Source organism: Aquisalimonas lutea (assembly GCF_030409225.1).
Taxonomy (GTDB): Bacteria; Pseudomonadota; Gammaproteobacteria; order Nitrococcales; family Aquisalimonadaceae; genus Aquisalimonas; species Aquisalimonas lutea.
The window spans coordinates 1,506,673-1,731,678 of the sequence record NZ_JAUFPK010000001.1 but is presented as its reverse complement, the minus strand read 5'-3'; the positions used below and the strand labels follow the sequence as shown (position 1 = coordinate 1,731,678).

231 protein-coding genes, 1 tRNA gene, 1 other RNA gene and 1 pseudogene (2 of these 234 cut by a window edge) are annotated in these 225,006 nt (G+C 66.8%); 88 read left to right on the top strand and 146 right to left on the bottom strand.

Annotated features, from left to right (window positions below; translation table 11 throughout):
- The 10 genes from QWY84_RS08115 to QWY84_RS08070 all read right to left on the bottom strand — a co-directional run.
- Positions 1–366, bottom strand: the 5' end (the start) of a protein-coding gene (locus QWY84_RS08115) for a LysR family transcriptional regulator (protein WP_290202076.1). It extends 531 nt beyond the left edge of the window; 366 of the gene's 897 nt are visible here — the first part of the coding sequence; the start codon lies at positions 364–366; the stop codon falls past the left edge of the window.
- 129 nt (positions 367–495) lie between these two features.
- Positions 496–741, bottom strand: a complete 246-nt coding sequence (locus tag QWY84_RS08110; protein WP_290202075.1) for a formate dehydrogenase subunit delta — start codon at positions 739–741, stop codon at positions 496–498.
- Between the two features lie 15 nt (positions 742–756).
- Positions 757–1,620, bottom strand: a complete 864-nt coding sequence (fdhD, locus tag QWY84_RS08105) for a formate dehydrogenase accessory sulfurtransferase FdhD (protein ID WP_290202074.1) — start codon at positions 1,618–1,620, stop codon at positions 757–759.
- A complete protein-coding gene (gene fdhF, locus QWY84_RS08100; protein WP_290202073.1) occupies positions 1,620–4,472 on the bottom strand; it encodes a formate dehydrogenase subunit alpha in 2,853 nt (950 codons plus the stop codon). The genes fdhD and fdhF overlap by 1 nt, the downstream gene beginning before the upstream one ends.
- 10 nt (positions 4,473–4,482) lie before the next feature.
- A complete protein-coding gene (locus tag QWY84_RS08095) occupies positions 4,483–6,030 on the bottom strand; it encodes an NADH-ubiquinone oxidoreductase-F iron-sulfur binding region domain-containing protein (protein WP_290202072.1) in 1,548 nt (515 codons plus the stop codon).
- Entirely contained in the window at positions 6,030–6,491 is a 462-nt protein-coding gene (locus tag QWY84_RS08090) for an NAD(P)H-dependent oxidoreductase subunit E (protein ID WP_290202071.1), read from the bottom strand. The genes QWY84_RS08095 and QWY84_RS08090 overlap by 1 nt, the downstream gene beginning before the upstream one ends.
- A gap of 192 nt (positions 6,492–6,683) precedes the next feature.
- Complete coding sequence (locus QWY84_RS08085) at positions 6,684–6,833, bottom strand: MFS transporter small subunit (protein ID WP_290202070.1); 150 nt, start codon at positions 6,831–6,833, stop codon at positions 6,684–6,686.
- Positions 6,834–6,905: 72 nt separating this feature from the next.
- Positions 6,906–8,264 (bottom strand): L-lactate MFS transporter, encoded by a 1,359-nt coding sequence (locus QWY84_RS08080; RefSeq protein ID WP_290202069.1) that lies wholly within the window; start codon positions 8,262–8,264, stop codon positions 6,906–6,908.
- A gap of 471 nt (positions 8,265–8,735) precedes the next feature.
- The gene (locus QWY84_RS08075; protein ID WP_290202068.1) at positions 8,736–9,323 is read right to left on the bottom strand and encodes a DJ-1/PfpI family protein; all 588 of its coding nucleotides are present in this window, start codon (positions 9,321–9,323) and stop codon (positions 8,736–8,738) included.
- A 37-nt stretch (positions 9,324–9,360) separates the two neighbouring features.
- Entirely contained in the window at positions 9,361–9,762 is a 402-nt protein-coding gene (locus QWY84_RS08070) for a VOC family protein (protein WP_290202067.1), read from the bottom strand.
- A 634-nt stretch (positions 9,763–10,396) separates the two neighbouring features.
- Between QWY84_RS08070 and QWY84_RS08065 the strand changes: the two genes are divergently transcribed.
- Positions 10,397–10,600 (top strand): hypothetical protein, encoded by a 204-nt coding sequence (locus tag QWY84_RS08065; RefSeq protein WP_290202066.1) that lies wholly within the window; start codon positions 10,397–10,399, stop codon positions 10,598–10,600.
- A 232-nt stretch (positions 10,601–10,832) separates the two neighbouring features.
- On the opposite strand, the gene QWY84_RS08060 is transcribed toward QWY84_RS08065, so the two are convergent.
- From QWY84_RS08060 to QWY84_RS08035, 6 genes are read right to left on the bottom strand one after another with little or no spacing between them, the layout of a single operon-like run.
- Positions 10,833–12,533, bottom strand: coding sequence for a thiamine pyrophosphate-binding protein (locus QWY84_RS08060; protein WP_290202065.1), 1,701 nt, complete (start codon positions 12,531–12,533; stop codon positions 10,833–10,835).
- On the bottom strand, positions 12,530–12,721 hold the full coding sequence (thmT, locus tag QWY84_RS08055; RefSeq protein ID WP_290202064.1) for a 2-hydroxymuconate tautomerase: 192 nt from the start codon (positions 12,719–12,721) through the stop codon (positions 12,530–12,532). Before thmT ends, QWY84_RS08060 begins: the two co-directional genes overlap by 4 nt.
- A 47-nt stretch (positions 12,722–12,768) precedes the next feature.
- Positions 12,769–13,593: an IclR family transcriptional regulator gene (locus tag QWY84_RS08050; RefSeq protein WP_290202063.1), complete on the bottom strand. Its 825-nt coding sequence runs from the start codon at positions 13,591–13,593 to the stop codon at positions 12,769–12,771.
- A 43-nt stretch (positions 13,594–13,636) separates the two neighbouring features.
- A complete protein-coding gene (locus QWY84_RS08045; RefSeq protein ID WP_290202062.1) occupies positions 13,637–14,842 on the bottom strand; it encodes a CaiB/BaiF CoA transferase family protein in 1,206 nt (401 codons plus the stop codon).
- Between the two features lie 2 nt (positions 14,843–14,844).
- Positions 14,845–16,011, bottom strand: coding sequence for an acyl-CoA dehydrogenase family protein (locus QWY84_RS08040; protein WP_290202061.1), 1,167 nt, complete (start codon positions 16,009–16,011; stop codon positions 14,845–14,847).
- 14 nt (positions 16,012–16,025) lie between these two features.
- Positions 16,026–17,117, bottom strand: a complete 1,092-nt coding sequence (locus tag QWY84_RS08035) for a mandelate racemase/muconate lactonizing enzyme family protein (RefSeq protein WP_290202060.1) — start codon at positions 17,115–17,117, stop codon at positions 16,026–16,028.
- Positions 17,118–17,473: 356 nt separating this feature from the next.
- On the opposite strand from QWY84_RS08035, the gene QWY84_RS08030 reads away from it, so the two are divergent.
- The 5 genes from QWY84_RS08030 (at position 17,474) to QWY84_RS08010 (ending at position 22,886) form a co-directional block, all read left to right on the top strand.
- The gene (locus QWY84_RS08030) at positions 17,474–17,995 is read left to right on the top strand and encodes a TRAP transporter small permease (protein WP_290202059.1); all 522 of its coding nucleotides are present in this window, start codon (positions 17,474–17,476) and stop codon (positions 17,993–17,995) included.
- Positions 17,992–19,278 carry a TRAP transporter large permease gene (locus QWY84_RS08025; RefSeq protein WP_290202058.1) on the top strand — a complete coding sequence of 429 codons (1,287 nt, stop codon included), beginning with the start codon at positions 17,992–17,994 and terminating at the stop codon, positions 19,276–19,278. The genes QWY84_RS08030 and QWY84_RS08025 overlap by 4 nt, the downstream gene beginning before the upstream one ends.
- A 39-nt stretch (positions 19,279–19,317) precedes the next feature.
- The gene (locus tag QWY84_RS08020) at positions 19,318–20,319 is read left to right on the top strand and encodes a TRAP transporter substrate-binding protein (protein ID WP_290202057.1); all 1,002 of its coding nucleotides are present in this window, start codon (positions 19,318–19,320) and stop codon (positions 20,317–20,319) included.
- Between the two features lie 83 nt (positions 20,320–20,402).
- Complete coding sequence (locus QWY84_RS08015) at positions 20,403–21,374, top strand: quinone oxidoreductase family protein (protein ID WP_290202056.1); 972 nt, start codon at positions 20,403–20,405, stop codon at positions 21,372–21,374.
- 63 nt (positions 21,375–21,437) lie between these two features.
- Positions 21,438–22,886, top strand: coding sequence for an aldehyde dehydrogenase family protein (locus tag QWY84_RS08010; protein WP_290202055.1), 1,449 nt, complete (start codon positions 21,438–21,440; stop codon positions 22,884–22,886).
- 641 nt (positions 22,887–23,527) lie between these two features.
- Here the strand turns inward: QWY84_RS08010 and QWY84_RS08005 are convergent.
- Complete coding sequence (locus QWY84_RS08005) at positions 23,528–24,064, bottom strand: hypothetical protein (protein WP_290202054.1); 537 nt, start codon at positions 24,062–24,064, stop codon at positions 23,528–23,530.
- 661 nt (positions 24,065–24,725) lie between these two features.
- Here QWY84_RS08005 and QWY84_RS08000 point away from each other — a divergent pair.
- Positions 24,726–25,061: an acyl carrier protein gene (locus QWY84_RS08000; protein WP_290202053.1), complete on the top strand. Its 336-nt coding sequence runs from the start codon at positions 24,726–24,728 to the stop codon at positions 25,059–25,061.
- A 227-nt stretch (positions 25,062–25,288) separates the two neighbouring features.
- Positions 25,289–25,561: a hypothetical protein gene (locus QWY84_RS07995; protein WP_290202052.1), complete on the top strand. Its 273-nt coding sequence runs from the start codon at positions 25,289–25,291 to the stop codon at positions 25,559–25,561.
- 528 nt (positions 25,562–26,089) lie between these two features.
- Here QWY84_RS07995 and QWY84_RS07990 read toward each other — a convergent pair.
- Positions 26,090–27,436 (bottom strand): nucleoside recognition domain-containing protein, encoded by a 1,347-nt coding sequence (locus QWY84_RS07990; protein WP_290202051.1) that lies wholly within the window; start codon positions 27,434–27,436, stop codon positions 26,090–26,092.
- Positions 27,437–27,806: 370 nt separating this feature from the next.
- Positions 27,807–28,190, bottom strand: coding sequence for a winged helix-turn-helix transcriptional regulator (locus QWY84_RS07985; protein ID WP_290202050.1), 384 nt, complete (start codon positions 28,188–28,190; stop codon positions 27,807–27,809).
- A 152-nt stretch (positions 28,191–28,342) separates the two neighbouring features.
- Between QWY84_RS07985 and QWY84_RS07980 the strand changes: the two genes are divergently transcribed.
- Positions 28,343–28,954, top strand: a complete 612-nt coding sequence (locus QWY84_RS07980) for an NAD(P)-dependent oxidoreductase (protein WP_290202049.1) — start codon at positions 28,343–28,345, stop codon at positions 28,952–28,954.
- A gap of 29 nt (positions 28,955–28,983) precedes the next feature.
- On the opposite strand, the gene QWY84_RS07975 is transcribed toward QWY84_RS07980, so the two are convergent.
- Positions 28,984–29,133, bottom strand: a complete 150-nt coding sequence (locus QWY84_RS07975) for a hypothetical protein (protein WP_290202048.1) — start codon at positions 29,131–29,133, stop codon at positions 28,984–28,986.
- Positions 29,134–29,203: 70 nt separating this feature from the next.
- On the opposite strand from QWY84_RS07975, the gene QWY84_RS07970 reads away from it, so the two are divergent.
- Positions 29,204–29,974 carry an SDR family oxidoreductase gene (locus QWY84_RS07970; protein WP_290202047.1) on the top strand — a complete coding sequence of 257 codons (771 nt, stop codon included), beginning with the start codon at positions 29,204–29,206 and terminating at the stop codon, positions 29,972–29,974.
- A 23-nt stretch (positions 29,975–29,997) separates the two neighbouring features.
- On the opposite strand, the gene QWY84_RS07965 is transcribed toward QWY84_RS07970, so the two are convergent.
- From QWY84_RS07965 to QWY84_RS07910, 12 genes are all read right to left on the bottom strand, one after another.
- A complete protein-coding gene (locus tag QWY84_RS07965; protein WP_290202046.1) occupies positions 29,998–30,228 on the bottom strand; it encodes a hypothetical protein in 231 nt (76 codons plus the stop codon).
- 4 nt (positions 30,229–30,232) lie between these two features.
- Positions 30,233–30,991, bottom strand: a complete 759-nt coding sequence (locus QWY84_RS07960) for a class I SAM-dependent methyltransferase (RefSeq protein WP_290202045.1) — start codon at positions 30,989–30,991, stop codon at positions 30,233–30,235.
- Between the two features lie 27 nt (positions 30,992–31,018).
- Positions 31,019–32,173 (bottom strand): glutathione S-transferase family protein, encoded by a 1,155-nt coding sequence (locus tag QWY84_RS07955; protein ID WP_290202044.1) that lies wholly within the window; start codon positions 32,171–32,173, stop codon positions 31,019–31,021.
- Between the two features lie 39 nt (positions 32,174–32,212).
- On the bottom strand, positions 32,213–32,830 hold the full coding sequence (locus QWY84_RS07950; protein WP_290202043.1) for a DNA-3-methyladenine glycosylase I: 618 nt from the start codon (positions 32,828–32,830) through the stop codon (positions 32,213–32,215).
- A gap of 155 nt (positions 32,831–32,985) precedes the next feature.
- Positions 32,986–33,462, bottom strand: coding sequence for an AAC(3)-I family aminoglycoside N-acetyltransferase (locus QWY84_RS07945; protein ID WP_290202042.1), 477 nt, complete (start codon positions 33,460–33,462; stop codon positions 32,986–32,988).
- 203 nt (positions 33,463–33,665) lie between these two features.
- On the bottom strand, positions 33,666–34,487 hold the full coding sequence (locus QWY84_RS07940) for a 2-keto-4-pentenoate hydratase (RefSeq protein WP_290202041.1): 822 nt from the start codon (positions 34,485–34,487) through the stop codon (positions 33,666–33,668).
- Between the two features lie 143 nt (positions 34,488–34,630).
- The gene (locus tag QWY84_RS07935; protein ID WP_290202040.1) at positions 34,631–35,590 is read right to left on the bottom strand and encodes an NAD(P)-dependent alcohol dehydrogenase; all 960 of its coding nucleotides are present in this window, start codon (positions 35,588–35,590) and stop codon (positions 34,631–34,633) included.
- 88 nt (positions 35,591–35,678) lie between these two features.
- Complete coding sequence (locus QWY84_RS07930; RefSeq protein ID WP_290202039.1) at positions 35,679–36,020, bottom strand: hypothetical protein; 342 nt, start codon at positions 36,018–36,020, stop codon at positions 35,679–35,681.
- 68 nt (positions 36,021–36,088) lie between these two features.
- Complete coding sequence (locus QWY84_RS07925; RefSeq protein WP_290202038.1) at positions 36,089–36,505, bottom strand: VOC family protein; 417 nt, start codon at positions 36,503–36,505, stop codon at positions 36,089–36,091.
- Between the two features lie 291 nt (positions 36,506–36,796).
- Positions 36,797–37,216, bottom strand: coding sequence for a VOC family protein (locus tag QWY84_RS07920; RefSeq protein ID WP_290202037.1), 420 nt, complete (start codon positions 37,214–37,216; stop codon positions 36,797–36,799).
- 124 nt (positions 37,217–37,340) lie between these two features.
- Positions 37,341–38,132, bottom strand: a complete 792-nt coding sequence (locus tag QWY84_RS07915; RefSeq protein WP_290202036.1) for a DUF2182 domain-containing protein — start codon at positions 38,130–38,132, stop codon at positions 37,341–37,343.
- 51 nt (positions 38,133–38,183) lie between these two features.
- Positions 38,184–38,951 (bottom strand): DUF899 domain-containing protein, encoded by a 768-nt coding sequence (locus QWY84_RS07910; protein WP_290202035.1) that lies wholly within the window; start codon positions 38,949–38,951, stop codon positions 38,184–38,186.
- Positions 38,952–39,039: 88 nt separating this feature from the next.
- Here QWY84_RS07910 and QWY84_RS07905 point away from each other — a divergent pair, with 88 nt between their 5' ends.
- From QWY84_RS07905 to QWY84_RS07870, 8 genes are all read left to right on the top strand, one after another.
- Positions 39,040–40,260, top strand: a complete 1,221-nt coding sequence (locus QWY84_RS07905; protein ID WP_290202034.1) for a hypothetical protein — start codon at positions 39,040–39,042, stop codon at positions 40,258–40,260.
- Between the two features lie 41 nt (positions 40,261–40,301).
- Positions 40,302–40,961 carry a Vgb family protein gene (locus QWY84_RS07900; protein ID WP_290202033.1) on the top strand — a complete coding sequence of 220 codons (660 nt, stop codon included), beginning with the start codon at positions 40,302–40,304 and terminating at the stop codon, positions 40,959–40,961.
- A gap of 306 nt (positions 40,962–41,267) precedes the next feature.
- Positions 41,268–42,227 (top strand): helix-turn-helix domain-containing protein, encoded by a 960-nt coding sequence (locus QWY84_RS07895; RefSeq protein ID WP_290202701.1) that lies wholly within the window; start codon positions 41,268–41,270, stop codon positions 42,225–42,227.
- Positions 42,228–42,459: 232 nt separating this feature from the next.
- Positions 42,460–43,866 carry an aldehyde dehydrogenase family protein gene (locus QWY84_RS07890; protein WP_290202032.1) on the top strand — a complete coding sequence of 469 codons (1,407 nt, stop codon included), beginning with the start codon at positions 42,460–42,462 and terminating at the stop codon, positions 43,864–43,866.
- A gap of 118 nt (positions 43,867–43,984) precedes the next feature.
- On the top strand, positions 43,985–45,643 hold the full coding sequence (locus QWY84_RS07885; protein ID WP_290202031.1) for a GMC family oxidoreductase: 1,659 nt from the start codon (positions 43,985–43,987) through the stop codon (positions 45,641–45,643).
- A gap of 382 nt (positions 45,644–46,025) precedes the next feature.
- Positions 46,026–46,514 (top strand): Hcp family type VI secretion system effector, encoded by a 489-nt coding sequence (locus QWY84_RS07880; protein WP_290202030.1) that lies wholly within the window; start codon positions 46,026–46,028, stop codon positions 46,512–46,514.
- Between the two features lie 46 nt (positions 46,515–46,560).
- The gene (locus QWY84_RS07875) at positions 46,561–47,019 is read left to right on the top strand and encodes a hypothetical protein (protein ID WP_290202029.1); all 459 of its coding nucleotides are present in this window, start codon (positions 46,561–46,563) and stop codon (positions 47,017–47,019) included.
- Positions 47,016–47,642, top strand: a complete 627-nt coding sequence (locus tag QWY84_RS07870; protein WP_290202028.1) for a tetratricopeptide repeat protein — start codon at positions 47,016–47,018, stop codon at positions 47,640–47,642. The genes QWY84_RS07875 and QWY84_RS07870 overlap by 4 nt, the downstream gene beginning before the upstream one ends.
- 90 nt (positions 47,643–47,732) lie before the next feature.
- Here the strand turns inward: QWY84_RS07870 and QWY84_RS20085 are convergent.
- The 12 genes and pseudogenes from QWY84_RS20085 to QWY84_RS07820 form a co-directional block, all read right to left on the bottom strand.
- Positions 47,733–47,954, bottom strand: a pseudogene (locus QWY84_RS20085) (VOC family protein); the annotation flags it as partial.
- Between the two features lie 173 nt (positions 47,955–48,127).
- The gene (locus tag QWY84_RS07865) at positions 48,128–48,403 is read right to left on the bottom strand and encodes a hypothetical protein (protein WP_290202027.1); all 276 of its coding nucleotides are present in this window, start codon (positions 48,401–48,403) and stop codon (positions 48,128–48,130) included.
- 91 nt (positions 48,404–48,494) lie between these two features.
- A complete protein-coding gene (locus QWY84_RS07860; RefSeq protein WP_290202026.1) occupies positions 48,495–48,809 on the bottom strand; it encodes a hypothetical protein in 315 nt (104 codons plus the stop codon).
- A gap of 66 nt (positions 48,810–48,875) precedes the next feature.
- Positions 48,876–49,487 (bottom strand): LysE family translocator, encoded by a 612-nt coding sequence (locus QWY84_RS07855; protein ID WP_290202025.1) that lies wholly within the window; start codon positions 49,485–49,487, stop codon positions 48,876–48,878.
- Positions 49,488–49,525: 38 nt separating this feature from the next.
- Positions 49,526–50,143 carry a hypothetical protein gene (locus QWY84_RS07850; protein WP_290202024.1) on the bottom strand — a complete coding sequence of 206 codons (618 nt, stop codon included), beginning with the start codon at positions 50,141–50,143 and terminating at the stop codon, positions 49,526–49,528.
- Between the two features lie 351 nt (positions 50,144–50,494).
- Positions 50,495–51,385, bottom strand: coding sequence for a hypothetical protein (locus QWY84_RS07845; protein WP_290202023.1), 891 nt, complete (start codon positions 51,383–51,385; stop codon positions 50,495–50,497).
- A 174-nt stretch (positions 51,386–51,559) separates the two neighbouring features.
- Positions 51,560–52,018 (bottom strand): VOC family protein, encoded by a 459-nt coding sequence (locus QWY84_RS07840; RefSeq protein ID WP_290202022.1) that lies wholly within the window; start codon positions 52,016–52,018, stop codon positions 51,560–51,562.
- The gene (locus tag QWY84_RS07835; protein WP_290202021.1) at positions 52,002–52,826 is read right to left on the bottom strand and encodes a helix-turn-helix domain-containing protein; all 825 of its coding nucleotides are present in this window, start codon (positions 52,824–52,826) and stop codon (positions 52,002–52,004) included. The genes QWY84_RS07840 and QWY84_RS07835 overlap by 17 nt, the downstream gene beginning before the upstream one ends.
- Before the next feature lie 450 nt (positions 52,827–53,276).
- Positions 53,277–53,537 (bottom strand): hypothetical protein, encoded by a 261-nt coding sequence (locus QWY84_RS07830; protein ID WP_290202020.1) that lies wholly within the window; start codon positions 53,535–53,537, stop codon positions 53,277–53,279.
- Positions 53,538–53,670: 133 nt separating this feature from the next.
- Positions 53,671–53,895, bottom strand: coding sequence for a sunset domain-containing protein (locus QWY84_RS20165; RefSeq protein ID WP_435372982.1), 225 nt, complete (start codon positions 53,893–53,895; stop codon positions 53,671–53,673).
- A gap of 677 nt (positions 53,896–54,572) precedes the next feature.
- Positions 54,573–55,187: a LysE family translocator gene (locus QWY84_RS07825; RefSeq protein WP_290202019.1), complete on the bottom strand. Its 615-nt coding sequence runs from the start codon at positions 55,185–55,187 to the stop codon at positions 54,573–54,575.
- A 140-nt stretch (positions 55,188–55,327) separates the two neighbouring features.
- Entirely contained in the window at positions 55,328–55,996 is a 669-nt protein-coding gene (locus QWY84_RS07820) for a TetR/AcrR family transcriptional regulator (RefSeq protein WP_290202018.1), read from the bottom strand.
- Between the two features lie 70 nt (positions 55,997–56,066).
- On the opposite strand from QWY84_RS07820, the gene QWY84_RS07815 reads away from it, so the two are divergent.
- A complete protein-coding gene (locus QWY84_RS07815) occupies positions 56,067–56,798 on the top strand; it encodes an SDR family oxidoreductase (protein ID WP_290202017.1) in 732 nt (243 codons plus the stop codon).
- A 221-nt stretch (positions 56,799–57,019) separates the two neighbouring features.
- Here QWY84_RS07815 and QWY84_RS20080 read toward each other — a convergent pair whose 3' ends face one another.
- The 16 genes from QWY84_RS20080 to QWY84_RS07740 form a co-directional block, all read right to left on the bottom strand.
- A complete protein-coding gene (locus QWY84_RS20080) occupies positions 57,020–57,304 on the bottom strand; it encodes a putative quinol monooxygenase (RefSeq protein WP_353959875.1) in 285 nt (94 codons plus the stop codon).
- 30 nt (positions 57,305–57,334) lie between these two features.
- Positions 57,335–57,634, bottom strand: a complete 300-nt coding sequence (locus QWY84_RS07810; protein ID WP_290202016.1) for a putative quinol monooxygenase — start codon at positions 57,632–57,634, stop codon at positions 57,335–57,337.
- A gap of 948 nt (positions 57,635–58,582) precedes the next feature.
- Positions 58,583–58,975 (bottom strand): hypothetical protein, encoded by a 393-nt coding sequence (locus tag QWY84_RS07805; protein ID WP_290202015.1) that lies wholly within the window; start codon positions 58,973–58,975, stop codon positions 58,583–58,585.
- Between the two features lie 131 nt (positions 58,976–59,106).
- Positions 59,107–59,484 (bottom strand): hypothetical protein, encoded by a 378-nt coding sequence (locus QWY84_RS07800; protein ID WP_290202014.1) that lies wholly within the window; start codon positions 59,482–59,484, stop codon positions 59,107–59,109.
- A 637-nt stretch (positions 59,485–60,121) separates the two neighbouring features.
- Positions 60,122–60,757 (bottom strand): glutathione S-transferase family protein, encoded by a 636-nt coding sequence (locus tag QWY84_RS07795; RefSeq protein WP_290202013.1) that lies wholly within the window; start codon positions 60,755–60,757, stop codon positions 60,122–60,124.
- 88 nt (positions 60,758–60,845) lie between these two features.
- Positions 60,846–61,223: a VOC family protein gene (locus tag QWY84_RS07790; protein ID WP_290202012.1), complete on the bottom strand. Its 378-nt coding sequence runs from the start codon at positions 61,221–61,223 to the stop codon at positions 60,846–60,848.
- Between the two features lie 46 nt (positions 61,224–61,269).
- Positions 61,270–61,719, bottom strand: a complete 450-nt coding sequence (locus QWY84_RS07785; protein WP_290202011.1) for an NUDIX hydrolase — start codon at positions 61,717–61,719, stop codon at positions 61,270–61,272.
- Positions 61,720–61,752: 33 nt separating this feature from the next.
- Positions 61,753–62,124 carry a hypothetical protein gene (locus tag QWY84_RS07780; RefSeq protein WP_290202010.1) on the bottom strand — a complete coding sequence of 124 codons (372 nt, stop codon included), beginning with the start codon at positions 62,122–62,124 and terminating at the stop codon, positions 61,753–61,755.
- Positions 62,125–62,205: 81 nt separating this feature from the next.
- Positions 62,206–62,904: a hypothetical protein gene (locus QWY84_RS07775; protein WP_290202009.1), complete on the bottom strand. Its 699-nt coding sequence runs from the start codon at positions 62,902–62,904 to the stop codon at positions 62,206–62,208.
- Between the two features lie 73 nt (positions 62,905–62,977).
- Positions 62,978–63,625, bottom strand: a complete 648-nt coding sequence (locus QWY84_RS07770) for an HNH endonuclease (RefSeq protein ID WP_290202008.1) — start codon at positions 63,623–63,625, stop codon at positions 62,978–62,980.
- Positions 63,626–63,704: 79 nt separating this feature from the next.
- The gene (locus QWY84_RS07765; RefSeq protein WP_290202007.1) at positions 63,705–64,070 is read right to left on the bottom strand and encodes a hypothetical protein; all 366 of its coding nucleotides are present in this window, start codon (positions 64,068–64,070) and stop codon (positions 63,705–63,707) included.
- Between the two features lie 79 nt (positions 64,071–64,149).
- A complete protein-coding gene (locus tag QWY84_RS07760; protein ID WP_290202006.1) occupies positions 64,150–64,677 on the bottom strand; it encodes a hypothetical protein in 528 nt (175 codons plus the stop codon).
- A gap of 83 nt (positions 64,678–64,760) precedes the next feature.
- Complete coding sequence (locus QWY84_RS07755) at positions 64,761–65,423, bottom strand: DUF4145 domain-containing protein (RefSeq protein WP_290202005.1); 663 nt, start codon at positions 65,421–65,423, stop codon at positions 64,761–64,763.
- A 788-nt stretch (positions 65,424–66,211) separates the two neighbouring features.
- The gene (locus tag QWY84_RS07750) at positions 66,212–66,955 is read right to left on the bottom strand and encodes a hypothetical protein (protein WP_290202004.1); all 744 of its coding nucleotides are present in this window, start codon (positions 66,953–66,955) and stop codon (positions 66,212–66,214) included.
- Between the two features lie 215 nt (positions 66,956–67,170).
- Positions 67,171–67,581 carry a hypothetical protein gene (locus QWY84_RS07745; RefSeq protein ID WP_290202003.1) on the bottom strand — a complete coding sequence of 137 codons (411 nt, stop codon included), beginning with the start codon at positions 67,579–67,581 and terminating at the stop codon, positions 67,171–67,173.
- 128 nt (positions 67,582–67,709) lie between these two features.
- Complete coding sequence (locus tag QWY84_RS07740; protein ID WP_290202002.1) at positions 67,710–68,027, bottom strand: hypothetical protein; 318 nt, start codon at positions 68,025–68,027, stop codon at positions 67,710–67,712.
- A 192-nt stretch (positions 68,028–68,219) separates the two neighbouring features.
- Here QWY84_RS07740 and QWY84_RS07735 point away from each other — a divergent pair, with 192 nt between their 5' ends.
- Together QWY84_RS07735 and QWY84_RS07730 are read left to right on the top strand one after the other, a co-directional pair.
- Positions 68,220–68,633 carry a hypothetical protein gene (locus QWY84_RS07735; RefSeq protein WP_290202001.1) on the top strand — a complete coding sequence of 138 codons (414 nt, stop codon included), beginning with the start codon at positions 68,220–68,222 and terminating at the stop codon, positions 68,631–68,633.
- 166 nt (positions 68,634–68,799) lie between these two features.
- A complete protein-coding gene (locus tag QWY84_RS07730) occupies positions 68,800–69,063 on the top strand; it encodes a phage integrase N-terminal SAM-like domain-containing protein (RefSeq protein ID WP_290202000.1) in 264 nt (87 codons plus the stop codon).
- A gap of 451 nt (positions 69,064–69,514) precedes the next feature.
- On the opposite strand, the gene QWY84_RS07725 is transcribed toward QWY84_RS07730, so the two are convergent.
- The 8 genes from QWY84_RS07725 to QWY84_RS07690 form a co-directional block, all read right to left on the bottom strand.
- Positions 69,515–70,237 carry a TSCPD domain-containing protein gene (locus QWY84_RS07725; protein WP_290201999.1) on the bottom strand — a complete coding sequence of 241 codons (723 nt, stop codon included), beginning with the start codon at positions 70,235–70,237 and terminating at the stop codon, positions 69,515–69,517.
- 20 nt (positions 70,238–70,257) lie between these two features.
- On the bottom strand, positions 70,258–72,417 hold the full coding sequence (locus QWY84_RS07720) for an adenosylcobalamin-dependent ribonucleoside-diphosphate reductase (RefSeq protein ID WP_290201998.1): 2,160 nt from the start codon (positions 72,415–72,417) through the stop codon (positions 70,258–70,260).
- Positions 72,418–72,636: 219 nt separating this feature from the next.
- Positions 72,637–73,863 (bottom strand): patatin-like phospholipase family protein, encoded by a 1,227-nt coding sequence (locus QWY84_RS07715; RefSeq protein WP_290201997.1) that lies wholly within the window; start codon positions 73,861–73,863, stop codon positions 72,637–72,639.
- 4 nt (positions 73,864–73,867) lie between these two features.
- Positions 73,868–74,077: a dodecin gene (locus QWY84_RS07710; protein ID WP_290201996.1), complete on the bottom strand. Its 210-nt coding sequence runs from the start codon at positions 74,075–74,077 to the stop codon at positions 73,868–73,870.
- Positions 74,074–74,772, bottom strand: coding sequence for a nicotinamidase (locus tag QWY84_RS07705; RefSeq protein WP_290201995.1), 699 nt, complete (start codon positions 74,770–74,772; stop codon positions 74,074–74,076). Before QWY84_RS07705 ends, QWY84_RS07710 begins: the two co-directional genes overlap by 4 nt.
- Positions 74,773–75,149: 377 nt before the next feature.
- The gene (locus tag QWY84_RS07700) at positions 75,150–75,908 is read right to left on the bottom strand and encodes an SDR family oxidoreductase (protein ID WP_290201994.1); all 759 of its coding nucleotides are present in this window, start codon (positions 75,906–75,908) and stop codon (positions 75,150–75,152) included.
- Positions 75,909–75,938: 30 nt separating this feature from the next.
- Positions 75,939–79,058 carry an efflux RND transporter permease subunit gene (locus tag QWY84_RS07695; RefSeq protein ID WP_290201993.1) on the bottom strand — a complete coding sequence of 1,040 codons (3,120 nt, stop codon included), beginning with the start codon at positions 79,056–79,058 and terminating at the stop codon, positions 75,939–75,941.
- Positions 79,055–80,122: an efflux RND transporter periplasmic adaptor subunit gene (locus QWY84_RS07690; RefSeq protein ID WP_290201992.1), complete on the bottom strand. Its 1,068-nt coding sequence runs from the start codon at positions 80,120–80,122 to the stop codon at positions 79,055–79,057. Before QWY84_RS07690 ends, QWY84_RS07695 begins: the two co-directional genes overlap by 4 nt.
- A 223-nt stretch (positions 80,123–80,345) precedes the next feature.
- On the opposite strand from QWY84_RS07690, the gene QWY84_RS07685 reads away from it, so the two are divergent.
- Positions 80,346–80,801, top strand: coding sequence for a DsrE family protein (locus QWY84_RS07685; RefSeq protein ID WP_290201991.1), 456 nt, complete (start codon positions 80,346–80,348; stop codon positions 80,799–80,801).
- 31 nt (positions 80,802–80,832) lie between these two features.
- Here QWY84_RS07685 and QWY84_RS07680 read toward each other — a convergent pair whose 3' ends face one another.
- A complete protein-coding gene (locus QWY84_RS07680; RefSeq protein WP_290201990.1) occupies positions 80,833–81,309 on the bottom strand; it encodes a tellurite resistance TerB family protein in 477 nt (158 codons plus the stop codon).
- A 214-nt stretch (positions 81,310–81,523) separates the two neighbouring features.
- Between QWY84_RS07680 and QWY84_RS07675 the strand changes: the two genes are divergently transcribed.
- The 3 genes from QWY84_RS07675 (at position 81,524) to QWY84_RS07665 (ending at position 84,483) form a co-directional block, all read left to right on the top strand.
- A complete protein-coding gene (locus QWY84_RS07675; RefSeq protein WP_290201989.1) occupies positions 81,524–81,694 on the top strand; it encodes a hypothetical protein in 171 nt (56 codons plus the stop codon).
- A 300-nt stretch (positions 81,695–81,994) separates the two neighbouring features.
- On the top strand, positions 81,995–83,539 hold the full coding sequence (locus tag QWY84_RS07670) for an inactive transglutaminase family protein (RefSeq protein ID WP_290201988.1): 1,545 nt from the start codon (positions 81,995–81,997) through the stop codon (positions 83,537–83,539).
- Positions 83,536–84,483: an alpha-L-glutamate ligase-like protein gene (locus tag QWY84_RS07665; RefSeq protein ID WP_290201987.1), complete on the top strand. Its 948-nt coding sequence runs from the start codon at positions 83,536–83,538 to the stop codon at positions 84,481–84,483. The genes QWY84_RS07670 and QWY84_RS07665 overlap by 4 nt, the downstream gene beginning before the upstream one ends.
- A gap of 226 nt (positions 84,484–84,709) precedes the next feature.
- Here QWY84_RS07665 and QWY84_RS07660 read toward each other — a convergent pair whose 3' ends face one another.
- Entirely contained in the window at positions 84,710–85,480 is a 771-nt protein-coding gene (locus tag QWY84_RS07660) for a MipA/OmpV family protein (RefSeq protein ID WP_290201986.1), read from the bottom strand.
- A gap of 94 nt (positions 85,481–85,574) precedes the next feature.
- On the opposite strand from QWY84_RS07660, the gene QWY84_RS07655 reads away from it, so the two are divergent.
- Positions 85,575–86,054 carry an LEA/WHy family protein gene (locus tag QWY84_RS07655; protein ID WP_290201985.1) on the top strand — a complete coding sequence of 160 codons (480 nt, stop codon included), beginning with the start codon at positions 85,575–85,577 and terminating at the stop codon, positions 86,052–86,054.
- 14 nt (positions 86,055–86,068) lie between these two features.
- Here the strand turns inward: QWY84_RS07655 and QWY84_RS07650 are convergent, their stop codons facing one another.
- The 7 genes from QWY84_RS07650 to QWY84_RS07620 all read right to left on the bottom strand — a co-directional run bounded on the left by QWY84_RS07650 (position 86,069) and on the right by QWY84_RS07620 (position 92,219).
- Complete coding sequence (locus QWY84_RS07650; protein ID WP_290201984.1) at positions 86,069–86,800, bottom strand: phosphoadenylyl-sulfate reductase; 732 nt, start codon at positions 86,798–86,800, stop codon at positions 86,069–86,071.
- A 126-nt stretch (positions 86,801–86,926) separates the two neighbouring features.
- A complete protein-coding gene (locus tag QWY84_RS07645) occupies positions 86,927–87,727 on the bottom strand; it encodes a DUF1295 domain-containing protein (RefSeq protein ID WP_290202700.1) in 801 nt (266 codons plus the stop codon).
- Positions 87,728–87,742: 15 nt separating this feature from the next.
- Positions 87,743–88,795 (bottom strand): SAM-dependent methyltransferase, encoded by a 1,053-nt coding sequence (locus QWY84_RS07640; RefSeq protein ID WP_290201983.1) that lies wholly within the window; start codon positions 88,793–88,795, stop codon positions 87,743–87,745.
- A gap of 214 nt (positions 88,796–89,009) precedes the next feature.
- Positions 89,010–90,089 carry a quinolinate synthase NadA gene (gene nadA / locus QWY84_RS07635; RefSeq protein WP_290201982.1) on the bottom strand — a complete coding sequence of 360 codons (1,080 nt, stop codon included), beginning with the start codon at positions 90,087–90,089 and terminating at the stop codon, positions 89,010–89,012.
- Positions 90,090–90,118: 29 nt separating this feature from the next.
- Positions 90,119–90,775 (bottom strand): NUDIX hydrolase, encoded by a 657-nt coding sequence (locus QWY84_RS07630; protein ID WP_290201981.1) that lies wholly within the window; start codon positions 90,773–90,775, stop codon positions 90,119–90,121.
- Positions 90,776–90,875: 100 nt separating this feature from the next.
- A complete protein-coding gene (locus QWY84_RS07625; protein ID WP_290201980.1) occupies positions 90,876–91,625 on the bottom strand; it encodes an META domain-containing protein in 750 nt (249 codons plus the stop codon).
- Between the two features lie 129 nt (positions 91,626–91,754).
- Positions 91,755–92,219 (bottom strand): nucleoside deaminase, encoded by a 465-nt coding sequence (locus QWY84_RS07620; RefSeq protein WP_290201979.1) that lies wholly within the window; start codon positions 92,217–92,219, stop codon positions 91,755–91,757.
- Between the two features lie 179 nt (positions 92,220–92,398).
- Between QWY84_RS07620 and QWY84_RS07615 the strand changes: the two genes are divergently transcribed.
- From QWY84_RS07615 to QWY84_RS07575, 9 genes are all read left to right on the top strand, one after another.
- A complete protein-coding gene (locus tag QWY84_RS07615) occupies positions 92,399–93,280 on the top strand; it encodes a LysR family transcriptional regulator (protein ID WP_290201978.1) in 882 nt (293 codons plus the stop codon).
- A gap of 130 nt (positions 93,281–93,410) precedes the next feature.
- A complete protein-coding gene (locus QWY84_RS07610; protein ID WP_290201977.1) occupies positions 93,411–94,214 on the top strand; it encodes a putative hydro-lyase in 804 nt (267 codons plus the stop codon).
- A gap of 76 nt (positions 94,215–94,290) precedes the next feature.
- Entirely contained in the window at positions 94,291–95,355 is a 1,065-nt protein-coding gene (locus QWY84_RS07605) for a TRAP transporter substrate-binding protein (RefSeq protein ID WP_290201976.1), read from the top strand.
- Positions 95,356–95,447: 92 nt separating this feature from the next.
- Positions 95,448–96,044 carry a TRAP transporter small permease subunit gene (locus QWY84_RS07600; RefSeq protein WP_290201975.1) on the top strand — a complete coding sequence of 199 codons (597 nt, stop codon included), beginning with the start codon at positions 95,448–95,450 and terminating at the stop codon, positions 96,042–96,044.
- Positions 96,041–97,324, top strand: coding sequence for a TRAP transporter large permease (locus QWY84_RS07595; RefSeq protein ID WP_290201974.1), 1,284 nt, complete (start codon positions 96,041–96,043; stop codon positions 97,322–97,324). Before QWY84_RS07600 ends, QWY84_RS07595 begins: the two co-directional genes overlap by 4 nt.
- 31 nt (positions 97,325–97,355) lie before the next feature.
- The gene (locus QWY84_RS07590) at positions 97,356–98,030 is read left to right on the top strand and encodes a DUF2848 domain-containing protein (RefSeq protein WP_290201973.1); all 675 of its coding nucleotides are present in this window, start codon (positions 97,356–97,358) and stop codon (positions 98,028–98,030) included.
- Positions 98,031–98,040: 10 nt separating this feature from the next.
- Positions 98,041–99,390, top strand: a complete 1,350-nt coding sequence (locus QWY84_RS07585) for an amidase (RefSeq protein WP_290201972.1) — start codon at positions 98,041–98,043, stop codon at positions 99,388–99,390.
- On the top strand, positions 99,390–100,190 hold the full coding sequence (locus QWY84_RS07580; RefSeq protein WP_290201971.1) for a hypothetical protein: 801 nt from the start codon (positions 99,390–99,392) through the stop codon (positions 100,188–100,190). The genes QWY84_RS07585 and QWY84_RS07580 overlap by 1 nt, the downstream gene beginning before the upstream one ends.
- Positions 100,187–101,359 carry an NADH:flavin oxidoreductase/NADH oxidase gene (locus QWY84_RS07575; protein ID WP_290201970.1) on the top strand — a complete coding sequence of 391 codons (1,173 nt, stop codon included), beginning with the start codon at positions 100,187–100,189 and terminating at the stop codon, positions 101,357–101,359. Before QWY84_RS07580 ends, QWY84_RS07575 begins: the two co-directional genes overlap by 4 nt.
- Before the next feature lie 31 nt (positions 101,360–101,390).
- Here the strand turns inward: QWY84_RS07575 and QWY84_RS07570 are convergent, their stop codons facing one another.
- On the bottom strand, positions 101,391–102,329 hold the full coding sequence (locus QWY84_RS07570) for a universal stress protein (RefSeq protein ID WP_290201969.1): 939 nt from the start codon (positions 102,327–102,329) through the stop codon (positions 101,391–101,393).
- A 164-nt stretch (positions 102,330–102,493) separates the two neighbouring features.
- Here QWY84_RS07570 and QWY84_RS07565 point away from each other — a divergent pair, with 164 nt between their 5' ends.
- From QWY84_RS07565 to QWY84_RS20075, 7 genes are all read left to right on the top strand, one after another.
- Positions 102,494–103,000 (top strand): GspH/FimT family pseudopilin, encoded by a 507-nt coding sequence (locus tag QWY84_RS07565; protein ID WP_290201968.1) that lies wholly within the window; start codon positions 102,494–102,496, stop codon positions 102,998–103,000.
- A gap of 22 nt (positions 103,001–103,022) precedes the next feature.
- Positions 103,023–103,472, top strand: a complete 450-nt coding sequence (gene pilV / locus QWY84_RS07560) for a type IV pilus modification protein PilV (RefSeq protein ID WP_290201967.1) — start codon at positions 103,023–103,025, stop codon at positions 103,470–103,472.
- The gene (locus QWY84_RS07555) at positions 103,469–104,536 is read left to right on the top strand and encodes a PilW family protein (protein WP_290201966.1); all 1,068 of its coding nucleotides are present in this window, start codon (positions 103,469–103,471) and stop codon (positions 104,534–104,536) included. Before pilV ends, QWY84_RS07555 begins: the two co-directional genes overlap by 4 nt.
- Before the next feature lie 45 nt (positions 104,537–104,581).
- Positions 104,582–105,124: a pilus assembly PilX family protein gene (locus tag QWY84_RS07550; RefSeq protein ID WP_290201965.1), complete on the top strand. Its 543-nt coding sequence runs from the start codon at positions 104,582–104,584 to the stop codon at positions 105,122–105,124.
- Between the two features lie 12 nt (positions 105,125–105,136).
- A complete protein-coding gene (locus QWY84_RS07545) occupies positions 105,137–108,619 on the top strand; it encodes a pilus assembly protein (protein WP_290201964.1) in 3,483 nt (1,160 codons plus the stop codon).
- Positions 108,620–108,744: 125 nt separating this feature from the next.
- Positions 108,745–109,170, top strand: coding sequence for a type IV pilin protein (locus QWY84_RS07540; protein ID WP_290201963.1), 426 nt, complete (start codon positions 108,745–108,747; stop codon positions 109,168–109,170).
- Positions 109,171–109,244: 74 nt separating this feature from the next.
- Positions 109,245–109,805, top strand: coding sequence for a GspH/FimT family pseudopilin (locus tag QWY84_RS20075; RefSeq protein ID WP_353959874.1), 561 nt, complete (start codon positions 109,245–109,247; stop codon positions 109,803–109,805).
- Between the two features lie 90 nt (positions 109,806–109,895).
- On the opposite strand, the gene ispH is transcribed toward QWY84_RS20075, so the two are convergent.
- The 5 genes from ispH to murJ form a co-directional block, all read right to left on the bottom strand.
- On the bottom strand, positions 109,896–110,867 hold the full coding sequence (ispH, locus tag QWY84_RS07535; RefSeq protein ID WP_290201962.1) for a 4-hydroxy-3-methylbut-2-enyl diphosphate reductase: 972 nt from the start codon (positions 110,865–110,867) through the stop codon (positions 109,896–109,898).
- A gap of 162 nt (positions 110,868–111,029) precedes the next feature.
- Entirely contained in the window at positions 111,030–111,512 is a 483-nt protein-coding gene (lspA, locus tag QWY84_RS07530; RefSeq protein WP_290201961.1) for a signal peptidase II, read from the bottom strand.
- A gap of 5 nt (positions 111,513–111,517) precedes the next feature.
- Positions 111,518–114,355, bottom strand: a complete 2,838-nt coding sequence (ileS, locus tag QWY84_RS07525) for an isoleucine--tRNA ligase (RefSeq protein ID WP_290201960.1) — start codon at positions 114,353–114,355, stop codon at positions 111,518–111,520.
- A gap of 110 nt (positions 114,356–114,465) precedes the next feature.
- Positions 114,466–115,389, bottom strand: coding sequence for a bifunctional riboflavin kinase/FAD synthetase (gene ribF, locus QWY84_RS07520; protein WP_290201959.1), 924 nt, complete (start codon positions 115,387–115,389; stop codon positions 114,466–114,468).
- A 19-nt stretch (positions 115,390–115,408) separates the two neighbouring features.
- Positions 115,409–117,010, bottom strand: a complete 1,602-nt coding sequence (gene murJ, locus QWY84_RS07515) for a murein biosynthesis integral membrane protein MurJ (protein ID WP_290201958.1) — start codon at positions 117,008–117,010, stop codon at positions 115,409–115,411.
- 150 nt (positions 117,011–117,160) lie between these two features.
- On the opposite strand from murJ, the gene rpsT reads away from it, so the two are divergent.
- Positions 117,161–117,424 (top strand): 30S ribosomal protein S20, encoded by a 264-nt coding sequence (rpsT, locus tag QWY84_RS07510; protein WP_290201957.1) that lies wholly within the window; start codon positions 117,161–117,163, stop codon positions 117,422–117,424.
- Between the two features lie 75 nt (positions 117,425–117,499).
- On the opposite strand, the gene proB is transcribed toward rpsT, so the two are convergent.
- The 4 genes from proB to rplU all read right to left on the bottom strand — a co-directional run bounded on the left by proB (position 117,500) and on the right by rplU (position 120,370).
- Positions 117,500–118,624 (bottom strand): glutamate 5-kinase, encoded by a 1,125-nt coding sequence (gene proB / locus QWY84_RS07505; RefSeq protein ID WP_290201956.1) that lies wholly within the window; start codon positions 118,622–118,624, stop codon positions 117,500–117,502.
- A complete protein-coding gene (gene cgtA, locus QWY84_RS07500) occupies positions 118,621–119,658 on the bottom strand; it encodes an Obg family GTPase CgtA (RefSeq protein ID WP_290201955.1) in 1,038 nt (345 codons plus the stop codon). Before cgtA ends, proB begins: the two co-directional genes overlap by 4 nt.
- 123 nt (positions 119,659–119,781) lie before the next feature.
- On the bottom strand, positions 119,782–120,039 hold the full coding sequence (rpmA, locus tag QWY84_RS07495; RefSeq protein WP_290201954.1) for a 50S ribosomal protein L27: 258 nt from the start codon (positions 120,037–120,039) through the stop codon (positions 119,782–119,784).
- A gap of 16 nt (positions 120,040–120,055) precedes the next feature.
- A complete protein-coding gene (gene rplU, locus QWY84_RS07490) occupies positions 120,056–120,370 on the bottom strand; it encodes a 50S ribosomal protein L21 (protein ID WP_290201953.1) in 315 nt (104 codons plus the stop codon).
- A 209-nt stretch (positions 120,371–120,579) separates the two neighbouring features.
- Here rplU and ispB point away from each other — a divergent pair, with 209 nt between their 5' ends.
- Complete coding sequence (gene ispB / locus QWY84_RS07485; protein ID WP_290201952.1) at positions 120,580–121,566, top strand: octaprenyl diphosphate synthase; 987 nt, start codon at positions 120,580–120,582, stop codon at positions 121,564–121,566.
- A gap of 20 nt (positions 121,567–121,586) precedes the next feature.
- A tRNA-Pro gene (locus QWY84_RS07480) sits at positions 121,587–121,663 on the top strand.
- Between the two features lie 98 nt (positions 121,664–121,761).
- On the opposite strand, the gene QWY84_RS07475 is transcribed toward QWY84_RS07480, so the two are convergent.
- Both QWY84_RS07475 and QWY84_RS07470 read right to left on the bottom strand, forming a co-directional pair.
- Positions 121,762–122,799 carry a GGDEF domain-containing protein gene (locus QWY84_RS07475; protein WP_290201951.1) on the bottom strand — a complete coding sequence of 346 codons (1,038 nt, stop codon included), beginning with the start codon at positions 122,797–122,799 and terminating at the stop codon, positions 121,762–121,764.
- Positions 122,800–122,965: 166 nt separating this feature from the next.
- The gene (locus QWY84_RS07470; RefSeq protein WP_290201950.1) at positions 122,966–125,059 is read right to left on the bottom strand and encodes a putative bifunctional diguanylate cyclase/phosphodiesterase; all 2,094 of its coding nucleotides are present in this window, start codon (positions 125,057–125,059) and stop codon (positions 122,966–122,968) included.
- Positions 125,060–125,535: 476 nt separating this feature from the next.
- Here QWY84_RS07470 and QWY84_RS07465 point away from each other — a divergent pair, with 476 nt between their 5' ends.
- Positions 125,536–127,008 carry a GGDEF domain-containing protein gene (locus tag QWY84_RS07465; protein WP_290201949.1) on the top strand — a complete coding sequence of 491 codons (1,473 nt, stop codon included), beginning with the start codon at positions 125,536–125,538 and terminating at the stop codon, positions 127,006–127,008.
- Positions 127,009–127,097: 89 nt separating this feature from the next.
- Here the strand turns inward: QWY84_RS07465 and QWY84_RS07460 are convergent, their stop codons facing one another.
- Positions 127,098–127,529, bottom strand: a complete 432-nt coding sequence (locus QWY84_RS07460) for a VOC family protein (RefSeq protein ID WP_290201948.1) — start codon at positions 127,527–127,529, stop codon at positions 127,098–127,100.
- 192 nt (positions 127,530–127,721) lie between these two features.
- Here QWY84_RS07460 and QWY84_RS07455 point away from each other — a divergent pair, with 192 nt between their 5' ends.
- The 13 genes from QWY84_RS07455 to QWY84_RS07395 all read left to right on the top strand — a co-directional run bounded on the left by QWY84_RS07455 (position 127,722) and on the right by QWY84_RS07395 (position 143,300).
- Positions 127,722–129,761 (top strand): GGDEF/EAL domain-containing response regulator, encoded by a 2,040-nt coding sequence (locus QWY84_RS07455; protein WP_290201947.1) that lies wholly within the window; start codon positions 127,722–127,724, stop codon positions 129,759–129,761.
- On the top strand, positions 129,758–131,197 hold the full coding sequence (locus QWY84_RS07450) for a sigma-54 interaction domain-containing protein (protein ID WP_290201946.1): 1,440 nt from the start codon (positions 129,758–129,760) through the stop codon (positions 131,195–131,197). Before QWY84_RS07455 ends, QWY84_RS07450 begins: the two co-directional genes overlap by 4 nt.
- Before the next feature lie 258 nt (positions 131,198–131,455).
- A complete protein-coding gene (gene dctP / locus QWY84_RS07445) occupies positions 131,456–132,565 on the top strand; it encodes a TRAP transporter substrate-binding protein DctP (RefSeq protein WP_290201945.1) in 1,110 nt (369 codons plus the stop codon).
- A gap of 140 nt (positions 132,566–132,705) precedes the next feature.
- Positions 132,706–133,203 carry a TRAP transporter small permease subunit gene (locus QWY84_RS07440; protein ID WP_290201944.1) on the top strand — a complete coding sequence of 166 codons (498 nt, stop codon included), beginning with the start codon at positions 132,706–132,708 and terminating at the stop codon, positions 133,201–133,203.
- A gap of 3 nt (positions 133,204–133,206) precedes the next feature.
- Positions 133,207–134,532: a TRAP transporter large permease gene (locus tag QWY84_RS07435; RefSeq protein WP_290201943.1), complete on the top strand. Its 1,326-nt coding sequence runs from the start codon at positions 133,207–133,209 to the stop codon at positions 134,530–134,532.
- Between the two features lie 52 nt (positions 134,533–134,584).
- Entirely contained in the window at positions 134,585–135,367 is a 783-nt protein-coding gene (locus QWY84_RS07430; RefSeq protein ID WP_290201941.1) for a 3-hydroxybutyrate dehydrogenase, read from the top strand.
- A gap of 79 nt (positions 135,368–135,446) precedes the next feature.
- Positions 135,447–137,429: an acetoacetate--CoA ligase gene (locus QWY84_RS07425; protein WP_290201939.1), complete on the top strand. Its 1,983-nt coding sequence runs from the start codon at positions 135,447–135,449 to the stop codon at positions 137,427–137,429.
- Between the two features lie 334 nt (positions 137,430–137,763).
- A complete protein-coding gene (pilB, locus tag QWY84_RS07420) occupies positions 137,764–139,488 on the top strand; it encodes a type IV-A pilus assembly ATPase PilB (protein ID WP_290201938.1) in 1,725 nt (574 codons plus the stop codon).
- A 5-nt stretch (positions 139,489–139,493) separates the two neighbouring features.
- Positions 139,494–140,720 carry a type II secretion system F family protein gene (locus tag QWY84_RS07415; protein ID WP_290201936.1) on the top strand — a complete coding sequence of 409 codons (1,227 nt, stop codon included), beginning with the start codon at positions 139,494–139,496 and terminating at the stop codon, positions 140,718–140,720.
- A gap of 27 nt (positions 140,721–140,747) precedes the next feature.
- Positions 140,748–141,626: a prepilin peptidase gene (locus tag QWY84_RS07410; protein WP_290201934.1), complete on the top strand. Its 879-nt coding sequence runs from the start codon at positions 140,748–140,750 to the stop codon at positions 141,624–141,626.
- A gap of 22 nt (positions 141,627–141,648) precedes the next feature.
- Entirely contained in the window at positions 141,649–142,281 is a 633-nt protein-coding gene (gene coaE, locus QWY84_RS07405; RefSeq protein WP_290201933.1) for a dephospho-CoA kinase, read from the top strand.
- Positions 142,281–143,072, top strand: coding sequence for a cell division protein ZapD (zapD, locus tag QWY84_RS07400; RefSeq protein WP_290201932.1), 792 nt, complete (start codon positions 142,281–142,283; stop codon positions 143,070–143,072). The genes coaE and zapD overlap by 1 nt, the downstream gene beginning before the upstream one ends.
- 18 nt (positions 143,073–143,090) lie before the next feature.
- On the top strand, positions 143,091–143,300 hold the full coding sequence (locus QWY84_RS07395) for a DNA gyrase inhibitor YacG (protein ID WP_290201931.1): 210 nt from the start codon (positions 143,091–143,093) through the stop codon (positions 143,298–143,300).
- Between the two features lie 51 nt (positions 143,301–143,351).
- On the opposite strand, the gene QWY84_RS07390 is transcribed toward QWY84_RS07395, so the two are convergent.
- From QWY84_RS07390 to secA, 3 genes are read right to left on the bottom strand one after another with little or no spacing between them, the layout of a single operon-like run.
- Positions 143,352–144,320: a Nudix family hydrolase gene (locus QWY84_RS07390; protein WP_290201930.1), complete on the bottom strand. Its 969-nt coding sequence runs from the start codon at positions 144,318–144,320 to the stop codon at positions 143,352–143,354.
- A gap of 1 nt (position 144,321) precedes the next feature.
- Positions 144,322–145,536: a bifunctional glutamate N-acetyltransferase/amino-acid acetyltransferase ArgJ gene (argJ, locus tag QWY84_RS07385; protein ID WP_290201928.1), complete on the bottom strand. Its 1,215-nt coding sequence runs from the start codon at positions 145,534–145,536 to the stop codon at positions 144,322–144,324.
- Between the two features lie 10 nt (positions 145,537–145,546).
- Positions 145,547–148,303, bottom strand: coding sequence for a preprotein translocase subunit SecA (gene secA, locus QWY84_RS07380; protein ID WP_290201926.1), 2,757 nt, complete (start codon positions 148,301–148,303; stop codon positions 145,547–145,549).
- Between the two features lie 220 nt (positions 148,304–148,523).
- Here secA and QWY84_RS07375 point away from each other — a divergent pair, with 220 nt between their 5' ends.
- A complete protein-coding gene (locus QWY84_RS07375; RefSeq protein WP_290201925.1) occupies positions 148,524–148,988 on the top strand; it encodes a DciA family protein in 465 nt (154 codons plus the stop codon).
- Between the two features lie 109 nt (positions 148,989–149,097).
- Here the strand turns inward: QWY84_RS07375 and lpxC are convergent, their stop codons facing one another.
- The 19 genes from lpxC to rsmI form a co-directional block, all read right to left on the bottom strand.
- The gene (gene lpxC, locus QWY84_RS07370; RefSeq protein ID WP_290201924.1) at positions 149,098–150,018 is read right to left on the bottom strand and encodes a UDP-3-O-acyl-N-acetylglucosamine deacetylase; all 921 of its coding nucleotides are present in this window, start codon (positions 150,016–150,018) and stop codon (positions 149,098–149,100) included.
- Positions 150,019–150,249: 231 nt separating this feature from the next.
- On the bottom strand, positions 150,250–151,389 hold the full coding sequence (gene ftsZ, locus QWY84_RS07365) for a cell division protein FtsZ (RefSeq protein WP_290201922.1): 1,140 nt from the start codon (positions 151,387–151,389) through the stop codon (positions 150,250–150,252).
- Positions 151,390–151,474: 85 nt separating this feature from the next.
- Complete coding sequence (gene ftsA / locus QWY84_RS07360; protein ID WP_290201920.1) at positions 151,475–152,713, bottom strand: cell division protein FtsA; 1,239 nt, start codon at positions 152,711–152,713, stop codon at positions 151,475–151,477.
- A 14-nt stretch (positions 152,714–152,727) separates the two neighbouring features.
- Positions 152,728–153,528, bottom strand: coding sequence for a cell division protein FtsQ/DivIB (locus QWY84_RS07355; RefSeq protein ID WP_290201918.1), 801 nt, complete (start codon positions 153,526–153,528; stop codon positions 152,728–152,730).
- Entirely contained in the window at positions 153,525–154,469 is a 945-nt protein-coding gene (locus tag QWY84_RS07350) for a D-alanine--D-alanine ligase (RefSeq protein WP_290201916.1), read from the bottom strand. The genes QWY84_RS07355 and QWY84_RS07350 overlap by 4 nt, the downstream gene beginning before the upstream one ends.
- On the bottom strand, positions 154,462–155,373 hold the full coding sequence (gene murB / locus QWY84_RS07345) for a UDP-N-acetylmuramate dehydrogenase (RefSeq protein WP_290202698.1): 912 nt from the start codon (positions 155,371–155,373) through the stop codon (positions 154,462–154,464). Before murB ends, QWY84_RS07350 begins: the two co-directional genes overlap by 8 nt.
- Positions 155,373–156,824 carry a UDP-N-acetylmuramate--L-alanine ligase gene (gene murC / locus QWY84_RS07340; protein WP_290201915.1) on the bottom strand — a complete coding sequence of 484 codons (1,452 nt, stop codon included), beginning with the start codon at positions 156,822–156,824 and terminating at the stop codon, positions 155,373–155,375. The genes murB and murC overlap by 1 nt, the downstream gene beginning before the upstream one ends.
- The gene (gene murG / locus QWY84_RS07335) at positions 156,821–157,906 is read right to left on the bottom strand and encodes an undecaprenyldiphospho-muramoylpentapeptide beta-N-acetylglucosaminyltransferase (RefSeq protein WP_290201913.1); all 1,086 of its coding nucleotides are present in this window, start codon (positions 157,904–157,906) and stop codon (positions 156,821–156,823) included. Before murG ends, murC begins: the two co-directional genes overlap by 4 nt.
- On the bottom strand, positions 157,903–159,093 hold the full coding sequence (gene ftsW / locus QWY84_RS07330) for a putative lipid II flippase FtsW (protein WP_290201912.1): 1,191 nt from the start codon (positions 159,091–159,093) through the stop codon (positions 157,903–157,905). Before ftsW ends, murG begins: the two co-directional genes overlap by 4 nt.
- Positions 159,090–160,424 carry a UDP-N-acetylmuramoyl-L-alanine--D-glutamate ligase gene (gene murD / locus QWY84_RS07325; protein WP_290201910.1) on the bottom strand — a complete coding sequence of 445 codons (1,335 nt, stop codon included), beginning with the start codon at positions 160,422–160,424 and terminating at the stop codon, positions 159,090–159,092. The genes ftsW and murD overlap by 4 nt, the downstream gene beginning before the upstream one ends.
- Positions 160,425–160,435: 11 nt before the next feature.
- Positions 160,436–161,518 (bottom strand): phospho-N-acetylmuramoyl-pentapeptide-transferase, encoded by a 1,083-nt coding sequence (gene mraY / locus QWY84_RS07320; protein WP_290201907.1) that lies wholly within the window; start codon positions 161,516–161,518, stop codon positions 160,436–160,438.
- Between the two features lies 1 nt (position 161,519).
- A complete protein-coding gene (locus tag QWY84_RS07315; RefSeq protein ID WP_290201905.1) occupies positions 161,520–162,878 on the bottom strand; it encodes a UDP-N-acetylmuramoyl-tripeptide--D-alanyl-D-alanine ligase in 1,359 nt (452 codons plus the stop codon).
- Positions 162,875–164,398 carry a UDP-N-acetylmuramoyl-L-alanyl-D-glutamate--2,6-diaminopimelate ligase gene (locus QWY84_RS07310; RefSeq protein WP_290201904.1) on the bottom strand — a complete coding sequence of 508 codons (1,524 nt, stop codon included), beginning with the start codon at positions 164,396–164,398 and terminating at the stop codon, positions 162,875–162,877. Before QWY84_RS07310 ends, QWY84_RS07315 begins: the two co-directional genes overlap by 4 nt.
- Positions 164,395–166,125, bottom strand: a complete 1,731-nt coding sequence (locus QWY84_RS07305; protein WP_290201903.1) for a peptidoglycan D,D-transpeptidase FtsI family protein — start codon at positions 166,123–166,125, stop codon at positions 164,395–164,397. The genes QWY84_RS07310 and QWY84_RS07305 overlap by 4 nt, the downstream gene beginning before the upstream one ends.
- Positions 166,126–166,152: 27 nt before the next feature.
- A complete protein-coding gene (gene ftsL, locus QWY84_RS07300) occupies positions 166,153–166,440 on the bottom strand; it encodes a cell division protein FtsL (protein ID WP_290201902.1) in 288 nt (95 codons plus the stop codon).
- Positions 166,437–167,372, bottom strand: coding sequence for a 16S rRNA (cytosine(1402)-N(4))-methyltransferase RsmH (gene rsmH / locus QWY84_RS07295; protein WP_290201900.1), 936 nt, complete (start codon positions 167,370–167,372; stop codon positions 166,437–166,439). The genes ftsL and rsmH overlap by 4 nt, the downstream gene beginning before the upstream one ends.
- A gap of 13 nt (positions 167,373–167,385) precedes the next feature.
- Complete coding sequence (gene mraZ, locus QWY84_RS07290; RefSeq protein WP_290201899.1) at positions 167,386–167,844, bottom strand: division/cell wall cluster transcriptional repressor MraZ; 459 nt, start codon at positions 167,842–167,844, stop codon at positions 167,386–167,388.
- A gap of 315 nt (positions 167,845–168,159) precedes the next feature.
- An RNA gene (gene rnpB, locus QWY84_RS07285) (RNase P RNA component class A) lies at positions 168,160–168,512 on the bottom strand.
- A 15-nt stretch (positions 168,513–168,527) separates the two neighbouring features.
- Positions 168,528–169,376 (bottom strand): 16S rRNA (cytidine(1402)-2'-O)-methyltransferase, encoded by an 849-nt coding sequence (gene rsmI, locus QWY84_RS07280; protein ID WP_290201897.1) that lies wholly within the window; start codon positions 169,374–169,376, stop codon positions 168,528–168,530.
- 57 nt (positions 169,377–169,433) lie between these two features.
- On the opposite strand from rsmI, the gene QWY84_RS07275 reads away from it, so the two are divergent.
- The 4 genes from QWY84_RS07275 (at position 169,434) to QWY84_RS07260 (ending at position 173,097) form a co-directional block, all read left to right on the top strand.
- Complete coding sequence (locus tag QWY84_RS07275; protein WP_290201895.1) at positions 169,434–171,353, top strand: penicillin-binding protein activator; 1,920 nt, start codon at positions 169,434–169,436, stop codon at positions 171,351–171,353.
- Between the two features lie 23 nt (positions 171,354–171,376).
- Positions 171,377–171,733, top strand: a complete 357-nt coding sequence (locus tag QWY84_RS07270) for a YraN family protein (protein ID WP_290201893.1) — start codon at positions 171,377–171,379, stop codon at positions 171,731–171,733.
- Positions 171,734–171,911: 178 nt separating this feature from the next.
- Entirely contained in the window at positions 171,912–172,502 is a 591-nt protein-coding gene (locus tag QWY84_RS07265; protein ID WP_290201891.1) for a phosphoheptose isomerase, read from the top strand.
- 4 nt (positions 172,503–172,506) lie between these two features.
- A complete protein-coding gene (locus QWY84_RS07260) occupies positions 172,507–173,097 on the top strand; it encodes a BON domain-containing protein (RefSeq protein WP_290201890.1) in 591 nt (196 codons plus the stop codon).
- Positions 173,098–173,104: 7 nt separating this feature from the next.
- Here the strand turns inward: QWY84_RS07260 and QWY84_RS07255 are convergent, their stop codons facing one another.
- The 6 genes from QWY84_RS07255 to QWY84_RS07230 form a co-directional block, all read right to left on the bottom strand.
- Positions 173,105–173,506, bottom strand: coding sequence for a ClpXP protease specificity-enhancing factor (locus tag QWY84_RS07255; RefSeq protein ID WP_290201889.1), 402 nt, complete (start codon positions 173,504–173,506; stop codon positions 173,105–173,107).
- Positions 173,507–173,582: 76 nt separating this feature from the next.
- Positions 173,583–174,206 carry a glutathione S-transferase N-terminal domain-containing protein gene (locus QWY84_RS07250; RefSeq protein WP_290201888.1) on the bottom strand — a complete coding sequence of 208 codons (624 nt, stop codon included), beginning with the start codon at positions 174,204–174,206 and terminating at the stop codon, positions 173,583–173,585.
- Positions 174,207–174,258: 52 nt separating this feature from the next.
- Positions 174,259–174,990: a cytochrome c1 gene (locus tag QWY84_RS07245; protein WP_290201886.1), complete on the bottom strand. Its 732-nt coding sequence runs from the start codon at positions 174,988–174,990 to the stop codon at positions 174,259–174,261.
- Positions 174,990–176,225, bottom strand: coding sequence for a cytochrome b (locus QWY84_RS07240; RefSeq protein WP_290201885.1), 1,236 nt, complete (start codon positions 176,223–176,225; stop codon positions 174,990–174,992). Before QWY84_RS07240 ends, QWY84_RS07245 begins: the two co-directional genes overlap by 1 nt.
- Positions 176,225–176,821, bottom strand: coding sequence for a ubiquinol-cytochrome c reductase iron-sulfur subunit (gene petA, locus QWY84_RS07235; protein WP_290201884.1), 597 nt, complete (start codon positions 176,819–176,821; stop codon positions 176,225–176,227). Before petA ends, QWY84_RS07240 begins: the two co-directional genes overlap by 1 nt.
- Before the next feature lie 274 nt (positions 176,822–177,095).
- The gene (locus QWY84_RS07230; protein WP_290201882.1) at positions 177,096–177,851 is read right to left on the bottom strand and encodes a Nif3-like dinuclear metal center hexameric protein; all 756 of its coding nucleotides are present in this window, start codon (positions 177,849–177,851) and stop codon (positions 177,096–177,098) included.
- An 89-nt stretch (positions 177,852–177,940) separates the two neighbouring features.
- On the opposite strand from QWY84_RS07230, the gene QWY84_RS07225 reads away from it, so the two are divergent.
- Positions 177,941–179,134 carry a S1C family serine protease gene (locus tag QWY84_RS07225; RefSeq protein WP_290201881.1) on the top strand — a complete coding sequence of 398 codons (1,194 nt, stop codon included), beginning with the start codon at positions 177,941–177,943 and terminating at the stop codon, positions 179,132–179,134.
- Positions 179,135–179,166: 32 nt separating this feature from the next.
- On the opposite strand, the gene hisC is transcribed toward QWY84_RS07225, so the two are convergent.
- From hisC to QWY84_RS07175, 10 genes are all read right to left on the bottom strand, one after another.
- Complete coding sequence (gene hisC, locus QWY84_RS07220; protein WP_290201879.1) at positions 179,167–180,267, bottom strand: histidinol-phosphate transaminase; 1,101 nt, start codon at positions 180,265–180,267, stop codon at positions 179,167–179,169.
- Positions 180,254–181,567, bottom strand: a complete 1,314-nt coding sequence (gene hisD / locus QWY84_RS07215; protein WP_290201878.1) for a histidinol dehydrogenase — start codon at positions 181,565–181,567, stop codon at positions 180,254–180,256. The genes hisC and hisD overlap by 14 nt, the downstream gene beginning before the upstream one ends.
- A gap of 16 nt (positions 181,568–181,583) precedes the next feature.
- Complete coding sequence (hisG, locus tag QWY84_RS07210; RefSeq protein WP_290201877.1) at positions 181,584–182,225, bottom strand: ATP phosphoribosyltransferase; 642 nt, start codon at positions 182,223–182,225, stop codon at positions 181,584–181,586.
- Positions 182,226–182,250: 25 nt separating this feature from the next.
- Positions 182,251–183,510 carry a UDP-N-acetylglucosamine 1-carboxyvinyltransferase gene (gene murA, locus QWY84_RS07205; protein ID WP_290201876.1) on the bottom strand — a complete coding sequence of 420 codons (1,260 nt, stop codon included), beginning with the start codon at positions 183,508–183,510 and terminating at the stop codon, positions 182,251–182,253.
- Between the two features lie 79 nt (positions 183,511–183,589).
- Entirely contained in the window at positions 183,590–183,835 is a 246-nt protein-coding gene (locus tag QWY84_RS07200) for a BolA family protein (protein ID WP_290201874.1), read from the bottom strand.
- 75 nt (positions 183,836–183,910) lie between these two features.
- Entirely contained in the window at positions 183,911–184,219 is a 309-nt protein-coding gene (locus tag QWY84_RS07195) for an STAS domain-containing protein (RefSeq protein ID WP_290201872.1), read from the bottom strand.
- Positions 184,216–184,836 (bottom strand): MlaC/ttg2D family ABC transporter substrate-binding protein, encoded by a 621-nt coding sequence (locus QWY84_RS07190; protein WP_290201870.1) that lies wholly within the window; start codon positions 184,834–184,836, stop codon positions 184,216–184,218. Before QWY84_RS07190 ends, QWY84_RS07195 begins: the two co-directional genes overlap by 4 nt.
- Before the next feature lie 2 nt (positions 184,837–184,838).
- The gene (mlaD, locus tag QWY84_RS07185; protein WP_290201867.1) at positions 184,839–185,309 is read right to left on the bottom strand and encodes an outer membrane lipid asymmetry maintenance protein MlaD; all 471 of its coding nucleotides are present in this window, start codon (positions 185,307–185,309) and stop codon (positions 184,839–184,841) included.
- A gap of 15 nt (positions 185,310–185,324) precedes the next feature.
- On the bottom strand, positions 185,325–186,101 hold the full coding sequence (gene mlaE / locus QWY84_RS07180; RefSeq protein WP_290201865.1) for a lipid asymmetry maintenance ABC transporter permease subunit MlaE: 777 nt from the start codon (positions 186,099–186,101) through the stop codon (positions 185,325–185,327).
- On the bottom strand, positions 186,101–186,940 hold the full coding sequence (locus tag QWY84_RS07175; protein WP_290201863.1) for an ABC transporter ATP-binding protein: 840 nt from the start codon (positions 186,938–186,940) through the stop codon (positions 186,101–186,103). Before QWY84_RS07175 ends, mlaE begins: the two co-directional genes overlap by 1 nt.
- A 135-nt stretch (positions 186,941–187,075) precedes the next feature.
- Between QWY84_RS07175 and QWY84_RS07170 the strand changes: the two genes are divergently transcribed.
- The 14 genes from QWY84_RS07170 (at position 187,076) to QWY84_RS07105 (ending at position 196,705) form a co-directional block, all read left to right on the top strand.
- On the top strand, positions 187,076–188,017 hold the full coding sequence (locus QWY84_RS07170; RefSeq protein ID WP_290201861.1) for a calcium/sodium antiporter: 942 nt from the start codon (positions 187,076–187,078) through the stop codon (positions 188,015–188,017).
- Positions 188,018–188,091: 74 nt separating this feature from the next.
- Positions 188,092–189,096, top strand: coding sequence for a KpsF/GutQ family sugar-phosphate isomerase (locus QWY84_RS07165; protein ID WP_290201859.1), 1,005 nt, complete (start codon positions 188,092–188,094; stop codon positions 189,094–189,096).
- On the top strand, positions 189,096–189,662 hold the full coding sequence (locus tag QWY84_RS07160) for a KdsC family phosphatase (protein ID WP_290201858.1): 567 nt from the start codon (positions 189,096–189,098) through the stop codon (positions 189,660–189,662). Before QWY84_RS07165 ends, QWY84_RS07160 begins: the two co-directional genes overlap by 1 nt.
- Complete coding sequence (gene lptC, locus QWY84_RS07155) at positions 189,649–190,224, top strand: LPS export ABC transporter periplasmic protein LptC (protein WP_290201857.1); 576 nt, start codon at positions 189,649–189,651, stop codon at positions 190,222–190,224. Before QWY84_RS07160 ends, lptC begins: the two co-directional genes overlap by 14 nt.
- A complete protein-coding gene (gene lptA, locus QWY84_RS07150) occupies positions 190,208–190,783 on the top strand; it encodes a lipopolysaccharide transport periplasmic protein LptA (RefSeq protein WP_290201855.1) in 576 nt (191 codons plus the stop codon). The genes lptC and lptA overlap by 17 nt, the downstream gene beginning before the upstream one ends.
- Positions 190,780–191,505, top strand: coding sequence for an LPS export ABC transporter ATP-binding protein (gene lptB / locus QWY84_RS07145; RefSeq protein ID WP_290201854.1), 726 nt, complete (start codon positions 190,780–190,782; stop codon positions 191,503–191,505). The genes lptA and lptB overlap by 4 nt, the downstream gene beginning before the upstream one ends.
- A gap of 215 nt (positions 191,506–191,720) precedes the next feature.
- Positions 191,721–193,304 (top strand): RNA polymerase factor sigma-54, encoded by a 1,584-nt coding sequence (locus QWY84_RS07140; RefSeq protein ID WP_290201853.1) that lies wholly within the window; start codon positions 191,721–191,723, stop codon positions 193,302–193,304.
- A 57-nt stretch (positions 193,305–193,361) separates the two neighbouring features.
- Complete coding sequence (gene hpf / locus QWY84_RS07135) at positions 193,362–193,700, top strand: ribosome hibernation-promoting factor, HPF/YfiA family (protein WP_290201851.1); 339 nt, start codon at positions 193,362–193,364, stop codon at positions 193,698–193,700.
- A 77-nt stretch (positions 193,701–193,777) separates the two neighbouring features.
- Positions 193,778–194,236, top strand: coding sequence for a PTS IIA-like nitrogen regulatory protein PtsN (gene ptsN, locus QWY84_RS07130; protein ID WP_290201849.1), 459 nt, complete (start codon positions 193,778–193,780; stop codon positions 194,234–194,236).
- A 59-nt stretch (positions 194,237–194,295) separates the two neighbouring features.
- Complete coding sequence (locus QWY84_RS07125; RefSeq protein ID WP_290201848.1) at positions 194,296–194,778, top strand: hypothetical protein; 483 nt, start codon at positions 194,296–194,298, stop codon at positions 194,776–194,778.
- On the top strand, positions 194,771–195,640 hold the full coding sequence (rapZ, locus tag QWY84_RS07120; protein WP_290201846.1) for an RNase adapter RapZ: 870 nt from the start codon (positions 194,771–194,773) through the stop codon (positions 195,638–195,640). The genes QWY84_RS07125 and rapZ overlap by 8 nt, the downstream gene beginning before the upstream one ends.
- Positions 195,637–196,047: a PTS sugar transporter subunit IIA gene (locus QWY84_RS07115; RefSeq protein WP_290201844.1), complete on the top strand. Its 411-nt coding sequence runs from the start codon at positions 195,637–195,639 to the stop codon at positions 196,045–196,047. Before rapZ ends, QWY84_RS07115 begins: the two co-directional genes overlap by 4 nt.
- Positions 196,048–196,050: 3 nt before the next feature.
- Positions 196,051–196,320, top strand: a complete 270-nt coding sequence (locus tag QWY84_RS07110; RefSeq protein ID WP_290201843.1) for an HPr family phosphocarrier protein — start codon at positions 196,051–196,053, stop codon at positions 196,318–196,320.
- 52 nt (positions 196,321–196,372) lie between these two features.
- Complete coding sequence (locus QWY84_RS07105) at positions 196,373–196,705, top strand: type 1 pili tip component (protein ID WP_353959872.1); 333 nt, start codon at positions 196,373–196,375, stop codon at positions 196,703–196,705.
- Between the two features lie 19 nt (positions 196,706–196,724).
- Here QWY84_RS07105 and QWY84_RS07100 read toward each other — a convergent pair whose 3' ends face one another.
- On the bottom strand, positions 196,725–197,690 hold the full coding sequence (locus tag QWY84_RS07100; protein WP_290201841.1) for a patatin-like phospholipase family protein: 966 nt from the start codon (positions 197,688–197,690) through the stop codon (positions 196,725–196,727).
- Positions 197,691–197,777: 87 nt separating this feature from the next.
- Positions 197,778–198,254 (bottom strand): GNAT family N-acetyltransferase, encoded by a 477-nt coding sequence (locus tag QWY84_RS07095; RefSeq protein ID WP_290201838.1) that lies wholly within the window; start codon positions 198,252–198,254, stop codon positions 197,778–197,780.
- 29 nt (positions 198,255–198,283) lie between these two features.
- Here QWY84_RS07095 and QWY84_RS07090 point away from each other — a divergent pair, with 29 nt between their 5' ends.
- Positions 198,284–199,477, top strand: a complete 1,194-nt coding sequence (locus QWY84_RS07090; RefSeq protein WP_290201836.1) for an MFS transporter — start codon at positions 198,284–198,286, stop codon at positions 199,475–199,477.
- A gap of 53 nt (positions 199,478–199,530) precedes the next feature.
- Here the strand turns inward: QWY84_RS07090 and QWY84_RS07085 are convergent, their stop codons facing one another.
- From QWY84_RS07085 to QWY84_RS07075, 3 genes are read right to left on the bottom strand one after another with little or no spacing between them, the layout of a single operon-like run.
- Entirely contained in the window at positions 199,531–200,985 is a 1,455-nt protein-coding gene (locus QWY84_RS07085; protein ID WP_290201835.1) for a protein adenylyltransferase SelO family protein, read from the bottom strand.
- 50 nt (positions 200,986–201,035) lie between these two features.
- On the bottom strand, positions 201,036–201,632 hold the full coding sequence (locus QWY84_RS07080; protein WP_290201834.1) for an RDD family protein: 597 nt from the start codon (positions 201,630–201,632) through the stop codon (positions 201,036–201,038).
- Positions 201,633–201,664: 32 nt separating this feature from the next.
- The gene (locus QWY84_RS07075) at positions 201,665–202,222 is read right to left on the bottom strand and encodes an NUDIX hydrolase (protein ID WP_290201833.1); all 558 of its coding nucleotides are present in this window, start codon (positions 202,220–202,222) and stop codon (positions 201,665–201,667) included.
- Between the two features lie 89 nt (positions 202,223–202,311).
- Between QWY84_RS07075 and QWY84_RS07070 the strand changes: the two genes are divergently transcribed.
- Together QWY84_RS07070 and QWY84_RS07065 are read left to right on the top strand one after the other, a co-directional pair.
- On the top strand, positions 202,312–203,082 hold the full coding sequence (locus tag QWY84_RS07070) for a sulfite exporter TauE/SafE family protein (protein WP_290201831.1): 771 nt from the start codon (positions 202,312–202,314) through the stop codon (positions 203,080–203,082).
- 82 nt (positions 203,083–203,164) lie between these two features.
- Positions 203,165–204,487: a DUF3422 family protein gene (locus QWY84_RS07065; protein WP_290201829.1), complete on the top strand. Its 1,323-nt coding sequence runs from the start codon at positions 203,165–203,167 to the stop codon at positions 204,485–204,487.
- 182 nt (positions 204,488–204,669) lie between these two features.
- Here QWY84_RS07065 and ffh read toward each other — a convergent pair whose 3' ends face one another.
- Complete coding sequence (gene ffh, locus QWY84_RS07060) at positions 204,670–206,028, bottom strand: signal recognition particle protein (protein ID WP_290201828.1); 1,359 nt, start codon at positions 206,026–206,028, stop codon at positions 204,670–204,672.
- 283 nt (positions 206,029–206,311) lie between these two features.
- Here ffh and QWY84_RS07055 point away from each other — a divergent pair, with 283 nt between their 5' ends.
- Entirely contained in the window at positions 206,312–207,112 is an 801-nt protein-coding gene (locus tag QWY84_RS07055) for a cytochrome C assembly family protein (RefSeq protein ID WP_290201827.1), read from the top strand.
- Positions 207,113–207,150: 38 nt separating this feature from the next.
- Positions 207,151–208,434, top strand: coding sequence for an HlyC/CorC family transporter (locus QWY84_RS07050; RefSeq protein WP_290201824.1), 1,284 nt, complete (start codon positions 207,151–207,153; stop codon positions 208,432–208,434).
- Between the two features lie 302 nt (positions 208,435–208,736).
- Here the strand turns inward: QWY84_RS07050 and lnt are convergent, their stop codons facing one another.
- The 5 genes from lnt to miaB all read right to left on the bottom strand — a co-directional run bounded on the left by lnt (position 208,737) and on the right by miaB (position 214,173).
- Complete coding sequence (gene lnt, locus QWY84_RS07045; protein ID WP_290201822.1) at positions 208,737–210,257, bottom strand: apolipoprotein N-acyltransferase; 1,521 nt, start codon at positions 210,255–210,257, stop codon at positions 208,737–208,739.
- A gap of 107 nt (positions 210,258–210,364) precedes the next feature.
- Positions 210,365–211,264 (bottom strand): CorC family transporter, encoded by a 900-nt coding sequence (locus tag QWY84_RS07040; protein ID WP_290201819.1) that lies wholly within the window; start codon positions 211,262–211,264, stop codon positions 210,365–210,367.
- A 53-nt stretch (positions 211,265–211,317) separates the two neighbouring features.
- Positions 211,318–211,734, bottom strand: coding sequence for an rRNA maturation RNase YbeY (gene ybeY / locus QWY84_RS07035; RefSeq protein ID WP_290202694.1), 417 nt, complete (start codon positions 211,732–211,734; stop codon positions 211,318–211,320).
- Between the two features lie 56 nt (positions 211,735–211,790).
- Positions 211,791–212,789: a PhoH family protein gene (locus tag QWY84_RS07030; protein ID WP_290201818.1), complete on the bottom strand. Its 999-nt coding sequence runs from the start codon at positions 212,787–212,789 to the stop codon at positions 211,791–211,793.
- 16 nt (positions 212,790–212,805) lie between these two features.
- Positions 212,806–214,173, bottom strand: coding sequence for a tRNA (N6-isopentenyl adenosine(37)-C2)-methylthiotransferase MiaB (gene miaB, locus QWY84_RS07025; RefSeq protein WP_290201817.1), 1,368 nt, complete (start codon positions 214,171–214,173; stop codon positions 212,806–212,808).
- 184 nt (positions 214,174–214,357) lie between these two features.
- Here miaB and QWY84_RS07020 point away from each other — a divergent pair, with 184 nt between their 5' ends.
- Positions 214,358–214,945 carry a methyltransferase domain-containing protein gene (locus QWY84_RS07020; RefSeq protein ID WP_290201816.1) on the top strand — a complete coding sequence of 196 codons (588 nt, stop codon included), beginning with the start codon at positions 214,358–214,360 and terminating at the stop codon, positions 214,943–214,945.
- A 9-nt stretch (positions 214,946–214,954) separates the two neighbouring features.
- Here the strand turns inward: QWY84_RS07020 and QWY84_RS07015 are convergent, their stop codons facing one another.
- Complete coding sequence (locus QWY84_RS07015; protein ID WP_290201815.1) at positions 214,955–215,389, bottom strand: SRPBCC domain-containing protein; 435 nt, start codon at positions 215,387–215,389, stop codon at positions 214,955–214,957.
- Between the two features lie 119 nt (positions 215,390–215,508).
- Between QWY84_RS07015 and QWY84_RS07010 the strand changes: the two genes are divergently transcribed.
- Positions 215,509–216,957, top strand: a complete 1,449-nt coding sequence (locus QWY84_RS07010) for a glyceraldehyde-3-phosphate dehydrogenase (RefSeq protein ID WP_290201814.1) — start codon at positions 215,509–215,511, stop codon at positions 216,955–216,957.
- A gap of 54 nt (positions 216,958–217,011) precedes the next feature.
- Here the strand turns inward: QWY84_RS07010 and QWY84_RS07005 are convergent, their stop codons facing one another.
- From QWY84_RS07005 to QWY84_RS06990, 4 genes are all read right to left on the bottom strand, one after another.
- On the bottom strand, positions 217,012–217,383 hold the full coding sequence (locus tag QWY84_RS07005; protein ID WP_290201813.1) for a PilZ domain-containing protein: 372 nt from the start codon (positions 217,381–217,383) through the stop codon (positions 217,012–217,014).
- A gap of 323 nt (positions 217,384–217,706) precedes the next feature.
- Positions 217,707–218,084 carry a TraR/DksA family transcriptional regulator gene (locus QWY84_RS07000; protein ID WP_290201812.1) on the bottom strand — a complete coding sequence of 126 codons (378 nt, stop codon included), beginning with the start codon at positions 218,082–218,084 and terminating at the stop codon, positions 217,707–217,709.
- Between the two features lie 163 nt (positions 218,085–218,247).
- Positions 218,248–218,976 (bottom strand): proteasome-type protease, encoded by a 729-nt coding sequence (locus QWY84_RS06995; RefSeq protein WP_290201810.1) that lies wholly within the window; start codon positions 218,974–218,976, stop codon positions 218,248–218,250.
- A 13-nt stretch (positions 218,977–218,989) separates the two neighbouring features.
- Positions 218,990–219,577, bottom strand: a complete 588-nt coding sequence (locus QWY84_RS06990) for a hypothetical protein (protein ID WP_290201809.1) — start codon at positions 219,575–219,577, stop codon at positions 218,990–218,992.
- 91 nt (positions 219,578–219,668) lie between these two features.
- Between QWY84_RS06990 and pgi the strand changes: the two genes are divergently transcribed.
- Positions 219,669–221,330: a glucose-6-phosphate isomerase gene (gene pgi / locus QWY84_RS06985; protein WP_290201808.1), complete on the top strand. Its 1,662-nt coding sequence runs from the start codon at positions 219,669–219,671 to the stop codon at positions 221,328–221,330.
- 584 nt (positions 221,331–221,914) lie between these two features.
- Positions 221,915–222,784, top strand: coding sequence for a UTP--glucose-1-phosphate uridylyltransferase GalU (gene galU, locus QWY84_RS06980; RefSeq protein ID WP_290201807.1), 870 nt, complete (start codon positions 221,915–221,917; stop codon positions 222,782–222,784).
- Between the two features lie 487 nt (positions 222,785–223,271).
- Here galU and cysQ read toward each other — a convergent pair whose 3' ends face one another.
- Together cysQ and QWY84_RS06970 are read right to left on the bottom strand one after the other, a co-directional pair.
- Positions 223,272–224,033 (bottom strand): 3'(2'),5'-bisphosphate nucleotidase CysQ, encoded by a 762-nt coding sequence (gene cysQ, locus QWY84_RS06975; RefSeq protein ID WP_290201806.1) that lies wholly within the window; start codon positions 224,031–224,033, stop codon positions 223,272–223,274.
- Between the two features lie 246 nt (positions 224,034–224,279).
- On the bottom strand, positions 224,280–225,006 hold the 3' portion of the coding sequence (locus tag QWY84_RS06970) for a bifunctional sulfate adenylyltransferase/adenylylsulfate kinase (RefSeq protein ID WP_290201803.1). Its footprint extends 1,004 nt past the window's final position; the window shows 727 of its 1,731 coding nt (coding positions 1,005–1,731); the start codon falls outside the window, past its right edge; its stop codon occupies positions 224,280–224,282.

Here is a 225,006-nt window from a genome sequence, read left to right as displayed (position 1 = left end):
CGTGAAGGTGATCCCGGGGTGCTTGTCGCGCACCGCCGTGGTGACGCTGCTCACCATCGGCAGGGCCGAGGGGATGACGCCCAGCGTGAGGCGGCCGGCCAGCCCGCCCTTGAGCCCCGAGAGCTCCTGCATGAGCGCCGTACGGTTGTCGATGATCACGCGCGCCCAGCGCAGTACGTGCTCGCCCTCGCGGGTCAGGCCGTGATAGCGGTGCCCGCGCTGGACGATCGGCACGCCGAGCTGCTCCTCCAGCTGCCGGATGCGCCCGGAGAGGGTCGGCTGGGTCACGTTGCAACGGTTGGCGGCGCGGGTGAAGTGGCGCTCCTCGGCGAGCGCGGCGAGATACTCGAGCTGGCGGATATCCAAGTTACTGGCCCCCGGAGTAGCGTCGGAGCGAACGAGACATCAGCGGCACCGCCGTGGCGGACCGCAACATACCGCAAGCCGTGCGGCAGCTAAAGTGCAAAGAACCCCACGGCCATCACGCAGGCATTCCTACCGGGTAGTGCCGGAGGCGGATGGCGCCTCCTCCGGATCGGCGAGATCCCGGCCGGCCTTGACCGCCAGCGGGTGCAGCCCGTCGCCGCCCGCCTGCACGTACTCGACGAGCTGGCGCCGCATACGCGGCTCCCAGAAAGCGCGCAGGTGGTTGGTCACCTCCCGCTCCGCGCGCTCGGCCGGATAGGCCGCGAAGTAGTCCGCGATCTGGTTGGCCATTCGCACCATCTTCGCGTCCTGCATCGATTCCTCCTGCGTTCAATCGTAGTCGATGCCGTTGCCGTCGGCGGCGATCATGAAGCCGCCGTCGCGGGCACTGGTCACCAGGGTCATGCCGGCGGCGCGCGCACTCTGCACCGCAAGGCTCGTGGGCGGCGCGGCGGTCACCAGCAGATTCACGCCGAACGCGGCCCCCTTCTGGACCAGCTCGTAGCTGCACCGGCTGCTCAGGGCGATGAATCCTTCCTGCGGCTCGATACCGCTGCGCAGGAGCGCGCCGATGAGCTTGTCCAGGGCGTTGTGGCGACCCACGTCCTCGCGGCTGAGCCGAAGCGCGCCGTCGGGCGAAGCAAAGGCGGCGACATGCAGGGCACCGCTGTCGGCATTCAGCGGCTGCCACGAGCGGAGCTGGGACATGGCCCGCCGGACGGCCTCCGGAGCGATGCGCAGCGTTGCCGTCACCGGCGGTATGGGGCGCAGGGCGTCGTCCAGGCTCTCAACGCCGCAGAGGCCGCAGCCGCTTACCCCGGCCAGACGACGGTCGCGCCCGCTGCCGCCGGGCCGCCCGCGGCGCTCGTCCAGCTCCGCCTCCACGACGATGCCGGCATCGTGCTCGGGCCGCCGGATGGCACGGACATCCCCGGCGTCGCGGATCAGGCCCTCGCCGTGCATCAGGCCGTAGGCGAAATCCTCCAGATCCCGCGGCGTGGCGAGCATGACCGCGTAGTCCCGGCCGCCCACGCGCAGCGCCACCGCGGCTTCCACCGGGATGCTGCGCAGGCCCTTGCGGAATGTCTGACCGTCCCAGCTCCGGTAGCCGATGGCCGTGACCGCGCGCGCCGCCGCACCGCCCTCCGGGGCGGCGCTGGTCGGTGGTGTGGCGGGATCCGGTTCCGCGCTCATCAGGCCTTCTCGGGCTGTTCGGTTTCCCCGGCCACACGGGTGGTCTCGAGCCGCCACTGCATGTAGCGCTGCTGCCAGTCGGTCGCCGTGGTGCAAAGACTGACCTGAACGGCGGTCACCTTGTACTCGGGGCAGTTCGTCGCCCAGTCGGATTCCTCCGTCGTGACCACGTTGGCCGCCGTCTCCGGGAAGTGGAACGTCGTGTACACCACGCCCTGCGGCATCCGCTCGCTGACCGTCGCACGCAGCGACGTCTGGCCGATACGGCTGGCCACGGCCACCGTATCGCCGTCGCTGATGCCGCGCTCCTCCGCGTCGTGCGGATGAATCTCGAGAATGTCCTCGGCGTGCCAGCGGCGGTTCTCGGTCCGCCGGGTCTGCGCCCCCACATTGTACTGCGAAAGGATGCGACCGGTGGTCAGCAGCAGCGGGAACTTGCGGTTGGCCCGCTCCTCGGTGCGCACGTAGGGCGTCAGCATGAAGCGGCCGCGGCCGCGCACGAACTCGTCGACATGCATGACCGGCGTGCCCTCGGGGGCCTTGTCGTTGCACGGCCACTGGATGCTGCCCAGGCGGTCGAGCTTGTCGTAGTTGACGCCCGCGAACGTCGGTGTCGTACGCGCGATCTCGTCCATGATCTCGGCGGGATGGCTGTAGTCCATGCGGTAGCCGAGCTCATTGGACAGGCGCTGGGTGATCTCCCAGTCCGCGAGCCCGCCCACCGGCTCCATGGCCTTGCGCACGCGGTTGATCCGCCGCTCGGCGTTGGTGAACGTGCCGTCCTTCTCCAGGAACGTGGAGCCGGGCAGGAACACGTGGGCGTAGCCGGCCGTCTCGTTGAGAAAGAGGTCCTGCACGATCACGCAGTCCATGGCGCCGAGGCCGGCAGCGATGTGCTGGATGTTCGGATCCGACTGCAGGATGTCCTCACCCTGGATGTAGATCCCCTTGAACGTGCCTTCGATGGCCGCATCGATCATGTTGGGGATGCGCAGGCCGGGCTCGGCGTCGAGGGTGACGTTCCACTCGCGCTCGAACAGCCCGCGCACCTCGTCGTTGGCGATGTGGCGGTAGCCCGGGAACTCGTGCGGGAAAGAGCCCATGTCGCAGGATCCCTGGACGTTGTTCTGCCCGCGCAGCGGGTTCACGCCCACGCCGTCGCGGCCCAGGTTGCCGGTGGCCATGGCCAGGTTCGCCATGCCCATGACCATGGTCGAGCCCTGGCTGTGCTCGGTGACCCCGAGGCCGTAGTAGATGGCTGCATTGCCGCCGGTGGCATAGAGGCGCGCGGCGGCACGGACCGTCTCCGCGGCCACGCCGGTGGCGTCCGCCAGGGCCTCCGGGCTGTTCTCCTCGCGCAGGATGAACTCGCGCCACTCGGCGAACTCCTCCTGCTCGCAGCGCCCGCGGACAAAATCCTCGTCCACCAGGCCCTCGCTCACCACCGTGTGGGCCAGGGCGTTGATCAGCGCGACGTTGGTGCCGGGCTGGAGCTGCAGGTGGTAGTCCGCCTCGACGTGCGGACTGCGCACCAGATCGATGCGCCGCGGGTCGGCCACGATCAGCCGGGCTCCGGCACGCAGCCGGCGCTTCATCTGCGAGGCGAACACCGGATGGGCATCGGTCGGGTTGGCGCCGATGACGAAGATGACATCGGCCGACTCCACCGAGTCGAAATCCTGGGTGCCCGCGGACGTGCCGAACGTGGATTTCAGCCCGTAGCCGGTGGGCGAGTGGCAGACCCGCGCACAGGTATCCACGTTGTTGGTGCCGAAACCGGCCCGCGCCAGTTTCTGCATCAGGTACGTCTCCTCGTTGGTGCAGCGCGAGGAGGTGATGGCACCGATGGCACCGCGGCCGTGCGTATCACGGATGCTACTGATGCGCTCCGCGGCAAAGGCGAAGGCCTCGTCCCAGCTCACCTCGCGCCAGGGCTCATGGATGTCGTCACGGATCATCGGCTTGGTAATGCGGTCCGGATGGGTCGTGTAGCCCCAGGCGAACCGGCCCTTGACGCAGGAATGGCCGTGGTTGGCGTGCCCGTCCTTGTAGGGGGTCATGCGCACAACCTCGTCGCCGCGCAGCTCCGCCTTGAACGAGCAGCCGACGCCGCAGTACGCGCAGGTGGTGATGACGCTGCGGTCCGGCTCCCCCTTCTCCAGCACCGACTTCTCCATGAGGGCCGGCGTGGGGCAGGCATCCACGCAGGCGCCGCAGGAGACGCACTCGGAGTCGAGGAAGGGCTCATCCTGGCTGGCGCTGACCTTGGAGTCGAAGCCGCGGCCCTCGATGGTCAGCGCGAAGGTGCCCTGGATTTCCTCGCAGGCGCGCACGCAGCGCGAGCACACGATGCACTTGCTCGGGTCGAAGGTAAAGTACGGGTTGGACTCGTCGAGCTCGGCGTGCTGGTGGTTGGCGCCCGTGAAGCCGTAGCGCACGCTCTCCAGCCCGACCCGGTGGACCACCCGCTCCAGCTCGTTGGTCTCGTGGCCGCGGGCCGGCAGGTCGTCCACGGGGTAGTCGGACATGTACAGCTCGACGACACCGCGGCGCAGCTTGTTGACCTGCGGCGTCTCGGTGTGGACGACCATGCCCTCCTCCACCGGCGTGTGGCAGGCCGCCGGGAAGCCGCGCTTGCCCTCGATCTCGACCACGCACACGCGGCAGGAGCCGAAGGCGTCGAGGCTGTCGGTGGCGCAGAGCTTGGGGATGTCGATACCCCCTTCCGCAGCGGCGCGGAGGACCGAGGTGCCGGCCGGCACGGTGACCGGGGCGTCGTCGATGGTGAGCGTCACCGTCTCTTCGCTGCGGCTCGGCGGGGTACCGAGGTCGATTTCGCACTTTACAGGCATACCTGTCTCCTCACTCGTGTGCCGTCTCGACGTGCTCGCGCACGGCCGTGTGGAAATCATCCGGGAAGTAGCGCAGGGCGCTGCGCACCGGGAACGGGGTGAGCCCGCCGAGCGCGCAGAGCGACACGCTCGCCATGGTCTCGCAGAGATCGTCCAGCACCTCGATGTTGGACTCCACGTCGGTGCCGGCGTGGATGCGGTCGATGACCTCGACACCGCGGGTCGACCCAACCCGGCACGGGGTGCACTTGCCGCAGGATTCCTTGGCGCAGAACTCCATGGAGAACCGCGCCTGCTGGTAGAGATCCACGGTGTCGTCGAACACGACCACGCCGCCGTGGCCGATCATCCCGCCGGCCTCGGCGAACGACTCGTAGTCCAGGCGGGCGTCGAACTTGGAGACCGGGAAATAGGCCCCGAGCGGCCCGCCGACCTGGACGGCGCGTACCGGCCGCCCCGAGGCGGAGCCGCCGCCGAGATCATTGATGAGTGTCCCGAGCGGCATGCCGAACGGGATCTCGTACAGCCCCGGGCGGGCGACGTTGCCGCAGAGCTGCGCGGTCAGCGTGCCCAGCGACTTGCCCGTACCGAGCGCCTTGTGGCTCTCGCCGTTGTCCATCAGCACCCCGGGAACGGTGGCCAGCGTGATCACGTTGTTGACCACCGTCGGCTTCTCGAAGAAGCCCTTGATGGCCGGCAGCGGGGGCTTGTAGCGGATCATCCCGCGGTTGCCCTCCAGGCTCTCCAGCAGGGAGGTCTCCTCGCCGCAGATGTACGCCCCGGCGCCGACGCGGATCTCGATGTCGAAGCGCTTGCCGGAGCCGAGCACATCGTCACCGAGCACGCCGTGCTCACGGGCGTCCGCCAGCGCGGCCCGGAGCACGCGCAGGGCGTCCGGGTACTCCGAGCGCAGGTAGATGTAGCCCTGCTCGGCCCCGACGGCGACGCCGGCGATGAGCATGCCCTCGATCAGGGCGAGCGGATCGCCCTCCATCAGCATGCGGTCGGCGAACGTGCCGCTGTCGCCCTCGTCGGCGTTGCAGACGATGAACTTGGGGCTGTCGTCGGTGTCGTGGACGGTCTGCCACTTGGTACCGGTGGGGAAGCCGGCGCCCCCGCGCCCGCGCAGCCCCGAGTTGCTGACCGCGTCGACCACCGCCTGGGGCGTCATGGCCAGGGCATTGCGCAGGCCGGCGAGCCCGCCGTGGCGCTCGTAGTCGGCCACCGACCCCGGCGCGACCACACCGCAGCGCCCGAGGGTGATCCGCTGCTGGCCCTGCCCGGCCAGGAGCTGATCCACGTCGCCGACGGCACCCGGGCCGTCCAGCTGGCCGGCAGCCAGGCGCTCGAGCAGCCCGTCGACGTCGGCCGGCGCCAGGGGGCCGAAGCCGAGGCGGCGCCCCTCGTGCTCGACTTCCACCAGGGGCTCCAGCCAGTACAGGCCGCGCGAGCCCGTGCGCACGATCTCGGCGTCCGGCGCCCTGGCCGCCAGCGCCGCGGCGACCTCGTCCGCGCCGATGGATACAGCGGTGCTGTCCGCGGGAACGAAAAGCCTCATTACGACGCCTCCCGATCAAGCTGCTCGATGATGCCGGTCACCCGGCCGGGATCCATGCGCCCGCGGGTGCGCTCGTCGACCTGGATGGCCGGGCTGCAGGCGCAGTTGCCGAGGCAGAAGACCTCGGAGACCTCCACCGACGGCGTGGTCGACGCGGCCCTCTGGGCGGCATCCCACACGGCCCGCGCACCCATCGACTGGCACGCCTCGGCGCGGCAGACCCGCACCGTGTGCCGCGGCGGCGGCTGGTCGCGGAGATCGTGGTAGAAGCTGAACACGCCGTGGACCTCGGCCCGGGTCACGTTCAGCTCCTCGGCGATCACCGGCAGCGCGCTGGACGGCACGAAGCCGAACTCGCGCTGCAGCGCGTGCAGGATCTCGAGCGTGGGACCACGGCGATGCGCGTGAGCAGCGCAAATCGCCCGCACCGTATCGGGCGAAATTTCGGAAGAATTGTTCATCGATCTCCTCCCGGCCAGGGTCCTCGCCCCGGTCTGTATTATTACTCGAAAAGTATAGAGTAATTAACCCGGCTCCCAAACCGGAAATATATGGTGATTTCCGATCGTTTTATCGGCCATTTCTATGAAAAATGGCTTTCTGAAATGCAGCCGGCGGCGGAGACGAATCCGTCCGCCGGCAGGCGTCCGCCGTCAGGTGAACAACGGTATGGAGTCCATGATCGTGTTGAAGACGCCGTAGGCGAGCGGCACCAGTACCACCGCCCAGGACACCACCAGCTTGCCGGTAGCGGGATCGACGCTCTCCTGCGTGCTCGCACCTGACTGATTCTGTTCGGACATGACGATTCTCCTCATTCAGAACGGTCCGGCTTTCGGGGGAAGGCCTCGAGAGGGCCCTCCCCCTTGCCGGTTTTACTCGTACGCAAGCTCGTGCTCGGCCATCAGATGCTTCTTCTGCATCTCGCCGATCGCCAGGTTGCAGACCAAGCCGACCAGCAGCAGGCCCGCCATGATGTACATGGTCAGCGAGTACGCCTGCGCCGGCGCCACGCCCGCCTGGATCTGGAATTCCCGCAGGTAGTTGATGAGCACCGGCCCGAGAATGCCCGCCACCGACCAGGCGGTGAGCAGCCGGCCGTGGATCGCGCCCACGTGGGCGGTACCGAACAGATCGCGCAGGTAGGCGGGCACCGTGGCGAAGCCGCCGCCGTACATGCTCATGATGATCAGGTAGGCGAGCACGAACAGCAGTACGATACCGCCGGAGGCGATCGAGGGAACCGCGGCGTAGAGCGCCATGCCCAGCACGAAGAACGTGGTGTAGGTCGCCTTGCGGCCGATGTAGTCGGACAGGCTGGCCCAGAAGAAGCGCCCCGCCATGTTGAAGATGCTGAGCAGCCCGACGAACCCGGCCGCGGCGGAAGCCGAGATGCCGACCATCTCCTGGCTCATGACCGAAGCCTGGCCGAGCACGCCGATGCCGGCCGTCACGTTCAGGCACAGCACGGCCCAGACCAGCCAGAACTGCGGCGTCTTCAGGGACTGATCCACGTGCACGTGGCCGTCCGTCTGCAGCTTGCCGTTGGTGGCCGTGCTCGGGTCATAGCCCGCGGGCGCCCAGCCATCACGCGGGACGCGCACGATCAGGGCGCCGAACATCATGAGAATGAAATAGAGAACGCCCATAGTCGCGAAGGTGGCGGCTACGCCCACGCTGTTCGGGCCCGAGTAGAACTCCATCAGGTTCACGGCCAGGGGCGAGCCGATCATCGCGCCGCCGCCGAAGCCCATGATGGCCATGCCGGTTGCCATGCCCGGCTTGTCGGGGAACCAACGGATGAGCGTCTTCACCGGGGAGATATAGGCGAAACCCAGGCCGATGCCGCCGAACACCCCGTACCCGAGGTAGAGCAGCCATACGGAATGCACCCAGACCCCCAGCGCGGAGATCAGGAATCCGCCGCCCCAGGCGGCGGCCGCCGTGACCATGGTCTTGCGCGGCCCGACCCGCTCGACCCAGCGCCCGCCGAGTGCGGCGGTAACGCCCAGTACCGCGATGGCGATGCTGAAGATCCACCCCAGAGTGGTGAGCTTCCAGTCCTCCGGAACGGACTCGGTGACCCCGATGATCCGCGTCAACGGCTCGTTGAACACGCTGAATGCATAGACCTGGCCGATGGAGAGGTGGATGGCCAGGGCGGCGGGCGGGATGAGCCATCGGTTGAAGCCGGGCTCCGCGACGGTACTTTGCTTATCCAGAAAACCAGCCATGCAGCTTCTCCTCCGTTTATCTTTATGACGCACTCTCGCGATGCGATCAGCCGGGGACGACGGTCGTGCCCGGCGCTCGAAGGCGAGGGCCGCTGAATGAATGTAAGCGGAACACCTCCGAGTTCTGCGCTAACCGGTTAAAGCACAGGAATATCGAGGGATGCAATCGACAGCAGCAATGGAATGATTGCCAATTCTGATAAAGAAATGGCAAATACCTTCATCTGCGAGGACTTAACGAACAAACAGGCGAAAACAGCGACGCCATCTTCCGTAATATATGCAGAATGAATCAGGAATTCGGCGGCGGGCTGAGAAATGCAGGATCTCGACTGTCCGGTCAGTATGGACCACCGGAAGGAATAGCAGCCGACAGGGGGGAAGCGACCCGATGCATTCCCCATGCGACCCTGCGGCGGGATGGCGGTCGACGCGCGAACGGCATGCGGCGGGCCCTGAGCCGGGCAGCTTTCAGGCCCTGCGATTCCAGATGTACTCCATCTGATATGCGGTGCGCTCGGCGAGATCATCACCGTGCAGGCGCGCGACCAGGTGCAGGCTCATGTCCAGCCCCGCGGAAATGCCGCCCGAGCTCACCACGGGGCCGGCATCCACCCACCGCACCCCCTCGATCACCTCCAGGCGCGGGAACATTCGCCGGAGATCGCCGATATCCTCCCAGTGGGTGGTCACCCGGCAGCCGAGGGTCTCGTCGGCCGCCGCCAGCAGAAAGATTCCGGTGCACACGGTGGCGACGACGGAGGCCGACCGGCGCTGCCGACGGATCCACTGGAGAACCGGCGCATTCCGGATCGCATCGGTGTACACGCCGCCGGCGATGACAAGGACGTCGACGGGTGGGTGCTCGTGCACCGTGAAGTCGGGCAGCACCCGATAGCCGCCGCGCGCGGCCACCGGCTCCGCGGTCTCGCCGATGAGAAACACCGTGAACGGCGGCACGGCGTCGCCGCTGATGCGCGCGGCCGTGGAGAAGACCTCGAAGGGCCCCGAGAAGTCGAGCACCTCCGCTCCCGGGTACAGATAGATTCCGACGTTCACACACACCTCCGGCGAAGGGCAGCGCCACACGCGCGCTCTAGCTGTACGACCTGTACGACTCTCCTGCAAACTCGATCAGGCAGAACCCGTGGCCGAACGGGTCCGAGAACGTCACGCATTTTGACCCCCGCCACTCAATGCATTCGCTCTCGCGGCTCGCGCCCGCCTCAAGGGCGCGATTGGCCGCCGCGGCGATATCATCCACGACGAAATCGACATGGACCGGCGTCCAGTGCCTGACGTACCTGCGCGCATCCGGTGCCGTGGCCGCCGCCCGGGACCCGGGCGCATTCTGAAGAAGGTAGATGACCACGGACGCGCCCGTCAGCTCTGCCACGTCGTCGTCCAGCGTGCGGTTGTGCTTCAGCCCCAAGGCGGCGCAGTAGAACGCAATCGCCGGGGCGAGCTCCGGGACATCGATGTTCACCACGATCTTCATTGCGCAGACCCCCCTTTCACCGGGCGTGATCATGATGCTCGGCCGCGGCGCCCGGCCCGGCAACGGCGCTACTCCGGCGTATGCTGATGCACAACGAGCGCCTTGAGCCCGCGTACATGCTGGATACCAGGGCGCAATAGCGCACCTCGCGCCGGATCAGCCCGGCCCTCTTGAGCACCTTGACGTGCCTCGACGCGGCCGCGAGCGGCATATCGAAGGGTTCCGAGCCGGCCCAACCGTTCGCTCGCCATCGGCCATCTCGCGCAGCATCCGTCGGCGTGTGGGGGTCACCAAGGGCGCGGAAGACGGAATCCAGTTGGGGCGTTCTTAATTCAACCATGGAGTTGAATATGGCAGTGCCCCCACTCTCAACCAACCACTTTATTAAATGATGAACTGATTCCGATGCGATGCCCCAAGCAAACGCCGCACATCCCGTGCAACCGGCGATGCCGAGGCCCGAATCACGGGCCGCCGAACGGCGGCGTACCTGGCCGGCATCGGTCCACGGACCGACTTCAAAGTGTGGGTCACTTGAGATGGAGTGCAGACGCGGCAGGTGGCGTTGTACATTTGACCCTGCGGGCCCGAGACCGGATCCTTGGCCGCCTGTCCCACGAGAGCGGTCCCGGCCATGAACATCGTCTTCCTGCTGATCGTGCTGGTGGCGTTCCTGACGGCGGCCTGGCACCAGATCCAGTACGCCCCTCCACAGGGTGGTAAAGGCGATGGCGCTGCCGCGCCCATGGCGGCAGTCTCCGAGGCAGTGGTGGAGTCCGCCGGCGGCGCGGTGGAGCTGGCCACCGAGCGCGATGGCGCGGGGCGTGCCTTCGGATAGGTGCCACTCCGGGAGGACCTGCTCGAAAGCACCCGAAGCAACGGACGTGGCAGCGACGAGGTCGGGGACCGGGCGAAAGCTGACATTCGGCAAAGTCGATGGGCACCCGCGGCGGCAGGCGGCCGACCGGGCCTCCGTGAGAGCGCAATCTTGGATCGACGTATTCTTGCCAAGCCCTCGCGTAAACGAGTAACCGTTCGCTCAGTACCCCCGGCATTCAAAGCGCTGGGTGTTATGCACGATTACGCAGCTCGCCAAGAGTTCGCGTCGGCGATATCGCGTCAGGATCCAGCATCAGCTCCAAGAGCGCGGGACGTTGTGCTTCTATTGCCCGATCCAGTGCCACTGGAAACTGCTCCGTCGTCTCGACCCGTTCGGCATAGGCACCATATGCTTGCGCCAGAGCGACGAAATCCGGGTTGCGTAAGGCGGTAGCACACTCTCTACCCGGATACTCACGTTCCTGGTGCATCCTGATCGTCCCGTACATATTGTTGTTCACCAGCACAATGACGATCGGGACCTCGTACTGCACGGCCGTTGCCAGCTCCTGGCCCGTCATGAGAAAGCACCCGTCACCGGTGAATGCCACTACCGACCGCGCCGGCTGAATCATCTTGGTGGCGATCGCCGCCGGGACACCATAGCCCATGGATCCTGAAGTGGGCGCCATCATGCTGCGGAAACGGCGGTATCGGTGGAACCGATTCGGCCAGATGGCGTAGTTCCCGGCGCCATTTGCGATCACTGCATCGTTCGGCAGCCGGTCGTCGATGGCTCGCAGGACTTGGCCCATCTGGAGGGGACCGGGATTCTCCGGTGGCACGCTCCACGCCAGATAGTCTTCATTAATCGCCCGCGTCCAGTCGCTCCAGCGAACGGTTTCGGGCGGCTCCAGGGACGCCAGGGCACCGGGGGCTGCCTGCATCGATGCGTTCACCGCAAGATCCGGCTGATAGACACGTCCAAGCTCGGACGGGTCGGCGTGAATGTGAATCAGTGTCTGGCGCGGCCTTGGGATATCGATCAGCGTGTAGCCGCCAGTGGTTGCCTCACCCAGCTCGGCCCCCACGACGAGCAATACGTCCGATTCCCGGATACGGGTCACAAGCTCGGGGTTGACCCCGAGCCCGGCGTCACCGGCGTAATTCGGGTGCAGGGCATCGAAGTACCCCTGGCAGCGAAAGGAGACCGCGACCGGTAGATTCCACGCCTCCGCAAATTCCTGCAATGCATCGCACGAGGACTGACTCCAGCCTCCTCCCCCGATGACAACGAAAGGCCGTGCGGCCGAGGCCATCAGGTCACGAACCCGATCGAGTGTCCCGGCTGCGATCCCGCTTTCCACACCCGCGCAGGCTTCGCCCGGGTTCGCCACGGCCTGCTCCGTGAGAATGTCTTCCGGGAGAGCGAGCACTACCGGGCCGGGACGCCCCGACGTCGCCGTGTAAAAGGCCCGGCTCGTGAACTCGGGAATACGAGCGGCGCTATCCACCTGGGCGACCCACTTGCTCAGTGGCCCGCACATCTGCCGGTAGTCGATTTCCTGGAATGCCCCGCGTTCCTGAGCTCCGCGCTCGACCTGCCCGATAAAGAGGATCATCGGCGTCGAGTCCTGCTGGGCAATGTGCAAGCCGGATGCGGCATTGGTCGCACCCGGCCCCCGCGTGACAAAGCAGATACCCGGTCGACCCGTATATTTCCCGTAGGCCTCGGCCATCATCGCTGCGCCGCTCTCGTGCCGGCAAACGACAATCTCGATCTCCGGAACATCCACTAGGGCATCGAGCACGGCAAGGTAGCTTTCGCCCGGCACGCAGAAGATGCGATCGACCCCGTGCAGACGCATTGCCTGCACGAGGATCTGGCCACCCGAGCTTTTCGCCGGTACATCACCCCTTTCCAGGGTGTGCGGCTGCTGCGACTCAGTCATGACGACGGCCCGCCCTTCGCCTCACCACCGACTGCGAAATGCTCGGGCTCGACCTCATTGACAATGATCCGGACCTTGTCCGCCGGGGCTCCGGTTGTGCGGTGTATCGCCTCGGTCACTTCGCGGTACATGTTGTTTTTCTGTTCCCTGGTGCGGCCCTTGATCAGCGTAATGTTCACGATCGGCATGTCTCTGTTTCCTCCGGTTACCTCAATGGGTACGCGCTCCGCCCCCTTCACCAGTTTCCGAGGCTCTGGGCCGCGGCCTTAAGACTGGGAGCCTGATACAGCATCAGCCCGGACACACGGGCCAGTTCCTCACCGACGCTGGCGATCCGTTCGGCGTCCAAGTCCCGTGTATGCCCGGTCACCACCAGGCACCCCGTACTCTTGCCGTGCCATGTCGGGACGTTTGCCGCGACAGCGCTGAGACCGACGTAATGCTCATCCCGGGTCGAAACGAAGCCCCTCGCTTTCGATGCAGCGAGATCCGCTTCCAGCGCCTCGTGTGACGTCAGCGTATACGGCGTTACAGCAGGATAAGGCTCCTTCCCGAGAAGCTCATTGCGCTCCTTCGGCGAGAGGCTCAGCAGCAGCGCTTTCCCGGAGCCAGACCCGTGCAAGGGCCCGTTCAGCCAGGTGTTGTAATAGGGCGCAAGGGAACCCTGGCTCTGGGCGATATCGACGACCATGCGTTCCGTGTCCAGGTAAAGCACGAGAACCACGGTCTCACGCAGGCGGCTCGCCAGGCCCTCGATGATCGATCGGGCCTCGCGCCGAAGCTGCTGGATGGGGTGCATGACCGGCAGCGGCTCTAGCGCCTGGGGCGACGCGGCATAGCGCTTGGAGCTGCCGATGCGCACCAGGTACCCGTTGTCTTCAAGCGTGCGCGCCAGCCTGTGTGTCGTGCTCAGATCGAGCTGTGTTGCGGCGGCGATATCGGCCAATGCCAACGGCTGCGCGGCATCCAGAACCGTTCTGAGAATCGCGAGGCCGCGCGCCAGCGTTCCGCTCGGTGGCTGTTCCGTCTTGAATGCCGCACTGCTTGTGTTGTCCGCCATTTCGGCTCCTGATTCCGCCGCCGTTCACGTGCCAGGATGACCATTATCCATCGTCGGTGCTCTCTGCCATCCACCGCCGGGCCAGCTCTTCTCCTCCCTCACCCAACTGCGGAGGTGGCGTCATCGCATTCGAGGCGTCATCCATGGGGATCGGATACTTGATCACCTTGATGGGATTCATCCCGGGCGTACTGTCGCGGTTGGCAAAGGTATGAATCAATGACCGGGCGCGGACCTGGGGCGAGTTCAAGGCTTCGTCGACATTGCGCAGCGCTCCTGCCGGCAATCCATACTCCGCCATGCGTTGCTCCCAATGCGCACGGCTCGCCTGTGCGAAACGTGACCGCAGCTCCGGCAGCAACCGCTCGCGGTTGGCCAGTCGCGCCGTATTGGTCCGAAACCCAGGATCTTGCGCCAACTCCGGTGCCTCGAGCACGCCCTCGCACAATATCTGGAACTGGCGGTCATTCCCGACAGCCACCACCATCGGTCCATCCGAGGCCTCAATCACATCATACGGCACAACATTGGGGTGCCCATTGCCATAGCGCGGAGATGGCTCGCCCGTGGCCATGGCGTTGGCCGCGACGTTGGCGAGGGCGGCCAGTTGGCAGTCAAACAGGGCCACATCGAGAAACCGGCCCTGTTTTGTTCGCTCGCGCTCATACAGTGCCGCGATGATCGACTGGGTAGCGTAGAACCCCGCGAACAGATCCGAAACGGCAACACCCACCTTGGTCGGGGGCCCGTCGGGAAATCCGGTCACCGACATCAGCCCGCTTTCCGCCTGGATCACGTAGTCGTAGCCAGCCCTGTCGGCATTGGGACCGGTACGGCCGTAGCCGGAAATGGAGCAATAGATGAGCTGAGGGTTGATCTCGTGTAGTGCCTCGACCCCGAGGCCGTACCGCTCCAGGGTGCCCGCCCGGTAGTTCTCCACCAGAATGTCCGCGTGTCGGGCGAGTTCCTGGGCCCGCTGCCTGCCCTCGTCCGATTTGAGATCCAGGCACAAGCTCTTCTTGCTGCGGTTGGCGCACGTGTAATAAGCAGCCAGGCCGTCCATGTACGGCGGACTCCAGCTTCGTGTCTCGTCGCCCTCTCCGGGCCGCTCGACCTTAAGCACCTCAGCGCCGAGATCCGCCAGGCACTGGGTCGTCCAGGGGCCGGCCAGCACCCGGGAAAGGTCGAGCACGCGAATCCCGGCAAGCGGCCCGCCGGAGCCCGTTGTTGTTTTCGTCGCATCCCCCATGCTCAACTCCGCTGGTTGAATCGCCGACCGATCAAAGAGGACGCAATATTGACTTTCTGTATGTCGATGGTGCCACCGGCGATACCCCATCCCCAGGAGTCACGAAACCGGCGCTCGGCCTCGTATTCCTTGTGGTAGCCGTAGCCGCCCATGATCTGCACCGTCTGCCCGCATACATCGCGCACCATTTCGTTGGCGAAGCACTTGGCCAGGCTGGTGTCTGCAAGCGAGGGCAGTTGATGCCCGCCTCCACTGCCGGCGAGGGCCCGCCAGACCAAAAGGCGTGCCGCCTCGACCTGCATCGCCATCTCCGCGAGCCGCAGCTGCACCGCCTGAAAGTCCGCGATGGGCTTGCCGAACTGCTGCCGCTCCTGGACGTATGCCAGCGCCTGATCCAGCGCGGCGGCCCCCAGGCCGACACTCATGGTGGCGTTTCCGCAGCGCTCGAGGTCGAACACTTCCATGAGCTGGCGAAACCCGCCGGCCGGCACGATCAGATGGTCCCGCGGGACACGGACATCGTCGAGGAAGATATCCGCGCTCGGAACACCCCGAAAGCCCATAAGCTCTTCCGGCGGCCCGAAACTCAGCCCGTCCCGATCCCCCTCCACATAGACAGCACCAATGCCTTTTGCCCCGCGATCCTCCGAAAGACGACAATAAACGAAGTAGCCATCGGCATGCCCTCCGCCACTGCACCACCGCTTCTGGCCGTTCAGGACGATCTCGTCGCCTTCGATACGCCCCCGTGTCGTGAGATCCGTCAACGCCGTACCGGCATTCGGCTCCGACATGCTCACCGCGACGACGCTTTCACCCTGGCAAACCGCGTTGCAAAGGGGTTTCGCCAACGCCGGCTCACCAAGCTCGGCAATCCCGTGGATGGGCCCCGAGACACTCTCGAAGACGGGGAAGGCAACCGCCACGGAGATCTTGGCGAACTCCTCAAGCACGATCATGGCATCCAGGTTGCTTAGTCCCAGCCCGCCCAGCTCCACTGGCAGGTTGACCCCGAGGAACCCCTGCTCGGCGTAGCGTCGCAACCAAGCCTTCGGTACGGGCTCATTGGTGCGTTCCAGCTCCCGGGCTAGCTCCGGCAGTTCGTTCTGGGCGAATCGCCGCGCAGCATCCTGCAACGCCCGTTGATCCGGATTCAGCTGAAAATCCATAGCGTCGTCTCCACTTAAAGGGCAACTCTGTGGGAGTCGAGGCCCTCCCAGTCGAAGTTGAACCCGACACCTGGACGCTCCGGCAGGGCAAAGGCGCCCTGGGCGTCCAGCGTCAAGTCTTCCTGAAAGAGCGCCCCGAACCAGGGCATATGCTCGACATAGAGTGCGTTCGGCGAACTGGCCACCAGGTGCAGGCTGTGCTCGGTGAAGATGTGGGGTGAGAACCGCATGTCGTAGGCAGACATGAGGCCGACCGCCTTGAGGAACTCGCTGTAGCCCCCCATGCGCTGCAGGTCCGGCATGAGGATGTCAGCGGATCGGTTCTCGATTTGGCGTCGCAACCCGTATCGCAGGTACTCGCTCTCGCCGCTCGCCAACGGCGTATCAATTGCGGCGGCAACAGCGGCACTGGCTGCATCATTCCAGGTTGGAACCGGCTCCTCGAACCAGATCAGCTCGTAGTCATCCAGTGCGCGGCCCAAGCGCAAGGCGGCGTCCTGGGTCAACCCCTGGTTTGCATCAACCATCAACCCTACATGCGGGCCAATCGCCTCCCGGACTGCCTCGATGCGGGCCATGTCGTCCTGCCACCGACCTGATCCGAGGCGCAGCTTCACCCTGTGGAAGCCTTGCTCGACAAACGCTTTGGACTCCGCCTGCAGCTCGTCGGTATCAGACGACAGCCACAGCCCTCCGCTGGCGTACGCGGGCACACGATCCCGATACGCGCCAAACAGCCGGTACAGGGGCTGCCCGGCCATCTTGCCCACAAGGTCCCAGCACGCCACATCGATGGGCGTCATCGCGATTGCAGACAAGCCGCTCTGACCGAAGAAGTGGAGGGAATGGAAGAGCTTCTGCCAGAGGGCTTCCGGCTGCAGCGGGTCCTGCCCTACCACCACAGGCCGCAGGCTCTCGACAACTGCAGCGATGGCCCGAAGCCGCTCCATACCGAAACAGAAGGCATATCCTTCGCCCGTCAGCCCGTCGTCGGTCCGCAATGTCACGAGCAAGCACGACACGCTCCGAATGTCGTGAATCGCGGTGCGTAGCGGCCGCTCCAGTGGAAGGTCGACCGCTGCAAGGTCCATATCCGTCACGCGCATGCGTGCTTCCCCTCGTTCCGCCCTGTTTTCTACGCCACCTACCGATAATCCTATGTTGACAGTCGAACATAAGATGGCCTATGTTGCAACTATACTTTCATTATTCAAAATATTTACCCACACATAATGAAGCATTCGCGCACAAGCCCATCACCACGTGCGAGCAGCTCAAGCGAACGTGGATGACGTAGCACGGGGCACCAAGCGCGATAGGGGCGGCGGCCCGGTACATGCAGCTCAGCCAGGCCATTTGAAAGCACACACATCTAATGGCTGCGAAGTTTCGGGTACGACAAGTTCATCTGTGTGGGTGAGCAGCGGGACAACGGCAAAGCACATCGTGGGAGGAGAGAACCATGGTTGAGCCACTGCAACAGCAGGAGGCGACGTCCATCCCCGCAAGTCCTGTCGCAAACAAGATCGGCGGAGTGTTCCGCCATCTTGCCGGCACCTGCCTGTTGGGCGTTTTTCTCGTCATGCTTGCGGGAACGATCATGCGGTACGTGCCGGGGACCAGCTATCTCCAGGCCTCCATCCCCGGGGTCACGATCCTGCTCCAGGTGTGGATGGTCTTCCTGGGTGCGGTTGCGGCCGTAGCGAGTGCGAGCCATCTCCGCTTTTCCCTGTTTGTCGATTGGATGCCGAGCGTCCTTCGGGTAGCCGTGCGCAGCGGCATCTGGGTGATCCGCATCGCGACGATGGTCGTCTTCCTCATCGCCTCGAAGGCCGCGGTCATGACCGGCTTCGATGCTTCCATAGGAGGAGTCGCCTTCACCAAGGGGCTCGTCTACCTGGCGCTTCCCGTCGCACTCGTGGCAATGCTCGTACTGGAGGGCCTGCTACTACACAGCCGCATTCGGACGAGGACCCGGTCATGATCGATGCGGCCATCGGCTTCGGTATCTTCTTCGCCCTCACGCTCTTGGGTCTGGAAATCTGGCTCGTCATGGCGGCTGTCGGCGTCATCATCATCATGATGGTCTACGGCGACTTCTCCCTGCTCTCGGTGGCCCCTCGAAGCATGCTTGAGGGAATCACCGGCACCGAGCTCGCAGCAATCCCGCTATTCATCCTGACCGGCGAGCTGATGAACCGCGGTGGGATCACGCAGCAACTCCTTGAGATTGCGCGTTTGGTCATCCGGGGGCTCCGGGGCGGCCTCGCCATGGTCGGGGTGTTAATCAACATGATGATGGCGGGTGTGTCGGGCTCGGCCGTCGCCGACGCCAGCGGCACGGCATCGGTGTTGCTGCCCGCCATGCGCCGCGACGGCTACGATCCGGCCTACTCCGCCGCGTTGATCGGCAGCGCTGCCACGATCGGTCCGATCATACCGCCGAGCATCCCCTTCATCGTCTTCGGCGTCCTGGCCAACGTCTCCGTGGGCGAACTCTTCCTTGCGGGCGTTATTCCGGGGTTGTTCATGGGCATTGCCCTGCTGGCCATCTGCTATTGGAAAGCGGTGCGCGAGGGCCAGCCGTCCATGGAGGCCATTCCGTTTGCCAAAGGCGGGCGCGTCTTGCTCGATGGCTTCCTCGCCATGGCCATGCCCGCCTTTGTCATCGGGGGAATTGTCACGGGCATTGCCACGGTGACCGAGATTGCTGCCATCGCCGCAGCCTATGCGGTAGTCGTCGCATTCTTCGTCAACCGCCAGCTAACACTGCGCGACCTGCCCGACGTCTTCGGCAGCGCCGCCGTCACCTCAGGGGTCATCCTCATCACGCTGGCAACCGCCGCGACCTTCGCGTGGGGAATGACTGTACTTCAGGTCGGCCCCACGCTCGGGGATTTCGTGGAAGGGCTCGGCCTGGGGCAAGTACAGCTCCTGCTCGTGATCAATGTCGTGCTGCTCATCGTGGGATGCGTGTTCGAGCCGTTGCCCGCGATGGTTATCTTCATGCCGATTCTGTTGCCGATTGTCGAGGCCGCCGGCATCGATCTCGTGCATTTCGGCCTCATCGTCGTGCTCAATCTGATGATCGGTCTACTGACCCCGCCCGTGGGGCTCAATCTGTTCATCACCGCGTCGGTCGCACGCCTGCCTGTCGAACAGGTCATTCGTCGCGTCATGCCGTTCTTCCTGGCACTGGTCGGCGTGCTGCTCGTGTGCACCGTGTTTCCCAAGCTCATCCTCTGGCTGCCGCAGCTCGCACGGTAGCCGGCCTGTACATCACTGCGAGTAATTGGAGGAGAAACCATGCATCTACGAAATCTGAGCCTGGGCATTGCCCTGGTGACCGCCACGACGGTGTTCACGCCACTCACCGCAAGCGCCGAGACCACCGTGCGTTTCGGCCACGTGTTCGCAGAGAACTCTCTGGAGAACGACGCGATCAATCAGTTTGCAGACGCGGTAAGGGAACGCACTGACGGCGAAATCGACGTACAAGTATATCCCGCCGGTCAGTTGGGCGACGTCGGACAGACATGGCAGGAGCTGAGCCAGGGAACCATGGACATGAGCTTCGTCGATGTCTCACTGCTCGGCTACGTCGACGGCCACGAAGAGTTCTTCGTCGGTCAAGTCCCCTACCTCTTTGAGTCGCAGGACGCTGCCCGGAGGATCTATAACTCCGACGTGTTCGCCCCGATGTACGAACGCCTCCGTGAAGAGAAGGGGATTCGCGTTCTTGCGGTCCGAGGTGATCGGGCACCGCGCTCGATCAACACCACCGAAGGACCGATTTTCGGACCGGAGGATGCCGAAGGAATCAAGATTCGGGTACTGCCCAACCCGGTATCCATCGCCACGTTCGAGGCCTGGGGCATGGAGCCCACGCCCATCGCGTTCAACGAGCTCTACATGTCTCTGCGCCAGGGAGTCGTCGAAGGCCAGGATAACGGCCTTGACGTCACTGTTCCCAGCAAGTTCTTCGAGGTAACCGACTACTTCGCGTTCAGTAATCACGTGCGCTCCCTGTACGGCTGGTATGCCTCCGAAAGAACCTGGCAGAACCTTTCGGAGGAACACCGCGACATCGTCGTGGATGAAGTCGAGAAGGCCGGCGAGATGATCACGCGTGAAGGCCAGGATCGTGAAGAGCGCCAGCTGAACACAATGCTCGAAGCCGGAATGCAGGTCACGATCCCGAACCGTCCGGCGTTCCGGGAGCTGTCGAAAGACGTCTACCAGGAATTCGAAGGTGACCTCTGGCGCGAGGGTCTGGTCGAGGAAATCCGGGGGATGCAGGAAGACTAAAGCAGTTCGGCCGTTCACGCCCGGAGTCCCGGCATTTCCTGGACTCCGGGCAATCGCCTTGCGAGCAAACAGGGCCATGCGCCATGCATTACGCGATCCGCGTACACCAACCGGGCGAGCCGGATGTTCTGAAGTGGGAGCCGATTCGCGTGGGCCACCCCGATGCGGGCGAAGTCTTCGTACGCCACACGGCCATTGGCTGCAACTTCGCGGACGTCTACTACCGGAGCGGCTTGTATGCCACGCCCCTTCCGTTCATTCCGGGAAGGGAAGGTGTCGGCGTCGTTGAGGAGGTCGGAGATGGTGTTACCCATCTCGTCCCCGGCGATCGCGTCGGCTACGCATCGGTAAGCGGCAGCTACTGCCAGGCACGCCTAATCGACGCCGACCGCCTGGTCAAACTGCCCCCGTCCGTTGACGATCACACGGCAGCGGCCAGTCTGCTTCGCGGCATGACAGCGAAGTGCCTGGTCCGTGACGTCCACTCGGTCTCCGACTCCGACACGGTACTGATCCAGGCCGCCGCCGGCGGCGTCGGCGTACTTGTGTGCCAGTGGGCGTCCTCGCTTGGCGCAACAGTGATCGGCACGGTATCCACTGACGAAAAGGCGGCCATTGCCAGGGCAAACGGTTGCCATTATCCGATCGTGTACAGCAGGGACGACTTCCGGGAAGCCGTGCGAGAGATCACCTGCGATCAGGGGGTGACGGTCGCATATGACTCCGTGGGTCGGGAGACGTTGTCCGGCTCACTCGCATGCCTGCGACCCCGCGGCATACTGGTCTTGTTCGGACAGTCGTCAGGAGCCCCACCGCCGCTGGATCTTGCCGAACTGGCGCGAGGCGGTTCGCTCACGGTCACGCGACCGATGCTGCCCGACTTCATTGCCTCGCGACGCCAGCTCGAGGCTACGGCATCGGAGCTGTTTGACGCACTGGACCGCCGGATCCTGCGCATCGAGATCGGACAGAGCTACCCATTGGAGAAGGCCCAACAGGCCCACGAAGCGCTCGAAGCCCGACGTACGACCGGATCCACCATCCTGACCGTATGAATGGCACCAGGGCGGATGACGGAACAACGCACCCCGGCAGTGGACAATAGAGAGGTTAAGTCAATGGCGGACCGGTATCCCAACCTGATCGGCGGCGAGAAGATGGACTCGCAAGAGGCCACGGCCAACATCAACCCGTCCAACACCGATGACGTCATCGGGGAGTTCGCCCAGGCATCGCGACAGGACGTGGATGCCGCCGCAACGGCCGCACGCGAGGCGTTCCCCGCATGGGCGCGGACGACGCCCGCCGAGCGTCACGGGATCCTTCAGCGCGCATCCGATGAACTGGTGTCACGCAAGAACGAGCTTGGCACCCTCCTCTCCCGCGAGGAAGGCAAGACGCGGCCCGAGGGCATCGCCGAGGTAACGCGTGCTGGGCAGGTCTTGTCCTTTTTCGCCGGCGAATGCCTGCGACTCGGTGGTGAGCTCATCCCTTCCGTAAGGCCTGGCGTATCCGTCGAGGTGACCCGTGAGCCTCTGGGCGTAGTCGGGGTCATCACACCGTGGAACTTCCCGACGGCCATTCCGGCATGGAAGATCGCACCGGCCCTGGCGTGCGGCAACACCGTGGTCTTCAAACCTGCGGAGCTCGTCCCTGCATCAGCCTGGGCGCTGACCGAGGTGCTGCACCGCGCAGGGCTCCCGGCGGGTGTACTGAATCTAGTCATGGGCCAGGGCTCCGTGGTCGGGAGCGCGATGGCGGACCACCCCGATATTGCGGCAATTACTTTCACTGGGTCCGTTGCTACAGGTCAGACCGTTGCAGCAGCGTGCGTGGCAAGCCGTCCCATGAAGAAGATGCAGCTCGAAATGGGCGGCAAGAACCCGCTGGTGGTGCTCGACGATGCCGATCTTGATACGGCCGTGGAGTGCGCGGTCAACGGTTCGTTCTTCTCGACAGGCCAGAGATGCACGGCGTCGTCCCGTCTCATCGTCACCGACGGTATCTACGATACGTTCATCGACGCCCTGACCCGTCGGCTCGACGGGCTGACCGTCGACGACGCGCTCAAGGAAGGGACGGATATCGGTCCAGTCGTCGACCAAAGCCAGCTACAGAAAGACTTTGAGTACATTCAGATCGGCCAGTCCGAAGGCGCAACCCTTCACTGGGGAGGCCAGACAATCGAACGCACTCCTCCCGGACATTACCTACAGCCTGCATTGTTCACGGATGTGAACAGCCGGATGCGCATCGCTCGGGAGGAAATCTTTGGCCCAATCGCTGCCGTCATCCGTGTAGCCAATTACGCGGAAGCGCTGGACATTGCCAATGATACCCAGTACGGATTAACCGCCGGCATCTGCACGACGAGCCTCAAGTATGCGAGCGATTTTCGCCGGAATGCCCAATCCGGGTTGACCATGGTCAATCTACCTACGGCTGGGCTCGACTATCATGTCCCGTTTGGCGGAATGAAGGACTCCAGTTACGGACCACGTGAGCAGGGGCGCCACGCGGTGGAGTTCTATACGAGCTTGAAGACGTCCTACGTGCGTCCGGAGTGAGCCTCAGTCCTGCAACGGGTGGACGTCCTCCATCTGCTCCGACCTATGCTGTAGTGTACCGCCCACGGAATCTATGAACGTCCCGCTTCGATGCGGAATACGCTATTGCGTGCAACGGCACTCCAATACTCTAGCGCTCGAAAGCCGGGGCTTTACCGCCGAGTGCAGGGCTCCAGGCTATCCGCAACGGGTTGGCGACCGAGTCACAGGCCTTCTCAAATTCAGGTACGGGACCTCGAACACAGAAAGGATCACGGTCATCCTCGCCGACAATAACGGATAGCATTGTCGCCGCGTCCTGCGCCGTGCGGTTCAGAAGACCAACATGGGCCGGCGTAGGTGCAGCCGAAACGGGAAAGACCGGAACGCGGCCATAAGTGCAGCTTAGTGAAAAACAAACCGGAGAGCGCAGCACGAATACGAACGGAGCCATCGCCATCCGTCCCGAATGCGATCGGCCCGGAGCAGACCTTGCCTTGCCATCGCGGAGCGTCCGCTCTTCACCTGACGCTACAAAGACACGCCGCGAAATGATTGATTGGTTGGCATTGCTCAACAACCATATCATGATAGTCCTCACGCGCCGTTGTACTGCGTGCTGTATAGGTTTCCAACACGTAGAACTCTTTTGAGTGAACTGACTACCGATAGCAGTTTAATACGCAGTCGCGAAAATCGGCATAAGCGCGGCGATCACCATTCATGTCAAAAACCCGATATCGCTTCCAAATTTGATAATAATTACTCTCGATTGCCTCCAAAACGGCGGTTTCGAGTTCGGAACGACTCGTTACCGTACTCGGCAAACCTAGCGCTGACATCCGGTCACGAAATCGCGTTGCCGACTTGATGTAGTAGATGTTCAATACGTCGTTTCTTTCTAGGATGCCAATAAGATAAATATAATTCTCCGTTTCCTTCTTTCGAACTTGGATTAGGTATTGGCCCGAAGGGCCAAAGGGGACAGCCCCAAAGCGGTCAAAATAGTCGCCATCTTGGCCTTCGATTAAGCCAGTGTAGACATTGCCTGTAAGCGATAATCCACTTTCGTAAACACCGAGCATATGGCGACGTGGATTTCCAGAGGCGTTGATCTCGACTAGACGAACTTCTGTGGGGAGCGGTGTTGCAAGTTCATTGTCAGAGAGAACAGCCCCCCCTAGATTGGATGCATCCACCGAGCATCACAGCAGAAGCGATGATGAGCCCAAAGATAGCTGCGGCTCTAAGTTGCATGAGGAGGGGTTCCTTAGTTTGCCTTCAGCATGGGAAGTATAGGTCTCTTTCGCTGAAAAAGTACCTCCATGCAATACGACCAGCCCGAATCCGTAACCTGTCCTCTCAACCTCTTAGGCGGACACCTAGGTTGATGGTTTGAAGAACTGCTGAACAGACTGCCACGGTGGCCACCCCTGGTTTCGGCAACCCAGACGCCGTTGCTCGGTGTTGTAGTGTACGAGCCAATCGTCGAAGTCGGCTTGCAGCGCCTCGACGCTCTCATTAAGTTTCTGCCAAAAGGGTTAAAACCCTGCTAACTGATAGCCTATCTTGATCATAGCTCACAGGCTGCTTTCTGCCTGCCCCCCGGGGAAATCTAGCTCACCCGAGATTCTACACATACTTCCGTACACTGCTGCTTGACAGTCTTCTGGTCGAGACAAAGGCCCAATCTGATCCCGAAGACATCTTCGGAATCAGTGGTAGTGTGGACGGCCCTAGCACTGTCGATGCTTGCTGACTATGCGCCTTCCGTGAACCCGCTCAACAATGCTCCACCTGGCTTTCTTGCCCGCCCCAGCTATAATAACAATCAAACTATCCTTTCTGAATTTGGCAGGCATGTCTCATTTTCAGTACTTTTTCCTAATAGCGTGCATCATTGCCGGAACGGCCGTAGGATCGAAGCCTCATCATTCGACCTTCGATGATTTATATGGAGATTCCGTTGAGTTGGCTTTCGGTCAGAGCGGCGAATTTGGCAACAGCCGGCTGGCACGCGAGATTGCAGAGTTGAAGTGCCGGACGGCCGCGGATTCCTGCGAGTCGCGGATCAGGGACCGTCTTCAGGTCAGGTATACGGACTACTTCGTCGCGAACGCCGCCGATGTCAGCTTCGAAGGGCACCATGTCGGGCGCTGCGTCGGCCTCGCCAATATGTGGCTTTGTGGTGATTGATAATGTTCAGAGCCTCCGGACTCGTTCTCCTGATTACATTTCTCTCCGGTTGCGATTCGGCAGACGATAAGTTCGCCTACGCCGTCAGGGGCACTTGGGAATGCAACATGCGGGTGCCCGCGACAGCTACAATACCCGCGGGCAAAGCCCACATGAGAGTGCAATACATGCCCGATGGACGAGCCACGGCCCAAACTGTAGCGACTATGCCGCAGCAGGGGCTCTCCATGTCGATTGAGATGATATCGAGCGGCACTTGGAAAGTGGAGGACGGCAACCTCATCGAGGAACTGCAACGGGTTTCCGTCATGGGCATGGCGGCGAACGGGACGCCCTTAGATATATCGCAGATGTCTAGCGCAGAGCAGGCGGAGATACATCGTTCGGTCAATCAGACTACTGGGATAGCCGTGTCAACCGAGATCCGCTCGGTGACCGATAGCCGACTTGACCTTTACGTGGCGGCAGAGCGCACCATGGTTCGATGCGACCGCATGTAAGCCTGCGCAGCAGAATGGGCATGCCCTGCGCATCGGACATTCGCCGCCCGATTTTCAATCTCCAAAGGGGAAAATCGAAGTTGGTCACACGGTTCAGATGCTGAAGTATCTATAGACTCGGCTCGCCTAGACAGACCAGTGAAGGAGGATGAGTGACTAACGAAGCGGCCTGCAAAAACTGTTCAAAGCCGTTAAGTCCTCAGGCAAAGACCTGTCCAGATTGTGGGCACCCACAAGGATGGCTGGCACAGTCTTCGGGTGTACCGATGTGGGCCGCGATTTTGATCGGTGTCCTAGTCTTCATCGTCAGTTGGATGGTGTTCGTTCAGTAATCGCCGCGCTGGGCAGGCAAAGCCAGTTTCTCGCGGACCACGCCCGCACTGGACGCGGCCCGGCGAAACGAAGCGCCTAGACTTCGGTTTGTTCCGACATCTCGAGAACGTCCGCTGTCCGGATCGTGGTCAAGAGATGGAGCGCCGATGGGGCCGGCGCTCCAAGGCGGGGTTCCGTGCTGAGCACGCCGGTGGCTCATGCGAACAGGTACAGGCACACGGCCACTGCGGCGATGATGCCGGCGAGATCCGCGGTGAGCGCCCCGGCCAGGGTGTGCCGGATGCGCCGGACCTGCACCGCCCCGAAGTACACCGCCAGGACATAGAACGTGGTCTCCGTGGACCCTTGGAGCGTGGTCACCAGCAAGCCGGTGTAGCTGTCCGGCCCCACGGCGGGATCATTGATGATCGAGGCCATGACGCCGTAGGCGCCGGACCCGGACAGGGGGCGCAACAGCGCCATGGGCAGAGCCTCCGCCGGCATGCCCAGGTGCTCGGTGTACGCCCCCACCCATTGCACCAGGGCCTCCATGGCGCCGCTCGCCCGGAACATCCCCACGGCCACGAGAATGCCCACCAGATACGGAATAATGCGAACGGCCACCTGGAAGCCCTCGCGGGCGCCCTCGACGAACACCTCGTAGACGCGCACCCGGCGGACGGCGCCGTAGAGCAGAAAGAACACGATGAGCCCCGGGATGATCCACGGCGCGATGACACGTCCGTAGGCGATGCTCAGGGGAATCAGGCCGAGCAGGCCGGCGAGGAAGGTGTACGACACCCACACCGGGTAGCCCGTCGCCGATCCGGCGACGGCATCCGCCAGATGCCCGTGCGGATCCTCCGGCTCACCGTGGCCGCCCGTCGCCGCAGCCGGCTCGTCCTCCGCCGCGGGCGCCGGCTGCGCGTCCGGCAGCGGCGCAGGGCTGAAGCGCTGATAGGTCTTGGTGGCGACGACCGCAACCACGGTGGCGCAGGCCGTGGCGAACAGCGTCGACGGCAGAATCGCCGCCGGCTCCGCCGATCCGGCCGAGGCGCGCAGTGCAATCACGCCGGTGGGCAGCAACGTGACACTGGAGGTATTGATGGCGAGGAACAGGGCCATGCTGTTGGTCGCCGTGCCCTTGTGCGGATTGAGCCGGTCCAGCTCCTGCATCGCGCGGACGCCGAAGGGGGTGGCGGCGTTGCCCAGCCCCATGGCGTTGGCGGACATATTGAGAATCATGGACCCCATGGCCGGATGATCCGGCGGCACGTCCGGGAACAACCGCGTCATGAGCGGCCGGATCAGGCGCGCCAGCACGGTGAGCATACCGCCGGCCTCGGCGACCTTCATGAGCCCCAGGAACAGGGTCATCACGCCGATGAGCCCGATGGCCAGCTCCACCGCGCCGCCGGCGGACTCCACCACCGCCTCGGAGACTGCCGCCATGGGCGCGGCAGCGCCATCACCTCCACCACCCTGTGGAGGGGCGTACTGGATCTGGTGCCAGGCCGCCGTCAGGAACGCCACCAGCACGATCAGCAGGAAGACGATATTCATGGCCGAGACCGCTCCCGTGGGACAGGCGGCTAAGGATCCGGTCTCGGGCCCGCGCGGTCAAATGTGCAGTGCCTCCCGCCGCATCTGCACTCCATGTGTCCTCATTCGAGAGCACGACTTTCGAAAATTCGTCTGCACGGAGCTGAACGCGGTGTAGAAGGCAGCTCCGCATCGCAGCCGGGTAGGACCAGTGCGAAGACTTTCATCCTGTATCTGGCTCTCACGGCCGTGGCATCTCGATCGGACATGCTACGGCGGTCGTATCCAACCCCGATGGTCGACGTCGATATATGGTGCGCCCCTCGGACCGTTGGGCCAACGCTCAGACGCTGCGCGCAAGCGATGGATTCGCCCGAGCTCGGCTCGGGTATCAGGTTTGCTCCTGTCTGGCCTGATACCGGGCGCGAGCGGCCACAATGGCGCCGTGATGCGCATCCGCCCAGGCCACAAGCTGTCGCATCGGCTCGAGAAAGGAACGCCCCAGCGGGGTCAGGGTATATTCCACACGCGGGGGAACCTCGGGGTAGAGCGTGCGCGTGATGAAACCGTCCTGCTCCAGCTGCTTGAGCGTACGGGAGAGCATCTGCTTCGAGACATCACCGATCTCCCGCATCAGGGCATTAAAGCGCAGCGTGCCGGGAGCCAGAGCTTCCAGAATCAGCAGGCTCCACTGATCGCCAATCCGGTCGAGCACATCACGAATGGGGCAGGGTTGCTCAAAGACGATCTCTTCGCCATCCGACATCGTTGTCATGATCTCTCCATCAATCGTGGTCCAGTGATCACATCAGTGTGACCGTGTCAGGTAAAGATGACTTCTTGTGCCGTTCGCGGAACTCCCATAAGTTTATCCCATGGTCTGCTTTTTAGACCATGTGCCAAAAATGAACTCAAGGAGATTTCCTCATGGCAAACGTTGCACTCATCGGAGCATCGGGCAATGCAGGCTCGCGTATTCTTGCCGAACTGTCCGACCGGGGACACCAGGTGACCGCCATTGCACGCCACACGGACAAAATTGCCTCGCTGCCCGGGGTTACACCGAGACAGGCCGACGCCAATGACCGGCAGGCGCTGGGGGCGTTGCTCAAGGGGCATGACGCGGTCATCAGTGCCGTGCCCTTTACAGCAAGCGATGCTGGAACGCTCGTGGGGGCCGTGCGTAATGCCGGGGTGGCACGCTATCTGGTGGTGGGCGGGGCGGGCAGCCTCGAGGTGGCGCCCGGCGAGAAAGTCATCGATCAGCCGGGTTTTCCCGAGGCCTACAAGCCTGAAGCGCACGCCGGCGGTGAGTTCCTGGACTTCCTGCGCGGTGTCGACGATCTCGACTGGACGTTCCTGTCGCCTTCGGCAGAATTCGTGCCCGGCGAGCGTACCGGAACGTTCCGTCTCGGGCAGGATAGGCTGCTAACCCATGACGAGGGCTCCAGCATCTCCTTTGAAGACTACGCCATCGCGCTGGTGGATGAGCTCGAGACCCCCAGGCACGTGCGTCAGCGCTTTACCGTCGGCTATTGATCGACACAACCGTTACGGGAGCTCCTGTGTTACGGGAGCTCCTGCGGGAGAACCTCAACGCCCCGGAGCACGTGCCGTAGCTTGCAGTGAACGACCAGCCACGCGCTGAGGTGTGCCAGCGCATCGCGGCGGTGGTAGGCCGGCGCGGCGGCGAGACGCTCGATGAAATTGGCAAGCAAGATCCGGAGTTCCCCCGTCGGCCCGCGTCGCTACCTTTCTCCGACACCATCGGAGAAGGAGGACGCAACAATGAACGCATTGAACGACAAGATCGCCATCATCACCGGGGCCAGCTCCGGCATCGGCCGGGCCGCCGCTTTGCTGTTCGCGCAGGAAGGCGCGAAGCTGGTCGTGACCGCGCGCCGTCAGGCGGAGCTGGATACGCTGGTCGCCGAGATCGAGGAAATCGGCGGCCGGGCCGTCGCGGTTGCCGGTGACATCCGCGAGGAGTCGCTGGCGGAAGCGCTGGTCGACACGGCCGTGAGCCGGTTCGGCCGGCTCGATATCGCCTTCAACAACGCCGGGGCGACCGGTGACATGGGGCCGGTGCCGGAGCTGTCACTCGCCACCTGGCACGACACCATCGATACCAACCTGACCAGCGCCTTCCTCGGCGCCAAGCACCAGGTACCCGCCATGCTCGCCCACGGCGGCGGCTCCATCGTGTTCACCTCGAGCTTTGTCGGCCACACCGTCGGCTTCCCCGGCACGGGCGCGTATGCCGCCGCCAAGGCGGGCATCGTCGGCCTGACGCAGGTGCTGGCCGCGGAGTTCGGGGCGCAGGGCATCCGCGCCAACGCGATCCTGCCGGGGGGTACCGATACACCCGCCAATCACGCCAACCTGCCGGGAGCGGCCGAGGGAACCCGGGCGTTCATCGAAGGCCTGCACGGGCTGAAGCGCCTGGCACGACCCGAGGAGATCGCGCAATCGGCGCTCCACCTGGCATCCGATGCGTCGAGCTTCATCACGGGCACCGCGCTGCTCGTCGATGGCGGGGTGTCGATCACTCGAACCTGATCGGGGGAGGGGGTGGAGCCGACCTACGGCCCTCCGCCCCCGCCAATGCCCTTCGGCGGCGGAGCCCACCCCCGCAGGCGTGCGATGCTACCCGCAATCGCGAGCACCGGGAGAAGGACTTCGAGGAAGGGAAATCCGCCGACGGAGCGGCCCGCCCAGGTGATGACCGCCAGCAATCCGATCGCCAGGCTCGCCACGATCAGGATCCAGCAAACGATCGCTTCTGAACCGCGCGCTGCGCTATACGTGGCCAATCTCCTACTCCTTCCTGTGTGCGGCGAAACGCAGGCGCACATAGTCCGCGACCCACTGCCCGGAGTCGTCACACAGAACGGGCCGGCAGCGCTCGGCAACATCGACCAGGAACTCCCGCCGGTCCTGCGCAGGCAGTGCCGCGACGAACGCATCGGCGAACGTCTCCAGCCAGCCGATGACGTCGCCGGGCAGCGGGGTGGGCCGCGAGAAGAGCTCGATGGCCGAGACCTCGAACCCGTGGCGTTCCAGCAGGAGCCGGTACTGCTCGGCATCGGGAAAGAACCAGGGATTCAACGCCGCGGCGTCGATCCCGCGCTCGTCCAGGGCTGCTGCCAGGGCATCCACAATGGCGGCGACATTGCCGTGACCGCCGAGCTCGCCGACGAAGCGCCCTCCCGGTCTCAGGCTGTGCCGGACACCGGAGAGAACCCGGTCGGGCCGGGTCATCCAGTGCAATGCCGCGTTGGAGAAAACCGCGTCGAAGTCACCGTCGAACGGCAGGTCCTCGCCGTCGACCACCCTTGCCTCAAGCCCCTGCTCCCTGGCGGCGGCGACCATCTCCGGGCTGGCGTCGACACCGAGCACCCCACAGCCGGCATCGGCAATGACCCGGGTCAGTGCGCCGTCACCGCAACCCAGGTCCAGGATCCGCTCGCCGGCGCGCGGCGCCAGCAGCTCGACCACCGGGTTGCCGAGATCCGATACGAACCGGGCCTCGCGCGCATACCGGGCCGGTTCCCATGTCTGCCCCTCGTGAGCCATCGATCGCTTGCTCCTTCAGCGGCTGTCCTACCGCTGCCACACCTCGACGTGATCCCGCCGGTCCACGGAGTAGCCGCGGTCGCCGGGCAGGGCCTGCTCCAGGCCGACCTCCCCGAGAAACGCCAGCACCCGGTCGCGCTCTTCCGCCGTGCACGCGGCCAGGGCGCGGTCGGCACGCCGGAGCACGTAGACGAGATACGGCTCCACGCCGGCCTGCACCGGCACGCCGCGGAAGTGCGTGTCCACGATCCCCACGGCGCGCTGATGCGGCTTCTCCGACACGGGCGTGCCGTCGGCGGGCTGGCGCTGCTCGATGAGCGCGTCCATGAAGGCCAGCTTGTCCGTGAGCTCCGGGAACATCTCCCCGGCCATGTGGCCGAGCAGCGGCACGAGCGTCTCCGGCACCGCGTCCCCGGCCATGAGATCGCCGTCGTACTCCGGGAACTCGGGGGCATCCAGCCCCGGCGCGGTCATGCGCTCCACCCAGCGGAACACCCACGGCGCGTTCGTCTTCATGATGCCGGCGGGCACCGGATCCCGCCCCAGGTGCGCGAACAGCGGGCCGATGAGGCCGTAATCGGCGATGGTGGGCCGGCCGCCGAAGACGTACGGATGCTCGGCGAAATGCCTGTTCAGGATGGCGAGCACCTCCCCGTAGGACTGCTCGATGGCGGGGATGGTGGCCTCGGTCACGCCCAGGCGCGGCAGGTAGCTGCTCATGCGCGCCATCACCTTCTCGCCGCGCCCGTCCGGGGCGCGACTGCTAAAGGCGCTACGCAGGAAGGCCTCCTGCTGCTCGCGATAGCTCCAGCGGTAATGCATGGCGTGGCGCAGCATGCCCTGCATGCCGTAGTACTGGAGGATCACCCCCAGCACCCGCTGCAGCGGGCCCGCCGGATAGGCGGAATACGGCACGCCCTGCGCCTCGAAGTGGTCGATGATGTCCAGACTGTCCTGGATGATCGTCCCGTCCGGCGTCTCTACCACCGGGATGATGCCGCGCTTGATCGCCGGCATGATGCGGTCCGTATACGCCGGGTGGGCAGTGGTGCGCTCGACGTAGCCGATGCCCTGGGTACGCAGGTAGCAGCGGGCGATGCCGGTGTAGAGGGAGTGCGGGACGCCGTAGAGGACGGGAACGGATCCGTGATCGGGCGTTTCGGGGGCAGTGCTGTCTGTCATCCGTGGGTTCCTTGCTTCATTCCTGACGAGAAATCGGTATCAAGCAGCGGCGCCGGGCCGCTGGAACGCGTCGCGCGCCTGCGCGACCCGGCTTCGGACCACGCAGCCTTCGGCATGGTCGTTGATCAGCCCCATGGCCTGCATGAAGGCGTACACGGTGGTGGGGCCGACGAACTTCCAGCCGCGCTTCTTGAGATCCCGGGAAAGCGCCACGGACTCCGCCGAGGTGGACGCCGTCTGCGGCTCCGCGAGCTGCGCCTCGTCCGGCTCGTAGCGCCACATGTAACGGGCCAGTGAGCCTTCCCGCTCGACCATCTCCCGGGCCCGTTGCGCGTTGTTGATCACCGCCTCGATCTTGCCGCGATGGCGCACGATGCCCGCGTCGTTCAGCAGGCGCTCGACATCATGCTGGGTGAAACCCGCAACCCGATCGAAATCGAAGCCATGGAAGGCGGCGCGGAAGTTCTCCCGTTTGGCGAGAATGGTGCGCCAGCTGAGGCCGGACTGGAAACCCTCCAGGCTCAGCTTCTCGAACAGGCGGTGGTCATCACGGACCGGAAACCCCCACTCGCTGTCGTGGTAATCGAGCATCTCCCCCGCGCCGCCGCACCACACGCAGCGCGGTTCGCCGTCCGGCCCCTGGATGGTCTTGCTCATGGTCGGCATCCCCCTCGTATCGGCCAGGCCGCACTACTTCCGCGCGCATGACCACGCAATCCCCTTTCCGGCGAGGCTCACGCCCTCACCGGCCCCTGCCGTACTTCCCCTGATACCCCAGGCCCTGTGGCCAGCCGCCCCCCGCGGGGAGACGCTCAGGCATCGCCGTCTTCCGCATCCACCGGGATATCGAAATGGAGCACGCGCTCCCGCCGGCCCAGCTTGCTGTAGAGCGCGCGGGCCGCGGCGTCCTCCGGCCCCGTGTCCGCCTGCACGAACACCGTATGCGCCCCCCGGCCCGCCGCCAGCGCCGCGAGCTTCCGGATCAGGGCCGTTGCAATCCCCCGGCGCCGGTGCGCCTCCGCGACCGCCAGATCGTAAATATAGACCTCGCTGCGCTCCTGCTCGAACTTCCTGAGCTCATAGGCCGCGATACCGCCGACCACAACGCCGTCATCGAGAGCCACCAGGGCAATGAACGACTCACCGCCGAGAAGCCGGCTCAGGTAGCCGTCACCGGGCTGGCTCGCGATATACGTGCTCTCGTCGTGAAATACGGCGCCGAAGGTCGCCAACAGCGCCCGCATCAGTACGACATCATCCGCAGCAAGTTGCCGTATGTCGACTGCCATGGTTCCGTCAATTCCCGGAGTGCTGAGCAAACACCTCTGCAGAGGCGGGACCAAGCGCCGTCCGCGGCGGCCTGCAGGGCGCTGATATCGAGCTTTTCCATCTGCAGCACGGCGTGCATGGCGCGCTCCGCCCGCGCAGGGTGCGAATCGCTATCGACAGGGGCAGGACGTACCTTGCGGGCGACCGCACCCCTATGTTCCTTTCATAGCGCGAATTCCACCGCAAGGCCGTCGAGCCCGACGCCTTGAATCTCGGATCGCCACGTTTCTCCCGCACGAACCGACTGCGCCATCGTGATCGTGCCGGTGGTCACGATATCGCCCGCTTGCAGAGGTGGGTATCCCGGTTGCCTGGCCAGCACCGACGACAAATGAACCACGGCGGCGAGTGGACTGCCGAGGACGTTCGTGCCCTTGCCGGTTTCAACGATTCGATCGTTGCATGACAAGGCCAGGGAGAAGGACTCCAGCGCGGCAACGGGATCCCTTCCGAGCTCGGACACGGCCCGCAGTGGACCGATCAGCAGCGCCCCATGGAGCGACCCGTCGGAGACCGCGTCCGGCGCCTGGAATCTCCAGCCCGGGAAGTGCGACTGCACGATTTCGAATCCGTGCGCCACCCATTCAATTGCGTCCACGACGTCGACGAGCCGGGCATCGGCGGGAGGGGCCGTCCGCAAGCGGAAAACGATCTCGGGCTCGATCTTCGGCTCAGCGTAACCGCCGATCGCGCAGGTCGCCCGCGTGCCGTCCAGCTGCACGGCCGTTGTGTCGTAGATATACCCCCAGATCGGCTCGCATACGCCGTATTTGCCCCACATGCCGGGATTCGTGAATCCGATCTTGCGGCCGACGGGCGTGGCGCCTTCTTCCTGCCTTTTACGGTGAACGAGGTGCGCGACCTCATAGGCGGCAGAGAGATCGAAGCCCCGCACACGCTCCGTGAAAGGCTGGATCTGCTGCGCAGAATCCTGTGCCGTCTTCATTTCCTGCGCCAGGGCGGCAAGATCAGGTGGTGTGGGCATGGGGATCTCTTTCCGATCTTCTTGAATGCTTTCCAGTCCGGCCCAGCTATGTGCATCACAGCCTCAGTAACGACGAAGCTTGCCTGCCGCTATGGAGCGCAGCGGAAGAACGGTCACGTACCGCACCGTGGTGCGCTGGACTCTTACGCAGCACCCAAGGCGATACAAACCTTGCCTACGGTGCGCTTCGACTCAATCTGCCTGTGGGCTTGCGCCGCATCTTCCACGGGAAACGATCTCTGTACATGGGGTTGCAGCAAACCTTGCTCGATCCACGTCTTTATCTGCAGTAAATCCTGAGAGTTGGACTGCACCTGGACCAGCCGGCTGGAAGTTTTTACACCCAAGCGAGCAACCAGCTCCCCACCTAGGGTTGGGATTTTTGGAACAGTGCTGACATACACGCCACCCCGTTCGAGCTGGTCGGAAAACATCGATCCGGTGAATTTCCCGAACACATCGAACACCGCGTCAAATCGTGATCTCACTTCCACTGCCGGTGTATTGGTATAGTCATAGACGGCATCCGCGCCTAAAGACTTAACGAAATCAACATTGCTTGGGCCACAAACGGCATGCGTCTCCAGCCCCATAGCTCTTGCGATCTGAACCGCAAAGTGCCCAACACCGCCGCTGGCACCGTTAATCAGTACTCGCTGGCCTTTAGTCACGGCGCAACAATCACGGAGAGCCTGCAACGCTGTCTGCGCCGCGAGTGGAACGGCCGATGCCGCTTCAAGTGAAACGTTTTCCGGTGCATGTTGAATTTCGCCTTGCTGAAATCGCGCGACCTCAACATGGACCCCGCCTGAGAAGTGGTTCGTCATCCCGAAGACGGCATCACCGACAGAAAACCCGGAAACCCTTTCTCCGACCGCTACAACCCGGCCCGATACGTCCAGTCCAGAAGCACGAGGAAGTGGGTCCCTCGCAAGAGTGCGCCTGAATTTCCCCGTCCGCATCAACACATCCTTGGGGTTGACGCTGCCCGCCACCGTTTCGACCAGTACCGTGTCTCCGGAAAGCTCGGGATATGGCCAATCATCGACCCACTCCAGCACGTCCGCCGCCCCGAACCGCCTGTACACAAGAGCCTTCATCATGTTTTCCCGAAAAGGTGCCTAACACCAGCCATAAGCGGTCCGGTGAAACAAGGTCCGGCGCGCGACGTGCGCGAACTTTACGGCCCGGTCATGTGCCTGCGCTCTGCGCATTCAAAAGAACCATCGCCGCAGCTGTCGATAGACCCAGACCACATGCGAGCCCCAGTGTCACCAATGAGCCGTGCCACCGGCTAAAGCTTCCGCCTCGATAGAACGAGGGAATCAAGGCCGCCGAGACAACGCCCATCAAGCCGGAAAACAACATGAATACGGGCTGCAGGTGAGAACCGTCGCCGTAGACGTACAGGACAGACACGACCGCTGCCTGCGCTAGAGCGAAAAAGAGGAGTTCCACACAGTTTACGACGCGCTTCCATCGCCGTGTTTCGCCCTCTTCCACCCAGGCCATTTTTTCAGAGAGTGTTTTCACAGGACATCCTCAACAAATTGCGCCCGCTATCACCCGCACGAGGTACGAGCGTCGGCCGTAGGGCGTCGTTATGTATCTTCATCCTTCGGCCCGACCCAGAACAGGGGATTGTGCGCGACCTCCCACAGGTAACCGTCTGGATCAGCGAAATACCCTGAATACCCGCCCCAGAATGCTTTCTGGGCCGGCTTCACCAGCTCCGCACCTGCCGCGACGGCCTGTTCGATCAGCTTGTCCACCTCCTCTTCCGAGGCGACGTTGTGAGCAATCGCAATACCCGCAAATCCGGTCCCGTCCGCGGATATACCCGCATCTTCAGCCAGCGACTCGCGGCCATACAGCCCCAGCCAGGTTCCATTAAGCGTGAAGAACGCAACCTCCGGCGGCGACTCCATTCTCGGCAAGCCAAGTCCCTGCTCATAAAAGCGAATCGACTCATCCAGATTCCTGACACCCAGTGTCAGCATACTGATCCGTGGTTTCATGCCGTCACCTCATTCGATGCATGGCGCACAAGCGCAGCCGCGGCGGAACCGTCGGCTACAATGCTACGTTCAGGCCCTGCATATAACCAGCCACCGTAGCCGTCGGCCGCCACAGAAAATCACGCCCCTTCTTTTCCTCCTGCGGTCCCCACGCTGCCGATGCCAAAACGCGAGCGTGTAAAGGCCCCCGTGCCCGGCGCCAGCGGGCCCGGCAAAGGGCCTGCTCGAAGAGAAGCGTGCATCGTGATCCAGACGGAGTGGGGCAGGAATATCGTCCGCAAGGCGGGGCGATCAATTCTGTCCGTTGTCACGGGGCATGGCCGCCGGATCCATCCACATGGCCTCCCAGACGTGGCCGTCGGGATCGGCAAGGTTGCGGTTGTACATGAAGCCGAGGTCGTGGACAGGATTGATATCCGCGGTACCGCCGTTCGAGGCCGCCGCCTCGTTCATGGCGTCCACGGCATTCCGGCTGTCGCAGGATATGGCGAGCATCACTTCACTGGACGTCGCGGGCGGAATCGGCCGACTGGTGAAGGTACGCCACTTGGCATGGGTGAGCAGCATGACGTTGATCGCCTCGCTCCAGACCATGCACGCAGCCGTGTCGTCGGTGAACTGCGGATTGTTCCTGAAGCCGAGGGCCTCGTAGAAAGCCATCGACGCGCCCAGATCGGTCACGGGCAGGTTCACGAAGATCATTTGAGCCATGGTTCGCCTCCTCCGGGTTGGCGGAACAGTCGCAGCCGTAGCCGCTGTCCATCAATTCGTCGCGCGGACGAGGCTGATCTCGACGGCGGCGGAAAACTCCCCCACCTAGCCAGTGCCCCCTGCGTCATCCGACACCGGCTGCCCGCGCGATCAGGAACAACCCCGCGCCGACAGCGACCATCCCGGTGACTCGGGCGACACGCTCGCCGGCCGGTGCCAGACGCTCGACGGTGATGGCTGCCGCCACCACGGCCATCGCGCGCAGATCCATGACGCCGATGGCCAGCAGGATCGCCATCAGCCCGGAACAGCAGTAGCTGCAGTGAAGGCCGAGGCGCAGCCCGTGTCGCCAGGCCGTTGCGGCATCTGCCGGCAACGCGCACGCACACTCCGGCGCCTCCCGGCAGCGGGCAAGATGCCGTGCCTTCCACGCGCTGAACTGCAGCGCGCCGGCGAGCAGGACGACCCCGCCCACCGCCATCGGAACAGCGCGCGCCAGCGACGGCCACTGCATCCCGGCCGTCGCCAGCGCCACGCCCACCGGAAAGGCGATCAGGCCGAACACGGTCCACACGAAGAAGTATCCCACGCCCGCGAGCGCGGTCAATCGACCCGGGTGTACCTCGCCTGCCCTGCCGACGGCCCGGCGGTAGCGCCACAGCATCGGGACCAGGGACGGCAGCATCATCGCCGCCATCATCACGACCCACATGCCGAGAAACGACGCCGCGGCACCGGGCCAGGTCTGGCCCGGCATCCGCATCCACGTCATGGACATGGTCCAGCCGCCGGGCATCGGCATCCCGCCCATCCCCGCCATGGACCCGCACCAGGCGACCGTCGCCGCAACGCTGACGGCGAACAGCAGCGCCGCGATACCGAGGAACACCGGATCGGAACCTCTTGTGAAAGACATGCCTGCGACCTCCCGGCCCGCAATTGCGGCAACGATGCCCGGTGACCCGGCTCAGCCCTGGCCGTACTCGTCGTGGCGGCGCCACCAGGCGCCCGTCTCGTTGCGCCCCAGGGGGGCGCGGTCGAGCCACTGGTACATGCCCCAGACGGCGTCCAGCCCGCGCGCATAGGTGGAATAGGCGTGGTAGACGACGCCGTCGTCGAGCACGAACGTGCTCATGCCCGGCCGCTCGCGGGTGTAGGTGGCCATGTCGGTTCCGCACATGTCCGCGAATGTGGGGGCGCCGTCGGCTGTCGAGCGCGACGGCATGGGGACGGCAGGCTCCTCGCGCCGGTAGTTGTATTCCAGTCCGGCGCGCTGCTCCTGCTCGGTGTACGCCGCCTGGAAGTCGAAGTTGAAGTCGCTGTCCAGCGACGATGCCCAGGGAAAGCTCCAGCCCATCCGCCGCTTGAAGCCCTGCAGCTTCGCCAGCGGAGCGCGCGACACCGCGCAGAGCGTGACGTCGTGATGCGCGAGGTGGACCACGAAGCCGTCAAAGCCGTCCGCGATGGCGGAGCAGGCCGGACACCCGGCCGTGTAGTCGGGACCGAACATGAAATGGTAGACGAGCAGCTGCGAGCGCCCCTGGAAGAGGTCCGCCAGCGAAGCGCTCCCCTCGTCGGTCTCGAAACGATAGTCCTTGTCGATCCGCACCCACGGCAGCTCCTGCCGCCGCCGCGCCAGCTCGTCGCTGCGCCGCGTGTGCTCCTTCTCCGCCTCGAGCAGCTCGAGCCGTGCTGCCAGCCACTGTTCGCGTGTCGCCGTCATGTGCTTGCTCATCGCTCTTCCCTCCTGGTGGTTGTCGGACGTGGGATACACTAGGCGCGGGGCGCCACAGGGTGGGAGTGACAAGTGTGACGGGATTCCAGTGGACTCGTTGATCACCGCCGCGGCGCGGGCTCTCGCCGCCGGCGATCCCCTCCGGGCGCTGGACCGGGTCGCCCTGCGCGACGACGCACCGGCGCTCGCGCTTCGCGGCATCGCGATGGCGCAGATCGGCGATCTCGATCGCGCGAGAACCCTCCTGCGACGCGCCGCGCGCGCCTTCGGTCCGCGGGAAGCCGTGGCCCGCGCGCGCTGCGTCGTCGCCGAGGCCGAGATCGCGCTGGTCTCCCGCGACCTGGGCTGGACCGCGAAGGCGCTCGACACGGCACAGGCAACGCTCGAAGCGCACGGCGACCGGCTCAACGCCGCGCATGCGCGCTATCTCGAGATCCGGCGCCTGCTGCTGATCGGCCACATCGACGCGGCCGAGCGCAGGCTCGCCGAGCTCAACCCCGCGCCCCTGCCGCCCGCATCACGAACCGTCCACGAGCTGGTGACCGCGGGCATCGGCATGCGCCGTCTCCGGACGAGAGCCGCGCGTGCCGCCCTCACGCGGGCCGAGCGTGTGGCGCAGCACGCGCGCATCCCTTCGCTGACGGCCGAGGTCGAAAGCGCATTCGAGGTCCTGAACACCCCCGCCGCACGCCTGGTTGCCAACGGCGGGGAACGGCCCCTCCTGCTCGAGGAGGTGGAACAGTTGCTGACGTCGAAGGCACTGATCGTGGACGCCTGCCGCCTGGTCGTGCGGGAAGAGAACAACGTGGTTTCCCTGGCAAGGCGCCCGGTGCTGTTCGCGCTTGCGCGGGCGCTGGCCGAGGCATGGCCGGACGACGTGCCCCGGGAAACGCTGATCGCGCGCGCATTCCGCTTGAAGCTCAGCGACGAATCGCACCGCGCACGACTGCGCGTCGAGATGGGCCGGCTGCGCACGGCGCTGCAGCCGCTGGCCCGGGTGCGCGCGACCAGGCGGGGTTTCGTGCTGACGCCGCATCACGCGCAGGAGGTACTCGTGCTGGCGCGGCCCGTCGAGGAGAAGCATGCCTCAGTGCTCGCCTTCCTCGCCGACGGCGAATCGTGGTCCACCTCCGCTCTCGCGCTCGCGCTCGGGACGAGCCAGCGCACCGTGCAGCGGGCGCTCGTCGCGCTGGCGGCAGACGGCAAGGTGCAATCCTGGGGCCGCGGCCGGGCGCGCCGCTGGATGACCCCGCCTATGCCGGGGTTCACGACAACCTTGTTACTCCCCGGCCCCGTGCCGGTCGACTAGGATGCAGGCATGAAGCCATCGGCCACCGACAGGACGGAGACATGAAACAATCAAACGCGGAAATCGAGCGCGAGTACGGCCCCTTCCCGGATCTGGACAGCATCCACGGCCTCACGTACGACGGAAAGAACATCTGGTTTTCCACCGGAGACCGGCTGCACGCCCTCGATCCCGCCGGCGGGGAGACACCGCTGCGCTCGTTCGAGGCCGCCGCCGATGCGGGAACGGCCTACGACGGCCGGCACCTGTTCCAGCTCGCCGACAATCGCATCCAGAAGATCGATCCGCAGACCGGCGACGTGCTTGCCACGATCACGGCACCCGACGGCGGCAACTCGGGGCTCACCTGGGCCGAAGGGACGCTTTGGGTGGGCCAGTACCGGAACCGGAAGATCCATCAGGTCGATCCCGAAACCGGAGAGATCCTTCGCACCATCGAGTGCAATCGCTTCGTCACCGGCGTCACCTGGCTCGACGGAGAGCTCTGGCACGGCACCTGGGAGAATGACGAAAGCGAATTGCGGCACATCGATCCGCAAACGGGAGAGGTCCTGGAGAGCATCGAAATGCCGGCCGGCGTGGGGGTTTCCGGGCTCGAGTCCGACGGCGTCGACCGCTTCTTCTGCGGAGGCGGAAACAGCGGCAAGGTGCGGGTCGTCCGCAGGCCCCAACGGGATTCCGCAACCGGCAGCGGCTCCTGAGGAGCGCCGGAGCCAAGAGACTGGACATCCCCCGTCTGGCGAGCACTCAAGCGCCTTGCTGCGAGACCCGCACGAAGGCCGTGCCAGGGTGATCGGCATGTGCAACGCCACCCCGTAGGACGTGAGACGCCTCGTCGGGGGCGATGGCCTCATCGGCCTTGATACGACGCTGCTCTCGCAGGCGATCCCACCCGGGTTTTGACCGTTGAGCGTGAAACTGACTATGTTTAAGGGCAAACATGAGTCGTCCGCATGGATGCCCGGGCAAGTATCTTCGCAAGGACGATGACGGGGAGGTTGCGGGTGATGCGCCTGAATGCATGGACTCCGCTGAGCACGCCCTGCTGGAATAGCGTGGCCGTGGAGGATTTCCGCGCGGACCTCACGGAGGTGTGCGGCCGCTTCCTGGTCGAGCCGTACCAGCGCCAGCCTCGTATTGCGGGAGGCGTATCTCGGGCGTATCTATCGCGCTTTGAGGCTGCGAAGGTGTCGCTGGACGCGCAATCGGTCACGCGTGATGCGTCGATGATCCGTCGCGACCCGGGGGAGCACCTGTTCCTGATTGTCCAGGATGAAGGCCACGCCACCATTAGCCAGGGCGACACTCTTAGCCCGTTGAGCCCCGGGGACATGTTCCTGGTCGACTCGGCGCGGCCCTCCGCGTTCATCTCTTCTGGACGGCGCATGCGGCAGCTTTCCCTGCACATTCCCAGGGACGAGGCCGTCCACCGCTTCGGCCGGGCATGCACGGGCGGGGTCGCCATCGACACGGATGATCCGTTGCGCCAGGCGTTGCAGGCCGTGCTCAAAAAGCTCATGCAGGAGCAGAGCCACGGTGCCTCGGCGCCGTTGGGCGAGACGTTCATGGATCTGCTCGGTGCCTATTTCCTTGCGCGTCAACGACAGTCTTCTCCGGACGATCGGCGGGATGACCGCATCCTGGGCAGAGTCCGCGCGGTCGTACATGAACACGCCGATGACCCGGACTTCGATCTCTGTCAGCTCGCTACCGTCATGGGCACGTCCCGTCGTACGTTGCAGCGCCACCTGAGCCGGCTGGGAGAGACAGCGCGTCGGTTGATCCTGGACATCCGGCTCGAACGTGCCCATTCACGCCTGGCTACCGGACGGGCGGCAACCGTGACGGGCGGCGTGGCCGCGGTGGCCTATGCATCCGGATTCAACGATCTGTCTTACTTTTACCGCGCATTTCGAAAGCGGTATGGGATTCCCCCCGGGAAGGTCGGCCGGCCGCCCATCTGCTAAGAATCCACGGACAGGAAAACCAGGCTCCCGACAACGCCGTAGGTGCAGCAAGCCTGCGTAGAAGGACGCGCGTTGCTGCGGCGTTGCAGGCTCCTCGACGGTACGCGTCCGGCCCAACCCTGGCGTCCATGTCCAAAACAGGTGGCACGCGGCGCCAAGACCTGCCGCTTCTCCCCTCCTATGGTTGAGTCCATGATCCCGACAATTCCAATCAATGGGAGGAGAACCAGCCATGTACAGTCCCGCCCTGACCATCGATGGCTCTACCGTCGAGATACCGGATCGCTTCGCTGTCACCAATCCATCGGACGGCAGCATCGTTGGTTACGCACCGAATACCACCGACAGCGAACTTGACCGGGCCGTCGCCGCGGCCGGTGCAGCCTTCACGAACTGGTCGCAGCGTTCCGATGCTTCGTTGCAGGAGGCCTGCAAGGCGGTGGCCGCCGTGATCAACGAGCATTCCGAGGAGCTTGCCCGACTGGTGACCGCGGAACAGGGGAAACCGCTGAACGGCCCGGGATCGCGATGGGAGGTCGGCGCTGCAGCGGCGTGGGCCGAGCACACCGCAGGCCTGACGCTGCCGCCGCGCATCATCCAGGACGACGACGAGGGGCGGGTGGAGCTGCATCGCCGGCCGCTCGGCGTGGTCGGATCCATCACCCCTTGGAACTTCCCGGTACTGATCGCCGTCTGGCACATCCTGCCGGCCCTGCGCACCGGCAATACGGTGGTCATCAAGCCGTCGCCCTATACCCCCCTGTCGGCGATGCGGCTGGTGGAGCTAATGAACGAGGTGCTACCCGCGGGCGCCGTCAACATCGTCACCAGTGATGACCAGGCCACCAACCTGGGGGCCGCCATGTCCAGCCATCCGGAGATCCGCAAGATCGTCTTCACCGGCTCGTGCTCGACCGGCAAGCACGTGATGCGCAATGCGGCCGACACCATGAAGCGCCTCACGCTGGAGATGGGCGGGAATGACGCCGGGATCGTGCTGCCGGACGCCGACCCGGAAGCCATCGCCGAAGGGCTTTTCTGGGGGGCATTCATCAACAACGGCCAGACCTGTGCGGCGATGAAGCGGCTGTACGTGCACGACAGCATTCATGACCGGGTCTGCGACGCGCTTGTCGATGTTGCCCGAACCATCCCCGTCGGAGACGGCTTCGACGAGAATAGCGTCCTGGGCCCCATCCAGAACCGGATGCAATTCGACAAAGTCCAGCGTCTCGTGCAGGACGCCAGCACGCGCGGTCGGGTGCTGCTCGGGGGCCAAGCGGGCGACGGGTTGTTCTTCCCCCCCACCATCATCGCGGGACTCGGGGCGGGCGATCCGCTGGTAGACGAGGAGCAGTTCGGGCCGGTACTGCCCGTCATCCGCTACACCGATATCGACCAAGCGATCGCCGCGGCAAACGACAGCCCCAATGGCCTCGGCGGCTCCATCTGGAGCGCCGATGTCGAGGAAGCGCGTCGCATGGCGGCGCGAATGGAGTGCGGCTCCGTGTGGATCAACAAGCACGGGGCAATACAGCCGAACGCGCCGTTCGGCGGCGTCAAGCAGTCAGGCCTCGGGGTCGAGTTCGGCGAAGAGGGGCTCGCCGAGTACACGGACATTCAAGTGATTCTCTCCTGATCCCACCGGGGAGAGAGACCAGTCCCTGAACCGGCAATCCACACATCCGGGCTGACGCCCGGATCACCGCCTGGCCGGGCGGTAATAACCAATAATATCCGAAAAACCGGAGGAGACCATGAGCGATCAACACCGTCATTCCGGCGGGATAACCCGTCGTCGCTTTCTCGGCTACACGGCTGTTGCATCGGGCACGCTGATGCTTGGCGGCGGCCTGTGGGGTGCTTCCATCAATCCCGCCGATGCCGGCGAACGCCGCTTCGACTACATCATCTGTGGCGCAGGGTCGGCGGGATGCGTACTGGCCGACCGGCTGTCCGAGGATGGTTACTCCGTGCTCGTCATCGAGGCGGGTGGGCCGGACAACAGCGAGAAGATCTCGACGCCGATGCGCCTGCTTGAGCTCTGGCACACCGAGTATGACTGGGACTATCGGACGGCACCCCAGCAGCACGCCCACGGCCGGCGCATCCACTGGCCCCGGGGAAAGGTCCTGGGCGGCTCGTCCTCGCTCAACGGCATGATCTACATCCGCGGCAACCGCACCGACTATGACGGATGGGCCGATCTCGGGAACACCGGCTGGGACTACGAGTCGGTCCTGCCGTACTTCAAGAAGTCCGAGGATTTCGACAAGGGCGAGAACGCGTATCACGGCGCGGGCGGCAGGTTGCACGTCACCTCGGAGTTCGAGCCCCATCCCGTCACGGCGGCGATTGTGGAAGCAGCGCAGCAGGCCGGGCATCCCTATAACGAGGACACCAATGCGGAAACCCAGATGGGGGTCGCCTTCACGGACCTCAACACCAAGAACGGCGAGCGCCATTCCACGGCCGTCGCGTTTCTGGATCCGGCGCTGCGCCGGCCCAACCTTTCACTCATTACCAATGCTCGAGTCCACAAAACGGTCATCGAGAATGGCCGCGCCACCGGCGTGACCTATCGACAGGAGGGTGAGCTGCGCACCGTGCGGGCCGAACGTGAGGTCATCCTTGCAGGGGGTGCCATCGAGAGTCCACGGATTCTGATGCTCTCCGGCGTGGGACCGGCGGATCACTTGCGCGAGCACGGCATCGACGTGGCCCGCGACCTGCCCGGCGTCGGCCAGAACCTCCATGACCATACCCTGCTACCCGTCATTTTCGAGGGCGCCAAGGAATTCCCCCCGCCCAGCAACATGGCGATCCAGGTCCTCCACGCCCATGCCTTCATGAAGACTGACGAAACGCTACCCGGGCCGGACATGCAGCCACTCTTCTTCCACGTTCCCACCTACATCGAGGGTCAGGAGCCCGCGTCACCCCATGGGTTCACGCTGAATGCCGCCGGGATTCGCCCCACAAGTCGTGGTGAAATCCTGTTGACCGGCCCGGACCCGGAGGATCCGCTGCATATCGACCCGAATCTGCTTGCCACGGACTATGACGTCAGCACGCTTGTAACGTCCATTCGTCGGAATCGTGAAATCGCCGACCAAGCGGCACTATCGGAATGGAAGGGGCGAGAGGTCTATCCAGGTGCAGACAAGCGAAGTGACGAGGAGCTGGCGGAGTACGCCCGCAGCGCAGTGATCGCTTACCACCATCAGTGCGGCACCTGCAAGATGGGCAACGACGACATGGCCGTGGTGGACGAGGAGCTGAGGGTCCGAGGCGTAGATGGCTTGCGTGTGGTGGATGCCTCCATCATGCCGTTCGTCACCTCGGGCAACACCAATGCGCCTGTCATCATGATTGCCGAAAAGGGTGCCGATATGATCAAGAGAGCACGCGGCTAGCAGTGCAACCCTGATACACGGATTGCCATCGCGACCGACATGCGGTCGCGATGGCCAAATCACCGGGCTGGCACTGCTACCAGGTAGGCCGCAAGAGGTAAGCAGCCCGGTGAAACGACGTCCGGCGCACGAAGTGCGCGAACTTTATGGCCCGGTTACGTGTCTGCGCTCTGCACGTTCGAAAGAACCATCGCCGCAGCGGTCGATAAGCCCAAACCACATGCGAGCCCCAGTGTCACTGTAGTTGCCTTGTTCCGATTGCCGCACGTCAGGACTGTACGATAGGCTCATGACGCGACATCGGATGTCTGGACGAAAGGACTCATCTCGCCGCCGGAGGAGTCTGCGGCGCCGAGCAGATTGCCAAGGAGGGACGCTAATCATGTCAATCTTCATGAGTTTCCCCGGCATTCAAGGCGAAACCGCCGACATGAGCCACGTCGGGTTCTTGAATATCGATTACCTTGAATGGAGTGTCGCGCGCCGGATCACCTCCCCTCCCGGTACTTCCTTCGACCGCGAGTCGGCCAATGCGGAGATCACCGATCTCTTTCTTATTAGACGTATGGATAGCGCGACGCCAAGGCTATTTCTTGAAGCCTGCTGCGGTTCAGGCAAGGAAATTCTAATCCGACTCACCAAGACTGGCGTTGGATCGGGAGCAGAGACCTTCGCCGAATACGTACTCAAGAACGCCATCATTTCCGATTACGAAGTCACCGCAACGAAGAACGATGCCATCAGACCTGTCGAGGAGCTGACGATCAGTTTCACAGGCTTGGAACTCCGTTACACGCCGTACGACGATCGCGGAAAGGCGCTTGCAAGCGCCTCGGTCGGCTTCGACACAAGCACCAATCAGAAACTTTAGCTCCCAAAGGAGATACTACTTTTTCACAACCGAAAAGGAATTCGGCATGCCAACGAACGTAGTCCAACAGGATGACTACAGCATACGGGAACCGGCCTACCTACTGGTCGAAGGCGCCGGTATCCACGGAAGCTTTGAAATATCCGGAACCGTGACCGTTCGGCGCAATGGAGTTGTCCATATATCGGCGAAGGGCACCACCCCTGCACAAGTTATCGCCCGACAGCATGGGGGATCGATCCGTTTCCATGCGACAGCAATGCTCAAGAGCAACGGACATAGAGTCCAGACGGTGCAACTCGAGACAAAGCCCGGACCTCAAGCATGGGATGACGACAGCATGGCCCCTATTGGGTCGGCTACCGTCAAAATACCCAACTCGCATCCAGACATCGCGTACTCGATAGTCATAGAAGGCGGCTATTTCTACGACACCGGCGCCGGGATCGTGCAACCGATGCCAGGTTCCGGCACCGCCGATGTACAGCTTCGGAGGCACCGGTGATCAGCTTGCCAAGAACGATACCGGGTATTGCCGTGGTGGTGATGCTGGCCATATTGGTCGCATGCACCGAAGGATCTGAATCACCCACCACCGCCGATGAATTACACGAGCGAGCCCAGAGTGCGCTAGGACGGTCCGGGACTGCTCAAGATCACCAGCGAGCATTGGAGTTGCTCGATGAGGCCTTGCGAATAGATTCTAACCATGTGCCGTCGCTACGCTCGCAAGTTCGGCTTCTCGTGCGCGCCGGACGCGACCGCGAGGCCCTTGGGCGCGCGCGCCGCCTCGCGGAGGTCAGTGGCCAGGCGTCAGACCAGCTCTACCGATGCATGTTGATCGAGCGCGTTGAACGAGAGAACCCGGTCCCCCTGTCTTGCTACCACGATGTCGTGGAGCGCTACGAGACGCCCGAGACACCACAGATTGAGCGTGACCTGAACTATCTTGTTGCATTGAAGCTTGCAGACTCGCCGAGACTCAGCGATCAGCTCGAACAGCACAAGGCAAGGAGCGCGGCCTCCAAAGAAGACCCCAACTGGTTAACCGACTGGATTGCGAACTCAAGCCGTAAGGAAATCGTTGATCAGTTCACCCGCATCGGATCCCCGGCTGAACAGCAGTGACACACTTACCAGAGCGGAAGCGTGAGCATCTTCCCCGCGCCGCCGCAGCACGCGCAGCGGGACTGACCGTCCAACCCTGGACGGTCTTGCTCATGGCCAGTATCCCCCCTCGTATCGGTCAAGCCGCGCCACCTCGCCGCGCATTACCATGCAACCCCTTTTCCGGCGCGGCTCAACGCCCTCTCCCAGGCGTTCCCAGTAGTAGTCCATGGCCTCCTGGCTGTCACACAGCACCTGGAAGGAGACGGCTTCACTGAACCGGAAATGGGGCCCGCCGTTCAGGGCAGCAAAGACCTGGCTGTCCAGGCTGAACTCGACGGTTCGGAAAAGTCGCGTAGCGAGTGGTTAGCGGGACAATGTCCCACTCCATGCGCTTGCTCGAGCTCAACACTACTTTGGGGGCCTCCCCTCCGTGCCCAGCAACTCGAATTCTGGAAGAGTAGCAACCAGCTCATTGCCATCGAACTTTCGGGCGCCGACAATCTTCAGCCCCTGCGCCGATTCAGCCTGAACAATAATGACGGGGGTTTTTCATCCTGTTCGATGTGGAAAGCATATTGCGGAATTATTATGTCAATTGGCTCACCAATAGACACTCCATCCACAGCCGCGACAAAAACCGCGTTACCCGCTTCGAGGTCTTGTTGCTCTGCGGCACGACCAGAAATAAAACCGTCCTCTGGTAAAGGAGGCCACTGAGACTCCTGCGCGACGACGGCAGTTGCTATGAATCCGAATATGCCTGCGAGCACCTTCTTCATGACTGCACTCCTTTGCCCTCCAACGTATCGCTAAGCGGCCGGTTTGGAGCGAGGCGGAGAAGCCGGGTGGCCCGTGCCTCATTGTTAATAGTTATTTGTCTCCTTTCAGTCCGCCCCGTATCAGAACCACACCGCTCAACAGATACAGAAAGAATGCCACCAAGAAAATCACTGGGTGATCACCGAACGAAGCCCAACCACCTTCACCCGCACTCGCTTTTCCAGCTAGCACGTAAATCTCGCCACCGACAACGCCCCATAGCGCCATTCCGGTAAACAAGATTCCAAAAAGAAGTTCAACGATGTTCACGTCTTCGGGCCTATCTCTTGTTCCTTCATGTTCGTGTTCATCCTGCGCGGGATTGGCAAGGATATAACGATGAAGCTCAGCCGATGCAGAAACCAACCAACGGTTTCCCTACCGGCTCAGGCATATTGTTCGGCGGTGGTTGATCGAGAACGAGCCACCTCATTACCGGTCGGACAGCGCCAGCCGCATTCCGAGCGCAACAAACGCACCCGCAAAACCGCGCCTGAACCACGCCATCACGCTGGGCTTCGAGATTATGTAGCGTCGCGTAGCCGAGGCAAACGCTCCGTAGCCAACGAAAATTGCAAATGTCAGAAGCATGAATATAGCTGCCAATCCGAGCATGTAGTGTGTTGGCTCGGACGTATTGCTCGGCACGAACTGGGGGAGAAACGCCAGGAAGAACAGAGAGAGTTTGGGATTCAGGATATTCAATAGCAGGCCGTCGACAATGATCTTGACGTCGGAGGCGGCCGTTCTCCCTCCCGATACCCGGAGGGCTCCGCCCTCGCGCAAAACACGCCATGCCATGTAAAACAGATACGCGACGCCAAGGTACTTGACGACCTGAAACGCCACCGCGCTTGTATGCAACAGCGCAGCGAGGCCGGCAATACTTGCGAGAATGTGCGGAACAATGCCAAGCGTACAGCCAAAGGCGGCAACCACGCTTGCGCGCCACCCGCTGCCAATGCCAAACGCGAGCGTGTAAAGGACGCCCGTGCCCGGCATCAGTACGACGATGAGCGAGGTTACGAAAAACTCCGGCGTCATAAAGTCTCTCCAAGTCCGCCCGCAGCCGAACCCCGTCGCTAAACCCCCGGCTCTGTAGCACCAGAGAAAGAGCCGGTCGGCTTGAGCGTGTTACTGGACGTTAGCGCTTGGATGCAGGCCTCCCGCAGAGCCCATGCATCCGCGAAAGACACCGCATGCGAGTCGGCCCACCTCTGGACGGCGTCTCTGTGTATCCGTTCCTTTTCGTCCGCGAGGTGCACCGTGGATACCACATGCTCAGAGAGCAGAGCCTCAAACGGCGACGTGCTGCCGCTGCTTAAGCCGGTGAAGTCGTATCGGCGACCGCCGAGTCGGAGATAGCAGTGTGCCTCCGGAATATAATCGAATCCGGCAGGCTCCAGGACGGTTCCTATGCCTGGCGTGTTCTGCTCGCACATTGCGTAAAGGCCGACGACAAGCTCGACTTCCACATGCCCACATTCTTGCGCCACGGCAGCGAGCAGTCTGTGCTTGGAACTACACGTGCCCCGCTGTTCCTTCAGAACCGTTAGAACATCGTTAGAACATGCGGGTCTTCCATAGGGCAACCGGGCGACGTGCTCGCCAAGCGCGAGAAAGCGATCGAACCCGCGCCGCCGCACTTCCATGGCGACCGGGCCCTCCCCCTCGATCGAAAAATCCAGCTCGCCGGACATCTTCTTTCCTATTATGTTCAGCGCGAAGGTGAGCCGCGGGTGTTAGCCCATCAGGTCGATCTTACTCTCCCACGATTTCTCCGTAGAGACATAACAGCGGAGTTAACCGGAAGCTTAAAGCGCGGCTTCTCCGTCACCGCGCTTTAAGCTGCCCTGACCTTACTCGGCTGAACGACTTGTTAGTGGCGGGCTAGGCCGAAGCCCAAATCGTGGCGACAAGTACAACCCAATACTCCGTTATCCCTGCGCTGGCTGCTGTCGATGATTCGTGATTGAAATCACCGCAACCGATGTGGCTAAAGATTCTGCGATCAAAGACAGCTGATCCAGAACACCTCTGCGCCGGAACGCTCAGACGCGTGATGGCGCCCAGAGCTGCTGTAGTCTTGGAACCGTTTCCTTGGGCGAGGGATCGCTGTCGGAATAGTCCAGTGACACGATCCGGCTCATTCCATCGTCACTTGGCTCATCGTCCGCATAGGGGAACCATTCCCGGGCTTCGTCGGGGGTTACACGCAGGCTGAGTTTGGTTGAGGGCCACCACGCCCCGCCCGGCGGGCCGCCGGCTACCTTGAGAACAAGTCCCTCGCGCACGTCGACGACGTTCGTCCAAGGCACGAAAAGCCACCGCGTCTCCGGAGTGGCCCATTCGTGGCCATCGGGGTAGCTCCCCTGACCGTGAGCGTAGATCCCCTCCTGCATCGCGATGAAACCAAGAGTACGCTTGCGCCAGTTGCCCGGCCATAGACCAAGGATGAGCAGAAGTGCGCCGAAGCCCATAAATAGGTAACCGGCAGAGACGTGCCATTCGGGAAAGATCCTCTCGAGGTTCCAGCCGAGATAGAGCAGCCCCACGCCGATGGTCAAGGCCACCGTGAGCAGGACTCGCGACGACCAGATAGACCGACCAGCAACGATCACGGCACCCCTCGGCGGATTCTGACCGCGCAGCGCATTCGGGATGTTGGTCTTCGGGTGAGCATCTTCCGCACGCTGCACTGAGTCAGGCACACCGACCCGCTCCGCCACCGCGCTTGTCGAGTCCGTCGACGAACGCCTCCATCCGTAGACCAACAAAACGGCCATCCCCAAGAAAGCCACGCCCATCAACAACGCAATGGACCGTCCTTCGGCGGACGAATCGGCATCCGCGAAGAACCAGAGCACAAGCATGAATGCGCCGCCGCCGAACAACACCAAGACGACGACGCCGACGAAGGTGTGCTCAAGAACTCTCTCCATGCGCGTCTTCCTTGCAGAACCCCTTGTGTTCACGATTCCTTTCACCTCCGCGACGGAAACACCAGCTGTAACACTCTAAGCGGACGGGCACCTCAAGACCACCGCCACAAACGCTGTGGTTCAGCGACGGCGCGTTAGCGCCGCCGCTGCAACCGATCTATAGGCGGCTCCGGGTCACTTTTTTGCACTGGGATTGGCGCCCATGGTCCTCAGTGTTTCCTCATCATAGTGAGACGCATATTCCGCCGAAGGAGGTGTAACCTTGATTACGTCGATGAGCACGCCATTCGGATCAGATGTGATGAAGTGTCGTTGGCCGAATTCCTCTGACCGTATCGGTAAATGAATAGGAAGCCCGATCTTGTGCATTCGCTCATACTCGGCATCCACATCTTCGACCTCGATATTGAGGAGCAGCCCACCATTGAACTTTCCGCGGAACTCTTCCGGTACGGTCGGGTGAACTGAGTCAAGAAGAGCCAGCTCGAACGGGACTTGCTGATTCGCCTTCAGACTCACGTACCACCCAGCATCAAAAACAACCTCAAAGGGGAAATGAGCAATCCAGAAGGCTTTCGATTCCGCCACGTCCTCGGTCATGATAACCGGATAGAAACTATTGATATTCATCATGGATAGACTCCTTATCAACGGTAAAAGGAGTCCCATTGTGTTCGGTAAAACGGCCTCCGTCTTGTAAAAATGCGGCATGTTCGCGCAGTCGTGACGGGGTCTGCCCTAAGAAGCGAGCAAACTCATGCGCGAGATGGCTTTGGTCCGTATAGCCAAGGTTGGCGGCTATCTCCGCAATGGGGAGCTTCGACTCAGCAAGCAGAGCAGAAGCGCGGCGAAACCGAATAATCTCTGCGAACAGCTTAGGTGGAAGACCAACCACATCAAGAAACGCCCGTTCAAATTGCCGACGGCTTTTGCAGTACATATTCGACAATTCGGAAACGCGCACTGGGCCTTGCGTCGCTTCGATGTAACAAATGATTTCATCAATCCGGGAGCGACCGGGCGATTGGCGCTTAAGGTGCTGCAATAGAACAGCATCCAAGCGAGCGAAAAGCGACTCAGTAGAAACTGATTCGGCCACCCGAAGCATGTCCGGCAGGAATCCGCCCTCGGCGGAACGCACAGTATTGGTCAGTTCAGAGGTCTTGGCGTCCAAGAAATGTCGGCTTTGGCCGGGTCTGAAACGAATACCCAAGTAGTGTTTGCCTACATCGAGTTGTACGTCCGTGTTCTTCGTCGTCGTGCCAAAAGCATCCACTCGGTAAGCGGCTGAGCCACTCACAACGACGACATCCACAGCACCATCTGGCACGATTGAGTAGATCTCGTCGTGGTTGTTCAGACTCAACCAGTAATGACTGATATACGGCCGCAAGGGTGCGGCCGGTAAAGAGACGTCAAGTGGCTGATTAGCTAGATTCATCTGGTTGGCGAAGCCGCCTGACGATGAAGCGGAGCCGGCTCGAAACTGCGTAGCGATTGATCGGCCGGATGGAACGCATGGTTAGGAGCGCCTGCCTTTCTCACGCTCCACCCTATCTAAGATCTGCATCAGCTTCCGCTCCATTCTTTCTAGATCGGGCTCCCGGTTCGTTAGGCGGTCATTCTCCAGAACGAGATCTTCAATCTGCGCCGAGACACCCAACTTGCAGACTTGGCGAATAAGGTCGTCCACTCGGGGCGAGAAATAGTCCCATCCATGAACGCAGATATCTGTTATCGGATGATCACCCGGTTTTCCGTTCGGCATTGTTCCTCCACACCTAACGCAGAGCTGAGGCGCGCGCGCCTTGCGAGCGTCGCCTCGAGCGCCGTGTTATACGAATCCCTTTCATCGAATCTCCACACTTCCGGCACCCACCGACAGCCCAACCTATCGCAAACAGCGCTCTTTTACCTCGCTCAGGCCGCCTTCATTCATCTCCATGGCGTGGATCTGCACCGCCGGCATCCTCTTGAGAGCGCCCGTAGCGCCGATTTCGTCTAGAGCCTGTCGCGAGCAATTCACCGCTGGCTCGAAGGCACCGACGAGAATCCGTTTACCGGGATAGGGCACTGCCGGCAGTATAGCTGGAGACTTACCGCCGCCAGAAACCTCCATGCGGTCCGTAAATACCTCTACATGGACTTCCATGGGTCTTCCTTCGTATAACGACGGCGCTCAGCGGTGCTTGACGGCGACCGACCGGAGCACCAGCGAAGTCAAGCATCGGCCTGCAGCGCCCTTGCTGGGCGCAACTCGAACCGTGTTCACTAACAAACATCCGTCATTCATAAGCCCTACGCCATCCTGCCGCCCGTGCTTCGTCTTCCGAGCAAAACCATCGCTCTCCCTTCAACCTGTCGATTTGTGTCTCGTCGTACCATTCACTGCCTGGAACGTGGTAAATGCGTTCTCCGTTCATGCTGATATTTCCCTTTATTCGACACCCTTCCGAAACACTCTCAGTCGAGGAACGCCAAAATTCTGTGAGCGGGGTGAAACGGTGCACGTTTAGAGCAATCACCACGATAATAGCTATTACTCCGACGATCCGAGCCACGACTGTTTCTCACTTCATTCCACTACAGCGCCCAACGATAACGCTCACCTGCGCAGCCTGTCTGCGTCGGCTGAAGCGCCTTGTTGTCTAATCCAGGATCTCCGCAGCCGAATGATAGTCTCCGATACAGTGGCAAAAGTCTCTTCAGAGCTGCAACGATACCTGTCCCTCGCCCAGTCCAAGATAATGGGTCCTCTGATCTGGGAAGCATGCTCGGGGAAAGCTACGAGATAATCGTCTGTCAATGCCCGACTCCTTGGGAACACATGAAAGTGAATCCGCGACTGTTCTTCGCCGAACTGAGCGCAGTAGATATGCAGAGGATCGCACACCGCCTTGACAGTAGCGGCAGCCCTTGCCAAAACCGGCCCGAGCCGTTCGGCGGTCGCTAGAGGCAACTCCTCCAATGAATGTGCTTCTGCGACCGGCGACACGATCAGGTAGCCAGGAACTGCACATGTGTAGCAATGCTCCACCAAGAAATCTTGGTCACGGCTAATCTCAAAATTCATAGTTTTATTCCACATCGGCCTTGGTTCAGTGGCAGCTTTGGCAGAGCGAAGCGGCGACAAAGCTGTCCAGTGGAGGGCCTTCAGGCCCGGAACGGGCTGCAACAATTGGTGAGGCTAGCGGTGGCTCGACGCAAGCAACAATCCGGCAGCACCAACGAGCGCACCACCGAAGACCCTTCCAAGATAACGAGAAACATTGCCGGCCAATTTCGCAGTTGTTTTCTTAACAAGTAAAGAACACCCTAATAAGCAGATAAACGAAAGCGCCATAAAGGTGCAGAGAAAAATCGTAAATTGAAATAAAAGACTTTGAGAAGGATCGATAAATTGCGGGAATAGCGCGGTAGTAAACACTATTGCTTTCGGATTTGAAACTGACACAGCAATACCTTGAATGTATAGGTAATTCCCGCTTTCTCCAGAATGGCGTTCGCTGACTGGAACTGGTTGGATACCATTTCGCCAGATCTTTATACCCAAGTATGCCAAGTACGCCGCGCCCAATATTTTTACTATAGTAAACGCAATTGAAGAATAAACAATTAATGTGCTTAGGCCAGCAACAGACAAACTTGAAAGAATAGCTAGACCGGTAATATTACCGATAATTGTTTTCAATGAATTCATGACACCATATTTGACACTATGTGCGGAGACGAGAAGCATAGCAGGACCAGGTATTACAGTGGCCACAAATGCGATTGCTGTAAAGGCAAGCCATACTTCCATATTTATGCGTCCCTCATCTATTAGACTAACTGTCGAAGCTCACTTGCCGCCGTGGAGCGGAGCGGAACGGCGGTCAGGTGCAGCGCCTTGTTAGGCTCGGTGTTAAACCTTGCATGAAACGTGACTAAAACCGAGACGCGCTACGAAGTGTCGTGTGCATTTAATGCGCTGCTTGTTGGCGATTTACTAACTGCCATTAAATAAGTATTACACATCAAAATCAACTGCCTGTGCACGGCGTTGACTTCGGCGGCGGACAAATCGCGCTCGAACACGTTTCGGATCGTGCCGAAGATCGTCGTTAAAAGCGTAAGATTCACTGTAGACAGGTCTTCGAAGTCGGCGTCGGATGCGCTGGCAAACATGGCAGCAGACGCTGTATCGACGCGACGGCTGAAAGCAGTGATCAACGGTTGATTGTCCAGTTCCACGACTGACTTGTATAGCGCCCGAGTGACCTCGGGCCGTTCCATCTTGGCATTCCAGTAGGTAGTCACGAGTGTGTTGATCATTTGCTCGGCCGAGGCGCCATGCATTTCCCGGCAGGCACGCTCAACCTTATCACCCAACGCGTCCAGGTAGCGCTCGTTCACGGCATAGAACAGCGCCTGTTTGTGCGGAAAATACTGATACATCGTGCCGACCGAGACACCTGCCCGCTCCGCCACCCGGGTGGTTGTCAACTGGTTCGGCCCATCGGCCACCAAAACCTGAATGGTGGCCTCGAAAATGAAGTCCACTGTCGCCCGCGCACGCGCTTGACGCGGCTTCTTGCGGGCGCTCAGGTGGGACGGTGGTTCTTGCGGCATATGCGAATACTTAAACTGAACAATCCTTCATATAATAATCGCACCCAAATGACAATAGAAGGATTGATTCATGAACGGCCGAAATCGCATCGCACTTGTCACCGGCGCGAACAAAGGCATTGGGCTGGAGATCGCCCGCCAGCTAGCACAAACAGGTACATTGGTTATCATCGGGGCCCGCGATGCCGGGCGAGCCCGAAACGCCGTCGAAGGGCTTTCGTTGCAGGGGCTGGCAGTGCAGTCCACCCTAATCGATCTCAATTACCATGCAAGTATCGCAGCGGCCGCCGAAACGATCGGCACGGAACATGGCCGGCTCGATATTCTCGTCAACAATGCGGGCATCGTGGATGCCGAGGACGGCCCACCGACTGCGGCCACGCCCGAAGCGGCCCGCCGTATCCTAGATACCAACTTCGTAGGCACGCTGGCAGTGACGCAAGCCATGCTACCGTTACTGAGGCAATCGTCTGCGGCCCGGATCGTCAATCTGTCCACCTCTTTGGGCTCATTGACTTTGAATGGAGATCCAGACTCCACCTTCTACTCCCAGCGGTTTATTGGCTACAACGCGTCCAAGGCCGCGCTGAACATGCTCACTGTGCAGCTGGCCGAAGAACTTCGCGACACACCGATCGTCGTGAACTCCGTGAGCCCAGGATTCGTGAAAACGGATCTGACCGGACACAACGGTTTCATGACGGTTGAAGAAGGTGCGAAGCTGCCGGTCGAGTATGCGCTGCTCGGCGAAAACGCAGTATCCGGCCAATTTGTTGAGCCGGATGGCGTAACACCTTGGTAGGCCTGACGACCTAACAACCGTTCCTCTGCTCTGAGTGGTGGCAATGGCCGAACTCAGTCGCAACAAATGGAACGGGGGATGCACATAATTCCTTCGAACTCGCAGCATATTGTGCCGATACGCTGCGCAACGCCAGAGCTCACCTGCCGCTATGGAGCGCCAGCGGGATAGCGGTCAGGTGCAGCGCTTTGTTGGGCGACCAAGCTCCAAAGAAACTCATGCTACGCAGGGCTAGATGACGAAACTTGATGCCGATATACAGCTGCATGCTTGATAACGGAAGTCATGCTGTCATTAGGCCCACTGCCTCGAAATGACAAAAGTTGTTCTTCAGTTTCCCATTCTTCATATACATTTACGCGGTCCGGCTCTATCGGATCTGCCGCAACGATAAAATCTTGGCAACCAGGCGCTTTTCGTGCTTGTAGAATCGCGTCGCGAGACAACGCAAGAAAATCTTCTCTCGTGCATTCATATACATAAATCCGCCCTGACACAATAATCATTCTGCACTCCCGAACTTGTTGGGCTTCATATCAGAACGGCGGCCCTGATTCTTGGATGATATGTTTCTGCACTCCCATTTGGATTATTGGAGTAACTTTCTTTGGAGGGTCAGAAACGGCACGCCATGAGTTTAGATCTTCCTCGGATCGCCAGAACTCAAAAATATTGATCCGACTCGGATCAACCGTGTCGGCAGTAATGGCCATATCCAAGCATCCTGGGACGTTTCGAGCACGAAGCACTAAGTCTTTGAAACTCTCCACTGCTTCATCCCTTCTCTCCGGATCAACGGTAGTCCACCCCGCGACGATCACTTTTTCCTCACTCATACTATTCTCACCTATAACAGCTGGGCCTAAGGGGCTTTCGACCTGTCTACCCCCTACCCGCTAGTCGAACTAGGCTCCAGAAAATCGACATAGGCTGTACAGCATGACGCCCAACGCGAACGCTCAGGTGCGCTGGAAACGCGTAACGGTTCCAGCATCACCTGGAGCGACCGGTTAGCGGCGAGAGTATGGGAGGGACCAAGGGCAACGATCCCTGCCTGGAAGGACAGCAGCCACCCAACCAGCGCCACAACCACACCCGCCTGTATACCGAATACTCCCCACCCAAAGACGCCGCCTGCTGTGCGACCAGCAGCGAGCAACATTGCAACCGGCAACACTGCGAACAGCAATAAATGAGCCGGCGATGGCATCCCCTCAGATGGCGTGAGTGGCGAAAGCAAGCCAACCAAGAAGATGCCTACCGCCAGGACATTTAGAGCACCGCATATGGCAACTTTCATATCAGTACCGCTAACGGTTTGGTGAGGCGCGCCGCCCAAAGCGGCCGATTATTGGCAGCCACGTGTGCCGGCGTCGCCTCCACCAATTTGTTAGCGACGCGTCAAAAGCGTTCGTGACCGCCATTAGCTTTCGTCACCCCACGCATACACCGCAAACGCGACGCCTAGACCTCCGAAGAACCACACAAAATCGACTACGTGCCACCCGAGACCGGCCCAAGACCGATCGGCGCCGAAAATCATTCTTGCCCACCACGGCGGTTCAGTCAGCACACGCCCCAAGCCGTCATATACGGTCCCCGTTGCAGGATCTACCGACCCCATGAAGTAAGCCATAAAGGCAACGACGAAAACCGCAATGGCGATTGCACCTCCTGCGACTCGGGCAACAGCCTTCATCTTTCCCTCCTCCGGCTAACGATGAAGCTCAGCTGCCGCCCGACCGCGCAGCGGTTGGGCGGTCAGATGAAGCGCATCGTTAGGGCTACGGCACATGCCGAGTGCCCTTGCCGTAACCTCTCCACCCCGCGACCGCCAAGCATGCTCCCATGAGAAAAAGAGCACCCCCGAACCAGCCGACAAGCGGGGCGAACATGAAACCGAACACGGACACGGCTACACCAGCACCGAGGAACAAAACTCCATACCCGAACAACACGTCGTACAGGTCGAGGTGCCATTCCTCCCAGGCCAGATACTGCGTCCAAAGGCCGATCGCGCAGACTCTTCGGAGGATTGGGATAAGCATTCTCGACATTCCGCGGCGGATAAGCTCCGCGTCCGCCTCCAGCTGCCAGTTACGTGCGCCGGAGTCCAGAAACGGCACGCACAGCAGTTCCGAGATCGTAGCCCGCTCACTCCACGTTGGTTCCGCCATGGCCGTGACCCTTCAAGCCCTAACGATGAAGCTCAGCCGACGCGAAGCCGCGTAGCGGTTGAGCGGTCGGCTGCAGTGCATTGTTATGTAGTTTTTCTGTCAAGTCCGCGTGGTTCCTTATCTTCTTGGTTTCAGTAATTTGAGTTCTGGTCTATCGGTCGCCTACCCAAGGCTTGTGGAATCGAAGTAACGACAAACAGAATCGGCACCGCGAGCCACAATTGGGCTGCAGTATAAAAGCGCAGTGCGCATCTTACGTTCACATTACTCAGTTCCACCTCTAGGGCTCGTTGCCGTAGAAGAAGCAATGCATGAATGGCGAGAGGTATATAATTCAAACAGCCACCTGCAATCCATAGCCCGAATAGAGTCCAGCCAATACTGGTTGAATTATCTACTGCGATTAAGCCAATTGCTGGTCCTACCGTCGCGCCCAGCAAATACTCCGCTGTGATGATTTTCCGGCGGATCACCCCTCCCTTCAAACCATGCATATCGATCGCCGCCAAGCGGCGTATATCCACTGGCCCCATATGCCGTCTACAGAATCTGACTACTGACTACATAACGCAGAGCTAACCGGCGCGAGGTACGAGCGTCCGGTTGAGCGCTGTGTTATATCGCTTAGCGGTCAATGAAAACCGCCGAATAAGGATCGCCGCGAACTCCCGATCCCGCAAGACTGCTCGCGAGCCCCGCCCGCTCTAGGGCCACAAACAGGAACGTGCAATTACAGGAGTGTCCTGCCGGACGGACGCTTGAGTCGAAAACGGCGGGCTCCAATTCTTTGAGCTCACTCGAAGTAACCCGCTTCCCTCGGAACGATTCATACGCTGAGTGGAGATCTACGAGCTTGACGGAGATGGTCGATGAGCCGCGAACGTACGAAATGCGATCATCTGTAAACCCCGTGACCTCCGAGGTTCTGCCACCGGGATTGTCGATAACCGTTCCAATCGGTACAACCTCTCGGAGTTTCCCGGCGAACTCGTTCAGTTTCATGCCTCTCCCCCTCCGGCGATATAACGCCCAGCTTAACCCGCCGGCTTCGGAGCGCCAGCGGAGAAGCCGGTCAGGTTCAAACTGTGGTTGGGCATAGCCTCGCGTACTCTACAAAGCGCATGGCCAGAAGCCCGTCCTGGTTGCTTACGCCTGTGCCTCTTGGCGCAGTTCCTGACTGAGTTCGGCTTTGGACACATACCCGGGCTGGCCCTCTACACGCTTAAGCCATGCACAGACCGCGGGAAATCGCGCCAGCTCGAACTCCGCCTCCTCGGCGACATGGGTGTATGCGTACAACGCAATGTCTGCGATGGTGTAGCGCTCACCCACAAAAAACTCGTGCGCACCGAGGTGCTGCTCCATCAACTCCAGCGCCTTGTAGCCCGGCGCCCGCTTCTCCTCGAGCTCGGCATCAGACCCTGGCGGCCTGCCAAAGAAATAGATGATCGCGTGCGAAGCCGCGATGTACGGCTCGTGGCTGTACTGCTCGAAGAACAGCCACTGCATGACTTGCGCCTTGAGCAGGTGATCGTCAGGTAGAAGCGGCGTTCCCTCGGCGAGGTAGCACATGATGGCGTTTGACTCCCGTAGGCAGACGCCACCGTGAGCCTCCAGCACGGGCACCTTACCGTGTGGGTTCTTTTCCAGGAACCAGGGCTCGCGTGTTTCCTTGGCGAAGAGGTCGACGTGCACCCACTCGTGGGCAAGCCCGAGCTGTATGAGCGCTAAGCGGACCTTGTACGAGTTTCCCGAGCGGATGTCTCCGTAGCCTTTAAACATGCGACGTTTCCTTCATTCTTGTGGAGCCCAACGCATAGCTAACCGGCGCGAGGTACGAGCGTCCGGTTGAGCGACGTGTTATACGGCATTACCTCTTTGCCTCAAATAGCTCGACAGGATTACCCGCCGGATCGTCAACCAGTGTTTGCTTTCCACCCTTTCCCTCAACGATTTCATTTCTGAAGGACGCCCCTTGACTTTCGAGTTCTCTCACGGTGACCGTCAAATCTTCGACTTCGATTTGGATTCGGTTCCATCCACCTGGCTCTGGCGCGGATCCGTCAGGCATCGAGGCGCCCGCACCACCCGCACCAGGCGCATTTAGAAGTAAGCGAAGCGAACCTCTGGTTAGTACCGCAAAACCTGGAGCCGGATGCATTTCCACCTCAAATCCCAGACTGCCGGCGTAGAACGCAATCGCGGCATCGACATCGGAAACAATGTAGCGAACGGATACGATACCCATAACGAGCTCTCAGTAGTGGTGTTTCAGTGCCGTATAACGACCAGCTTCAGCGGTGGCGCGAGCGCGTAGCGCACGGGCCATCCGCTGCAAGCGCTTGTTGGGCTTGTACACGTAGCCACGTATCGCCACATTCGTTGAGTGCATCTTCTATGCGCTCAACATGATGAGGCAGTGTGCTCGAAGGGAGATGGTCTCTCTGAAACCATTGAATATCGTCGGCTTCATCGCTAAGGCGAATACTGCCACCCGTTTGAGTGCATAGAAAGGTGAAAGCTACGGTTTCCTGCTCGGGCACAGAATAGACACCGACTAAGTGCTCAACTCTCACAACAAGGCCCGCTTCTTCCAAGACTTCACGCTCTGCGGCTTTCCACGGCGATTCTAGGCTCTCTACTTTTCCGCCTGGCAAGTTCCACGCATCAAAATCCGTTCGATGACAGAGCAACACACGTGATGCTCCGTCCAGAATGACGGCGAATGCTCCGAGATTGTGCACCTTACATCTCCCTAGTAAGCCCAACGAGAAAGCTCAGCCTCCGCGCCGCTTCGGCGCGGTCGACTGGAGCGCTTGGTTGGGCCTCTTGCCTTTTCGCAGCATACTCAGCCCTGCGAGCCCCCACACGAGCGTCGGCCAAAATACGGTGTTCGTGATATCGCCGATACTGGCTGCCCAGCGCCAGTAACCGAGGCTAATAATATCCTCTCTCATATCCAGCAGCTCTGCCGCAATGGCGGCTACTACCACGAGGGCTAGCGGCGCTATAGCACAGAGCGGTTTGCGCAGCAGAACCACCGCAGCGAAGAACACAATGAACCCGGCGTGCACATGCAGCGCATCTTTCGACAGACCGAGCGTCGAAACAAGGACAAGCTTCGCTTCCTGATACAACGATGGCTCCATGACCGGCCTCCTCTGCCCAACGCGAACGCTCAGCCGCGCCGGAACCGCCAAGCGGTTCCGGCGTCGCGCTGTAGCGCCTTGTTAGCTGCTCATTCGCTCGTATGGATTTGACTCAAACTGGCTAACTTCATTGACATCATCCATATGTATATAGACCTTTTCCGCTCGACTGCGGCTCTCATATGGTTGGTCGGTTCCGCCGTCGGGATTTGCCTCTTGAATCAATGTCTCATCAATTACTACTTTACCGAAGTTGTCCACTTTTCCGTACACTAGCGGTACCAGACCTACCCAATTGTTCCCTGCGCCAATTATCGGTAGCGCACAGACGAAGCCAATCACTACGGTACCATCGCTCTTCTTCAATAATACCGGCTTGCTTCGCTCTGCGGCTTCGAGGAGGGTATTCCGCATGTTATCCGCGTATCGCCGAGTTATCTGTACTAGCGCCGCCTCCTTCGTCACTACTATGTTGATAACCAGTGCGACTAACAGGCTTAATAGAACGGTTAACAGTAGACTTCCGCTGAACGCGAATGGCACCGCATCTTTAAAAAATTCGACGGGTTCGTAGTCAGCCAGCTTGGGATTTTCCCGAATTGCTCCTTCGATACCAACGCGGGCAATTACAAAATACAGGCCACCAAGAAGCGCAGACTCAAATAATGTCCTCTCCCACCGAATAAGTTCGATGCGATAACGGAAGTAATGGCTCGCCGCGAGTGAGACGTATCCAGCGGCCAACGCCGTCACAGAGATCGCGAGTGTAATGTCCTTCATAAGCTAACGGTTACCTTCAGCCGCGCGAGGTACGAGCGTCGGCTGCAAGGTTTGGTTGGGCGCGCTTATCGGATCACTTTCCGCGCGCAATCTTTCGCAATTTGCGAACTTCATCAGGTGTTCGATCTTTGCCGCCATAATGCAAGGCAGCATGGCAGTTGGGGCACACGGGCAGGAGATCATTTTTGGGATCTACCTTGTATCTCTGGCGGACATTGGCAATCGGCACGAGATGATGAACATGGATGTACCCTTCGAACTCCGGCCCGAACTCTGCGGCAAAGTCGAAACCGCAAATGGAGCAGTGGCTGCCATGTTCTTCAATGCACGCCGCGCGTGCGGCCGGGCTCCGCTCGAATGAGTTGACCGTCACCGATCGACGTGCTCCCTCCCACGTTGCTTCTGGGACCTCCTCCGGCAGAGCCGACGATCGCTCGTTTAGTTCCTGAGCCGTCACCGTAAATCCAAGATCTGCGAGCTTCGGAACCACCGTGGCCTGGCCACCCGAAAAGTCTGTAGGGGTTAACGGTTCTCCGAATTGATGTCCGTAGGCCGCACCAACAATGGCCTTGGAGTCATATGACTTCCCTTGGTACACGAGGAAGAACATTCGCGCCTTACCGAAGCCGTAGTGCCCCAAGAATGCCTCTCTGCCCATAGAGTCGTACTCAGAGATAGCTTTTAGCACGGCCTTGCGGTCGCTTAGATCATTGAAGCTCACTTGCTCTCCCCACGTCGTTCGCCCAACGCATAGCTAACCGGCGCGAGGTACGAGCGTCCGGTTGAGCGTCGTGTTGGGCCTACAAGCTATAGATAGGCGCATGCTGCCCTCCAATTAGGACGTGGGCCTCAAGCGTCCCCACCGGTGTGTTGAGTTGGTACTGGTATACGCGGGCACCGAAATCTAGCGGAAGATTGATCTCTACGTGCTCATTGTTCTTGATTCGCGTAAAAAACGGTTCAAACCGAGCGCCATTTATTGACTCCACGAGACGCTGGGGCGTTGGCGGTTCCATAAGGAGCTCGAAGTGCGATTGCACGGCCTTCATTAACTCCTCAGCTTTATCTTTCGCGTCCGCCGAATCAGATGCCTCAATGTACATCGGCACTTCCAACGATACTTCGTTTCTCCGGAACAGATATAGAATGAAGAAGTAGTAACCCATGTAGATTCCCCTGATTGTTTTCATCGGCCCAACGTGTAGCTAACCGGCGCGAGGAACGAGCGTCCGGTTGAGCGCATTGTTAAGTTCCCGGTTCACGATACTCTCCACGCTTAAGAAAGCGCGCGCGTTCATACTGGAATCGAAACCAGTTTACCGTCCGGTGGTGAGCCGACCAGACGCGGACCGTTCTCGAGGCGCCACGCGTGAAGCGGAAGTGATAGGTCCGGAACACCAGCATCGTGTGATCTGGGTTCGCCTTTACTTGGACGGAAAGGGTCTTGGCTTGAAACGGTTGTAGGTCACGTTCGGATTCGAGAACCTTTCCATCCCGCTCGATGCGTTGCCGACGGGCCGTATACGCCCTCACTGACACCAAAGGCTCGACCGATGTCGCTTGGGTGCCGATATTCTCCGCCTCGAAAGTAAGGATCGAACGCTCGTCCATTTCCGCGGTTGATACGTACGGCTGCTCCGACAGGAGCCACACGCGAACGCGAACCCGGTTTCTCCACTCCTGGATCCAAAACCACAGGCCACCGGTGCCACCAGCGAGATAGAGGGCCCGCATCGGATCATCCGAGAAATAATTGAGGATTTCCGCAAGCATCTATATCGCTAGGCCACTTAACGTTTTTCATGAGCCGCGCGACGTCAGTCGCGTCGGCTCAATGAGTTTGTTGAGCGCAATCGCTACTCGTGCCCCATCCTTTGCTTAAGACGCTGTACGCGCGCGGGCCCGACATAGACATATTCAAGAATCATACGAAAAAGCTCGTCAAGCAGCTCGCCGTCCCAAATGCTTATCTCCTGCGTGGACGCATGGGAGCCAATATTTCCAAGCTCTCGCACTAGGTCAGCGATATCCGCGAGGTCCGGAGGAAAAACGCCTCGCTTTGCCAGATCCTGGAGTTGCATGTGCAAATTTTGGCCAACTGCCTCTTGATCGCGGCAGATAAACTCAAGAGTCCGCCGAATCTGATTCGCGAAGGCGCCTGGCGCCGTGTGACGCAACGGCCATGCCTCTTGGAATGCCTTTCGGACCGGCAAGGGGACAGGGTTGCCGCCAGGCACGGTATGCCTAGCCGGTTCGATTTCCGGTCCGTTTGGGTAGAGTTGCGGACGTGGCGGCCCGTCGTAGTCGGGATCATGCTCGGAGGTTTCATGGTCGAAGCGACCGAGCAGTGTAAGGCCAGTACACGTGCCGCACAGGAAAGCGTAATAGGTGAACGGCTCGTAATAGCGCCGATCGACCTCCTCGTAAAGATGTTCGGCTGTATAACTAAACCGGAGAGTATGCGGTGTCCGGTTTCCGCAGTGACAGCACAGAAACACTACAGGCTGATCTGTATTCAAAACGTATCCTTTGCCCAACGCAAAACTAAGCCGCTGGGCGGAGCGAAGCGTAGGCCAGTCGGCTTCAGTGACGTGTTAGAACAAGCCGCCAATGTTGTCACCGCGTCACTCCTACTGTGGCCACTACTCAGGTTCAGCTAGCTCCGCCCAGATATCGGTAGGCGAGCAGACCAAATACAACAAAGAACGTGATGTACGTCAGTATCAGTGCCCGCCAGTAAAAGACCGCCAGGCGCCGATCGTGCGGATTTCCCGATCGCTTGATAGCGGATAACGACCCCCAAGTCGGGTTGGTCGACCCAGCCCCGATGTAGCTTAAATACCACCCCGGGTAGCCACGCGAACGAACAAATCTGGTCGCCGCCACCCAAACCGCTGTGCTTACTATGACTAACATCACAAAGATCTCGAGTAACATATTGGGGTTCTACCGAAGTAAGGTTCTTCTAACGGTTGGCTGAGGCGCGCCGCCCGGAGCGCCCGATTACAGGCAGCCACGTGTGCCGGCGTCGCCTCGAGCCAATTGTTGGAGGGAAAGACGCTCCGCAACCCCGGAGCTGACCGGACGGCACTGCACCGGCCTTGCCTTGCGCGCCCCGCACCAGGGGCCGCCGCGACATGGTGACCGCAGGCGTTACAGGATGACCTGATTCCAGTGCGCTCAATTCCCGCCCCAATTCACCGTGTCTGCCAACACGAACGCTCCGCTTTTGATCGCGGTTGAACGAAGCCCACCAATCCACGCTTCCGTGCCTTTAGCCATAAGCTCTTTCCCGCCAATGCCCAGCTTAACGCGCCGGCCTCGGAGCGACAGCGGAGAGGCCGGTCGGGTTGAAGCTATTGTTAGACGAAATCTTTGGATCGCAAGCCATTGGTTCGAACGAATACTCGCCATCGCTCCATCTTACGACGATTATCTCAGTATCATTCACCGGGATCACCTTCGCACCGATGGGGACATTGCTGCACCTAGAGAATCTAACCGCCTCTAGGTGATAAATGAAAGATGCTGCCGAAGTCTCTATAAAGCTCCCATACCTCGGCAGCATATGCGATGCAGAGCCCCAGAGAAAACCTAAGGCAACAGGGTATATAATTGCTCTTGCGGCAAGTGTTTTAAAGGGATAGCGTTCCAGGTTCTTGGGCACGACAGATTTGAAGCATTCGTCATGCTTGAGCACATCCGCGTGCGCAACCAGAATCAGGTATAGTTGCCCAAACAGGAACACCAGCGCAAACAGGACATAGGTCGAAATAAAGACAAATATAGGAACGAGAAGAATAGCGACGAAGACAACTGCATTGTCTAGCATAGATGTTTCAAATGCGACCACTTCATTTACAAGTTGCGCCGCGAGTGCGTACGCAGCCGTAGTGGATAACGCATATAGTAGAAGGAGTAGCGCCTTCCCCAGCGTGGTCGCCCAAACCTTGGAATACACAACCAAGATGTCTGAAACACCCCTGACACAAAGAGCAGGCCACTCAAGATGACGAAGGATACGAACGGCTGCCGGAAGGGCGTCATCCACCAAAAGGCAGCTATCAGAGCCACAACTGCACCGAAAAAGAAGAACTTCTGGCTCCGATTGAGATTAGCGCAGAGAACCTGGGTTTTCTCAAACCAAGCCCTCCCTTTGTTACGAATCCGCAAGAATGCCTCCCTCGTCATTTTACTTACCTCGTCTAACGCATAGCTAACGTGCTGGGTGAAGCGAAGCGTAACCCAGTCACGTTGAGCGACGTGTTAAGCGCTACGCCGGTCTTCTTCCACGAGATCATGAAGTTGATGCCCATCTGCCATCATATACTCGATTCCGTGCGGGAGTATCCGCCAATCTCCGATGCTTGAATTCTTCTTATTAGCTCTCGACACGAAGCCATTCCTTTCCAACCGTATCAGTTTGACCTCCAGCTCCAGTGGCGCGTACCTGTCATGGTGCTGCGCAAGCTCGGTAGTCGACATTGGCCGATCTTGCTCATAACCGTCGTGGAGCAAATAGGTCAGAAAATATATGTCGTCCTCGTCCGGCTCGAACGAGTTTCCTCCTTTTCGCGATGCCGGTAACTGCCGTCTATGCTGCAACCACGATCCGAGAACAGCCGCAGAAAGTGTCGCGACAGCCACGATAATTGCGGAAAGAATTGCGGGATCCATCGTTCTCCGATCTAGCGCTTAACGCCAATCTTAACCGGCCGGCTTTGTAGCGCCAGCGGAAAAGGCGGTCCGAGTTGAAGCTTTTGTTAGGTTACGTAGCCTTTGCATCCGCGGACACGCCTATCCTTTTAGTACGACAAATGTTCCCGCACTTCATAGTGCTGTGATCGATCATCATATCGGGAGAGAACCTCTTTGGCCTTTGCGGGAACGTAAGACACTGACAGGTCCTCACCAACAAACTCCTTGACCGAATTCCATGAGTCAAACGTCATGATCGTAATGAACTCGACTTCATCGTCATGTGGCCGACGCAGCAGTTGAATGTCTCTATATCCGGCAATGCTCTTTGCGACAATGCCCGGAAATATCTCTTCCTTGAGAAGAGTTTCGTACTTATCGGCGTTCTCGTGCGTTGTCCAGCCGTGCCAGATTCTCTTGATCATTGCATCTAGTCTCCCCATTCTCAGATGAATTCAACCTAACGCCAGCCGTAACCGGCGCATTTGTAGTGAGCACAGCGAACGGAAAATGCGTCCGTGTTTACGGCCTTGTTAGGCTCCATACCAAACCCCGTGAACACTACTCCCGGAAATCAGTGATCGGCTTAGCAGCCCACGGAGAACCCCTACCCTTGTATGCCCTTCTACAAGATGCAGGCCCTCTTCTACACCGACCAGATCACGACGAACAAATACTGGCTTAGTCACCCAAGTTTGGTGTTTTTCCCAATTCCGCCAAACATCTTCCCTGACATCAATGCACTGCCATCCAACACGTTCGAACTGATCAATCCTTTCACTGACTCTGTTCGCCCATTCGGAAAACCGAGACGACATGAAGCACGACTGAATATTTGCGGCAGCGAGCTCCCTTTTCTCCCACGACAGGGAACCAATATCGAGGTCCCCATACTCTTGTTGATGCTCTCCGTTTCGCCCGTGATCTCGATAGACCTGTTTCGCCACCTCAATTGGTGTGTTGGGAAGCGCTTCAATGATCGCCTCCAGTTCAATGATGCCATTGCGTTCGTTGTATGGGAGATCGAGTAGGTCCCGAAACTTCATCTTTTTGAGCCTAACTAAAAGTAGACATCGGTATCGACGTGCTAAATCGCGTCATCAGTGACGGATAAGATGCACTCACTTGCCACGATGTGGCGGCGACGCTAGGCTTGACGTGGTCGAACACATTACTTTGACAGGGAGCAAGGTCGCCATGGAGCAGGCGCTGAAGCTGCTGGACGAGGTCCGTGATCGGATTCGCCGCAAGCACTACAGCATTCGCACGGAAAAGAGCTACGTCGACTGGATTCGACGCTATATTCTCTTCCACGGCAAGCGGCATCCGCGGGATATGGGGGCCCCGGAAGTTGAGGCCTTTCTGACCCACCTGGCGGCACGAAAGAACGTGGCTGCGTCCACGCAGAATCAGGCCTTCAGCGCTCTCCTGTTTCTTTACCGGGAGGTGCTGGGCCTGTAGCTCGACGCCATACAGAGTGTTGAGCGCGCCAGGAAGCCTGCGCGGCTGCCGGTCGTGCTCACACGGGCGGAGATCCGTGCTGTTCTCGCCCATCTGGATGGCACGCGCTGGCTGATGGCATCTTTGCTTTACGGCGCCGGGCTGCGGCTGATGGAGTGCGTTCGGCCGCGCATCAAGGATGTTGAGTTCTCCCGCTGCGGGCGTCTTGTCCGGGGCGGCAAAGGCGTGCGAAGCCCGCTGGACGTGGCGTGATGGCGGGCATTTCCGGCTGGTGCAGTGGCCTAGATCCATGGCGTGGCTCCCGCATGTCGTCCTGTCACGACAGTAGCGGAAATCGGGCGGCGTGCCAAACGGTCGGTCTGGTCGTTTCACGTTCGGCCTCCCATAAAAGCGAAACCCCGGCACCTTGCGATGACCGGGGTTCGTTCTTCCTGCCACGGTGCGGCTTACGCTAGCCGCACTTGGAATCCCCGCAGTTCAGGCACGTCATACAGCCGTCCATCTGGACCATGGCCTTGACGTTGCACTTGCCGCAGAGGGCGGCGTTCTCCGGGAAGTCGCCTTCTTCGGGGGCCTCCGCGGCGGCGGCGTCCATGGCCGGGTTGTGGCCCTTGGCCTCGGCCTTTTTCTTCTCCAGGAAGGCCTTCTGGTGCTCGTCCATCTCCTCGGGCTCGATCATGCCGATCTTCTTGAGATGGGTCTCGATGACGTCGCCCAGCTCGGCCACCAGGGAGGGCATGAAGCGCCCGCCCTTCTTGAAGTAGCCGCCGCGCGGGTCGAACACGGAGCGCAGCTCCTCCACCAGGAAGGTGCAGTCGCCGCCCTTGCGGAACACCGAGGAGATGATCCGCGTGAGCGCGACGATCCACTGGAAGTGGTCCATGTTCTTGGAGTTGATGAAGATCTCGAACGGCCGCCGGATCTCGTGATCCGTGCCGGGGTTGAGCACGATGTCGTTGATGGTGACGTACAGCGCGTGCTCCGACAGCGGCGTCTTGATCTTGTAGGTGCTGCCCTCGAGCTCGTTGGGCCGCTGCACCATCTCGTGCATGTGCTCGATGTCCGGGGCGTTAGCGGCCTCAGCCGGGGTGGCGGAGGCGTTGCTCTTCGCCGCCTCGTCCTCGGGCTTGGCCACTTCGTAGCCCACGATCTTGCTGTCTATCTTGATCGCCATGTTGCTCGTCCTCCGTGGGCTCAGAACTTGCCGTAGTAGCCTTCTTTCAGGGCGTCGTAGAGGTTGGCGGCGGTGTGGGTCTCGCCGTCGTACTCGATCTCGTCGCCGCCCTGGGCCTCGACCACGCTGCCGTCTTCCAGCTCGAAGCGGTAGGTGGTGTTGGCCAGGTCTTCCTCCTTCACCAGCACGCCCTGGAAGGCCTCCGGGTTGAAGCGGAACGTGGTGCAGCCCTTCAGCCCCTGCTCGTACGCGTACAGGTAGATGCCCTTGAAGTCCTCGTAGGGGTAGTCCGTGGGCACGTTGGCCGTCTTGGAGATGGAGGAGTCCACCCACTTCTGGGCCGCGCCCTGGATGTCCACGTGCTGCTTGGGCGTGACGTCGTCCGCGGTGATGAAGTAGTCCGGCAGGCCGGCGCTGTTGGCATCCGCCGCCTTGGGCAGGCCCGAGGCGTCGATGAAGGAGCGGTAGGCCAGCAGCTCGAAGCTGAACACGTCCACCTTCTCCTTGGACTTGCGCCCTTCGCGGATGACGTTGCGGTAGTAGTGGTGCGCGAAGCTGGGCTCGATGCCGTTGCTGGCGTTGTTGGCCAGGGACAGGGAGATGGTGCCCGTGGGCGCGATGGAGCTGTGGTGCGTGAAGCGCGCGCCCTTGTCGGCGATGGCGTCCACGGTCTCCGGGTCGGCGCCGGCGACCTTCTCCATGTAGTGGCTGTAGCGCGCCATGAGCACGCGGCCCTTGACCTTGTCACCGGCCTTGTAGCCGTCCTCGGCCATGCGCGGGCGCTTGGCCAGCATCTCCTTGGTGACGGTGAACTCCTCGTCCATGATCGGCGCCGGGCCCTTCTCCTCGGCCAGGTCCACGGCGGTGCGCCAGCCCTGCAGGGACATCTGCTTGGCGGCTTCCTCGGTGAAGGCCACGGAGTCGGCGTCGCCGTACTTCATACGCAGCATGGTCACCGTCGAGCCCAGGCCCAGGAAGCCCATACCGTGGCGGCGCTTGCGCATGATCTCCTTCTGCTGCTCGGGCAGCGGCAGGCCGTTGACCTCCACCACGTTGTCGAGCATGCGCGTGAAGATGTCCACCACCTCGCGGTAGGTGTCCCAGTCGAAGTGGGCGTTCTCGGTGAACGGCTCGCGCACGAACTTGGTGAGGTTCACCGAGCCCAGCAGGCACGCGCCGTAGGGCGGCAGGGGCTGCTCGCCGCAGGGGTTGGTGGCGCGGATGTCCTCGTCGAACCAGTTGTTGTTCATCTCGTTGACGCGGTCGATGAGGATGAACCCCGGCTCGGCGAAGTCGTAGGTGGAGGTCATGATCATGTCCCACAGGCGCTTCGCCTTGACGGTGCGCTCGATGCGGCAGGCGACCAGGCCCTCGTCGTTGGTGATGTAGCCCTCCTTGGTGGGCCAGTAGCGCCAGATGATGGTGGACGGGTCGTTGAGATCCAGCTCGTCCACCTCCGCCTCGCGCGGGCTCACCGGGAACGCCAGGGGCCAGTCGGCGTCGTTGCGCACGGCCTCGATGAACTCGTCGGTGATCAGCAGCGACAGGTTGAACTGGCGCAGGCGGCCGTTCTCGCGCTTGGCGCGGATGAAGTCGAGGACGTCCGGGTGGCCCACGTCGAAGGTGGCCATCTGCGCGCCGCGGCGGCCGCCGGCGCTGGAGACGGTGAAGCACATGCGGTCGTAGATGTCCATGAACGACAGCGCGCCGCTGGTGTAGGCGCCGGCGCCGGAGACGTAGGCGCCCTTGTGCCGCAGGGTGGAGAACTCGTAGCCGATGCCGCAGCCGGCCTTCAACGTCAGCCCCGCCTCGTGCACCTTCTGCAGGATGTCGTCCATGGAGTCGCCGATGGTGCCGGAGACGGTGCAGTTGATGGTGCTGGTGGACGGCTTGTGCTCCTCGGCGCCCGCGTTGGAGGTAATGCGGCCGGCCGGGATGGCGCCCTGACGCAGCGCCCAGAGGAACTTGCCGTACCACTCCTGGCGCTTGGCCTCGGTCTCCTCCACCTGCGCGAGGGACCAGGCCACGCGCTTGTAGGTGTCATCGACGGTCTCGTCGATGATGCGGCCGTCCTTCGCCTTCAGGCGGTACTTCTTGTCCCAGATGTCCCAGGATGCGCTCTGGATGTCGATCTCCGTGACGTCCCTGGGCAAGTCCCGGGCCTCGGCTGTGCTGGTCATTCGCTGAGTCTCCTTCGCGTACGGATTCGTCTTTGTTAGATCAATGATTTGGCCCGATTATCCACAGGCCGGTCCACAACATGTCTACAGGTTTTCCGATGAAACCCCTATATGTTGGGTGCGGATGCAGCTCATGGTAGAACATCCGGTGTTCAAGTCAACGGTTGACTTCCGGTGGATCAGGGGCTCGAGCGACGGCCGTGCGGCCGGGCGGCGCCGCTACCAGAGGTCGGCGGGGACGGCGTCGGCGCGCCGGTAGCGGGCCGTGGACTCGTAGCCCAGGAAGCGCAGGATCTCGGGCTCGCGGGTGAGCGCATCGCGGTAGCCCAGGTCGATGAGCGCCCGGGTGAAGCCGCGCTCGAACAGCAGGTAGCTGGCCACCGTGGAACCCGCCCCGCTGGTTGCACCGCTGCCCCGCAGGAAGAAGCGCAGGGTGCGCGGCAGCTCGTGGGCACAGGCGGCGGCGATCTCGTCCAGCTCCCGGCTGGGGGCGATCTGCAGCGCGTCCACGCGGCGCAGATCCGGCCCCTGCTCGCGCTTCGCGTCGCCCGGGAGATGCTCCAGGGTGCGGTTGATGCGCTCCAGCCTCTCCAGATCGCCCTCGAGCATGTCGATGAACGCCGAGTCGAGCACGTGGCCGAGGATCTCGGCCACCGACGGATAGCGCTCCGGGGGCCGCTGGGCGCGCTTGATCCCGGTGCGACCGCTGACGCCGATGACCAGCACGCGGTTGGCGCCCATGTGCAGCGCCGGGCTGATGGGCGCGAGCTGGCGCACGCTGCCGTCGCCGTAGAAATGATCGCCGATGCGCACGGCAGGGAACACCGCCGGGATGGCGCTGGACGCCATCAGGTGCTCCAGGCCGATCCGGGTACGCACGCCGAGCCGCCGGGCGCGCCCCCACTCCTGGATGCTGTCGACGCCCTGGAAGAACGACACGGACTCGCCGCCAGTATACCGCGAGGCGGTGATGCTCAGCCCGCGCAGCTGCCCGGCGTCGATGGCGCGGTCGATGCGCTCGAAGCGGACCACCTGCGCCAGCAGCTCCTGGAGCGGGCGGTTGTCCAGCAGGGAGACCGGCCGGTAGGCGCCGACGCCGCCCAGGAACAGCGCCCCCAGCCACTTCATGGCGCGGGTGGACACGCCCCAGGCGTCAGTGCGGTAGACCTGCCGGGCGCGGAAGTCGCGCCAGACGGCCTCCAGGCCGCGCACGCCCTGGCGGAAGCGCGCGGCATGGGTGGCCACGGCGGCGGCGTTGATGGCCCCGGCGGAGGTTCCGCAGATCACCGGGAACGGGCTGGGCGCGCCGCGCGGGAGCATCTCGCCGATGCCCTTGAGCACGCCCACCTGGTACGCCGCCCGGGCGCCGCCGCCGGAGAGAATCAGCCCGACGCAGGGTGTCTCGCCCCCGCCGCTTGCTCGGCTGCGGCTCCTCCCCCGCGCCATGGCGCTACTTTTCCAGGGTGAAACCGATCTTCACCGTCACCTGCCAGTGGGCCACGTCGCCGTCGACGATATGGCCCCGCGTGTCGGTCACCTCGAACCAGTGCATGTTGCGCACGGTCTGGCCCGCGGTGCGCACGGCGTTGCGGATGGCCGCATCCATGCCGTTCGGGGACGACCCGGTCACCTCCAGGTGCTTGTAGACGTGCTCGCTCATGCGCTTCTCCCTGTTGTGCCGCCTCCGGCGTGCAGATCCGCGGCCTCGACGATGTGGACGCCGGCGTTCTTCAGCGCCTGCTGGCAATCCTGGTCGTTGTCGTGGGTCACCGGCCGCGTCAGGTCCCAGATGAACCCGGTGCGGAAGCCGGCCTCCACGGCGTCCTCGGCGGTCCACTGCACGCAGACGTCCCGCGCCAGGCCGCAGGCCAGCACGGTATGGATGTCGCGCTCACGCAGGTAGCCGGCCAGGCCGGTGGCGGGCCGCTTGCCCTCGGCGTCCCAGTTATTGCGGAAGCCGCTGTAGGAGTCCGACTGCGGATCGCAGCCCTTGCGCAGGATCAGGTCCACCCGCTCCCAGGGCAGGCCCGATGCCAGCTTGGCGCCGGGGGTGCCCTGGACGCAGTGCTCCGGCCACAGCACCTGCTCGTGGCCGTGCAGCTCGATGGTCTCGAAGGGCTCCCGCCCCTGATGGGAGCTGGCGAAGGAGACGTGCCCCGCCGGGTGCCAGTCCTGGGTGGCCACCATGACGCCGCAGGGGACCGACTCCATGAGCTCCCGCACGCCGGGCACAATGGCGTCGCCGTCAGCGGTGGCCAGCGGACCGTCGTTCATGAAGTCCGGCTGGATGTCCACCAGCAGCAGCGCCGTGTGCGCCGGGTCGCTGAGCAGTTCGTGGTGGTGATGATGAGTCATGCATCGTCCTCCTTCGGGATGATGCGTTCCCTGGGCAGAATGTCCTCTCCTTTCCCTGAGTATCGTGGCGGCCGGGGCTTGTCACAAGGGGCGTCGTGGTTGCGTGGTGGCAGCGGGGAGGGGTTCTGGGAGGGTCGCGGCTGAAGCCGCTCCCACGGCGGGTTTTGGGAAAGCCTTTCCCATCGCCCGCCGTAGGAGCGACGTAAGTCGCGACCGTTGCAGGGAGCCCGATTCGCGGAACAGTCGGGGCTGAAGCCCCTCCCACAGAAGTGCCAGGGTTTGCCGGGCTTGTCGGGGCTGAAGCCCCTCCCACAGTGCATCCCCCCAAGCTCTGGAACTCTTGTGGGAGGGGCTTCAGCCCCGACAGGCCGCTGCGGCTAGCGCACGGGCTTGACCGCCAGCGGGGCCCAGCTCTGGGTGACGGGCATGACCTCGAGGCTGTTGACGTTCACCCGGGCCGGCAGGCTGGTGACCCACCAGATGATCTCGGCGATGTCCTCGGGCAGCATCGGGTCGTTGCCCTCGTACAGGCTCTTCGCCTTGTCCTCGTCGCCGCGGAAGCGCACCACCGAGAACTCGGTCTCGCACAGCCCCGGCTCCAGGTTGGTCACCCGCACCCGGGTACCCTGCAGGTCCGAGCGCATGGCGCGGCTGAACTGCTGCACGAAGGCCTTGGTACCGCAGTAGACGTTGCCGCCGGGGTACGGCCAGTTGCCGGCCACGGAGCCCAGGTTCACCACGTGGCCGCGGTTGCGCTCCACCATGCCCGGGAGGACGGCGCGGGTGACGCGCAGCAGCCCCTTGATGTTGGTGTCGACCATGGTCTCCCACTCGTCCAGGTCGCACTGGTGGGCGGGCTCGCGGCCCAGGGCCAGGCCGGCGTTGTTGACCAGCACGTCGATGTCCGCGAAGGCCTCCGGCAGGCCGGCCATGGCCGCGTCGGTAGCCCGGCGGTCGGCGATGTCGAACGCCAGGGTGTGCACCCGCTCGGGGCCGCCGAGCTGCTCCTGCATGGCATCCAGGCGCTCGCGGCGCCGGCCGGTGATGACCACCTTCCAGCCCTGCTCGCTGAAATGCTGCGCCGTGGCCGCGCCGAAGCCCGACGTTCCCCCGGTAACCAGAATCGTGCCGCTCATTGGTTATCTCCTCTGCTTGTATCTCGGGTATCACTCCGCCGTGACGCGCTCGCCGGTGCCCGTGCGTTGTTCCCGCTGCTCCAGCCGGTCCAGGTCGTGGGCCACGGCGTTGGTGGAGCGGGTGAACCGGGCCAGCAGATCATAGAGCACCGGCGTCAGGAACAGGGTCAGCAGCGTAGCGAAGCTCAGGCCGCCGATGATCACCACGCCGATGGCGCTGCGGCTCTCCGCCCCCGCGCCGCCGGAGAGCACCAGCGGCAGCGCGCCGAACACGGTGGACACGGCCGTCATGAGAATGGGCCGGAAGCGCAGGGTCGCCCCCTCCAGGATGGCCTCGCGCACCGTGTGTCCGGCGTCCCGGAGCTGGTTGGCGAACTCCACCATGAGAATGCCGTTCTTGGCCATGAGGCCGATGAGCAGGATCATGCCGATCTGGCTGTAGATGTTCAGCGAGATGCCGGTGGCGAACAGCGCCGCCAGCGCGCCGGTGACGGCCAGGGGCACGGAGACCAGGATGATCCCCGGGTGGATGAAGCTCTCGAACTGGGCGGCCAGCACCAGGAACACCACCACCAGGGCCAGCGCGAAGGTGACGTAGATGGCGTTGGAGGTCTCGGTGAACTCTTGGGACACGCCCAGGTAGCTGGTCTGTGCCTCCTCGGGGAGCTCCTCGGCGGCGATGCGGTCCAGGTAGTCCAGGGCGCTGCCCAGGTCGTAGCCCTCGGCCACGGAGCCCTCGATGGTCACCGACGGCAGCCGGTTCACCCGGGTGAGCACCGGCGGCGAGCCCACCTCCTCCAGGGTCAGCAGGCTGGACAGCGGGATCAGGTCGTTGCTGTCGGCGCGCACGAAGATGTTCTCCAGGTCCGACGGTGAGGCCCGGTCCGCCTCGGCGGCCTGGAGCATGACATCGTACTCGCGCCCGCGGTCCAGGTAGGTGGTCACCTGTCGCGAGGCGAGCATGGTCTGCAGCGTGCCGCCCACGTCGCGGATGCTGACCCCCAGGTCCGCCGCCAGCTCGCGGTTGACGCTGACGTTGAGCTGCGGCCGCGTCTCCTCGTAATCGGCGTCCAGGCCCTGCAGGTTGGGGTTCTCCCGGGCGCGCTCGAGGATGCGCTCGCTCCACTCGCCCAGCTGCTCGTAGCTGGAGCCGCCGATGACGAACTGGATGGGCTGCTGGAAGCCGCTCTGGCCCAGCCCCGGCGGGTTGACGGCGAACGCGCGGATGCCCGGAATGCCCATGAGCCGCGGCATGAGCTCGGCGGCGATGGCCTGCTGGGAGCGCTCGCGCTCCTCCCACGGCGTCAGCCCGAGGATGGTGAAGGCGCTGTTCTCGCGCCCGCGGAAGCCGATGATGGAGAACACCCGCCAGGCCTCGCCGCGGTCGACGTATTCCTGGAGGATGGCCTCGATCTTGCGCACCTGCTCGTCGGTATAGGCCGAGGTGGCGCCCTGGGGCGCGCTGCTGGGGATGATGATGACGCTGCGGTCCTCGGTGGGCGAGAGCTCCTGGGGCAGCACCTGGAACAGCTGCCAGGCCATGGCGCCCGCGGCCACGCAGACCGCCAGCACCACCAGCGGCAGCCCCAGGGCCCGCGACAGAAGCGCGCGGTAGCCGTTCGCCAGGCCCGTGAACGCACGCTCTGTCATGCGGTGGAGCCGGCCCTCCTCGTCCGGCGGATGCAGCCAGCGCGAGCACAGCACCGGCGCCAGGGTCAGGGCCACGATGCTGGAGAACGCCACCGCCGCCGCCAGCACCAGGCCGAACTCCGTGAACAGCCGGCCGACGTTGCCCTCCATGAAGGCGATGGGCACGAACACGGCGATCAGCGTCAGCGTCGTGGCGACAATGGCGAAGCCCACCTGGCGCGCGCCGCGGTAGGCCGCCAGCAGCGGCGGCTCGCCGTCGTCCACCCGGCGCTGGACGTTCTCCAGCATGACGATGGCGTCGTCCACCACCAGGCCGATGGCCAGGATCAGCGCCAGCAGGGTGAGCACGTTGATGGAAAAGCCCAGCGGCGCCATGACCGTGAACGCGCCGATCACGGCCACTGGGATGGTCACGGCGGGGATGAACGTCGCCCGCACGGAGCGCAGGAACACGAAGATCACCAGCACCACCAGGCCGACAGCGATGGCGAGGGTGGTGAGCACCTCGCGGATGGACTCGCGGATGAACACCGACTCGTCGTAGCTGGTCTCGAGGGCGACGCCTTCCGGCAGGGTGGCGCGGATGTGCTCGAGCTCCTCCTGCACGGCGTCGGAGACGCTGATGATGTTGGCCTGGGACTGCCGGATGATGCCCAGGCCCACGGCCGTGCGGCCGTTGTTGCGCAGGATGGCGCTGTCGTCCTCGACGCCGCGCTCCACCCGGGCGACGTCGCCCAGGCGCACCGGCGTGTCGCCGTCCTGGCGGACGACCAGCCGCCGGAACGCCGCGGGCTCGCTCAGGCGGGTATCCGTGCGCACGGTGAGATCCCGCATGACGGATTCCACGCGGCCGGCGGGCAGCTCCACGTTGCTGGCGCGCAGGGCGGTCTCCACGTCGGCCACGGTGACGCCGCGCGCCGCCATGGCCTCGCGGTCCAGCCACACCCGCATGGCGTAGCGTCGCTGGCCGCCGATGCGGATGTCCGCCACGCCTTCCAGCACCGACAGGCGGTCCTGGATCTGGCGCTCGATGAGGTCGCTCATCTCCGCCGGCTCCAGCCGGTCGGAGCTCATGGCCAGCCACATCATGGGCCGGGCGTCCGCCTCGGTCTTGGTCACCACCGGCGACTCGGCGTCCTCCGGCAGGTCGTCGGCGATGCGCGCCAGGGCGTCACGGACATCGTTGGCGGCGTTGTCGATGTCGCGGCTGAGCTCGAACTCGATGGTGGTCTCGCCGCGGCCGTTGCGGCTCTGCGAGGTCAGCGAGCTGATGCCGTCCACGCGGCTCACCGCCCCCTCGATGCGCTCCGTGATCTCGGTGTCGATGACCTGCGGGGCGGCGCCGACGTATTCCGTGGACACGGAGACGATGGGCGGGTCGATGTTGGGGTACTCGCGCACGGGCAGCTGCATCAGCGAGGCGATGCCGAGCACGACGATGAGCAGGCTCACCACCGCGGCCAGCACGGGCCGCTTCACCGACAAGTCGGAGAGGATCATCGGCGGACCTCGGCGCCGTCGCGGACGGTCTGCAGGCCGGCCACCACCACCGCGTCGCCGTCACCGACCCCGCCGGCCACCTCCACCCGCCCGTCGATCCGCCGGCCGGTGGTCACCGGCACGCGCCGGGCGGTGTCGTCGTCGATGACGTAGACGAAGCTGTCGGCGCCCTCGCGCAGCAGCGCCTCCTCGGGCACCATGACCGCGTCGCGCTCCGCCAGCACCAGGCGGGCGGTCATGAACATGCCCGGGCGCAGGCGGCGGTCGTCGTTGGCGAACTCCGCCTGCACGCGGACGCTGCGGGTCACCGGGTCGACGCGGGGACTGATCCGCGCCACCACGCCCTCGAAGACGCGGTCGCCGAAGCCGAGGCTGTGCGCCGCCACCGGCAGGCCGGGAGCCAGGTCGCCCAGGTAGCGCTCCGGCACCGAGAACTCCAGCCGCACCACGGACAGGTCGTCCAGCGTCGTGAGCACCGCTCCCGGCTCCACGTAGGCGCCGGGGCTGACCTCGCGCAGGCCGGCGACGCCGTCGAACGGCGCGCGGATGGTGCGATCCTCCAGCCGGCTGCGGGCCACCTGCACCCGGGCCTCGGCGACTTCCAGCGCCGCCCGGCGCTCGTCCAGCTGGGACTCCGGCACGTCGCGGTTCTCGAACAACGCCGCCGTACGGCGGTACTTCGCCGCGGCATCGTCGCGCTCGGCCCGAGCCTCGCGCAGATCCGCCTCCTGGCGCACGTGATCGAGGATGAACAGCGGCTCGCCGGCTTCCACGGGCTGCCCCTCGCGCACCGGCACCTCGATGATCCGGCCGGCCACCTCGGCGACGATTGCCACGGACTCCCGGGCGCGGGTGGTGCCCACCGCACGCACCACGTCCTGCACGGACCGCCGCTCAGCCTCGGCCACCTCCACCGGGGTTGCGCGTGCGCCCGCGCCCGGAGCCCTGGCATCGCCGCCGGCGGCGCTGTCGATCTCCTCGAGCCAGAACCAGCCGCCCAGGGCCAGGCCGGTGATCACCAGGACGCCGAGGAACTGCCCCAGCCAGCGGAACCGATTTTGCAAGGTCTTGTCTCCAGAATACCGGGCCGCAACAGCATAAATCGCCGGCGCCCCGGGTACCACAGACGCGGTGGGTAACCTTCGGGAAACGGCATGCCGGGATCATGTATTGAGACCACGAACCGGTGCGCTGGTTTTGTTACCCTGGCATGCGGCTATACACGAACCAACGTGCACCGTGCGCCGACACGCGGCCGGGCACCCCCAAAAACGTGGAAAACACCCCATGATCAGACACAGTAGCTCGTTCCATGTCGTCCTGGCGGCCGTGCTGGTCCTGGCGCTCATGCCGGTACGCGGCATGGCCCAGGACGACTCCCCCGACGTGCTCATGCTCGTGAACACGAGCAGCAACCAGGTGCAGGGCATGGCCATGAGCATGGCGTCGCACATGGCGCGGCAGGATCACGCCGTCGATATCGTCCTCTGCGGCGAGGCGGCGCAGCTCGGGCTCCAGGAGTACATCCCGGAAGCGCTGGCCCCGCGGGACGTATCCGCCAAGGAGATCATGCAGGAGGCGATGAGCTTCGGCGCTTCCGTCGAGGTCTGCCACCTGTACCTGCCCAACAGCGGCTATCACCAGTACACGGAGGAGGATCTGCTCAACGAGGTCACCGTCAACGACCCCGAGGAGCTTGCGCAGACCATGGCGCGGGACGACGTGCGCGTGATCACGTACTGACCTCCGGGGCCGCCGGGCAGCCCCCAGCGGCTCAGGCGATCTCGATGCCCTCGGCGCGCAGGCCGCGGACCTTGGCGCTGATGTACTCCTCGTGGGGCAGGTAGAGGAGATCCGCGACCTTGCGCACCAGGGCCTCCTGGTGCTTGTCCACGTCGCCGTCGGCGGCGGCCACGCGCCACATGAGCTCGACCACCCGCGCCTTGCGCGCCAGGTCGAAATGCTCGTGGATGAGCGAGGTGAACTCGTAATAGGAAACGGAGCGCTCCACCTCCTCCCGGGCCAGGCGCAGGAGCTCGTCGGTCTCCGTGGGATCCAGGTCGAACTTCCGGCGCACCGCCTCTTCCACGGCTGCCGCCTCGTCCGGATCCTCGCGGCGCTCCACCCGGGTCACCTCGATCAGCAGCGCCGCCGTGGCGAGCTGCAGGCGGCGTTCCTCGCTGGCCTCGGTGCCATCGGCGTCGACGCCGGCCAGGTGATCGGTAAAGAAGCTGCGTATCGCGTCGAGCATCGCTGACTCCCCGCTGTGCTGTTGCTGCCTCGTGCGGCATGCCAGCCGGACACATGTGCCATTGTGCCACACGAGTCGGCACACCACCCCCGGCCCAAGGCATCACCAACCGCCCGAGGCCGTGTCATAGGACAGCGCGGCCCCTGGCACGGTTCCTGCCATCGTCCTGGCTGATGGGCAAGTGCCCACCGATCCAGTCAGCCAGGAGGTCATCATGAAACGCCTGTTCGTATTGTTCGCGATCGTGCTCACCGCCGGCATGCTCACCCTGACGGCCTGCGAGCCCGTCGACGAGGAGGAAATGGAGCAGATGCAGGAGAACATCGACAACAACCAGGACGGCCTCGGCGGCAGCGGCGGTAACGGGGGCGAAAGCAACTTCTAGTCCGCCCTTGCCTTCCGGGCCCGGGCAAGCCGCCCGGGCCCGGGCCGCTACGGGCGACGGCGCTGGGCTGTCTCCTGTGAGCGACGCCTTGACCTGCCACCCCCCTCTCCGCAGACTCCCGCTGCTTTACTAACCTTTCATGAAGGTTGGTAGTCCCACGGGCGTTGGGTGTCCCCGCCTTGTGTTGCGCCTGTAGAGACAAGCATGCGTCCCGTATCGTGGGTTCCAGCGGAACGGAACCCGGTGTAGGCATCACGCTCTGCCGTGACCTGAATCCGGCGGCACAACAGGAAGAAGACGTTGAAGAACCTGCACCTGAAGATTGTCGCCTTTACGCTGGTCGGCATCGCCGGCCTGCTGATGTGGCACAAGGTGGCGAACCTGGGCCTCCCCCTGACCCCCGAGGAAGAGACAGGCATCTGGACGGTCGAGGCCCGGCTCGCCCTGCAGACCGACGGCGGACCGACCCAGGTCGCATTCATGATCCCCCGCGACCCGTCCGGGCTGAACGTGCTCGGCGAGGATTTCGTCTCCGGACGCTTCGGCCTGGCCCGGGAGAGCGACGCCGTCAACCGCCGGGCCCTGTGGACCGCACGCCGCGTGGACGGCCAGCAGACCCTGTACTATCGGCTCCAGGTCGCCGATGCCCCGGATGAAGCCCCGGAGGCCATTGCGGGCGCGCAACCGGCCTTCCCGCCCGTGCCCGATTACGCCGAGCCGTACGGGTCCGCGGCGTTCACCGTGCTGGAAGAGGTCCGCCAGGAGTCCGCGGACATCGCCTCGTTCGCCCGGCGGCTGCTGCTGCGCTACTACTCCGACAACCCCGACGAGCACGTGCAGGTGCTGCGCAGCGGCATCGACGGCGAGCGGGCACACATCGAGAACGTGATCCACATCCTCGCCGGGGCGCGCATACCCGCCCGCACCGCGCACGTCCTGCACCTCCAGGACGGCATGCGCCGGGGCGAGCTGGAGCCCTACCTGGAGGTCCACGACGGCTCGTCCTGGATCCCGTTCGACCCGCAGACGGGCCAGCGCGGCTACGACGAGGAGATGCTGGTCTGGTACCGGGGCGAAGCGCCCCTGGTGGAGGTCAGCGGCGGCCGCGTCGCCGACATCGGCTTCTCCGCGTCGCGCACCTTCCGGGCGGTGGTCCAGGTCGCCCAGCAGCGCGCCGAGCACATGGGCTCGCGGGTGCTGGACTTCTCGCTGTTCGCCCTGCCCGTGGACATCCAGAACGTCTACCATACCCTGATGCTGGTTCCCCTGGGTGCGCTGGTCGTGGTGCTGGTGCGCAACGTGGTGGGCATCAGCACATTCGGCACGTTCATGCCGGTGCTCATCGCCCTGGCCTTCCGCGAGACCCAGCTGCTCTGGGGGATCGCGCTGTTCTCCACCGTGGTCGCCCTGGGCCTGGCGTTCCGCTTCTACCTGGAGCGGCTGAAGCTGCTCCTGGTGCCGCGGCTGGCAGCGGTCCTGGTGGTCGTGGTGCTGCTGATCATGGCGCTGAGCATTCTCAGCCACCACCTGGGGCTGGAGCGCGGCCTGTCCGTGGCGCTGTTCCCGATGGTGATCCTGGCCATGACCATCGAGCGCATGTCCGTGGTATGGGAGGAGAACGGCCCGCGCACGGCCATCACCCAGGGCCTGGGCAGCCTGCTGGTGGCGGTTCTCGGCTACCTGCTGATGAACTACGAGCCCCTGGCCCACCTGGTGTTCGTGTTCCCGGAATCCCTGCTGCTGGTGCTCGCCGTCATCCTGCTGATGGGGCGCTACTCCGGCTACCGGCTCACGGAGCTGTGGCGCTTCCGCATGTTCTTCCGCGACCGCAAGGACCAGGCATGATCGGCCTGATCCGCCGCATCCGGGATGCCGGCGTGCTCACCATGAACCGGCGTAACGCCGAGTACATCATGGAGTACAACAACCGGCGGCACTATCCGCTGGTGGACGACAAGCTGCGCAGCAAGCAGCTCGCCGAGGAGGCGGGCATCCGCGTCCCGGCGCTGTACTGCGTCATCGAGATCCAGCGCCAGATCCGCCGGCTGCCGGAGCTGCTGGCCGGCCGCGACGACTTCGTCATCAAGCCGGCCCACGGCAGCGGCGGCACCGGCATCCTGGTCATCGCCGGCAGCCAGTACGGGCGCTATCGCCGCGCCAACGGCACGCTGATCACCGAGGACGAGATCGGCCATCACATCGCCAACATCCTCAGCGGCATGTACAGCCTCGGCGGGCAGCCGGACCGGGCCATCCTCGAGCAGCGCGTCGAGTTCGACCCCATGTTCGACCATATCGCTCACGGGGGCGTGCCCGACATCCGCACCGTCGTCTTCCGGGGCATTCCGGTCATGGCCATGGTGCGCCTGCCCACCCGGCGCTCGGACGGCAAGGCCAACCTCCACCAGGGCGCGCTCGGCGCCGGGCTGGACATCGCTACCGGGGAGACCACCACGGCGGTGTGCCTGGACCGGCCGGTCACGCGGCATCCGGATACCGGCGCGCCCATCGCCGGGGTGCGCATCCCCGACTGGCACGACCTCCTCACCCTGGCGGCGCGCTGCTACTCGCTGGCGCAGCTCGGCTACCTGGGCGTCGACGTGGTGCTGGACTACCACCAGGGGCCCATGATGCTGGAGCTCAACGCACGGCCGGGCCTGAGCATTCAGCTGGCCAATCGCGCCAGCCTCCTCCACCGCCTGCGGCGCATCGAGGCCATGGAGAGGCTGCCCCACAACCCGGAGGTCCGCGCAGCGCTGGCCCGGGAGATGTTCTCCGATCCCGAATAGGGAATCACGGAACGCCCGATCGCCCTTTTTGTGAACTGCGCCGCAGCAGCCCGCGGAGTAACATTGTAATCTGCAACCAAGTTCAGGTGATCTGCGTTGTCACTCCTCCAGGCGATTCCGGCCGAGGGAACGGCCGCACAGGGGTCGCCAGTTTGACTCCACCTCCAAGGGGTCTGAGCGCGTTAAGGCAGGGTTATCCCTGCCTTTTTTTTGTTCCGAGCGGCATTCACAGGCGCCAGCTGATGCCGGCGAATCCCGACCATCGGCCGTCCCTGTCGACGATGGGGCTCGCGCGCAGGCTGCTGTCGAAGAACTCCCGTTGCACCCGCAGCACGAAACGGAACCGCTCGCCGCCGCGATAGCGCAGGCCCAGCCCGAGGACCCGGTTGACTGACGCACCCGGCGCATAGGCCGGGCGGCCGCCCCTTGCCTCGTCGTCCCGGACACCGTAGTAGTAGTCCGCGGTCTCGGCGCTCTGCCAGTCCACGCCCACCGACGGGACGATCAACCAGTTCCCCGCGGGTAAAGGCGCTTGCAGACGGGCTTCCAGGACCTGTCCGTGATGGCGCCCGAGAAGCTCCTGGTAGATACCGACGTGCCCCCGGAGCCACCGTTTGCCGGCGCCGACGCGCAGCCCGCCTTCGGCGGTGCGGCGCCGGGTCTCCATGCCCTCGAGCACCGGGTCGTCGTTCGCGTCGAAGCTCTGCATGCGGGCCCGCAGGACCAGTGCGCTGCGCACACCGCCGACGCGGGGCAGTCGCAGCCCGGCGGCGGGTCCGCGCAGAAAGAACCGCTCGCCCTCGTAGCCCAGTACCGGCACCGGCGTCACCTCGGTGTCCGCGTCGCCATAGCGTCCCCCCGAGACAATGGCACCGAGGCCCAGCGACCAGCCGGAAGGCTGCTGCGCCGCCACCGGAAAAGCGCAGAACAGCATCAATGCCGCCAATACCATTCCGGCCACCCGGAGGCGGGTCGGCCTTCCATAGCCTGCTGCCATCACGTGCTATCCTCCTTGTCCTGAAGCCTCGCCGAGATTCCCGGCCAAGGCTACCCGAGCCGTCGTCATTTCGCATCCCCACGAGGAAGGCACCATGCCCCGTCTCCGCCGCAATTGCCTGCTCATCGCGGCAATGACCCTCGCCATCACGCTGCTGAATGCATGCAGCCTGCTGGAACGCCCGCTGGAAGAGCCCGAGTTCCGGGTGGACCGGGTCACCGTCCTGGAGCTGGGTGTCAGCGAGCAGCGGTTCCGCCTCACCCTGGCGGTGGACAATCCCAATCCCCACTCGCTGCGGGTGCGCGAGATCCGCTACGGGCTGCAGCTCGGCGGCCTGGACCTCGCCGAGGGGCAGTCCACCAGCGCGTTCACGCTGGCCGCGGAGGACACCACCACGGTGGACCTGGAGGCGCGGACGCAGCTGCTGGGCAGCCTTCCGGGGCTGATGCGCATGGTCTACAGCGGGCGCAGAACCTTCGACTACACGCTGACCGGGGAGGTCGCCTACGGCCGCTTCCTGCGCGGCAGCCAGGCGTTCAGCCGCGAGGGGTCGCTGGAGCTGCTCGTGGACTGACGCGCGGCCGCGCGTCAGACGTGCTCGTGCAGGCCGCACTCGCGCTTGAGGCCGAAGAAGCGTGTCTCCTCCTCGGTCATGCCGTCATCCAGCCGCCGCGTCGTGTGGACGTCGCCGATGGAGACATAGCCCTGGTGCCACAACGGGTGGTAGGGCAGATCGTGGGCGGTGAGGTAGCGGTAGATGTCGCGATCGGTCCAGTCGATCAGCGGGTGAACCTTGTAGCGCCCGTTCTGCTCCACCACCGGGTCCAGCTGCTCCCGGGTGGTCGCCTGCTGGCGGCGCAGGCCGGCGAACCAGGCGTCGGCGCGCAGCTCGCGCAGGGCGCGCTGCATGGGCTCGACCTTGTTCATGCGGTTGTACTGCTCGAGGCCGTCCAGCCCCTGCTCCCAGAGCTTGCCGTAGCGCGCCTCCTGCCAGGCGGGACTGAGCTCGGCGCGGTAGACGCGCAGGTTCAGCCCCAGCCGCTCGGTGAGCTCGTCCACGAAGCGGTAGGTCTCCGGGAACAGGTAGCCGGTATCCACCAGGATCACCGGGATATCCGGACGCTGCCGCGTGACCATGTGCAGGGATACGGCCGCCTGGGCACCGAAGCTTGAGGACAGCACGATGCGCTGGCCGAACTGCTCCAGGCCCCAGCGGACGCGGTCCTCGGCGCTGGCGCGGTCCAGCTCGGCGTTGATCGCGTCCAGATCCAGCGCCTGCCCTCTCGGCAGGGGTGCGACGGTGGCTTGGCAGTTGCTCATGGCTCTCCTCACCGGGTGGCTTCCCTGTGACTGCCAAGTACCTTACCGCTTGCTTCTAAGTCACAAAAAGAATGAAAACACCTATCTTCATACCTTCGTCGCATATTCCACGGAACCGGCATACCGTCACCGATTGCCGGAGGACGGCTCGCGGGGCGGCCCCGGGACCAGCGCATTGGTGCGCGCGACGTAGTCCCGGTACGCGGGACGGGTATCGGTGAGCTTCCTCTCCAGCAGCGTCACGCCGGAGACCCGCGCCAGCAGGAAGGTCATCAGCGCGGCGCTGAGCATGGTCCACCAGCCGCCGGCGGCGGCCGCGATCAGGGCGAACCCCCACCAGAGAACGGCCTCGCCGAAGTAGTTGGGATGCCGGCTGTAGCGCCACAGTCCCCGGTCCATGACCCTGCCGCGGTTGGCGGGATCGGCCTTGAAGCGCGCCAGCTGGGCGTCGGCAACCGCCTCCCAGGTCAGGCCCGCCAACCACAGCGCCAGGCCGGCGGCGGCCAGCGGCCAGACAAGGACGTCCGCCGACGGCACGCGCGTCCCGTACACCAGGGGCATGGCCACCACCCACATGATCATCCCCTGGAGCACGAACACCGTCCACAGGCTCACCCAGGGGAAACGCCGTCCGTGGTGCGCCCGCATCTCGCGGTAGCGATAGTCCTCGCCGTGGCCCCAGTTCCGCCAGGTCAGGTACGCGGACAGCCGCAGCCCCCAGAGGGTAACCGGCAGCACCATGAGCAGCCCGGCCGCCGGCGCCCCGGCAGCGAACCAGTACACCCACGCCAGAAGCACGAAGCCCGCGCCCCAGAAGCGGTCGACGAGGCTGGCGTCCCGGCGCACCAGGCTCGCGATCCAGACCAGCACCATCAGCAGCAGGCTACTGGTCAGCCCGAGCAGTACCACAAGCCCCGTATCCTGCATCACGCTGTCTCCGTGTCACTCGCAAGCGGTCGCGCGCCCCGGCGGGCGCTCCATGAGATAGTGGCTGACGAACCACTCGTCGCCCCCGCGGTAGCCGAACAGCTCCGCGCAGGCCATGAAGAAGATCCGCCAGCGGTTGATCCAGCGGGTGACCCCTTCGGCACCATACGTCTCGGCGAACAACGGCTGGATGCGCCCGCGCGCGGCGTCCATGCGCGCCAGCCAGGCGTTGCAGGTGCGCTCGTAGTGGCGGCCGTTGACCCGCCAGTGACGCAGCAGCCGCAGGTCCCGCTGGTAGTACAGGGGCAGCGCATCCGCCGGCATCAGGCCGTCGGTGAAGAAGTGCCGTCCCATCCAGTCGGCCGCGCCGCCGGTCTCGAACACGTAGGCCACCTCGCGGTGGCAGAACACGTGGACGAACAGCTTGCCGCCGGGACGCAGCCAGCCGTGGATGCGCCGCAGCAGCTCGCCCCAGTTGCGCATGTGCTCGAACATCTCCAGGGACACCACCCGGTCGAACGCGTCCTCCGTGGTGAAGCGGTTCATGTCCGCCGTGACCACGGTGAGGTTGTCGAGCCCGCGGGCGTCCCGGCGGGCCTCGATGAACGCGCGCTGGGAGGCGGAGTTGGACACGGCGGTAATGGTGCTGCCGGGGTAGTGCTCGGCCATCCACAGCGACAGCGCGCCCCAGCCGCAGCCCAGCTCCAGCACGTTCTGGCCGTCCGCCAGGTCCGCGCGTTCACAGGTGACCGCCAGCATGGCCGCCTCGGCCTCGTCCAGTTCGTGTACACCTTCCGGCCACAGGCCGCAGGAGTACTTCAGATGCGTCCCGAGCACCTCCCGGAAGAAGGCCGCCGGCAGCTCGTAGTGCTGCTCATTGGCCGTGTCGGTAGCCAGCGCCACCGGGCTGGCGTCCATGTGCGCCATGAGCTCGTGAAGCCGCTCCCGGCGCTGCTCGACGTCGCCGCTCTCGCCGGCCAGGCGCTGCTTCAAAAGGCGCCGGATACCCGCCCGCACCAGGCCGTCCGGCACGCGCCCCTGCTCCACCAGAGCCAGGAGTTGTTCCATGGAAGGCTCCCCTTAAGCCACACGATCAGTAACGCGGTGATGATACCGTTTTCTATACATAAGTTATACAACGCAATGGAAGGCCGCTCTCGCGGGAGATGGCAGGGAAGGGAGGGAACAGCGGATACAGGGCAGTGCCACCGGTCATTCGTGGGGGCTTGCATCAAAAAGAGCCACCCTTGCGGGTGGCTCCTTCTCGGCGCAAACGCGGCGATCAGGCGTCGCCGGCGCCCTCGACGGCCCGGCTGCGGTTGCGCCCGAACTCGAGCATGCGGCCCAGGGACACCAGAGCCTGCTCGGCCACGCCGGGATCGACGTGGATCTCGTTGGCCCCCGCATCCAGGGCATGGGCTAGGCTGCGCAGGCCGTTCATGGCCATCCACGGGCAGTGCGCGCAGCTGGTGCAGGTGGCACTGCGGCCCGCCGTGGGCGCCTTGAGCAGGGTCTTGCCCGGGGCCGCCTCGTGCATCTTGTGGAACAGGCCCGCATCCGTGGCCACCACGAAGGTGTCCGCGTCGAGCGTCTGCACCGCCTTGAGCAGCTGCGAGGTGGAGCCCACCACGTCCGCCTGGGCGATGACCCCGGCGGGCGATTCCGGGTGCACCAGCACCTTCGCCTCCGGGTGCTGCGCCCGCAGCTTGTCCAGCTCGATGGCCTTGAACTCCTCGTGGACGATGCAGGCGCCGTCCCAGAGCAGCATGTCGGCGCCGGTCTGCTGCTGGACGTAGGCGCCCAGGTGCTTGTCCGGTGCCCAGAGGATCTTCTCGCCGCGCTCGTGGAGGTGGCGCACCACATCCAGCGCAATGCTGGAGGTCACCACCCAGTCCGCCCGCGCCTTCACCGCGGCGCTGGTGTTGGCGTAGACCACCACGGTGCGGTCCGGATGCTCGTCGCAGAACGCCGCGAACTCATCCGGCGGGCAGCCCTCGTCCAGGGAGCAGGTGGCCTCGAGCTCCGGCATGAGGACGCGCTTCTCGGGGCTGAGGATCTTGGCCGTCTCGCCCATGAACCGCACCCCCGCCACGACCACCGTGCTGCCCGGGTGCTCGTAGCCGAAGCGGGCCATCTCCAGGGAGTCGGAGACGATGCCCCCGGTCTCGTCGGCCAGGATCTGCAGGTCCGGCGCGGTGTAGTAGTGCGCCACGAGGACCGCGTCCTGCGCCCGCAGCTGGTTGCGGATGCGGTCCATGAGCTGCTCGCGCTCACCGGCGTCCAGCGTCTCGCTGGCCGTGAACGGCTGCTCCCGGAAGAACTGCACCGGGGCCTCGGCACGGACCGCCTCTACCTTGCTCATGCTCATCACCTCCGGCCCGCAGGCCGCTGCTACTTGATGATCTCCACCCGGTGCGGCCGGGTGACCCGGAACAGGCGCGCCGGCCGGTGCTTGCCGGCGCGGAACCGTTCCCCGGTATCCTCGATACAGGGCAGGTTCCGCACCCGCTTGCGGAAATTCCGCTTGTCCAGCGGCTCGCCGAGAATGGTCTCGTAGACCGACTGCAGCTCGCTCAGCGTGAACCGCTCACCCATGAACTGCAGGGCGATGGTCGAGTACTCCAGCTTGGCCGCGAGACGTTGGTGCGCCATGCGCACGATGGCGTCGTGATCGAATGCCAGCTCCGGCAGCTGGTCCACCGGCCACCACCCCAGGGTGTCGCCGTTGAGCGCGACCCCCTGCAGCCGGCCCGGCGGTACCAGCGCGTAGTACGACACCGACACCACCCGGCCGCGCGGGTCCCGCTCCGGCTCGCCGAAGCTGTAGAGCTGCTCCAGGTAGACGCCGTGCACGCCGGTCTTCTCCCGGAGCATGCGGCTGGCGCACTCCTCCAGCCCCTCGTCGATGGGCACCATGCCCCCGGGCAGCGACCAGCAGCCCGCATACGGATCCCGGCTGCGGCTGACCAGCAGAACCCGCAGGCGGTGCTCCGAGATGGTGAACACCACCACGTCCGTCGCCAGCCCGGTCAGTTGCCGCTCCGTCACGGGGACCTCCTGTAAGCAAACCGTCAAACAAAGTTAGTGTCGCGTCTACACTATGTCAAATCCGGGAATGCGGAACCGGAGAGTTCAACTCGGCGCGTGATCACGTTTCCGGAGTGCTAAGCGATGCGCGACGACGCGCGGTGATTGCCTGCCCGTCCGTCGTCACCAGGCGCAGGGCGCCCGTGTCGGTGATCGCGAACCGGCGCACGTTGCGCAGCAGGCGCAGGAAGAGCTGCTCCTGGTTCATGAGGGCGGGTGCGCAGCTCTCGTCGGTGCTGGTCACGGCGTCGATATCCAGCTCGCCGGTCAGCACGTACGAGGCGGTGTAGCGGTTGCAGGAAGCGCGGCCGCCCAGCCGGCCGTCCGGCCGGAAGCGCAGCGTCATGCGGGAGGCATCGATCACGCCCCGGCCGGCAAGATCCTCGACCACCCAGGTCCCGCCGGTCAGGAGATCGGCCGGATCACCACCACAGCCGGAGAGCGTTTCGCCGTCGACCCGGACCGTCACCGCGGCCGGGTAGTACATGCCCGACATGCTGTCCGTGCACAGACGGTTCCGGATGCGGACGTGCAACTCGTGCTCTCCCGCGGCGGCGACGTAGCGATAGCCGTCCGGCGTGCCCACCGGATCCGGACGCGGCGCGTGTGCCTGCTTGGTTCCGTACGCATACTCGAGGCGCATGCGGTCGTCCGTGATGGTCAGCAGCCAGCCGGGCTCGTTGCCCCGTGCCTTGAACGGCACCGGGGGGCCGCCGGCCTCCGGATTGCCCGGCGCGCGGCAACCCGGCGCCGTACACGCGATCGCGACAGCGGCTACGCAGAGGAGAAGGAGCCGGGGCGATACCACCATGGTGTCGATTCCGCGGGTTGCCGGTTACAGGACCGGGCCCGAGGCCCGGTCGCCATCGTGCCATTGAAAACCATTCCCGCCCGCTTTCCCATGGGCGGTTCCGGCGCGCACCGGCCAGGCCGGTGCCGGTCAGCCGGTGCCCGCGCCCGGGCTACCCGGGACCCCGATGTCCTCGTTCCACACGGCGGGGGATCGCTCGATGAAGGTGCGCATCATTCGGACGCACTCGGCCACATCGAGCACATCCACCGTGACGCCCCGGCTGCGCAGCAACGCCTCCTCGCCGCGGAAGGTGGTGTTCTCGCCGACCACCACGCGCGGGATGCCGTACAGGAGGATCGCACCGCTGCACATGGCGCACGGCGACAGCGTCGTGTAGAGCACGCTCTGGCGATAGACGCCGGCCGGCAGCCGGCCGGCGTTCTCCAGGGCGTCCATTTCGCCGTGGAGCACCACGCTCCCGCGCTGCTGGCGGCGGTTGTGCCCCCGGCCGATGATCCGGCCTCGGTGGACGAGCACGGAGCCGATGGGTATGCCGCCTTCGTCGAGGCCGCGCTGCGCCTCGTCCAGTGCCGCCTGCATGAATGCGTCCATGGGGCCTCCTCGTGCCGGTACCCGCCCGAGTATATCCTGCGGCGGCACCGCGCCGCAGCGAACGGAGCCGCACCCGGCGGGCCCGGCTCCCGCGGCCGCGCCGACGTCCGACGGCGGTGGCGGTTCGCCACCGCAGGCGCTAGCCTGGCTGCCCGGTACAACCGAGGTCAGGACATCGCATGGACTTCCGCTCCCTGGAAACGCTGGTGTGGATCGCCCGCCTGGGCAGCTTCCGCGCCGCGGCGAAGCATCTCTACACCTCGCAGCCCTCGGTATCCGCCCGCATCAGCAACCTCGAGGAGGAGCTGGGCGTGCGGCTGTTCGAGCGCGCCGGCCGGCGGGTCGCGCTCACCGCCAAGGGCCGGGACACGCTGGAGTACGCCGAGCGGCTGCTGGAGATGCGCTCCGAGCTGCTGCACACGGTGGCCGATCCGCACGCGATGCAGGGCACCATCCGCCTGGGCGTGGTGGAGACCATCGTCTACACCTGGCTGCCGCACCTGCTGGAGCGGCTCAACGAAGCCTACCCCGGCGTCACCCTGGAGCTGGACGTGGACAGCTCGCTCAATCTCACCGACAAGCTCACCGGCCACGACATCGATATCGCCTTTCTCATGGGGCCGGTGAACCACCCGGACATCGTCAACGCCGAGCTGTGCCGCTACCCGCTGTCGTGGGTCGCCAGCCCGCGCCTGCCGCTGCCGCCGGAACCCGTGCACCTGGACGCCCTGACCCGGTGGCCCATCATCACCTACCCGCGCCTGAGCAAGCCGCACATCGCGGTCCAGCAGCTCGTGCGCGGCACCAGCCCGGGGCTGCGCATCCATGCCAGCTCCTCCCTGGCCACCATCATCCGCATGACCGTGGACGGCATCGGCATCAGCCCCCTGCCCCCGCGCATCATCGGCAACGAGCTGGCGTCCGGGAGCCTGCGCACCTTCGAGGCCGAAGGGGTGCTGCCGGAGCTGCGGTTCACCGTCTCCTATGCCATCTCCCCCGGGGATACCATCACCCGGGCAGTGGCCGATCTGGCCGTCCGCGTGGCCTCGGAGCACCCGTAAAGGCCCGCCCGGGCTGTCGACGGGATGATCAATCGGAAATACCTATCAGCTTCAATCAATAATCACAATTTGAATGAATCAGTCATCTCGCCTAAACCTGTATGTAACAGAGACCGGGATCGGGATGACCATGGGCGAGAGCGCAGCAAGTCACGATCTGCTCGACGGTGCCGCCGTACGGCGCGCGGCACGCAGCGGGGCATGGACGGGACCGACGGCGGGCCTGGCGCAGGGGTTCGTGCAGGCGAACCTGGTGCTCCTGCCGGAGGCGGATGCCGGCGCCTTCCTGCGGTTCTGCCAGGCGAATCCGCGCCCCTGCCCGGTCCTGGCCGTCGGCGAGCCCGGCGACCGGCGCCTTCCCGTCCTCGGCGAGGACCTGGACATCGCCTGCGACATCCCCCGCTACCGGGTCTTCCGGGAAGGGCACTGCACGGACGAGGTCACGGACATCGTCGATCTGTGGCGGGACAACCTGGTGGCTTTCGCCCTGGGCTGCTCCTTCACCTTCGAGCATGCGCTCATGGCCGACGGCATCCGCCTGCGCCACGTCGAGCAGCAGCGCAACGTGGCCATGTACGACACCACCGTGCCGCTGGTCCCCGCCGGGCCGTTCGGCGGCGCCATGGTCATGTCCATGCGACCGCTGCGCCCGGCCGACGCCATACGCGCCGTGCAGATCACCACGCGCTATCCGCTTGCCCACGGCGCGCCGCTGCACCTGGGCGACCCAGCCGCCCTCGGCATCGACAGCCTGGACGCGCCGGACTACGGCGATCCGGTGACCGTGGACGACGACGAACTGCCGGTATTCTGGGCCTGCGGCGTCACGCCCCAGCGCGCGCTGGAGCGCTCCGGGGTGGCGTTCGCCATCACCCACAGCCCGGGCCACATGCTGCTCACGGACTGGCGCGACTCGCAGCTTGCTCTGCTCTAGCACGTGTCGCACTGGAGTGGCACATCGACGTAAGGACCGACCCTTGAACCCGCGCATTCGCCGGAGGACCGAAACCATGACAACAAACCGTCTGCTAAGCGTCGCCTGCATGGGTGTCATCGTCGCCACGGGTGCAGCCCAGGCCCAGGATCTGCAGAGCACCGAGATCGCCTACGTGGGCAGCTGGAGCAGCCTGTCGCTGTTCCAGAACTTCGAGAAGCCCTTCTGGGGCGAGCACGTGCCGGAGGCCTCCGACGGCCGGATCAGCACCGAAGTCTCCACCTTCGACCAGATGGGCCTGGGCGGCGGCGAGGTCTTCAGCCTGCTCGGCCGCGGCGTGTTCGACGTCGGCTCCACGGTGGCCGACTACACCGTCCAGGACGCGCCCGAGCTGGGCGGGCTGGACATCCCCATGATCGCGCCCACCGTCGAGGAGGCCCGGGAAGTCGCGGAGGCCTACCGGCCCGTGCTGGAGGACATCATGGCGGAGCGCTTCGACGGCGCCAAGCTGCTGGCCGTGGTGCCCTACCCGTCGCAGATGGTGTTCTGCAACGCCGAGATCAGCGGCCTGCAGGACCTGGAAGGCAAGTCCATCCGCGCCAGCGGCCGTACCACCGCCGAGTTCCTGGAGGCACTGGGCGCCGAGGGCGTGACCCTGGACTTCAGCGAGGTCCCGGGCGCCCTGGACCGGGGCGTCGTGGACTGCGCGGTGACCGGCTCGCTGTCCGGCTACAGCTCGGGCTGGCATGAGGTCTCCACCCATCTGTATCCGCTGCCCGTGGGCGGCTGGGACCACGTGGTCACCGCCATGAACGGCGACAAGTGGGACTCCCTGGACGAGACCACGCAGCAGTGGCTGCTCGACGAGATCGCGACCAACTACGAGGATCCGGTCTGGGAGAACGCCGTGCCGGAAACCGAGGAAGGCATCGCCTGCCTGACCGGTGACGGCGAGTGCACCCGGGGTGAGCCCGGCGACATGGTCCACGTCGAGGCCACGCAGGAGGACTTCGAGTACGCCCGGCAGCGGCTGGAGGCCGAGGTCCTGCCTGCTTGGGCCAGCCGTGTCGACAGCGAGTGGGTCGAGCGCTGGAACGACACCATCGGCGAGGTGACCGGCGTCACCGCCGAGGCGAACTAGCGCCGCGCCGAGTCCGGCCGTACCGCGGGGTGCGCGGTACGGCCGGTTGCCGTATGCCTACGGGCCATTCCTCCGACAGCAAGGGTCCTCCCATGCTTGATCGAACGGCCGCATTCCTCGATCGCCTGCTGGCCTACATGGACACCGGCTCCCACTGGCTGGCCCGCGCCGGCGGGGTGCTGATCCTGGCGACGGTCGCCCTGGTGATCGTGGAGATCCTCTCGCGCCAGCTCCTGGGCCGCTCCACCGCGGCCGCCACCGAGCTGAGCGGCTACGTTCTCGCCATCAGCGCCAGCTGGGCGTTCGCGTACTCCCTGTTCCGCAAGGCCCATATCCGCATCGACGTGGTCTACATGCAGATGCCGCTCACCGTCCGGGCGGTGCTGGACGCCGTTGCCCTGGCGACCCTGGGCCTGTTCTGCGTCCTGGTGGTCGGCGCCGCCGCGGACGTGGCCTGGTCATCGTTCGCCGGCGGCTCCCGGGCCAACACCCCGCTGGCCACGCCGCTATGGATCCCCCAGGGGCTGTGGGCGGTCGGGCTGGCCTGGTTCGCCGCCGCAGTGACCGTGCTGCTGCTGCGCGTGATCGTGGCGCTTGTCGCGGCGGATCCGCGCTCCGTCCAGCGCGTGGCGGGCAGCGCCACCCTGGAGGAGCAGACCGCCGCGCCGACCGGGGAGGAGGACCAATGATCGGGGTCGCTCTGCTGGTTCTGCTGGTCCTGCTGGCGCTGAGCATTCCGGTGGCGGCGGCGCTCATCGCCCTGGCGCTGTTCCTGGACGAGTTCTACTCCCGCTTCCCGCTGCATCGCGCCCTGGGCGACGTGCTCTGGTCGGCCTCGGACAGCTTCCTGCTCATCGCCATCCCGTTGTTCATCCTGCTCGGCGAGATCCTCATGCGCACCGGCGTGGCGCGGCGCACCTACGAGGCCCTGGAGGCGTGGCTGTCCTGGCTCCCGGGCGGGCTGCTGCACGCCAACATCGGCACCGCCACGCTGTTCTCGGCGACCTCCGGCTCCAGCGTGGCCACGGCGGCCACGGTGGGCACCGTGGCCATGCCCCAGGCGCGCACCCTGGGCTACGACGACCGCCTGTTCGCCGGCTCCATCGCCGCCGGCGGCACCCTGGGGATCATGATCCCGCCGTCGATCAACCTGATCGTCTACGGCTTTCTCACCGAGACATCCATTCCCCGGCTGTTCGCCGCCGGCCTGGTGCCGGGGCTGTTGCTGGCGCTGCTGTTCATCGTCGGCACGGCCCTGCTGTGCTGGGGCTTCCCGGCGCTCGGCGGCCCCAGCCGGCACCACGGCTGGCAGCGGCGGATCTCGGGGCTGACCAGCCTGATCCCGGTGCTGGCGCTGTTCGTCGTGGTGGTGGGCTCCATCTACGCGGGCCTGGCGACGCCCACGGAGGCGGCGTCGGTGGGCGTGCTCGGCGCCCTGCTCATCGCCGCCGGCCTGCGGCAGCTTACGCTGCGGGTGGTCATCGACGCCATCGACGGCACCATGCGCACCACCGGCATGATCATGCTGATCATCACCGCGTCGTACTTCCTCAACTTCGTTCTGGCCTCGGCAGGGGTGACGCGCGAGCTCAGCGCCTTCCTGGACGCCGCCGGACTGGGGGCCTACGGCACGCTGTTCCTGGTGATCGCCCTCTACCTGGTGCTGGGCTTCTTCGTGGAGACGCTGTCGCTGATGGTGATCACCATCCCCATCGTGGCCCCGGTAATCATCGGCCTCGGGTTCGATCCGGTGTGGTTCGGCGTCCTGCTGATCCTGCTGGTGGAGATGGCCCTGATCACGCCGCCGGTGGGGCTCAACCTGTACGTCGTCCAGGGCGTGCGCGGCCGGGGCTCGCTCAACGAGGTCATGGCCGGCGCCGTGCCCTACGTGCTGATCATGCTGCTCATGGCGATGATCCTGGTGGCGCTGCCGGAGCTGGCCCTGTTCCTGCCCTCCGTCCTGCACTGACGGGGACCGACAACGATTCGTGGAGTATGCAATGACGGATTTCGTACTGGACTCCGGTGACCGCATCACGGTGACCGTGAACGAGCTCATCGTGGCCGGGTGGGCCGGCCGCGACGCCGCTGCCATCCGGGAGCACATCGACGAGCTGCAGGCGCTGGGCGTGACGCCGCCGTCGGCGACGCCGCTGTTCTACCGCGTCAGCGCCGACCGGCTGACCACCGACGAGGACGTCCAGGTCCTGGGCGAGGCCAGCAGCGGCGAGGTCGAGGTATTCCTGCTGGGCACCGACCGGGGAACCATGCTCGGCGTGGCGTCCGATCACACGGACCGCGACGCCGAGGCGTGGTCGGTGGCCCACTCCAAGCAGGTCTGCCCCAAGCCCGTGGCGCCGCAGCTGTGGCGGCTCGCCGACGCCCTCGACCACTGGGACGAGCTGCGCCTGGCCTCCTGGGCTACCATCGACGGCAGGCGCGAGGCCTACCAGGAAGGCTCCGTGGCCGGTCTGCTGCCCCCGGGGGACCTGCTCCAGCGCCTGGGCCGCAGCGACGGCGCGCTGGCGCCCGGCCAGGCCATGCTCTGCGGAACGCTGCCGGTGAGCGGCGGCGTGCGCCCGGCGGAGCGGTTCGACATGGCGCTGGTCGACCCGGTCCGGGAGCGGCGCATCGAGCACGGCTACCGCATCGAGACCCTGCCCATCGTGGCCTGAGAGGACCTCCATGAACGCATCACCGCCCTCCCTCGGCACCACCCTCGCCCGCCTGGACAACGGCGAGACCACGGCGGAAGCGCTGCTGGGGAGCGCCCTGGAACGCATCGGTGCCGCGGATGACGGCTCCGTGTACACGGCGCTGTTCCCTACCACGGCCCGGGCCCAGGCACACACCGTGGACGGCCTGCGCGCCGCCGGCGCCCCGCGGCCGCCCCTGGCGGGCCTGCCGGTGGCGCTGAAGGCCCTGTTCGATGTCGCCGGGGCGATCACCCACGCCGGCTCCCGGCTGCTCCGCGACGCCCCGCCGGCGTCCGCCGACGCCGCGGCGGTGCAGCGCCTGCGCAAGGCGGGCGCGGTGCTGACCGGGCACACCAACATGACCGAGTTCGCCTATTCGGGCGTGGGCCTGAACCCGCACTTCGGCACGCCGGACAATCCCCTGGCCCCCGGCCGCATTCCCGGCGGGTCGTCGTCCGGCTCGGCCGTGGCCGTCGCCCGGGGCATGGCCGCCGCCGGCATCGGTACCGACACCGGCGGCTCGGTACGCATCCCGGCGGCGTTCTGCGGGCTGGTGGGATTCAAGCCGACCCAGAAGCGCGTGCCGCGGGACGGGGTGTTCCCGCTGTCCACCACCCTGGATACCGTGGGGCCCATCGCGCCCACGGTGGACTGCTGCGCCCGGCTCGATGCGGTCATGAGCGCCGGCCCGTCGGCCCCGCTGACACCGCGCCCGGTGCACGGGCTGCGGCTGGCGGTGCCCACCACCTACGTCCGGGACGACATGGACGAGCACGTCGCGGCGGCATTCGACCGCGCCCTGCGGCGGCTCCGGGATGCCGGTGCCGTGGTGGAGGACGTCGAGGCCGCCGTCCTGGGGGACATCCCGGACCTCCTGGAGGGCGGGGGGTTCACCGCCGCCGAGTCCTACCATGTCCACCGCGGCTGGCTCGAGACCCGGGGCGACGACTACGACCCCCGGGTGCGCAGCCGCATGGAGCGTGGCGCAGGAATGACCGCCGCCGACTACCTGGAACTCCTGCAGCGCCGCCAGCGCATGATGGCGCGCGTCGACACGCTGCTGGCCGACTACGACGCCCTGGTCATGCCCACGGTGCCCATCGTGCCGCCGCTGCTCAGCGAGCTGGAGCGGGACGAGGACTACGCCCGGCTGAACCTGCTGGCGCTGCGCAACCCCACGGTTGGCAACCTGCTGGACCTGTGCGGCATCTCCCTGCCCTGCCATGAGCCCGGCGCCCTGCCCGTGGGCTGCATGCTGCTCGGGCCGCGCAACGGCGACCGGGAGCTGCTGCGGCGGGCCGCGGGCGTGGAGGCGCTGGTAGCGGGCAGCGGAGCCTGATGGAGGCGATCGCCGTCAAGATGCTGGCCACCGCGGTGGTCGTCATCGGCGTCACGCTCAGCGTGGGCCACCTGGGGCCGCGCCTCGGCGGCATCATCGCGGGCACGCCCATCGTGCTCGCGCCGGCGTTCTTCTTCCTGGGCCGGGAGCAGTCGCCGGCGTTCGTCGCCGAGGCGGCGGTATCGGCGCTGCACGCGCTCACCGCCACCCTGGTGTTCACCATGTGCTATGTGCTGGCGGCCGCGCGGCTGGGGGCCATCAGCAGCATTCTCCTGTCCATTCTCGGCTGGATGGCCAGCGCGCTGGTGTTCAGCCGCATTCCGGGCGGCGTGGGGACCGCGCTGCTGGTCTACGCGGGGGTCTTCGGGCTGGCCATGGGGCTGGACCGCTACCTGCGCCTGCCGCCGACCCGGGCCGCGGCGCCCAACCGCTGGCCGGACCTGATCTTCCGGGGCGTGCTCGCCGGCGTGCTGGTCGGGGTGGCCACCACGGTGGCCACCGGCTTCGGGCCGCTGGTGTCCGGCACGCTCACCGGCTTTCCCGTGGGCTTCATCACCATCGCCCTGACCCTCCAGCAGCGCTTCGGCGTGGCCACCGCGCGGGCCACCATCGCCACGGCCCAGCGCGGCATGTTCAGCCTCATCGCCTTCGCCGCCACCGCCGGCCTCACCGCCGAGACCCTGGGCGGGCTGGGTGCGTTCTTCGCGGCGCTGGCCGCATCCCTGGGCCTCAGCGCCGCCATGTTCGCGCTGATCCACCTGCACCAACGCATGCACGCTACCCGAGGGCATCAGTCATGAGCGATTCCGAGCGCAACGACAGCAGCAGCCGGCAGGACGTCGCCGACTCGCGCACCAGCGGCGAGAACGCCCGCCGCATCCTCAAGCGCGACCCGCACCCGCACCTGTTCCGGCCGACGAGCTTCCGCTCGGTGACCAGCCGCAACCGCATCATGCTCTCGCCCATGTGCCAGTACTCCGGGCAGGACGGGCTGACCAACGACTGGCACCTTGTCCACCTGGGCGCCCGCGCGGTGGGCGGTGCCGGCATCGTGTCCACGGAGGCGGTCCACGTGGAGCCGCGCGGGCGCATCACCCACTACTGCCTGGGCCTGTGGAACGACGAGCAGCGCGACCGGCTGGCGCGTATCGCCGGCTTTGTCGAGGCGCAGGGCGCGGTGCCGGCGATCCAGCTCGGCCATGCCGGGCGCAAGGCCTCCGTGGGCCGCCCGTGGGAGGGCACGCAGCCCATTCCCGTGGCCGAGGGCGGCTGGGAGGTGGTCTCCGCCTCGGACAAGCCCTACGCCGCCGGCTGGCCCGTGCCGACGCCGCTGTCCGGCGATGATATCGCCGCCGAGCTGGATACGCTGCAGGCGTCCGTGCGGCGTGCCCGGGAGGCGGGCTTCAAGCTGCTGGAGCTGCATGCCGCCCACGGCTACCTGCTGCACCAGTTCCTCTCGCCGCTGAGCAACGAGCGCACGGACGACTACGGCGGCAGCTTCGACAACCGCATCCGCTTCCTGCTGGAGTCCCTGGAAGCGGTGCGGCGGGAATGGCCCGCCGAGCTGCCGCTGTTCCTGCGGCTGTCGGTCAGCGACTGGGTGGACGGCGGCTGGGACCTGGAGCAGTCCATCCGGCTGGTGGGCATCCTGCGCGAGCGCGGCGAGGTGGACCTGGTGGACTGCTCCTCCGGCGGCAATGACCCGCGCCAGCAGATCCCCATCCACCCCGGCTACCAGGTGCCGTTCGCGCAGCGCATCCGCGAGGCCACGGGCATGCCCACCGCCGCCGTGGGGCTGATCCACGGCGCCGACCTGGCCGAGTCGGTGGTCGCCAACGGCCAGGCGGACCTGGTGGTCCTGGGGCGCGCCCTGCTCGCCGACCCGGTCTGGCCGTTGCGCTCCGCGGCCGCGCTCAGGGCGGAGAACGTGACCTGGCCGGTGCAGTACGAGCGCTCGAACATCTTCTAGGCGCGTCCGGCCCGCGGCGTGTCTACCGGCCTCAGTGAACGACGGTCACCGGGCCGTAGGCGCCGTGGACCACGCGCCGGCTGACGCTGCCGACCAGGAAGCGCTCGACCCGGGACAGCCCGCGCCGGCCCATGACGACCTCCGCCGGGGCCACCTCGCGGCTGTAGGCGGTGATCGCGGTGGCCGCATCGCCGCCGCGGCGGACATCCGTGATCTCGACGCCGGCGTCGCCGATTTTCTTGCGCGCCCGGGCGAACGCGCGCTCCGCCGATTCCCGCCCGAGCTCCTGGAAGCTCTCGTCGGCGAACGGCCCGACCCCGGCCAGCTCCGCCATGCTCCCCGCGACCCCGGGGATCTCGTGGGGTGTGTTCGGGAACACGTGCAGCAGATGCACGGGCATACCCGTGGCCCGGGCCAGCCTGCCTGCATGCGCGGCCGCCGCCAGGGACGCCTCGGAGCCGTCCACCGGAACCACGTAGGTCCGCGGGGCGACGACGTCGTCATCGCTGACGACGGTAACGGGGCATTCGGCGCGCTGGAGAATCCCCTCGCTGACACTGCCCACCAGGAACTCCCGCACCCGCCCGAGCCCGCGCCAGCCCGTGACGATGGCCGGTGCATCGGCCGAGCGCGCGTACGCCGCCACCGCCTCGGCCGGGTCCCCGTCGATGAGCTCCTCGTCCATGGCGACGGCATCCTGCGGCAGCTCGCTGCGGGCATTGGCGTATGCCCGGGCCGCGCTGTCCTTGCGCATGCGATCGAAGTCCTCGGTGGACAGACGGGCGACCACGGCCTGCTCGGCAGTGTTGCCCAGGCGTTCGAGCAGCGCCCGGGCGGATTCTGGGAACGCGTGCAGCAACACCACGCGCGCGCCCAGCGCACGGGCGAGCCCGTCCGCGTAGCGCGCCGCCGCGGCCGCGTGCCTGGAGCCGTCCACGGGAACGAGCAGGGTCCTGATTGCGTCGGTCATGCCGTCTTCCTCCTGGTAACGATGGTTTCATTATGGAACAGAAAACACCGGCGCTGCGTTGACCCAGATTAACTCTGCCCGCTCCGTGCCGCTCATCGGGACACACGAGCAGCCCGTCGCCTCCGGGCTGGTCAGGCGGCCGGGGCCGACGCTATACAAGAGCCATGCAAAAAGAACGCGCTTTCACACTGATCGAGCTCATGATCACGATCGCTCTCGCGGTGATTGTCGCAACGGTTGCCGTGCCGAGCTTTCGGTCGACCATCGACAGCAGTCGCATCTCGACGGCGACCAACGACCTGATCGTGGGCCTCAGCGCGGCACGGAGCGAGGCGCTTAGCCGGGGACGCCCTGTGAGCCTGACAACTCGCACCGCCAGCTGTAGCCAGGGCCGTCAGGACTGGCAGTGCGGCTGGCGGGTGGTCGATACCGGGGACTCCAGCACGATCCGACAACAGGATCCGGCGGAACCATCCGTCGAGATTGCCAATGCACCGGGACAGGTCGTCTACAACCCCTCCGGAATGCTGGACGGAAACAGCGACGAACAATTCCGGATTTTCATCGGTAGTTCTGCCGATCCGCGCCGAGAGCGGTATATCGAGATATCCAGGACAGGCCGCGTTCGTTCCTGCAACCCGGAACGGGACGCGAACTGCCCCTCCCCATGACTATTGCATGCGGTGTTCATTGATGGACTTGTCAAATCACGCAACGAAGTCAGGTCAGTCGGGATTTTCGCTGATCGAAGTACTGATTGCCGTAATCATCCTTTCCATCGGCCTGCTCGGGCTCGCCAGCCTGCAACTGGCCGGTACGAAGAACAACCAGGACGCCTACTACCGATCACAGGCAACCATGCTGGCCAACGATATCGCCGACCGGATGCGCGCCAACCGTGACTCGGCGCTGAACGGCGACTACGAGACGGGGCTGGGCGATAGCGCCCCTGGCGGAGGGTCCATTGCCGCCCAGGACCTCACAGCATGGAAAGACCGCCTCGACGACGTGCTGCCGGCCGGCCAGGGGGGCATCGATCTCGGTAGCGATAACACTGTGGAAATCGTAATCCAGTGGGACGAGCGGGTAGCGGACGAAAGCGGCGACAACACCATCCAGTTCCGCACGGACACGAGACTATGACGACGGTACAGAGCGTTCGCAGCCGCCAGTCAGGCTTCAGCCTGGTGGAGATCATGGTCGGCATCACGATCAGCCTGATACTCCTTGCGGGCGTGCTACAGATATTCAATAGCAGCCGGCAAAGCTATCGGGTTCAGGAGGCTTCCTCACGCATCCAAGAAAATGGCCGGTTCGCCATGGCGTTCCTGGCCCGCGACCTGCGCATGGCGGGGTATGCGGGTTGCATGCAGGATGCGCCGGTGGACAGCACGCTGAATAACAGCAGTTCAACTCTCTGGGATTTCGATGTAGGCATCGAAGGTTTCGACGACGTCGGCGCGTCGCTTCCTTCCCGGCTGAATGTCGTCGATACCGATATCGAGGAAGGGACTGATGTGGTCATCATCCGCCGGATGGCCGGCAGCCCGGTGAGAATTACCAAAAACAACAACAGTGCCCAGCTTTTCGCCGAAGTGACCGGGGTCGAGGATGACGCCTGTCCTGATGACACCGACCGCGTCAGCGGCCTTTGCCAGAACGACATCGTGATGGTCTCCGATTGCTCGAAATCGCGTGTTTTCCAGATAACAAACCTCCAGACAACAGGCGGCGGCAGTGAAGTCAACGTCGTTCATTCTGCCAGCGGCGACCCAGGTAACGCGGAGTCCAGCTGGGGCGGCAGCAGCGACCCCGAAGAGGAGCAGTTCGGCCAGGGCGCCGAGCTGCACCGCATGGAGACCATTATCTATTTCATCGGTGACGGTATCGACGGACCGGGGCTTTTCCGCAAGGTAGCCGACGGCGATGCTGAAGAGCTCGTCCCCGGCATCCGGGACATGCAGCTGCGCTACGGCGTCGACACCAACGGCGACAGAAGCATCAACGCCTTCCGCGACGCCGGTAGCGTCTCGGACTGGGAAAACGTCATGAGCGCCCGCGCGGAGTTCCTCACCTACTCCCAGCGGGATTTCCTGGCGGATGACCCCGTATCTCTCAACTACGACGGGGGGACATTTTCCGCACCGGATCAGCGTCTGTATCGGGTATTCGAAACCACCGCGACGCTGCGGAATCGCGCGCCGTGACGCCGCGGAACGCTCAACAGATCTTTACGCACTTGGGGTAGGCACATGGCCACGGGAAGCCGACTCGCCAATACGGGCAACCAAGACGGCGCCATCCTGATCGTCAGTCTGATTCTCCTGATGGTCCTGACGCTGATCGGTGTCGCAGGGATGCAGTCGACCACCATGCAGGAACGCATGGCAGCGAATACGCGCGATACGAACGTCGCGATGCAGGCCGCCGAGGCAGCGTTGCGCGACGCAGAGGAGTTCTTGGACAACAATCTGCCGCCGACCGGTGACTTCGACGGCAGTGATGGCCTCTACCATTTCAGCAGCTCGAGCACGCGACCACCGGACTGGCAAGACGATTCGGCCTTTTCTGATGCCAACAGCCGGGAATATCAAGGAACCGACCTCCACGGCATCAGCGAGCAGCCCCACTACTTCATCGAAGAGCTTCCGAGAGTGCGGTGTGCCGGCAGCTCGGCGGAAGCAGGGGCGCCCGGGGGCGGCCTTCCAAGAGCGTTCCGCGTAACGGCGCTGGGCGTCGGTGGCAACGAGAACACACGGTCGATCCTGCAGAGCACATTTCGGCCCACTTGCTGAGGGAAAAAGAACATGTTCATGGAAACCATCTTTCGCCATCGCAAGCCGGTCACCGCAGCGGTTCTGTTCGCCATGGTGGCCTCACCGGCCTACGCTGACCTGAATCTGTCCGATGTACCGCTCACGGTGAACAACCGGGTCGCGCCAAACGTGTTCTTCGAGCTCGATGATTCGGGATCCATGGATTTCGAGATGCTGATGACGCCGTACTGGCACTACTGCGCCTACGACCCGGATGCACCGGACGCGTCAGGCAACTGGGATTGCGACAACGACAAGATCACCACCGGCAGATGGGAGGCGCATTACAACAACCGAAACTATTCCTACATCTATCTGTTCGAGAACTCGGACAACGTCTACGGCAACAATTGCACGCAATGGAGCGGCAACGGCAATGCAAGGACGTGCGGCGACAGTTTCGTCGAGCGTGACTGGCGCACCCGTTCGTCATCCCTGAACGTTACCTGGTTCGATCCGGGCTTCAACTACCAGCCGTGGCCTGGGCACGACGATGCAGACTTCGACAGCGCGCGCTCCAACCCTGCGGAAAGCGGCAACGAGCGCGACCTCGACGGGTTCGTCTGGTACGAGTGGATCGACGACAAGGGGTACTCGGGCGACCGGCCCCGGCGCGGCACGAACGAGAACATGACCGATTCCGCCAACGGCGAGGTCGATCTTTGGGATACGCGGATTCGGCACGAAGTTGACGGGGATACCGTCCGCAGGGAGCGCATCACGTCTTCCTATAACGGCGACGACCTTGAGACGTCGACGGAGACCCTGACCAGCATCACGGGCACCCAGGCCGAGACGCTGAAACAGAACATCGCCAACTGGTATCAGTATCATCGTCGGCGCATGTTCGTGGCGAAGAACGCGATCGCCGATGTCATCGAGACCTCGCCCGGGTACCGCTACGGGCTGAGCGTACTGAACAATGATCACGAGCTTTTCGTGGAGGTCCCGGAAGAAAGCCAGGGCGATTTCAGCACGCACGACCAACAGCTTCGCGAAGAGCTCTACGCATTCGATCAACCGAATGAGGGCACGCCACTGCGGCAAGCTCTGGAGAACGTTGGCGAATACTACGACGGCAATCGAAGCGGCACACGGGACCCGATCGTCGAAGCGTGCCAGAAGAACTTCACGGTGCTCTTCAGTGACGGATACTGGAACCAGTCGTTCGGGGGCGTCGGTGACGAAGACGGCGACGGGCACAGCAACACGCTCGCGGACGTGGCCAAGGAATATTACAACCGCGACCTGAGCAATCTCCCCAACGAGGTGCCTCCGGACGAGTTCGACGACGCCACGCACCAGCACATGAACACGTTCACCGTCGCATTCGGTGTCGAGGGCATCCTGGAAGACACGGATGATGACGGCTGGCCGAACCCTGAACTGGACGACGGTGATGACTGGGGTAATCCGACAAACGTCGGCGACGAGGCGCCCGAGAAGATCGACGATCTCTGGCACGCGGCCTGGAACGCCCGTGGCACCTACGTCTCGGCGCGCACGCCCCAGCAGGTGATCGAGGGGTTGCGCAAGGCGCTGGGCAATATCTCCGCGCGCACCAGTACGTCGTCGTCCGCGACGACGAACTCCACCTCCCTGGATGCCGACACCAAGGCCTACCAGGCGCGTTTCGACAGCGGTGACTGGACCGGTGAGCTCCTCGCATACGAGCTCAACGAGGACGGCACGGTCGGCGAAGAGCTCTGGGAAGCCGGTGAGCTGATAGATGGATCGGACCGGAATATTCTCAGCGTGAACACGTCCGGTGACACCGTTTTCGAGAACGGCATCGACTTTACCGAATGGAACGATCTCTCTACCGGGCAGCAGGACGCGCTGAACCAGGATCCCAATGGCGGCACGGACGGTCGGGGTGAGGAGCGGCTCGCCTATCTGGCCGGCGACCAATCCGAGGAAGGTCAGTCGGCGGGTGATTTCCGGGTACGGAACTCCCTACTCGGTGACATCGTCGACTCCAACCCGTTGTTCGTCGGCGCCCAGGACTACGGCTACTCGACGCTGGCGGATGACGAGGGTGGTGACACTTATTTCTCGTTCCGCAACGGCAACGAATCCCGGCGGCCCATGCTGTATGTCGGCGCCAACGACGGCATGCTCCATGGCTTCGACGCGGATACCGGCCAGGAGGTGTTTTCGTACGTGCCCGGGGGTGTCTTCGACAATCTGAATCAGCTCACGGATCAGGATTACGATCACCAGTACTACGTGAACGCATCCCCCAACGCGGGCGATGCGTTCACGAACAGTAGCTGGAGCACGATCCTCCTGGGTGCGACAGGACACGGCGGAAACAGCGTCTTTGCCCTGGACGTGACCAATCCGAACGACATGGGGCCCGACGACGTGCTCTGGGAGTTCTCTCACGAGGACATGGGTAGGACCATTGGCCAGCCGAAGCTCGGCCGCATGGAGAATGGCGACTGGGTCGCGGTGTTCGGCAACGGCTACAACAGCGACAGCCATCAGGCCAAGCTGTATATCGTCAACCTGGAGGATCCCACCGACTACCAGGTTCTGGAGCCCGACGATGCCGGGAGCGCGGCCGATCCCAACGGCATGGCCGCGCCCTTTATCGCCGATCTGAACGGCAACGGCAACATCGACACCATTTACGCCGGCGATCTGCACGGCCGGATGTGGAAGTTCGACGTATCGGATGACTCGGCGAACAATCCCGACTGGTCCGTTGCGTACAACCAGGGCAACAATAATCTGCCCCTGTTCGAGGCCGAAAGCGCCAGCGGCGAACGCCAGCCGATCACGACGGAGCCTGAAGTTACGTTGGACGAAAGAGGCGACGTCTACGTCCTGTTCGGCACCGGCAAGTACATCGAGGAAGAGGACACGACATCGGGAGCAGACCCCAGAGTGGAGACACTGTACGGAGTCAAGGATGAGTCTGGAGGAACCGTGGATCGAAACAGCCTGACGGAGCAGACCATCGTTGAGCAGCTCGTCCAAAGCGGGACGCGCTATCGAATCGTCTCCGAGAACCAGGTCGCGAGCAACGATGAGGGATGGTTCCTCGATCTCGTCTACGACGGCAACAACCTGGGGGAGCGCGTTATCTTCAATCCCCAGCTCCGTCGGGGCCGCCTGGTCGTTACAACGGTGATACCTTCCGACAATCCTTGCAGCGTCGGAGGTCAGAGCTGGCGTATGGACCTGAATCCTTTCTCCGGCGCCCGCCTCGAGTACAGCGTCTATGACGTCAATGGTGACGGAGAGATCAACGAGGAAGACTTCTTGGACGGCGAGAACGGAGATGCCACGGGATCAGGTCAAGGGTCGGACAACTTCCAGACACCACCGTCATTCACCTCCGACGGCGACGGCGGCGATGTGAGTGTCACTTCCCAGCCTGATGGCCCGCCCGAGGCACAACGGGAAACGGGGGGTCGCCAGCCCATTGGACGGCAGTCCTGGCGAGAGCTGCTACTGGGCTACTAGCACAATATCCTCGCCGGTGTGGATCGTGTATCGGCCACCGAGGAACCACGATTCACACCGGCAGGACTGCTAGCCGATAGCCCGGTAAATGCCCAGAGAGACGCAATCATCAGCGGGAACCAGAAATGAGACCAGCACAACGTAAAACTGCCGGCGGCTTCACGCTCATTGAGCTCATGATCACGGTTGCCGTTATTGGGATCCTCGCATCCATCGCGATTCCCGCGTACTCCGTATTTGTCGAGAACTCGCGCCGGGCGGATGCGACTGCAGCCCTGACCGAGCTCGCCCAGTTCATGGAGCGCAGACGAACGGCACAGAACCGGTACGACACATCAGGCGGCTCCGCTCCGTCCCTCCCCTTTACCCAGCTACCGCGAGACGGCGGTACCGCGTATTACAATTTCGGGTTCAACAGCATCAATTCCGGCTCTTTCGTTCTGGAAGCGCAGCCTGCGGGGCCACAGAGCAGCGACAGTTGCGGAACACTGCGGCTGGACGAAACGGGCCAGAAAAGCGCCACTGGTGGAACTGTCGAAGACTGTTGGTAACCTAAGTCGCAGTAGCAACGACAGGCACGCTGGAGCAAGGATAGCTCCCGCGCAAGCACTCACGGAGGAGGATCATGAGCGGATACCCACGCTCGGGATTTACGCTTGTCGAAGCCATGATCGTGCTCGCCCTGATCGCAATCACGGTCTTCTTTGCCGTGCCCGGCTTCGGGAGGTTGATCGAATCACACGCAGCTTACGCCGCAAATCATCAACTAATCACGAGCCTGAATCTCGCCCGTCATCACGCCCTCGAGAACAACATCCCGGTCGTCTCCTGCCGCAGCAGAACTCAACGGGCGTGCGCCAGCTCTGGACGCTGGAACCGCGGGTGGATCATCTTCGAAGATCCCCAGGGACTGAACAATTGCCAGGACAGCGATGGAGACTCGCGGTGTGACTCCGGCGGGGGAAGAATCCTGCATCGCAGCACCGGGCCCGAAGACGGTCTCGTAATAGTCACCAACAACAACATCCGGAACCGCGTCCGATTCAACGCCCAAGGCATGACACCGGGGTACACGGGGCGATTTACAATCTGCGGGCGGCGCCGGGGGCCTCTCCGGGGCATTGTCGTGCCGCAGACGGGGCGATTCCGGCCGGCGCGGCCAGGCGAACTCCTCTCCTGTCCCTGAGGGCGATCCGAACGGGAATTGGGACGGGGACACATAGAACCCTGCTGGCGGAAAGCCGCGGGAGAGGCTTCAGCCCCGACCGGCAGGCGGTCAGCCCTGGGCGGCACTCGCCTTGCCGGCGCGCACCAGATCCCGCGGCAGGGAGAAGACCACGTTCTCGGCCTGCCCCTTCAGCTCGCGGGGGTCGTCCACGCCCCAGCCCTTGAGCCGCTGGATGACCTCGTGGACCAGCTCTTCCGGGGCGGAGGCACCGGCGGTGAGGCCGATGAGCTCGTGGCCGCGAATCCATTCCTCGCGGAGGTCCTCGGCGGAATCGATCTGGTAGGCGGGGATCCCCATGCGCTCGCCCAGCTCGCGCAGCCGGGTGGAATTGGACGAGTTGCGGGCGCCGACGACGATGAGCATGTCCGCCTCGGCGGCCATCTCCTTCACCGCATCCTGGCGGTTCTGGGTGGCGTAGCAGATATCGTCCTTGCGCGGGCCCTGCACCGCCGGGAACCGCGCCTGCAGCGCCTCGATGATGGCCGCGGTGTCGTCGGTGGACAGCGTGGTCTGGCTGACGAAGGCCAGGTCGTCCGGATTCTTGACCTGCAACCGCGCCACGTCGGCCACCGTCTCCACCAGGTAGATGCCGCCCTGCTCCGCGCCCTCGCCGATGTACTGGCCCATGGTGCCTTCCACCTCGGGATGGCCGTCGTGGCCGATGAGCACGACCTCACGGCCCGCGCGGGCGTGCTTCTCCACTTCCAGATGGACCTTGGTCACCAGCGGGCAGGTGGCATCGAACACGCGCAGGCCGCGCTCGGCGGCCTCATCGCGCACGGACTGGGGCACGCCGTGGGCGGAGAAGATCACCGTGGCGCCGTCGGGCACCTCGTGGAGCTGCTCCACGAACACCGCGCCCTTGTCCCGCAGGCCGTCCACCACGCGCTTGTTGTGCACCACCTCGTGGCGCACGTAGATGGGCGCCCCGAAGTTCTCCAGCGCGCGCTCGACGATGATGATGGCGCGGTCGACCCCGGCGCAGAAGCCGCGGGGGTTGGCGAGCAGAATGCGTGGCATGCGGGTGTCCATCCGATGGTCAAGTGAGAGTGGCATTGTATCCCGGGCGCGGTGGCTGACCAAAACGACGGATACAGTGCGGCAGGGACCGGCGAGCATCAGCTGCCGTCGGGGCTGAAGCCCCTCCCACAGTCCCGGCCGCCGGCGTCACGGCGAGGCCGGCTACGCTGTTCTCCGGCCGTCCAGGAAGAACGCATGGATGAGCACGACCACGACCCCCACGGTGATGGCGGAATCGGCGACATTGAAGATGGGGTAGTGCCAGTCGCGCCAGTAGACGTGGATGAAATCGACCACGTGACCGTAGGCCACGCGGTCGATGACATTGCCCACCGCACCGCCGAGGATCAGCGCCAGCCCCCACGTCTGCCAGCGCTCGCCGGGCGGCAGGCGCCGCAGCCAGGCAACCAGGAACACGCTGACCGCCAGGGCGAACGCCATGAACAGCCAGCGCTGCCAGCCGCCGGCCTTGCCCAGCAGGCTGAACGCCGCCCCGGGGTTGTAGCTGAGGGTGAGGTTGAGAACGGGCAGCAGCCCCACGGGCTCGTGATAGCCGAGGAACGCCTGGGCGGCAAGCTTGGAGAGCTGATCCACCACCACGACGCCGATGGCGATGGCACTCCACAGGGGCAGGCGTACACCCATGACGTTCAGGCGACGCTGCGCACTTCGCCGTCGGCGTCCACGTTGGCAACGCAACGCCCGCACAGCTCGGGGTGCCCGGCGTGGTCACCGACATCCGGCCGGCGATGCCAGCAGCGCGCGCACTTCTCGTGCGGTGACCGCACTGCCCGGATCCCCAGCTCGCCGTCGTCGTCGAGGCCGGCGCGAGCGGCACCGGCCGGCATCTCCGCCGCCGGGTGCAGGCGTGCCTCGGAGGTGATGAGCAGGAAGCGCAGCTCGTCGCCCAGCTGCTGCAGCCGCTCCAGCAGCGCCGGTTGGCAGTAGAGGTCCACCTCGGCGTCCAGGGACGCGCCGATATGGTTGTCCGCGCGCAGGGCTTCCAGCTCCCGGGCCACGGCCTCGCGGACCGCGGTCACCTGGTCCCAGAACCCGCGATCGAAGCCGTCGGCGCCGTCCAGCGGCACGAGGCGGTGGTACCACTCGGCGGTGAACACCGTGACGTCCCGCTCGCCGGGGAGGTGCTGCCAGATCTCGTCCGCGGTAAAGCTCAGGATGGGTGCGATCCAGCGCACCAGGGCCTCGAGGATGTGGTACATGGCCGTCTGGCAGGACCGCCGCGCCAGGCTGTCGGCGGGGGTCGTGTACTGCCGGTCCTTGGTGACGTCCAGGTACAGGCTGCCCATGTCCACGGCACAGAAATTGTGGATGCGGTGGTAGATCCGGTGGAACTCGTAGCGGTCGTAGCAGCGGACGATCTCGTCCTGGGCCTGCAGCGCCCGGTCCACGGCCCAGCGGTCGAAGGCCAGCATGCGCTCCGGGGCCACCTGGTCCCGCGCGGGATCGAAGCCGGCGAGATTGCCCAGCAGGAAGCGGGCGGTGTTGCGGATCCGGCGATAGGCATCGGCGGTGCGCTTGAGGATGTCGTCGGACACCGCCAGCTCGCCGCTGTAATCGGCGGAGGTCACCCACAGCCGCAGCACGTCGGCGCCCAGCTTGCTCATCACTTCCTGGGGCGCGATGACGTTGCCCATGGACTTGGACATCTTGCGCCCCTCGGCGTCCACGGTGAAGCCGTGGGTCAGCACGCCCCGGTACGGCGCCGCATCGCGCATGGCTACCGAGGTGAGCAGCGACGACTGGAACCAGCCGCGGTGCTGGTCGGAGCCCTCCAGGTACAGATCCGCCGGCACGCGGAAGCGCTCGTCGCCCTCCAGGACGGTGGCGTGGGTCACGCCGGAGTCGAACCACACGTCCAGGATATCCCGCACCTTCTCGTACTGCCCGGCCTCGCCGCCGAGCAGCTCCTGCGGCTCGATGTCGTACCAGGCGTCGATGCCGTCGGCCTCCATGCGCTGCGCCACCTGCTCCAGCAGCTTCGGCGTGTCCGGGTGGGGCTCGCCGGTGCGCTTGTCCACGAACAGCGCGATGGGCACGCCCCAGTTGCGCTGGCGGGAGATGCACCAGTCCGGCCGGTTGCGCACCATGCCGTCGATGCGCGCCTCGCCCCAGGCGGGCATCCACTGCACCTCGCTGATCGCGCCCAGGGCCTTCTCCCGCAGCCCCGCCCGCTCCAGGTTGATGAACCACTGGGGCGTGGCCCGGAACAGGATGGGCGTCTTGTGGCGCCAGCAGCACGGGTAGCTGTGCCGGTACTGCACGTGCGCCAGCAGCGCGCCGCGCTCGTGGAGCAGGTCGACGATGCTGCGGTTGGCATCGAAGGCGAACTGGCCGGCGAAATGCGGGGTATCGGGGAGGAAGCGGCCGTCGTCGCCCACCGGGTTGGCCACCTCCAGGCCGTATGCCTGCCCCACCACGTAGTCTTCCTGGCCGTGCCCGGGTGCGGTGTGCACGGCACCCGTGCCGCTCTCGGTGGTGACGTGCTCGCCCAGCGTCACCGGGACCACCTGCTCCAGGAACGGATGCTGCAGCCGGGCCCCTTCCAGGGCCGTGCCGGACACCCGGGCCAGCTCGTCGACCTCCGCCATGCCGTAGCGGGCGAGCGCCTCTTCCTCGGCGCCGTCCACCAGCAGCAGGACCTCGCGCTCGCCCTCGTGCTCCACCAGCAGCAGCCGGTAGTCCAGCTCGGGATGCAGGGTGACCGCACGACTGGCGGGCAGCGTCCAGGGCGTGGTGGTCCAGATGGGCACGGACACGCGCACGCCGGCGATCACCGCGGCGTCGATCTCCGTGCGGCGGGCGAAATCATCCCGGTCCACCACGGCGTAGCGGACGTCGATGGCGGGCGAGGTGTGGTCGTGGTACTCCACCTCGGCCTCGGCCAGGGCGGAGCCGCAGTCGGCACACCAGTGCACGGGCTTGAAGCCGCGGTCCATGTGGCCCCGCGCCATGATCCGCCCCAGAGCGCGGAGAATGTTGGCCTCGGTGCGGTAGTCCATGGTCAGGTACGGCCGCTCCCAGTCACCCAGCACGCCCAGGCGCTTGAAGTCCTGGCGCTGGGTGTCCACCTGGCGCAGCGCGAAGGCCCGGCAGGCATCACGGAACTCCCGCAGGCTGACGTCCTCGCCGGCCTTGCCGATGTCGTGCTCGACCTTGAGCTCGATGGGCAGGCCGTGGCAGTCCCAGCCCGGCACGTACGGCGCGTCGTAGCCGTCCAGCGTGCGGCTCTTGACGATGACGTCCTTGAGGATCTTGTTGACGGCATGGCCGATATGGATCTCGCCGTTAGCGTACGGAGGGCCGTCATGCAGGATGAACGTATCCCGCCCGGCCCGCGCCTCGCGGATATGGCTGTAGAGATCCATGGATTCCCACCGCTGCAGCATCTCCGGCTCGCGCTTGGCCAGGTTGCCGCGCATGGGGAAATCGGTACTGGGCAGGTTCAGGGTGTGTTTGTAGTCGCTCACCACTCGCTCCGGAATGCCTGTGCCGTCGTTGATTCAAGGGCGCACATGAACCGAAAAGTGTACCAGATCGCGCCGCCGCGCCGTGAGGAATCCGTTCCCTGCACGCAACGCTATGAAAGGCCGTACCAGGCCCGCGCGGCTTCCACGTCCCGGGCGATCTGGCCGCGCAGTGCGTCCAGGGAGTCGTAGTGCTCCTGCCCGCGCAGCCAGTGCCGGAACGTAACCTGCAGGTGCCGGCCGTAGAGGCTGCCGCTGTAGTCCAGCAGGTACACCTCCAGCAAGGCCTTCCTGCCGCCCACGGACGGGCGCGTTCCCATGCTGGCGATGCCGGGGCGCGGGCCGTCGCCAAGGTCGACATCGGCCACCAGGATCGCGTCCATGGTCGGCCGCCGGCGCAGCCGGATGTTGGCCGTGGGGAAGCCCAGCTCGCGCCCGATGCGGTCACCGTGCACCACACGCCCGGACAGCGTGTACGGGTGCCCCAGCAGCCGCTCGGCCCCGGCCAGGTCGCCGGCGGCCAGGGCCTGCCGCACCCGGGTGCTGCTGACCCGGGCGCCGTCCACCTGGTAGGTGGGCGTGCGCTCCAGCTCGAAACCGCGGGTCGCGCTGGCCTCGCGCAGGGTGTCGAAATCCCCGGAGCGATTGCGCCCGAAACGGAAGTCGTCGCCGACGATGAGAAAATGCACGCCCAGCCGCCCGATCAGCAGCTCATCGATGAACGCCTGCGGCGTCATGGCCGCCAGGCCGGGCCGGAACGGCATGCACAGGAACCGGTCGACCCCCGCCGCCGCCAGCGCCCGGGCCTTGTCCCGCAGCGGCGTGATGCGGGCGGGGGCTTCCCCGGGGCGGAAGACCTCCAGCGGGTGCGGCTCGAAGCTCATGACCAGCGTCGGCAGACCGAGCCGGTCCCCGGCCTCGCGCAGACGGCGCAGGATCGCCTGATGGCCCAGGTGCACGCCGTCGAAGTTGCCGATGGTGGCAACGCACCCCCGGTGCCGGGGCGCCAGGTTGTAGGGTCCGCGGATCAGTTCCATGACGCCTCGCTTGCCGGGATCACGCCGCCGGCTCCCGGAGCGTGCGCGGCCGCAGCCCCAGCAGCAGCAGGACGCCGGCGTAGAGCACCATGCCCAGGAGCAGCCACCCGGCCAGGGCGCCCGCGCGCTCGGGCACCGTGCCGTCGATCCACGCCGGCAGGTCCGCCACCGCGAACCACAGGACACCGCCCATGATGCCCGCGGCGGCGCCGATCCGTGCCAGCAGCGCCCACCAGCCGGCGCCCGGCGTATAGATGCCGCGCCGGCGCAGGCCCGCGAAAAGCAGCGCGGCATTGATGCTCGCCGCGATGCCGGTGGCCAGCGCCAGGGCCGCATGACCGACACCGGTGCCGATGAGCAGCCACACGGCAGTGGTGCTGAGCACCATGTTACAGACCATGCTGGCGGCTGCGCACTGTACCGGCGTGCGCATGTCCTGGCGCGCGAAATAGCCCGGCGACAGCACCTTCACCAGGATGAAACCGTGCAGGCCCAGCGCGTAGGCGATAACACTCAGCGATGCCGCGCGCACGTCGGACGGGGTGAACGCGCCGTGCTGGAACAACGTCGCCAGGATCGGCCCCGCCATCACCACCAGGCCCACGGTGGCCGGGACGGCGATCAGCATGGCCCAGCGCAGCGCCCAGTCCAGCGTGCGCGAGAACTGCTCCGGGGTGCGGGCCGCGTGCTCCCCGGACAGCCGCGGCAGGATCACCGTTCCCAGGGCCACCCCGAACACCCCCAGCGGGAACTCCATGAGCCGGTCCGAGTAGTACAGCCAGCTCACGCTGCCCGTCATCAGGAACGAGGCGAGAATGGTATCCACCAGCAGGTTGATCTGGGCCACCGACGAGCCGAAGATCGCCGGCAGCATCAGCCGCATGATGCGGCGCACGCCGGAGTCGCGCCAGCTCGGCCGCGGCAGGGTCAGCATGCCCACGGCCCGGAGATAGGGCAGCATCAGCAGCAGCTGGGCGATGCCGGCGATAAACACGCCCCAGGCCAGGGCGCGGATGGGCTCGTCGAACCAGGCGGTCCACCACCAGGCGCTGGCGATGAGCACCAGGTTCAGCAGCACCGGGGCGAATGCCGGCGGCCCGAACCGCCCGTAGGTGTTGAGCACCCCCTGGGCGCAGGCCACCAGGGAGATGAACAGCAGATAGGGGAAGGTAATGCGCAGCATGTCCGCGGCCATGCGGAAGGTCTCGGGCTCGTCGGTAAAGCCCGGCGCGAACACCATGACCAGGTACTCGGCGCCCAGCACCGCCGCCACGGTGAGCACCAGCAGGATCGCCAGCAGTACCCCGGACGCCCGGCCGACCAGGGCGCGCACCGCCGGCTCGTCGCGCTCGGTGCGGTACTCCGAGAGCACCGGCACGAAGGCGTGGGAGAATGCGCCCTCGGCGAACAGGCGGCGCATGAAGTTGGGGATCTTGAACGCCACGAAGAAGGCGTCCGTGGCGGCGCTGGAACCGAACACGGACGCCAGCACCACGTCCCGCGCCAGCCCCAGGACCCGGGAGATCATGGTCAGGCCGCCGAATACCGCCGTCGAGCGGAACAGGCTCCTGCCTCCGGCCTTCGCGCCGTCCGCCCGCTCGTCGCCGTCAACCCGCGCCATCAGATCCCGCTCCCGGGCCAGAGTACCCCCGAAAACCGCGCATCATAGCAGGCCAGGACCGCGGGCCAAGCTCCGCTTGACACGAGCGGTCGAAATCCGCATATTACCGGGCCTTTCCGGAACGTGATGAACATCGTCAGGAGCTGAACCTTGGCCAACACGCCGCAAGCACGGAAACGTGCCCGTCAGAACGACGTGAACCGCATTCACAACAAGTCGCGTCGGACGATGATGCGCACGCAGATCAAGAACGTCCTCAAGGCCGTCAAGGCCGGGGACAAGCAGCGTGCGGAAGAGGCCTACAAGACGGCGGTGCCGCTCATCGACCGCATGGCCACCAAGGGCATCGTGCACAAGAACAAGGCCGCGCGGCACAAGAGCCGCCTGAACGCGCGCATCCGCGCTCTCGGCTGACAGCCAGCGCCACCGACGGATTCCCTGCCGCCGCTTCCCCCGGAAGCGGCGGTTTTTTCGTTGCCCCCGGGAGGCTTACAGCAGCACGAGATTGTCCCGGTGGATCAGCTCGGGCTCGCCCACGTAGCCGAGCAGCGCCTCGATGCGGTCGCTGGGCGCGCCCTTGATGGCATCCGCCTCGGCGGAGTCGTAGTTCACCAGCCCGCGGGCCGCCTCCCGGCCGTCCGGGCCGATGCAGCTGACGATCTCGCCCCGGGAGAACGAGCCGCGCACGGCGGTCACCCCCACTGGCAGCAGGCTGCGGCCCGACTCGCGCAGCACGCGCACGGCCCCGGCATCCAGCGTGAGCCGACCACGCACGGTCATCTGGCTCGCCAGCCACTGCTTGCGGGCTGCCAGCGGCTCCCGGGCCGGCCGCAGGCGGGTACCGATCACCTGGTCGCAGCGGATGCGCTCCAGCACCCCCGCCTCCCGGCCCGAGGCGATCACCGTGGTTGCCCCGGAGCGCGCCGCCCGGTCCGCCGCGCGCACCTTGCTCAGCATGCCGCCGCGGCCGTACTCGCCGGCCCCTTCACCGCACAGCGCCTCCAGGCCCGGATCACCCGCCTCGCCGTCGTGGATCAGGCGCGCCTCGGGGTACTGCCGCGGATCCCGGTCGAACAGCCCCTGCTGATCGGTGAGGATCACCAGGCGCTCGGCCTCGACCAGGTTGGCCACCAGCGCCGCCAGGGTGTCGTTGTCGCCGAAGCGGAACTCGTCCGTGGCGACGGTATCGTTCTCGTTGACCACCGGGATGACGCCCAGCTCCAGCAGCGTGCGCAGGGTGGTGCGCGCGTTGAGATAGAGCCTGCGGTCGGTGAGATCATGGTGGGTCAGCAGCACCTGGGCCGTATGCAGACCGTAGCGCTGGAACTCCGCCTCGTAGGCGTGCACCAGCCCCATCTGCCCCACCGCCGCGGCCGCCTGCAGCTTGTACAGCTCCCGCGGCCGGCGCCGCCAGCCCAGGCGCTGCATGCCCTCCGCCACGGCGCCCGAGGACACCAGGGTCACACGCACGCCATTGCGCTGCAGCGCGGCCAGCTCCTCGACCCAGCCGGCGATGCGACCGTGATCCAGGCCCCGCCCGTCATCGGTCACCAGGGCGCTGCCGACCTTCACGACCCACTTGCGCACGGGCGTCTCGGCTTCCGGCCGGGTCATGCCTCCTCCCCGGCGGCCTCGGCAGCCATCTGCTCCAGCCGGGCCATGACGTCACGGCACAGGGCGGTGGTGCCCTCCCCGGTGAGGCCGGAGATGGCGTAGACCGGCCCCTGCCAGCCCATGGCCTCGACCAGCTCGTGCTTCCACGGCTCCCGCTCGTCGGCGGGCAGCATGTCCAGCTTGTTCAGCACCAGCCAGCGCTCCATGGCCGCCAGCTCGGGACTGAACCGGGCCAGCTCCGCCGCCAGGCCGGCGGCGTCGGCCACGGGGTCCTGCTCCGGGTCCGCCGGCACGGCATCCACCAGGTGCAGCAGCAGCCGGGTCCGGCCCAGGTGCTTGAGGAACCGCACGCCCAGGCCGGCGCCCTCCGCCGCGCCCTCGATCAAGCCGGGGATATCCGCCATGACGAAGCTCTGCTGGGGGCCGACGCTGACCACGCCCAGATTCGGGTACAGCGTGGTAAAGGGGTAGTCCGCGACCCGCGGCCGCGCCGCCGAGACCGCGCGGATGAGCGTCGACTTGCCGGCGTTGGGCATGCCCAGCAGCCCCACGTCGGCCAGCACCCGCAGCTCCAGCCGCAGGTCCCGCTCCTCTCCGGGCGTCCCCGAGGTGGTCTGGCGCGGCGCGCGGTTGGTGGAGCTCTTGAAGTGCTGGTTGCCGAGCCCGGCCTTGCCACCCTTGGCCACGAGCAGGCGCTCGCCGTGGCGCGTGAGATCGCCGAGCTGCTCGCCGGTATCGGCCTCCACCACCACGGTCCCCACGGGCACGACCACGGTGGTGTCCCTGCCGCTCCTGCCGCTGCGCTGCTGGCCCATGCCGTTGTCGCCGCGCTCGGCGCGATAGCGGCGTACGTGGCGGAAGTCCGCCAGCGTGTTCAGGCCCTCGTCGGCCTCCAGCCAGACGCTGCCGCCGGCACCGCCGTCGCCGCCATCCGGCCCCCCGTACGGGATGAACTTCTCGCGCCGGAAACTGGCCGAGCCGTCGCCGCCGTTACCGGCGGCCACGTGGATGGTGACCTCGTCGACGAACTTCATGGCTAACGGTGCTCTCTCGCGGCCCGGGGCCCTATTATGGCGGTGAACGGCCGTGTCCGGCACCCGCAAACAAAAAACCCCGTGCAGCGACGGGGTTTCTCCGGGTCAGCGCATTGGTGCCGATCAGTGGCTGCGCACGCTCACGTACTTGCGGTTGCGCGCGCCCTTGCGCTCGAACACCACCTGCCCGCCGACCTTGGCGAACAGCGTGTGATCACGACCGATCCCGACGCCCTCGCCCGCGTGGAAATGCGTGCCGCGCTGGCGCACCAGGATGTTGCCGGGGATCACTTCCTGCCCGCCGAAGCGCTTGACGCCAAGGCGCTTTGACTCGGAGTCGCGCCCGTTACGGGTACTGCCGCCTGCCTTCTTGTGTGCCATAACCTGCTCCTGGAATTCAGCCTGCCGAGATCCCGGTGATCTTCACCTCGGTGTAGGGCTGGCGGTGCCCCTTCATGCGCCGGTAGTTCTGGCGGCGCTTGAACTTGACGATCCGCACCTTCTCGCCCTTGCCCGCGTCGGTGACTTCGGCCTGGACCTTGCCGCCCTCGAGCACCGGTGCGCCGATCTTCACGTCGTCACCGTCGGAGACCAGCAGCACCTGGTCGAACTCGATGGACGAACCCGCTTCGGCGTCCAGCTTCTCGACGCGAAGGATATCCCCTTCGGAGACGCGATACTGCTTGCCTCCGGTCTTGATCACGGCGTACATGGTCCGTTTAGTCTCCGTCGCTTGATTACTGCAAAGAAACGCTCTTGAGAAGACGCGAGATCATAGCGACATGGCGGCCGCAGGTCAAACGCGGCGGCGCGTTCCGTGATCGCGTTTCTTGACACCCCCGGGGGCCGCACCTACTGTAACACTCCGCTGCCGGGCGGTCCGGCGCGGCTCAACAGGCCAGTTTCCGGAAGATGCACGCTGTGTCCCCTTCGCAGGCGGTTACCATCGACGACATCCGCACCCTTCTCGCGGAGGACATGTCGGCCGTGGATGCCCTGATCCAGGAGCGTCTGCGCTCGGACGTGGTGCTCATCAACCAGCTCGGCGCCTATATCATCAACAGCGGCGGCAAGCGCCTGCGTCCGCTGCAGGTGCTGCTGTCCGCGCGCGCGTGCGGCTATGAGGGTGCCGATCACCGCGAGCTCGCCGCCGTGGTGGAGTTCATCCACACCGCCACCCTGCTCCACGACGACGTCGTGGATGCCTCGGAGAAGCGCCGCGGCCAGGCCACCGCGAACGAGCTCTGGGGCAACCAGGCCAGCGTGCTGGTCGGCGACTTCCTGTATTCCCGGGCCTTCGAGATGATGGTCAGCGTCGGCAGCATGGCGGTCATGGACGTCATGGCCCGGACCACCAGCACCATCGCCCAGGGCGAGGTCATGCAGCTGCTCAATATCCACGACCCGGACACCACCGAAGAGAACTACCTGCACGTCATCTACTGCAAGACGGCCACGCTGTTCGAGGCGGCCACGCAGCTGGGGGCCATTCTCGCCGGGCAGCCGGACGACGTCAGCCGGGATCTCGCCGAGTACGGCCGGCAACTGGGCACTGCCTTCCAGCTCGTGGACGATGCCCTGGACTACACCGGCGATGCCGACGCCACGGGCAAGAACATCGGCGACGATCTGGCCGAGGGCAAGCCCACCATGCCGCTGATCCACGCCATGCGGCGCGGGACCCCAGAGCAGGCGGAGAGCATCCGCCACGCCATCGAGAACGGCGGCCGGGACGACATCGACACCATTCTCGACGCGATTGAAACCACCGGCGCGATCACCTATACTCGCGCCCTCGCAGATGAGGCAGCGCAGAAAGCCATCGATAGCCTCGGGTGCCTGCCCGAGTCGCCGTACCGGAGATCGATGGAAGCACTGGCCCGATTCAGCGTCGAGCGGGATCACTAGCTCCCGCGAGCGGGTTCCAACGGGGTGTAGCTCAGTCTGGTAGAGCACTGCCTTCGGGAGGCAGGGGTCGTAGGTTCAAATCCTGCCACCCCGACCATTTCAGCGAGCATGAGCAGCGGCCGCCGGGTTCCGGGGCCGCTGTTTCTGTTTCCGGGCGGCTCCCGCCGCCGAGCACGCCTGATGCTCCGGGAACGGCTACTCCGTACGCGGCGGCTCCGCCGTAACGCTACGGATGCGGTTTCTCCCTCCCGCCTTGCACGCGTACAGCCGGTCGTCGGCGCAGCGATACAGTTGCGCCCATTCCGTGCCGTCGCGGCCCAGCTCGGCGATACCGGCGGAGAACGTCACATTGACCTCTGCGCCGGCGACTCGCATGGCCTTCGAGGCAACCAGCACCCGCAGATTCTCGGCGAGCGTGGCCGCGCCGGCGGCATCGGTATCCGGGAGAACGACGAGAAACTCCTCGCCGCCGATGCGGAACGCGGCATCCGTCGGTCGCAGCCGGGCCATCATGAGCCTTGCCAGCTCCACCAGGATGGAGTCACCCGCCTCGTGCCCGTAGTGGTCATTGATGCGCTTGAAATGATCGAGATCGAGAAGAATGATCGATACGGCATGGCCTGATCGCTCCCAGCGGGCCTTTTCCTTCCCGAACGCCCGGTCGAGCGCGTTGCGGTTGCCGAGCCCGGTCAGGGGATCGGTCTCGGAACGGGCGGCGAGCAGCATATTTGCGTCGGCCTGGCTGCGCGACCAGAAGTGGCAGACGATGAAGATCCCCAGGATGACCGTTGCGGCGTTCAGCAACGTCACCGGCTGCATGAGTTCCGGTCGTGCCCCGGCACCTGCCAGGTACGCGGCAACCCCGGCAATCAGCGATGCGACCGTTAGCCACAAGCCGCGATCGGGGCCGAGCAGGATATAGCTGATGACGGGAATGCAGGTGATGTAGACATGGCCGTTGGGATGAACGTCCGGGCGCAGCATGACCAGCAGGAACATCGCCACGAGCGCCAGGAGATACGCCGTCGCAATGGGCACGAGGGGCAGACCGCGACGACTGGCCAGCAGCAACCCCACGGACGTAAGCCCGAGGGCGAGGTTGCCGAGCGGCAACAGCACGAGACCCTGGTGGATATTCAGCGCCAGGAACAGGGCGCTGGCGGGAATCGTGAAGACAAGCAGTGCGACCAGGGCATGCCGGCGGCGTGCGGTTTGGAAACTTTCGCTCGGCATGCTCTCCGGGTCGGTTCTGGGAGGTCCGTGTCGGGGCTTGCACGGACCCGTGCAACGGCGTCATCGCAGCCCCGACGTTCGCCCGCTACTGTATCCGCCGAACGCAGCCCCGTCCGTGTACGGATTCACAGAACGTCCGTTCGGTAGGGACCGGAAACCGGCGCCATCAGGAAGCGGCGGTCCGGGACAGCCACGTGGACACGGCATCCGCCGGCAAGGGCCTGGCGTAGAGGAAGCCCTGGGCCGCCGGGCAACCCAGCTGACGCAGATGCGCCGCCTGGGCCTCCTCTTCCACGCCTTCGGCGATGACGTTGAGACCGAGGGTGGCGCCCATGTGCACCAGGAGCTCGCTGATGGCGCTCTGGCGTGAATCAGTGCCCAGCCCGGCGATGAAGCTGCGATCGATCTTGAGGGCATGGAACGGCAGGCGGGCGACGTAGTTCAGCGACGAGAATCCCGTCCCGAAATCGTCGATGGACAACCGGATGCCCAGGCCGGTCAGGGCGGTCATGGTGGTCTCGGCCGCCTGGAAATCGTCCAGGAGGCTGCTCTCGGTGATCTCGATGACCAGCGACGAGGGGTCGATACCGCTGTTCTCGATGGCTTCGCGGTAGACCTCGACAAGCCCCGCATCCCGGAACTGCCGGGCGGAGCAGTTGACGGCGACGGCAGGGACCTCGTAGCCGGCATCCTGCCAGGCCGCGATCTGCGCGACGACGGCCTTCATGACGGCGATATCGATCCGGAAGATCAGCCCGGATTCCTCGGCCAGTGGAATGAAGTCCGCGGGGGAGACCAGCGTGCCGTCGGCCCTGCGCCAGCGCACCAGGGCTTCCAGGCCGACCAGGGAATCGTCGGCCAGGGACACCTGGGGCTGGTAGTACGGGATTAGCTCGCCGGCGTCGATGGCCTCGGCAAGGGCGCGCTCGCGGCCCATGCGCTCCCGCAGATGCCGCCCCAGCTCCTCGGCGTAGAACTCGTAGCAGACCTCGCTCCCGTGGCGGGAGCGATCGAACGCAATGGTCGAGGCGTTCAGGAGCCCGGCGGCGTCCTCGGCGTCTTCCGGGTACGCGGCCAGGCCGATGCGTGCGGAAACGGCAATGACCGAGCCGTCGTCCAGCTGGAAAGGCTCGTCGAAGGCATGGATCAGGCGATCGAGTGCGTGGCCCGCATCCTGGTCGCCGACCAGCGCCAGCACGGCGAAGAACACGTCGCCGTGCCCGCGCGCAACCGCGTCGCCGACGGGCACGCATTGCGCCAGGCGATCCCCGACCCGCCGGAGAAGCTCGTCACCGCGCCAGAGACCGTGAATGGCGTTGATCTGCATCATCGCCTGCACACCGATGGTGACCACGGCCAGGCGCTCGCCGTGGCGGCCGGCATTGTCCACTGCACGCTGGAGATCCTGCAGGAACTGGGCCCGGTTGTGCAGCCCGGTCAGCGCATCGTGGGTGGCAAGGTGGTGGAACTGCTCCTCGGCATTGCGCTCGGCAGTGACGTCCAGCGCGAACCCGTCCCAGGCAATGGAGCCGTCATCCAGGGCACTCGGCTGCGAAAGGATCCGCAGCGAGACCTGCTGGCCGGCGGGCGTGCGCATGCGCACCTCGCACTCGACGGGGGCCAGGGACGCCTGCCCCCGGGCCAGCTCCGCCTCCAGGACCTCGCGATCCGGGGGCACGATGCGCCCGTAGAACTCCTCCGGATCGGCACGGACCTTGTCCGGATCCAGCCCATGATCGCGGAAGAGGGATCCCGCCAGGAACGTGAAGCGGTTGGTACCATCGGGGGTCTGCACGCGCTGGTACACCGCACCGGGGAGACGGTCCCTGAGCGCATGGAACCCCGCCTCCCCCTGCAGGGGGGAAAGGCCGTCCGCAGGCCGGCTTGCCGCGTGGGTCAGATCGCGCACGATACTCACCGCCGCATGGGGCCGGCCCTGGTCGTCACGGATCACGCGAACCAGGTGCTCGCTGGGGAAGACGGTCCCGTCACGGCGGCGCATGCGGGCATAGCCGTGATAGCTGTCCGACTTGTCGGTCAGGATCGCTTCGCTGGCCCGCCCGAATTCCTCGTACGCGGCATCGTCGACATGCAGCACCCGCGTGTCCCGCCCCACGAGATCGTCCGGCTGGTAGCCGAAGACCTGGGCAGCCGTGCCCGCGCACGCGAGAATTCTCCGCGTGCCCATCTCGACCAGAAAAACAGGATTGTTCCCGGCGAGAAATGCGGCCTGCAGGAGCGAATCAGCGGAAAAGTACAATCCCTCGCTGCCGGAAGACCGATTGACACTTCTGGTAATGTCCAACGGATTACTCCACTGACGCACAGGCGTGCCCATTTCCGTCGTCGTTGCGGCTCAACGGGCGCGACCCGAATGCGTTCCGCTGTATAGGAATTCTACATCCGTTGTACAGTCATTTTCCTCTCACCGATCCTACGCCCACCGGCGAACCCATGTCCAAAGTGAGGCCGGCGGCCCGTCCACTGGAGGTACGAGCAAGGACTCCTTCGGGCATCGTATTCCTTCCGGGTTATTTTGAATGGCGGCACGTGATCTCCATTCTTAATAATTTCGATTCCGATTACTGACACCCACGCAACGCTGAGGTTTTTCGGGCCATGAATCACTCCAGCAACGCGGTATTCTCTGTTCCACAACGGAGCCGCGACTAGGCGATGGACGCGCAACTACGAACCCTCGCAACATCGGTTTCCCGGGCGAGCACCCTGGAGGGCATGGTACGGCCGATGCTGGTGCTGCTGCAGCGCATCACCCAGCTGGAATCGACCTATCTCACGACCATCGATCAGGACGAAGGCATCCAGCACATCCTGTTCGTCACGAATCACGGCGCCCTGCAGATCCGCGAAGGAGCGGACGTCCCCTGGCACGACACATTGTGCCGGCGCGCCCTCGAGGAGGGATGCCTCGCGGCCGACGACGTGCCCAGGCGGTGGGCCGACTCCTCGGCCGCGGCCGAGCTCGGCCTGCAGACGTACGTCAGCACGCCGGTCCTCACGGAAAGCGGCGCGCTGTTCGGTACCCTGTGCGGCGCCAGCCAGGAATCCATCAGCGTCAATGACCCCGAGCTGCGGGACGTCCTGAAACTCTTCTCGGAGCTCATCGCCCATCAGGTTGACCGCGAGGCGCAGGCGCAGCGAAGCCGGCAGCGCGCCGAGGCCGCCGAAGGCATCGCCGCCGAGATGTCCCTTCTGTCACGCATCGGTGACCTGTGCCTCAACGCCCGGGAGCTGCAACCGGTGCTCACCGAGACCGCGCAGCTCCTGGGTGAGCGCGGTCACTCGAAGCATGCGGTCCCCTTCCAGCTGGACGACGCCTCGCGGGAGCCGGCGTGGAGCAGCCACGCCGGGCTCCTCGACGCCATCAGCGGCGTTCTCCGCACCCCGGAGATCACGCACGCCGACAATGACCCGGGCGTGCACGGGCACCTCCTGCCTCTCGACCCGGACAACCCCGCCGTCAGGCAGCTTCGCGCCGCGGCGGGCCTCACCACGGACGGCAGCACCCGGGTGGTCACCGTGGCCACGGAGGACGGCCTGCAGGCGGGTATCCTGTTGTTCGCGGACGAGGCAACCCCTCTCACGAACAGCGAGGCCCGGGTCCTCGGCAACTGCTCCAGCTATCTGTCGCTGCTGGCGGAACGCCTAGCGTATCTGCGGCGGCTGCACGAAGCCAACCGGGAGCTCAGCCAGCACGCCCTGCACGACCCGTTGACCGGGCTGCCGAATCGCCGCTACCTGGTCGAGGAGCTGGGCCGCATGCTGGCCCGGGCCGCCCGGTCGAAGGAGGCGGTCCACGTCGCCTTCGTCGACCTGGACGATTTCAAGGCAATCAATGACCACCACGGCCACGAGGCGGGCGACCAGTTCCTCAAGGCCCTGGGCGGCCGGCTCCTCGACAGCATGCGCACCGGCGACCTGGTTTCCCGCTACGGCGGCGACGAATTCGTGCTCGTTGCAACAGCCGGCGACCCGTGCACGGCCGAGCGCGAGCGCTCGCAGCTTGCCGATCGCATCGCCCGGGCCACCACGGGCGCGTTCGAGCTCCCCGCCGTCACGCTCGACTACGGCGGGCCGAGCGTCGGGGTGATCACCTGCGACGCGCACGAATCGGACGCCGACCGCATCCTGGCGCGCGCCGACGAGGCGATGTACGCCGTCAAGAAGCGGCGGCGCACAGGACGGTAGGTCGTTCACGATGAAGGCCGGCAACGCCACCTCGGGGACCCGTAGGTCCGGCAGGATCTGGCGTACCTGCGTGCCAGCGCGTGGACCGGCTACGTCGCGAACAGCTGCGAGAGGTCATTGAAGGCCTTGAACTCCAGAGCGTTGCCCGACGGGTCCAGCAGGAACATGGTTGCCTGCTCCCCCGGCTGGCCCTCGAACCGGACGTACGGCTCGATCACGAAAGTGACCTCCGCGGCAACCAGGCGATCCCGCAGGGCCTTCCACTGGTCCATGGACAGCACCACGCCGAAATGCGGCACCGGGACGTCGTGTCCGTCCACGGCATTGTGATGCGCTTCGGCTGCATGCTCGCGCGCCGACTCCTTGTAGTGGGCGACGATCTGATGCCCGTACAGATCGAAATCGATCCAGTGATCCGAGCTGCGCCCTTCCGGGCACTGCATCAGGCCGCCGTAGAACGTGCGCGCCTGCTCCAGGTCGTGGACCGGGAACGCGATGTGAAACGGCCGCAGCTCGCTCATGGGACCTCCTGTACATGTCCGGACGATTCGCGCCAAGGATACCTGCCCTGAACCCGCGACACAGCAGTCCGGGTCGCGAATGGCGCCGTCACGACAAGCGGGCCCCGCACCGCGCCGCGGCGCGGTGTTCCGGCGGCAGGAGCGCTCCGGTATGCTGGCCCCATCGTCGCCGGCTTGGACCCAGGGGTATCAATGGCAGCACGGACAACCGCTCCCGGCACGGACGCACCGGTCCTGGTCACCTTCCGGGACGCCGACATGGCGGACCGCCTGGCACGGATGCTGCGGGATTTCGGTTTCCGGACCCGCTCCGTGGTCAGCCTGGATGTCCTGCGCAATGCCGCGCGGGCGACACCCCCCGGGGCCGTCATCCTGGACGAGGGATTCCTCGCGGACGATGCCGACGGTCTCCCGGTACGCAAGCAGGACCTGGGCGCCGACGCCGGGGTACCGCCGCTGCTCGTGGTCATCGGCCGCAACGACGCACTCCCCGGGCGCCTGCGCGCCGTACGGGCGGGCGCCGACGCGTGGCTGACCCGCCCGTTCAACCCGTCCGTACTGGCCCACCGGCTGCACCAGATGCGCGGCGGCACCACGGACGCCGCCGCCCGCCTGCTGGTGGTCGACGAGGGCGGCGAGCTTGCCGCGGCGGCGGCCCCGCTGGCGGGTGACGACCTGGAGCCGCATTTCCTGGACCGGCCGCAGGAGCTGCTCGCCCGGCTGGAGTCGGTTCGCCCGGACATTCTCCTGGTCTCCGGCGACCTGGCCTCCGTGGACGCCGGCGAGCTGCTCCAGGTGGTCCGCCAGGATGTGCGTCACTACGGTATTCCGGCGCTGATCGTCACCGCCGGCGACAAGCGTCGCTTCGACGGGCTGGCGGCCCGGGCGGGCATCGACGGCGTGGTCGGGCTGCCGGTGGCCACGGAGGACCTGTACGCCATCGTTCGCAGCCGTCTGGAGCGCGTCACGGGCCTCCAGTCCGGTGCCCGCTACCTGGCCCGCCGCGATCCGGAAACCGGGCTCGACAGCAACGGCCATTTCCTCGACGAGTTGCGCCAGGCGCTGGCCCTGACCCGGGGCGGCGAGCAGCGCACGACCCTCCTTCATCTGCGGGCCTGGCCGGCCGACGGCGCCGCCGAGGCCGACCACCGCACCCGGCGAGCCCTGATGGTTGCCCTGGCGCGCCGGCTGCAGCATCTGCTGCCGGCGACAGCCGTCGCCACCCGCCTGGACGAAGGGGATTATGCGGCCCTGCTCTACGGGCTCGGCGACGGCGAGCTCCAGGCCCTGACGGCGCGTCTGCAGGATGCCCTGGACCAGCAGAGCCCGCCCACCCGGGCGCGCATCGGACTGACCCTGCTCCGGCCGGATCTCGCCAGCGCCGACGCCGCGCTGGAGCGCGCCCGGCAGGCGGGCGACGGCCCGGACCGGGCGGGCGCGGCGGCGCCCGAGGATACCGCCGCAGTCCGCGATCCCGGCGCGGACGCGGCGTTCCGCGGTGCCCTGGATCAGGGCCGGTTCCGCCTGGTCTACCAGCCCCTGGCCAGCCTCAGCGGCAACCCTGTATCGCTGTACGAGGCCTTTATCCGCATGCTCGACGAGCACGGCGGCGAGCTGCTGCCGCAGGAGTTCCTCCCCGCCGCCGCGCGTCTCGGCCTGACACCGCAGCTGGACCAGTGGATCATCCGTCACAGCCTGGAGGTCCTGGCCAGCCAGGCCCGGCGCGACCACCGCCCGGTCCTGTTCCTGAAGCTGTTCCCGGAGACCGTGTCCGACGAACGCTTCCCGCGCTGGCTGGCCGACCAGCTGCAGCAGCACGGCGTCCCCGGCGACCGGCTGGTCTTCCAGCTCACCCAGGAAGCCGCCGCCGCGCGCCTGGCGGAGACGCGCCGGCTGGCGGAGGCGCTGCGCTCCCTGGGGTGCGCCCTGGCGCTGGAGCACTACGGGGCCGCAGCGGACCCCAACGATCTGCTGCAGCAGCTGCCGCTGTCCTACATCAAGCTGTCGCCGCGCCTGACCGATGTCGTGGGTTCCGATAGCGCCCGGCGCGCCGAGGTCCAGGCACTGACCGGTCACGCGCGCGCCAACGGCATACGCACCATCGCGGCCCTGGTGCAGGACGCCTCGGTCCTCTCGGTGCTCTGGGCCTCCGGGGTAGACTATATCCAGGGCTACTTCATGCAGGCGCCCAGCGACATCTTCGATCAGGACGAAACGCGAGGCGGTTCATGACCGGTGTCGACCCCGCGCCATCGTACGACGGCCAGGCCCTGGGGGTAGCCCGCGGGCTGCTGCACGCCCTTCTGCCGCACCTGGAGCAGGCCAGCGCCGGGGCCGTCACGGTCGACCAGGACGCACGCATCAGCTGGATCAACCACAGCTATGCGCGGCTCCTCGGCGCCACCCCGGAGCGGCTGGTGGGCCGGCCCATCCGCGAGATCATCCCGGCGACGCGCATGCCCGAGACCGTGCGCACCGGCCAGCCGAAGCTGCTGGACGTCATGGAGTTCCGGGACCAGCAGTTCGTGGTCACCCGCCTGCCCGTAGTGGAGCAGGGCCGCGTGGTCGGCGGGCTGGGTTTCGTGGTCTACGACGACCTCCAGCACCTGGCTCCGCTGATGGGCAAGTACCGCCGCCTGCAGGAGGACCTCGCCGTCGCCCGGCGGGCGCTGGCGCGGCGTACCGCGCGCTACAGCCTGTCCGATTTCGTCGGCGCCAGCCCGGCGGCACTGGAGGTCAAGCGCCGCGCCCGCCTGGCCGCCGGCCGCGAGACCCCGGTGATGCTGCTCGGCGAGACCGGTACCGGCAAGGAGATTCTCGCCCAGGCCATCCACAGCGCCTCGGCGCGCTCCGAGCGCCCGTTCGTGGGCGTCAATCTCGCCGCTGTTCCGGAGAACCTCCTGGAAGCCGAGTTCTTCGGCGTCGCACCGGGCGCGTACACCGGCGCCGGCGACCGCGCCCGCGAGGGCAAGTTCCAGCTGGCTCACCGCGGCACGCTGTTCCTGGACGAGATCGGCGACATGCCCCTGGCCCTGCAGGCCAAGCTCCTGCGCGTGCTGGAGGAGCAGGAGGTCGAGCCCCTGGGCTCCAACACCGTGCAGCCGGTGGACGTGCGCGTCATCGCCGCCACCAGCCGCGACATGGACCGGATGCTCGCCGAGGGCACGTTCCGGTCGGACCTCTACTACCGGCTCAACGTCCTGGAGATCCGCGTCCCGCCCCTGCGGGAGCGGCTGCAGGACCTGGGCGTGCTCTGCGAGACCCTGCTGGAGGAGATCGCCCTGGGCGGCGAGCTGCATGCCGAGCTCGCCCCGGGAGCCCTGGACGTGCTGCACCGCTACCACTGGCCGGGCAATATCCGCGAGCTCCGCAACGCGCTGGCCCAGGCGCTGACCATGAACGAGGGCGAACGGGCCCTGACCGCCGACGACCTGGCCGCCGTGCTGCCGCTGCGCCCCGCTGCCGCGGAGGAGACGGCGGCGGGGGAGCGCCCGGCGGCCCCGGTGCGGCCCCTGGCGGAAACCGTCGCCGCGGCGGAGAAGGCGGCCATCGACTCCGCGTTGCAGGCCGCCCGCGGCAACCGGTCGCAAGCCGCCCGGATGCTGGGGATATCCCGCTCGGTCCTGTACGAGAAGATGACGAAACTGTCCGGAAAGAACGACATATGACCGGAATTCCATACAATTTCTTGCGCTCCATAGCAATACCGTCCGGATTTTCGGACAAAGCTTACCGTCAGCGCAGCGAAGCCATTTCCGCCTGCGCGGAAAAAGCCCTGTGCCTCAGGCAGATAATTCACCATGGAGGAACCTGGCACGGAGGCTGCTAGACCCAGGCACGCGTCGCGTCATTGCGCAACGCGAGCGACCCGTTCCCGGCAACCGGTGCACTGGCTGCCGGCACGAGAAAAACCCAGGAGGAGAACCATGAAACACTTGACCCGAATCGCCACCGGCGGCCTGACCGCCGCCCTCGCCCTCGGCACCCTGGGCACCACGGTGCACGCCCAGGAGACCACCGAGTGGACCATGACCACTACCTGGCCGGACTCCCTGGAGCTCATCGAGATCGACCGCCGCTGGGTGGATACCGTTCACCGCATCGCCGGCGACAGCATCGAGATCGATTTCCGCGCCGGGGGCACCCTGATGCCCGGGCCGGAAGTGTTCGACGCCACCCAGTCCGGCAGCATCGACGCCGCCGGCGACTGGCCGGGCTACTGGGCGGGCCGCTCCCCGGCGTTCTCGCCGCTGGCCACCCATACCATGCTGTTCAACGCCACCGACTACCTCAACTGGATCTTCGAGTGGGGCGGCTTCGAGCTCTACCAGGAGATCTACGGCGACTACGGCATGGTCTACCTGCCCTACGGCATCACCAACAACGAGTCCGGCTTCCGGGGCAGCGAGCCCATCGACTCCATCGCCGACCTGGAAGGCCTGCGCCTGCGCCTGTCCGGCCGGGACCAGGGCCGTGTGCTGGAGCGCCTGGGTGGCTCCCAGGTCACCCTGTCCGGCGGCGAGATCTACCAGGCCCTGGAGCGGGGCGTGGTCGACGGCGCCGAGTTCTCCACCCCGGGCGTGGACTACAAGGCCGGCTTCCACGAGGTCACCAACCACTGGGCCGTGCCGGGCTGGCACCAGTCCGCCAGCGTGTTCGGCGTCATGATCAACAAGGAGGCCTGGGACGCGCTCGACGAGCAGACCCAGGAGCAGCTCAAGGTGGCCGCCGAGTCCACCATGGCCTGGTCCATCGCCTGGTCGGAGCGGCGCTCCACTGAAGGCACCCAGGCCTTCAAGGACGCCGGCGTCGAGATCTCGCAGATGAGCGAGGAGGATCTCAAGGAGATCCAGCAGGTGGCCAACGAGGTCATCGTCGAGGGCGCCTGCGAGAACGAGCAGCACGCGCGGGTGTATCACTCCCAGATCAGCTACCTCAAGGAGTATGCCGCCTGGCGTGACATCTCGGTGCCGTTCAACCTGAGCCGCACCATCGAGGATCTGCCGTCGCTGGAGCGGATCGAAGAGTGCATGTAACACCGGCGTAGCCCAGGGAGCCGGGCCGCCCGTGCGGGCGACCCGGCTCGCTTCGCTTGCCCCGGCACGACCGAGGCCGGGACACCACTGCGACGCCGGGATCTCGCTGCGACGATCCAGGCACCGGGAGTGCACGGCTCATGAACACCATCGCCGATATCATCGACTGGCTGAACGACTGGTTCGGCCGCATCGTGGCCCCGCTGATCGCGGTCATCGCACTGATCGTCATCTACGACGTGGCCATGCGGTTCTTTTTCGGACGCCCCAGCGACTGGGCATTCGACGTCACCAAGCAGGTCTACGGGGTCCACTTCATGCTGCTTGCCGCCTACGGGCTCTTCCGGCGGGCGCACGTCGAGGTGGATGTCCTCAAGCAGATGCTCTCCCGCAAGGGACAGGCCATCCTGGATCTGCTCGGTTACGCATTTTTCTTCGCACCCTTCATCTGGGTCTACCTGGACTACAGCTGGGCCTATGCGGCCCGCTCGTGGCGCCAGGGCGAGACCACCTACGGCATGGTCGCCCTGCCCGTCTACCCGGTGAAGGCCGTGCTCGTCATCACGGGCGTATTACTGCTGCTGCAGGCAGTCGCCCTGGTACTGCGCGCGATCAATACGCTGCGCGAGGAGGCCTAGCCCATGAGTCCTCTCATGCTCACGCTGCTCATGTTCGGAGGCCTGCTGATCGGCCTCTTCATGGGGCATCCGCTGGCGTTCGTCCTCGGCGGCGTCGCCGTGGTCGGCGCCTACTTCGGCCCCGGCCCGGAGGTATTCGGCAGCATCATCGCCAACATCTTCGGCAGCACCATGGACAACTACATCCTGGTGGCCATCCCGCTGTTCATTCTCATGGCGCGGTTCCTCAACGACTCCGGGGTCACCGAGCGCATGTTCGAGGCCATGCGCCTGCTGTTCGGCCGCGTCCGCGGCGGGCTGGCGCTCACCGTGGTGGTGGTGTCCGTCCTGCTGGCCGCCACCACCGGCATCGTCGGCGCGTCCATCGCCGTCATGGGGATGATCGCGCTGGCGCCGATGCTCAAGTACGGCTACAACAAGCAGCTCAGCGCCGGGGTCATCATGGCCAGCGGCAGCCTCGGCATCCTGATCCCGCCGAGCATCATGCTGGTGCTCATGGCCAGCTACTCCCCGGTGTCGGTGGGCGAGCTGTTCGCCGGCGCCCTGATCCCGGGGCTCATCCTCGGCGCCCTGTACGGTCTCTACGTGCTGGTCCTGTGCTGGTTCCGGCCGGAGATGGGTCCGCCCGTCGAGGCCGAGGAGCGCGCCGAAACCAGCGTGGGTCAACTGGTCTGGATGCTGGTCAAGTACGTGGCGCCACCCATGGCCCTCATCCTGGGCGTGCTCGGGGCGCTGTTCCTGGGCATTGCCACGGCCACCGAGGCCTCGGCCATCGGTGCCCTGCTCGCCTTCGTCCTGTTCCTGATTTTCGGTGATCGCTCGGTGCGTACGGTCTTCAACACCTTTATCGAGGCGAGCAAGACCACCACCATGGTGATGTTCGTCATCGTCGGCGCCACCGCATTCACCGGGGTGTTCTCCCGCGGCGGCGGCATGGAGTTCGTGCAGAACGTGATGATGGCGGCTCCGGGCGGCGAGATCGGCATCCTGGTGCTGATGCTGTTCCTGGTATTCATCCTCGGCATGTTCCTGGACTGGACGGGGATCGTGCTTCTGAGCTTCCCGGTGATGCTGCCCATCGTCGATTCCATGGGCTACGACCTGCTGTGGTTCGTCGTCATGAACGCGGTCATCCTGCAGACGTCGTTCCTCACGCCGCCGTTCGGCTACGCCCTGTTCTACCTCAAGGGCGTGGCGCCGGAGGGCGTGGAGACACTGGACCTGTACAAGGCGGTCATCCCGTTCTGCGCCATCATCGTGTTCACGTGCGTCCTGCTGGCCATCTTCCCCGGGCTGATCATGGGGCTGCCGGAGATGCTCCTGCGGTGACCGCCGTCGACACGGGCCGGACGCCCGCACCACGAACGAAGGAGAGACAGGCATGCGCATGAAGGATCAGGTAGCCCTCATCACGGGGGCCGGACGCGGCATCGGTCGGGCCATCGCCGAGGGTTATGCCCGCGAGGGTGCCCGCGTGGCGGTGGCCGACCTGTCCACCGACACCGCGGCCGAGGCCGTGGACGCGATCACCGGGGCCGGCGGCGAGGCCATCGCCGTGGCCATGGACGTCACCGACGAGGCGGCGGTGAATGCCGGCGTCGCCCGCGTCTGCGACCACTGGGGCCGGCTGGACGTGCTGGTGGCGAACGCCGGCATCCAGCACATCGACCCCATCGACCAGCTGGATTTCGCCGACTGGCGCCGGGTGGTCTCGGTGCACCTGGACGGCGCCTTCCTGGTGACGCGCGCGGCGCTGCAGCGGATGTACGCCCAGGGCGACGGCGGCTGCGTCATCTACATGGGCTCCGTGCACTCCAAGGAGGCCTCGCCCCTGAAGGCGCCCTACGTGGCCGCCAAGCACGCCCTGGCCGGGCTGTGCCGCTCCGTGGCCAAGGAGGGCGCCGCCCACGGCGTGCGCAGCAACCTCATCTGCCCGGGATTCGTGCGCACACCGCTGGTGGATAAGCAGATCCCCGAGCAGGCCCGGGAGCTGGGCATCTCGGAGGACGAGGTGATCCGCGACGTGATGCTCAAGCAGACCGTGGACCAGGAATTCACCACCCTGGAGGACGTCACGGAACTGGCCGTCCACCTGGCCGCATTCCCGTCCAACGCCCTGACCGGGCAGTCGGTGGTGGTCAGTCACGGCTGGCACATGCAGTAGACGAGGCGGCAAGCGGCGGCGCGCCGGCACCGCCGCGCGCGCCCCGGAGAGCCCGCCCTACCGAGGAGGAGGCAAGACAATGTCCGGCGAGATCCTGTGGCAGCCCGGCGAACGGGAGCTGCGCAAGAGCAACATGGCCCGCTACATGGACTGGCTCGCGGAACGCGGCTACGGCCGCTTCGGCAACTGGCCGGCCCTGTTCCAGTGGTCCATCCGGGACATGGACCGGTTCTGGGAATCGGTCTGGGAATTCACCGGCCTGCAGGCGGACACGCCCTGGGAACGGATCCGCGACGACCAGCCCATGCCGGCCACGCGCTGGCTGCCCGGGGCCCGCCTGAACTTCGCCGCCAATCTCCTGCGCTACGCCGCCGGCGAGCGGGCCGACGACGAGGCGGTGATCGCCGTCGCCGAGGGGCGCGAGACGCAGCGCACCACCGGGGCCGAGCTCTACCGGCAGGTGGGCGCCTTCGAGGCGTGGCTGCGCGCCCAGGGCGTCCAGCCCGGCGATCGCGTGGCCGGCGTGGTGTGCAACGGCCACGAGGCCCTGGTGGCCATGCTGGCCGCCACCAGCATGGGCGCCGTGTGGAGCTCCGCCTCCCCGGACTTCGGCGTGCAGGCCACGGAGGACCGCTTCGGCCAGATCGAGCCCACGGTGCTGGTGGCGGTCAACGGCTACGGCTTCGGCGGCAAGCGCTTCCACCGCGCCGAGCAGATCCGCGAGCTGGCGCAGCGGCTGCCCACCGTGCGCGCCGTCGCCGTGGTCCGGCAGCTGGAGGACGCCCCCATGCCCGAGGGCGAGCGCTTCGTCCCGTGGCACGAGGCCCTGGCCGCGCACCGCGGCGAGGCCCCGTCGTTCACGCCGCTGCCCGCGGACCATCCCGTCTACATCCTGTATTCCTCCGGTACCACCGGCAAGCCCAAGTGCATCGTGCACGGGGCCGGGGGCATCCTGCTGAACCACGCCAAGGAGCTCATCCTGCACGGGGACGTGGCACCCGGAGACCGGTTCTTCTACTTCACCACCTGCGGCTGGATGATGTGGAACTGGCAGGCCTCGGCCCTGCTGGCCGGTGCCACGCTGGTGGTCTACGACGGCTCGCCGGGCCACCCGGACGTGGGCATGCCCTGGCGGCTGGCCGAGCAGGAGCGGCTCACTCACTTCGGCACCAGCGCACGCTTCATCGCCGCCTGCCGCAAGGCCGAGCTGAGCCCGGGCCGGGATCAGGACCTCGGCCACCTGCGGGTGGTCTTCTCCACGGGCTCACCGCTGCTGCCCGAGGACTATGACTGGTTCTACGAGCACGTCTCCCGGGACATCCTGCTGGGCTCCATCGCCGGAGGCACCGACATCTGCGGCTGCTTCGTGGGCAGCAACCCGCTGCTGCCGGTGCGCCGCGGCGAGATCCAGGCGCCCATGCTGGGGGCGGACGTCACCGCCTTCGACGAGAACGGCAACCCGGTGAGCCAGGACCGCGGCGAGCTGGTCTGCCGCCAGCCGCTGCCGTCCATGCCGGTGGCCTTCTGGAACGACCCCGACGGCAGCCGCTACCGCGAGGCCTACTTCGACAGCTTCCCCGGTATCTGGGCCCACGGCGATTTCGTCGGCTTCACCGACAGCGGCGGCGCCATCATCTACGGCCGCTCCGACGCCGTGCTCAACCCCGGCGGCGTGCGCATCGGCACCGCCGAGATCTACCGCCAGGTGGAGACCGAGAGCCGCGTCGCCGACAGCCTCGTCGTCGGCCGGCCGGTGGAGGGCGACGTCGAGGTGGTCCTCCTGGTGGTGCCCGCGGACGGCGTCGAGCTGGACGGCGATCTGCGCCAGGAGCTGCGGCGGAAGATCCGCGAGGGGGCCAGCCCGCGCCATGTGCCGCGCCACATCGTGGCGGTGGACGACATCCCCTACACCCGCAGCGGCAAGAAGGTCGAGCTCGCCGTCACCCGCATGCTGCGCGGCGACAGGAAGGAAGAAAACCGCTCGGCACTGGCCAACCCGGAAGCCCTGGACAGCATCCGCGCCGCGCTCGGCGAGGCCGAGCTTCTGCCGGATCCCGCGTGAGCCGCGCCGCGGTCCGTCGTGCAACCGGCACGGCGGACCGCTGCACGGCGTCGTCGACTGCAACATCGACAAACCGGAACTGTGTCGCATCCGCCGGCCCTTGTAACTGCTAGGTTTTTCATCGTAGCGGGCATCCTTTATAGTCCGGGGGCAGGTAATGGACGCGAACAACAACAGGCACGTTCCGGCGCCAGGGATCCCGGCGCACCCCGAAGGCTTCGATGCCATGCGCTGCACAGCGGCCCGGTGTCCGTACGCGGCCGCCCGGACCACGAGCCCGTTCCCGGGCCCGGGGCAAAGCCACATGCAAACGGACGATGCTGTCTCCTGACCCATGGCAACCGCAAATCCTTCCATCAAGCTGAGTGGCCTCCCCGGCCGGCTGGTCCGGGACGGGCTGCTCAACGAAGAAGATGCCCGCACGGCGGTGGAGTCCGCACGCAAGGCGCGGGAATCCCTGGCCGCCCACCTGGTGGAGCAGCGCCTGGTAAGCGCCCGCGACCTGGCCCACGCGGCGGCCGCCGAGTTCGGCGTTCCGCTCATGGACCTGGACGCCATGGACCTGGACACCGACGCGGTGAAGCTGGTCAAGGACAAGCTCATCCGGCACCACCAGGCCCTGCCGCTGCTCAAGCGCGGCAAGCGTCTGTTCGTGGCGATCACCGACGCCACCAACCTGGAAGCCCTGGACGAGTTCAAGTTCCATACCGGCCTGAACACCGAGCCGGTGCTGGTGGAGTACGACAAGCTCCAGCGGAGTATCGACAAGGCCCTGGAAGCGGCCGACAAGAACTTCGGCATGACCGACGACGACCTGGACGGCGATCTCGACAACGTCCAGGTCACGGCGGGCGACGAGGACGACTCGTCCACCGACGCCAGCGAGGCCGATGCCGACGATGCTCCCGTGGTGCGCTTCGTCAACAAGGTGCTCGTTGACGCCATCAACAAGGGCGCCTCGGACGTCCACTTCGAGCCCTACGAGAAGAAGTACCGCGTGCGCTTCCGCCAGGACGGCATGCTGCAGACCGTCGCCAGCCCCCCGCTGGGCCTGGCACCGCGGATCTCGGCGCGCCTCAAGGTCATGTCCCGCATGGACATCGCCGAGCGCCGGGTACCCCAGGACGGGCGCATCAAGATGAGCCTGTCCCGCAACCGGACCATCGACTTCCGTGTCAGCAGCTGCCCGACCCTGTTCGGCGAGAAGATCGTGCTGCGTATTCTCGATCCCGACAGCGCCATGCTGGGGATCGACAAGCTCGGCTACGAGCCCGAGCAGAAGGACCGCTTCCTCAGCGCCATCAACAAGCCCTACGGCATGGTGCTGGTCACCGGCCCCACCGGCAGCGGCAAGACCGTGTCCCTGTACACGGCGCTGAACATCCTCAACACCGACGACCGCAACATCTCCACGGTCGAGGATCCGGTGGAGATCAACCTGCCGGGGATCAACCAGGTCAACATGAACCCCAAGGCGGGGCTGACCTTCGCCACGGCGCTGCGCGCCTTCCTGCGCCAGGATCCGGACATCGTCATGGTCGGCGAGATCCGCGACCTGGAGACCGCCGAGATCGCGGTCAAGGCGGCCCAGACCGGTCACCTGGTGCTGTCGACGCTGCACACCAACGACGCGCCGCAGACGCTCACCCGCCTCATGAACATGGGGGTGCCGTCGTACAACATCGCCTCGTCGGTGCACCTGATCATCGCCCAGCGGCTGGCACGGCGGCTGTGCAGCAGCTGCAAGCAGCCGGTGGACATCCCGGCGGAGACCCTGCGCGAGGAGGGCTTCACCGAGGAGGATCTCAAGGATCTCACCGTCTACGCACCGGTGGGCTGCGACCAGTGCACCCAGGGCTACAAGGGGCGCGTGGGGATCTACCAGGTCATGCCCGTGTCCGAGGCGATGGGCCGGATCATCATGGAGGGAGGCAACGCCATGCAGCTGGAGGACCAGGCTGCGAAGGAAGGCATTGACGACCTGCGCCGCTCCGGTCTGGGCAAGGTCAGGCAGGGCGTCACCAGCCTCGACGAGATCAACCGCGTCACCAAGGACTAGAGACGATGGCACAGAAAGCGGCGAACCAGCAGGCGACGTTCGTCTGGGAAGGAACCGACAAGCGCGGCGAGCGGGTCAAGGGCGAGAACAAGGCCGCCAACGTCACCATGATGAAGGCGGAGCTGCGCCGGCTGGGCATCCAGCCCAAGAGCGTGCGCCGGAAGTCGGCCCTGGCCAGCCTGGGCCAGCGCAAGAAGAAGATCGAGGCCGGCGATATCGCCGTGTTCAGCCGCCAGCTGGCCACCATGATGAATGCCGGCGTGCCGCTGGTACAGGGCCTGGACATCATGGCCTCCGGCCACCAGAACCCGTCCATGCGCGAGCTCATCGGCAGCATCAAGGGCGACGTGGAAGGCGGCACCAACCTGAGCGAGGCGCTGGCGAAGCATCCCCGGTACTTCAACGACCTGTTCTGCAACCTGGTGGAGGCCGGCGAGTCGGCGGGCGTGCTGGACACCCTGCTGGACAAGCTGGCGACGTACCTGGAGAAGACGGAGTCGATCAAGAAGAAGATCCGCAAGGCGATGTTCTACCCCGCCGCGGTCATCGTGGTGGCGTTCATCGTCACGGCGATCCTGCTGATCTTCGTGGTGCCGGAGTTCCAGAGCATGTTCCAGGGCTTCGGCGCCGACCTGCCCGTGTTCACGCAGTTCGTGATCACGCTGTCGGAAGTCTTCCAGCAGTACTGGTACGTGATCTTCGGCGGGATCATCGGCGCGGTGGTGGCCTTCGTCATGGTGCACCGACGATCGCGACGGTTCCGACGGTTCATCGACCGCATGCTGCTGCGCCTGCCCATTGTCGGCCCCATCCTGGACAAGGCCGCGACGGCGCGCTTCGGCCGCACGCTGTCGACCATGTTCGCCGCCGGCGTGCCCCTGGTGGAGGCCCTGGAGTCCGTCTCCGGCGCCTGCGGCAACTCGGTCTACGAGGACCGGATCCTGGAGATGAAGGACCAGGTGGCCTCCGGGCAGCAGCTCAACGTCACCATGCGCCTGTCCAACCTGTTCCCGCACATGGTGGTGCAGATGGCCGCCATCGGCGAGGAATCCGGCTCGCTGGACACCATGCTGTCCAAGGTCGCGGACTTCTACGAGGAAGAGGTGGACAACCAGATCGACAGCCTCAGCAGCCTGCTGGAGCCGTTGATCATGGCCGTTCTCGGCGTGCTCGTGGGCGGACTGGTCATCGCCATGTACCTGCCCATCTTCCAGATGGGTCAGGTGATCTGACCCCGTGGCAGGGGAAGCGGACCGCCCATGACGCTACTGGACGCCCTGCAGCAGCCCGGCCTGCTGATCGCCGCGATCTTCCTGCTGGGTCTCGCCGTCGGAAGCTTCGTCAACGTGGTCATCCTGCGCGTGCCGGTCATGCTGGAGCGGGGCTGGCAACAGCAGGCCCGCGAGATCCTCGACCTGGATCCCGGCGATGGGGCCGCCAAGGAGCGCTTCGACCTCGTCGCGCCCGGCTCCCGCTGCCCGAGCTGCGGCCGATCGATCCGCCCGTGGGAGAACATTCCGGTGGTCAGCTGGATCCTCCTGCGCGGGCGCTGCCGCGGCTGCGGCACCGCCATCAGTCTCCGCTACCCCGCCGTCGAGCTGGCCACCGGCCTGCTCTCGGCGGCAACCGCCTGGCACTTCGGCTGGGGCCCCGAGCTCGTCGCCGCGCTGGTGCTCACCTGGACCCTGATCGCGCTGTCCGGCATCGATCTGGACCATCACCTGCTGCCGGATGCCATCACACTGCCGGTGCTGTGGCTCGGCCTGGGCATCAGCCTGGCCGGCCTGTTCACCGGCGTCGCCGACGCGGTCATCGGGGCCATGGCCGGCTACCTGTCCCTGTGGCTGGTGTTCCACGTCTTCCGCTGGGTCACCGGCAAGGAAGGCATGGGCTACGGGGACTTCAAGCTGCTGGCCCTGCTGGGCGCATGGCTGGGCTGGCAGGCGCTCCCGGTGGTCGTTCTCCTGTCGTCGCTGGTCGGTGCCGTCACGGGGATCGTAATGATCGCGGCACTGGGGCGGGACCGGCAGTTGCCCATTCCGTTCGGTCCGTACCTTGCCGCGGCGGGCTGGCTTACCTTACTGTGGCGGGATGACATCATAGCGGGGTACTTGCGCTGGGCCGGCCTGGGCGGCTGACGCGCGCGACGCCCGGGAGGGAATGCATTTGCTGGTTGTCGGTCTCACCGGTGGTATCGCCAGCGGCAAGACAACGGTCTCCGGCCTGTTCGCCGAGCTGGGCGTCCCCGTGGTCGACGCCGATGTCGTCGCCCGGCGCGTGGTGGAACGCGGCCAGCCGGCACTGGGCGAGCTCGCTGCGGCCTTCGGCGAGGACATCCTGACCGCCGACGGCGTCCTCGACCGCGGGCGCCTGCGCGAGAAGGCATTCACCGATACCGCGGCCCGTGAACGCCTGGAGGCGATACTCCACCCGCGCATCCGTGAATGGATGGAAGCGGAAATCGCCGCGGCGGACGGGCCCTATGTCATCCTTTCGGTGCCGCTGCTGGTGGAAGGCGACCTGCTTCAGCGCGTCCATCGCGTACTGGTGGTGGACGTACCCGAGGCGGTGCAGCGCGAGCGCCTGATCCAGCGCGACGGCAGCACGCCGGAGCAGGCGGAGGCGATTCTGGCCGCGCAGTCGTCGCGCCGCAACCGGCTGCAGCACGCCGACGATATCATCGACAATACCGGCGACCGGGAGGCGCTGCACCAGCGCGTCCGTCGCCTGCACCAGGACTATCTGGCCCTGGCCGCCGAGTACGACGGCAGCGACGGGGCCGCGGAGGGTTGATGCTTGAAGAACAAGCCAGTGGCAATAGCTCGGTCACCTTCGAGCAACCGCTGAACGAACGGATTCGCACGCTCATGCGCCTGGAGCACCTGTTCGCCCAGGCCCGGTTCGCCGTGTCCGGCGAGACCCCCTGGCACAGCCGCCTGGCAGTCAGCACGCTGGGCGAGATCCTGGACATCTTCGGCCGTGGGGATCTCAAGACAGAGCTCATCAAGGAGCTCGAGCGGGTCACGAGCATGCTCCGGCGCCTGGAGGAGCGCCCGGGCGTGGATACCGACCGGCTGCATCATGTACTGGACCGTTGCCGCACCCTCACCGAGCGGCTCGGCGGTCACACGGGGCAACTGGGATCGCTGCTGCGGCAGGACGACCTGCTGTCCAACATCATGCAGCGCAGCGGCATCGCCGGCGGCACCTGCGCCTTCGACATGCCCCGCTACCACCGCTGGCTGTCCCGCCCGGCGGAAGCCCGGCAGCAGGACCTGGAAGCATGGTTCAGCAGTATCGACACCGTCCGGGATGCCACCGAGACGGTCCTCGAGCTGCTGCGTGACAGCGCCATTCCCCGCGAGTGCTGCGCGCGCAACGGCATCTATCAGCGCAACCTGGACAAGAGCACGTCCTACCAGCTGGTGCGGGTGGACCTGCCGCTGGACAGCCGCCGCTTCCCGGAGATCAGCGGCACCAAGATGTTCATCACCGTGCGTTTCATGGAGCAGGTCACCACCGCCGACCGCCCGCACCAGGCGGATGAGGACGTCAACTTCGTCCTCCAGCTGTGCGTTCTCTGAGTCATCGGGCCGTTTGTCATGACCGACCGTAACGTTCCCTGCCCCGTCTGCCGCACCCTGGTGAACTGGGACTCTCCGGAGGCCCACTGGCGCCCGTTCTGCAGCGAGCGCTGCCAGACCATCGACCTGGGCGGCTGGCTGCAGGAGGAGAACCGCATTCCCGGCGTGGAGGTCCCCGAGGAGTTCCTGGACGAGCTGGATACCGGGGACGAGTCCGCCAACGAGTAGCGCCGGCGTTGTGCCCGGACGGGTCGCACGCGGCGGAGCGGGCGGCCCGCCCTAGGCGGGGTCCGGGCGGGCCGACCGGCTCTGCCACAGCCCGCGGATGGCTGCCACGCCCTGGGCCCGGCACTCGCGCAGCTGCGGCAGGTCTTCCGGCCCCAGGCCGCCGAGGGCGTAGACCGGCACGGGCACGTCGGCGATCAGCCGGCGGAAGCCGTCATCGCCGAGCGGGGCGCGCTCCGGGTGGCTGGGCGTCGGCCGCACCGGCCCGAGCACGGCGAAGTCCACATCCAGGGCCACGGCACGCGCCAGCTCCCGTTCGTCATGGCAGGAGGCGGCGACCAGATGGCCCGCGGGCAGCGGCCGCTCGCCCAGGTCGTCGAGATGGGCGGCCGGCAGGTGCACGCCCGCGCCCAGCTGCCTGGCGAGCGCTACGTCGCCGTTGATCAGCAGGCGACTGCCGTACTCCCGGGCCAGGGCGACGGCGTCCGTCGCCAGGCGGCGCCGCACCGGCTCGGAGACACCGGGCACCCGCAGCTGGACCAGGCGCGCACCGGCCGCCATGCATTGCCGCAGATGGTCCAGAAAGGCGGATGCCTGCTCCGCCGTGGTATCCGGAGTAACCAGGTAGGTTTCCGGAAGCATGGCCGCGGCGACGATGGCACCGTTGGCATCGGGAAAGCGATACCGGGGCAGGTCCCGCGGGTCCACCCAGCGCAGGGGCTGGTCCTCCCGCCCGTGGGGCGTGCCCTGGAACCGGCGCACCTCCCAGGTATCCAGCAGCACGGTCTGGTCCGGGTAGTGCCAGGGGATGCGGATCAGGGGGCGCATCTCCAGGGGGCGGATGCCGAGCTCCTCGTCGAGCTCCCGGGCCAGCCCGGCCCGGACCTCCTCGCCCGGCTCCAGCTTGCCGCCGGGAAACTCCCAGCGCCCCCCCTGGTGACGGTGCTCCGCGCGGCGGGCCACGAGGACCCGGCCGTCGGGCTGACGGATCACCCCCACGGCCACGTGCACGCAGCCGGTCATGTCACGTCCGGTATTCCGCATTGATGCGGACGTACTCGTAGGAGAAATCGCAGGTCCACACCGTGGCCGCTGCCTCGCCGCGCCCCAGCTCCACTGTCACGGTCACCTCCTCCCGGGCCATGCGCGCCGCCGCCGCCTCCTCGCGGTAGTCCGGCGCACGGCCGCCGTCCCGGGCGATGCAAAGGTCGTCCAGCCAGATGGCCACCCGGTCGACGTCCATGTCGTCGATCCCCGCGCGACCGATGGCCGCGAGGATGCGCCCCCAGTTGGGATCGCCGGCGAAGAACGCGGTCTTCACCAGCGGCGACTGGGCGACGGTAAAGGCGACGGCCTCCGCCTCGCGCTCGTCCCGCGCCTCGTGGACCGCAATGGTGATGAACCGCGTGGCCCCTTCGCCGTCCCGGACGATGGCCTGGGCGAGCTCCCGGCAAAGGCTGTCGAGGGCGTCCCGGAAGCGCTCGGCGTCCCCGGAGCCGGCCGGGACGGCAACGCCGCTCGCCCCGGTGGCCGCCAGCACGCAGGCATCGTTGGTCGAGGTGTCGCCGTCGACGGTGATGCGGTTGAAGCTGCGGTTCACCGCCGGGGCCAGCAGCGCCTCCAGGTGATCCCGGGCGATGTCGGCGTCGGTGGCGACGAAGGCCAGCATGGTCGCCATGTCCGGCCGGATCATCCCGGCCCCCTTGGCCATGCCGGTCAGCGTCACGGTGCCGCCGGACAATGCCACCCGGCGCGACGCCCCCTTGGGCACTGTGTCGGTGGTGAGAATCGCCGGCGCCGCCGCATCCCAGCCGCTGCCGGCCAGGTTCACCAGGGCATCGGGGACGGCATCGACGATGCGCTGGACGGGCAGGGGCTCGCCGATGACGCCGGTGGAAAACGGCAGCACCTCCTCGGCACGGACGCCGGCTTGCCGGGCGACGGCGGCGCAGCAGGAACGGGCGTCGTCCAGGCCGCGCTGGCCGGTGCCGGCATTGGCGTTGCCGGTGTTGACGAGCAGGTAGCGGCTCCCCGCCGCCGCCATGTGCTCGCGGGCGACATGCACCGGCGCGGCGCAGAACCGGTTGCGGGTGAATACCGCCGCCAGCGTGCTGCCCGGGGCCAGCTCCATGAGGACCAGGTCCCGCTGGCCGGGCTTCTTGATCCCGGCAGCGGCCGTCCCCAGGCGGACCCCGGCGACAGGCAGCATTTCCGGGTGGGCGGGCAGACCGATGGCCATGGTAGCGCCCCTAGCTCAGCTGGCCGCAGCAGTGCTTGTACTTCTTGCCGGAGCCGCACGGGCACGGCTCGTTGCGCCCCACCTTGCGGCCCTCGCGCACGAAGGTGTCGGCGGTCGCCGCGGCAGTCTCGCCCTCGGCGGCCGCGCCGCCGCCGGCCCGGGCGGCCTCGGCCTGCTCCGCCCGGGCCAGGGCGCTTTCACTGTCGGCGTGCTGGGCGCTCACGTCCGCCCGGTCCTGGGGCCGCGGCTGCTCGGCCTCGGCCCGGTCCACATCCTCGGGCTCGCGCACGCGCACGCGCTGGAGCACGCTGACGACCTCGCGCTGGATGTTCTCCAGCATCGCCGAGAACATGTTGAAGGCGTCCTTCTTGAACTCCTGCTTGGGATTGCGCTGGGCATACCCGCGCAGGTGGATGCCCTGGCGCAGGTAGTCCATGGCCGCCAGATGCTCCTTCCACTGGCTGTCCAGGACCTGGAGCATGACCACCTTCTCGAAGCGCCGCAGGGCATCGGCCCCAACCTGCTCCTCCTTCTCCCGGTACGCCTCCTCGGCGCGCTCCAGGATGCGCTCGCGCAGCGGCTCCTCGTGCAGGTCGTCCTCGTTGTCGAGCCACTGGCGAATGGGCAGCTCCAGGGCGAAGTCGCGGGCCAGCCGCGCCTCCAGGCCGTCCGGATCCCACTGCTCGTCGATGCTGCCCGGGGGGATGTACTCGTCGATGACGCGGTTGAGCACGTCCCGTCGCATGACCTGGACGGTCTCGCTGAGGTCGTCGTCGGCCATGAGCTCCTGGCGCTGGCGGTAGATCACCCGCCGCTGGTCGTTGGCGACGTCGTCGAACTCCAGCAGCTGCTTGCGGATGTCGAAGTTGTGCCCTTCCACCTTGCGCTGGGCGTTCTCGATCACCCGCGAGACCATGCCCGACTCGATGGCCTCGCCCTCCTGCATGCCCATGCGCTGCATGAGGCTGGACACCCGCTCGGAGGCGAAGATCCGCAGCAGGCTGTCCTCCAGGGACAGGTAGAACCGGGTCGAGCCCGGGTCCCCCTGGCGGCCGGAGCGCCCGCGCAGCTGGTTGTCCACCCGGCGGGACTCATGGCGCTCGCTGCCGATGACGTGCAGGCCGCCGGCCTCCACCACGCGGCGGTGGCGCTCCTCCCAGTCGGCGCGGACCTTGTCGCGCTCGGCCTCGGTGGCGTCCTCGCCGAGCTCCGCCAGCTCGGCATCCAGATTGCCGCCCAGGACGATGTCGGTACCGCGGCCGGCCATGTTCGTGGCGATGGTCACGGCGCCGGGCTCGCCCGCCTTGGCGATGATGGTCGCCTCGCGCTCGTGCTGCTTGGCGTTGAGCACCTCGTGGGCAATGCCCGCCTCGCGCAGCCGCTGGGAGATCACCTCGGAGACATCGATGGACGCGGTACCCACCAGGATGGGACGGCCGGCGTCGCGGTTGACCTGGATGTCCTCGATGATGGCGTTGATCTTCTCGTCCTGGGAGAGGTAGACGAGATCGTGGTAGTCCTCGCGGATCATGGGCTTGTGGGTGGGGATGACCGCCACCTCCAGCCCGTAGATGTGCTGGAACTCGTAGGCCTCGGTATCCGCCGTGCCGGTCATGCCGGAGAGCTTGTCGTACAGCCGGAAGAAGTTCTGGAACGTGATGGAGGCGACGGTCTGGTTTTCCTTCTGGACCGATACCCCTTCCTTGGCCTCCACCGCCTGATGCAGCCCGTCGGACCACCGGCGCCCGGGCATGGCGCGGCCGGTGAACTCGTCGACGATCACCACCTGGTCGTCACGCACCAGGTACTGGTCGTTGCGATGGTAGAGGTGGTGCGCGCGCAGCGCGGCGTTGACGTGGTGGAGCAGGCCGATGTTCCGCGGGTCGTAGAGGCTGTCGCCCTCCTGCAGCAATCCGGCCTCGGTGAGCAGCTCCTCGACGCGGTCGTGACCCTCCTCGGTGAGATAGGCCTGGCGGGATTTCTCGTCCAGCCAGAAATCCCCCGGCCCCTCTTCCTCCTCCTGGCGCGTCAGGCTCGGGATGAGCGTATTGATGGTCTCGTAGAGCTGGGAGCTCTGCTCGGCGGGCCCGGAGATGATCAGCGGCGTCCGCGCCTCGTCGATGAGAATGGAGTCGACCTCGTCGACGATGGCGAACGACAGGTCCCGCTGCATGCGGTCTTCCAGCCGGAACGCCATGTTGTCGCGGAGATAGTCGAAGCCCAGCTCGTTGTTGGTCGCATAGACGATGTCGCAGGCATAGGCCGCCTGCTTGTCCTCGTGGGCCATGCCCGGGACCACGACGCCGGTGGCCAGCCCCAGGAAGCCGTAGATCCGGCCCATCCACTCGGCGTCACGCCGCGCCAGGTAGTCGTTGACGGTGACCACGTGCACGCTGCTTCCGCCGAGCGTGTTCAGGTAGGCCGCCAGGGTGGCTACCAGGGTCTTGCCCTCGCCGGTCTTCATCTCGGCGATGCGCCCGGAGTGAAGCACCATGCCGCCGATGAGCTGCACGTCGAAATGGCGCATGCCCAGCACGCGGTTCGCCGTCTCGCGCACGGTGGCGAAGGCCTCCGGCAGCAGATCGTCGAGACTCTCCCCCTGGGCGTGGCGCTCGCGGAACTCGTCGGTGCGGGCCTGCAGCTGCTCGTCCGTCAGCGCCTGGACTTCCGGCTCCAGCGCGTTGATGCGCTCCACCGTCTTCCACAGCTTGCGGAGCTGGCGCTCGTTGCGCGTACCGAAAACCTTCTTGGCGATTGCACCTAGCATAGGGTCCTTCTCGATGACAGTGTGGGCGCGGGACGCGTTCCCCGGCGGTATCCCGACTTCGCGGCATCTCCGGTGCCACGGGTCGGCATCCCGGGCGAGCTCTGGCATGCTCACCGGCCGGCATGACGCCGGAATGACATCCACGACGACGGGGGTAGCCCGTCGAAATGCCGTATCATACCTGATTACCCGGGAAACTTCAGGCGTAGGGGGACACCGCATGGGCGACGGCAGCAACGGACCGAGGCGCGTCGGCGGTACGCTGAAACAGGCCGGCGGCACCGTGGGCGACCTGTATGCGCACGCACGGCGGTTGCGCGAGCGCGAGCAGCTGCTGGCCGGCGAGCTCCCCGGGGAGGCCAGGGAGCACGTACGTCTCGCCCGGCTGGATCACGACGAGATGCTCCTGCTGACGGACCGCCCCGAATGGCGTCACCGGCTGCGTTACCTCGCGCCGCGGCTGCAGGATGTGGTGGAACGGCAGGCGGGCTTCCGGCCGCGGCAGGTGACCGTGCGCGTCGGTCAGCTGCCGGAACGCACCCGGCAGACGCCGCCGCGCACCCTGTCGCCGGCGGCCGGCCGGACGCTGGCCTCGGCGGCCGCCCACATGCCGGACCCGCGGCTGGCCGCCGCCCTGGAGCGGCTGGCCTCGCGCACGCCGTCCGACGACACCGACAACGACTGACGGCTACGTCCTGAAAGGTTTCGTAAGGAAACGCTGGATCATTCCCGCGTGCTTCGGCGCACCGCAGCGGTCGCCGGCCGGAAACGCGCGGGAGGCGTCCAGCGTCGCCTTAGCTCGTCGCGGGCGCGGACAGCGGCTGATCGAAGGACAGCGGTGCGGGCTCCTCACCCTCGAAGGTCACCGTCTCCCAGGCCGTGGCGTCCGCCAGCAGGGCCCGCAGCAGCATGTTGTTCAGGTGGTGGCCGGACTTGTAGCCGCTGAACGAGCCGATGACGCTGTAGCCGAGCTGGTAGAGATCGCCGATGGCGTCCAGGATCTTGTGCTTGACGAACTCGTCCCGGTAGCGCAACCCGTCCTCGTTGAGGATGCGGTAGTCGTCGACCACGATGGCGTTGTCCAGGCTGCCCCCCAGGGCCAGGCGGTTCGCCTGCAGCGTCTCGATGTCGCGCATGAAACCGAACGTCCGGGCCCGCGAGATCTCCTTGACGAACGACGTGGCGGAGAAGTCCACGGACGCCTGCTGCATGCCGGAGTCGAACACCGGGTGGTCGAACTCGATGGTGAAGTCCACCTTGAAGCCGTCGAACGGCTCGAAACGGACCCACTTGTCGTCGTCCTCTACCATGATGGGCTTGCGGATCCGCACGAAGCGCTTGGGCGCATCCTGCTCCTGGATACCGGCGGACTGGATCAGGAACACGAAGGGCCCGGCGCTGCCGTCCATGATCGGGACCTCGGCATTGCTGAGCTCGACGATGACGTTGTCGATGCCCAGCCCCGCCAGGGCCGAGAGCAGGTGCTCGACGGTGGCGACACGCACGCCGTCCCGCACCAGGCAGGTGGATAAAAGCGTATCCCCGACATTCTCCGGGTGGGCGGAGATCTCCCACGACTCGTCCAGATCCGTGCGCCGGAACACGATCCCTGAGTTGGCGGGCGCCGGCAGCAGGGTCAGGTAGACCTTCTCCCCCGTGTGCAGGCCAACCCCGGTCGCCCGAATGACGTTCTTCAATGTACGCTGGCGAACCATGGCAGCGATATACTCCTTCCCCGGCCCGGAAACCGGGCTCGTTGTCACGGATCCGGACCTCGGATCAACCCTTCCCGGAATGGCGCGTCATTGTACTGTAATGCGTGTCTTTTGCATACTGCAGCGCAACATAACAGGCCGCCGGGTCGGCTGCGGCCTGCATGGTAGCGCGGTGCGGCACCGCCGCACGTGCAATGGTTCACACAATCGTCATGCGCGCCAGCCGGGATCTCAGTCGGCCTGACGCCGCAGGAACGCCGGAATGTCCAGGTAGTCCATGTCGCCGGACTCCCCGTACTTGTCGTTCGCTGCCTTCTTGCGGGCGGCGGCCGGCTTCTCCAGCTCGTCGTAATCCACCTCGCCGGAGGCCTTCTTCACCGTCCGCAGCTGCGGCGTCTTGTTGTCGTCGGACTTCGTCTGACCCAGGCCGGTCGCGACCACTGTGACCCGCAGCTCGTTCTCGAGTTCCGGATCGATCACGGTACCGACCACCACGGTGGCATCCTCGGAGGCGAATTCACGAACGGCCTGGCCCACCTCGTCGAACTCGCCGATCCCCAGGTCCATGCCCGCGGTGACGTTGACGAGAATGCCGTTGGCCCCGTGCAGGTTGAAGTCCTCCAGCAGCGGACTGGAAATGGCCCGCTCCGCCGCCTCGCGGGCACGACCCTCGCCCGAGGCGGCGCCGGTGCCCATGACCGCCATGCCCATCTCGGACATCACGGTGCGGACGTCGGCGAAGTCCACGTTGATGAGCCCCGGCCGGGTGATGAGCTCGGCAATGCCGCGCACCGCCCCCAGCAGGACGTCGTTGGCCGCCTTGAACGCATCCAGGAGCGTCAGGTTGCGGCCCAGCTCGCTGAGCAGCTTCTCGTTGGGAATGGTGATCAGCGAGTCCACCGTGCGGCTGAGCTCCTCGATGCCTTCCTGGGCGACGCGCATGCGCTTGCCCCCCTCGAAGGGGAACGGCTTGGTCACCACGGCGACGGTGAGAATGCCCATCTCGCGGGCGATGTCCGCCACCACCGGTGCCGCGCCGGTGCCGGTGCCGCCGCCCATGCCGGCGGTGATGAACACCATGTCCGCCCCTTCCAGGGACTCGGCGATGCGTTCGCGATCCTCCACGGCGGCGTTGCGGCCCACGTCCGGGTGCGCGCCGGCACCCAGGCCCTTGGTGATGTTGCTGCCCAGCTGCAGCACGGTCTTCGCCGAGGTGTTCTTCAACGCCTGGGCGTCGGTGTTGGCGCAGATGAAGTCCACGCCCTCGATGTCCGCGGCGACCATGTGCTGCACGGCGTTGCCGCCGCCGCCACCGACACCGATGACCTTGATGACCGCGTTCTGGCTGAACGAATCCATGAGTTCAAACATGGCACTGCCTCCTTCTCACTGTGTGCCGTGACGACCTTTTGCCGTCACGGACCCGACCCGAACTCGACAGGGATCCGCCGGACCCCTAGAAATTCCCCTGAAACCAGTTCTTCATGCGCTCCCAGAGGGCACTGGCACCCTCGTTCCTGTCATAGTCCACGGCCGTGGGATGCCCCCGGCGACCGGCACCGAAGTGCAGCAACCCGACGCCCGTGGAGTACACCGGGTTGCGGACCACGTCCGAGAGCCCGGTGACGTTCTGCGGTACGCCGATGCGCACCGGCATGTGAAAGACTTCCTCGGCCAGCTCGATGGCGCCCTCCATCTTCGAGCTGCCGCCGGTAAGGACGACGCCGGCGGCGATCAGGTCCTCGAAGCCGCTGCGGCGCAGCTCCTGCTGCACCAGCGTCATGAGTTCCTCGTAGCGCGGCTCCACCACCTCGGCCAGGGTCTGGCGCGACAGCCTGCGGGCCGGCCGGTCGCCCACGGACGGGACCTCGATGGTCTCGTCGGCGCCGGCCAGCTGGGACAGCGCGCAGGCGTACTTCACCTTGATCTCCTCGGCGTGCTGCGTGGGCGTGCGCAGCGCCACGGCGATGTCGTTGGTGACCTGGTCGCCGGCGATGGGAATGACCGCCGTATGGCGGATGGCGCCGTCGGTGAACACGGCGATGTCCGTGGTGCCGCCGCCGATGTCCACCAGGCACACGCCCAGCTCCTTCTCGTCCTCGGTGAGAACGGCGTGGCTGGAGGCCAGCTGCTCGAGGATGACGTCGTCGACTTCCAGGCCGCAGCGGCGGATGCACTTGACGATGTTCTGCGCCGCACTGACCGCGCCGGTGACCATGTGCACCTTGGCTTCCAGGCGCACGCCGGACATGCCGATGGGCTCGCGGATGCCCTCCTGGCTGTCGATGATGAATTCCTGGGGCAGGATGTGGAGGATCTTCTGGTCCGCCGGGATGGCCACGGCCCGGGCGGCATCGATCACCCGGTCCAGGTCCGCCTGGCCCACCTCCTTGTCGCGAATGGCCACGATGCCGTGGGAGTTCAGGCTGCGGACGTGACTGCCGGCGATGCCGACGTACACGGAATGGATCTGGCAGCCGGCCATGAGCTCGGCCTCTTCCACGGCCCGCTGGATGGACTGGACCGTGGACTCGATGTTGACCACCACCCCCTTCTTCAGGCCGCGCGACGGATGCGAGCCGATGCCGCTGATCTCCACCTCGCCACTGGCGCCGACCTCGCCCACGATGGCGACGACCTTGGACGTGCCGATGTCCAGGCCGACCAGCAGACTCTGTTCCGTTTTCTTCGTCATGCTCGCGTCCTCTCTCAGTTGGGCGCGTCGTCTTGTTGATCCCGCCAGCGCACGCTGAAGCCGTTGGGGTAGCGCAGATCCGCCCGGGCCAGGCCGGCCTCCCGCTCCCGGGCCACCTGGGGATAGGCGGTGACGAACCGCTCCATCCGCTGCTGCAGGTTGTCCTGCCCCAGGCGCAGCCGCGCGCCGGTATCCAGCTCCGCGGTCCAGGACTCGCGGGCGTCCATGCGCAGCCCGGTGACCCCGAAGCCGATGGGCTCCAGCGCGCGCTGCAGCTGCCGGTAGCGGTCCCTGACCTCGTCGTGCCGCCCCTGCGGGCCGCCGAGCTCCGGCAGCCCCGACGGCCAGGTCGCCCGTTGCGCGGCGAACACGTCGCCACCCGCCCCCAGAAGGGCCTCGTCGTTCCACACGGCGACGGCCTCCTGCTCGCGGATCTTCACGCGCAGCTGCCCGGGCCAGACGCGGCGCACGGCCGCGGTCTCGACCCAGGGCAGCCCCTCCAGGGCGCCGCGGATGGCGGTTACGTCCAGACCCCAGAAGCCGTCGTCCAGGTGACCCTCCAGGGCATCGCGCAGGTCGCCCTCGCGCACGTGCTCCAGGCGGCTGTCGAAGTGCACGGACTCCAGCGGGAACGTGTCCGGGGCCAGCACCCAGGCGACGCCCCAGACCGCACCCGCGAGCGTTGCGGCGGCCCCCGCTCCTCCCGCAAAGCGCAGCAGCCAACGCCCGACGCGGGCACGCCGGGCGCTGCGCTCGGCCGGGTCCGTGCCCTGCCGACGGCGCCGGGCGCCCCGTTGTTCGCGTTCGCGCTTCATGCGCCCGCCTCCTCGCTGGTCAGCAGGATCCGCCAGACCAGCTCCTGGAAATCCATGCCCGCGGCCGCGGCCGACATGGGCACCAGGGAGTGGTCGGTCATGCCGGGAATGGTGTTCACCTCCAGCAGCCAGAATGCGCCGTCGGCATCCCGCATGACGTCCACCCGCCCCCATCCGCGGCCGTCCAGGGCGCGGAAGGCGTCTTCCGCCAGCGCGTTCAACCGCGCCAGCTCGCCCTCCGGCAGGCCGCACGGACAGTGGTACTGGGTGTCGTCGGCCTCGTACTTGGCGGCGAAGTCGTAGAACGTGCGCGGGGTCTCCAGCCGGATGGCCGGGAGGACCTCGCCGCCCAGCAGCGAGATGGTGTACTCCTCGCCCGCGATCCAGCGCTCGGCGAGCACGTCGCCGTCGTAGCGCGCCGCCTCGGCGCGGGCCTGATCGAGCCCGGCCGCCGTGGTCACGCGGGTCATGCCGATACTGGAGCCCTCGTGGGCCGGCTTGACGATCAGCGGCAGGCCGAGGCTGCCCAGGACCTGCTCGTCCGGGGTCTCCGGGCGCAGCGTCATGTACTCGGGCGTGGGCAGCCCCGCCCCGCGCCAGACCTGCTTGCTGCGCAGCTTGTCCATGGCCAGGGCCGAACCCAGGACGCCGCTGCCCGTGTACGGCATCCCCAGCAGTTCCAGGCCCGCCTGGATGACGCCGTCCTCGCCGCCGCGGCCGTGCAGGGCGATGAAGGCGCGGTCGTAGCCGCCGCTGTCCAGCACCTGCAGCACGTCCCGGCCGGCGTCCACGGCGTGGGCGTCGACCCCGCGGGCCTGCAGGCCGGCGAGCACCTCCCGGCCGCTGCGCAGGGAGATCTCCCGCTCGGCGGACCAGCCGCCCATGAGAACCGCGACGCGGCCCAGGTCAGCGGGCTGTGGGGTCCGGTGCCGCTCAGCCATCACCATCCCTCCGTGCCTCACCGGCGACGCGCACTTCCGGCTGCAGCAGCACGCCGGCGTGGTCGTGGACGCGCTGCTGCACCTCGTCGATCAGCCCCTCGATGTCCGCGGCGGTGGCGCCGCCGTCGTTGAGAATGAAGTTGGCGTGCTTGTCCGAGACCACGGCGCCGCCCCGGCGCAGCCCCTTGAGGCCGGCGGCCTCGATCAGGCGGGCGGCATGGTCGCCCTCCGGGTTGCGGAACACCGAGCCGCAGCTGGGCCGGCCCATGGGCTGGGTGGCGGCCCGGCGCCCCAGCAGCTCGCGGATGCGGCCCATGGCGGCGTCGGCGTCGCCGGTGACCAGCTGCAGGCGGCAGCCGACGAACCATTCCTCGTCGGGGCCGTCCACGCTGCGGTAGCCGACGGCATACTCCCGCGGCAGCCGCTCGCGGAGGACGCCGGCGCGATCCACGGTCTCCACCGCTTCCACCACTTGCCAGGTCTCGCCGCCGAAGGCGCCGGCATTCATGGCCAGCGCGCCCCCCATGGTTCCCGGAATACCGGCGAGGAACTCGGCGTCGACCAGCCCCTGGCGGGCGGCGAACCGGGCCACCTTGGCACAGGCCACGCCGCACTCGGCCCGCACCCGGTTGCCCGGAAGGCGCTCCAGGGCGTCCACGCCCCCCTGGAGGTAGATCACGGTGCCGCGCACGCCGCCGTCCCGGATCAGCAGGTTGCTGCCCAGGCCGCACCACAGCAGCGGCTCGTCGTCCGGCACCCGGCGCAGGAATGCCGCCAGGTCGTCGCGGTCCGCCGGGCGGTAGAACCGGTCCGCCGGGCCGCCGACCCGCCACGTGGTGTGCCGGGCCATGGGCTCGTCCCGCCGCAGCTCGCCGCGCAGCGCCGTCGTGCCCGCCATGGCCATCATGCCGCACCTCCTTCCAGGTGGGCCTGGAGCTGTCCCGCGGCGCCGCCGATGCTGCCGGCGCCCAGGGTCAGCAGGATGTCGCCACCGCGGAGCACCCCCGGCAGGGTGGCGACCAGCTCGTCGATGGTCTCCACGAACACCGGCTGCACGCCGCCGCGGGCGCGCATGGCCGCGCACAGGGAGCGGCCGTCGGCGCCGGCGACCGGCTCCTCGCCGGCGGCGTGGACCTCCGTGACCACCAGTGCGTCCGCCTCCCCCAGAACCCGCGCAAAGTCGTCGAACAGGTCCCGCGTGCGGCTGTAGCGGTGCGGCTGGAACGCCAGCACCAGGCGCCGGTCCGGCCAGCCCGAGCGCACCGCTTCCAGCACGGCGCGGATCTCGCTGGGGTGATGGCCGTAGTCGTCCACCACCAGGGCGTGTCCGCCCCCGGGCAGGGGCAGCTCGCCGTAGCTCTGGAAACGCCGGCCGATGCCCTGGAACTCGTCCAGCGCCCGCACGATGGCGTCCCGGTCCACGCCCAGCTCGTCGGCGATGGTGATGGCCGCCAGGGCATTGAGGACGTTGTGCCGGCCCGGAAGGTTGAGGCGCACGTCCAGGGTGTCCGCATCGCCGTTCATGCGCACGCGGAAGTGGGTCTGCGCGCCCTGCTGGCGGATGTCGAACGCCCGCAGGTCCGCGGCGGAGTCCACGCCGTAGGTGCGCACCGGCCGCGTGACCTCCGGCGCCAGCGCCGCCACCTCCGGGTCGTCCAGGCACAGCACCGCCAGCCCGTAGAACGGGATGTGGTGCAGGAACTCCAGGAAGGTGCTGCGCAGGCGCTGGAAGTCACCGCCGTAGGTGCCCAGGTGATCGGCGTCGATATTGGTGACCGCGGCGATCATCGGCTGCAGGTACAGGAACGAGGCATCGCTCTCGTCCGCCTCCGCCACCAGGAACTGGCTCTCGCCCAGCCGGGCGTTGGTCCCGGCGCTGGTCAGCCTCCCGCCGATCACGAACGTGGGATCGAGGCCGCCTTCCGCCAGCACGCTCGCCACCAGGCTGGTGGTGGTGGTCTTGCCGTGGGTGCCCGCCACCGCCACGCCGTAGCGGAAGCGCATGAGCTCCGCCAGCATCTCGGCGCGCGGCACCACGGGGATGCGGCCCTCCCGCGCCGCCTGGACTTCCGGGTTGTCCTCGCCGACGGCGCTGGACACCACCACGGCATCCGCCCCGGCAACGTGCTCGCGGGCATGGCCCATGGCGATGCTCGCCCCCAGGCTCTCCAGCCGCTGGGTGACCGGGTTGCCGCGCAGGTCGCTGCCCGAGATGCGGTAGCCGAGATTCAGCAGCACCTCGGCGATGCCGCCCATGCCGGCACCGCCGATGCCGACGAAATGGATGCTGCGCACCCGGCCCATGGTGCCCGGGCGGGTGTGGTCCCAGTGCGCTTGCGGGGTTCCGCCGCTCATCGCGCCACCTCCAGGCAGTATTCCGCCACCGTCTCCGCCGCATCCGGACGTGCGCGCCCGCGCGCCGCACGGGCCATCTCCCGCAGGCGCTCGCGGTCCTCGCCCAGGCCCTGCAGGATCGCGGCCAGGCGCTCGGCGTTGAGCTCCGCCTGCGGCAGCAGCACCGCCGCGCCGACGTCGCTGAGATAGCGGGCATTGGCCGTCTGGTGGTCGTCCACTGCATGCGGCAGCGGCACCAGCACCGCGGGCACGCCGGCGATGGCCAGCTCGCTCACGGTGAGTGCGCCCGCCCGGCAGACCACCACGTCCGCCCATGCGTACGCCTCGGCCATGTCGTCGACAAAGGCGTCGATCCGTGCCTCGACCCCGGCCGCGCGATAGCAGCTCCGCGCCAGGTCCTCGGTAATGCGGCCGCTCTGGTGGCGCACCTCCGGGCGCGCTTCCGGCGGCAGCAGGCCCAGCGCCACCGGCACGCTCTCGTTCAGGACCCGGGCACCCAGGCTGCCTCCCACCACGAGGAGCCGCCAGCAGCCGGTACGAGCCGGGCGCTTCTCGGGGGGAGGCAGACGCAGGATGTCGCCGCGCACGGGGTTGCCGGTCACTTCGGCCCGGTCGTCCGGGAACGCCCCGGGGAACCCGGCCAGGACCCGGCGCGCGAGCCGCGACAGGACGCGGTTGGTCAGCCCCGCCCGGGCGTTCTGCTCGTGGATCACCAGCGGGCAGCGCAGCAGCCACGCCGCCAGGGCACCGGGGCCGGCGGCATAGCCGCCCACGCCGAGCACCGAGCGCGGGCGCCGGCGGCGCAGCACCCGGGCTGCCTGCATCGTCCCGCGCAGGATGCGCCAGGGCGCCAGCAGCCACCCGGCCATGCCCTTGCCCCGCAGCGCGCGGGCGCTCAGCCACTCCAGCGCCAGGCCGGCCTCGGGAACCACGCGGGCCTCCAGGCCCTCGCGGGTGCCGAGCCAGACCACCGGCACGCCCCGGGCGCGCAGGGCGTCGGCCACGGCCAGGGCCGGGAAGACATGCCCCCCGGTCCCGCCGGCCATGATCAGCACCGGGGCTTCGCTGGCCGCCCGACTCATGACGACTCCCTCCGGCGCGATACCGCACGCCCGGCCATGCGGCGCTCGTAGTCCACGCGCAGTACCACCGCCAGCGCCAGGCCGGTGGTCAGCAGGCTGCTGCCGCCATAGCTCATCAGGGGCAGGGTCAGCCCTTTGGTCGGCAGCAGCCCCATGCTTACGCCGATGTTGATGAAGCTCTGCAGGCCCAGCCAGAACCCCACCGCCAGGGCGACATAGCCGCCGAAGGGCTGCCCGGCGCGCAGCGCGGCCATGCCGATGGCCAGGATCCGGCGGACGATCCAGGCATACAGGGCCACCGCCGCCAGTACGCCGACCAGTCCGAGCTCCTCGGCGAGCACGGCGAAGACGAAGTCCGTGTGCGCTTCCGGCAGGTAGAACAGTTTCTGCACGCTGGCGCCCAACCCCACGCCGAACCATTCGCCGCGGCCGATGGCGATCAGCGACTGCGTGAGCTGGAAGCCGGAATTGAAAGGGTCGGCCCAGGGGTCCACGAACGCGGTCAGGCGCGTCACCCGGTACGGCGAGGTCACGATCAGCGCCCAGGCCAGGCCGCCCACACCGGCGACCAGGACGGCGAAGCGCCACAGCGGCACGCCGCCGAGGAACAGCAGGCCCAGGCCGGTGGCGGCGAGCACCATGGCGGCGCCGAAATCCGGCTGCAGGAGCAGCAGCATCCCTGTTGCGCCCAGGAGAACCACGGGGATCAGGAATCCCTGCATGCTGTGACGGACCATGTCGCCGCGCCGGGCCATGTACGCCGCCAGGTAGAACAGCACGCCGAACTTCGCGATCTCGGAGACCTGCAGGTGCACGGGGCCCAGCGGGATCCAGCGGCGGGCACCGTTGACCTCGAGCCCGAGCCCCGGCACGAGGACCGCCAGCAGCAGCGCGAAGGCGGCCACCAGGAAGACGCCGCTGGCCCGGTACCACAGCGCGGTGGGGAACTGCAGGACCAGCGTCCCGGCGATCAGGGTGAGCGCCAGGAATCCCGCCTGGCGGGCCGCGTAGTGGAACGGCTCGCCGAACTGGTTCGCGGCCAGGGACATGGACGCCGAGGTCATCACGATCAGCCCCAGCAGCATGGCGGCGCCCAGGGCGGCCAGCAGGCGATAGTCCAGGTGCGACCACAGGGTGGTGGTGGTACGGGGTTCCCCCGCGGCGGCGGCGAGCGTACGCAGGCTCATGACCCCAGCCTCCCCACGGCCTCGGCAAAGGCGTCTCCTCGCGCCTCGTAGCCGGTGAACTGGTCGAAGCTGGCACAGGCCGGCGACAGCAGGACGGTGTCGCCGGCCTCGGCCACGCCGTCGGCGCGGGCCACGGCATCGTCCATGTCCCGGGCCCGGATCACCGGGGCGCAGCCCTCGAGGGCGCGGGCCAGCTGCCCGGCGTCCTCGCCCAGGAGCACCACGGCGCGCGCCTTGCCCGCAAGGGCCCCGGCCAGGGGCGCGAAGTCCGCGCCCTTGCCCTGGCCGCCGGCGATGAGGACCAGCGGCCCGTCGAGACCGGCCACGGCCGCCAGGGCGGCGCCGACGTTGGTCGCCTTGGAGTCGTTGATCCAGCGCACGCCGCCGCGATCGCCCAACCATTGCATGCGGTGGGGCAGCCCGGCGAACGACTGCAGCACGGCGATGCACTCCTCCGAGGGCAGGCCCACCGACTCGGCCAGGGCCAGCGCGGCCAGCGCGTTGAGCTGATTGTGGCGCCCCTGCAGGGCGAGCCGCCTGACCGGCAGCAGCGGGTCGTGGTCGCGGGCGAGCCACGGCTCACCGTCGTGGTGAACCACGCCGTAGCCCCCGGCGGACGGCGCCCCGAGCCCGAAGGGCCGTACCGCCCGGCGCCGCCGGGCCATGGCGGCGACCCGCGGATCGTCCCGGTTGATGATCATCACGCCGTCGCCGTCGTAGACCCGCGCCTTGATGGCGGCATAGGTGTCCACGTCGCCGTGGCGGTCCATGTGATCGGCGCTGACGTTGAGCACGGCCGCGGCGGCGGGCCGGAGGCTGTACGTGGTCTCCAGCTGGAAGCTGGACAGCTCCAGCACGTAGAGATCCGGCTCGGGATCGCCGAGCAGGTCCAGCGCCGGCGTTCCCAGGTTGCCGCCGACGCCGGCCCTCTTGCCCGCGGCCGCGGCCATTTCTCCCACCAGCGTGGTGACGGTGCTCTTGCCGTTGGAACCGGTGATGGCCACCACCGGGGCCCGCGCATGGCGGGAGAAGAGCTCGATCTCGCTGATCACGGGCACGCCGTAGAGGCGCGCCTGGCGCACGGCCGGCTGGTCCAGGGACACGCCCGGGCTGACCACGATCTCGCCGGCGTCGGCCAGCAGGGCCGGGTCCAGCTCGCCGAGGTGGAGCGGAATGCCGGCATCCAGTTCCCGGACGGCATCGGCTGCCGGCGGCTGCCGACGCGTATCCACGGCGGCCACGGGCAGGCCGCGGCCGTGCAGGAAGCGCACGCAGGCCTCGCCGGTCCGCCCCAGACCTACAACCACCGTTGTCCGTGCCCTTGTTGCCATGGCTTCCTGCATCACCGGATCTTCAACGAGGCCAGCCCGACCAGCACCAGGATCACCGTGATGATCCAGAAGCGGACGATCACCCGCGGCTCGGGCCAGCCCTTGAGCTCGAAATGGTGGTGGAGCGGCGCCATGCGGAAGATGCGCCGGCCGGTGAGCTTGTACGAGGTCACCTGGAGCATCACCGACACGGTCTCCACCACGAACACGCCCGCCATGATGAACAGCACCACCTCCTGGCGGACCACCACGGCCAGGATGCCCAGCGCTGCGCCCAGGGCCAGGGCGCCGACGTCGCCCATGAACACCTGGGCGGGATAGGCGTTGAACCAGAGGAATCCGAGACCGGCTCCCACCAAGGCGCCGCAGAAGATCACCACTTCGCCGACGCCGGGCACGAACGGGATGCCCAGGTAGTCCGCGAACTGGAAGTGGCCGGAGGCATAGGCGAATACGCCCAGCGCCCCGCCCACCAGCACCGCCGGGTTGATGGCCAGCCCGTCCAGCCCGTCGGTGAGGTTGACCGCGTTGCTCGCGCCCACCACCACCAGGTAGGCCAGCGGGATGAACAGCCAGCCCAGCTGCCAGGTGACGTCCTTGAGGAACGGCAGGATGAGCGTGGTCTCCACGGAGTTCTCCGCGGTGGCGAACAGCGCAACCGCGGCACCGAGGCCGGCCACGGACTGCCAGAAGTACTTCTGCCGCGCCGCCAGCCCGCGGCTGTTGCCGTAGCGCAGCTTGAAGTAGTCGTCCACGCCGCCGATCAGGCCGAAGGCCAGCGTGGTCAGGAGCACGATCCACACGTAGCGGTTGCTCAGGTCCGACCACAGCACTGTCGCCAGGGCGATGGCCACCAGGATCATGGCCCCGCCCATGGTCGGCGTGCCGGCCTTGGACAGATGGGACTGCGGCCCGTCGTCGCGCACCTGCTGGCCGATCTGGTACTGGCCCAGGCGGCGGATCACCAGGGGGCCGACCACGAAGGAGATCATCAGCGCCGTGAGCACGCCCAGGATGCCCCGGAGGGTGATGTACTGGAACACCCGGAAGCCGCTGTGGATCTCCTCGAGGTAGGCGGCCAGATGGAACAGCATGTCAGTCCTCCCCTCCGGCCGGCTCCGCGGCCTGCAGCCCGCGCACGATGCGCTCCATGCCCATGCTGCGGGAGCCTTTCACCAACACCGTCACGCCCGCGGTGAGCTCGCGGCGCAATGCCTGCAGCAGGGCGTCGCGGTCGTCGAAATGCTGCGCGCCGGCACCGAAGGCGCGTGCCGCCTCCCGGCTGAGCTCGCCCAGGGTGAACAGCCGCTGGATGCCGGCCCGGCGCGCCCGCTCGCCGGCGTCGGCGTGCAGCGCTGCGGCCTCGTCACCCAGCTCGCCCATGTCGCCGAGCACCAGCCAGGCGGCGCCGTCCGACTGCGTCAGCACCTCCAGGCCCGCCGCCAGGGAGGCGGGATTGGCGTTGTAGGTATCATCCAGCAGGACGCTGCCCGCCGGTCCGCTCTGGCGGCTGAGACGGCCGCCCATGGGCGTGAACCCTTGCAGGCCGTCGGCGATGGTGGCCGCATCGATGCCGAGAGCCGTCGCGCCTGCCGCCGCGGCCAGGGCGTTGTAGAGGTTGTGCCGCCCCGGAACCGGGAGCCCGACGGCCACGCGGCCGTCGGGCAGATCCAGCGTCACGGGGCCGTTCGCGGTCGCGGACGGCTGCGCCCGGACCTGCGCCGGGGCGTCGATGCCGAAGTCCACGATCCGGCGCTGGCCGGCCAGCCCGCGCCAGAGGTCGGCATAGGCGTCGTCGGCGTTGATCACCGCAGTGCCGTCGGCGGCCAGCCCCCGGAAGAGCTCGCCCTTGCCCCGGGCGACGGCGTCCAGGCCGCCGAAGCCCTCGAGATGGGCGGGGCCGGCGTTGGTGACCAGGCCCACCTCCGGCTCGGCGACGGCGGTCAGGGCCGCGATCTCGCCCAGGTGGTTGGCGCCCATCTCGATCACGGCGTAGCGGTGCTCGCCGGACAGCCGCGCCAGGGTCAGGGGCACGCCGATATCGTTGTTCAGGTTGCCCTGGGTCGCCAGCGTGGGGGCCGCGCGCTCCAGGATGGCGGCCAGCATCTGCTTCACCGTGGTCTTGCCGTTACTGCCCGTGAGGCCGATGACCCGGGCCGGGCTCCGGCGCCGCCACAGGCGCGCCAGGTCGGCCAGGGCCCGCCGCGTGTCGTCGACGACCAGCGCGGGCCGGCCCGGCGGGGGCTCGTGGTGGACCATGACGGCGGCGGCGCCCCGCTCCAGGGCCGCCGCAGCGTACGCGTGGCCGTCGAAGCGCTCGCCGGCCAACGCCACGAACAGCTCGCCGGGCGCCACCCGGCGGCTGTCCGTGGTAATGCCGTGGAACTCTACCGATGCTCCTTCCAGCCGCGCCGTCAGGGGCGTCGTCAGCTCGTCCAGCCGGTAGCGGATCATGTCGCACCTCCGGACTGGATGCCGGCGACGGTCTCGCGATCGCTGAAATGCCGGGACCCCGCCGCGGTGACCTGCTCGGTCTCGTGACCCTTGCCGGCCACCAGGACGGTGTCACCGGGCTCGGCCTCGGCCAGGGCGGCGGCAATGGCGCTGGCACGGTCGCGGATCATGCGGGCGCGGCCCGGCCGACGCAAACCGTTGCCCATGGCCGACAGAATGGCGTCGGGATCCTCGCCGCGGGGATTGTCGTCGGTGAGAACGAGGCAGTCGGCACGGGCCTCGGCGGCGGCGGCCATCAACGGACGCTTGCCCGGGTCGCGCTCGCCGCCGCAGCCGAACACGCACCACAGCCGGCCCTTCGTGTGCTCGCGCAGCGCCATCAGCGCCGCCTCCAGCGCCCCGGGCGTGTGGGCATAGTCGACCACGGCCAGCGCCCGGCCGGGTGCCGGGAACGGCTCCATGCGCCCGGGTACCGGCCGGATGCGCTGCAGCGCCGCGTGCAGCGCCTCGCCGTGCAGCCCCTGCCCCACCAGGACGGCGATGACCGCGAGCAGGTTGGCGGCGTTGAAGCGGCCCAGGAGCGGTGCGTCGACGTCGACGACACCCGCCGGCGTAATGGCGCTGAGCCGCAGCCCTTCCGCGCCCGTGTGCAGCGATGTGCAGATCACTTCCGCGTCGGCATCGGAATCCAGCGAATAGTCGATCACCTGCACGCCGGCGTCGCGGAGCTCGCGGCGCAGCCGCGCGCCCAGGGGATCATCGCGGTTGAGCACCGCCAGGCGCAGGCCGCTGGTGCGGAACAGCCGCGCCTTGGCCTCGGCATAGGCCTCGGGTCCGCCGTGATAGTCCAGGTGGTCACGGCCCAGGTTCGTCAGCACGGCGGTATCGAATGGCACGGCGGCGACCCGGTGCTGCACCAGCGCATGGGAGGAGACCTCCATGGCCACCCGAGCGGCGCCCTCGCCGACGAAACGGCGCAGCAGCCGCTGGACGGTGGCGGCGTCCGGAGTGGTCATGCCGGTATCGCTGACGGCCCCGGGAAAGCCCGCCCCCAGGGTGCCCAGCACGGCGCAGCGCCGGCCCGGCTCGTCCAGGGCGGCGGCGAGGAACTGGGTCACCGAGGTCTTGCCGTCGGTTCCGGTGACACCGAGGCACTGCAGCTCCCGGGCCGGCTCGCCGTGGACGCGGGCGGCCAGCTCCCCGAGGCAGGCGCCGAGATCGGGCACCGCGACCAGGGGTACGCCGGCGTCCCGGCAGGCGTGCTCGGCGTCCGCCACGCCCGCGGCCGGGCCCGGCTCGTAGAGCACGGCGGAGGCCCCGGCGGCGAGCGCGGCCGGCAGGTGATCGAGCCCGTGGCACCGGCTGCCCGCCACCGCGGCGAAGGCGCGGCCGGGGCCGGCGCGCCGGCTGTCCACCACGACGTCGCGGATCTCCGGGTCGGCCGCGGGCGGCTCCACCGGCAACCCCTGGAGCACCGCGTGCAGGGGCCGGCCCCGGGCCTTCTGCAATGCCGCGCTCATGGCTGCCCCTCCCCCATGGCGGTCAGCGGCTCCGGGCCCGACGGGCGCTGCAGGCCGTCCGGCGGGACGTTCAGAAGCCGCAGGGCCCCGCCCATGACCTCGGAGAAAACCGGTGCCGCGACCTGGCCGCCGTAGTAGGCATCCCCCGAGGGCTCGTCCAGCATGACCGTCATGACCAGCTCCGGATCGCTGGCCGGGGCCATGCCCGCGAACCAGGCGACGTAACGATCCTCGGCATAGCCGCCGTTGACCGACTTGTGCACGGTGCCGGTCTTGCCGGCGATCCGGTACGCGGGCACCTGCGCCCGCACCGCGGTGCCGCCCGGTGACGCCGCCTGCTCCAGCATGGCCAGAACGTCGTCGGCCGTGGCCTCGCTCATGATCCGCTCGCGTTCCGCGGGGGCATCGGTACGGATCAGCGACGGCGCGGGCATGGTGCCGTCGCCGGCAATGGCGGCATACGCGCGGGTCAGCTGCAGCGGCGTGACCGAGAGCCCGTAGCCGAACGCCAGGGTCGCGCGCTCGAGCTCGTTGTCCGGCGGCATGTCCGCGAGCCGGCCGCCCGCCTCGCCGGGAAAGCCGACGCCGGTGCGCTGGCCGAAGCCGGCGCGCCCGAGGAACCGCCACAGACGCTCCTCGTCCATGGCCAGCGCCAGCTTGGCGGCGCCCACGTTGCTCGACTTGCTGATGACCGTGGATACGTCGATGCGTCCGTAGTCATGCGCGTCGCGAACCCGGTGGCCGCCTACCCGCAGGACCCCCGGCCCGGTATCGATCATGGTGTCGGGCGTGACCATGCCGGCCTCCAGGGCCGCGGCCACGGTGAACGGCTTGATGGTGGAGCCCGGCTCCCAGGCATCCACCAGCGCGGCGTTGCGCCGGTTGGCCGCGTGCAGCGAGGAGCGGTCGTTGGGATTGAACGCCGGCTGATTCGCCAGCGCCAGGATCTCGCCGGTGTCCGGATCCATGAGCACCAGCGCCCCACCCCGGGCGCCGTGGGCGTTCACGGCGGCCTTGAGCTCGCGGTAGGCGAGGTACTGCAGCCGGCGATCGATACTCAGGGTCAGATCCCGCCCGGGGCGCGGCTCCTGCAGCTGCTCCACGTCGTCGATGATGCGGCCGTGGCGGTCCTGTACCACCCGCTTGCGCCCGGATTCGCCCTGCAGCCAGGAGTCGTAGGCGAGCTCGATGCCCGCCAGGCCGATATCGTCGACATCAGTGAAGCCGATCAGGTGGGCGGTGACCTCACCGGCGGGATAGAACCGCTGGTACTCCCGCTGCAGGGCGACACCGGGAAGCCCCAGCGCCATCACGGCATCGGCGCGCTCGGGGCGGACGTGGCGCCGCAGGTACACGAACTCGCGGTCGCGTCGCTGGCGCAGTCGATCCGCCAGGGCCGGTGCGTCCAGATCCAGGACACGGGCCAGCTCCGGCAGGCGCTCGTGCGCTTCCAGCAGATTGCCGGGATGGGCCCAGACCGAGTGAACCGGCGTGCTGATCGCCAGGGGCTCGCCGTTGCGGTCCGTGATCATGCCGCGGTGGGCCGGATCGCTGACCACGCGCAGGTGGCGGGCATCTCCCTGGTGCTGCAGGAAGTCGTTGCGCACCACCTGGAGATCCACGGCACGCCAGGCGAGGGCCCCGGTCAACAGGGCGAACGCCACCAGCACGGCGACGTAGCGCCAGTACGGCGGCTGCTCTTTAGCTCTGGCGTTGCGCTGGTTCAATCGCGGCTCCCGCGTGCCTTTCCCGGCTCAGTCACCGGCCGTCTCCGTCCGGCGCAGGACGACCACGTCCTCCTGCCCCGGCATAATCATGTTGAGCTCCTCGCGGGCCAGGCGCTCGACCCGCCCGTGGGTCGCCCACGCACCCTGTTCCAGCCGCAGGCGCCCCCACTCCGCATCCAGCGCGTCGCGCTCGCGATTGAGCTCCTGGAGCTCGGCGAACAGCGCGCGGCTCCGGTGCTCGCTGTAGATCACCGCCACCGCCGACACGGCAATCGCCGCCGCCAGCAGGAGCGCGACGGTGACCCGGGCATTCATGCCACCCGCTCCGCAACGCGCATCACCGCACTCCGTGCCCGGGGGTTGCCCCGGGTTTCCCCTTCGCCCGGCCGCATCGCCTTGCCCACGGGCTGCATCCGCGCGCGCAGCCCTTCCGGGATCACCGGAATGTCGGCGGGCAGGTCCCGCTGCTCGCCGACGCTGCGGATGAACCGCTTGACCATCCGGTCCTCCAGCGAGTGGAAGCTGATCACCACCAGACGCCCGCCGGTGCGCAGCAGCTCCACGACCTGGTCCAGGCCGGAGCGCAGCGCGTCGAGCTCGCCGTTGACGGCAATGCGCAGCGCCTGGAACGTGCGCGTCGCCGGATGCTTGTGTCGATCCGGGTACGGCACGGCGGCGGCCACCAGATCGGCGAAGCCGAGGGTGGTCTCCGGCAGCTCCCCCGCCTCCCGGGCCCGCACCACGGCGCGCGCGATCCGGCGCGCGAACCGCTCCTCGCCGTAGACCCGCAGCACCCGGACGAGTTCTCGCTCATCCACCCGCGCCAGCCACTGCCACGCGGTCTCTCCGGAGGAGGAATCCATGCGCATGTCCAGGGGACCGTCATGGCGAAAGCTGAACCCGCGCCCGGCCGCCTCCAGCTGCGGCGACGAAACCCCGAGATCCAGCAGGATGCCGTCCACGCCGGTGGCGCCGTCGGCATGCAGGATCTCCGTGAGCTCCGCGAACGACGCATGACGAATGCGAACCCGGCTGTCGGCGCCGAAGCGCTCGTGCGCCGCCGCGATCGCATCCGGGTCGCGATCGAGAACCCAGAGCCGGCCGTCGGGGCCGAGCCGGTCCAGCAGGGCCGTCGCATGGCCGCCGCGCCCGAAGGTCCCGTCGACGTACCATCCATCGCGTCGCACGTTGAGCGCCTCCACTGCCTCGGCCAGCAGCACCGGCCGGTGTTCGTCTTCCGCGGTCATGGCTGCCCTCGGGTCACAGGGAGAGCTGCTGCAGCTCTTCCGGCATCCCCTCCTTGTCCGCAGCCGCGGACAACCAGTGGTCGAAACGTTCGTTCCACGTGCCCTCGTCCCACAGCTCGAACCGCTTGCCCTGGCCCACGAGCACCACCCGCTTGTCCAGGCCGGCGAACTCCCGCAGGGGCGGCGGCAGCAGCACGCGCCCGCTGCCGTCCAGCTGCGCCTCGGTGGCATGGCCGAGATAGACGCGCTGCAGCGAGCGGGCGTAGGAGTTCAGCGACGGCAGAGCCATGAGCTTGTCCTCGATCTCTTCCCATTCCGGGACGGGATAGACCAGCAGGCAACGCTCCGGGTCTGCGGTCACCACGATCTCGCCCTCACAGAAGCTCATGAGCTTGTCGCGGAAGCGACTCGGAAAGCTCATGCGCCCCTTGTCATCCAGGCTGAGATTGGCAACCCCCCGAACTCGAAACACGGTATGCGCCGGCGCCCCCTGTTATTCCATTTCGTGCCACTTTATCCCACTTCGTCACACTATAGGTAGGCCGTGTCCCACCTGTCAACCGAAGAGAACCGAATTCTTTCTTGTGTGACAAGAACTTAAGAAACGCGGGCTGTCGTCGCACAACGACGCCGGGAGGGGCGTGGAATTGTTATTGAAATCAGCGGGTTGAGGTCGCCACGCGAGGGGGTCGCAACGAGCGCAGCGACAGCGGGGGACAGGAATCAGAAACGCCCCGGGACACCGCCCACCGGAAAGGCGACAGCATCACGGGGCGCGCACGCAGAACTACGGAGCCGGCCGATAAGCCGGGTTCTGTCTCGGGCAATCATTCCTCTGGGACGCACGTCACCGTGCGCCTCAAGCGACCTACCCGGGAGCGGTGCGGGCCACACCCCTGCTCCCCTATTTGGTCTTGCTCCGGGTGGGGTTTACCGTGCCGCGGCGTGTTACCACCCGCGCGGTGCGCTCTTACCGCACCTTTTCACCCTTGCCTGTGCCCCGCAGGGCCATCGGCGGTCTGTTTTCTGCGGCACTTTCCGTAGGCTCACGCCTCCCAGGTGTTACCTGGCACCCTGCCCTGTGGAGCCCGGACTTTCCTCCGCCGGTCGCGGACCGGCAGCGATTGCCTGGCCGACTCCGCAATGATTCTATCATCACTCGCTGTCGTCACGCAGCGCCAGGGCCCGTCGATAGCAGTCGTTGCGCGGCCGGTCCAGGATCCGGGCGGCCAGCGCCGCCGCCCGCTTCACGGGCATCTCGGCGAGGAGCAGGCCCAGGACCCGGTCCTGCTCGGCGTCGCTCGCGCTGGCCGCAGGCGCGCCGGCGACCACCAGCACGAACTCGCCGCGCCGCTGGTCCGGATCGCTGCGGACCTCGTCCCGCAGCCCGGCCAGGGTGGCCGCCCGTACGGTCTCGTGGGCCTTGGTGATCTCGCGGGCCATGACCGCTTCGCGCCCCTCGCCCAGCACGGCGGCCATGGCTTCCAGCGAGGCCTCGATGCGGTGGGACGACTCCAGGAAAACCATGGTCCGCTGCTCCTGCTCCAGGGCCTGAAGGCGCCGCTGGCGGGGACCGGCGCGTGCGGGCAGGAAGCCCTCGAAACTGAAGCGGTCCGTGGGCAGGCCGGACGCCGACAGCGCTGCCACCGGGCTGCACGCGCCCGGCACGGGAATCACCCGGACACCCGCCTGATGCGCACCACGCACCAGCTGGTAACCGGGGTCGCTGACCAGCGGCGTTCCGGCATCGCTGATCAGGGCGATGCTCGCTCCCGCCGCAAGGCGGTCGAGCAGCTCCCCGGTGCGCTCGTTCTCGTTGTGCTCGTGGAGGCTGCGCAGGCTGGCGCGGATGCCGAAGTGCGCGAGCAGGCGGCCACTGTGCCGGGTATCCTCCGCTGCCACCAGGTCGCAGCCGCGGAGGATCTCCACGGCGCGCGGGGTCATGTCCCCGAGGTTGCCGATGGGCGTGGCCACCACGTACAGAATGCCTGCTCCCGGCGACACGTTCCCCCCTGTCGTGGTTGCTGATAGACTCAAGCCCGCCATAGTGACGGATCCGCCATGTCGATGCACGACCAGTTCCCCAGATGGCCGGCGCGCCTGGCCGTTTTCCTGCTCGTCGCGGTGCTGGCGGCCTGCGCGCCGCTGCAGGAAGAGCGCCAGCGCCACCCCGCCGTGGACCGGGCCGAGCAGGCCCTTGCCGATGGTGACCCGGAGGCGGCCGCGGCCGCCTTCCTGGACGCCGCCGAGGCGGAAGACCCGCCCCTGCAGCAGGAGTACACCCTGCGCGCGGCGGCCACCCTGGTGGACTCGGGCCGCCTGGAGCGCGGCGAGCGCCTGGCGCGGCGGATCGCCGTAGACGAGGACAGCCCCGCCGCCATCGTCGATTTCCGCAGCGTGGTCCTGGCGCGAGTGGCCCTGGCACGGGGCGACTACGAGACCGCCCTGGAACGCGTGAACCGGCGGCTGCCCAGCGAAACCCGGCGGGCCGCCGACCTGCTGGAGACGCGGGCCGACGCCGAATACCGCCTGGGCCGGCTGCTGGCCAGCGCCGAGACGCGTGCCGGCCTGGAGAAACTGCTGCCGGACGGCGAGCGCCTCGAGCGCAACCGGGAGCAGCTGCGGGACACCCTCGCCGAGGTCCCCATGGAGCGGCTGCGCGAGCGGATGCCGCCGGCGCCCGACGTCTACGGCGGCTGGATCGAGCTCACCTTCCTCGTGCGCAACTACCGGCTCGACCCGCAGCGCATGGAAGAGGCCGTGGCGCAGTGGCGGGAGCGCTATCCCGATCATCCGGCGGCCGGGCGGATCGCCGAAGACATCATGGCGAGGTACCGCACCCAGGTCCTGGACCCGGAGCGGATCACGCTGCTCCTGCCGCTGTCCGGCGGCCGCGCGGCGGCGGCGCAAGCAGTGCGCAACGGTTTCCTGGCGGCCCGCCTGGTGGACGACGACCGCGCCCCGGAGATCCGGATCCGGGACATCGGCGAGGACGGAGAGGACCCCTGGGCCGCCTACATGCAGGCGGTCCAGTCGGGGACCGATCTGGTGGTGGGGCCACTCACCCGCCCGGCCGTGGACGTGTTCGCGGAAAGCAGCACGCTGCCCGTGCCCATGCTGGCGCTGAACCGCTCCAGCCGCGAGGACGAGCTCCCGGGCAATCTCTTCCGCTTCGGCCTGCTGCCGGAGCACGAGGCGCGGCAGGCCGCCAGCCACGCCCTTGCCAGCGGTCATCGCCGCGCCGCGGTGCTCCACCCGGCCAACGACTGGGGCGAGCGCATCGGCGAGGCCTTCGCGCAGGCCTACGACGCCGAAGGCGGTACCGTGGTTGCGCGGGAGCGCTACCGCGAGGACCAGACCGATTTCTCCCTGCCGATCCGCCGCATGCTCGCCCTGGAGGCCAGCAGCGAACGCGCCAGCCGGCTCCGCGGGACCATCAACCGCGCCATCGAGTTCGAGCCGCGGCGCCGCCAGGATGTCGATGTGGTGTTCGTGGCGGCCTTCCCCCGACAGGCGCGCCTCATTCGCCCGCAGCTGCGCTTCCACCACGCCCTCGACCTGCCCGTGATGGCCACTTCCCACGCGTGGGAGGGGCGCGAGGATGTCGCCGAATCCCGGGACATGGCCGGCGTGGTCTTTTTCGACATGCCGTGGATGCTTGGCGAGGGCGACGCCCTCCAGCCGACGCGCTCCCGGCTGGCAGGCATCTGGGACGACGTCGACCGGCACGCGCCGCTGTACGCCCTGGGCACCGATGCCTATCGCCTGATTCCGTACCTGGCCACCTTGCGCAACAACCAGGGCGAGCGCCTGGAAGGGGCGACCGGTCTGCTGCGCATTGACGGCAGCGGCCACGTCCACCGCGAGGTGCTGCCGGCACGCTTCCACGACGGCGAGGTGGAACGCCTGCAACCATCAGGCGAACGCGAGCAGCTCCCGGGGCTGGACGCGGCCGGCGGCGACGGTGCCGCCGCAGACTGACCCTTTGCCCGAAGTAGCCGCACATGCAGGGACCAAGCCGCAGGGAACGCGGACAATCGGCCGAGCAGCGGGCCTGTCGCTATCTCCAGGCCCGGGGCCTGCGGCTGCGGGAACGCAACGCACGCTCGCGCCGGGGCGAGATCGACCTGGTCATGGAGGACGGCGCCACGCTGGTCTTCGTCGAGGTACGCTTCCGCAGGGCGGCGGCACACGGAAGCCCCCTGGAATCGGTAGGCCCGGTCAAGCAGCAACGGCTCATCCGCGCGGCACACGCCTACCTCCAGCGGCACCGGCTGGACCGCCCGTGCCGCTTCGACGTGGTGGCGATCACCGGGGATGACCTGCAATGGGTAGCGAACGCGTTCGACAGCGGGGCGTGACCGGCGCCGGCGCCCGCCGCCGGGCCGCTGATGCGGTGCTGCCGGCCGCGCCGCAGGGCGCGCCGGCCTCTCGGACCGAAAGCCTTGCCTCGGCGGCCCGGAGGTCAGGCAAGATCCAGCGAACTCGGGCCACAGGACACTCGTAGAGTCCCGCTAAACGGGAGCCGATGGAGACGACATGGATTCCCACGACCGCGTGATTCAGCATTTCCACGACAGCATCCGCTGCAAGCAGATGGCCATGGACGTCCTCGCCCCCGCGGTGGTGAGCGCCGGCGAGCTCATGGTCCAGTGCCTCAGCAGCGACGGCAAGATCCTCAGCTGCGGCAACGGGGGATCCGCCGCGGACGCGCAGCATTTCTCCTCGGAGCTGCTCAACCGCTTCGAGATGGAGCGGCCCGGGCTGCCCGCCATTGCGCTGACCACCGACAGCTCGACGCTGACGTCCATCGCCAACGACTACGCATTCGAGGAGATCTACTCCAAGCAGGTACGGGCGCTGGGCCAGAGCGGCGATATTCTGCTGGCCATCAGCACCAGCGGCCAGTCACCGAACGTGGCGGCGGCCGTACGCGCCGCCCACGAGCGCCAGATGCCGGTGGTGGCGTTCACCGGCAAGGAAGGCGGCGTTATCGGCGAGATGCTGGGCGACGACGACGTGGAGATCCGCGTTCCGGCGACGGTCACGGCCCGCATCCAGGAGATCCACCTGCTGGTGATCCATTGCCTGTGCGACCAGATCGACCGGACGCTGTTCGGCGCGGAGTAGGCGCATGCTGCACTGGCGAACCCGGGCAACGTGGCTCATCGTCGCCGTGCTGGCCCTTGCCGCCGCCGGCTGCGCGAGCGCGCCCGACAGTGGCGGTGCCGCCCCGGGCGACGCCCCGCAGGCGCGTTCCCTGGGCGACCGCATCGCGGACCAGCGGATCCGCTCGCGGATCATGGCGGAGATCTTCAGCGACGAGACCCTGCAGTACGAGTCCCATATCAACGTCACGGTCTTCCACGCTACCGCCCTGCTCACCGGCGAGGTCCCGGACCGCGAGACGGGGCGGCGCATCGCGCGCCTGGCCCGGGAGAAAAGCGGCGCCGACGCCGTCTACAACGAGCTCGTCATCGCCCCCCTGAGCTCGGTGTTCGCGCGCACCCGCGACAGCCTGCTGGCGGCCGCCGCACGCACCCGGGTCACGACCTTGGACGAGCCGGAAAGCCTGGACACCGGCCGCATCCGCATTGTGGCCGAGCGGGCGCGGCTGTACCTGCTGGGGCCGGTGACCCGGGACGAGGCGGACGCAGTGGTGGACACGGTGCGGCGGATCAGCGGCGTCCGCGAAGTGGTCCGGCTGTTCGACTACCCCGACTGACGCGAGGCTATTTCACGACGCGGAGATTCGGCCGCCGGGACGTCTGCGCCTGGTTGTCCGTGGACTGCTCGCCGTCGCTGCCCGACGGCGGCGGGTCGTCATCGGTGTCATTGAACAGCATGCCCTGCCCGTTCTCCCGGGCATAGATGGCCATGACCGCCCGCACGGGGACTTCCACGTCCAGGGCGTTGCCGCCGAACCGCCCGCTGAAGGCAATCAGGTCGTTGCCGAGCTCCAGCGCCCGCACCGCCCGCTGGGAGATGTTGAGCACCAGCCGGCCGTTGTCGGCGTATTCCATGGGCGCGTACAGGCCTTCCTTGGTCACGTCCACCAGCAGATACGGGGTGAGGCCGTTGTCCACGATCCAGTCGTAGAGGGCGCGGATCAGGTAGGGACGACTTGAGGTCATCGGGACATCCATCACGAGCAGACTCCCCGGGCACGGGCCCGGTATTCCTTGCGAATTGTACGTACTGACCTTCTCATCACCCGCGCATGGTGCGCTCGACGTCGGTCAGGCTGGCCTGGAAGACATCCAGGCCGAACAGGCGCTCGCGGTAGGCGCGCAGCGCCGGGGCGTCGTCCCCCGGGTCGGCGCCGTACCGCGCCAGACGCCAGAGCAGCGGCGCAAGCGCCAGGTCCATGACGGTACGCTCCTCGCTGAGAAACCACTCTTCCTGGGCGAACAGCTCGTCCGCCGCAATCAGCTCTTCCCGCAGGGCCCGGGCGGCGCGTTCCCGGGCCGCCTTGTCGCCGTGCTCGAGATCCTCGAGCAGCCCGTACCAGTCGCGCTCGATACGGTACTGGGCGAGCCGCGCCTTGGCCCGCGACACCGGATCCACCGGCATCATGGGCGGATGCGGAAAGCGCTCGTCCAGGTACTCGACAATGATCTTCGGTTCATAGAGACACAGGTCCCTGTCCACCAGCGTCGGTACGCCCCCGTAGGGATTGAGTTCCATGAGATCCTCGGGGACGGCGTCCGCGTCCACGTTGTGGATCTCGGCCTGGATTCCCTTCTCGGCCAGAACAAAGCGTACCCGGTGGCTGTAGGGGCAGCTCGCCCCGGAGAACAGGGTCATGATGGAACGCTTGTTCACTGAGGCCATTCGGCACTCCCGCGTACGGCGGGATGCCGGGCACGAACCGGCACCCCGCAGGTCAATGGACGTCCTTCCAGAACTCTTTCTTGAGGAAGTACGCCAGCACCGTGAAGACGGCGAAGAACAGCAGGACCCAGACACCGAGATTCTGCCGCTGGGCCTTGACCGGCTCGGCGACGTAGTCGAGGAAGTTGGTGATATCCCGGGTCGCCGCCCGGTACTCGGCCTGGCTCATGGAGCCGGTGCCTTCCTCCACCTCGAAGTCCACCGGGGCCTCGTCCTCGTGGCCCTCTTCGTAGACCGGCTTCTGCCGCCCCTGGAGGGTCTCCAGGACGTGCGGCATGGCCGTTCCCTCGATGACGGTGTTGTTGTAGCCGGTGGGCGATTCCTCATCCACGTAGAACCGGTTGAGGAACGTATAGATGTAGCCCGGCCCGTGGCGCCGGGCCGTCAGGGACAGATCCGGCACCGGTACCCCGAACCACTGCTCCGCGTCCGCCTCGGTCATGGCGTTGGTCATGGGGTCGTGGATCTGGGTGTCCGGCTTGAACATCAGGTACTGCTCGACCAGATCCTCGTCCAGCCCCAGATCGTTGGCGATGCGATTGTAGCGGATCAGCTCCGCCTCATGACAGGCCATGCAGTAGTTCGCGAACAGCTTGGCCCCCCGCTGCAGCGAGGCCTTGTCGTGCGGATCCACTTCCGGATCCAGGCGATCACCACCGCCACCCGCTGTCCAGCCCACGGCTGGAAGGACGACGAGCGTCAGCATTAGCAGGATTTTTCTCATCAGGACGTCACCCTTTCCGGAACCGGCTTGGTCTTTTCCAGGCCGAAGGCCGTGTAGATGAACAGGAAGACGAAGAAGCCGAAGTACACCACCGTTCCCAGCCGGGCCAGCATCGTGTACACCGTGGTCGGCGGCTGCGTGCCCAGGTAGGTCAGCAGCACGAACGACAGGGCGAACAGGGTCAGGGCCACCTTGTAGCTCAGCCCCCGGTAGCGGATCGAGCGGACCTTGCCCCGGTCCAGCCAGGGCAGCACGAACAGGATCAGCACCGCCGTGCCCATGACCACCACACCGCCGAAGGCGTCGGGGACGCCGCGGAGCATGGCGTAGAAGGCCGCGAAATACCACACGGGCGCAATGTGGTCCGGCGTGACCTGCGGGTTGGCCTTCTCGAAGTTCGGCGCCTCGATGAACATGCCGAAGAACTCGGGGAGATAGAAAACGATCACCGAGAACAGGATGAAGTACACCCCGACGCCGACCAGGTCCTTCACCGTGTAGTACGGGTGGAAGGGGATGCCGTCCTTCGGTACGCCGTTTTCGTCCTTGTTCTTCTTGATGTCCACGCCGTCGGGATTGTTCGACCCGACCTCGTGCAGCGCCAGGATATGGGCCACTACCAGGAAGATGATCACCAGCGGCACGGCGACCACGTGCAGCGCAAAGAAGCGGTTCAGCGTGATCTCGGAGACGACGAAATCGCCGCGGATCCACTGCGCCAGGTCGGGCCCGATGTAGGGAATCGTGCCGAACAGCGAGATGATTACCTGCGCGCCCCAGTAGGACATCTGCCCCCAGGGCAGCATGTAGCCCATGAAGGCCTCGGCCATCAGCGCCAGGAAGATCAGGCAGCCGAACAGCCACAGCAGCTCCCGGGGCTTCTGGTGGGAGCCGTACAGCAGCGCCCGGAACATGTGCAGGTAGACCACGATGAAGAAGGCCGACGCCCCCGTGGTATGGATGTAGCGGATGAGCCAGCCCCACTGGACGTCGCGCATGATGTATTCCACGGACTGGAACGCGCGCGCATCGGAGGGGACGTAGTTCATGGTCAGGAAGATCCCGGTCACCACCTGGATGACCAGCGTCAGCAGCGCCAGCGACCCGAAGTAGTACCAGAAGTTGAAGTTCTTGGGCGCGTAGTACTCGGAGACGTGCTCGCGCCACATCTTGGTCATGGGGAAACGGTCATCGATCCAGCCGACCAGCCCGCCGGATGTCCTGGTCTCGCTCATCAGGCTGCTCCTTCTTCGTCTTCGCCCACGAGGACCGTGCTGTCATCGATGAAGTAGTAGGGCGGCACCTCGAGGTTCAGCGGCGCGGGCACGCCCTGGTAGACGCGGCCGGCCAGGTCGAAGTACGAGCCGTGGCAGGGGCAGAAAAAGCCGCCGACCCACTTGTCATCGATGCCCTCGGGCTTCTCTTCGGGACGATACAGCGGCGAGCACCCGAGATGGGTGCAGATCCCCACAAGCACCATGATCTCCGGCTTGATGGAGCGATACTGGTTCTGCGCGTACTCCGGCTGCTGCGGCTGGCTGGAGTCCGGATCCCGCAGCACGTCCTCGATCGTGTCCAGCTCCTCCAGCTGCTCCTCCGACCGGCGGAACAGCCAGACCGGGTTCCCCCGCCACTTGACGTTGATCAGCTGCCCGGGCTCCAGCCCGGAGATATCCACCTCCACGGGCGCCCCGGCCGCCTGCGCCCGGGCGCTGGGGCGCCAGTAGGCGATAAAGGGTACCGCCAGGAACGCGGCGCCCACCCCTCCGACCACGGATGTCGCCGCAGTCAGAAAGCGGCGCCTGCTCTTGTCCGCGCCTTCCTGATTCATTCATGCCCCCTAACTGGGTTGAAACAACGGACTCGGTAGTACTTGTGCGAATGCGAACGGCCGGCGACTCGCGGCGGGCGGCCGCGTCCCGGGCACCGCACGGCGCCAGCATGTTCCACGGGGCACACCCGAATGACGTGGTCGCTGGTCCGGCGCGAGGGCACAGCAGCCCCCTGTGGCCCGGCTGACACGGCGCACAAGGATCCGACATCCGACCCGGGAGGTCAAGCCGGGCGAGCCCTGCGCGTTTCGCCGGACACCCCGTCTGGCGGGTCTACGCCGGGCTGTCGATGTCGACGAAGACGTGCTCGAGATCAAACCGTTCCGCAAGGTGCTCCCCCAGCGCACGGGCACCGCCGCGCTCGGTGGCATGATGCCCCGCTGCGACATAGTGCAGCCCGCACTCCCGCGCGGTATGCACCGTGGGCTCCGAGATCTCGCCGGAGAGATACAGGTCCACGCCCAGGGTGGCGACGTGATCGATGAACCCCTGGCCGCCGCCGCTGCACCAGGCCAGCCGCCGGATGGCGTGGCTGCCGCCCGCCACCGTCACGGGCTCCCGGCCCAGCGCCCCGGCCACCCGGTCGGTGAACGCGGACAGCGCCAGCGGCTCCGACGGCTCGCCCACCATGCCCAGCGGCCGATCGGTGCCGGTATCGAAGGTATCGGTCACGGTCAGCCCGAGATCGCGTGCCAGGCAGGCGTTGTTGCCCAGGCGCGGGTGGGCGTCCAGGGGCAGGTGATAGGCGAGCACGCTCATGCCGCGGCCGAGCAGGGTGCGCAGCCGTTGCGCCTTCATGCCGGTCACCCGGGCGTCCTCGTTCTTCCAGAAATAGCCGTGGTGGACCAGCACGGCATCGGCATCGCGCTCCACGGCCGCATCCAGCAGGGCCTGGCACGCGGTCACCCCGGAGACCAGGCGTCGCACTGGCCGGGTGCCCTCGACCTGCAGGCCGTTGGGGGCATAGTCGCGGAATGCGTGGGCTTCCAGCAGTCCGTCCACGTAGTCGGCGAGCTGTCGCGGCTCCATCGGTCCTCCCTTGCCATCACCATGGTTCCCCACGGCAACGCTGCGGTTACAATGGCGTCCGATTCTACACCGAGGCGGCTGGAACCGACATGCAGACCCGACGCGCCCTGCGCTTCCTGTTGAGCTATTCCCTGATCGGCGTGGCGGTGGCCATCGCCATCGTGTGGCTGTTCCCCGGCGTCCTGGTCCTGCCGGGGGAGGACCAGGAGGTGGTCACGGTCCGGGAGTCGGGCCGCGACAGCGCCGCCGGCAGCGAGCCCGCGGCACGCCGGCAGGGTCCGGTTTCCTATGCCGACGCCGTGGAGGCAGCCGCGCCCGCGGTGGTGAACATATTCACCGCCACGCGGGTGGCCCGACGGCATCCGCTCTACGACGATCCCCTGTTCCGGCGTTTCTTCGGCGACCGGGAGGAGAGCCGCTCCCCCGGGCGCACCCAGACCAATCTCGGCTCCGGCGTCATCATCGGCGACCAGGGGCACGTGCTCACCAGCAACCACGTCATCGAGGGCGCGGATGCCATCCAGGTGTCCCTCAACGACGGCCGCGCACGCACGGCGCGGGTGGTGGGCACCGATCCGGAGACCGACCTGGCGGTGCTGGAGATCGACCTGGAGGATCCGCCGGGCATTACCGTCGGGGACTCGGGCGAGCTGCGCGTCGGCGATGTCGTGCTGGCCATCGGCAACCCCTACGGCGTGGGGCAGACGGTCACCCAGGGCATCGTCAGCGCCACCGGGCGCAGCCACCTGGGCCTGACCACCTTCGAGAACTTCATCCAGACCGACGCCGCCATCAACCCGGGGAATTCCGGGGGGGCACTGGTCAACGCCCACGGCGAGCTCATCGGCATCAACACGGCCATCTTCAGCCGCTCGGGCGGCTCCCACGGCATCGGCTTCGCCATCCCCGCCGCCCTCGCCCGGGGGGTCATGGAGAGCATCATCGAGAAAGGCCGGGTGATCCGGGGCTGGGCCGGCGTCGAGATCCAGGACGTCACGCCGTCCCTGGCCGAATCCTTCGGGCTCGACACCACCGAGGGGGTGCTCATCGCCGGGGTGATGCGCGGCGGCCCGGCGGACGAGGCCGGTCTCGCACCGGGCGACGTCATCCTGTCGGTGGACGGCGAGCGCATGACCAGCAGCCAGGAAGTGCTCATGCGCATCAGCGACCAGGAGCCCGGCGACACCGTGACCCTGACGGGCCTGCGCGACGGCGAGCGGTTCCAGCAGGAGCTCACGGTGCGGGAGCGCCCGGCCGCCGAACAGCTCCAGCAGCAGCGCTAGTGTCCTGCCCCGGACACTAGCGGCGCCGGCCGTCAGGCCCGCAGGGCGGCATCCAGCGCCCGGAGGAAGCGGTCGTTCTCTTCCGGCGTGCCCACGGTGACCCGCAGGCAGTCCGCCAGGAGACGATGGGCGCCGTCCAGGCACTTGACGAGAACGCCGTCGTCCCGCAGCCGGCCGTGAATCGCGCCCGCCCCGCCGGGCGGGGTGCGGAACAGGATGAAGTTCGCCTCGCTGGGCCACACTGCCAGTTCCGGGCGCTGGTCCAGGGCTTGATGGAGCCGCTCGCGCTCGCGGCGGACCGCCTCGGTCTGCTGCCGCAGGTGCCCGGCATGATCCAGGGCGAACGCGGCGCTGGCCTGGGTCAGCGCGTTGATGTTGTAGGGCAGCCGGCACTTCTCGAGCTGGGCCAGCCAGTCGGGATGCCCCGCCAGGTAGCCCAGGCGCAGCCCGGCGAGCCCCATCTTGGATACGGTCCGCATGACCAGCAGATGGGGGTGCTGCGCCAGGGCGGACATCCACGTACGCCCGCAGAACGGCTCGTAGGCCTCGTCCACCACCACGATCCCCGGCACGGCCCGGATCACCGCCTCCATGCCGGCGTCATCGAACGTATTCCCCGTGGGGTTGTTGGGATACGCCAGATAGACGATGGCCGGCCGGTAGCGGTCGATGGCCGCCAGCATGGCCTCGGTATCCAGGGCGAAATCGTTCTCGCCGAGCAGGACCTCGGCATAGCCCATGCCGGTGAAGCCGGCGATCAGGCGGTACATGGCGAACCCCGGGGCCGGCGTCAGCACGGTCCGCGCCTCGCCGCCCAGTGCCAGGCCGAGGAGCTGGATGAGCTCGTCCGAGCCGTTGCCCAGCAGCAGCCCCGCTTCGTCCGGAACGGCTGCCTCGCGCCGCAGGCGCTCCTTGACCGCCGCCGCCGTGGGGTCGGGATAGCGGTTGACGCTGACCCCGGACAGGGCCTGCAGCCAGGCGTCGCGGAGCTCGCCCGGCCAGGGGTACGGATTCTCCATGGCGTCCAGCTTGACCATGCCGGCGGCCGGCGGCACGTGATAGGCCTCCATGGCCTGCACGGCCGGGCGCACCAGGCGCGCGATGCGCTCGGCCGGCGCCTCAGCCCTGCTCATGGTCGCGGATCCGGTAGCGCGCGGATTCGGCGTGGGCCGTCAGCCCCTCGGCCTCGGCCAGCACGGTCGCGATCCGTCCGTGACGGGCGGCGCCCTCCGGGGTCGCCTGGATCAGGCTGCTGCGCTTCTGGAAATCGTACACCCCCAGCGGTGAGGCGAAGCGCGCCGTGCGGCCGGTGGGCAGCACGTGGTTGGGCCCGGCGCAGTAGTCGCCCAGCACTTCCGGCGTGTGGCGGCCCAGGAAGATGGCGCCGGCATGCCGGATGCGCTCGGCCATGCGGCGCGGCTGGGCCACGGACAGTTCCAGGTGCTCGGGGGCGACGTAGTTGGTGACCTCCTCGGCCTCCACCAGGTCGCGCACGCAGATGAGCGCGCCGCGATTGGCCAGCGACGCGCGAATGATCTCCGAGCGCTCCATACCCGGCAGCAGCCGTTCCATGGACTGCTGCACCTGGTCCAGGTAGCGGGCGTCGGGGCAGATCAGCACGGCCCGCGCCATGTCGTCGTGCTCCGCCTGGGAGAACAGGTCCATGGCGATCCAGTCCGGCTCCGTCTGGCCGTCGCAGATGATCAGAATCTCCGACGGGCCGGCGACCATGTCGATGCCCACGCGCCCGAACACGCGCCGCTTGGCCGCGGCCACGTAGGCGTTGCCCGGGCCGACGATCTTGTCCACCGCCGGGATCGTTGCCGTGCCGTAGGCCAGCGCGGCCACCGCCTGGGCGCCGCCGACGGTGTACACGCGGGTGACGCCGGCCAGGTACGCCGCCGCCAGCACCAGCGGGTCCAGCTCGCCGTCCGGCGCCGGCACCATCATGACGATGTCGCCGACGCCGGCCACGCTGGCGGGGATGGCATTCATGAGCACCGACGACGGATAGGCCGCCCGCCCGCCGGGCACGTACAGGCCGACCCGGTCCAGGGGCGCGATCTTCTGGCCCAGCAGCGTGCCGTCGTCCTCGGTGTACTCCCAGGACTCCATGCGCTGGTGCTCGGCGTAGGCCTGGATGCGCTCGGCGGCGTGGGTCAGCGCCTCCCGCTGCGCCGGCTCCAGCCCCTCGAAGGCAGCCTGCAGCCGCTCCGGCGGAACCTGCAGGTCGGCGACGCGGCTCGCGTGCAGGCGATCCAGCTCGCGGGTATAGCGCAGCACGGCCTCGTCGCCCTCGCGCCGTACGCTCTCCAGGATCTCGGTGACCACGCGCTCGACGGCCAGATCGTCGTCCGTGGCGTCGCTGGTGAGCCGCTCCAGGCTCTCCCAGAAATCCGGCTGCGTGGTACTCAGTCGCGTAATCTCGACCATGCTATCTCTCCCGCGCTCAGGCCGCCTGCACGCCGACGGCATCGGCGAGCCGTTCCGTGAATGCCTTGATCCGGCGGTGCTTCATCTTCATGGCGGCCTTGTTGACGATCAGCCGCGAGCTGATGTCCGCCACGTGCTCCAGCGGCTCCAGGCCGTTGGCGCGCAGGGTGTTGCCGGTGTCCACCAGATCCACGATGAGATCCGCCAGCCCGGCGATGGGGGCGAGCTCCATGGAGCCGTACAGCTTCACCGTCTCCACCTGCCGGCCCTGCTCGGCGAAGTAGCGCCGGGCGATATTGACGAACTTCGTCGCCACCCGGACCTTGCCCCGCCCGGCGTTGGCGCCGGGGTAGCCGGCCACCATCATGCGGCAGCGGGCGATGCCCAGGTCCAGGGGCTCGTATAGCCCCGCACCGCCGTGCTCCAGGAGGACATCCTTGCCCGCCACGCCGACGTCGGCGGCGCCGTACTCCACGTACGTGGGCACGTCGGTGGCGCGCAGGATCACCAGCTGCACCCCGGGTTCCGAGGTATCCAGAACCAGCTTGCGGCTGCTGTCCGGATCATCCCGGGGCTCGACCCCGGCATGCGCCAGCAGCGGCAGGGTATCGTCGAGGATGCGCCCCTTGGACAGCGCAATGGTCAGCGTCTCGGTCATGGCATGGCTCCCCGTCGGCCGGCGGTCACGCGGGCACGCGGCGGATGTCCGCGCCCAGCTGCGCCAGCTTCTCTTCGATGCACTCGTAGCCGCGATCAATGTGGTAGATGCGATCCACCTCGGTCTCGCCTTCGGCCACCAGCCCGGCCAGCACCAGGCTGGCCGAGGCGCGCAGGTCCGTCGCCATGACCGGAGCCCCCTTGAGCGCGGACACGCCCCGGCAGATGGCGGTATTGCCCTCCAGCCGGATATCCGCGCCCATGCGCTGCATCTCCAGCACGTGCATGAAGCGGTTCTCGAACACGGTCTCCGTCACCGTCGCCGCCCCCTCCGCCACGGCGTTCAGCGCACAGAACTGCGCCTGCATGTCCGTGGGGAAGGCGGGGTACGGCGCGGTGCGCAGGCTCACGGCACGCGCGCGGCGCCCCTGCATGTCGAGGCTGATGGAGTCCTCGCCCACCTGCAGGTCGGCGCCGCACTCGCGCAGCTTCTGCAGCACCGCGTCCAGCAGGGACGCGCGGGTATCGCGCAGCGTCACGCGCCCCCCGGTCATGGCGGCGGCGACCAGATAGGTGCCCGTCTCGATGCGGTCCGGCAGGACCTGGTAGCTGGTGCCGTAGAGACGGTCCACGCCCTCGATCACCACGGTATCGGTGCCGGCGCCGCTGACCCGCGCGCCCATGGCGTTGAGGCAGTCCGCCAGGTCCACCACCTCCGGCTCGCGCGCCGCGTTCTCGATGACGGTGGTGCCCTCGGCCAGGGTCGCCGCCATCATGAGATTCTCCGTGCCGGTGACCGTGATCAGGTCCATGACGATACGGGCGCCCTGCAACCGGTTCGCGCGCGCACGGATGTAGCCCCCTTCCACCGCGATCTCCGCCCCCATGGCGGTAAGGCCGTCGATGTGCAGGTTCACCGGGCGGGAGCCGATGGCGCAGCCGCCCGGCAGCGACACGTCCGCCTCGCCGTAGCGGGCGAGCAGGGGGCCCAGCACGAGAATGGACGCCCGCATGGTCCGCACCAGCTCGTAGGGCGCGTGCAGGGAGCTGATGGGCGCCGTGTCCACCTCGATGCGCATGCGCTCGTCCACGGTCAGGCGCACGCCCATGCGCCCGAGCAGCTCCATGGTGGTGGTGATGTCGTGCAGGTGCGGGATGTTGCCGATGGTCATGGGACCGTCGGCAAGCAGACTCGCGGCCAGGATGGGCAGGGCCGCATTCTTGGCGCCGGAGATGCGGATGGAGCCGTCCAGGGCCCCGCCGCCGTTGATGATCAGTTTCTCCATGGGATCCGTGTCCGGTCTGGGCGGGGCGCGCCGGCCCCGGGGGATGCATCGTCGGTCCTGCCGGGGCCCGTCAACCCGATCACCCCTGCTCCTTCTGCCACTGCTCGGGCGTGAGCGTACGCATGGACAGCGCGTGCAGCTCATCCGAGTGGATGTGGTCCTCCAGCACGCTGTAGACCAGCCGGTGGCGCGCCAGCGGGGCCTTGGCCTCGAACGCCGGGGTAACGACGGTGGCCTGGAAGTGCCGGCCGTCGCCGTCGACCTGGGCGTGGCAGTCCGGCAGTCCGTTCTCGATCAACTGCTTGATTTCCTGGGGTTGCATCATGGTGCGCCCGCGCTCCCTGATTGCTGTGCCCGCAACGGCGGCGTGTCCGTGGGCCCGGCACGTACGGCGACGTACTCAGGCCCGCTGCAGCGGGAGAATGGTATCCACGCCGCTCACACGGGCAATGGCCTGCATTTGGTCCGGTATGTTAACAAATTCGACACTGCCACCGTGATGACGCTGCTCCCGGGTCCAGTGGATCAGCAGCGCAACCCCGGCGCTGTCGGCCCGGGTTACGCCGCCCAGGTCGATGACCACCTCCTCCGGCCGCGGCAGCAGCTCGCCGGATTGCTGCCACAACGAGCGCACGGTGGCGATCTCCAGGGCGCCCTCGAGGCGCAGCCGGCCCGGCTGGTCCGTTGCCTGCAGCCGCGCCGGGGTCACAGCTCCGTCTCGCCCGCGCGGTTGCGTTCCTCGAGCTTCTCCAGCAGGCCGTCCACGCCGCTGCGCCGGATCTCGCTGCCGAAGCTGTCGCGGTAGCTGGTCACCAGGCTGACGCCCTCCACCGTGACATCATAGACCTGCCAGCCGTTGCGCTCACCCTTGCGGAACTTGTAGGTGATCGGGATCGCCGGACCGTCCCGCTGGTCCACCTCGACGCTCATGGAGGCGCGCCCGCGCTCCTCGTCGACGTTGGCCGAACGGTAGCGCACATCCTCGTCCTCGTAGTCCAGCAGGGGCTGGGAATAGGTGCGCAGCAGCAGCGTCGTGAGCTCCTCGGTGAGCTGCTCGCGCTGGGCCTCCGAGGCCTCGTTCCAGTAGCGCCCGAGGGCCAGGCGCGTGACCAGCTCCATGTTGATCTGCGGCAGCACCTCGCGGCGGACCAGGTCATAGACGAACCCCGGGTTGTCCTCCAGGTTGCCCTCGTAGCTGCGCAGCTCGTCCAGGACCTGCTCCGTGGTCTCGCGCACGATCTCCTCCGGCCCCCGGTCCGCGGCGCCGGCCCCGAAAGGCAGCAGGACCAGGCAGGCCAGTGCCACCGCCGCTCGTACGTTGCGCATGATCATTCCTCCTCGTTATCCCCGCCCATCTGGTAGAGGAACTGCCCGATGAGACGCTCCAGGACCAGGGCGGACTGGGTCAGCGTGATCTCGTCGCCGTCGCGCAGATACATGTCCATGCCCCCGGGGTCCAGCGCGATGTACTGCTCGCCCAGCAGGCCCGAGGTATAGATGCTGGCGCTGGTATCCTCGGGAAGCCGGTAGTCGGACTGGATGCGCGCCGAGACCACGGCCTGGTAGCTGTCCGGGTCGAGGCGGATGTCGCTGACGCGCCCCACCCGCACGCCGCCCACGGTAACCGGCGCCCGCGTCCGCAGGCCGCCGATGTTGGCGAAGCGCAGCTCCACCTCGTAGCCGTCCGTGCTCTCGAACACCGGAATATTGCTCACCTGGATGGCCAGAGCGAACAGCGCCGCGGCCCCCAGGGCCACGAACAGCCCTACCCAGATCTCGACCACTCGCCTGTTGCGCATGCCGCCTCTCTTGAATCAGCCAAACATCAGTGCGGTCAGAACGAAATCGAGCCCCAGCACCGCCAGGGACGTATTCACCACCGTGCGGGTGGTGGCGCGGCTGACGCCTTCCGAGGTGGGCTCGGCATCGTACCCCTCGAACACGGCGATCCAGCTCGCCACGAAGCCGAAAGCCAGGCTCTTGATCACACCGTTGAGAATATCCTCGCGGAATTCTACGGCATCCTGCATCTGTCCCCAGAAAGCGCCGCTATCGACGCCGAGCAGGCCGACGCCGACGAGATAGGCGCCGAAGATCGCCAGGAAGCTGAAGATCGCCGCCAGCAGCGGCATGGCCAGGAAGCCCGCGAGCAGCCGCGGCGCAATGACGCGCCGCATGGGGTCGACGGCCATCATCTCCATGCCCGAGAGCTGGTCGGTGCTCTTCATCAGGCCGATTTCCGCGGCCAGGGCGGATCCGGCGCGGCCGCCGAACAGCAGCGCCGTGACCACGGGCCCGAGCTCGCGCACCACCGACAGCGCCACCAGCACGCCCAGGGACTGGTCGGCGCCGAAGTTGACCAGGGTCGTGTAGCCCTGCAGCCCCAGCACCATGCCCACGAACAGCCCGGAGACCACGATGATCACCAGCGACAGCACGCCCACGGAGAACAGCTGCTGTACCACCAGCCCGGGGCGCAGCGCCAGTGCCGGCATGCCCGCCAGGGCGCGCAGCAGGAACAGGAAGCCCCGTCCCAGGCGAGCGAAAACCTCCAGGGAGGTTGCACCCAGTCGCTGCAGTCCGTTCAGCATCAGGCGTGCCCGCTCCCCGCTGCGCCCAGGAGATCCTCCGCGAAGCCCGCCTTAGCCGGATAGTGGAACGGCACCGGGCCATCCGGAAGCCCGTGCATGAACTGGCGCACCCACTCGGACTCCGAGGCATACAGGGCCTCCGGCGTGCCGGACTCGACGATGCGCCCGCCGGACAGGACGTGGATGCGGTCGGCGATGCGCGCCGTCTCGGCGACGTCGTGGGAGACGATGATGCTGGTCAGGCCGAGGACGTCGTTGAGGCGCCGGATCAGATCCACCAGCACCCCCATGGAGATGGGGTCCTGGCCCGTGAACGGCTCGTCGTACATGACCATGGTGGGATCCAGGGCGATGGCCCGGGCCAGGGCGACGCGGCGGGCCATGCCGCCGGACAGCTCCGCCGGCATGAGGTCGCGGGCGCCCCGCAGGCCCACCGCCTGCAGCTTCAGCAGCACCAGGTCCCGCAGCACGGGCTCCGGCAGGTCCGTGTGCTCGCGCAGGGGGAAAGCGACATTGTCGAAGACGCTCAGATCCGTGAGCAGCGCGCCGCTCTGGAACAGCATTCCCATGCGGCGCCGCAGCCGGTACAGGCCGGTGATTCCCAGGGCGTGGACGTTGTCGCCGTCCACGTGCACGGTGCCCCGGTCGGGCTGGAGCTGCCCGCCCACGAGCTTGAGCAGCGTGGTCTTGCCGGTGCCGCTGGGGCCCATGATGGCCGTCACCTCGCCGCGCCGGATGCGCAGGTCCACGCCGGCGAAGATGGGCTTGTCGCCCCGGGCGAAGTGGAGATCCCGGATCTCTACGAGGACGTCGTCGGCGGTGGGCGTAGGTGCGGACATCGGATCACTGGACCGTGCGGCATGGCCGGGACGAGCCGCACGAGTATCCGGCAACCCCCGGGGTGAGTCAATGAGCGTACGGGCGACGGCGATGGCTGGTAGCATACCCGCCGTTCCGCACCCGGGGGGATTACCTTGCTGGCTTTCGCTGTCTCTGTACTCGTTGTCGGTTTCGCGGTGCTGGCATGGAGTGCCGACCGCCTGGTGGCCGCCGCATCCGCGGTCGCCCTGCACCTGGGGATGACCCCGGTGGTGGTGGGCGTGTTCGTGGTCGGCTTCGGCACCTCGGCCCCGGAGCTGCTGGTGTCGGCGCTGGCGGCGCTGGACGAGGCCCCGGAGCTGGCCCTGGGCAACGCCCTGGGCTCGAACATCGCCAACGTGGGCCTGATCCTCGGGCTGACGCTGCTGCTGTCGCCGGTCCCCCGCCACGGCGCCGAGCAGCGGCTGACGGTGCTGCTGCTGACCCTGGCGACCCTGCTGACCCTGGGGCTGATCGCCAACGGCGACCTCAACCGCCCGGAGGGACTCGTGCTGATGGCCGGCCTGGGCGTCACCCTGGGGCTGATCCTGCACGCGAGCCGCCGGGGCGCGCCGCCGCTGCCGGAAGAGCCGGTCACGGCGGAACAGGGACCGCTGCGGAGCACCGTGGAGCTGATCATCAGCCTGGCGGTGGTGCTGGCCAGCGCCCGGGCGCTGGTGTGGGCCGCCGTCACCCTGGCCGAGGCCGCCGGCGTCAGCGAGCTCGTCATCGGCCTGGGCGTGGTTGCCGTGGGCACCAGCCTGCCGGAGCTGGCCACGGTGCTGGCATCCGCCCGGCGCCGCGAGTACGGGCTGCTGTACGGCAACCTGCTGGGATCGAACCTGTTCAACCTGCTGGCGGTGCTGGGCATCGCGGCCATCATCTACCCGGTCACGATCACGCCGCTGGTGCTGTATCGCGACGGCCTGTCCATGGCCGCGTTCACGGTGCCGCTGCTGCTGCTGGGCCTGGGTCGCCTGGCCGGCGTCCGCCCCCTCGGCGCCGCCCTGCTCCTCGGCTACGGCGCCTACCAGGCGGGCCTGCTGCTGTCGTCCTGATCGCCCGCGCGCGTGGCTGCGACGCGAACGCGTGTCAGGCATACTACGATGTCCCCCAACGAAGGGCCTGCTGCATGAGCGCGCAATCAGGCAACGCAACCAGCCGCATCACCGACGAGCGCCTGTGCTCCCTGGGCCGCGCCGTGCTGGAGACCGAGGCGGAAGCGATCACCGCCCTGCTGCCGCGGGTGGACGAGAGCTTCGTGCAGGCATGCAAGTTCATGCTCGCCTGCGAAGGCCGGATCGTCGTCCTGGGCATGGGCAAATCCGGCCATATCGCCGGCAAGATCGCCGCCACCCTGGCCAGCACCGGCTCCCCGGCGTTCTTCGTCCACCCGGGCGAAGCCAGCCACGGCGACCTGGGCATGATCACGCCGCGGGACGTGGTACTGGCGCTGTCGAACTCCGGCGAGACCGAGGAGCTGATCACCATCCTGCCGCTGATCAAGCGGCTGGACGTCCCGCTCATCGCCATGACCGGCAAGCCCGAATCCACGCTGAGCCGCTCCGCCTCCGTGCACATCGACGTGGGCGTGGCCCAGGAAGCCTGTCCACTGAATCTGGCACCCACCTCCAGCACCACCGCGGCCCTGGCCATGGGCGACGCCCTGGCCGTTTCCCTGCTGGAGGCCCGCGGCTTCACCCGCGAGGACTTCGCCCGCTCCCATCCCGGCGGCAAGCTCGGGCGCCGGCTGCTGCTGCTCATCGACGACATCATGCACCGGGGCGAGGCCGTGCCGCGGGTGCGCCCGGACGCACCGCTGCGCGACGCGCTGGTGGAGATGAGCCGCAAAGGCCTGGGCATGACGGCGATCATGGACGATGACGGACGCCTGGCCGGGATCTTCACCGACGGCGACCTGCGCCGCAGCCTGGACCAGGGCGTGGACCTCCATGCCACGGCCGTCGGCGACGTCATGACCCCCGGCGGCAAGACCATGGCGGCGGGCAGCCTGGCCGCCGAGGCCCTGCAGCTCATGGAGGAATGCAAGATCAACGCGATCCTCGTGGTGGACGCCGACGAGCGCGTGATCGGCGCCCTCAACATGCACGACCTGCTGCGTGCCGGAGTGGTGTAATGACGGAGACTGCCGACGACAGCCTTGTTGCGGTGCCCGCCGGGGAGCTGCGACGGCGCGCGGCCGGCGTGGCGCTGCTGGTGCTGGACGTCGACGGCGTTCTCACCGACGGCACCATCTACTACGGCGCCGACGGCGAGACCCTGAAGGCGTTCAACATCATGGACGGCCTGGGGCTGCGGCTGCTCGCGCGCTCCGGGATCGCCACGGCCATCATCAGCGCCCGGACGTCGCCGCCGCTGCTGCGGCGCGCCGAGGACCTGGGCATCGACCATGTCTATACCGGGCGCCACGACAAGGAGGCTGCCTGGGACGAGCTCCTGGCGGACACGGGTACCGGGCCGGAGGCCGCCGCCTTCGTCGGCGACGACCTCATCGACCTCGGCCTGCTCCGCCGCGCCGGGCTCGCCGTGGCGGTATGCAACGGCCACCCGGCGGTGCGGCAGCGAGCGCACTATGTCACCCTGCGCTCCGGAGGCCACGGCGCCGTGCGCGAGGTCGCCGAGCTGCTCCTCGCCTCCCGGGGCGCCCTCGAGCCGCTGATCCGGGACCATGCTGCCCGATAGGCGCTGGACGTTCCGCATCGTCACGGCCGTGCTGCTGGTGGCCGTCGGCTGGTGGGTACTGGACGAGGAGACCCACGAGCCCGTGACCGCGGACCGGCAGGAAGGCGAGCAGCGGCCGGACTACTTCATGGAGGCGTTCACGCTGACGGCCACCGGCGACGGCGGCGAGCGGCGCTACCGGCTGGAGTCGCCGCGCATGGAGCACTTCCGCGGGCGCGACGAATGGCTGGTGGACAGGCCGCGGGTGACCTACTTCACCGACTCCGGCCAGCCCTGGCGGCTGCGCGCCGAGCGCGGCCGGGCCTGGAACCGTGTCGAGGACGTCCACCTCCAGGGCGAGGTCACCATACGTCGGGACGCCGGCGCGGAGCACCCGCCGGCCAACGTGGATACCAGCGAGGTGTTCCTGAAGCCGGAACAGCGCTACGCGGAGACGGACGAGCACGCGGTCTACTGGCGCGACGGCGCACGCATGGAGGGGGTCGGCCTGCGGGCATGGCTGGACCGCGAGGAGCTGGATCTGCTGTCGGAGGTGCAGGGTCGTTATGTCGTTCCCGAATAGGCCATGGACAACCCCGGCTCCGCCGCCGTCGCGGCGCGGAAGAGCCGCCGCGGGCCTCGGCGGCCTGCTCCTGGCGGCCCTGGCCGCCCCGGTGACGCCGGCGGCCGCCGCGGAGCGGATCAATCTCGATGCCGACCGGGCGGAGATCAACAATGCCACCGGTGTCAGCGTCTACACGGGGGACGTGGTGCTTACCCGGGGCGGCCGCCGGATTACCGGCGAGCGCATGACGGTGTACCTGGACGGCAGCGGCGACCAGCAGACCCTGGATCACGTCGTCGTCGAAGGCGAGCCGGCCGTCTACACCCAGCAGGGCACGGAAGAGCGCCGCCCGGTGGAGGCGGAAGCACCGCGCATGGAGTACTACGCCAGCGGTCCGGAGCGGGTCATCCTCCTGAACGGCGGCAAGGTCGTCCAGGGGCGCAACACGTTCACCGGCGAGCGCATCGAGTACAACGTCACCGCGGACGTCGTCGACGCGCGCAGCGAGCCGGACTCCGACCGGCGCGTGCAGATCACCCTGTTCCCCGAGGACGACGGCGACGGAGAGAGCGAGTGAGCCTGCTGCGCACCGAGGATCTGACCAAGATCTACCGGCGCAAGGCCGTCGTCCAGGGAGCGTCCCTGGAGGTGGCCAGCGGCGAGGTCGTGGGATTGCTAGGCCCCAACGGCGCGGGCAAGACCACCTGCTTCTACATGGTCGTCGGGCTCGTTCCCGCCGACGGGGGCCGCATCGAGCTCGACGATGCCGACATCACCGAGCTGCCCATGCACGTGCGGGCCCGGCGCGGCATCGGCTATCTGCCCCAGGAGGCCTCGATCTTCCGCAAGCTCACCGTCATGGACAATCTCCTGGCGATCCTGGAGACGCGCCCGGAGCTCAAGCGCCACCAGCGACGGGAGCGGGCCCGCGAGCTGCTGGAGGAGTTCAACGTGGCCCATCTCCACGACCAGACCGGCATCAGCCTGTCGGGCGGCGAGCGGCGGCGGGTGGAAATCGCCCGGGCGCTGGCGGCCAACCCGCGCTTCATCCTGCTGGACGAGCCGTTCGCGGGCGTGGACCCCATCTCGGTCCTGGACATCCAGGCCATCATCCGGCACCTGGCGGAGCGGGACATCGGCGTGCTGATCACCGATCACAACGTCCGCGAGACCCTGGGCATCTGCCAGCGCGCCTACATCCTCGCACAGGGGGAGGTCATCGCCCGGGGCACGTCCGACGAGGTACTGGCCAACCAGCGGGTGCGCGAGGTCTACCTGGGGGAGCACTTCCGCCTCTAGCGCCTCCCGGCCAGCCGCCGTTGCCAACCTCTCCGGAAACCACTGGGACTTGACAGGATCTCCGCAAAGGTTGGTAAGGCAAGGATCGGGCCAATGTTCTAACGCGGCGCCTTGTCGGTTAGGATAGGAGCCGTGAACGGGCAACCACCGTACGCGAACCGATTGTCGGACCCCTGTGGCATCCCCTGCCGGGATGCAGGAGAACCGCTTTGTCGATGAAGCAGTCGCTGCAGCTCCGCCTGGGACAGCAGCTGACCATGACGCCCCAGCTGCAGCAGGCCATCAAGCTGCTGCAGCTGTCCACCCTGGAGCTGCGCACCGAGATCCAGCAGGCGCTGGACTCCAACTTCATGCTGGAGCCGGCCGAGGAGCTGGACGAGAACGACGAGGCGGAGTACGAGGGCAACGACATCGACGCTCCCGAGCCTGCGAAAGCCGATACGGACGGCGACGACCGGGCATCCAGCGGCGAAGGCGACAGCGGTGACGACGCCGCGCCGGCCGGCGCGACCTCCGCGGCCGAGGGCGACGGCAGCGCAGAGGCCGGGGACTCCGGGGAGGCCCCGCAGGACACCCCGCGGGACGATATCCCCGACGATCTGCCGCTGGATTCCGACTGGGACGACATCTACGACGGCAGCACCGCCTACAGCGCCCCGGATCCCGACGACGACCAGCGCGAGACCTGGGAGAACCGCACCGCCGAGAGCGGCGGCGGGCTCCACGAGCATCTCCTCTGGCAGGCGCGGCTGTCCCATTTCACTCCGCGGGATCTGGCCATCGCCGAGGCCATCATCGACGGTGTCCGCGACGACGGCTATCTCGGGGTCAGTCTCGAGGACATCTGCGTCGCGGTGGACAGCGACGAGGCGGTGGAGATCGATGAGGTCGAGGCGGTGCGCCACCTCATCCAGCGCTTCGACCCGGTGGGCGTCGCCTCCCTGGACCCGCGGGAGGCGCTGCTGGTGCAGCTGGAACAATACCCCGCCGACACCCCCTGGCTGGCCGAGGCGCGGCTGCTGGTGGACCGCCACCTGGACCTGCTGAGCAACCGCCAGCTGAACCAGCTCACCCGCAAGCTGCGGGTCAGCCAGGAGGAGCTCGGCAGGGTTCTCGATCTCGTGCGCACGCTGGACCCCCGGCCCGGCTCGCAGATCGGCACGCCCGCCGCCGAGTACGTCGTTCCCGACGTCTACGTGCGCAAGGAACGCGGCGCCTGGCGGGTGGAGCTCAACCCCGAGGCGGCGCCGCGGATCCGCGTCAACAGCTACTATGCGGGCCTGGTGCGCCGCGGCGACCAGAGCAGCGACAACACCACCATGCGCCAGCACCTCCAGGAGGCGCGCTGGTTCATCAAGAGCCTCAAGAGCCGCAACGAGACGCTGCTCAAGGTCGCCAGCTGCATCGTCAACCACCAGCAGGAGTTCCTGGAGCACGGCGAGGAGGCCATGAAGCCCCTGGTCCTGCGCGAGGTCGCCGAGGAGGTGGACATGCACGAGTCCACCATCTCCCGGATCACGACCCAGAAGTACATGTACACGCCGCGCGGCACGTTCGAGTTCAAGTACTTCTTCTCCAGCCACGTGCACACCGTCGACGGCGAGGAATGCTCGGCGACGTCCATCCGCGCGCGCATCCGCCGCCTCATCGGCGAGGAGGACCCGCGCAAGCCCCTGAGCGACAGCAAGCTCGCCGAGATCCTCAGGGACGAGGGAATCGATGTGGCGCGACGGACCGTGGCCAAGTATCGTGAATCCATGTCCATCGCGTCATCGAACGAGAGAAAGCGTATCGCCTGAGGGGGCACGAGCGCCGGGAGGCATGCCCGCAAGGGCACTTACATGGTAGGAGGACCTATGCAGATCGACGTAACGGGACACCATATCGACCTTACGGACGCCCTGCGGGATTACGTGCACGGCAAGATGGACAAACTGGAACGCCATTTCGACAATGTCGTCAACGTTCATGTCATCCTCACCGTGGAGAAGCTGCGCCAGAAGGCGGAGGCGACCATGAAGCTGAGCGGCGCCAAGCTCTATGCCGACGCCAGTGCCGAGGACATGTACGCGGCCATCGACGGTCTGGTGGACAAGCTCGATCGGCAGGTCAAGAAGCACAAGGAGAAGACGACGGATCATCGGCGCACGGAAGGCGCCCAGGCCAAGGCGGCCGGTGACGGTGAAGAGGACTGAGCCCGGACGCCCCGGTGGCGCCGCACGGCGCCACCGGCCCCAGCGGATGCCGCAGCCATGACCCTGCGTGGAACAGCATGATCAAGATTGCCGACCTGATCACCCCGAGCCGGACGGCCTGTGACATCGACGTCACCAGCAAGAAGCGGGGACTGGAGGAGCTCAGCGAGCTGATTGCTGCGTCCGACCCCGCGCTCCCGGCGAAGACCATCTTCGACAAGCTCATCAACCGCGAAAAGCTCGGCAGCACGGGGCTCGGCAACGGGGTTGCCCTGCCCCATGCGCGCATGGACGGCAACGAGGCCGCCACCGCGGCATTCGTGCGCACCCGGGAGCCCATCGACTTCGACGCCTTCGATGGCGAGCCGGTGGATCTCCTGTTCGCACTGGTGGTACCGGAGCACTTTACCGACGAGCACTTGCAGATCCTGGCCCGGCTGGCGGAGATGTTCAGTGACGCGGCGTTCTGCAAGCAGCTGCGGGAAGCAGCCGATGCCGAGACCCTGTTCCGGCTGCTGACGGAGTGGGACGCCTGACCGGCGGCTCCGGGCATCCGCCACCAGGGCCTGTTGACACTCCGAGGAACAGCGTTGCCATGGAAGTGACCCCGGGCGTCCTGCTCCATGTCCATGGTGTCGGCCTGCTGCTGACCGGCGACAGCGGCTCGGGCAAGAGCGACGGGGCACTGGCGCTGCTCGAGCGCGGCCATCAGCTGGTCGCCGATGACGTGGTGGAGGTCTCCCGCACCGGCGACCGCCTGCGGGGCCGGGCGCCGGCACGGCTGAAGGGGCTGCTGGAGGTGCGCGGCGTCGGCATCTGTCCCGTCGCCAGCCTGTTCGGGCCGAAGGCGCTGCGGGCCGACACCGTCGTCGACCTGGCCGTCACCCTGGAGACCGATGTGGACTGGACGAACTGGCCCCGGCTGGCTCCCCTGCACGACACGGTACCCATGGCGGGCGTCGCCGTGCCGCGCGTGCGCCTGCCGGTGAGCCCTGCCCGCCCGGTGGCCCTGCTGCTGGAGGTGATCGCGCGCCGGCACGCGGCCGGAACCCTTTCCCAGGAGGCGAGCCATGAATGAGGACACCCGGCTGATCATCGTCAGCGGCCTGTCCGGGTCGGGCAAGACCGTGGCCCTGCATACCCTGGAGGACAGCGGCTGCTACTGCATCGACAACCTGCCGGTGACCATGCTGTCGGCCTTCGGCGACCATGTCACCAGCCTCGGGCCCGGCGCCATCGGCCACTACGCCGTCGGCGTGGATGCGCGCAACCGCATGGACGACCTGGACGCCTTCCCGGAGATTCTCGCGGAGCTGGAACGGGTCACGGGGATCCGCCCGGAGATCCTCTTCCTCACCGCCGACGACGACACCCTGATCAAGCGCTTCTCCGAGACGCGCCGCCGGCACCCGCTGAGCACCGGCGAGGTCCCCCTGGCCGACGCCATCGCGCGCGAGCGCGCCCTGCTGGTGCCCATCCAGTCGCGGGCGGACCTGGTGATCGACACCACCGCCACGACGCTCCACCAGCTGCGCGAGCTGGTGCGCGAGCGGCTGGCCCGGAACGCGCGCCAGCTGTCGCTGCTGTTCCAGTCCTTCGGCTTCAAGCACGGCGTTCCCAGCGACGCCGATTTCGTCTTCGACGCCCGCGTTCTGCCCAATCCCCACTGGGAGCCCGACCTGCGCGTTCTCACCGGGCAGGATTCGGCCGTGCGGGACTACTTGTCGGCGCACCCGGATGTGGAGACCATGTACACCGACATCCGCGGCTTCCTGGCACGCTGGATACCGTCGTTCAAGCGCGACAACCGCAGCTACCTGACGGTGGCCATCGGCTGTACCGGCGGCCAGCACCGCTCGGTGTACCTGTGCGACCGTCTGGCGGCATCGTTCGACGACGGCACCCAGGATGTCAGCGTTCGCCACCGGGAATTGTCATGAGCGTCGGGATTCTCCTGGTTACCCACAACCGGATCGGCGCCGAGCTCCTGGATACGGCCCGGGAGACCCTGGGGTTCTGCCCGGTGCAGACCCGCACCCTGGCGGTCACGCCCGACGCCGAGCCCGCGGAGCTCACGCGCCGGGCCCTGGACCTGGTGGAGCTGCTGGACGACGGCGACGGGGTGCTGGTACTCACCGACTGCTACGGCTCCACGCCCAGCAATGTCGCCGCCCGGCTGGCCCAGGACCAGCGCATCATGGTCATTGCCGGCGTCAACCTGCCCATGCTGCTGCGCATCTTCAACTACCCGGGCCTGGGTCTCGCGGAGCTGGCCGACAAGGCCCGATCCGGCGGCCGGGACGGCGTCATCCTCGTCGAGATGTTCCGAACCTCAAGGGAGTCGTAAGGCGTGCCGACACGCGAGGTGACCATCATCAACAAGCTCGGCCTCCACGCCCGCGCCGCCGCGAAGTTCGTGGCCCTCGCCGGGCGCTTCGACAGCGTCGTCCAGGTGCACCGGGAAGGCAAGACCGTCAACGGCAAGAGCATCATGGGCATGATGATGCTCGCCGCCGGGCGGGGGACCACCATCGTGCTCGACGCCGAGGGCGACGATGCCGACGATGCCCTGGACGCCCTGGAAGGCCTGGTGAACGAACGCTTCCAGGAGGCGGAATAAGGACCGCCATGGCAGAATATGGACAACGAACACCGCCCACACACGGAGACCCATGTCCATGCGCGTTAAGGAGCTGATCGAGGCCTGGCAGCGGTCCGCCGGCGAGACACGCACGGCGGATACCTACGAAGTGCGGCTACCCGTGCATGACGCGGCCAAGCTGGCCGCGCTGCGGGAGATGTTCCCCGGCCGTACCGAGGAGGACCTGATCACCGACCTGATCTCGGCAGCACTGGACGAGCTGGAGGCCGCCTTCCCGTACGTGCAGGGAGCACGGATCGTCGCCGAGGACGAGCAGGGCGACCCGATCTACGAGGACATCGGCGACACCCCGCGGTTCAACGAGCTCACGCGCAAGCACCTGAAGCGCTTTCAGCAGGGCTGACCGCAGGGCCTAGGGCCCCCTAGTCCATCTCGAACAGATCCCGCAGCGCCGGCGCCATGCGCCGGATGCTGGCCTCGCCCTCGGCGATGGCCTCGCGGGCGCGGTCGAACTCCAGCAACCCCATCTGCGCGAGCCGCGGGGAGATCAGGATGTCCGGCGGATCGCCGGCCATGCGGCTGCGGGTAATGCGGTCCTGCATGATGTTCACCGAGCTCGCCGTTACCTGCAGCAGCCCGGGGCTCGTCTCGCCGCTGCCGTTCTGCGCCGTACTGCCCAGCGGCGGCATGGTCGGCATCTTCAGCCACGGCGCCCGCTCCCGGATGCCCGCGGCGAGGCGGTCCATCCAGTTCGGGTCCGACCGCTCGCTGGGCCGCGGCATGGTCACGGCGCCGCCGGCCCGCCGGAAGTGCCGCCCCAGCAGATCGCCGTTGAGGCTCACGGCGATCACCCGATCGGCCCCCATGGCGCGGCACAGGGAGACCGGCACCGGATTCACCAGCCCGCCGTCCACCAGCCAGCGGCCGTCGAGGCGCACCGGCGTGAAGATCCCGGGCAGGGAGATGGAGGCGCGCACGGCCTCGGCCACCGGCCCCTCGCGGAGCCAGATCTCCAGTCCCGTATCCAGCTCCGTGGCCACCGCGGCAACCGGCAGCCGGAGATCCTCGAAGCGGACGTCGCCGAAGTGCTCGCGAAAGCTCCGGACCAGGCGCTTGCCCTCGAAGAAGCCGCCGGCGGAGAAGCCCACGTCCATGTAGCCGATGATGTCCCGGCGCGTCAGGTGCAGCACCCAGTCCTCGAAGCCGGCCAGGGCGTCCAGCCCGTGGATGGCGCCGACGATGGCGCCCACCGACGTGCCGGCGATCAGGTCCGGCTGGATGTCCATCTCCGCCAGGGCCTTGATCACGCCGATATGCGCCCAGCCCCGGGCGGACCCGGCCCCGAGGGCAAGGCCGATCCGGGGGCGGTCGGAACGGGACTGATTCACTGCCAATCCTTTCCTGGCAAGCAGGCAATAACAGGTGCGGATCAATCATACCCGCCACGGGGACGGTCAGGGAATGGCTCCGGGCCGTCAGCCACGCACTGCTTCCCCCTGCCACTTGTGCATGCCCTCGGACCGCGGCGCCGTGCGGCGGAAGCCGAACGGCTCGTAGAGCTCCGGGACGTCGCCGATCAGCGAAATGTAGCTCCCGGCGGGCGCGGCGCGATCCAGGTAGCCCATGATGGACTGCACCAGACGCCGCCCGATGCCCCGGCGCTGGTAGGCAGGATCCACGGCCACGTCCACGATCTCGAAGTTGCAGCCGCCGTCACCGACGACGCGGCCCATGCCGACGGTCACGCCGTCGACCACCGCGACGACCCCGTACAGGGAATTGGGCAGGCCGCGCTCGGCGGCCTGCCGCGAGCGCCCGGTCATGCCGGCGGCCACCCGGAGACGGAGGAAATCCTCCACCTCGGGGACCTCTTCGCGGATGACAACGTCCTGCATCGCTCCTCCCGTGAACCGTTCACGTTCCCCGCCGGACATCCGGTAGGATACCGTCATCGGCCCTCCGAGCGGAGCACGGACCTGCCATGACCGACACCCCGCCCCCGCGCTGGCTGCTCCCCGCCATCGTCATCGCGCAGCTGCTGGCAACCAGCCTGTGGTTCGCCCCCAACGCCGTTCTGGCCACGCTGCAGGCGGACTGGTCCATGGGCGGCGGCGAGGGCATTGTCACCACGGCGGTGCAGCTGGGGTTCATCACCGGCACCCTGTGCTTCGCTCTGCTCGGCGTCGCCGACCGCTTCCATCCGGGCACGGTGTTCCTTGCCTCCGCCGTCACCGGCGCCGCGGCCAATGCCTCCATCCTGTTGTTCCACGAGTTCTTCGCGCCGGTGCTCCTGGCCCGCTTCCTCGTCGGCTTCTGCCTCGCCGGCGTCTACCCGGTGGGCATGAAGATGGCCGCCGGCTGGTACGGCGGCGGCCTGGGCTGGGCCCTGGGCTTCCTCGTGGGCGCACTGGTGCTCGGCACCGCCTCGCCCCACCTGCTGCGCGCCCTGGGCGCGGAGTGGAGCTGGCAGGCGGTGCTGGCGGGCACGTCCTGCCTGGCCGTGGCCGCCGGCGTCCTCGCCCGCCTGGTCCCGGAAGGGCCGTACCTCCAGCGCGGCGGCAGCATCCGCTTCGGCGGCGTTCTCCGGGCCTTCCGCGTGCGCCGCTTCCGCGCCTCGGCCATGGGGTACTTCGGGCACATGTGGGAGCTGTACGGGTTCTGGGCGTTCGTCCCCGTGTGGCTCGCCGCCTACGGCCTGCAGGGGGCCGAGCTGTCCCTGGCGGCGTTCGCCACCATCGGCCTGGGCGCGCTGGGATGCGCCGGCGGCGGCTTCCTGGCCCGGCACTGGGGAGGCGGCCGGGTGGCCTCGACCCAGCTGGGCATCTCCGGCGCCTGCTGCCTGCTGTCGCCGCTGCTGTTCGCCGCGCCGCCGCTGGCCTTCGGGCTGTTCATGGCCCTGTGGGGCATCACCGTCGCCGGGGACTCGCCGCAGTTCTCGGCCCTGAACGCCCGCTACGCCCCCCGCAAGCTGGTGGGCTCCGCCCTGACCATGGCGAACTGCATCGGCTTCTCCGTGAGCATCGGCAGCCTGACGCTGCTGGAATGGCTGCAGCGCTGGATGGATCCGGCCTGGCTGCTCATCGCCCTGCTGCCGGGTCCCATCCTGGGCGTACTGGCGGCACGCCCGCTGTGGTCGGGAACGCCGGCTGACCCGGCCGCGGCTGCGCGGGAGTGAACGGCGGCGACGGCGTCGCCGCCATCCGTCGCGCGACGGGCACGCAACCACCTTCACGGCCCTTGCCGCAGCGTGTCGGGGCTGTAGCCCAGCGCACGGTGCGCGCGGCCCATGGCGCGTAAGGCGTCGACGGCCTGCCGGAACGGCGTCCAGTCGTCCGTTTCGACGATGGACTGCCAGACGGGCTCCACGTGGTCGACCAGCATCTCGAGCGGCCCGTCCCCCTGCCAGTACGGCTCCGTGCGCAGCGTGGTGCACGCCGGTAGCGGCTCACATTCCCGCAGGCCGTCGATCACCGGCCGCCAGGCATCGGAAGCATACGTCCCGCTGGCCGGGCTGGCCTGCAGGCGCTGTTCGCCGGCCCCGCCCACGAGGTCGAAAAAGGGCCGCTGGAACGCGATGCCGCTGGTCTGCATGGCGTCGTAGAACGAGCCCACCAGGGCGCGCGCCCGGCCCGCGTCCCCGGGTGCCTGCAGCCCGAGACGGGCGAACGTGCGGGCGATGACGGCGCGGTCGAATTCTGTCTGGAAGGCGCCCGTACGGCGCTGGAGCTCCGGGCCGCGGCTGACAGGCGCCAGGCTGCGGGCCAGCTGCTCCAGGTTCCACAGCAGCGCGCCCGGCTGCCGACCGAACGCGTACAGCCCGGCGTCGTCGAAGTAGGCGGCCGTGAAACCGGGGTCCAGGCGGGGCAGGAAGCGCCAGGGCCCGTAGTCGAAGCTCTCCCCGGTGAGCACCACGTTGTCGCTGTTGACCACGCCGTGGACGAAGCCCGCCACCCACCACTCCGCGCCCATCTGCGCGACGGCACGCACCACGCACGACAGCAGCCCCGCCACGGGATCGGGATCCGCCGCGGCGGACGGCCAGTACTGCTCGATGACGTAGTCAACGAGCCGCTTCATGACGTCCCGTTCGCCGCGCAGGGCCAGGCGCTGGAAGGTGCCGATGCGGACGTGGCTGTGGCTCAGGCGGACCAGCACCGACGAGCGCGCGGGCGAGGGCTCGTCCTGGCGCACCAGCGACTCGCCGGTCTCGATCAGGCTCAGGCTCCGGGAGGTATAGCAGCCCATGGCTTCCAGCATCTCCGAGGCCAGGACCTCCCGCACCCCGCCCTTGAGGGTCAGTCGCCCGTCGGCGCCGCGCGACCAGGGCGTGCGCCCGGATCCCTTGGTGCCGAGATCCAGCAGCCGTCCGTCCGCCACGTCGCGGAGCTGGGCGAACAGGAACCCGCGGCCGTCGCCGAGCTCCGGATTGTAGGTGCGGAACTGGTGGCCGTGGTAGCGCAGCGCCAGGGGCGTGGCGAGGTTGTCCGGCAGCGGCTGGAAACCGGCGAAATGCCGGCACCACTCGGCATCGGTGAGCGTGTCCAGCCCGACGCGCCCCGCCCAGGCCTGGTTGCGGAATCGCAGCCGGTGCTCCGGGAATGCCGCCGGGGTCACCGGGTCGTAGAGCTCGGCATCGAGGGCGTGGTAGCGGGGATCCGGCCGGTAGTGCGGCGACACGGGCATGGATTCACCTCTCGGCAGGGCTTCCCGGATGCAATCGGCCCCGGACCGGCTCAAGCGCGCGGGCGGATCACGAGGGTCCCGGCGATCAGGTCGTGCAACGCCTGCTTGCGCGGATGAAACGCCACCATCAGGTAGCCGATCATGAACACCAGCGCCGACAGGAACGTCGCCAGGTAGCGGCCCGTGGCCCGGAGAAAGCTGATCCGCCGGCCCTGGAGGTCGGCCACCCGCAGGCCCACGGCCATCTTGCCCACGGTGGCCTGGTGGACGGAACTGTGCAGGCCGGCCCAGTACAGCCAGGCCGCGATCAGCTCGACGCCGTTCCACCAGGTCCAGTACGCCCCCACCCCGTAGTGCATGCCGGGGCCCTTGCCCATGCTGCCGCCGTACATGCCCGCGTCCATGGACCCGGGCGCGATGACCGACTGGATCAGCGCCAGGGGGATCAACAGCACCAGGGCATCGATGACCACGGCCAGGAGCCGGCGCCAGAAGCCGCCGTAGCCCGCGATCCCGGGCGGATGTCCCGCGAAGGCGCCGGTCTCCCGGGCCACCAGCTCCCTCTCCTGCGGATCCGTGGGTGCGCCGCAGGCGACACAGAACCGGGCATCGGCGGGGTTGTCCGCCCCGCACTGCGAACAGTACATGCGCTCTCCCTTCATGCTCGGGCCATCCGGAATCACAGCCCGCCGGGCAGATTCCCCGTGGCGCCGTCCGGATTGCTCCGGGGTGCGAACACCGGCTGCGCACGGGTCTCCCGGAAATGGCCCAGCGCCCAGTGGACGCTGGGGAAGGCGATCTCCTCGACGGGCACGGCATCGGCCGGGAACAGCTCCACCTCCCGGGACTCCGGCCCTGCCGCCACCTCGGGCGAGGTCAGCCGCGCCCGGTAGATCAGCTGCACCTGGCTGATGCGGGGGATGGAATACACCGCCAGGAGCTGCTCGATGGCCAGCTGCGCCCGGGCCTCTTCCCAGGCCTCGCGCAGCGCCCCGGCCTCGGCGTCCTCGCCCAGCTCCAGGTAGCCGGCCGGCAGCGTCCAGTAGCCGCTGCGCGGCTCGATGGCCCGCCGGCACAGCAGGATGCGGTCCTCCCAGTAGGCCACCGTGCCGACGACGATCTTCGGATTCTCGTACTGGATGAACCCGCAGTCGTCACAGACCAGGCGCTCGCGGTCGTCGCCGTCCGGTACCCGGCGGGTGAAGTTCGCGGGGTCGTAGGGATTCGTGGTACTCATGCCTGGCGAGTCTATGCGCCCGGGCGGGGGCGGACAAGCGCCGGCCGTCGGCGGACAGACAGGATACGAATCTTCCCGGACGTAGTGTCATGGAGATCTGGACCTCTCTGCTTCCCCAGGATCTCCCGGCCTGGGGCGCCGGGTTGCTGCTGCTTGCCAGCCTGGCGGCCTCGTTCGTGACCGCCGCGTTCGGCGCCGGCGGCGGGGTCGTGCTGCTCGCGGTGATGACCCTGTTCCTGCCGGTGGCCGCGGTCATTCCGCTGCACGGTGTCATCCAGGCGGGGTCCAACGCCGGCCGCACGGCGCTGACGTGGAGCGGCATCCGCTGGCCCGTGGTAGCGCTGTTCTCCGCCGGCGGGGTGCTCGGGGCGGCGGCGGGTTCCCGCGTCCTGGTGGATCTGCCCGGCGGCTGGATGGAGCTCGCCCTGGGCGCGTTCATCCTCTGGTCGTGCTGGGGACCGACCCCGGACCTGCGGCGCGGCTCACGGGGCCGCCTGGCGCTCGGCGGCGCTGCGACCAGCCTGGCGACCCTGTTCGTGGGCGCCACCGGCCCGCTGGTGGCCGCGCTGCTGCGGTCCCTGGCCCTGGACCGGCGCAGCCACGTGGGCACCTTCTCCGCCTGCATGGTGATCCAGCACGGCTTCAAGCTCGTCGTCTACGGCGGCCTCGGATTCGCCTTCGGTCCGTACCTGCCCTTCCTGGCCGGCATGATCACCGCCGGCCTGGCCGGCACCTACCTCGGACGCATGGCCCTGGAGCACCTCAGCGACCGGGGGTTCCACCGCGCCCTCACCGTCCTGCTCACCCTTCTGGCCCTGCGGCTGTGCTACACCGGCCTCACCGCCGTGGCCGGCTGGTGAGGCCGGGGACACCCAAGGGTTGCCGGCGGACACGGCAAAGCGGAACATGGCGGAAAAAGTTCCATCATCCCGGGGCACCATCATGACGGAATCGGCACCGACCCCCACGCTGAACGGCCTTGAAGAGCATCCCCAGCGTCGGCGAGTGGCCGGAGAAATCCATGCGCGCCCCTTCGAGACGCTGAACGGCCCGCTGCGCGCCACCCACCTGGCCGTGCTCAGCGACGACGGCGATAGCGACCAGCAGCGCGTGCGCGCCCTGTGCGAGGCCATGGACCAGGTGGCGCCGGCAGCCGACGCCACCCACCACAGCGTCGACCTGGGCGCGTTCCGGCTGCGCTGGGAACGGCATACGGAGTTCTCCACGTACACGTTCTTCGTCCCCGGTGCGCCGCCAACCCCCGGGGTACCGTTCGCGGAGACGGCGCTGGAGGCGGTGCCCGGGGACTGGCTGCAGACCCTGCCCGGACAGGTCATCGCCGCGGTGCACGTCACCATGGAAAGCCAGGACGCGCCGGATCATCCGCCCCACGAACTCACCGAGCTGTTCGGCACGCCCAACATCGCCGGCAGCGAGGTGGCCGACGGCGCCGCACGCGTCTACACCGACTTCCGGCTCCACGACGACGGCTACGGCCGCATTCTCATCCAGGACTGCGGACTGCCGTCCCGCCGGGCGGGCCGCCTGGTGCAGCGCCTGCTGGAGATCGAGACCTACCGGCTGCTGGCGCTGCTGGCCTTTCCCATGGCCCGCGAAGCGGGCAAGGATCTCACGGCGCTGGAGGAAGGGCTGGAGGCCATCACCCGGCGCATCACGCGCAGCGCCAGCCTGGAGAACGAGCAGGCCCTGCTGGCGGAGATCTCCGCCCTGTCCGCCGACCTGGAGCAGACCACGGCGCGCACCAGCTACCGGCTCAGTGCCGCGCGGGCCTACGACGCCCTGGTCCGGCGGCGCATCGAGAACCTGCGCGAGCAGCGCCTGAGCGAGCTGCAGACCATCGACGAGTTCCTGGTGCGCCGGTTCCGCCCGGCCATGCGCACCTGCGAGACCGTCGCCGAGCGCCAGGAGAACCTGGCCCGGCGCCTGTCCCGGGCCGCGGACCTGCTGCGCACCCGGGTGGATATCGCCCTGGAGGGCCAGAACCGCGACCTGCTGGCGTCCATGAACCGCCGCACGGACCTGCAGCTGCGCCTCCAGCAGACGGTGGAGGGGCTGTCGGTCCTGGTCATGAGCTACTACGGCAGCGGGCTGATCTCCTACATGCTCCACGGCCTCCACAGCGCCGGCGTGGACTTCAACGTCGACCTGGCCGTGGGCGCCGCGGTGCCGGTGGTGGTCGTCGGCGCGTTCCTGGGGCTGCGCTATCTCCGGAGGAAAGTGCTGGGAACGGAGGCGGCGCATTGAGGAAGTTTTCAGTTTGCAGTGTTCAGTTTGCAGTGTTCAGTTTTCAGTTTTCAGAACGGCTCAGAAATACCTCGGAGACCGCATCGCCGCCCGGAAGTGGCGGCCACCGCGAACGGGGTCCTCCCTCACCTTGCCCGCTGCTGACCCGCTGCTGAACACTGAAAACTGACAACTGCAAACTTCTATCCTGGCGGCATACCGCCCGGGCCGCCGAGCTGGCGCATCATCCGCTGCATGCCGCCCTTCTTCTTCACCTGCTTCATCATCTTCTGCATCTGCTTGAACTGCTTCAGCAGGCGGTTGACATCCTGCACCTGGGTGCCGGAACCGGTGGCGATGCGGCGCTTGCGGGAGCCGTTGATGACATCCGGGCGGCGGCGCTCCGCGGGGGTCATGGAGTTGATGATGGCCACCAGCCGGCGGATATCCTTGTCGTCCACCTGCCCCTTGACCTTGTCGGCCATGCCGCCCATGCCGGGCATCTTGTCCATGATGCTGCCGATGCCGCCCATGTTCCCGAGCTGGCTCATCTGGTCGCGGAAGTCCTCCAGGTCGAAACCCTTGCCCTTCTTGAGCTTGCGGGTCAGCCGGTCGGCCTCCTCGCGGTCGACGCCGCGCTCGACCTCTTCCACCAGGCTGAGCATGTCGCCCATGCCGAGGATGCGCGAGGCGACCCGGTCCGGGTGGAACGGCTCCAGCGCCTCGGTCTTCTCCCCGGTACCCAGGAACTTGATGGGCTTGCCGGTGATCTGCCGGATGGACAGCGCGGCGCCGCCCCGGGCATCGCCGTCGGTCTTGGTGAGAATGACCCCCGTGAGCGGCAGCGCGTCGTTGAACGCGTGGGCGGTGTTCACCGCGTCCTGGCCGGTCATGCTGTCGACCACGAACAGCGTCTCCGCCGGCTCCAGCGCCTGGTGGAGCTGGCCGACCTCGGCCATCATGCCCTCGTCGACGTGCAGCCGGCCGGCAGTGTCCACCAGCAGCACGTCGTGGAACTGCTTGCGGGCGTGATCCACCGCCGCCCGGGCGATGGCCTCGGGTTTCTGGCCGGTATCCGACGGGAAGAAGTCCACCTCCACTTCCCGGGCCAGGGTCTCCAGCTGGTCGATGGCCGCGGGCCGGTAGACGTCGCAGCTCACCACCAGGACCTTCTTCTTCTCCCGCTCCCGCAGGTAGCGTGCGAGCTTGGCGACACTGGTGGTCTTGCCGGCGCCCTGGAGGCCGGCCACCATGACCACCGCCGGCGGCCGGACGCTGAGGTCGAGCGCGTCGTTGGCCTCGCCCATGACGCGCACGAGCTCGTCCTTGACGATCTTCACGAACGTCTGCCCCGGGGTCAGGCTGCGCTTGACCTCCTCGCCCAGGGCGCGCTCCTTGACGTCGCGGATGAAGTCCTTGACCACCGGCAGGGCCACGTCCGCTTCCAGCAGGGCCATGCGGACCTCCCGCAGGCTCTCCTGGATGTTGTCCTCGGTGAGCCGTCCCTGCCCGCGCAGGCGTTTCATGACGCCATCGAGGCGCTCACTCAGATTGTCAAACATGCCGTGGCCTCTCGCCTCCGCAGTAGTCGGGATCCGGACATCGGGGAAACGTTGCCGCCGCTCCGTACGCAGGCGCTGCCATGCGTACCGGCGGGCGAAACCGATAGCCCGCCAAGGTAACGCCTGCCCCCTCTCCGATCAATCGCCGGATGCCGGGACGGCCAACGTTCAGAAAGGAACCGCCGCCGCTTTGCCGGCTCCGGCATCTGTGCGATGATCCTTTCGGCGGCGTGCCCGTCGCGCTTTGCCCGGCCGTCGTCCCCGGCACTGAATGATGGACCCGATGATTCCGACCTTTCTCTCCACCGCACTCTACCTGCTGACCGCAGCCGGGTTCGCCTGGCGCCTGGCCGCCGGTCCGGAGCATGTCCCCTGGCGTACGGCCCTGCTCGCCACCGGCGGAGTCGGCGTGGTGGTCCACACGGCCGTCCTGTGGGGCCAGATGGACACGGGAGCAGGACTCAACCTGGGTTTCTTCAACGCCGCCTCGCTGGTCGCGGCGCTCATGGCCCTGATCGTCATCCTGGGGGCGCTGCAGCGCCCGGTGGAGAACCTCATGGTCTTCATCCTGCCGGTCGCGGCGGTCATCGAGCTGATCAACCAGTTCCTGGGCACGGGGGTGGCACCGATCACGCGCTTCCCGGGCGGCCTGGAGGTTCACGTGATCACCTCCATCATCGCCTTCGCCGTGCTCAGCATCGCGGTGGTCCAGGCGCTGGTGCTGGCCTGGCAGGATCGCCGGCTGCGCCACCGGCACCCGGGCGGCATCATCCGTGCGCTGCCGCCGCTGCAGGAGATGGAGCACCTGCTGTTCCAGATGATCCGCCTGGGCTTTGTCCTGCTGACCCTGGCGCTGATCACCGGCACCTTCTACCTTGAGGACCTCTTCGCCCAGCATCTGGCCCACAAGACGGTATTCAGCGTCGCCGCCTGGGCGATCTTCGCCCTGCTGCTGTTCGGCCGCTGGCGCTACGGCTGGCGCGGCCGCACGGCGATCCGCTGGACGCTGGGCGGCTTCGCGGCATTGCTGCTTGCCTACTTCGGCACCAAGCTCGTTCTGGAACTCATCCTCGGCCGCGGCTGACCCATGCGCGCCCGCCGCCAGACTGCGAGGTTTCTCCCGTGAGCGACATCCCCCTGGAGATGCTGTTCGCCATACTGGCCGTGCTGCTCGTGCTGTCGGCGTTCTTCTCCAGCTCGGAAACGGCGCTGATGAGCCTCAACCGCTACCGGCTGCGGCACCTGGCCCGCAGCGGCCGGCGCTCGGCGCGGCTGGCGACGAAGCTGCTGGACCGCCCGGATCGCATCCTCGGGGTCATCCTGCTCGGCAACAACTTCGTCAACATCCTGGCGGCCTCCCTGGCGACGGTGATCGCGCTGGAGCTCTACGGCGAGGGGGCCGTCGGGCCCGCGTCGCTGCTGCTGACCCTGGTGGTCCTGATCTTCTCCGAGGTGGCCCCCAAGACGCTGGCCGCGCTGCATCCCGAGCGCATCGCCTTCCCGGCCGCATGGCCGCTGGCCGTGCTGCTGCGGCTGCTCTACCCGCTGGTCTGGGCCGTCAACACCGTGGCCAACGCCACACTGCGGCTGTTCCGCGTGGACCCGCGCGGCAGCGGCGAGGAGAACCTCAGCCGCGAGGAGCTGCGCTCGGTGGTCAACGAGGCGGGCACACTGATCCCGCGGCGCCACCAGAAGATGCTGCTGAACATCCTGGACCTGGAGAAGGCCACGGTGGAGGACATCATGGTGCCGCGCAACGAGATCGTGGGCATCGATGTCACCGACGACTGGGACGAGATCGTCACCCAGCTCGCCACCAGTCAGCACACCCGCCTGCCGGTGTTCCGGGAGAGCATCGACGACGTCCACGGCATCCTCCACCTGCGGCGCATCATCCCGGATCTCACCAGCCAGCGCCTGACCCGGGAGCAGTTGCTGGAGCACGTCGACCCGGTGTACTTCATTCCCGAGGGCACCCGCCTGCACACGCAGCTGGTCAACTTCCAGCGCCAGCACTGCCGGGTGGGCATGGTAGTGGACGAGTACGGCGACATCATGGGCCTGGTGGCGCTGGAGGACATCCTCGAGGAGATCGTCGGCGAGTTCACCACCGACCCGGCGGCCCATTCCCGGCACCTGCGCCCGCTGGAGTCCGGCGGCTATCTGGCCCAGGGCAGCATCAGCGTGCGCGAGCTCAACCGCGCCCTGGACTGGGACCTGCCCACCGACGGCCCGCGGACGCTCAACGGCCTGATCCTGGAGCACCTGCAGTCCATCCCGGAGCCGGGCACCAGCCTGCTGGTGCACGGCTTCCCCGTCACCATCGTCCAGACCCAGGACAACAAGGTGAAGACCGCCGAGATCCAGCCCCGGGCGGTGCGCCCGCGGCGACGGCGGACCGAGTAGGCACGGCGGCGGAGGCGGGCGCGGGGACGGAGGGACTTGCCATGGGCGACTTTGCGCAGCGCCGGAGCGCAGGCCGTCCGGCCCCGAAGGGGTGGCGGCAGGGATGCCGCCACCGGCTGTCAGCACAGGGATGTGCTGTCAGCCGGCCAGGCCGGAGCGGAGGATAGGCCCCTGCTTCCACCGAAGCAGGGGCCGTAAGCGGAGCTCCGGAGCCCATGGCAAGTCCCTCCGTCCCCGCGCCCGCCTCCGCGTCTCCCCGCCCGAGACCCTGGTGAGACACGGCTCCGCTTCCGCAAGGATGCCTACCTGCCCCTTGCGCGCGGATACCACCGCAACGCGCCGAAGGCGATCAGGCCGATCGCGCACACGGCGACCACCGGGGCATTGAGCCAGCGCAGGTAGGGGGTCGCCCCCTGGCGCGGCTGGATGGTGGCGGCCAGTGACGCCGGGCGGAACTGCGGCGCCCGCTCGATGATCCGCCCGCGCTCGTCCACGGCGGCGGTGATGCCCGTGTTGGTGCTGCGCAGCAGCGGGCGCCGGAACTCCATGGCCCGCATGCGCGCCATCTGCAGGTGCTGGTGCGGCCCGATGGTGCGCCCGAACCAGCCGTCGTTGCTGACGTTCACCAGGTAGGTCGCCTCGGGCAGCGCCGTCGCCATCAGCCGGGGGAAGATCACCTCGTAGCAGATGGAGATCGCCGCGACCCGTCCGCCGGCCCGCAGGGTGCCGGCGGACGTGCCGGCGCTGAAATCCCCCATGGGCGCGCCGAAGACGTCCAGCAGCCCGCCCAGGTACGCGCGGAAGGGCACGTACTCGCCGAACGGCACCAGATGACGCTTGTGATAGAACCCCACCTGGTCCCCCAGCGCCATGACGCTGTTGTACGCGCGACGGCTGGACTCGTCGAAGGTGGGCAGCCCGAGGAGGAGATCGGTGCCGTGGAACGCCGCCTCGTCGCCCAGGGGCGCCAGGTATTCCGCGGAGGCGCGGTCCTGGTACATGGGCACCGCCGTCTCCGGCCAGACCACCAGATCCGCGCCCCAGTGCTCGGACGTCAGGCGCCGGTACCGGTCCATGATGAACGCGCGGTACTCCGGATCCCATTTCACGTCCTGGCCGATATTGCCCTGGAGCAGCGCGGCGGACAGCGGCTCCCCCGCCGTCGTCGTCCAGTCCGCCTGCCGCAGGGCCAGCCCGGCGACGAACACCAGCGCCACCCCGGCGGCGACGGGGACGATGCGCTGCTGCCCCGGCTGCCGCGCAGCCCAGGCCAGGGCGCCGGCACCGGTGGCCACGAGCAGGCTGATGCCCAGGCTGCCGATCACCGGGGCGAAGCCGTTGAGCCAGGTATCCGTCTGGGTGTAGCCGAGCTGCAGCCAGGTGATCCCCGTGAACAGCCAGCCCCGGACCCATTCCACCAGCACCCACGCCAGGGGCAGGGCCGCCATCAGCGCCAGGGCCTCGTGCCGCGGCCGCACCAGGCGCCACAGGCCCACCGCCAGTAGCGGGATCAGCCCGAACAGCAGCGCCAGCACCAGGCAGAAGACGATCGCCGCCCACAGGCCGCCGCCGTAGAACATCACGCTGTGGTAGATCCAGAACCCGCCGGCGGCGAACCAGCCCACGCCCCAGGCATAGGCGGGCAGCGCCCAGCCGCGGTCGGGATCCGCCACCAGGTACACGAGCACGGCGGGGGCGAGAAAGGCGACCGGCCACCACCCGAACGGCGCGTAGGCCAGGGGGCACAGGGCACCGCCGATGAGGGCGAGGCCGATGCGCGGCCATTGATCACGAACCGCGGCAGGCAGGCGAACACGAGGCATGGACGAGCATTCCCGGATGTTGATGGAGACAAGCCGGCGGCGGCACACGACGCCGCCGTGAGGCGCACACTATCGCCGCAGCGCCACGTGGCTGCAAGGGGAACGGTTCACTCGGACGGCGGCGGCTCTGCGGCGGCCTCCTCGCCCTGCTCCCGGGCGGCCGCACGCGGCTCCGGCATGACCAGCAGCAGGTGGATGCGCCGGTTGTCGGCGCGCACCACCTCGAACCGCAACCCTTCCAGGGTCACGCTCTCGCCGCGTCCCGGCAGATGGCCGAAGGCGTGGGCGACGTAGCCGCCGATGGTATCGAACTCGTCGTCGCTGAAGCCGGTGCCGAAGTGCTCGTTGAAGTCCTCCACCGGCGTCAGCGCCTTGACCACGCTGCTGCCCTCGCGGTGGCTGAGGATATAGGTGTCGTCGTCGACGTCGTGCTCGTCGTCGATCTCGCCGACGATCTGCTCGAGAACATCCTCGATGGTCACCATGCCGGCGACACCGCCGTACTCGTCGACGACCACGGCCAGGTGATTGCGGCTGGCGCGGAACTCCTTGAGCATCACGTCCAGGCGCTTGCTCTCCGGCACGAACAGGGCCGGCCGCATGACCTCGCGCATGTCGAAGCGGCTCTGGCTGGTCTCCGAGGAGTACTGCAGGAGGTCCTTGGCGATGAGAATGCCGATGACGTCGTCACGGTTCTCGCCGATCACCGGAAAGCGGGAGTGGCCGGACTCGATCACCGGCGGCAACAGCTCCCCGGGGCTGGCGTCCCGCCGCACGACCACCATCTGCGAGCGCGGGATCATGATGTCCCGCACCTGCATCTCGGAGACGTGCAGGGCGCCCTCGATCATGGCCAGCTGGTCGGCGTCCAGCAGGCCGCGTCGCTGGGCATCGCGCAGGACATCCACCAGGCTTTCCCGGTCCCTGGGTTCGCCGGAGATCGCCTGACCGATCCGCTCCAGCCAGGACCGGTGGTCGTTGCTGCTACTTCGGTCGTCGCTGCTCATGGACTCCCATGCCGTTGCCAAGAAATCAGGGGTCAGGAGTGACCCGGCACTCCTCACGCCTGGTTTCTTGCACCGGCCTCGTCCCGGTACGGGTCGGCAATCCCCAGCCCCGCCAGGATCATCCGCTCGCGCGCCTCCATGACCTCGGCGTCGCCGTCCTCCTCATGATCGTAGCCCAGAAGATGGAGCGTGCCGTGCACCACCATGTGTGCCCAGTGGTCCTGCAGCGGCTTGCCCTGCTCCTGCGCCTCGCGCGCCACCACCTCGGCGCAGATGACCAGGTCGCCGAGCTCCCCGGACGGGCCGAACGCCTCCGGGATCTCGCAGGGAAACGACAGCACGTTGGTCGCGTAGTCGCGCCCGCGATAGTCGCGGTTCAGGGCCCGCGCCTCGTCCGGGGCGACCACCCGCACCACGATCTCGGCGTCCTGTCGGTGACCGGAAAGCGCCGCCGTCACCCACTGCTGCATCGCGGCCTCCCCGGGGAGGCCGCGATCCTCGCAGGCCACCTGGACGATTGCCGCGCTCACTGTCCGCCACCGCCCTGCTCGCGCTCCTGGCTCACCCGGTCGTAGGCCTGGACGATGCGCTGGACCAGCGGGTGCCGGACCACGTCGGCCGCAGTGAAGAAGGTGAAACTCACGCCCTCGACATCGCGCAGCACCTCGGCGGCGTCCCGGAGCCCGGAGGCCGTGCCCCGCGGCAGGTCCACCTGGGTCACGTCGCCGGTCACCACCGCCGTCGAGCCGAAGCCGATGCGGGTGAGGAACATCTTCATCTGCTCCACGGTGGTGTTCTGGGCCTCGTCCAGGATGATGAACGACTGGTTCAGGGTACGGCCGCGCATGTAGGCCAGCGGCGCGATCTCGATGACGTTGCGCTCGATGAGCTTGGCCACGCGGTCGAAGCCGAGCATCTCGAACAGGGCGTCGTAGAGCGGGCGCAGGTAGGGGTCGACCTTCTGCGCCAGGTCCCCCGGCAGGAACCCCAGCCGCTCGCCGGCCTCCACCGCCGGGCGCACCAGCACCAGCCGCCGCACCTGGTCGCTCTCCAGCGCTTCCACCGCCGCCGCCACGGCCAGGTACGTCTTGCCGGTACCGGCCGGGCCGATGCCGAAGTTGAGGTCGCATTCCTGGATGTTGCGCAGGTAGACCTGCTGATTCGGGCCGCGACCGCGGATCTCCGCCTTGCGCGTGTGGATCACCACGTCCTCGTCGCGGGCCTTTTCGTGCCCCTCGCGGACGCGCTCCTCCACCGCGGCATCCTGGAGGTACAGGTGGACGTTCTCCGGCGACAGCTCTTCCTCCGCCGATGCCTGGTAGAGATCCTTGAGGACGCTGACGGCGGCGTTGACCGCCGACTGCTCGCCGATGACCCGAAAGCGGTGCGCCCGGTTGCTGATCTCCACCCCGAGGCGATGCTCGACCTGGCGCAGGTTCTCGTCGAACTGGCCGCAGAGCCGGGCAAGCCGATCGTTGTCCGCCGGTTCAAGACGGAAATCCAGGGACTCGGATTGCTCTTTCAATAGCTCCTCGGAAACCTCATGCCGTTGCAGCGGTGGACGCGGCCGGCGCCTCGTCCTCGAAGCCGACCATCTCGCCGCGCAGGGAGTTGGGCAGCGCCTCGGTGATGCGCACCTGCACGAAACGGCCGATCAGCCGTGGATGGCCGGGGAAGTTGACCACCCGGTTGTTCTCGGTGCGGCCCGCGATCTCCGAGGCATCGCGCCGGGAGCGGCCGTCCACCAGCACCGTCTGCACCGAGCCCACCATGGCCTCGCTGATGCGCCGGGCGTTGGCCTCGATGGCGGCCTGCAGCCGCTGCAGGCGTGCCTTCTTGACCTCCTGCGGCGTGCTGTCCGACAGGGACGCCGCCGGCGTGCCCGGCCGGGCGCTGTAGATGAAGCTGAACGAGGTATCGAAGCCGATTTCCTCCACCAGCGCCATGGTCTCCTCGAAGCTGTCCTCGTCCTCGCCGGGGAAGCCGACGATGATGTCCGTGGACAGGCTGATGTTCGGCCGGATGGCACGCAGGCGCCGGATCTTGTCCTTGAACTCCGCCACCGTGTGACCGCGCTTCATGAGCTTGAGAACGAAATCCGACCCGCTCTGCACCGGCAGGTGCAGGTGATCCACCAGCTCGGGGATCTCGCCGTAGGCCTCGATGAGGCTGTCGCTGAACTCCACCGGGTGCGAGGTGGTATAGCGGATGCGGTCGATACCGTCGATGGCCGCCACGTAGTGCAGCAGCAGCGCCAGGTCCGCCTCGGTGCCGTCCGGCATGGCGGCGCGGTAGGCGTTGACGTTCTGCCCCAGCAGGTTGACCTCGCGCACGCCCTGGTCCGCCAGGTCGGCCACCTCGGCGATGACGTCGTCGAACGGCCGGCTGATCTCCTCGCCCCGGGTGTAGGGGACCACGCAGAAGCTGCAGTACTTGCTGCAGCCCTCCATGATGGAGACGAACGCCGTGGGGCCCTCGGCCCGCGGCTCCGGCAGGCGGTCGAACTTCTCGATCTCGGGGAAGGAGACGTCCACCTGGGCGCGCCGCTCGCTGCGCGCGCGATCGATCATCTCCGGCAACCGATGCAGGGTCTGCGGGCCGAACACCAGGTCGACGTACGGTGCCCGTTTCTGCAGGGCCTCGCCCTCCTGGGAGGCGACGCAGCCGCCGACGCCGATGAGCACGTCGGGATGGCTGTCCTTGAGGTGCTTCCAGTGGCCGAGCTGGGAGAATACCTTCTCCTGCGCCTTCTCGCGGATGGAGCAGGTATTGAGGAGGATGAGGTCCGCCTGCTCCGGGCTGTCCACCCGCTCGTAGCCGCGCTGATCAACGAGGACATCCGCCATGCGCGCGGAGTCGTACTCGTTCATCTGGCAGCCGTGTGTCTTGACGTAGACTTTGCCTGTCATGAGCTCTGGCGTCGCTGCTCCCACTGTTCAGTGTAGAATCCGGGGCGGGCGCTGCCCAGCCGGCGGCTTCCGCGTAGCCGACAGAGGTTAACCCCCCGCTGACACGCGCGGCAACAGCTGCACTCGCCGCGGAATATTGTAGCCTGCCACCATTGTGCGCAGCGACGTCAACAGGAGTCATTCCGTGAGTACCGAAACGGCAGAGTACTGGCGCCAGCGCTGGCTGGACGGCAAGACCGGCTGGGACCGCGGCACCGTCAGCCCGGCGCTGCGCCACTGGCTGGAGAGCGGCTTCATGCCACCGGGGCGCATCCTGGTTCCCGGCTGCGGCAACGGCTACGAGGTCGACGCCCTGGCCGCCGCAGGCTTCCGGGTAACGGCCCTGGATATCGTCCCCGAGCCGCTGGAGGCGCTGCGCGACCGCCTCGCCCACCGCGGCCTCCAGGCGGAGGTCGTCCAGGACGACGTGTTCACCTACCAGCCCGCCACGCCGTTCGATGCCGTCTACGAGCAGACCTGCCTGTGCGCCTTCCGGCCCGAGGCGCGGCCGGCCTACGCAGCGCAGCTTGCCCGCTGGCTGCGGCCCGGCGGCACGCTGTTCGCGCTGTTCGCCCAGACACCGTGGCGCAACGGCCCGCCGTTCCATTCGTCCCCGGAGCAGATGCGTGAACTCTTCGGGGCCGATCAGTGGCTGTGGCCGGATCAGGCCGATCTCACCGTTCCCCACGAGGCGGGCTTCCACGAGCTCGGCTATCGCCTGGCCCGGCGCTGACACCCGGCCTCAGCCTCCCTCGACGTGCTGCTTCAGGGCCGCGTTCATGGCCTCGAAGCCCTGCCGCACGGGGCCGGCGAGGCGCCGCCACAGCAGGGGCACCAGGATGCCGCTGAACGTCTCGCGCTGGGTGAGCTCCGTGCCGCCGTCGTCCGCGGCGAGCACGAAACGGTGCTCGCCGTCGAACAGGCCGGCGACGCCCAGGCGTCCCAGCCAGCTCAGCTCCTGCCCCGGCAGGGCGCGCAGCACCTCGGGGCGGAAGGCCATGGGGCGCCGGCCGGGCGGCACGATGGTCACTTCCAGCCTGGCACCGGGCTCGGCAACCCCGCGAATGGAAGGGATGAACGGGTTCCACTCCGGGAAGCGGTCGAACGCCACGAGAGCGCCCCATACCACCTCGGGGGCGGCCGCGATGCGGGTGGTGGTGACGATCTCCCTGCGCATGGATTTCTCCGTGACTAAAGCGGCTGATTTTTATAGAATCGCGCACCCCTGATCTGCCCCCGGCGGCGCGCCCCGTTGCCCGCGACCGCCACCGGCCCGACCTTGCATGCGGAGTGCCCATGAACCAGCAACAGCAGGATTCCTATCTCAACGACTGGACCCAGCGCCAGGAGCTCGCCGAAGAGATGCTGCCGCTCATCGGACGGCTGTACCGGGATCGCGGCATTGTACTGCGGATCTACGGCCGCCCGCTGATCAACTGCACGCCCATCGACATCCTCAAGGCACATCGCTTCGTCAAGCAGTACGAGCCGGAAGGCCTGTCCATCCACAACACGCTGCCGGTGCTCCAGGAGCTCGCGCAGCTCAACCTCTCCCCTGCCCGGGTGGACCTCGGCAAGCTCACCAGCGGCTACCTCAACGAGGCGGGCAAGGACGAGAGCATGCGGGACTATCTCAACCGCAAGCTGGAGTCCATCATCGAGGGCCGCGGCTCGTTCCAGCTCAGCGAGCCCCAGGACGTGGTGCTCTACGGCTTCGGGCGCATCGGCCGGCTGCTGGCACGCCAGCTGATCGAGCGCACCGGCAGCGGCAACAAGCTGCGCCTGCGCGCCATCGTCGTGCGCAAGGGCAAGGGCCACGATATCGCCAAGCGCGCCAGCCTGCTCCGGCGCGATTCCGTGCACGGCCCGTTCAACGGCACCATCAACGTGCTGGAGGACGCCAACGCGCTGCTGGTCAACGGCAACTTCATCCAGGTGATCTACGCCGACTCCCCGGAGGAGATCGACTACACCCAGTACGGCATCGACAATGCCCTCATCGTCGACAACACCGGCAAGTGGCGCGATCCGGAAGGCCTGGGGCTGCACCTGCAGGCCAAGGGCGCCGGCAAGGTGCTGCTCACCGCGCCGGGCAAGGGCGACATGCCGGACATCGTCCACGGCGTCAACCACGGCGACCTCAAGGCGGACGAGCGCATCGTCGCCGCCGCCAGCTGTACCACCAACGCCATCGTGCCGGTGCTCAAGGCCATCAACGACGAGTTCGGCATCCAGCACGGGCACGTGGAGACGGTGCACTCCTACACCAACGACCAGAACCTCATCGACAACTATCACCCCGGCTCCCGCCGGGGCCGCAGCGCCCCGCTGAACCTGGTGCTCACGGAAACGGGTGCCGCCAAGGCCGTCGCCAAGGCCCTGCCGGAGCTCAAGGGCCGGCTGACGGGCAACGCCATTCGCGTGCCCACCCCGAACGTATCGCTGGCCGTTCTCAACCTGACCCTGGACCGGGAGACCAGCAAGGAGGACCTGAACGAGTACCTGCGGGATATCGCCCTGCATTCCTCCATGCAGGAGCAGATCGACTACACCTCCTCGACGGAGATCGTCTCGTCGGACCTGGTGGGCTCCCGCCATGCGGGCGTGGTCGACTCCGCGTCCACCCTGGTGAACGGCGACAAGTGCGTGCTCTACGTCTGGTACGACAACGAGTTCGGCTACAGCTGCCAGGTGGTCCGGGTCATGCAGCAGATGGCCGGGCTGCATTTCCCCAACCTGCCGTAGGGGGCAGCACCCGTGCCCCGCCCGCCGGAGGCACCGGCGGGCGGGACGGTTCCGTCAGCCCTCGGCGATGCTGAGCCGATAGTCCTCCATGAGGGTCTCCACGCGCTGGCGGTCGTCCTCCGGGAGATCGGCGAACTCCAGGCCGGTGTGGTGGAACACGGAGCTGCCCTCCTTGCGCGACCATACCGGGCGGGCGTCCACCACGATTTCACGGGCATCGAGAATGGGGCGATCCAGCTCCAGGCGCAGCGTCACCCGCTCGTCGCCGTCGGCCAGCGTCAGCGGCTCCTGGCTCTGCAGCATCAGCCCGTAGACGCTGATGTCGGCCAGATAGCCCACCAGCTCCTCCGTATCGGTCCGGAATACCCGCAGGTAGTGGTCCAGGACCTCCCGGTGCGTCCGTCGCACATCGTCTGCAACTGCCATCGGCTCCTCCCTTCTGGGGCCTGTTGACGCTTCCCGCGGTCGCCACATGCCATGCCGCAAACACTGCCGTCGCGGCGCCGCCGGCGAACAGGCCCACTCGCACACGGATTGCTGTCAGGCGCCGAGTCCCGGGACTCGGGAACAGGCCGCACCCCTGCTGCCCTTGCCGGCTATTGTTCACAGCATACCCGGAACGGGCGTCGATACATGCATAAGAGTGTCGCCCTGCGGCCAACACGTCAATCGCTCCAGGTTCCGGGGTAACCGGATGGTGCACCAACGGCAGTGTCCGTGCCGCCGGATACCACGGCCCGTTGCGGCCTTCACGCGCGCGCGCCGCCCCGGCGCTCGTGGAGCTCCTGGCACTCGAGGCAGCGCTTCGCGGTCGGGTAGGCCCGCAGCCTCGCCACGGCCACCTCGTCGCCGCAATCGACGCAGTATCCGTATGTTCCGGCGTGAATCCGCTCCAGCGCCTGCTCGATGTCGCGGAGCTCCTCGGTATCGCGCTGCAGATCGACCTCCTGGAGGTCCTGGATCCAGCTGGCCAGGCCGTCGTCGCCGACATCGCCGATGTCGCGCGCCAGCCGTTCCTCGCCCATCGCCTGCAGACCGCTCTGGATCGCCTGCCGTAGCTCGCCACGACGCGCGCGGAGCCTGTCTTCGAGCTCCCGATAGACTTCCGTACGACGGACGGACGTCATTGGCATCACCCTCCCTGCATGGATGAATCCGGGTTCCCGCGCCGCCGACCACGGCGGCAGGGGCTGCACAGGATGTTGACAACGGCAAGGGGGCGAATGCTTCCGCGAGCGGGTGGCTCAGCGTCTCCTCGACACCCGTGGGCGGGCAACGGCGGCGGGGGGCCTACTTTTCCCAGTCGAACCGGGGCAGGTCGTCGAAGATGCGCCGCAGGCCCTCGCCCCACTGCTTGCGGATGGAGGCGAAGTACGGCGAGTTGAGCTTGTAGCGCAGGGACCGGGGGCGCTCCAGGGTATCGCGCCGGTAGAGCATGAGGTCCACCGGCGGTCCCACCGAGAGGTTGCTGCGCATGGTGGAGTCGATGGAGACGAGCGCACAGCGGGCGGCATCCTCCAGGGACACCGCCGGCGAGATGATGCGATCCAGGATCGGCTTGCCGTACTTGGTCTCGCCGATCTGCAGGAAGGGCTGCTCTTCCGAGCAGGTGATGAAGTTCCCCTGCGGATAGATCAGGAACAGCGCGGGATCCTGCGCTCCGATCTGGCCGCCCAGTATGAAGCTCGCCTCCAGGGACACGCTGCTCGCCCCGGGCCCCTCCGGCGCGTGTCGGGCCTGGATCCTCTGGCTCACCTGGCCGACGTGCTCGGCGGCCTCGGCCATGTACTGGGCCTTGCGCAACGGGCCGCCGTCCAGCGCTTCCCGCTCCAGCTGCGTCACCACCGCCTGGGTCGTGGCCAGATTCCCGGCGCTGAGCAGCACCAGGATGCGGTCGCCCTCCCAGATGAACGGATGCAGCTTGGGATAGGTGTTGATGTGATCCACGCCCGCATTGGTACGCGAATCCGAGGCGAATACCAGCCCCTCGTTCATGGCTGCGGCAAGGCAGTAGGTCATCGCGACCTCGCTCTCAGAATGACACTGTGACCACGCCCCGGACGTCCAGGGGCTGCCCGCCGGCACCCGACGGGTCCGCGGCCACCACCTCGACGCCGGCATCCAGCCAGCGGGCCACCGTCACGCCCGCCTGCAGGCCCAGGACCAGGTCCACGTTGCTCTCGGTAACGGGCCCGCGGACCCGGGCCACGCCCGCGCGGCCGCCGATGTACAGCCGCTGCCCGATATACCGGCTGAAGCGGTAGAACACGCTGTTGGACCGGATCGTGCGCTCGACGCCCGGCGCTACCTCGGGGTCCGTCAGCGAGCGGGCATGCTCGAAGCCGAGCTCGAACAGCCAGGCGGCGCCCTCGCCGTCGTCCACCAGCGCCCGGTAGGTGAGCTGCACGGCGCCGACCGTGCCCGCGGACCCGGTTCCCGTGTCGTCGTTGCCGTAGCGCTGGGAACCGCCGGCGAGCCCGACCCCCCAGCGGGTCGTGACGCTGGACTCCGGCGGATCCAGCTGCACCGGCGGCACCTCCTGGGCCGCCGCCGGCGCGGCGGCCGCGAGGAAACCCAGGAAGGCACAGCGGATCGCGTTCGACAGTCGACGCCTTCTCATGCGGCGGGATTGTGTGGCACACCCGGCGGCAGAGCAAGCACCACGATTGCTGTACAATCCCGACGGAGACCCGACGGACAGGGAAACCCCCATGGCGGACGCTTCACCCCCGCGACCCGAGCTCACCACCCTCGCCGAGTGGCAGACGCTGACGGAGCACGCCGACGCACTGCGGCGCCAGCGCATCCGTGATCTCTTCGAGTCCGATCCGGCGCGTTTCCAGCGCTTCAGCGCCGAGCACGACCGGCTGCTGCTGGACTACTCCAAGAACCTGGTCACGGACGCCACGCTGGAGCAGCTCCGGGCCCTGGCCCGCCGCCGGGACCTGGAAGGGTGGATCGAGCACCTTTTCAGCGGCGAAGCGGTGAACACCACCGAGAACCGCGCGGCCATGCACATGGCCCTGCGCAACCGCGGCAACGGCGCCATGTACGTGGGCGGCCGGGACGTCATGCCGGACGTCCAGCGCGAGCTCACGCGCATGCGGCTGTTCGTCAACCGCCTGCACCGGGGCGAGTACCGGGGCTGCACCGGGCGCGTTATCACGGACGTGGTCAACATCGGCGTGGGCGGTTCCGACCTGGGCGCGGTCATGGCCACCGAGGCGCTGGCCCCGTACCGCACCAATACCATCCGGCTGCACTTCGTCAGCAGCATCGACGGCGTGCACGTCACCGATGTCCTCGAGCGGGTCAATCCCAAGACCACGCTGTTCATCATCTCGTCGAAGTCCTTCACCACCCTGGATACCATGACCAACGCCCGCACGGCGCGGGACTGGTTCCGCCGCCAGGTCACCGACCCCGAGGCCATGCGGCAGCATTTCCTGGCCGTGTCCGCCAACGAGCAGGCCATGGCGGAGTACGGCATCGCCGAGGAGAACCGCTTCCGCATCTGGGACTGGGTCGGCGGCCGGTACTCCCTGGCCTCCGCCGTCGGGCTTCCCGTCGCCATCGCCGTGGGCATGAAGCACTTCGAGGCCATGCTGGAAGGCTTCCACGGCATGGACCGGCATTTCCGCACCACGCCCTGGGAACGCAACCTGCCGGTCCTGATGGGCCTGCTGGGGGTGTGGTACACCAACTTCCTGGATGCCGCCGGGCACGCCGTGCTGCCCTACGATCACCGGCTCAACCGCTTCCCCGCCTACCTCCAGCAGCTGGAGATGGAGAGCAACGGCAAGTGCGTCACCCGCGACGGCGCGCCGGTGGACTACCACACCGGCGCCATCGTCTGGGGTGAGGCGGGGCCCAACGCCCAGCACTCGTTCTTCCAGCTGCTGCACCAGGGCACGCGGCCGGTGATGGCGGACTTCCTGGCACCGGTCCACGGCTCGGCCGAGTATCCCGACCATCATGAGCTGGCCCTGGCCAACTGCTTCGCCCAGACCCGGGCGCTCATGGAGGGCCAGACGGCGGAGCAGGCGCGCAGGGAGATGGAGGCGTCCGGCATGGCGCCGGAGGAGATCCAGCAGGCCGTGCCGCACAAGGTCCACCCCGGCAACAAGCCCAGCAACACGCTGCTGTTCGACCGGCTGGACCCCGCCACCCTGGGGGCCCTGGTCGCGCTCTACGAGCACAAGGTCTTCGTCCAGAGCGTCATCTGGGGGATCAACCCCTTCGACCAGTGGGGCGTAGAGCTCGGCAAGAAGCTGGCCAAGGAGCTCCTTCCGGCGGTCACCGGGCAGCAGGAGGCGACCGATGCCGACCCGTCGACCCGGGGGCTGCTGAGCTATATTCACAGGCAGCAGTAAGTAGTTGGCAGTTGGCAGTTGGCAGTTGGCAGTTGGCAGTTGGCAGTTGGCAGTTGGCAGTCAAAGCGTAGGGCGTGCGGGATACGATGCAAACCCTTGTGCCCGCCGCCGGCATGTCGGGGCTGAAGCCCCTCCCACGGGCGTCGCACCGACGGCTGCAAGAGCGCGCCGTAATAGCGCCGTAGGAGCGGCTTCAGCCGCGACTTCCCAGAGAATCTGACGCCCTGGAAGGTCGCGACTGACGTCGCTCCTACACGGCTCCGCGAGCGCGTGGCACAGCATCTGTGGGAGGGGCTTCAGCCCCGACTTGCCAGAATGCAGGATCGCTCTGCGCCGGTCGCGGCTGACGCCGCTCCTACCCGGCTCTGGCAAGGCCTGCCGCAGGATTCTGTGGGGCGGCTTCAGCCACGACACCCCGGAAAGCCGGTACGGCTCCGCGAGCGTCGTGCCTGACTTGCTCTCACTGAAAACTGAAAACTGCCAACTGAACACTTCGCGACGCGGCCCCGCGACTGCTTGCGCGCCGGGCCCCGAACCCCGTATGTTGCCGTTCAGCCCGCAGACACCTACAGGGAAGGCCCGCCATGAGTGAACGTATCCGCAAGGTCGTGTTTCCGGTCGCCGGCCTCGGCACCCGCTTCCTGCCGGCCACCAAGGCAAGCCCCAAGGAAATGCTGCCGGTGGTGGACAAGCCGCTGATCCAGTACGCCGTGGAAGAGGCCGTGGCGGCGGGCGCGGAGACGCTGATCTTCGTCACCGGCCGCACCAAGCGCGCCATCGAGGACCATTTCGACAAGGCCTACGAGCTGGAGATGGAGCTCGAGGCCAAGCAGAAGCACCGGATGCTGGAGCTGGTGCGCAGCACGGTGCCGAAAGGGGTGAACTGCATCTACATCCGCCAGGGCGAGGCCCTGGGGCTGGGCCACGCGGTATTGTGCGCCCAGCCCATCGTCGGCAACGATCCCTTCGGCGTCATCCTGGCGGACGATCTCATCGACGGCCAGGGCGAGAAGGTGCTCTCGCAGATGGTCCGCGAGTTCGACGAGCACCAGTGCTCGCTGCTCGGGGTCGAGCGCGTGCCCATGCAGGAGACGGGCAGCTACGGCGTCGTCAGTGCCCGCGACTTCGCCGACAGCGTCTCGGCGGTGGACGCCATCGTGGAGAAGCCCGCCCCGGCGGAGGCGCCGTCGAATCTGGCCGTGGTCGGCCGCTACATCCTGACCCCGGCGATCTTCGAGCTGCTGCGTCACACCGTGCCGGACGCCAAGGGCGAGATCCAGCTCACGGACGCCATCTCGGCGCTGCTCAGGCAGGAGCGGGTGCTCGCCCACGAGTTCACCGGCAAGCGCTACGACTGCGGCAGCAAGCTCGGCTATCTCAAGGCCACCGTGGAGTACGGCCTGCAGCACCCGGACCTGGGCGCGGCATTCGGGGAGTACCTGAAGAGCCGTTAAGTTGGCAGTTGGCAGTTGGCAGTTGGCAGTTGGCAGTTGGCAGTTGGCAGTTGGCAGTCAAAGCGTAGGGCGTGCGGGATACGATGCAAGCCCTTGTGCCCGCCCCCGGCGCGTCGGGGCTGAAGCCCCTCCCACGGGCGTCGCGCCGACGGCTGCAAGAGCGCGCCGTAATAGCGCCGTAGGAGCGGCTTCAGCCGCGGCTTCCCAGAGAATCTGACGCCCTGGAAGGTCGCGACTGACGTCGCTCCTACACGGCTCCGGGAGCGCCTGGCGCAGCATCTGTGGGAGGGGCTTCAGCCCCGACTTTCCATAGCGCAGGATCGCTCTTGCGCCAGTCGCGGCTGACGCCGCTCCTACCCGGCTCCGGCAAGGCCTGCCGCAGGATTCCGTAGGAGCGGCTTCAGCCGCGACACCCCGGAAAGCCGGTACGGCTCCGCGAGCGTCGTGCCTGTCTTGCTCTCACTGGAACCTGCCAACTTCAACCACCTTACGCCGACACGATAAAGAACGGGTTGTGCAGATCCGGCTTGTTGTATTGCAGCGGCCGCGTCTCGTCCTCGGCCAGCCGTACGCGGCCGCCCGCCGCCTCGACGATGGCGTGGCCGGCGCCGGTATCCCACTCCATGGTCGGCCCGAAGCGCGGGTACAGCGTTGCCCGCCCTTCCGCCACGGCGCAGAACTTCAGCGAGCTGCCCACCGGCACCTCGTCGGCCACGTCGATGTGCTCGAGGTAGTCCGCGAGCTCCCCCGTCGGGTGGGAGCGGCTCTTCACCACCGCGTGCCCGCCGGCCGGCGGGCGCACCGCCAGGCGCTCCCAGTCGCCGTCGCCGCTCCTGCGCCAGGCGCCCTCGCCCACGGAGCCGATGTACGTGGTGGCCAGGGCGGGGACATGGATCACGCCCCACCGGGGCGCGCCGTCCTCCACCAGGGCGATGTTCACGGTGAACTCGCCGTTGCGCTTGATGAACTCCTTGGTGCCGTCCAGCGGATCCACCAGCCAGAAGCGCGGCCACTGGCGGCGCTCCTCGTAGGGCACGTCGGCCCCCTCCTCCGAGAGAACCGGGATCTCCGGTGTCAGGGCCTGCAGCTCGCGGTCGATAATGCCGTGAGCCGCGCGGTCCGCGGCGGTCAGGGGGGATTCGTCGTCCTTGGTCTCGACGTCGAACGCGGGGCCGTCGTAGACCTCCAGGATGGCATCCCCCGCCCGGCGGGCGATGGCGATGACGGCGTCAAAATCAGGTTTGATCATAACGGTCTCAATTTTCAGACGGAAACGAAATCGTTGCAGGCAGTACGCCGGCAGGGTGTTTGTCTTCGGGCGACTAGCGGAGCCCCGCCGCGCAGGCCGACCGGCCCGAAGGGGGCGGCCGCAGGGATGCGGCCACCGGCTGTCAGCACAGGGATGTGCTGTCAGCCGGCCAGGCCGGAGCGGCGGATAAGGCGGAGCTTTGGAGCCCGAAGACAAACACCCTGCCGGCGTACTGCATGCAACACCTCAATCGAGGTCGATGTAACCCTGCTTCTCCAGGTGCAGGATCACCTGGTGGGCCAGCTCGTCGGCGGAATAGCGCGACGTGTCCACCACCACCTCCGCGTGCTCCGGCTCCTCGTAGGGGTCGTCGATGCCGGTGAACTGCGTGATCTGGCCGGCGCGGGCCTTGGCGTAGAGCCCCTTGCGGTCGCGCTCCTCGCAGACCGACAGCGGTGTCGCCACGTAGACCTCGACGAAGCCGCCGCCCTGGCTCACCATCTCCCGCACCTCCCGGCGCGTCGCCCGGTAGGGGGCGATGGGCGCGCAGATGGCGACGCCGCCGTTCTTGGTGATCTCGCTGGCGACGAAGCCGATGCGGCGGATATTGATCTCCCGGTGCTCCTTGGAGAAGCCCAGCTCGCTGGACAAGTGCTTGCGCACCAGGTCACCGTCGAGCAGCGTCACCGGCCGGGTGCCGTGCTCCATGAGCTTGGCCATGAGCACGTTGGCGATGGTGGACTTGCCCGAGCCCGACAGGCCGGTGAAGAACACCGTGAAGCCCTGCTGCTTCTTGGGCGGAAACGCCTGGCGCAGCCGCTCGATCACCTCCGCGTAGGAAAACCAGTCCGGCAGCTCCAGGCCCTCCTTAAGGCGCCGGCGCAGCTCGGTGCCGGACATGGTCAGCACGCGCGCGCCCTCGGGCACCTCGGAGCGCGGCACGTACTGGGCCATGTCCTCCACGTAGACCATT

Coding starts and splice junctions, on each gene's coding strand:
- QWY84_RS08110 (WP_290202075.1), bottom strand. CDS start 741: ATGCAGGACGCGAAGATGGTGCGAATGGCCAACCAGATCGCGGACTAC.
- fdhD (WP_290202074.1), bottom strand. CDS start 1,620: ATGAGCGCGGAACCGGATCCCGCCACACCACCGACCAGCGCCGCCCCG.
- fdhF (WP_290202073.1), bottom strand. CDS start 4,472: ATGCCTGTAAAGTGCGAAATCGACCTCGGTACCCCGCCGAGCCGCAGC.
- QWY84_RS08095 (WP_290202072.1), bottom strand. CDS start 6,030: ATGAGGCTTTTCGTTCCCGCGGACAGCACCGCTGTATCCATCGGCGCG.
- QWY84_RS08090 (WP_290202071.1), bottom strand. CDS start 6,491: ATGAACAATTCTTCCGAAATTTCGCCCGATACGGTGCGGGCGATTTGC.
- QWY84_RS08085 (WP_290202070.1), bottom strand. CDS start 6,833: ATGTCCGAACAGAATCAGTCAGGTGCGAGCACGCAGGAGAGCGTCGAT.
- QWY84_RS08080 (WP_290202069.1), bottom strand. CDS start 8,264: ATGGCTGGTTTTCTGGATAAGCAAAGTACCGTCGCGGAGCCCGGCTTC.
- QWY84_RS08070 (WP_290202067.1), bottom strand. CDS start 9,762: ATGAAGATCGTGGTGAACATCGATGTCCCGGAGCTCGCCCCGGCGATT.
- QWY84_RS08065 (WP_290202066.1), top strand. CDS start 10,397: ATGAACATCGTCTTCCTGCTGATCGTGCTGGTGGCGTTCCTGACGGCG.
- QWY84_RS08060 (WP_290202065.1), bottom strand. CDS start 12,533: ATGACTGAGTCGCAGCAGCCGCACACCCTGGAAAGGGGTGATGTACCG.
- thmT (WP_290202064.1), bottom strand. CDS start 12,721: ATGCCGATCGTGAACATTACGCTGATCAAGGGCCGCACCAGGGAACAG.
- QWY84_RS08050 (WP_290202063.1), bottom strand. CDS start 13,593: ATGGCGGACAACACAAGCAGTGCGGCATTCAAGACGGAACAGCCACCG.
- QWY84_RS08045 (WP_290202062.1), bottom strand. CDS start 14,842: ATGGGGGATGCGACGAAAACAACAACGGGCTCCGGCGGGCCGCTTGCC.
- QWY84_RS08040 (WP_290202061.1), bottom strand. CDS start 16,011: ATGGATTTTCAGCTGAATCCGGATCAACGGGCGTTGCAGGATGCTGCG.
- QWY84_RS08035 (WP_290202060.1), bottom strand. CDS start 17,117: ATGCGCGTGACGGATATGGACCTTGCAGCGGTCGACCTTCCACTGGAG.
- QWY84_RS08030 (WP_290202059.1), top strand. CDS start 17,474: ATGGTTGAGCCACTGCAACAGCAGGAGGCGACGTCCATCCCCGCAAGT.
- QWY84_RS08025 (WP_290202058.1), top strand. CDS start 17,992: ATGATCGATGCGGCCATCGGCTTCGGTATCTTCTTCGCCCTCACGCTC.
- QWY84_RS08020 (WP_290202057.1), top strand. CDS start 19,318: ATGCATCTACGAAATCTGAGCCTGGGCATTGCCCTGGTGACCGCCACG.
- QWY84_RS08015 (WP_290202056.1), top strand. CDS start 20,403: ATGCATTACGCGATCCGCGTACACCAACCGGGCGAGCCGGATGTTCTG.
- QWY84_RS08010 (WP_290202055.1), top strand. CDS start 21,438: ATGGCGGACCGGTATCCCAACCTGATCGGCGGCGAGAAGATGGACTCG.
- QWY84_RS08000 (WP_290202053.1), top strand. CDS start 24,726: ATGTCTCATTTTCAGTACTTTTTCCTAATAGCGTGCATCATTGCCGGA.
- QWY84_RS07995 (WP_290202052.1), top strand. CDS start 25,289: ATGTCGATTGAGATGATATCGAGCGGCACTTGGAAAGTGGAGGACGGC.
- QWY84_RS07990 (WP_290202051.1), bottom strand. CDS start 27,436: ATGAATATCGTCTTCCTGCTGATCGTGCTGGTGGCGTTCCTGACGGCG.
- QWY84_RS07985 (WP_290202050.1), bottom strand. CDS start 28,190: ATGACAACGATGTCGGATGGCGAAGAGATCGTCTTTGAGCAACCCTGC.
- QWY84_RS07980 (WP_290202049.1), top strand. CDS start 28,343: ATGGCAAACGTTGCACTCATCGGAGCATCGGGCAATGCAGGCTCGCGT.
- QWY84_RS07970 (WP_290202047.1), top strand. CDS start 29,204: ATGAACGCATTGAACGACAAGATCGCCATCATCACCGGGGCCAGCTCC.
- QWY84_RS07960 (WP_290202045.1), bottom strand. CDS start 30,991: ATGGCTCACGAGGGGCAGACATGGGAACCGGCCCGGTATGCGCGCGAG.
- QWY84_RS07955 (WP_290202044.1), bottom strand. CDS start 32,173: ATGACAGACAGCACTGCCCCCGAAACGCCCGATCACGGATCCGTTCCC.
- QWY84_RS07950 (WP_290202043.1), bottom strand. CDS start 32,830: ATGAGCAAGACCATCCAGGGGCCGGACGGCGAACCGCGCTGCGTGTGG.
- QWY84_RS07945 (WP_290202042.1), bottom strand. CDS start 33,462: ATGGCAGTCGACATACGGCAACTTGCTGCGGATGATGTCGTACTGATG.
- QWY84_RS07940 (WP_290202041.1), bottom strand. CDS start 34,487: ATGCCCACACCACCTGATCTTGCCGCCCTGGCGCAGGAAATGAAGACG.
- QWY84_RS07935 (WP_290202040.1), bottom strand. CDS start 35,590: ATGATGAAGGCTCTTGTGTACAGGCGGTTCGGGGCGGCGGACGTGCTG.
- QWY84_RS07925 (WP_290202038.1), bottom strand. CDS start 36,505: ATGAAACCACGGATCAGTATGCTGACACTGGGTGTCAGGAATCTGGAT.
- QWY84_RS07920 (WP_290202037.1), bottom strand. CDS start 37,216: ATGGCTCAAATGATCTTCGTGAACCTGCCCGTGACCGATCTGGGCGCG.
- QWY84_RS07915 (WP_290202036.1), bottom strand. CDS start 38,132: ATGTCTTTCACAAGAGGTTCCGATCCGGTGTTCCTCGGTATCGCGGCG.
- QWY84_RS07910 (WP_290202035.1), bottom strand. CDS start 38,951: ATGAGCAAGCACATGACGGCGACACGCGAACAGTGGCTGGCAGCACGG.
- QWY84_RS07900 (WP_290202033.1), top strand. CDS start 40,302: ATGAAACAATCAAACGCGGAAATCGAGCGCGAGTACGGCCCCTTCCCG.
- QWY84_RS07895 (WP_290202701.1), top strand. CDS start 41,268: ATGCGCCTGAATGCATGGACTCCGCTGAGCACGCCCTGCTGGAATAGC.
- QWY84_RS07890 (WP_290202032.1), top strand. CDS start 42,460: ATGTACAGTCCCGCCCTGACCATCGATGGCTCTACCGTCGAGATACCG.
- QWY84_RS07885 (WP_290202031.1), top strand. CDS start 43,985: ATGAGCGATCAACACCGTCATTCCGGCGGGATAACCCGTCGTCGCTTT.
- QWY84_RS07880 (WP_290202030.1), top strand. CDS start 46,026: ATGTCAATCTTCATGAGTTTCCCCGGCATTCAAGGCGAAACCGCCGAC.
- QWY84_RS07875 (WP_290202029.1), top strand. CDS start 46,561: ATGCCAACGAACGTAGTCCAACAGGATGACTACAGCATACGGGAACCG.
- QWY84_RS07865 (WP_290202027.1), bottom strand. CDS start 48,403: ATGAAGAAGGTGCTCGCAGGCATATTCGGATTCATAGCAACTGCCGTC.
- QWY84_RS07855 (WP_290202025.1), bottom strand. CDS start 49,487: ATGACGCCGGAGTTTTTCGTAACCTCGCTCATCGTCGTACTGATGCCG.
- QWY84_RS07850 (WP_290202024.1), bottom strand. CDS start 50,143: ATGTCCGGCGAGCTGGATTTTTCGATCGAGGGGGAGGGCCCGGTCGCC.
- QWY84_RS07845 (WP_290202023.1), bottom strand. CDS start 51,385: ATGGAGAGAGTTCTTGAGCACACCTTCGTCGGCGTCGTCGTCTTGGTG.
- QWY84_RS07840 (WP_290202022.1), bottom strand. CDS start 52,018: ATGATGAATATCAATAGTTTCTATCCGGTTATCATGACCGAGGACGTG.
- QWY84_RS07835 (WP_290202021.1), bottom strand. CDS start 52,826: ATGAATCTAGCTAATCAGCCACTTGACGTCTCTTTACCGGCCGCACCC.
- QWY84_RS07830 (WP_290202020.1), bottom strand. CDS start 53,537: ATGGAAGTCCATGTAGAGGTATTTACGGACCGCATGGAGGTTTCTGGC.
- QWY84_RS07825 (WP_290202019.1), bottom strand. CDS start 55,187: ATGGAAGTATGGCTTGCCTTTACAGCAATCGCATTTGTGGCCACTGTA.
- QWY84_RS07820 (WP_290202018.1), bottom strand. CDS start 55,996: ATGCCGCAAGAACCACCGTCCCACCTGAGCGCCCGCAAGAAGCCGCGT.
- QWY84_RS07815 (WP_290202017.1), top strand. CDS start 56,067: ATGAACGGCCGAAATCGCATCGCACTTGTCACCGGCGCGAACAAAGGC.
- QWY84_RS20080 (WP_353959875.1), bottom strand. CDS start 57,304: ATGATTATTGTGTCAGGGCGGATTTATGTATATGAATGCACGAGAGAA.
- QWY84_RS07810 (WP_290202016.1), bottom strand. CDS start 57,634: ATGAGTGAGGAAAAAGTGATCGTCGCGGGGTGGACTACCGTTGATCCG.
- QWY84_RS07805 (WP_290202015.1), bottom strand. CDS start 58,975: ATGGCGGAACCAACGTGGAGTGAGCGGGCTACGATCTCGGAACTGCTG.
- QWY84_RS07795 (WP_290202013.1), bottom strand. CDS start 60,757: ATGTTTAAAGGCTACGGAGACATCCGCTCGGGAAACTCGTACAAGGTC.
- QWY84_RS07790 (WP_290202012.1), bottom strand. CDS start 61,223: ATGGGTATCGTATCCGTTCGCTACATTGTTTCCGATGTCGATGCCGCG.
- QWY84_RS07780 (WP_290202010.1), bottom strand. CDS start 62,124: ATGGAGCCATCGTTGTATCAGGAAGCGAAGCTTGTCCTTGTTTCGACG.
- QWY84_RS07775 (WP_290202009.1), bottom strand. CDS start 62,904: ATGAAGGACATTACACTCGCGATCTCTGTGACGGCGTTGGCCGCTGGA.
- QWY84_RS07765 (WP_290202007.1), bottom strand. CDS start 64,070: ATGGGTTACTACTTCTTCATTCTATATCTGTTCCGGAGAAACGAAGTA.
- QWY84_RS07760 (WP_290202006.1), bottom strand. CDS start 64,677: ATGCTTGCGGAAATCCTCAATTATTTCTCGGATGATCCGATGCGGGCC.
- QWY84_RS07745 (WP_290202003.1), bottom strand. CDS start 67,581: ATGGATCCCGCAATTCTTTCCGCAATTATCGTGGCTGTCGCGACACTT.
- QWY84_RS07740 (WP_290202002.1), bottom strand. CDS start 68,027: ATGATCAAGAGAATCTGGCACGGCTGGACAACGCACGAGAACGCCGAT.
- QWY84_RS07735 (WP_290202001.1), top strand. CDS start 68,220: ATGCCCTTCTACAAGATGCAGGCCCTCTTCTACACCGACCAGATCACG.
- QWY84_RS07730 (WP_290202000.1), top strand. CDS start 68,800: ATGGAGCAGGCGCTGAAGCTGCTGGACGAGGTCCGTGATCGGATTCGC.
- QWY84_RS07725 (WP_290201999.1), bottom strand. CDS start 70,237: ATGGCGATCAAGATAGACAGCAAGATCGTGGGCTACGAAGTGGCCAAG.
- QWY84_RS07720 (WP_290201998.1), bottom strand. CDS start 72,417: ATGACCAGCACAGCCGAGGCCCGGGACTTGCCCAGGGACGTCACGGAG.
- QWY84_RS07715 (WP_290201997.1), bottom strand. CDS start 73,863: ATGGCGCGGGGGAGGAGCCGCAGCCGAGCAAGCGGCGGGGGCGAGACA.
- QWY84_RS07710 (WP_290201996.1), bottom strand. CDS start 74,077: ATGAGCGAGCACGTCTACAAGCACCTGGAGGTGACCGGGTCGTCCCCG.
- QWY84_RS07705 (WP_290201995.1), bottom strand. CDS start 74,772: ATGACTCATCATCACCACCACGAACTGCTCAGCGACCCGGCGCACACG.
- QWY84_RS07700 (WP_290201994.1), bottom strand. CDS start 75,908: ATGAGCGGCACGATTCTGGTTACCGGGGGAACGTCGGGCTTCGGCGCG.
- QWY84_RS07695 (WP_290201993.1), bottom strand. CDS start 79,058: ATGATCCTCTCCGACTTGTCGGTGAAGCGGCCCGTGCTGGCCGCGGTG.
- QWY84_RS07685 (WP_290201991.1), top strand. CDS start 80,346: ATGATCAGACACAGTAGCTCGTTCCATGTCGTCCTGGCGGCCGTGCTG.
- QWY84_RS07680 (WP_290201990.1), bottom strand. CDS start 81,309: ATGCTCGACGCGATACGCAGCTTCTTTACCGATCACCTGGCCGGCGTC.
- QWY84_RS07675 (WP_290201989.1), top strand. CDS start 81,524: ATGAAACGCCTGTTCGTATTGTTCGCGATCGTGCTCACCGCCGGCATG.
- QWY84_RS07665 (WP_290201987.1), top strand. CDS start 83,536: ATGATCGGCCTGATCCGCCGCATCCGGGATGCCGGCGTGCTCACCATG.
- QWY84_RS07660 (WP_290201986.1), bottom strand. CDS start 85,480: ATGGCAGCAGGCTATGGAAGGCCGACCCGCCTCCGGGTGGCCGGAATG.
- QWY84_RS07655 (WP_290201985.1), top strand. CDS start 85,575: ATGCCCCGTCTCCGCCGCAATTGCCTGCTCATCGCGGCAATGACCCTC.
- QWY84_RS07650 (WP_290201984.1), bottom strand. CDS start 86,800: ATGAGCAACTGCCAAGCCACCGTCGCACCCCTGCCGAGAGGGCAGGCG.
- QWY84_RS07645 (WP_290202700.1), bottom strand. CDS start 87,727: ATGCAGGATACGGGGCTTGTGGTACTGCTCGGGCTGACCAGTAGCCTG.
- QWY84_RS07640 (WP_290201983.1), bottom strand. CDS start 88,795: ATGGAACAACTCCTGGCTCTGGTGGAGCAGGGGCGCGTGCCGGACGGC.
- nadA (WP_290201982.1), bottom strand. CDS start 90,089: ATGAGCAAGGTAGAGGCGGTCCGTGCCGAGGCCCCGGTGCAGTTCTTC.
- QWY84_RS07625 (WP_290201980.1), bottom strand. CDS start 91,625: ATGGTGGTATCGCCCCGGCTCCTTCTCCTCTGCGTAGCCGCTGTCGCG.
- QWY84_RS07620 (WP_290201979.1), bottom strand. CDS start 92,219: ATGGACGCATTCATGCAGGCGGCACTGGACGAGGCGCAGCGCGGCCTC.
- QWY84_RS07615 (WP_290201978.1), top strand. CDS start 92,399: ATGGACTTCCGCTCCCTGGAAACGCTGGTGTGGATCGCCCGCCTGGGC.
- QWY84_RS07610 (WP_290201977.1), top strand. CDS start 93,411: ATGGGCGAGAGCGCAGCAAGTCACGATCTGCTCGACGGTGCCGCCGTA.
- QWY84_RS07605 (WP_290201976.1), top strand. CDS start 94,291: ATGACAACAAACCGTCTGCTAAGCGTCGCCTGCATGGGTGTCATCGTC.
- QWY84_RS07600 (WP_290201975.1), top strand. CDS start 95,448: ATGCTTGATCGAACGGCCGCATTCCTCGATCGCCTGCTGGCCTACATG.
- QWY84_RS07595 (WP_290201974.1), top strand. CDS start 96,041: ATGATCGGGGTCGCTCTGCTGGTTCTGCTGGTCCTGCTGGCGCTGAGC.
- QWY84_RS07590 (WP_290201973.1), top strand. CDS start 97,356: ATGACGGATTTCGTACTGGACTCCGGTGACCGCATCACGGTGACCGTG.
- QWY84_RS07585 (WP_290201972.1), top strand. CDS start 98,041: ATGAACGCATCACCGCCCTCCCTCGGCACCACCCTCGCCCGCCTGGAC.
- QWY84_RS07580 (WP_290201971.1), top strand. CDS start 99,390: ATGGAGGCGATCGCCGTCAAGATGCTGGCCACCGCGGTGGTCGTCATC.
- QWY84_RS07575 (WP_290201970.1), top strand. CDS start 100,187: ATGAGCGATTCCGAGCGCAACGACAGCAGCAGCCGGCAGGACGTCGCC.
- QWY84_RS07570 (WP_290201969.1), bottom strand. CDS start 102,329: ATGACCGACGCAATCAGGACCCTGCTCGTTCCCGTGGACGGCTCCAGG.
- QWY84_RS07565 (WP_290201968.1), top strand. CDS start 102,494: ATGCAAAAAGAACGCGCTTTCACACTGATCGAGCTCATGATCACGATC.
- pilV (WP_290201967.1), top strand. CDS start 103,023: ATGGACTTGTCAAATCACGCAACGAAGTCAGGTCAGTCGGGATTTTCG.
- QWY84_RS07555 (WP_290201966.1), top strand. CDS start 103,469: ATGACGACGGTACAGAGCGTTCGCAGCCGCCAGTCAGGCTTCAGCCTG.
- QWY84_RS07550 (WP_290201965.1), top strand. CDS start 104,582: ATGGCCACGGGAAGCCGACTCGCCAATACGGGCAACCAAGACGGCGCC.
- QWY84_RS07545 (WP_290201964.1), top strand. CDS start 105,137: ATGTTCATGGAAACCATCTTTCGCCATCGCAAGCCGGTCACCGCAGCG.
- QWY84_RS07540 (WP_290201963.1), top strand. CDS start 108,745: ATGAGACCAGCACAACGTAAAACTGCCGGCGGCTTCACGCTCATTGAG.
- QWY84_RS20075 (WP_353959874.1), top strand. CDS start 109,245: ATGAGCGGATACCCACGCTCGGGATTTACGCTTGTCGAAGCCATGATC.
- ispH (WP_290201962.1), bottom strand. CDS start 110,867: ATGCCACGCATTCTGCTCGCCAACCCCCGCGGCTTCTGCGCCGGGGTC.
- lspA (WP_290201961.1), bottom strand. CDS start 111,512: ATGGGTGTACGCCTGCCCCTGTGGAGTGCCATCGCCATCGGCGTCGTG.
- ribF (WP_290201959.1), bottom strand. CDS start 115,389: ATGGAACTGATCCGCGGACCCTACAACCTGGCGCCCCGGCACCGGGGG.
- murJ (WP_290201958.1), bottom strand. CDS start 117,010: ATGGCGCGGGTTGACGGCGACGAGCGGGCGGACGGCGCGAAGGCCGGA.
- proB (WP_290201956.1), bottom strand. CDS start 118,624: ATGACCCGGCCGGAAGCCGAGACGCCCGTGCGCAAGTGGGTCGTGAAG.
- cgtA (WP_290201955.1), bottom strand. CDS start 119,658: ATGAAGTTCGTCGACGAGGTCACCATCCACGTGGCCGCCGGTAACGGC.
- rpmA (WP_290201954.1), bottom strand. CDS start 120,039: ATGGCACACAAGAAGGCAGGCGGCAGTACCCGTAACGGGCGCGACTCC.
- rplU (WP_290201953.1), bottom strand. CDS start 120,370: ATGTACGCCGTGATCAAGACCGGAGGCAAGCAGTATCGCGTCTCCGAA.
- QWY84_RS07475 (WP_290201951.1), bottom strand. CDS start 122,799: ATGCCGAGCGAAAGTTTCCAAACCGCACGCCGCCGGCATGCCCTGGTC.
- QWY84_RS07465 (WP_290201949.1), top strand. CDS start 125,536: ATGGTACGGCCGATGCTGGTGCTGCTGCAGCGCATCACCCAGCTGGAA.
- QWY84_RS07460 (WP_290201948.1), bottom strand. CDS start 127,529: ATGAGCGAGCTGCGGCCGTTTCACATCGCGTTCCCGGTCCACGACCTG.
- QWY84_RS07455 (WP_290201947.1), top strand. CDS start 127,722: ATGGCAGCACGGACAACCGCTCCCGGCACGGACGCACCGGTCCTGGTC.
- QWY84_RS07450 (WP_290201946.1), top strand. CDS start 129,758: ATGACCGGTGTCGACCCCGCGCCATCGTACGACGGCCAGGCCCTGGGG.
- dctP (WP_290201945.1), top strand. CDS start 131,456: ATGAAACACTTGACCCGAATCGCCACCGGCGGCCTGACCGCCGCCCTC.
- QWY84_RS07440 (WP_290201944.1), top strand. CDS start 132,706: ATGAACACCATCGCCGATATCATCGACTGGCTGAACGACTGGTTCGGC.
- QWY84_RS07435 (WP_290201943.1), top strand. CDS start 133,207: ATGAGTCCTCTCATGCTCACGCTGCTCATGTTCGGAGGCCTGCTGATC.
- QWY84_RS07430 (WP_290201941.1), top strand. CDS start 134,585: ATGCGCATGAAGGATCAGGTAGCCCTCATCACGGGGGCCGGACGCGGC.
- QWY84_RS07425 (WP_290201939.1), top strand. CDS start 135,447: ATGTCCGGCGAGATCCTGTGGCAGCCCGGCGAACGGGAGCTGCGCAAG.
- pilB (WP_290201938.1), top strand. CDS start 137,764: ATGGCAACCGCAAATCCTTCCATCAAGCTGAGTGGCCTCCCCGGCCGG.
- QWY84_RS07415 (WP_290201936.1), top strand. CDS start 139,494: ATGGCACAGAAAGCGGCGAACCAGCAGGCGACGTTCGTCTGGGAAGGA.
- QWY84_RS07410 (WP_290201934.1), top strand. CDS start 140,748: ATGACGCTACTGGACGCCCTGCAGCAGCCCGGCCTGCTGATCGCCGCG.
- coaE (WP_290201933.1), top strand. CDS start 141,649: ATGCATTTGCTGGTTGTCGGTCTCACCGGTGGTATCGCCAGCGGCAAG.
- zapD (WP_290201932.1), top strand. CDS start 142,281: ATGCTTGAAGAACAAGCCAGTGGCAATAGCTCGGTCACCTTCGAGCAA.
- QWY84_RS07395 (WP_290201931.1), top strand. CDS start 143,091: ATGACCGACCGTAACGTTCCCTGCCCCGTCTGCCGCACCCTGGTGAAC.
- QWY84_RS07390 (WP_290201930.1), bottom strand. CDS start 144,320: ATGACCGGCTGCGTGCACGTGGCCGTGGGGGTGATCCGTCAGCCCGAC.
- argJ (WP_290201928.1), bottom strand. CDS start 145,536: ATGGCCATCGGTCTGCCCGCCCACCCGGAAATGCTGCCTGTCGCCGGG.
- secA (WP_290201926.1), bottom strand. CDS start 148,303: ATGCTAGGTGCAATCGCCAAGAAGGTTTTCGGTACGCGCAACGAGCGC.
- QWY84_RS07375 (WP_290201925.1), top strand. CDS start 148,524: ATGGGCGACGGCAGCAACGGACCGAGGCGCGTCGGCGGTACGCTGAAA.
- lpxC (WP_290201924.1), bottom strand. CDS start 150,018: ATGGTTCGCCAGCGTACATTGAAGAACGTCATTCGGGCGACCGGGGTT.
- ftsZ (WP_290201922.1), bottom strand. CDS start 151,389: ATGTTTGAACTCATGGATTCGTTCAGCCAGAACGCGGTCATCAAGGTC.
- ftsA (WP_290201920.1), bottom strand. CDS start 152,713: ATGACGAAGAAAACGGAACAGAGTCTGCTGGTCGGCCTGGACATCGGC.
- QWY84_RS07355 (WP_290201918.1), bottom strand. CDS start 153,528: ATGAAGCGCGAACGCGAACAACGGGGCGCCCGGCGCCGTCGGCAGGGC.
- QWY84_RS07350 (WP_290201916.1), bottom strand. CDS start 154,469: ATGGCTGAGCGGCACCGGACCCCACAGCCCGCTGACCTGGGCCGCGTC.
- murB (WP_290202698.1), bottom strand. CDS start 155,373: ATGGCCATGGCGGGCACGACGGCGCTGCGCGGCGAGCTGCGGCGGGAC.
- murC (WP_290201915.1), bottom strand. CDS start 156,824: ATGAGCGGCGGAACCCCGCAAGCGCACTGGGACCACACCCGCCCGGGC.
- murG (WP_290201913.1), bottom strand. CDS start 157,906: ATGAGTCGGGCGGCCAGCGAAGCCCCGGTGCTGATCATGGCCGGCGGG.
- ftsW (WP_290201912.1), bottom strand. CDS start 159,093: ATGAGCCTGCGTACGCTCGCCGCCGCCGCGGGGGAACCCCGTACCACC.
- murD (WP_290201910.1), bottom strand. CDS start 160,424: ATGGCAACAAGGGCACGGACAACGGTGGTTGTAGGTCTGGGGCGGACC.
- mraY (WP_290201907.1), bottom strand. CDS start 161,518: ATGCTGTTCCATCTGGCCGCCTACCTCGAGGAGATCCACAGCGGCTTC.
- QWY84_RS07315 (WP_290201905.1), bottom strand. CDS start 162,878: ATGATCCGCTACCGGCTGGACGAGCTGACGACGCCCCTGACGGCGCGG.
- QWY84_RS07310 (WP_290201904.1), bottom strand. CDS start 164,398: ATGAGCGCGGCATTGCAGAAGGCCCGGGGCCGGCCCCTGCACGCGGTG.
- ftsL (WP_290201902.1), bottom strand. CDS start 166,440: ATGAATGCCCGGGTCACCGTCGCGCTCCTGCTGGCGGCGGCGATTGCC.
- rsmH (WP_290201900.1), bottom strand. CDS start 167,372: ATGACCGCGGAAGACGAACACCGGCCGGTGCTGCTGGCCGAGGCAGTG.
- QWY84_RS07275 (WP_290201895.1), top strand. CDS start 169,434: ATGTCGATGCACGACCAGTTCCCCAGATGGCCGGCGCGCCTGGCCGTT.
- QWY84_RS07270 (WP_290201893.1), top strand. CDS start 171,377: ATGCAGGGACCAAGCCGCAGGGAACGCGGACAATCGGCCGAGCAGCGG.
- QWY84_RS07265 (WP_290201891.1), top strand. CDS start 171,912: ATGGATTCCCACGACCGCGTGATTCAGCATTTCCACGACAGCATCCGC.
- QWY84_RS07260 (WP_290201890.1), top strand. CDS start 172,507: ATGCTGCACTGGCGAACCCGGGCAACGTGGCTCATCGTCGCCGTGCTG.
- QWY84_RS07255 (WP_290201889.1), bottom strand. CDS start 173,506: ATGACCTCAAGTCGTCCCTACCTGATCCGCGCCCTCTACGACTGGATC.
- QWY84_RS07250 (WP_290201888.1), bottom strand. CDS start 174,206: ATGGCCTCAGTGAACAAGCGTTCCATCATGACCCTGTTCTCCGGGGCG.
- QWY84_RS07245 (WP_290201886.1), bottom strand. CDS start 174,990: ATGAGAAAAATCCTGCTAATGCTGACGCTCGTCGTCCTTCCAGCCGTG.
- QWY84_RS07240 (WP_290201885.1), bottom strand. CDS start 176,225: ATGAGCGAGACCAGGACATCCGGCGGGCTGGTCGGCTGGATCGATGAC.
- petA (WP_290201884.1), bottom strand. CDS start 176,821: ATGAATCAGGAAGGCGCGGACAAGAGCAGGCGCCGCTTTCTGACTGCG.
- QWY84_RS07230 (WP_290201882.1), bottom strand. CDS start 177,851: ATGGAGCCGCGACAGCTCGCCGACTACGTGGACGGACTGCTGGAAGCC.
- QWY84_RS07225 (WP_290201881.1), top strand. CDS start 177,941: ATGCAGACCCGACGCGCCCTGCGCTTCCTGTTGAGCTATTCCCTGATC.
- hisC (WP_290201879.1), bottom strand. CDS start 180,267: ATGAGCAGGGCTGAGGCGCCGGCCGAGCGCATCGCGCGCCTGGTGCGC.
- hisD (WP_290201878.1), bottom strand. CDS start 181,567: ATGGTCGAGATTACGCGACTGAGTACCACGCAGCCGGATTTCTGGGAG.
- hisG (WP_290201877.1), bottom strand. CDS start 182,225: ATGACCGAGACGCTGACCATTGCGCTGTCCAAGGGGCGCATCCTCGAC.
- murA (WP_290201876.1), bottom strand. CDS start 183,510: ATGGAGAAACTGATCATCAACGGCGGCGGGGCCCTGGACGGCTCCATC.
- QWY84_RS07200 (WP_290201874.1), bottom strand. CDS start 183,835: ATGATGCAACCCCAGGAAATCAAGCAGTTGATCGAGAACGGACTGCCG.
- QWY84_RS07190 (WP_290201870.1), bottom strand. CDS start 184,836: ATGCGCAACGTACGAGCGGCGGTGGCACTGGCCTGCCTGGTCCTGCTG.
- mlaD (WP_290201867.1), bottom strand. CDS start 185,309: ATGCGCAACAGGCGAGTGGTCGAGATCTGGGTAGGGCTGTTCGTGGCC.
- mlaE (WP_290201865.1), bottom strand. CDS start 186,101: ATGCTGAACGGACTGCAGCGACTGGGTGCAACCTCCCTGGAGGTTTTC.
- QWY84_RS07175 (WP_290201863.1), bottom strand. CDS start 186,940: ATGTCCGCACCTACGCCCACCGCCGACGACGTCCTCGTAGAGATCCGG.
- QWY84_RS07165 (WP_290201859.1), top strand. CDS start 188,092: ATGAGCGCGCAATCAGGCAACGCAACCAGCCGCATCACCGACGAGCGC.
- QWY84_RS07160 (WP_290201858.1), top strand. CDS start 189,096: ATGACGGAGACTGCCGACGACAGCCTTGTTGCGGTGCCCGCCGGGGAG.
- lptC (WP_290201857.1), top strand. CDS start 189,649: ATGCTGCCCGATAGGCGCTGGACGTTCCGCATCGTCACGGCCGTGCTG.
- lptA (WP_290201855.1), top strand. CDS start 190,208: ATGTCGTTCCCGAATAGGCCATGGACAACCCCGGCTCCGCCGCCGTCG.
- QWY84_RS07140 (WP_290201853.1), top strand. CDS start 191,721: ATGAAGCAGTCGCTGCAGCTCCGCCTGGGACAGCAGCTGACCATGACG.
- hpf (WP_290201851.1), top strand. CDS start 193,362: ATGCAGATCGACGTAACGGGACACCATATCGACCTTACGGACGCCCTG.
- ptsN (WP_290201849.1), top strand. CDS start 193,778: ATGATCAAGATTGCCGACCTGATCACCCCGAGCCGGACGGCCTGTGAC.
- QWY84_RS07125 (WP_290201848.1), top strand. CDS start 194,296: ATGGAAGTGACCCCGGGCGTCCTGCTCCATGTCCATGGTGTCGGCCTG.
- rapZ (WP_290201846.1), top strand. CDS start 194,771: ATGAATGAGGACACCCGGCTGATCATCGTCAGCGGCCTGTCCGGGTCG.
- QWY84_RS07115 (WP_290201844.1), top strand. CDS start 195,637: ATGAGCGTCGGGATTCTCCTGGTTACCCACAACCGGATCGGCGCCGAG.
- QWY84_RS07105 (WP_353959872.1), top strand. CDS start 196,373: ATGTCCATGCGCGTTAAGGAGCTGATCGAGGCCTGGCAGCGGTCCGCC.
- QWY84_RS07095 (WP_290201838.1), bottom strand. CDS start 198,254: ATGACGGTATCCTACCGGATGTCCGGCGGGGAACGTGAACGGTTCACG.
- QWY84_RS07090 (WP_290201836.1), top strand. CDS start 198,284: ATGACCGACACCCCGCCCCCGCGCTGGCTGCTCCCCGCCATCGTCATC.
- QWY84_RS07085 (WP_290201835.1), bottom strand. CDS start 200,985: ATGCCCGTGTCGCCGCACTACCGGCCGGATCCCCGCTACCACGCCCTC.
- QWY84_RS07080 (WP_290201834.1), bottom strand. CDS start 201,632: ATGTACTGTTCGCAGTGCGGGGCGGACAACCCCGCCGATGCCCGGTTC.
- QWY84_RS07075 (WP_290201833.1), bottom strand. CDS start 202,222: ATGAGTACCACGAATCCCTACGACCCCGCGAACTTCACCCGCCGGGTA.
- QWY84_RS07070 (WP_290201831.1), top strand. CDS start 202,312: ATGGAGATCTGGACCTCTCTGCTTCCCCAGGATCTCCCGGCCTGGGGC.
- QWY84_RS07065 (WP_290201829.1), top strand. CDS start 203,165: ATGACGGAATCGGCACCGACCCCCACGCTGAACGGCCTTGAAGAGCAT.
- ffh (WP_290201828.1), bottom strand. CDS start 206,028: ATGTTTGACAATCTGAGTGAGCGCCTCGATGGCGTCATGAAACGCCTG.
- QWY84_RS07055 (WP_290201827.1), top strand. CDS start 206,312: ATGATTCCGACCTTTCTCTCCACCGCACTCTACCTGCTGACCGCAGCC.
- lnt (WP_290201822.1), bottom strand. CDS start 210,257: ATGCCTCGTGTTCGCCTGCCTGCCGCGGTTCGTGATCAATGGCCGCGC.
- QWY84_RS07040 (WP_290201819.1), bottom strand. CDS start 211,264: ATGAGCAGCGACGACCGAAGTAGCAGCAACGACCACCGGTCCTGGCTG.
- ybeY (WP_290202694.1), bottom strand. CDS start 211,734: ATGCAGCAGTGGGTGACGGCGGCGCTTTCCGGTCACCGACAGGACGCC.
- miaB (WP_290201817.1), bottom strand. CDS start 214,173: ATGACAGGCAAAGTCTACGTCAAGACACACGGCTGCCAGATGAACGAG.
- QWY84_RS07015 (WP_290201815.1), bottom strand. CDS start 215,389: ATGCGCAGGGAGATCGTCACCACCACCCGCATCGCGGCCGCCCCCGAG.
- QWY84_RS07010 (WP_290201814.1), top strand. CDS start 215,509: ATGAACCAGCAACAGCAGGATTCCTATCTCAACGACTGGACCCAGCGC.
- QWY84_RS07005 (WP_290201813.1), bottom strand. CDS start 217,383: ATGGCAGTTGCAGACGATGTGCGACGGACGCACCGGGAGGTCCTGGAC.
- QWY84_RS07000 (WP_290201812.1), bottom strand. CDS start 218,084: ATGACGTCCGTCCGTCGTACGGAAGTCTATCGGGAGCTCGAAGACAGG.
- QWY84_RS06995 (WP_290201810.1), bottom strand. CDS start 218,976: ATGACCTACTGCCTTGCCGCAGCCATGAACGAGGGGCTGGTATTCGCC.
- QWY84_RS06990 (WP_290201809.1), bottom strand. CDS start 219,577: ATGAGAAGGCGTCGACTGTCGAACGCGATCCGCTGTGCCTTCCTGGGT.
- pgi (WP_290201808.1), top strand. CDS start 219,669: ATGGCGGACGCTTCACCCCCGCGACCCGAGCTCACCACCCTCGCCGAG.
- galU (WP_290201807.1), top strand. CDS start 221,915: ATGAGTGAACGTATCCGCAAGGTCGTGTTTCCGGTCGCCGGCCTCGGC.
- cysQ (WP_290201806.1), bottom strand. CDS start 224,033: ATGATCAAACCTGATTTTGACGCCGTCATCGCCATCGCCCGCCGGGCG.